The organism is Streptomyces odontomachicola (assembly GCF_039605595.1).
GTDB lineage: Bacteria > Actinomycetota > Actinomycetes > Streptomycetales > Streptomycetaceae > Streptomyces.
Genome location: NZ_JBCFOK010000010.1, coordinates 1 through 221,800, shown reverse-complemented (window position 1 = coordinate 221,800; position 221,800 = coordinate 1). Strand labels below are relative to the sequence as shown.

The following is a 221,800-nucleotide window of genomic DNA, read 5'->3' as shown; positions in this document are numbered from 1 at the left end:
GCCGTTGTGCCCGAAGGTGTCCACGGTGCTCAGCTCCCCCAGCGGCTGGCTCTTGGTCACATCGGGCACGGGGCCGCCCAGCTCGAAGCCCTGCCCCCAGCGCATCGGCACGCGCAGCGAGCGGTCCGGCTCGGCTGCCGGTGCCGCCGGTCTGCGCGCCTCGCGCACGGCCCGCTCCGGCAGCACCCGTACGCCGTCCAGCTCGCCGCCGCGCAGCAGCGCCGTGTAGAAGCGCGCCATGTCCCGCGCGGTGACCGAGACTCCGGCCGAGGGGATCACCGCGCGCCGGGCGGCCTGACGGTTGCTCAGCACCTGGCAGGCCCGTCCGAGCGCTCCCTTGCTGCGTACGGGGACGTGCCGGTCCCACAGGTCGCGCGGCAGCCCCAGGTGCGTGTCGGCCAGGCCCAGCGGGTCCAGGAGGGTGGCGCGCAGCACCTCGTCCACGGGGCGCCCGGTGATCCGGCGCACCACCTCGCCGAGCACGAAGCCGAAGACCAGGAGCTGGTACGCGGGAACCTCGCCGGGTCTGTGCCGCAGCCCGGCGCGCTCGATGGCGCGTACGGACCGTTCCCAGTCGTTCATGGCCAGCACGTCGCGGGTCAGGCCGCGGGCGTGCGGCAGCCCCGACCTGTGCTGGAGCACGTGGCGGATCGTCACTGCGTGTTTGCCGCGGGCGGCGAAGCCGGGCCAGTGGCGCGCCACGGGATCGTCCAGCCCCAACTCGCCCTGCTCGGCGAGGTGGTGGATCAGCAGCGCCACGTACGGCTTGCTGGCGGAGTAGGTCCAGAACAGCGCGTCGGGCGCGCAGCCCACCGCCTCGTCGACCAGCACCCGGCCGTCCCGTACGACGCACAGTTGCGCGGCGCCGCCGCGTGCGCGCATCAGCTCCACGGCATGCCCCAGGGCCTCGCCGTCCGTCTCCTCCATACGCGCCAGCCCTCTGTGCCTGCCGGAAGTACGGGGCGCATCCTCTCCCGGCGCACGCCTCCCACGCGAGCCGCCACCCGCTGCGGCGGTGAGGATTCGCCACCCCGTTCCCCCGGGTGGTCTTCCCCGGCCCCTCCGGCCGGGGCGTGTCCTGCGGATCGGCCCTAGGGGATGGCCGGGGCCGTGCTGTACGTGCCCGTGCCGTCTCCCGTGCCGCCCTCGGTGCCGCTGCCCACGCCGTTGCCGATCGCGGTCAGCGCGCCGAGCACGATGAAGATGACCAGCAGCGCCTTGCCGCCGGTGTTCAGCACCAGCGGGCGGGTGGCCGAGCGCGCGCCGGGCCCGCCCGTGCCCTCCAGCGTCCCGGCCAGCGGCGCGCCCTCGTCGCCGAAGAGCCGCTTGGGGTAGGCGGAGGTGAGCATCATCGTGTACGCGCCCATCCGCATCCGGTAGCGCAGCACGGCGGACGTCGCCTCGAACAGCGGCCGCGGGCAGCGGCCCATGATCAGCACGACGAGCCAGCACAGGAACGCCACCGACCACCAGCCGGCCCACACCACATAGCTCACGATGGCCGCGGGGATCATCAGGATGATCCGGAACAGCACGGCCAGCCGGTTCAGGTCGGTCCGCTCCACCTCCACCTGCACCGGGTACTCCACCGGCGGACCCAGCCGGAACGGCGGGTAGCGGTCGGTCAGCAGCACAGCCGAGGCGTTCACGCGGGTCTCGTAGCCCAGGTACTGGCGCAGATAGGCCCAGATCGGGTCCGGCAGCCGCCCCAGCACCAGCGCCGAGAACCATCCGGCCACCGTCACGAAGAACGCGATCACCGCGAGCACGAAGACCACGATGAACTGCGGGATCAGCAGCAGGAGCCGCAGCAGCACGGTGAGCCGGTGCTGGTGCCCGGGCTCCGGCACGTCCAGCTCGGGCAGGGCTTCGGCGCGCCGCCCTCCGGGCATCGCGTCACCGTACGGACCCGCTGCTGCCATGACTGCCTCCCGGCGCTTCGGAGCTCGGAGCCCCAGGATGATCAAGCTGCGCGGGGGAGGGCGCGCTGATGTGGTCTTTCCGGGGTACGGGGGCGCTGCGCGGGGTCACCGGGGGTGGGGTCCGGGGTGCCGCTCAAGGCAGTGCGCGCCCCGCGGGGCACCCCGGACGAACGGCGGGTCAGCCCCCGCTCAGACCGCGCTCAGCTCGCTGTCCGCTGCCGGCGCGGAGGCCGCGGCCGGGACCGGCTCCCGGTCCTCCCGGTCCTCCCGGTCCTCCCGGTCGCCCCGCTCCTCCCCCGCGCCGCGCGGGCTGAAGGGGCACTGCCACTCCGGGGGCTTGGGGCGCCCCGAGTAGCGGCGGGCCTCGGACAGCTCCTCGTACTCCTGCAGGTTCGGGTTGATGTCGCCCTGCAGCTTGATGTCCTGCTTGCGTATCTTCTCCGCGAGCCGGTCCCACATCCCCGCGCCCTTGATGCGGTCGAACTGCTGGTGCGAGTTGAAGGCCAGCATCGGGAAGGGAGGCCGCCGGCCCCAGCGCCGGTGGGTCTCGTGCAGGCCGATCACGAAGAAGGGGTGCCCGGCCACGCTGAAGCCGAAGTCGTCGGACTGCGGATCGGAGTCGTAGCCCTCGGCCCAGTGGTACTTCTCCGCGTCCTGTTCGTGCAGCGACTGGAGCTGCTGCCACAGCAGCTCCTCGAAGCGCAGCTCGTCCACGCCGCGCGGCTGCTCGAAGGTCGCGATGAAACTGGTGAACTTGCGGGGGTTGAAATCCGCCTGCGCGACGAATTCCGCCAGATCCTCCGCCATCAGCCGGGCGGAGTCCCCGCCGCCGAGGAGATCGTAGTGGCGGTGCGTGATGCCGCCCTGCCGCCAGGCAGAACGACCCGCAAGACAGATGAACCGGTCCCCGAGGAGGAACTCCTCGACCTCACCGCGTGCTGCCTCCGACATGACCGGCCTTCCTTCCAATGACGTGCCTCCGTTCGGGAGCGCCCACTTCCGCCGGGTTGCCGGCTGGGTTGCCGGCTGGGGTGTTGGACAGGACATGGAACAGCGACCGCCCCTCACCCCCTGCACCGTCCGGGCCGTGCCCGCACCCCGTACGGCCGCGCACACAGGCGTGACCACCGGAGTGGCAGAAGTGAAAGGAGAGATCGCCGGATGATTGTGACCGACCCCAGCCGATCAACAAAAATCCCGGGGCTGCGGACGGCCGCCACCGCCCGCGCGCGGCCTCCGCACGGCGTCCGTACGGGGCCTCACCTGGCGCCCTGTGTGTCCGTACGATGACGAGCCGTAGGGCGCGCACGCGGGCCGGCGAGGCGTCGGGCGCAGGGGATGCCGAGGAGGCCGGGATGGTCATCGGGAACGTGGAGGGGCGGGTGCTCGCTGCCGCGGTGGAGGTGTTCAGGGAGCGGGGGTTCGCGGGGGCCTCGGTGCGGGAGGTCGCGGAGCGGGCCGGGGTCGGCGAGGACGCGGTGCGGGAGCGTTACGCGGAGAAGGAGGCGCTGCTCGCGGGCGTCCTGGCCGGCCTCGGCGCGGGGTCGGGAGAACGCGAAGGGGGCGAGCCCGCCTGCCTGCTGGATTCCGTCTGTCCCGAATGCGGGCGCATGGCGCAGGAATCCGACGCCCGTTATTGCGCGCGCTGCGGGGAGCGGCTGCCCCGCGCCTGAGGAGGCGCGGGGCGGGCGCGGCGGCGGAATTCAGGCGGGGAGAATCAGACAGGAAGAAGAAGCCACCTGTCGCTGTACGGGCCGTCACACATCGGCCCCGCTGCCTCGCCCCCGTCGCCCTCCTCCTTCTTCAGATGCGTGAGGAGCTGGGCCACGCCTCCGGCCAGGGCGCCGACTCCGCCCAGAAAGGTTCCGACAGCTTCAAGGGTTTCGAGGAACATGACGATCGCCTCCCGGTCGCGCGGGCCGGGCGCGCTCTGCGGAACGCAACATAACGTCACTCGACGCAACGCCGCCGATCGGAACGTCGCTGATCGGAGCGTCAGAAAGGCTGCCGCGGCGGGAAAGCGGAGGCTCCGGCCCTGTCCTCCGCTGCCCGGCGCGCGCCGTCGGCTCGGGAAATCCCCGTCCGTGCGCGGCATCCCGCGAGCGCGGTGTTCACGTACATCCACATGGCCGTCCTCCTCTCTTTCCCAGTGGTCCGGGTGATGGCGAATCACCCTACGGGCCGCTTTCCCGCCCGTACAGGGGTCGCGAATCCGCACCGTGGCGATCCGGCCACCGTGCGTGGCGCACATGTCATGTGATCCGCGCGCGAACGTCCGCGCCGCGGTGCTGCATCGAGCGCATTACGGGACGCATTGCGGCCGTGAGTACGCGCCGTTCCCTTGCCCTCGGGGAAGCGGCTGGGATTGCCTCCCGGCGGGGTTCAGCGCCGAATTCCCGGGGAGGGGAACATGTCTGGATTACCGCGCGCCGCGGCCGGAGGACTGCTCGCCGCGCTCTGCACCGCCGGCCTCGCACTCGTACCGGCAGGCCCGTCGGCGGCCGACGCGTCGGCGGCCAGCCCGCCGGCGGCCGGGCTGAGACCCGAAGCGCCCCGCACCGAACGCCTCAGCGTCACCGCCGACGGGCGCGAGGCGCCGGAGGGCGGCGCGGCCAAGCCCTCGATCAGCGCTGACGGCCGGTATGCGGCCTTCGCTTCGAGCGGCCGCCTGCTGGGCGAGACCGAGCCGATGCAGCGCATCTACGTACGCGACCTCAAGACCGGCGCCCTGGACGCGGCGAGCGTCACCGACCGAGGCGCCCCTGCGGGCGGCGTCGACCCGGGCATCAGCGCCGACGGGCGGTTCGTGACCTGGGCCTCGCGGGCCGACGGCGTGGTCGCCGGGGACGCCAACCGCTCCTACGACATCTTCGTACGGGACCGGAAGAAGGGGACCACGGTGCGCGCCAGCCTCACCGCGCAGCGCGCCACGCGGCCGCCGTACGACCTCTCGTACGAGCCGGTGATCAGCGCGAACGGGCGCCATGTGGCCTTCTACTCGCAGGCCACCGACCTCGTCCCCGGCGACACCAACGGCCGCGTGGACGTCTTCGTGCACGATCTGCGCACGCGGACGACCGAGCGCGTTTCGGTCGCCTCCGACGGCACGCAGGCGGACGACCACTCCTCGGAGCCCGCCCTCAGCGCCGACGGACGCTACGCGGGCTTCTCGTCCTGGTCCTCCAACCTCGGCTCGGGCAACGGCGATTCGGGCCCCGCCGTCTACGTACGGGACCGGCGGAAGGGCACCACCACGCGGGAGGCGGCGGGCGGCGGGCCCTCGCTCAGCGGCGACGGGCGGCGGATCGCCTACGAGGTCAGCGACACGGAGTCGCCGTGGCACAGCCGCATCCGGGTACGCGACCGCGTGACCGGCGAGGACACGGTGGCCAGTGTGGCGCCGGACGGCGGGGCGGCCGACGCGAGCTCCTCGTATCCCGCGCTGAGCGGCGACGGGCGCTCTGTGGCGTTCAGTTCGTATGCGGCCAATCTGGTCCCCGGGGACACCAACGGCACGGGCGACGTCTTCGTACGCGACCTGCGCACCCGGTCCACCACGCGCGCGTCGGTCTCCACCGACGGCATCCAGGGCTCGGGCGCGGCGCTGTGGGGCGCCGCCCTGGACGCCGCCGGCCGCCGCGCGGTCTTCACCTCGACGTCCCCCGACCTGGTCCCCGGCGACACGAACGCCACCTCGGACGTCTTCCTGCGGCGCCTGCGCTGAGCCGCCGGGGACGCGGCGCCGGGCGAGGGCTGCTCGAGGTCTACTTCAGGTCGGCGAGGAGCGCGTCGAGTGCCCTGGCCAGAGCCTCGGAGTTGGCCGCGTCGAACCACTCCGTACGGATGCGCTCGTTGGTCCCCTGCGGCGTCTCGTGATCACCCGCGAGCTGCCGCAGGGAGCGCGACTCGTCGCCCAGCGCGCGCCCGAGGCCCTGGAACAGGCCGCGCAGGTAGCGGTCCGCGTCCTCGGCGGGTACGCCCTGCTGCGAGGCCCATTCGGCGAGCGTGACCAGATACCAGTAGTGGCTGGTCAGGGTGGCGGTCAGCGCGGAGAAGACGTTCAGGGCCTCCTCGTCGGCGACGGGGAGGGCTCCGCCCAGGCTGTCGAAGAGGGCGTCGGCCACCGGGTGCGCGGGGCAGGTGACGGTGACCGCACGGCGCTCGCGCACGGCGGGCAGCGGAATGGCGCGCACCAGCGGGGCGCGGGTGTCCAGCGTCCGGCGCAGCTCGCCGATGCCGACCCCGGCCATGGCGCTGATCACCACCGTGTCGTCGCCGAACCTGAGCCCGGCGAGGGCCTCGGCGCGGTCCTGCGGCCGGACGGCGATGATCACCACGTCGGAGCGGTCCACGACCTCCTGATTGGCGCCGCACACCTGGACGTTGGGGTGCCGGCCGGCCAGTTCGGCCGCCGTACGGGCCCCGCGCGGCGAGAGGAAGATCTCCGGCAACTGCGGGCCACCGCCCGGCTCCTGGCTGGCCGACTCCCGGCCGCCCAGGCACAGGCCGTCCACGATGGCCCGGCCGATCTCGCCCACGCCGATGATCCCGATGCGTTCCACTGCGTCTCCCGTCTCTCCCTGCCGTCGTGCGGGCGGCCGCCCGCACAGGTGATCCCATCACCCCGGAGATCATTCCGGCGGGGATTCCCGGCCATCGGGAACACGCGGAGCGGCGACGGTCGCGCGCGTGCCGGGCCCGGCACGTGGTCCGGGCCCGGCATGGGGCGCCCCGCCGACCGCCCCGCGGTCAGGTCACGTTGAGGACGAAGTCGAACGTGGCCTCCTTGGCGTTTCCTGCGCTGCGGACGTTCATCAGCAGCTCGGGGTCGAAGAGCGAGTCGGTGTTGTTGCGCGGCTCGCCCGGGAAGTAGAGCTGCGTGGTGAGGATGCGGCGACCGGGCGCCTGGACCTTGACGTGCAGGTGGCGGGTGCGGCCCGGGTAGAGCCCCGGCACGATGGTGGTGAGCTTGAACGCGCCGGTGGCGTCCGTGAACTGGTGCCCCCGGTACCGGTATCCGACATTGTCGTAGGCGCCGCGGTAGTCGGCCTGCCAGAAGTCGAGCAGCACGCTCGCCAGCGGCCGGCAGTGCAGGCCGAAGACGTAGCCGCTCACGGTGAGCCGCGTGCCGGGGGCGCCGGGCTCCAGCAGCGAGGTCCTGCGCGGGGAGTTGGGCTTGAAGTAGGGCCCCTCCATCTGCGGCGGCGTCGGGTCGTCGCCGTCGTCGCAGTACGGGGTCGGGCTCAGCCGCCGTTCGCCCTGCTCGGCCCGGTCGCGGGCTAGCGCGGGCACGCCGCCGGCGAGCACGGCCGCCGGGGCCGCGACCAGCGCCGCCCTGAGCACGTTCTTGCGGCTGATGCCGGTGCGGGTGCCGCTCTCCTCCGCGCGCGCCGTACCCTCGGAGTCGCCGGGGTGTTCCGTGTTTCCGCTGTGCTCGGTGCCTTCGGGTGAGGCTCCGGTGGGGGTCCCGCCGTCCACGGTGGTCTCCTTCATGTGACGAAGCGTCGAAGTCCCGCTGGGGGCAGCGGACTTCACGGGGTACTTCACGGGGGTACTTCGGTGAAGTGACACGGGTGCGACCGGCCGGACGCGGGCGGCGGCCGGTGAGCCCGCCGCCACCAGGTGCGGGAGCGAGATTAGGCGGAGGGCCCCGGCGCTTCGATGGACAGATCTCGGGGAGTGTGGTGCATACCAATGCGGAGTCCGGCGGTGTCCCGTACACCGCCCGCCGCCGCCCTCCGGAACTCCCCCGGCGTCATCCCGGCCTCCCGCCGGAAGAAGCGGCAGAAGTACGCGGGGTCGGCGAACCCCGTCTCGCGCGCGATGCGGCGCACGGTCAGCTCCGTGCCCGCCAACAGCCGCTTGGCCTCAAGCAGTTGGGCCTGCCGGATCAGCTCGCCGGGCGTGCGGCCCGTGCCCCGCTTGACCGCCTGGTGCAGATGACCGGCCGAGACACCGAGCCGCGCCGCCCACTCCGCCACCGTGACCGGCGCGCCCTCGGCTGGCCGCGCCGCCGCGACCAGCCGCGCGAACTCCTCGGCCAGCGCCCCCGTACGCCCCGCTCCCCCGCCGCCCGCCGGCTCCCCGGCGGCCGCGCGCCGCACCTCCGATTCCGCCGGCCCGGACGGCGTACGCGGGGTCAGCCGGGCCCCTCGTACGAGGAGGATGTGCAGGTACGCCTGGAGCACGGAGAGCATCCCGGGGCGGCCCGCGCGGTATTCGGCCGCCATCGCGTCCAGCACCGCGGCGATCTCCTCGGCCGCCGCGCCCCGCGGGGCGAGCCAGGGGCGCGCGCTCAACTCCCGTAACAGCTCGCGGTCTTCGGGGTGCGCGAGCAGGAACGCCTCCTCGAAGAGCACCACCCACCCGCTCAGCCCGGCGGCCCGGTGCCAGAAGTGCACCTGCCCCGGATACAGCACGCACAGGTGCGGCGGGCCCAGCGGCCAGCCGCGCGCGTCGATGACGTGGGTGCCGGTGCCGCCGGTGAGGTAGACGATCTCGTAGAAGGTGTGCCGGTGCGGGAAGGCCGCGCGCGAGAGCCGCCCGATGGCGTCGAAGCCGCCCATCGCGAACGGCAGGACGTGCGGCGCGGGGACGTCGAGCCGGTGCAGCGGCACGGGGTCGTGGGCGAGTTCGACCCGCGCTTCGTCCGCGTCGGTACGGGGCCCTGAGGCCGCTTCGGTACGTGATCCGGCGGGCGCCTCGGTGCGCGCGCCGATGGGTGCGTCGGTGGGTGCGCCGGTCCCGGGCATGCCGCTCCTCTCGCGCCCACGGCCGCCTCGGGGCGGGTACTCGACGGGAAAGGGAGTTCGAGGCGAGGTTACCCCTGGGGCTCCGGAAAGCGCCGGGGGCAATCCACGCTCATCCCGAGGAGCTTCGCCGGCGGGCCGACGGAGACACGCGCCGCCCGGAGAAATACGCATGCGCACACGGTGCGGCGCCGGTAGCGTGCGGGCCCGCCGCCTCCCCCGAGGCGCGAAGAACGGCAGACGGCGCTGGTGAGGTGGGAGATGACGTCCGGTTACGCGGACTTCGAGGCGTTCCGCTCGGTGGACCTGCGCGTGGGCACCGTGGTGTCCGCCGCGCCCAACGCGAAGGCGCGCACGCCCGCCTACGTGCTGGAGATCGACCTCGGCGAACTCGGCGTCAGGACCTCCAGCGCGCAGATCACCGACCTGTACGCGGCCGAGGACCTGCCGGGCCGACAGGTCCTGTGCGCCTGCAACTTCGCGCCGAAGCGGGTCGCCGGGGTGAAGTCCGAGGTGCTGGTGCTCGGCGCGTACGACGCCGCGAACCGGGTCACCCTCGCCGGCTTCGACCACCCGGTCCCGAACGGCACACCGCTCCAGTGACCGCGGACACCGCGATGGAGCCGCGCCCCGCGATCGACGCCGCGCTGGCCAGACGCCTGGTCGACACGCAGTTCCCGCAGTGGGCCGGACTACCGCTCACGCTGCTCGAACCCGCCGGCTGCGACCACGTGATCTACCGCCTGGGCGAAGAACTGTCCGTCCGCCTCCCCCGCCACGAAGGCGCCGCGGGCCAGGCCGCGAAGGAGGCCGAATGGCTTCCCCGCCTCGCCCCGCACCTGCCGTTGGCCGTCCCCGTACCGATGGGCGTGGGCGAGCCGGACTTCGGCTATCCGTGTGGGACGCGGCGCTGGACGCCCCCGGCTGGGACCGCCCTCCGGTGTGGTTCCACGGCGACTTCCACACCGGGAATCTGCTGACCAGGGGCGGCCGCCTCAGCGCTGTCATCGACTTCGGCGAACTCGGCGTCGGCGACCCGGCCCGCGATCTGACCGTCGCCTTCACCCTGATGTCCGCCGGCAGCCGCGCCGCGTTCCGCTCCGCGCTCGGCGCCGACGACGCCACCTGGCTCAGGGGCCGCGGCTGGGCCCTCGCCACCGGCCTCAACGCGTACACCTCCTACGCCGCCCACAACCCGCGGGTCGCCGCGCAGACGACCCGCCAGATCACCGCGGCGCTGGCCGGCTGACCAGCGCCGCACGCGCGGCCGCCCAGAGCCTGCGTCATGCCCCTGGTCGGATCAGCGTGCGGCGCCCGGCCCCGGCGACATGACGCAGGCCCTCAGCCCAGGCCCAGCGTCCGCGCCGTCTGGTCGGCCATGCCCCGCTCGCCGCGCGGATTGGGGTGTACGAGGGCGAGGCTGGTGCTGAAGAAGGCGGGCTCGATCCAGCGCGTGCCGGCCGGCTTGCAGGCGTCGTGGCCCTCGGAGACGCCCGCCATGTCGACGTACGTGGTGCCGGTCCTGGCGGCGGCCTTCTCGACCGCGGCGTTCAAGTGCGTCTGGAGCGAGCGGAGATAGGGGACGTCGCCCTCGGCCACCGGCATCTTCGGACCGCAGGAGGGGTCGGCCTTCGGCGGGAGGATCCAGGGGTAGCCGAGGATCGCGACGCGCGCGTTCGGGGCCTTCTCGTGGGTCGCGGCGAGAGCCTTCACCAGCGCGGGGAGGGTGCTCTCGTCGATGCGCTCCTCGAAGGAGTCGCCGTACTTGTCCTTGCAGGGGCTCCCGCGTCCGTGCGAGGCGATCCCGGCGGCGGTGCAGGAGAGGATCGCGCCGATGAAGGTGTTGTTGTCGTTGCCGCCGATGGTCATCGTGACCAGCCGGGTCCGCTCCCCCACCGCGTCGAGTTGCGCGGGTACACCGGGGTACTGGGGTCTGGTGAAGTCCTTGGTCTGTGCGGCCCCGCAGGTGACGTCGGTGAGCCGGGCGCCGGTGCGCTGCGCCAGAAGGTGCGGGTAGTTCTTGACGGACTGCGCGCACAGCGGCGAAGCGCCGCGCGCCAGCGGGAAGTTACCGGAGGCAGCGCTGTAGCTGTCGCCCAGGGCCGCGTAGCGCAGCGGCGTGCCGGACGCCCCCTCGTACGCCTGGGCCTGGGCCGGTGCGGCGAGGCCGAGGGCGGCGAGGGTGCTCGCGGTGACGGCGGCGACCAGGCCGCCCGCTCGGGTACGGAGGGACATCCGGCGACTCCTTGGACGCTGGGGGAGCACACGCGGCCCGCAGCCGCGCGGCATGCAGACGGAGGGATGGGAGAGGGCGGCCCGGTACGTCGTCGTCGTGCGTGAGCAGCTCGCCGTACGGCCTCAACTCACCTGCTGTGGCGGGGGTTTCGCCGAGGCCACAGTGAAGTTACTGGGACGTTAGAAACAGAGTCAACAGTCGTGCACGAGGGCAGACACGGTGACAGGGATGACCGGATTCGCACGTATACGGCATGTCACCGCGTGGCGCCGTCTACCCGGTCAGGTCGATGCATGAAAGCCTCGCGGCGGTTCGACCGGCCGCCTCCAGCGGCGGTCGGGGCCGCATCGCCCCGCGCCGCCGTGACCTCGCCCGCTGACCGTACGCGCAGACCCGGGACGGCCTTGTGGTGGCCGCTGCACGGGCCGGCCCCGGGCGCCGCTCACACGAGACGGAGTAGCCCATGCAGTCCCTCCCCGAACCGGCCTTACAGCTCCTCCTCCCCGCCCTGCTCGCGGCCGCCTGGGCCCTGCACGCCCACCGCCTCTACCGGCGCCTGCACCAGGTGCGCCGCGACCCGGTGACCGGGCTGCTGACCCGCGACGGCTGGTCCAGGGAGGCCAGGCGGGTGCTGGAGCGCAACGCACGGCCCGTCGTCCTGCTCGCCGACCTCGACGCGTTCAAGCCGGTCAACGACTGCTACGGGCACGCGGCGGGGGACGCGGTGCTGGCCGCCGCCGGGCGCAGGCTGTCCGACTGGTGCGGGCAGCGCGGCGTGGCGGGGCGGCTCGGGGGCGACGAGTTCGTCGCCGTGCTGGCGGACGACGAGGACCTGGAGGAGCGGTTCGCCGATCTGGCGGGGCGGCTGCGGGAGCCGGTGGAGCACGAGGGCCACGTCCTGACGGTGGGCGCCTCGATCGGTTCGGTGCGGCGCGACGAGCTGCCGGGGCCCGACCTGTCGGCCGCGCTGGCCGCCGCCGACGCGGCGATGTACCGCACCAAGGGCCGCTCGCGGCGCGGCAGGAACACCCCGGCGCCGGCCCCGGCACCCGCGCCCGCACCCGTACAGCAGCCGCTCCGCCCGGCACTGCCCTCGGCGCCGCTCTCCCGCATGGCGGCCTGACCACTCCCACGGGGCGGGGCCGCACGGCCCCGCCGGGCCCACATTTGCGGGCACCGGCGCGCCGCGACCAGTGACGCCGGACGAGATTGCGGTCAATGGCGGGCAAGTCCCGCGAACGGCCCGCCGTCACCTTTAGCGTGTTCGCGTCAACTACCCCCCACTGCACGGGAGTTGCCGCACATGCACGAGAACCCCAGAAAACAGGCAGGACCCCACGACCCCCGCAGCCCCGGGAACCCGAGGGGCACCAGGCGGGGCCCGCTCACCGCGGTGGCAGCCCTCGCGCTGCTCTCCGGCGCACTGGCCGTGCCCTCGGCGCAGGCCGCACCCGGCGCGGGCGGCGGCACGGAGCAGGACGGCGGGGCAGGCGCCCGCCACTGCGCGCTGGACGCCTCGACCGGGCGACAGCAGTGCTTCGGCACGTTCACCGAGGCCGTGTCGGCGGCCAGCGGGGGCCGCATCAAGGACGCCCCCGCCTCGGCGCGTACCGCCGTACGGGACTCCGGGCTGCGCGCGGAAACGCGCCAACTGGCCGCGGAGCAGGCCACTTCGGCCAGCGGCGAGGCAGCCGGACCAGAGGCCCGGCAGCAAGCCGACGGGAAGATCATCCAGGGCACGTTCTTCGACGACCCGCAGTTCGGCGGGGACTCGCTGACGGTCTACGGCGAATCGCTGTGCAAGGGCGACGACAAGGTCGAGTTCCAGCACAACGTCGAGGAGGGCTGGAAGAACCGGATCTCCTCCGTCCAGCCCTGGGGCGACTGCTGGGTCTGGCTCTACCCCGAGCCCGATCTGGGCGGCGACCGTGACGGCCCCTTCAAGGAGAACACCGCCGACATCGGCACCGCCATGAACGACCGCACCCAGTCCATCGGCTTCAGCTGACCACCGCTCCCCGACTGATCCATCCCCCCACCGTTCTGGGAGAGAGCATGAACACGAGTACCCGCAACCGCCCCCGCATACGGTTCGCGCTGCTGCTCACGGCGCTGGCCACCGCGGGCAGCACGGCCTTCGCGCCGACCGCGGCGCAGGCCGACGACGAGCCGCCCACCAACCGCGAGCTGCTGGAGAAGTGCGACAACGGCACCGACTCCTGCGAGTTCCACCCCGACGGTGCGCCCGAGGAGTTCGCGGGCGACGCGCACCAGGTCGGCCCCGAGGCCTTCAACTGCACGCCCGACCCGCAGCGTTCGACGGTCGGCTGGTCCGACACGACCGGCGAGACCAACAGCGTGGGCGTCTCGCTCAGCGCGGAGTACGGCTTCGCCGAGGTCTTCAAGGTCAGCATCGAGACCAACTACCAGCACACCTGGGAGAGTTCGCACACCGAGAGCGAGCAGACCAACGTGGACGTGCGGCCCGGCGAGGTGGGCACGGTCACCCGCGAGGCGAAGATGCAGCGCGTGAAGGGCACGTACGAGCTGCACTTCCCCGACCCCTACAAGGGGCACTACATCTGGTACGTGCCGTTCGAGGCCACCGGTCCCATGCCGGACGCGCCGAGCACCAAGACCCAGCACACCCGGCCCATGACCGACCAGGAGAAGAGCGACCACTGCGGCTGAGCGACCGCTGCGGCTGACCGCGCCGCACGCGTCGCCGTGACCGGGCGGCCCGCACCGCACTCTCCTCGCGAGCGGGCCGCCCGACGGCCGGTCGTCACCTGTTCAGGGCCTGTCCGTACGCGGCTCCGTACTCGTACGCGGCGCCGTGACCGTACGCGGCCCCGGCTCAGTACCAGCCGTTGCGGTCGTGGAAGCGCAGGGCCTCCTGCCAGGAGCCGTACCGCTCGCGCACGTACCGCTCGGCGCCCGCGTGCTGTTCGGCGACCGAACCGCGGCCCCAGGGCTGGTCGGTCTGGAACAGCCCGCGGTAACGGCCGTTGCGCGCCTGCGGGTTGCCGCTGGACTCGCGGTGGATGATCTCCCGCTTGGCCGCGCCCTCCGAGGCCGGCGCCGCCTCGGGGCCACCGGGCAGCGCGGCGTGCTGCGCCGTCCCGGCCTGCTGCCCTGCGGGGCTCTGCTGACCCGCGGGGCTCTGCTCGTCGGCGCCGGACTGCGGTCCTGCGGGATTCTGCTGGTCGGCGGGGGTCTGTGCGCCCGCCGGGCCGGGCGGCGCCGCGGCGGGCCCCGCGCTCTGCGGCCCGGCGGGCGCGGGTCTCGCGTCCCCGGGTTCGAGCGCGAGGTGCTGGCCGGGGAGGATCAGGTCGGGGTCGGGGAGACGGTTCCGCGCGGCGAGGTCCTGCCAGGTCGTGCCGTGCCGCTGTGCGATGCCGGACAGGGTGTCGCCGGACTGCACGTCGTAGCCGAAGGCCGGCCCTGCAGGCACCGCGATCAGCGCCGCGGTGACGATGCCGAAGGCGGCACCGGTGGTCTTGCGCATCTGAACACTCCTTACCGTCGAGTCCGGAGACTCTCTGTTGGGGTCAGAGGGAAGCCCGTCAGTGCGGTAGCAAACTCCGCACAAGGCGCCGCGCGGTGACCATTTGCCGCCGGGAGCCGGTCTTTTCACCCGTGCAGTCGTACCGGCCGACTCCACCAGGGCGAAGTGCGCGGGGAAAACCTTGCGCGACACAGACTCACTCGTGTAGCCGCAGGTAACAGGGCTGGACGCGAAGGCAGTTGAGGCTTACCTCAGCACGGTGCATTTGCAACCGCGCGCAAAGATCACGGCCGCTCAACTCCGTACGCCGTGACCGGGGTTGGCGAGGCGCGCCGAAGATCACCCACCGGCCTGCGCTCCGTGGGCTCCGTGGCGAGTGCCGTGTCCGATTGCCGCCAGCCGCGCGGCCGCCCGCTCAGCAGGATTGCTGCTCCAAGGGCGCCCCGCCGGTGACACGGCGGGGCCCGCAACGGGAGGAGCACTGCTATGGATCTTCAACTGTCGGGCCGCGTCGCGGTCGTCACCGGCGCCTCGAAGGGCATGGGCCTGGCCATCACGCGCACGCTGCTCGCGGAGGGCGCCCGGGTGGTGGCCGCATCGCGCAAATCCAGTCCGGGGCTTGAGGAGCTGGCCGGGCCCGGGCTCGTCCACGTCCCCGTGGACCTCATGGAGGAGGACGCGCCGGGCGTGGTGATCTCGCGCGCCGTGGCCGAGTTCGGGCGGCTGGACATCCTGGTCAACAACGCGGGCGGGCAGCCGCCTGGCGTCCTGCTCCCGCGCGGCTCGTTCCTGGACGCGTCGGACGGCGACTGGCACGCGATGTTCGAGTTCAACCTGTTCGCGGTCGTGCGCGCGGTGCGCGCCGCGATCCCGCACCTGCTGGAGAGCGACGCGGCGGCGATCGTGAACATCACCTCGTCCAACGCGCGCCGGCCCTCGCCGATCAACGTGGACTACGGCGCGGCGAAGGCGGCGCTGGCGAACCTCACCAAGCAGCTCTCCGGCGAGTTCGGCCCGCAGGGCATCCGCGTCAACTCCGTCGCGCCGGGCGCGACCCGCACCGAGTGGTGGACGGACGAGGGCGGCGTCGCCGACCGCATCGCTGCGCAGGCGGGCACCGACCGCACGGCGGTCATGGAGCGGGTGGTGCCGGAGATGATGGACCTGACCACGGGCCGCCTCGCCGAGCCGCAGGAGATCGCCGACGCGGTGGCCCTGCTGGTCTCCCCGCGCTCGGGCAGCACCACGGGCGCCGAGCTCGTCATCGACTCGGGCCAGCTCAAGGAGGTGTGAGCGCACGGGGCGCGGCCCTGGCACATCCCGCGCTCGGCCGGGTTCCGCCCGCTCAGCCGGGTGCCACCGGCTCAGCCCGGTTCGCGCCCCATCACGCGGAAGGCCAGCAGCGTCGCGTCGTCCCACTGGCCGGGGCCCGTGAGGCTCTGCACCACGGCGTCGGCGTACCGCTGCAGGCCCGCGCCGTCCGCGACCGGCACCTCGCGGGCGGCGCGCGCCGCGGAGTCGAGCAGCGCCCCGATGCCCTCCTCGATGTCGCGGCCGCGCCGCTCGATGAGCCCGTCGGAGTAGAGCAACAACAGGTCGCCGTGGCGCAGTTGGGTCTTCACGCAGTCGTACGCGGCCCCCGCCAGCACCCCCAGCGGAAGCCCTGGCCCGTCCGGCGCGCCCTCCAGCAGCCGGGCCGCGCCCTCGCGCACGAGGACGGGGCGCGGGTGTCCCGCGCAGGTCCACCGGAGGGTGCTGTCCCGCGGGCTGTAGTGGCCGATGATCGCGGTGGTGGTCGACTCGCTGCCGTCGTGGCAGGCCAGGTCGTTGAGCCACTGCGCGAGGCGCTCGACGCCGGCGCCGGTGTAGGCGAGTCCGGCCAGCGCGTAGCGCAGCTTGGCCATCAGGGCGACCGCGTCGAGCCCGTGTCCGCGCGCGTCGCCCAGCGCGATGAGCACCCGCGCGTCGGGCAGCATCCGCATCTTGTACCAGTCGCCGCCCACCCCGGCCACGCCGCCGTCGGGCCGGTAGACGGCGGCGGAGTCCAGCCCGTAGCGCTCCGGTTCGGCGGGGAAGCGGGGCAGCACCGCCTCGCGCAGCCGCTCGGCGACCTCCGCCACCGCCTCGTACCGCTCGTGCTCGCGGCGCGCCTCCTGCTCGGCGTGCGCGGCCAGCTGCCGGCTGCGGTCCATCTCGGTGACGTCCCGCAGCACCGCGCGCACCGTCCACACGGGCCCGCGCGGCAGCCGCACCGGCTCGGCGACCAGCCGGATCACCCGCGGCTCCGGCGCGCTCAGCGAGAGCACGCAGTCCGCGGTCTCGCCGTGCAGCAGGACCGCGCGCAGTACGTCGTACAGGCCGCTCAGCGTCTCCGGGTCGGCCATGCGGGCCAGCCCGAACAGCGTGGGCGGCGGCTCCTCGGCCGGGCGCCCCAGCACCCGCGCCAGGCCGCGGGACGCCTCGACCGTCTCGTCGGCCAGACCCCACTCGGCCCATGCGGTGCGGGCCAGCCGCTGGGCCTGCCGCGCCATGCGCCTGCGGTGGCCGCGGTCCCAGGTGACCAGCGCGTGCCCGGCGCAGGCGCTGGTGCGCACCTCGTGGCTGAGCCGTACGGGCCCTCCCGGCGCGCTCAGGTACCACTCGATGGCCTCGGGCCCCTGCTCCCTGCCGGTGCGCAGGGTCGCGGCCAGCATGCCGGGGACGGGCGTCTCGGCGAGGTTCGGGAAGTCCCGCAGCAGGTGGAGCGGCAGCCCGGGCAGGGGCGCGCCGGGCGGCAGGCTCTCGGTCACATACGCGTGGGCCGCCGCGTTGTACTCGGCGAGCCGGTAGTCCAGGATCTGCCCGCGCTCCCCGAACAGGGGCCTGACCAGGATCGCGGCGGCGGGCACCGCCTCCAGCAACGCGCGGCGGCCGGGCAGCGGGGGCGCGCGGGCCGTTTCCGGCTCGCTGTGCGGGTACGCGGCCTCGCCCAGGGCCGCGGCGCTCTCCTCCTGTCGCTCGGTGAAGGCCCGCACCCGGCGGCACTGCGCGGCCAGCAGCTCGCCGACGGCGCGGAGGGCCGAGGGCGAGCCGGGGTCGCCCTCCGCATGGGCCTGGGGAAGCGCTCCGGGGAGGTCGCACACATCGTGCCGGTGCCCGTCGTCCGGCTTCCCCGCCGTGCCACGCTCCGTCACCCCGCGCTCCTTCGTCCGGCCGCCATCCGGGTTCTACGGATCATGGTCGCCAAAGGTCGGGGGCCCCGCGACCCGGGGCGCCCGCGCCGTGCGGCCGCGGCGTGTGTGGAGGGGCCCGCCTCGTGGGGATGAGGTAGCTGTCCACCCCCAACTCCCCCCACGGAAGGCGCCTTTCATGCGAGCACACTCCAACGGGCCCACCGGCAACGGAGATTCGGACCCCCACATATCCGGGGCCGGTGCCGAGGCCGGAACCACGGAACCTCACGCCTCGGGCCGCCCCATCCCGCGCAGAACCGCGGCCCGGCTCCTCGCCGTACTCGCCGGTGCCGGGGCCACGGGCCTCGCCTCCCTCACTCCCGCGCAGGGCGCGGAGGAGCGGGGCGCCGAGGAGGGGACCCGCGCGTGGACCTCGCCCCTCACCGGGCTGCCGGCCGATCCGGGGCCCGTACTGGCCGTGAAGATCGACAACCACGAGGACGCGCGGCCGCACACCGCGCTCGAAGCCGCCGACATCGTCGGCGTCGAGAAGGTCGAGGGCGGCCTGAGCAGGCTCTTCGCCGTCTACTCCAGCCACTTGCCGCGCACGCTGGGACCGGTGCGCAGCGCCCGCGAGTACAACGTGGAGCAGATGCGCATGTTCCACCGCCCGGCCCTGGCGTACTCAGGAGCGCGCGAGGGCGTCGTGAAGCTCATCAAGAAGTCGCCGCTGTACGGGGTTTCGCACGACGACCACCCCGGCGTGTACGAGCGCGGCGGCTCCAACGAGCCGCCGCACAACCTGTACGCCAAGCCCGAGGAGGTGCTGGCCAAGGCACCGAAGGCCACCCATGCGCGGGACATCGGCTTCCGCTTCGGCCCGAAGCCCGGGGGCGGCAGGGCCACGAAGGAGCGCACGGTGGACTACGGCTCGGCGCGTACGGGCTTCACCTGGTCCGCCGAGGAGAAGCGGTGGCTCGTCTCTTTCGACGGGAAGCCGGCCGAGTCCATCGCCGGCAAGCGCCTCGGCGGCGCGACGGTGATCATCCAGGAGACGGACATGCCGCCGGACTCCAGCGGCGAGACCCCGTACATCAAGACCGTCGGCAGCGGAACGGCGACCGTGCTGCGCGACGGCGAGGCGTTCCGCGTGAAGTGGCAGCGCAAGGGCGCGGAGGAGGTCACCACGTACACCCGGCCCGACGGCAGCCGCATGCCGTTCGCGCGCGGGCAGGTGTGGCTGGTGTACGAGCAGCGGAAGTGAGGCGCGCGGACTGCTTCAGCCCGCGTCCGCGTTCGGGGTGAGCACGGTGCGGTCGAACGGCCCGCCGTGCGAGGCCGCGTGGGCGATCGCCTCGTTCACGGCGTCGAGGCCGAAGACCGCGACCCGCTCGGCGGCGAGGTCCGGGGCGCCCGCGGCGAGGAGCCGGACGAGGCCCGGGTTCGCCGTGCGCGGGGCGAGCCACTGCCCGCGCACGGTGACCGAGTTGCGCATGATCCAGGGGTACGGCAGCGCGAGGTCGTCGCCGCCGAGCATGCCCACGCCGCCCATGAGCACGACCCGGCCGCGCTCGCGCACGGTCATGGCGGCCGCGCGCACCGCCGCGCAGGGCGCGCCCGGCGGGAGCAGGTCGAGCACCATGTCCACGGGCCCGTCCGCGGCGGCGCGCATCGCCGAGCGGTCGGCGTCCTCGTCGCCGGTCAGCCGTACGGGGCGTACGCGCGGGCCGAACCGTTCGGCGAGCATGTCCAGCACCGCCCCGTCACGGCCCGGGGCCACCACGCGGCCCGCGCCCATCGCGAGGGCGAGCGCGACCGCGCCGCTGCCGAGGTTCCCGGTGGCGCCGCTGACCAACAGGGTTTCGCCCGCCTGGAGTTCACCGGCCAGCAGCCCGCCGTAGGGGACGCCGAGCACGCTGAGCGCGGCCCAGCGTGCTGGGTCGTCGGCCGCCTCGGCCGGCAGCGGGAAGACGTTCTCCGTCGGGACCCTCATCAGCTCGGCGAACGACCCGTCGTGCAGGTGCTCGGCGAGCCGCGCGCCGCCCTCGCCGCGCGAACTCCAGCCCTGGAGCGCGATGTCGGGCGTCAGCGCGTCGTCGCGCGACCGCACCGTCGGATCGCACCACACCAGGTCGCCGGGGCGCAGCCGGGTGGCGTCCGGGCCGGCGCCGACGATCCGCCCCACGCCGCCGGTGCCGGGCACGACCGGCGGCACGAGGGGATAGGCGCGCTCACCGCCGAAGACCTCGGCCGCGTACGGGAAGACGCAGGCGGCGACCACCTCGACCAGCACCTCCCCTCCCCCGGGCTCCGGGTCGGGCACCTCCCGCACGGTGAGCGGAACGCCGAACTCCGTCAGAACTGCTGCGCGCACGCGATGACCTCCGCTTCCGTACGGGCCCGTGACCGGTGATGCGTGATGCGTGACCGGTGATCCGTGACCGTGATTCGTGATCCGCCGGCAAAGACGCTAGAGCGGGGACAGCCATGCGGGAAGCGAAGGTCTCGCATGGCTGGTATGCGTAGGGCGCATGGACATCTCCAGCGCGGACCTGCGGGTCCTGCGGCAGATCGCGGAGTCGGGCAGCTTCACCGCGGCGGCCGGCCGGCTCGGCTACACGCAGTCGGCGGTCTCGCGCCAGGCCGCTGCCCTCGAACGGAGCGCGGGAGCGGCGCTGTTCGAGCGGCGCGCCGACGGGGTGCGGCTCACCTCGGCCGGGCTGGCGCTGCTGCGGCACGCCCGCACGATCCTGGACGCCGTGGCGGCCGCCGAGCGCGACATCAGCGGTACCGCACCACGGCACGAGACGGTACGGCTCGGCGCGGTTCCCGGCGCGGGAGCGGCGCTCCTGCCCACCGCGCTCGCCCGCCTCGCCGCCACGGACCCGCAGCTCACGGTCACCACGCGGGAGGGCACCACACCGGCGCTGACCAGGGCGCTGCGCGCGGGCTCCCTCGACCTCGCCGTCCTCACCTCCCGGCCGCCGCACAGGCTGTCGGACGGCGAGGCGCCGCGCCTGCACACCGAGACGGTCGAGGACACCGAACTGGCCGTGGCGGCCTCGGCGACCGGGGAGTTCGCCGGGCGCACCGCGGTGCACGCCGACGAACTCGCCGGCGCCGCGTGGATCGCCACGCCGTCCTCGGGCTCCGAACCGCTGCTCGGCGTCTGGCCCGGCCTGCCGGGGCGCCCGCGCGTCCTCCACTCGGCCCGCGACTGGCTCACGAAACTCCGGCTGGTGGCGGGCGGTTTCGGAGTGACGACGGTGCCGCTCGGGCTCGCGCCGCTGCTGCCGCCCGGGGTGTGCCTGCTGCGCGTCGAGGGCGCGCCGCCCGAGGTACGCCGCGTCCTCACGGCACGCCTGCCGGGCCGCCCGACCCCGGCGGTCGCCGCCGTCACCCGGGCGCTCACGCCGGCCGGTTGAGGGGGCGGGCGCCCCGAAGACGCCCGCCCCACCCCGTACACCTCGTCAGGCAGGCGCGGGCTCCGGCGTCGGGACCGGAGTCGCCAGACGGCCCGTGCGGTGCAGGCCGTACAGGGCCGCCGCGCAGGCCAGGCCCAACGCGGAGAGGCAGATCCACGGCAGTGCCGGGACCCCGGCCTCGCGCGCCGCGTCCAGCGCGGCCCCCGTGAGCAGGTTCCCGAGCGTGATGCCGACCCCGCACACGGTGTTGTAGAGCCCGTAGTGCGTGGCCACCAGGCGGTCGCCGGAGAGGCGGACGATGGTGTCCATCTCGAAGGGGAACGCCAGCATCGTGCCGAGCGCCAGCAGCAGCGCGGCGAGCGCGGGCGGCCCGGCCGCGAACAGCCAGCGCGCCGCGCCGCCCTCCGGCACCGGCAGCCCGGTGACCAGCAGCAGCGGCACGAACGCGAGCCCCATCGAGGTCAGCCCCCACGCCAGCGCCTGCCCCGGCGCCAGCCGGGCCTTGCACCACGCGGTCACCCGGGTCTGGAAGAGGATCGTGCTCAGCCCGGACACGGCGAAGAGCAGCGCCACGGCCGCCGTACCGGACTGGCCGCCTCCGCCCAGCCGCCGCACCTCCAGGGGCAGCGACAGATAGACCTGGAAGGACAGCACGTACGAGCCGATCATCGCGCCCGAGAACAGCAGGAACGGCCTGTTGGCCAGGATGCCGCGCCACTGCGCGAGCACCTTCTCCCGCGCCCCCGACCGCTGTTCGTCCGCGCCCCGGGACGGCAGCGAGCGGATCTGTACGAGGCTGAGCACCGCGAAGACCGCCGCCGACGCGAGGCACGCCGTACGGAAGCCGATGCCGGTCAGCACCATCCCGACGAGCGGGCCGAGCAGGATCCCCGCCTGGTAGAAGACCTGGAAGAGCGCGAAGGCCTCGACCCTGCGCTCCCCCGCGTCGGCCGCAAGATAGGCCCGCACCGCCGGGTTGAACAGCGCGCCCGCGAGCCCCGTGGCCGCCGAGGCGGCGAAGAGCGCGGGCAGCGAGTCGACGAGACCGAGCGTGCCGAAGCCGACGGTACGCAGCAGGCACCCGGCCACGATCAGCGGCTTGTAGCCGAAGCGGTCGGCGAGCGCGCCGCCGAACAGGAACATGCCCTGCTGGCTGAAGTTCCGCACGCCCAGGATGAATCCGACCAGCCACCCGGCCAGGCCCAGGCTCCCGGAGAGGTGCTGCGCCAGGTACGGCATCAGCATGTAGAAGCCCAGGTTGATGGTGAACTGATTGACCATCAGGAGCTGGACGCTGCGCTCGTAGGAGCGCAGTTGGGCGAGCGTGCTCTGCTTCTTCACCGCGCGCTCCCCTCGATGAGCGGGGCGGTCACGGAGGCCGCGGCGGGGCCCGCCAGCGGGTCGGTCACCGCCGTGCACCGGGTCCACCGCGTGACCTCCTTCTCGTCCTGCCGCCCCAGCACCTCGGGCTCAAGGGGCGGCGGCACGTCCAACAGACCGTTCCCCGCGCAGAATTCGTCGTCGTACACGGTGGACAGATACCGCTGCGGCCCGTCGGGGAAGACGGCGGCCACGCAGGTGCCGGGCGGCTGCGTCCGCGCGGCCCACCCGGCGACCAGCGCGACGGCGCCCACGCTCCAGCCGCCGGTCGCGTAGTGCGAGGAGGCCAGCGTGCGGCAGGCCCACACCGCCTCCGGAGCCGAGACCCAGTGCACTTCGCTGAACTGCTCGTACGCCACGTTCCGCGGATGGATGCTGGACCCCAGCCCGCGCATCAGCCGCGTCCTGGACGGCTGGCCGAAAATGGTGGAGCCCGTCGTGTCGACCCCGATCAGCCGCAGGTCGGGGTAGAGCGGCCGCAGCGCGCGGGAGAGCCCCGCGGAGTGCCCGCCGGTGCCCACGCTGCACACGAGCGTGTCGATGTGGCCGAGCTGCGAGGCCAGTTCGAGCGCGAGCGGGGTGTACGCGGAGACGTTGTCGGGATTGTGGTACTGGTCAGGGCACCAGGAACCCGGCTCCTCCGCCAGCACTTCCCGCACCCGTTCACGGCGCGCCTGCTGCCAGCCGCCGGTGGGATGCGGCTCGGCGACGGTGTCCACGCGTGCGCCGTACGCGGTGAGCAGGCGGTTCATGGAGGGTTCGAGCCCGGGGTCGGTGACCAGGGTGACGGGGTGCCCGTGCACGAGCCCGGCCAGCGCGAGGCCGAGGCCCAGGGTGCCGCTGGTGGACTCCACGATCCGCGCGCCGGGTGCCAACTCGCCCTTCACCCGGGCACGTTCGACCATGTGCAGTCCGGGCCGGTCCTTGATGCCGCCGGGGTTGAAGCCCTCCAGCTTGGCCCAGAAGCCGCGCTCCGGAGGGGTGAAGGGCGCGGAGACCCGCAGCACGGGCGTGTCGCCGACCAGCCGCGAGAGTGCCGGGCGCGCGGGAATCCCGGCGGCGGCACCGGCACCGTGAGGCTGGGATTCGGCCAGGGGCTGGGGATCGGTCAGGGGTTGGGACTTCGGCTGGGACTTCGTCGGAGACTGAGACTTGATCAGAGGCTGAGACTGATGCATTTCGCTCTCGTTCGCGTCGTCGAAGGATGGCGGTCGCGGCGGGCCGGTGCGGTGACCGGCCGCGCGGCATCTAGATCCGCCACCGGCAGATGACGAGCAGCGCCTCGCGGCCCGAGAGCGTCCTGCGGGGTCTGTGCGCGTGGAGCGGCGGCGCACGCGTACGTACGGGGGTGACGACCAGCGCCAGGGCCGCGGCCGGCGGCGCGGCGGCCGCGAGGAAGCCCTCGCCCGTCGTGGGCGCCGAGCGCAGCGGGGCGCCGTGCAGGCAGTGGTCGGGGGTGTGCGAGCCCTTGTGGTGTCCGGGCTGCTGGTGGTCCGGCTCCTGGTGTACGTGCTCGACGCCGGACCGCGCGCCGTGGCCGCGCCCATGGCCGTGCGCGGCCGCGTCCCCCGCGTGCGAGGGGGAGCACAGCGCCGTCATCGCCAGCAGCCCGGCCAGCAGGCAGAGCAGCGGCACGGTCAACCGGCGCGGGGCGTAACGGAGTCGGGAAAGCGGGGGACGGGGCCGGGACCGGAGCCGGAGCCGGGGCCGGGGAAGCGGAGGTCGGGAAGGCGGGAGCGGGGAGAGCGGGGCTCGGGTGCGGTGGTGCGGCACGGATCGTTCCTCCGTACGGAGGCCGCCCCTCCGCGCCGCGCGTCCGAGCGCGCGGCCGGTCCCGCGTACGGATGCAACGGATGCACCGCATGTACGCGAGGCGAGGCAGCAGGTGAGGCAACGGGTGAGAAGCCAGGCGGAGCCGGTGCAGGGCCGCCTCTATACCTGCTGCACCACGGAACTTCGCGCACTGAGCCACGGAACGGGCGCCGCGTGCGCCTCTCGCCCGTCGGCCGCCGGCGAGGACGCCGGAGCCACGGGCGTGTCGCCCGCCGGTGCCGGCGCGCAGGGCGCCGCGAGCGGGGGTGCCTGCTGGGGCTGCGCTGCGACGCAGTCCTCGGCGGGATGCGGGGAGCCCTCGCCGTGCTCGTGGTGCGCGTCGGTCGCGGTGGTCCGCGCCGAAGGGGCCTCGGGCGCCTCGGAGCCGGCCGGGTGCGCGACCGCCTCGGTCTGGGCCCTCGCGGCGCCGAGCATCGAGTGCCCCTGTGCGCTCTGCCCGCACACGCCGTGCCCGGCCACCAGGCCGAACAGCAGCACGGCCACCCACAGCACGAGCGCGGGGCCCGCGAGCGTGCGGGTCCGCTGCGTCGCGGAGGGAAGCCGTACCGTCATCACGCCGTGATGTTAACGGCATCTCCGCGCGTCCCGGCGGCCACGCGGGAAACATCGAGCCAACGTGGCATAAGCACACCGGCCCCCGCCGCATGCGTACGGGGCGTACGCGCGGCGGGGGCCGGTGTGGGCCGGCTGGGAGCCGGGCTCAGCTCGCGGTGCCGGGGGCTTCCTCCTCGGCGCCCGCCTCGACGGCGGACTTGCGCACCTCTTCCATGTCCAGCTCGCGGCCCTGGCGGATCAGGTCCTCCAGCGCCTGCTCGGGCAGCGCGCCGGCCTGCGAGAAGACCACGATCCGCTCCCGGATGATCGCCAGCGTCGGGATCGACTGGATGCCGAAGGCCGAGGCGAGCTCCTGCTGCGCCTCGGTGTCGACCTTGGCGAAGGTCAGGTCGGGGTGCTTCTCGGCCATGGCCTCGTACACGGGCGCGAACTGGCGGCAGGGCCCGCACCAGCTCGCCCAGAAGTCGATCAGGACAAAATCGTTGGCCGAGACGACCTCGTCGAAGTTGTCCGCGGTGAGCTCAACGGTGCTCATGTACAGCTCCTGCGTTGGGGTGCATCGGTACGCGCGCCGGCCCATGGCGCGAACCGGTGCGACCGCCGACCGTAACGCGTACGCCCCCTTCCCCATTCCCTCCCCGCCAGAACGCACCGTTTCGGCGACACGCTGTGCACACCCCCGGACTGTCCGCGGCGCCCGTACGGGGGTGTGCGGCCTCGCTGTACCGGACCAGCCCGATGTGCGCGCGCCGCGCTCCCCGGCAAATCTCGCCTGCATGGGCCGGTGAGGACCGGCCCGTTTATGAAGGGAGATTTCCATGCGCGTACGTACGACGCTCGCCGCCCTCGCCCTGGCCACGGGTGCCGCACTGGGCGGCGCCTCCTCGGCGGTCGCCGCCGATCCCGGGGCGCCGGCACCCGGCCAGGAGCAGGCCGCTCCCGCGCCGGCCGCCGACGGCGGTGGCGGCGGCGGGGCGATCGGCGGAATGGTGCAGCAGATTCCCGTGCTGGGTCCGCTCCTGGGCAGCCTGAGCGGTCAGGGCGGCCAGGGCGGTTCCTGACCCTGGGCACCGGCCCGGCCCCGGCGGCAGCACGCCGCGGGGCCGGGCCTCCGTTTGCCCCTTGAGTGGCAGAGGGGGCGGCTGAGGGCGGGCCGGTGCCGCTCGGCTCACCGCTCCCCGGGGCCGAATCTCCGCCGGTACTCCTGGGGGCTCAGGCCCGTGGTGCGGCGCATCACCGTACGGAGATGGGTCGCCGTGCCCAGGCCGCTGCGGTGGGCCACCAGGTCGAAGCTGGTCTCGCCGCGTTCGATGATGCGGCAGGCCAGGGCTGCGCGCTCCCCCGTGAGCCAGGCCAGCGGCGTGGTGCCCAGCTGCGCGCGGAAGCGGCGGTGCAGGGTGGCCGGGCTCACCGCAGCGCGCGCCGCCATTCCGGGCACCGACAGCGGGGTGTCGAGGCGTTCCTGCGCCCAGGCCAGCAGCGGCGCGAGGGAGGTGTCCGGGGTGTCGGGCACCGGGCGCTCGACGAACTGCCGCTGTCCGCCGTCCCGGTGCGCGGCGAACACCAGCCGCCTGCTCACCGCGTTGGCCACCTCGGCGCCGTGGTCGCGGCGTACCACGTGCAGCCCGAGGTCGAGCGCGGCCGCGCTGCCCGCGGCGGTGAGGATGTCGCCGTCGTCCACGAACAGCACGTCGGGCTCCAGCTTCACGTCGGGGAAGCGGGCGCGGAAGGCATCGGCCCACTGCCAGTGCGCGGTCGCGCGCCGCCCGTCCAGCACTCCGGCCTCGGCCAGCGTGAAGGCCCCGCTGCAGAAGCCGAGCAGGCGCGCGCCGCGTGCGTGGGCGCGGCGTACGGCGTCGAGCACGGCCGGGCGGCGCGGGACCTCCACGTCGGGGCGGTTGGGGACGATGACGGTGTCGGCCTCATCGGCGGCCTCCAGTTCCCCCACTCCGGTGAGCGTGAAGAAGCCGTCCCGCATCAGGGTGCGCGGCTCGGGCGAGCAGAGCGCGAACTCGTAGAGGTCACGGCCGAGTTCGGGCCGCCGCAGGCCGAAGATCTCGGTCGCGCAGCCGAGTTCGAAGGGGTTGGAGTTGGCGTCGACGATCACGACGACGCGGTGGAGCCCGTTCTCGTCGGACGGCTGCCGGCACTGCTGCGAGGATCGTTGCGGCATGTGCCATTCCTAGCACTCCCGTGCAGCGCGCGGGCCGGGAAGGATGCCGTGCATGACCGACGCACCCAGCACTCCCGTCTCCCTCGCCGAGGCCCTGGCCTCCTTCGACGCCCTGTGGAGCCCGCGGATCGTCACGCGCGTGAACGACTACGACGTACGCGTGGCCAAGGTCGAGGGCGAACACGTCTGGCACGTCCACGAGGACACCGACGAGTTCTTCCTCGTACTGGACGGCGAACTGCACATCGGGCTGAGGGAGTCCGGGAACGAGCGCACGGTGCGGCTCCCGCGCGGCGCGGTCTTCACCGTGCCGCGCGGCACCGAGCACAAGCCGTACGCGCCCGGCGGCGCCGCGATCCTGCTCTTCGAGCCCACCGGGACGTCCTCGGTGGGCGACCGCCACGAGGAGGTACCGGACCACGTGGACGCGACGACGGGCCACCGCCTCGGTGCCTGAGCGCCACGCGCCCTCACCCTCACCCCGCCCACGCCTCGGCCCCGAAGGCGCCCTTCACCTCGGAGGCGAGGGACGCCGCATCCACCCTGGCCGTCAACGCGTACACCGTCGTCTTGCGTACTCCGCGCACGCTGAGCCGCACGGGGCTCTCCCCCGGGTGCTCGGCGAGCATGCGCTTGAGCTCGCGCACCGACCGCTCGGTGACGCGGTGTTCGGGCAGGGCGAGGTGCACAGGAGGCCGTCCGCCGTGTTCGGCGGAGGACACGTCGAGCACGGCCAGTTCCTTCCCGAAGAGATTCAGGGTGCCGTCGCGGTCCTCCAGCTTTCCGCGTACGGAGACCGCGTCGTCCTCCACCAGGGCGTGCTCCACGAGCTCGTACGCGGCGGGGAAGAACAGCACCTCGATCCCGGCGTCCCGGTCGGCGAGCTGGACCACGGCCCAGGCCCTGCCCTGCTTGGTGACCTTGCGCTGAACCCCGGTGATCAGCCCGGCGAGCCGCACCTCGCCGCTGGTGCGCCCTGAGGCGAGCAGGTCGGCGACGGTGCAGTCGCGCGCGCCCGCGAGGAGATGCTCGGCCCCGTCCAGCGGATGCGCGGACACATACAGACCGAGCATCTCGCGCTCAGCGGCGAGAAGGTGCCGGCGCGACCACTCCTCCCCACAGACGGCGAAGTCCAGCCCGGGGGACTGGACTTCGCCCCCTTCCCCACCCACCCCCGCGAACAACTCCTCCTGCCCGAACCCCGCCGCCTTCTTCACCGGAACGAGCGCGTCCACGGCGTCCTCGTGCACGGCATGCAGCCCCTTGCGCGAGTGTCCGAGCGAGTCGAAGGCGCCCGCCTTGATGAGGGATTCCACGGCGCGTTTGTTGAGCGCGGGCAGCGGGGCCCTGTCGAGGAAGTCGGCGAAGGAGACGAAGGGCCCGCCCTCGCGCCGCGTCCGCACGATCGCCTCGATCACGCCGTCCCCGACGTTGCGCACCGAGCGCAGCCCGAACCGTACGTCGTCGCCCACAGCGGTGAATTCCGCGGCGGATTCGTTCACATCGGGCTGGAGCACGCGGACGCCGTTGCGGCGCGCGTCGGCGAGATAGACCGCCGCCTTGTCCTTGTCGTCGCCGACCGAGGTGAGCAGGGCCGCCATGTATTCGGCCGGGTAATTGGCCTTCAGGTACGCGGTCCAGTACGAGACCAGCCCGTACCCGGCGGTGTGCGACTTGTTGAAGGCGTATCCGGAGAAGGGCAGCATCACGTCCCACAGAGCACGCACGGCCTCGTCGGAATATCCGTTGGCGCGCATTCCGGCGTGGAACTTCTCCCATTCGGCGGCCAGCACCTCGGGCTTCTTCTTGCCCATGGCCCGGCGCAGCATGTCGGCACCGCCCAGGGTGTAACCGGCCAACTGCCGCGCGATGGCCATGATCTGCTCCTGGAAGATCAGCAGATGGTGGGTGGAGCCGAGGATCGGGTCCAGCGCCTCCTTCAATTCCGGGTGGACCGGGGTGGGCTCCTGCTTTCCGTTCTGGCGCAGCGCGTAATTGGTGTGCGCGTTGGCGGCCATCGGGCCTGGCCGGTAGAGGGCGTTGGCGGCGGCGATGTCCTCGAAACGGGTGGGCTCCATCAGCTTGAGCAGGGCGCGCATGCCGCCGCCGTCGAGCTGGAAGACGCCGAGCGTGTTGCCGTCGGCCAGCAGCCGGTAGGTCCGCGCGTCGTCCAGCGGGATCACGAGGGTGTCCTCGGCACCGCCGTCCCCCGAGGTGCCCTCCTCCGGCTCGACGGTGGCCAGCCGCACGCCGCGGTTCTCCCGGATGTTCTCGAGGGCCTGGTCGATGACGCCGAGGTTCCTCAGCCCCAGGAAGTCCATCTTGACCAGGCCCATCGCCTCGCACGACGGGTAGTCGAAGCCGGTGATCCGTACGCGGTCCGAAGCCCGCATGTGCAGTGGGATGCGGTCGGTGAGCCGCGTCTTGGAGAGGATCACCGCGGCGGCGTGCACACCCGTGCCGCGGGTCAGGCCCTCCACGCCGCGCGCGGTGTCGATCACCCGCCGCACATCAGGGGCGCCCTCGTACAGCTTCCGGATCTCACCGGTCTCCGCATACCGCTCGTGCGCGGGGTCGAACAGCGCCTCCAGCGGCGCAGGCTTCCCGTTCTGGTCCGGCGGCAGGGCCTTGGTGATGCGCTCGCCGTGCGCGAAGGGGTAGCCCAGGATGCGCGCCGAGTCCTTGATCGCGTTCTTGGCCTTGATGGTGCCGAAGGTGTTGACCAGCGCGGTGTACTCCTCGCCGTACTTCTCCGTCACGTACCGCACCATCCGGTCCCTGCGCCGGTCGTCGAAGTCCAGGTCGATGTCGGGCGGGTTGATGCGCTCGGGGTTCAGGAAGCGCTCGAAGAGCAGGCCGTGCTCCAGCGGGCACAGCTCGGTGATCCGGACCGCGTACGCCACCAGCGAGCCCGTGGCCGAGCCGCGCCCTGGACCCAACGGCACCCCGTTCTCCCGCGCGAAGCGGCAGATGTCCGCCACGACCAGGAAGTACGCGCTGAAGCCCATCGGCCCGATCACCGCCATCTCGGTCTCGAACCGCTCCAGCACCTCCGCCGGCACCGGGTCCCCGTACCGCCGCACCAGACCGCGCAGCACCTCGGCGCGCAGCCAGGACTCCTGCGTCTCGCCCTCGGGTACGCCGGGGAAGCGCGGCATCTCGTCGCGGTGGTCGAAGACCTCGTCGTACGGTTCGACGCTCTCGGCGATGAGGAGGGTGTTGTCGCAGGCCTCAGGCAGTTCCGCGAACAGGCGGCGCATCTCGGCCGCCGTCTTGAGGTGGTAGCCGGAGCCGCTGAAGCGGAAGCGGCGCGGGTCGTCCTTGTTCTTGCCGACGCCGATGCACAGCAGGTTGTCGTGCGCCTCGGCCTGGTCCTCGGTGGTGTAGTGCGCGTCGTTGGTGGCCAAAAGCGGCAGGTCCAGGTCCCTGGCCAGGCGCAACAGGTCCTCGCGTACCTCGCGTTCGATGTCCAGGCCGTGGTCCATCAGCTCCAGGAAGTAGTTTCCCGCGCCGAAGATGTCCCGGTACGCCGCTGCCGCCGCGCGCGCCTCCGCGTACTGCCCGAGGCGCAACCGCGTCTGGATCTCCCCTGAGGGGCAGCCCGTGGTGGCGATGATCCCCTGCGGGTGCTCGGCGACCAGTTCCCGGTCCATGCGCGGCTTGCCCGCGGGGAACTGGCCCTCGTAGCTGGCGCGGGTGCTCAGCCGGAAGAGGTTGCGCAGGCCCTCCGCGTTCCGCGCCCACATGGTCATGTGCGTGAAGCGGCCGCCGCCGGAGACGTCCTTGGAGCCCTCGCCGTCCTCGCGCACCGCGCGGCGCCCGCCCGGGCCCCAGAACTCCTGCTTGCGCGAATGCCGCGAGGAGGGCGCCACGTACGCCTCGATCCCCAGGACCGGCCTGACCCCCTCGAAGTCCCTTGCCACCTGGGCGAATTCATAGGCTCCGAACATGTTGCCGTGATCGCTCATGCCGAGCGCGGGCATCCGCTGCCGCTCCGCCTCGGCGAACATGGGCCGCAGCTTCTGCGCGCCGTCGAGCATCGAGTATTCCGTGTGGTTGTGCAGATGCACGAAGGAATCCGGCACGGGTGGGTCACCTCCGGGCGGCGTACGGGCAGGGTCCGTCGCGGGCGCGGCGCCTTAGGCTGCCGCTGAGCACGCCCTTTGCGCGGGCTTCCGCTCCCCGACCCGGCACATCAAAGCCAGCTGCGCGGCCCGCATCAAACAACCGGCGGACCTGCTTCGTACAACCATGCGTTGTATGCCTAGACTCCGGCGCGTGGACCTCACCGCCGTACGCACCTTCGTCACCGCCGCCGACACCGGGCAGTTCCAGGACGCCGCTGCCGAGCTGGAGATCACCCAGCAGGCCGTCTCCAAGCGGATCGCCGCGCTGGAGAAGAGCCTCGGCGTGCGGCTGTTCACGCGCGGCGCGCGGGGCGCCCAGCCGACCATCGACGGGCAGGCGTTCCTGCCGCACGCCCGCGCGCTGCTCCGAGCCGAGGAGCGCGCGGCGGCCTCGGTGCGCCCCGGGAGCCGGGCGCTGCGCGTGGACGTCATCGGCCGCCGCGTCTCCACGGCGGGGCTGCTGCGCGACTTCCACCGCACGCACCCCGACGTGGAGCTCGACGTCGTCACCCTCTACGACGTCGACCAGGCCGTGTCCGCGCTCCGCTCGGGCACCATCGACGCGACCTTCCGGGCGGTGACCATGCCGGGCCGGGAGCTGCCCGCGGACATCGAGACCGCGCGGGTCTTCGACGAGCCGCTGGAGCTGTTCACCGGTCCAGGCCATCCGTACGCCGCCGAGCGCGCGATCGCTCCGGCACAGCTCGCCGGGCACCGGATCTGGATGCCCGGCAACGCCGAGGGCACTGAGTGGGCGGCCTACTACGATGCGCTGGCCTCGGAGTTCGGGCTCAGCATCGACGCGGTGGGGCCCGACTTCGGGATCGAGGCGCTGCTGGACACCGTGGCCGCTTCCACCACGCTGGCGACCTTCCTCAGCGAGCGCACGCCGCTCGTGTGGCCCGCGGGGCACGACATGCGCCGCGTGCCCCTGCACGGCCCGACGCCGGTCTACCCGCACTCACTGCTGTGGCACACGGACAATCCGCACCCCGCGCTGCCGAAGCTCCGCGAACACCTGCGCTCCGCGCAACTCCGGCTCCCCGCGCGGGAGATCTGGGTGCCGGGGTGGGTACGCGGGTGAGGCGCGGGCCGCGGGGGCGGCGGGGTGCGGCGACGGCGTGGAAAGGCGTACCGCTTCCCCGTAGCCCCATGGCAGTCTCGCTCCATGGCTCCCTCCATGGACTATCTCCCCCATTTCCGGCGCGAGGCGCGGGCGTTCGAGGACGTGGCGCGCGCGGCGGTGGGCGTCGAACCGGCGCCGATGGTCCCCACCTGCCCGGACTGGGCCATGGGCGACCTGATCGTGCACCTCGGCTCGGTGCACCGGTACGTCGCCCGCCTCGTACGCGAACGCCTCACGGAGCAGCCGGCCGGCACCGACCTCGGTTTCCTCCAGCTTCCCGAGGACGTACGGGGCTGGCCGCGCCCGGAGGAGGCGCCGAACCGGGGGCCGGTACCGGGAACGCTGGTGGACTGGTACGCGGAGGGGGTGGCCGCACTGGCCGGACTCTTCTCCACTTCCCCCGACACCACCCCGGTGTGGACCTGGTCCAGCGATCAGACCGTCGGCTTCTGGAAGCGCATGCAGACCATCGAGGCGTCCGTGCACCGCTGGGACGCGGAGCGCACCGCGGGCCGCGCGCCGCGTGCGGTGGACGGGGAGCTGGCGGCGGACGCGGTGTCGCAGACGTTCGAGTACATGGTGGAGGCGCGCCGAAAGTGGCGGGAGGCGCCGCCGGGCGCGGGCGAACGCTTCGCCTTCCACCGCACCGACGGCCCCGAGTCCTGGCACGTCACCTTCGAGGACACCCACCTCCACCTGCACCACGGCCCCGCCCCCGCCGACCTCGAACTCTCAGGCACGGCCTCGGACTTGATGCTGTTCCTGTGGCGCCGCATACCGTCCCACGAACTGCCCTCAGCAAAGGGCGACCCCTCACTCCCGGACCGCTACTTCACGTTGGCACCGCCGATCTGAGGCGCGGGGCGGGCCCCGGAAAGGCTCACGGATGCATCCGCGCCCCCTTGAGTACCTTGTCCACCGCGTTGCGCGGGCCGTAGACGGCGAGGCCGACCACGTCCAGGTGGGCGGTGGGGACGGCGCGGACCGCCGCGCGGTTGTCGCGGTCGTTGCCGGTGGTGAAGAGGTCGGCGGTGAAGACCGAGCGGGGCAGCGCGCGGTTGAGGGCGCGCTGGTGCGCGGTCGCCAGGTTCTCCTTCGTGCCCTCGAAGACCAGCACGGGCTGGCGGAACATCGGCAGGTACGGGGTGTCGTCGGCGTCCGCGTACGGTTCGCCGATCACCTCGGGCACCTCCGTACCCAGCCCGCTGACGAGAAAGGCGGTCACGTTCAGCCGCTGCCAGGTCTCCAGGTCTTCCCGCAGCAGTACGGCGATCTTGGTATCGAAGCGGACGGGGGTGTCGGCGGCGGGGGTCTCGGTCGTCGTGCTCATGCCCCGATGCTGCCGACCCGGCCTGAGCGCGGTCTTGTACGTTTCTTGCATGGTGCCCCGACAGATGGTGCCCCGGCAGCAGGTCTCCGCCTGGCGGCCCGCCGTTCCCGGTGTCGTGGAAGTGCTGCATGCGCGGTTCACCGAGCATGCCTATCCGATGCATGTGCACGACGCGTGGACGCTGTTGATCGTGGACGACGGGGCCGTGCGGTACGACCTGGACCGGCATGAGCGCGGGACCCCCGGGGACACCGTGTCGCTGCTGCCGCCGCAGGTGCCGCACAACGGGTCGGCGGCCACCCCGCAGGGGTTCCGCAAGCGCGTGCTGTATCTCGATCTGGACGAGCTCGATGAACGGTTCATCGGGCCCGCTGTCGACGGTCCCGATCTGGTCGATCCCCTGCTGCGCCGGCGGGTCGGCCAGCTCCACGCCGCCGTCGCGCGCCGGGGCGACGAGCTGGAGGCGGAGAGCCGCCTCGCGCTGATCGGCGACCGACTGCGCGGGCTCCTGCGCCCGCGCCTGGAACTCCCCGGAGCACCCCGGGACACCGCGCGCAGCGTCGCCCACGACCTGCGCGATCTGCTCGACGAGCGGCTGGTGCCCGGCATGGCGCTGGAGGAGGCCGCCCGGCTGCTGCACGCGCATCCGGCGCACCTGGTACGGGCGTTCAGCGGCGCCTTCGGGATCGCGCCGCACCAGTACCTCATGAGCCGCCGGGTCGACCGCGCACGGCGCCTCCTCCTGGAGGGGCGGCCGGCCGCCGAGGTGGTCACCGCCACGGGCTTCTACGACCAGCCCCATCTGACCAGGCACTTCAAGCGGATCCTGGGGACGACGCCCGCACGCTTCGCCCGCTCGGGACGAGCAGCGACAACGGCAACGACAGCAGCAGCCGGCACCGACACCTGACCCGCGCGGCCCGCCCCGTACGGGACTCGCGACTCAGCCCCCGTCCAGCTCCAGCACCGTCTGCAGCAGCCCCGGGAACCTCTCCCCGAACTCCGGCCGCAGCGAGACCCAGCACCGCGTGCCCTCGGGGCGGCTGTGGGTGATGCCGCCCTGCCGGAGCTTCTTCATGTGGTGGCTGAGCGTCGACTGCGCGAGCTCCAGGTCGAAGTCGCCCGCCAGGTGCTCCTTGCCGTCCAGCAGTACCCGCACGATCGCCCGGCGGCTCGGGTCGGCGAGCGCCGCGAGCGCGTCGGAGAGCGACACGGCGGAGAGCTGCGGGTGTTCGATCGAGCGCATGGCATCACCGTAACCCGTCCATCGATAATCGACGATCGTCGATGTAGAGTTTGCGGGCCCACCGTCGAAGGGAGAACGCCGTGATCGTCGATCACCGCACGTACACGATCCAGCCCACCCGCGTGGACGACTGGGTCGCCCTCTACCGCGAGAAGGGCTTCCCGCTCCAGGAGAGGTACCTCGGTCGCTGCCTCGGCTGGTTCGTGCCGGTCGAGGGGCGGCTCGACCAGGTCGTCCACCTGTGGGCGTACGAGAGCCAGGCCGACCGCGAACGCCGCAGGAACGCCCTGTACGCGGACCCCGCCTGGCAGGAGTACGTGGCCGAAATGAAGCGCGAGGGGCTCCTGTTGAACATCGAGAACCGCATCCTCAAGCCCACCGACTTCTCCCCGGTGCGGTAACCGGGCCCCGATCGCGGACCGGCGGCCGGCCGCACGCACCCCCGCGCGACCGGCCCCGCTCAATCCCGGTCGACGTGCTCCCGCAGCACCTTCCGGTTCGACGCGTCGATGTCGTACGTCGTCTTGTTCCAGTCCTTCGGCGTGACGACGTCCACGGACCAGATGGTCTTGCCGCTGTCGTCGTCGTCCAACTCCACGGCGGCGACGGTCCCTTCCTTCTTGTCCGTCGCCGTCGCGGCCGCCTGCCGCGCGCTGACCTTCGCGCCGTCCAGCCGCTTCGCCAGCTTCTTGCGGTCGTCCTCGTCCTCCTGCTTGACCTGCGGCTGCTGCGCCTTGCCCCCGACGGCGTCGACGCGTACGACGTGTGCCGTGCCGCGCGAGGTGGCCACCTCGGTCACCCACACGGGATGGCCGTCGGTACCGGCCTTGAGCTCGGTCGCGACCGGCTCGGTGTCGGCCACGACGTCGGTGGCGGCGGCGAACGCCTTGTCGTACCCCACCTTCGCCTTCGGCAGCAGCTCCTTCCGCTCCCGCTGGTCCTCGGTGAGCTCGCCCGCACCCGCCGAACTCCCGCCGCCCGAGCGCGAGGCGGACGGCGAGGACGGGGAGGACGGGGACGACCCCGACGACGACGGCGAGGCACCCCCACCCCCGCCTCCGCACCCGGCGAGCAACGCCCCCGCCGCGGCCAGCGCGCACACGCCGCCCGCGACACGGCGTACCGACGGCAGCGCACGCGCCACCGCTCCGGCGCCCACCGCCTCATCCCCACGCACGGCCCCTTCTCCGTGCCCGGCCTGCTCCATCGCATCTGTCTCCATATAGGGACCATAGGTACGAAGGGGGCGCCAGCGGCGGACGCGCCCCGGTACGTCGTCAGGCTGGATGCGGTCCGCCAGGCGGATGCCCTCTGCCGCCACCCCGGGGCAGCGCGCCTCCCGGCGGGGAGGATCACGCAGCGGCGCCGTGCACACGGCCACCGCCACGCGTCCCTGCCCGTCCGCACGCGTACCGAGCCGTACGCGCCGATCCCGAGGAGTCTGCCGACGCATGCCGCCCACCTCCCCGTCTTCCTCCGAGCCCGCAGTGTGCAAGAGGCTCGCCAAGAGCTTCGCCCGGCTCTACGCGCACACCGTGCTGCGCCCGCTGCTGCACATCGACCCGCGCGCGTCCTTCGACGTGAGCGGCCGGTACGAGCTGCGAGACGCCGTGTACGCGGAGGAGCCGCAGCCCGTACGGATCTCCGTGATCGGCGACTCCTGCGCGCTGGGCCTGGGCGTACGGGCGCGGGACGAGGCGCCGGCCGGCGTGGTGGCGCGGTCCGTGGTGCGGGAGTTGGGCCGCCCGGTGGACCTCCAGGTGTGCGCGGCGGTGGGCACCGGCACCTTCGGGCTGGCCCGGTGCGTGGCCAAGGCGCGGCAGCACCGGCCGCATGTGGCGCTGTTCGTGGTGGGCGGCAACGACACGCTGCTGCCGCTCCCCGTGCGGTGGGCGGCGCGGCGGCTCGGCGGGTACGTGAGCGAGCTGGCCGCGCGCGGCACCTCCGTCGTGGTCACGACCTCGCCCGACACCGGGAGCAGCGGGCTGTTCTCGCGTCCGGTGCGGGCGTTCCTCACCTGGCGCTCGCGCAGGACGGGCGCGCTCCAGGCCGTGCACGCCGTGCGGCACGGGGCGCGGGTGGCGTCGCTGGCCGACCCCGCCTTCCGTGAGCGCCCGCACGAACTGCTGTCGGCCGACCGCTTCCATCCCTCGGCCGCGGGATACGCGCGGCAGTGCGCGCGTATCGCCCTCGACGTCGTCGCCGCCGCGGGCGGCCCGGCCCCCGAGGACTCGGCGCGGCCCCGGGAGCTCCCGCTGCGCAGGGCGGCCCGGCTGGCCGCCCGCACCCAGGACGCCCATCTGACCTCCAGCACGACTCCGGGCCGGGCCGTCCTGAGCGTGCGCCCGCCCGGGGCAGCGGCCGCACCGCCGCCGTCCCGTGCGCGCCGCGGCGCCCCGCAGTACGCCGAAGCGCCTCGCTGAGCCCGCGCCGCACGGGAGGAGCCCGCCGAACCCGCGCTGTGCGCGGGCTCCCTCCGAACCCGCCCCGTACGAAGGAGCCCGCTCAACTCGCCCCGTACGAGAGCACCCGCTGGCCTCCCCTCGTACGGCGGCGAGTTCGGCTCATGCGGTGAGGTGGGTGACCGGCGTGGACTCCGTCGCCGGTTCAGGGCGCGGGGCCGCGCGCCGCCGGCCGGGCAGGCAGCGCCAGACGGCCAGTCCTGTGAGGGTCACCACCGCTCCCGCCACCAGCGCCGCGTGGGTCATGCCCCAGGTGAACGCCTCCGAGGCGCTGTCGAGCAGGCGTTCCCGTGACCCGGCCGGCACGTGGTCGGACAGCGCCCTGGCGGCCAGGATGTTGTCGGTCGCGGGGTCCAGCGCGGCGGGGGCGTGCGCGGCGGCGAGGTCGCGGGACATGCGGTCGCCGTATCCCGCCGCCAGCACCGAACCCTGCACCGCCACGCCCAGGGCCACCCCCACCTGGCGCGTGGCGTCGTTGACGGCCGAGCCGAGCCCGGCCTGACCCTCCGGCACCGCGTCCATCACGCTCGCGGTCGCGGCGGTCGCGATCAGCCCCGCGCCCGTACCGGCGATGATCTGGAAGGCGGCCAGGGGCGGATAGCCGGAGTCGGGGCCGATGCCCGCGAGGACCGCGAATCCGCCGGCCACCACCGCGAGGCCGAGCAGCAGGGTGGCGCGCTGGCCGCACCGTGCGCCCAGCCGCACCGACAGCGCGGCGCCCACGATGAGCCCGCCGGGCAGCGGCAGGGTGCACAGGCCGGCCCGCCACGGGGAGTAGTCCAGCACCCCTTGCAGATACAGCGTGGCCACGAAGAGCGAGCCGTACAGCGCGAACGACATCATCGCCAGCGCTCCCGCCGACAGGCTGATCCGCCGCTGCCCCAGCAGCGCCGGCGGGAGCATGGGGTGCGGGGTGCGCCGCTCCCACAGCACGAAGAGCACGAGCAGCAGCCCGGCACCGGCGTACCCCGCGAGCACCTCGGGACTGGTCCAGCCGCGCCCCGGGCTCTCGATGATCGACCACACCAGGGCGAGCAGTCCCGCGGCGGAGAGCACGGCGCCGGGCGGGTCGGCGCGCGTACCCCGTACGGGGCGGAACGCCGGTACCAGCCACAGCGTGAGCGCGACGATGGCCAGCGCGAAGGGCAGGTTGATCCAGAAGGCGGCGCGCCAGGAGAACTGGTCCACCAGCCAGCCGCCGATCACGGGGCCGCAGCCGCCGCCGAGGCCGCCGACCGCGGTCCACAGCGCGATCGCGCGGGCCCGCTCCGCCGGGTCGGGGAACAGCGCGCTGACGATCGAGAGCGTGGCGGGCATCAACAGGGCGGCGCCCGCGCCCATTCCGGCGCGCGCCGCGATGACCTGCGCGGGGTCGGCGGCGACCGCCCCGCACACCGAGGCCAGCGCGCAGACGTACACGCCGCACACGAACGCGCGCCGCCGCCCGAGCCTGTCGGTCAGCGCGCCGACGGTGAGGACGAGGCCGCCGAGCACCAACGCGTAGGCGTCGACGACCCATTGGGTCTCGCCCATGGAGGCGTCCAGGTCGGCCTGGAGCCCGGGGACGGCCACGTTGAGCACCGTCAGGTCCAGCCCGAGGAGGAAGAGCCCCAGGCACAGCGCGGCGGTCGCGGCCCACCGGCGGCGGGGAGCGAGCGGAGTGTGGTCCATGCTGCCCCGGGCTACCAGACCGGTACGCCCCAGGCCCCGCACCGGCCCGCGCCCCGGGGCGAGTCCCCTCGATTGCCCCGCGCTCGTGCCCTCGCCATCGCGCCCCGCCGTCGTGCCCTCGCCATCGGTCACGCGCGCGGCCGGTGGTGACCTACCGTCAGGCGATGACCGCCGACGTTCCCCGCACCCCTGACGCCCTCATCGCCCGCATCCACCGCGTACTGGCCGAGGACCCGCGCGTGCTCGCGGCCTGGCTGAGCGGGAGCAGGGGGCGCGGCACCGCCGACGCGTACAGCGACGTGGACGTGTGGCTCGTGGTGTCCGCCGACGACCTGCCAGGCTTCGTCGCGGACTGGCCCGCGCTGTCCGACCACGTCACACCCACCGTGCTGCGCCGACAGGTGGGCGGCGCCCCGGTGTTCACCGCCATCACGCCGGACTGGCTGCGCTTCGACGTGGCGATCGGCACCCCGGACGACGTGCCGGAACGCAGCCGCTCCACGCTGGAACCGCTCTTCGACCGCGCGGACCTCACCTCCCGGCTGAGGATCGAGGGCGCACCGCAGCCGCCCGATCCGGAGCGGGTGTCCGCGCTGACCACCGAGTTCCTGCGGGTGCTCGGGCTGCTGCCCGTCGTGCTGGGACGGCGGGAGTACGTGGTCGCCGCCTCCGGTACGGGGCTGCTGCGGCAGCTCCTGATCCAGCTACTGGTGGAGGACGTGGCCGTGGAGGACCGCGGCGGCGCCCTGCGCCTGAACGCGCTGCTGCCCGCGGAACGCCTCGCCGCGCTCGCCGCGCTGCCCCCGGTCGAGGCCACCCGCGCCTCGGCGGTCGCCGGGCACCTCGCCTGCGCCCGCGCGTTCCTGCCGGCCGCGCGGGAGGTGCACCGGCGCTGCGGTCTCGAGTGGCCCGGCGGTCTGGAGCGCGCCGCGCTCTGGCACCTGCGCGCGGCCCTCGGCGCCGAGTGGGACCTCGTACCGGAGTGAGCCGCGGGCCGGCCTGCGTACCGCTCCCGCGTGCAGAGCCCCCGCCCCCGGTCCATAGTGACAACGGTCGGTGACCCCCACTCTGCGAAGCCCTGCGAGAACCTGCGACACCCTGCGAGGCGGGCCATGAGCCATACCGCCGAGGAGGCCGCTCCCGCCTCCTCCGCCGCCGTCAAGCTGTCCCTGCCGAGCCTGGTCGCGATGGTCGTGGGCTCGATGGTGGGCGCGGGGGTGTTCTCGCTGCCGGGGCGGTTCGGCGCCGAGACCGGCGTGGCGGGGGCGCTGATCGCCTGGGCGGTGGCGGGCGCGGGGATGCTGACGCTGGGGCTGGTCTTCCAGTTCCTCGCGACGCGCAGGCCCGATCTGGACGCCGGGGTCTATGCGTACGCGAAGGCCGGCTTCGGCGAGTACCTCGGCTTCTTCTCCGCCTTCGGCTACTGGGCCAGCGCCTGCGTGGGCAACGTGACCTACTGGGTGCTGATCATGTCGACGCTCGGCGCCGTGTTCCCCGCGCTGGGCGAGGGCGACACGGTGCTGTCCGTCGTGGTCTCCTCGCTCGGCCTGTGGGGCTTCTTCTTCCTCGTACGGCGCGGGGTGCAGGAGGCCACGGCGATCAACAGGATCGTCACCGTCGCGAAGATCGTGCCGATCCTGGTCTTCATCGTGCTGGCGCTCTTCTACCTGGACCCCGGCGTCTTCGCGGACAACTTCGCGGGGTCTGCCGACGCGGGATCGCTGTTCGAGCAGGTGCGCGGCACGATGCTGGCCACCGTCTTCGTCTTCCTCGGCATCGAGGGCGCGAGCGTCTACTCCCGGCACGCCAGGCGCCGCGAGGACGTGGGCCGCGCGACGCTGCTCGGCTTCGCGAGCGTCTTCTGCGTCTTCGCCTCGGTCACGATCGTCTCGTACGGCATCGTGCCCATGGACCGCATGGCCGGGCTGCGGCAGCCGTCCATGGCGGGCGTGCTGGAGGAGGCGGTGGGCACCTGGGGCACGGTCTTCGTCAGCGTCGGACTGATCGTCTCGGTGCTGGGCGCCTATCTGGCCTGGACGCTGATGGCCGCCGAGGTGCTGTACGTGGCGGCCAAGGACGAGGACATGCCCCGCTTCCTGCGCCGGACCACCAAACGGGACGCGCCGGTGTCCGCGCTGCTGCTGACCACCCTGCTCTCCCAGGTCGTGCTGGTGATCACGCTCGCCTCCGGCGACGCCTTCGACTTCGCGCTCGACCTGACCAGCGCGCTCTCGCTGATCCCGTACCTGCTGGCGGCCGCCTTCGCGGTCAAGCTGCTGGTACGGGGCGGCCCGGCGGGGAGCACGGGCGCTTCGGGCGGCACGGGGACGCTGGTGATCGCCGCGCTGGCGACCGTCTACACCGCGTTCCTGATCTACGCGGCCGGGCTCAAGTTCCTGCTGGTCTCCTTCATCGTCTACGCGCCCGCCACGATCCTGTTCCTGATGGCGCGCAGGGAGCAGAACCGGCGGCTGTTCAGCGCGCGCGAGGTCGTCGTCTTCGCCGTCTCGCTCGCCGGTGCGGTGCTCGGCGTCGTCTCGCTGGCCCTCGGCTGGATCGCCCTGTGAGCAGGGCCTGTACGGGAAGGATCACGTCATGACCGCCGACAGCCCCGCTTCCCCCCAAGCCCTCGGCGTGCACTCCGAGGTGGGCCGCCTGCGCAAGGTCCTGGTGTGCGCGCCGGGCCTGGCACACCGCAGGCTCACCCCCACCAACAGCGACGACCTGCTCTTCGACGACGTGATGTGGGTGGAGCAGGCACAGCGCGACCACGCGGACTTCGTGCGGAAGCTGCGCGCACGCGGCGTGGAGGTCGTGGAGCTGCACGAGCTGCTGGCCGAGACGCTGGCGCTGCCCGGGGCACGCGACTGGCTGCTGGACCGCAAGGTCACGGTGAACCAGGCGGGCATCGGCCTCGTCGAGGACACCCGCGCCTTCCTGGAATCGCTGCACCCGCAGGTGCTCGCCGACTACCTCATCGGCGGGCTCGCCACTTCCGACCTGCCCGACGGCTTCCGCTCCAGCCGCTATCTGGCGCTGGCCCGGGAGTCCACGGGGCCGCGCGAATACCTGATGCCGCCGCTCCCCAACACTCTCTACACCCGCGACACCACCTGCTGGCTGTACGGAGGGCTCACCCTCAACCCGCTGTACTGGCCGGCCAGGCACCACGAGACGCTGCTGATGAAGGCCGTCTACACCTTCCACCCGGACTTCGCGGGCAGCACCGTGTGGTGGGGCGATCCCGAACGGGACTGGGGCCAGGCCACGTTCGAGGGCGGCGACATCATGCCGGTCGGACGCGGCGTGGTCCTCATGGGCATGAGCGAGCGCACCTCGCGGCAGGCGGTCACCCAGGTCGCGGCGACGCTCTTCCGCGAGGGAGCGGCCGAGCACGTGGTCGTCGCCGGGATGCCCAAGCTGCGCGCGGCGATGCACCTCGACACCGTCTTCACCTTCGCCGACCGCGATCTGGTGACCCTGTATCCGCACATCGTGGACGGCATCCACGCCTTCTCGCTGCGCCCCTCGGGCGACGCCGCGGGCGTGCACGTCACCGACGAGGGCGCGGGAACCTTCGTCGACGTGGTCGCCCGCGCGCTGGGGCTCGGGTGGCTGCGCGTGGTGGAGACGGGCGGCGACGACTACGCGTCCGAGCGCCAGCAGTGGGACAGCGGCAACAACGCCGTGGCGGTCGAGCCTGGCGTGGTCTTCACGTACGACCGCAACACGCTCACCAACCACCTGCTGGAGGACGCCGGGGTCGAGGTCATCCGCATCGTGGGCGGCGAACTCGGCCGGGGCCGCGGCGGCGGGCACTGCATGACGTGCCCGTTGGTGCGCGACCCGGCGGACTGACCGGACCGCGCCCTCCGTGCCTCCCCCAAGATCCACTCTCCGTCGCGTACCGGAGAATGGCCCGCATGAGTCGTTTTTCCGGATCACGTTCCCTGCCGAGCAGACCCAGCCGGCGCGCCCGGCACCGCGCCACGATAGGCACGGCGAGCGCGGCGCTCGCCTCCGTGGTGCTGCTCGGCGGCTGCTCCCCCGACGACCTGGCCGGGGACGACGGCGCCCCCTCCTCCGCGCCCGGCAACGGATCGGGCCACGCGGTGAGCCCGCTCGACAACCCCGACGGCACCAAGCCCGGCCTGGCGCCGCTCACTTCGGACGCCGACAAGGCGAAGGCCCGCGCCCTGATCGAGAAGGTCGCCACCAAGGGCCGCGGACCCAAGACCGGCTACGAGCGCGACGAGTTCGGCTATGCGTGGAAGGACACGCTGCCGCGCGAGGTCCCGTACGCGCGCAACGGCTGCGACACGCGCAACGACCTGCTCAAGCGGGACGGCCGGAAGGTGCGCTACCGGGGCGGCTCGGACTGCGTGGTGACCTCGATGACGCTGGACGACCCCTACACCGGCAAGACGATCGACTGGCGCAAGTCCCGCGCCGTGGCCGTGCAGATCGACCATGTGATGCCGCTCTCGTACAACTGGCAGATGGGCGCCTCGCGTTGGCCGAAGGAGAAGCGCGAGAGCATCGCCAACGACCCGCTCAACCTGCTGCCCGTGGACGGTCCCGCCAACGGCGCCAAGAGCGACAAGGGCCCGGCGAGCTGGCTGCCGCCGGACAAGGGCGTCCGCTGCGCGTACAGCGTGCGCTTCGCGCAGGTCTCGCAGAAGTACGAACTGCCGGTGACCGCGCCCGACAAGCGGATGATGCTGCGCCAGTGCGGGGGCTGAGCCCGGAGTGAACACCGGTGCGGCGACGGCCCCTCCCGGGGCACACTGCACCCGTGGAGACTGAGGCGTTCATCGAGGTACTGCGCACCGAGGGGCGGCTGTTCGCGGACGCGGCGGCCAAGGCGGATGCGGAGGCGCCGGTTCCCGCGTGCCCCGGCTGGCGGGTACGGGATCTGGTGGAGCACCTGGGGTCCGTGCACCGCTGGGCGCGCGGCTATGTGACCGAGGGACGGCAGCGGCGCGAGCCGCTGCCCGACCCGCCGTCCCTGGCGGCGGGCGAACTGGCGGAGTGGCTGCGCGAGGGCCACGAGGCGCTGGTCGCCGCGCTCGCCGCCGCCCCGGCCGGCCTGGAGTGCTGGAGCTTCCTGCCGGCGCCCTCGCCGCTGGCGTTCTGGGCCCGGCGCCAGGCGCACGAGACCGCGGTGCACCGGGTGGACGCCGAGGCAGCGCTCGGCGCCGGACTCTCGCCCGTGGCGCCGGAGTTCGCCGCCGACGGCATCGACGAGCTGCTGTGCGGCTTCCACGCCCGGCACAGGTCCCGCGTACGCACCCCCGAGCCCCGCACGCTGCGGGTGCGCGCCACCGACGTGCCCGGCGCCGCGTGGACCCTGCACCTGACGCCCGACGCGCCTCCCCGTACCGAACGGGGCGGCGAGAGCCCCGCCGACGCCACCTGGGCGGGACCGGCCGGCGAGATGTATCTGACGGTGTGGAACAGGACGCCGGAGCCGCCCGAGCGGCAGACCGTCTCGGGGGATGCGTCGCTGGTGCGGCTGTGGCGGGAGTCGAGCGGGATCTGACGAAACGTCACGGAGCGGGAGCCGCGGGGCTCACGAGCGCCACCACGGCTCGCGTACGGCCAGGCCCTCGGAGGTCTCGCAGCCCGCTCCGTTGGAGACCTGGTGGGAGTCCAGGTTCCAGCCGACCACGCCGTTGCCCTTGCGGCCGAGTTCGATCAGCCGGTCCGACTGCGTGCGCGTGCCGTCGGTGACCTCGCAGCGCACCACCGCCGTCCAGGAGCGGCCGTCCACCGCGGCCGCGAAGGCCAGCACGGGGAGCACGAGCACGGTCAGCGCGAGCGCGAGGCCCTGTTCGGCCGCGGCCCAGCGCCGCAGCCACCGCGGGGAGCCGTACGCGTCCGGGCGCGGCTCCCCGTGCGCGGCGCTGGGCTCACGCGTGCTTCCGCGCCGTCCCGTGCGGTACTCCACGACGATGCCCTGCCGCAGCGCGACGGCGGCGAGGAAGGTGCCGAGCCCCCACCAGGGCCCGAAGAAACAGGTCGCGATCAGCCCGGTGGCCAGCGGGTTGACCAGGCTCAGCGCCAGGTAGCGGGCGATCACGGCGGGACCCGTGCCACGGGGTACGGCGCCGCGCGCGGCGAACACGGCGAACAGCGTGCGCGAGCACACCACGCCCAGCACGCAGCCGAAGAGCGGGTTGGAGAGCACCATGCCGACCAGCACATCCGGCCAGTTGGACAGCTCCATGCCGGAGAAGACCTCGCGCACCGCGTCGCCCTCGCCGACCGTGTACGCGACCTTCACCACCGGGACGGCGAGGACCAGCGCGAGCAGCACCGTGTGGCCGGGGCCGCCCTTCTTGTCCAGGGCGCTCGCCGTGGCGCTCGCAGCAGCGGAGCGCGGATCGCCGTCGTAGGGAACGGTGTCGGCACTGCTCGGCTCGCTGGGCATGCACGGCACTGAAACAGAAAGCCGGGCCGGGACAAAGACGACTCTCCGGCCCGACGATCCGGCCCGCCGGTCCGGTCCGGCCGTCAGTCCACTCCGGTCCGGACGTCAACCCCCTCCGGCCGTCAGTCCGCTCCGGTCCAACCGCCCGCTCCGGCCCGTCAGTCCTCCGCGGCGGCGTCCGGCGTGAGGATGCCGTGCAGGAACATGTCCAGCACCTTCCGCAGCTCCCCCGCGAGGTCGAACTCCCCCGGCTCGCGGCCGATCCACTGCGTGAGCACCGCGAGGTACCCCGCCGACAGCAGCACCCCGGCCTGCGTCGCGTCCACCTCGGCCCGGACCTCGCCGCGCCGCTGCGCGTCCTCGACGATCCCGCCGAGCGCGCTGCCCAGCGCCAGGTTGTCCAGCACGTTGATGGAGCGCAGGGCAGCGCCGAACAGGGCGACGGTCTCCTCCCTGTCGGTCTCGCTGCGCTCCGCGATCTGCGCCACGTAACGCCGCAGGAAGCCGGCCACCCCGTCGCCCGCGCACTGGCCCTGCCGCGCGGCCTCCCAGGCGTCGGCGCGGCGCCGCGCCGTCCACTCCTCCAGGAACGCGATCTTGCGGCCGAAGTGGTTGAAGACGGTGGCCCGCGAGGTCTGCGCGCGCTCGGCGATGGCCTCCATCATCGTCTCCTCGTAGCCGAGCTTCACGAACAGCTCGATCGCGGCGCGGTAGATGGCGTCCCGCCGCTCGTACCGCCGCCGCGTCCGCCCGTCCCGCACCCCGGGCGCGGCCCCCTCCGCCGCCCGCGCGCCCGTGCGCACCGGGCCTGGTTCTCCCACGGGACCGCTCACCGTCTCTCCATCCCGCATGTCGTCCAACTGTGCGCCCCAGCATGCCGGTTCGCGGACGCGGGGGCGCGGCCGGGGCGCCCGCCGGCCTCAGGCGGGGTCGCGCGGGTCGGCCGCGTCGCCCGCCCAGGTCCAGCGCGGCACCTCGCTCAGCGGGTGCAGCTCGGCGTCGGTGGTGGCGCGGGAGTTCTGCTGCGCGACGCCCGCGCCGAACGCGATGTGCGAGCGCACCGCCTCGCGGAACTCCGGGTCGCCGGTCAGCCCCGCCTCGTCGAAGGACTCCATGTACAGCTCCTCGAAGCGGCGGCGCTGCGCGTCGTCGATGTCGAGCCCACGGTGCGCCCGTACGAGGTGGCCGAAGCCCAGCTCGCGGGTGAAGGTGTCGGGCCCGCCGAAGGATTCGGCGGTGAACCAGGTCAGGTGCTCGACGTGGTGCGGCCGCCGCTCGGGGAACAGGGACTTCAGCAGCGGGTCGGCGAGCACCTTCTCGTAGAAGAGCGCCTCCACCCGGTGCAGCGCCTCCTCGCCCCCGGCCTGCTCGTACATGCTCGGCATCGGCCCCTCCCCCTCCGCGGCGCGCGGACACCGCGGCCTCACGCTACTGCCGACGGGGCCGCGCCGAGCCCATGCGGCCGCGGAATTACGGCAGTTGGGGCGCCACCGGCTACCTCCGCGTGCGCCCTCACGTGCGCGCGGCGCCCTCCCCCGCCTCCGCGTACCGCCCCCGGTACCGGTGCGGCGCCTGGCCGAACTCGCGCTTGAAGGCGTGCGAGAGCGAGAAGGGCGAGCCGTAGCCGACGCGGTGCGCGATCTCCTGGACCGGCGCGTCCGTCGCGCTCAGCAGCCGCGCGGCGGTCATCAGCCGCCACCAGGTCAGATACGCCATCGGCGGCTGTCCCGCCAGCGCGGTGAACCTGCGGGTGAGCGTGGCGCGCGACACCCCCGCGCGGCCGCTCAGCTCGTGCAGCGTCCACGGCCGCGCGGGGTCGCCGTGCATCGCGTCGAGCGCGGCCACGCACACCGGATCGGTGAGCGCCCGGCGCCACCCGGCCCCGGCCGCCGCCGGGGAACCGTCCTGCGCCGGGGCTTCCGGGCGCTCGTCCAGCCATGCCCGTACGAGGTAGACGAAGACGGCGTCCAGGAGGCTGGTCACCAGGGTGCCGCTGCCCGAGCGCGGGGCGCGCGTCTCGCGGGCCAACAGGTCGACGGCGCCGCGCAGTTCCTCGTTCCGCCCCATGCGCGCGGGGATGTGCACGGTGTCGGGCATCTCGTGCAGGAGGGGGTGCGCGCGGGCCGTCCCGCGCCGGTATTTGCCGCACAGCACGACGGAGCGCGTGTCCTCTTCGGGGCGGGTGAGGTCGCCCGATGCGGGGTCCCATCGCGGGAAGGCGCGCACCTCGGCGCGCGTGGGCGGTTCCGCGCCGCCGAAGGCCAGCGCATGCCCCTCGCCGCGCGGGAACAGCACCACGTCGCCGACGCCGAGCGCGGTCGCCCGGCCCTTGCGCGGCACCAGCCAGCAGTGCCCCTCCAGCACGATGTGGAACCCGGTCCCCTCGTACGAGGCGAAGCGCCAGCCCCCGCCGTCGGCCCCGGCGCGGCCGACCGCGGGTTCGCCGGTCCGCATCGTGGCGATCACGTCGCTGAGTACGTCCATGCAGGGGAGTCTAGGCGTGGCGGCACGTTGAGCTTTTGGAGCATGCATATGCGCTCTGTGCGTATTCATCTGCGCACTGCTGCTTCGTAGTCTGATTCCCGTACGCAGCGGGGCCGGAGACGTCGGAAGGGCAGGCACGATGAACGCGGACACCATCACGCTCGGGAACGTGGACATCACCAGGGTCGTTGAGTGGAGCGGACCCGTCGGCACGGGTGCGGGGCTGGTGCCCGGTGCGCCGGCGGAGCTGTGGCGGGAGCACCGCCCGTGGCTCGAGCCTGACTTCTGGAGCGCGGAGGACGACACCTGGTTCGGCACCATGCAGACATGGGTCGTGCGCAGCGAGGGCCGCACGCTCCTGGTCGACACGGGGGTCGGCAACGGGCGCGAGCGGCCGAGCATGCCGCACTTCTCCGGCATGCGCACGGACTTCCTCGGCCGGCTGCGGTACGCGGGTGTACGACCCGAGGACGTCGATGTCGTGGTCAACACCCACATCCACTTCGACCACGTGGGCTGGAACACCCGCTGGGACGGCGGGGGTTGGGTGCCGACATTCCCGAATGCGACGTACCTGATCCCGCGCGCCGACAGGCTCCGCTTCGATCCGGCCGAACAGGGCCGCGAACCCTCGCCGCGGAACAACGACGACCTCGTCTTCCAGGACAGCATCGCGCCCGTGCTCCGCGCTGACCAGGCCGTTCTCTGGGAGGACCAGTACCGCCTGGACGGCAGCCTCACGCTCCGTACCGCCCCCGGACACACCCCCGGCTCCTCGGTGCTGCACCTGTCCTCAGGCTCCGACCGCGCCGTCTTCGTGGGCGACATGGTGCACAGCCCGGTGCAGGTCGTGCGGCCCGAGTTCAGTAGCTGCTTCTGCGAGGACCCCGCGGGGGCGGCGGCCAGCAGGCGCCGGGTGCTGGGCGAGGCGGCCGACACCCGCGCGCTCGTGATCCCCGCGCACTTCCCGGGACACGGCGCGGCCGAAGTCCGGCACGACGGCGCGGACTTCGCCCTCGCGAACTGGGCGGCCTGGCCCGCGCCGAAGCCCGGACCCGCGTGAGCCTCCGTACGGCCTGCGCCGTACGACCTGGCCGTACGGCCTTGCCCCCGTACGGCCTGTCCTGTTCTGCACCGTGCCGTCGGCGGGGGCTTGACGGCGTATCCGGGCCGCGCGACAGTGTTATTCATCAGGCGATGAATAATCGCGTGGAACGGCCACGCCGAACGACGAGCGCCGGGGCGGCCCAGCGAACGGGCACGGCCGCCCCGACCGAAGGGGGAAGAAGCGATGACCGAGCGCACGACCTGCGCCATCATCGGGGGCGGCCCGGCGGGGATGATCCTCGGCCTGCTGCTGGCCCGCGCGGGCGTCCGGGTGACGGTGCTGGAGAAGCACGGCGACTTCCTGCGGGACTTCCGCGGCGACACCGTGCACCCCTCGACACTCCAACTGCTCGACGAACTCGGGCTGGGCGAACGGTTCGCGCAGCTCCCGCAGAGCCGACTGGAGCGGCTCTCCTTCACCGGCGAGAACGGCGAGCGGCTGCTCGTGGGCGACATGCGGCGCCTCAAGGTGGCCCACCCGTACATCGCGATGGTCCCGCAGTGGGACCTCCTCGACCTGCTCGCCCGCGCGAGCAAGGCCGAGCCCACGTACGAGCTGCGCATGAACACCGAGGTCACCGGCCTGCTCACCGGCGGCGGCGCGGTGCGCGGTGTGCGCTACCGCACCGCGGCCGGCGAGACCGGCGAACTGCGCGCCGACCTCACCGTCGCCTGCGACGGCCGCTGGTCCCTGGCGCGCGAGGAGGCGCTGCTGCGGCCGCGCGAGTTCCCGTGCTCCTTCGACGTGTGGTGGTTCCGCCTCCCGCGGTACGAGGACGAGGGGGTGCGGTCGCTGTCCCCCGCGATGCGCAGGGGCGAGTTCGCGGTGCGCATTCCGCGCGAGGGCTACTTCCAGATCGGCTACATGGTCGAGAAGGGCACGGCGTCCGCGCTGCGCGCCGAGGGCGTCGAGCACTTCAGGGAGCGCATCGCGGCCTGCTTCCCCGCGTTCGCCGACCGGGTGGGCGCGCTGGAGTCCATGGACGACGTCAAGCACCTCGACGTACGCCTGAACCGCCTCCACCAGTGGCACCGCCCCGGACTGCTGTGCATCGGCGACGCGGCGCACGCCATGTCGCCCATCGGCGGGGTGGGCATCAACCTCGCCGTGCAGGACGCGGTCGCCGCCGCGCACGTGCTGGCCGGGCCGCTGCGGCGGGGGCGCCTCACGCCGCGCACGCTGGCCCGGGTGCGCACGCGCCGCCTGCTGCCGACCGTCGCCACCCAGGCCGTGCAGCGCATGCTGCACCGGAACGTCGTGACGCCCGTGATCGAGGGGCGCAGGAACGGCCCGCCGCACCTGCTGAGCACGCTGCTGCGGTACGCGCCCCGGCTCTCCTCCGTACCGGCCCGGCTCATCGGCGTGGGCTTCCGGCCGGAGCACGCGCCGGAGTTCGCGCGCAGGCGGGCGGACGGGCGGGTGCCGTAGGGCTGTTTACGCGGATGGAGCGGTCGCCCCTGGCGGGGCGGCCGTTTCGCTGTGAGGGACCGTTTCCCTGTGCGGGGCGTTTCGCTGTGCGGCTCCTCCTCGTACGAACGCGGCCGTTCCTCAGCCTCGCTCCACGCGCTGCAGGAACGCGTCCACCAGGCGGTCGGTGAAGTCCTCGTCCACGGGCTCGCCGGTCACCAGGACGCGGTAGTAGACGGGGCCGACGAGCTGGTCGGTCTCGGTTGACACGTCGAGGTCGGCGGGCAACTGCCCGCGGTGCACGGCCAGTTCGAGCGGGAGCCGGTCGCGGTCGCGCTGCTCCTCCAGGAAGCGCGCGCGGAACTCCTCGGCGAACGTCCGGTCGTGCTCGGCGTGCGCGAGCAGCGCGCGGAACACCGCGCCCGGGTCGGACTGCCCGAGAAAACCGGCCAGTTGGCGCAGGTGCGCGCGCAGGTCCCGGGCCACGTCGTCGTACTGCGGCGGCGCCAGGTCCTCGGTCACATCCAGCAGGAACGCCTCGAGCAGCACCTCCGTCTTGGTGCCCCACCAGCGGTAGATGGTCTGCTTGGCGACTCCCGCGCGCGCCGCGATGCCCTCGATCGTGACGCCCGCGAACCCCTTCTCGGCCAGCACGTCGTCGGCCGCACGCAGCACGGCGAGCCGGGCCTCCTCGCTGCGCCCGTGGCGGTTGCCGTGATGCTTCGGCGCCGTGCGGCCGCCGGCCTCCCCGCCGCCCGTTCTCGCTGTCGTTCCCATGTCGCCTCCTTCCGCCAGCATAGAAAAAGGCTCTAGACGCAACGCAACGGTGCGTCTACTCTAGAACGCATGACGAACACGAGCGCACAAACCGTCAAGAGCGCGTCGGCCGCCACGAACACGCCGGCCGGCAAGAGCACGCTGGCCGATCCGCGGGTGGAGGGCGCGCTGGAGCGGATGTTCCAGGGCGCCGAGAGGGACGGGGACTTCCTCGACCGCTATCGCGCCGAAAACCCCGGCGACTTCTACGACCTGACCCCGCGCGAGGCGGCCGAGGCCGCGTCCGGGATCTACATGCCGATCTCCGAAGCCGGCGGCCGCCTGCTCTACAGCCTGGTCAGGGCCGCGCGCCCCGACACGGTCGTCGAGTTCGGGATGTCCTTCGGCATCTCCGCGCTCTATCTGGGCGCCGCCGTACGGGACAACGGCACGGGCCGCGTCGTCACGACCGAGATGAGCGGGGACAAGATCGCCTCGGCACGCCGCACCTTCGCCGAGACCGGCCTGGACGACGTGATCACCATCCTGGAGGGCGACGCCTGCGAAACCCTCGCCGACCTCGAAGGCACCGTGGACTTCCTGCTTTTGGACGGCTGGAAGGACCTGTGCCTCCCGGTCCTCCGCCTCCTCGAACCGCGGCTGCGCCCCGGCGCCCTGGTGGTGGCCGACGATGTGGACATGGACGACCTGGGCCCGTATCTGGACTACGTCCGCGACCCCGCGAACGGCTACCAGAGCACGACCTTCCCCGTCGAAGACGGCATGGAAATAAGCTGCCGGCTCTGAGCGGGGCGGCGCTGAGCGGGACGGGTTCGCCGGTCAGCCCTCAGGCCGAACACGGCGCCGAGGCCCCACACTCGACCCCGCAGTCGCGGTGTGTGAGGCCATGAATCCCCTGTGTAGTTCGGGGTGTTCGGTGCCGCGGCCCTGTTTGGCTGGTCGGCGGCGGGGCTACCCGCGCTGCACGACCACGCGGGGGCCGCCCGCCCCCGTTCCCCACCCCACTCGCGGAGTGGCCGCACACCGGAGGCCACCACGACTACCTACTCCCCCACCCGCATCAACGCCTCCCTCCCGGCGGACCATCGCGCGCGCCTCCTCGAGACGGCGCGGGACGTCAACTTCGACGGCGGCACGCGGCTGTTCGACGAGGGCGCGCCCGCCGAGCACTTCTGGATCGTGCGCTCCGGCGCCGTCACGCTGGACATCCGCACGCCGGACGGCGGCATGGTCGTGATCGACACGCTGGGCCAGGGAGAGCTGGTCGGCTGGTCGTGGCTGTTCCCGCCGTACACCTGGCAGCTCGGCGCCGAGGCGATGACGCCGGTGCGCACCTCCGAGTTCGAGGCGGCGACCGTACGCAGGCTGATGGACGAGGACCCCAGGCTGGGCGCCGCAGTCAACCACTGGGTCGGCTGGGTGCTCGCCCACCGGCTGAACGCGGCCCGCAGCCGCCTGCTCAACATGTACGGACCGCACGGGCGCGGCCGCATCGTCTGACGCGGTCGGTCCGCCCGCCCCCGTGCGGTCCTCCTCCCCACAAGCCCACCGGCCCACGAGCCCACGGGACCACGAGCGGGCCCGGCACCCCGCAACGGCCAGACTCCCCCGCCCCCTGCTCCCCCGGGCGGTTTCGCCTGATCGGTGGCAGGTGTCCCCTCGCGGGGCCGTCGTGCGCGGGCCGCGCCGCGCCTCCGTACACGTCGATGAGCAGCGCAAAGAGCGCCGCGGGCGGACGGGGGCCGTGCGTACGGGGTAAGCGGGCGCGGGCTTCGAGGTGCGGAGGGCGGGGGCGCCCGTTCTGCTCGGAACACGAGGGCGGAATCCCCGTGGGCGGCGCACCGGCGCCGCGTCCGCGCCTCATGGAGGTAGGGCGATGCGATCCCCAGCACTGCTCGCCGGTACGTACGCCGCCGGACTCGTTCTGGCGCTGTCCTGGCCCGCGGCCGCGCACGGCGGCGCGCAGGCGCTGCACGGCGACGGCGGGCGCGACCGGTGCGGTGCGGTGACCTCGGCGGCCGCACGCGCCGAGTACACGTATCTGACCGTGCGCGACGACTACCGGGCCCTCGTCGGCAGGGGCGGGCACCCCGACCCGACGCAGCGGCGGCACCTGGCCGACGCCGACACCGAGGCCCGCGCGCTGGCCTCACGGGCCGGAACGGTGTGCGAGGCCGGCGCGCAACGGCCCTCCGCCACGGCCGGCACGGCCGGCACGGCTGGCGCGGCCGGCACGGCTGGCGCGGCCGGCACGGCGGTGGAGGCCGACCCGCACGGCGCGACCGCGACCGCTTCGGAGCCGCCGCTCGCTCTCGCCGGGGCGGGCGCCCTGGTCATCGCGGGTGCCGGCGCGTGGGTGCTGCACCGCCGCCGGGTCGCGGGCGAGGAGGACGGCGCGCCCCACTGAGCGGGAGCGAAGCCGAAGCCGAAGTCCCGTACGGTTCAGCCTTCCCTCAAGTGCAGGGACAGCGGGGTGGAGTGCTCGGTGAAGCCGAGGGCCCGGTAGAGGTGTTCGGCCTCCTTGGAGGCGTGCAGGTCGACGCGGTTCACGCCGCGCGCGGCGAACCAGTCGAGCAGCGCCTCCATGGCGGCCCGCGCATACCCGCGCCCCTGGTACCGCCCGTCGGTGCACACGCTGAAGACGAAGCCGAAGCGCCCGGTGGGATGCGCGGGCGCGGGCAGCCGCTGTTCCACGGTGCCCACGGCGCAGGCGGCCAACGTCGGCCCGCCTCCCCCGAGTTCACCCGTGAGCCCAGAACCCTCGTCGCCGTCCACCACGAACGCGCCGAGGCTCCGCTCCGCACGCGGAAGCTCCAGTTCGCGCCGTGCCACGGCCTCCGCCTCGCGTTCCCACGCGCCGGGCCGGTCCACCCCGTGCATCCCCGCGAACATCAGCCTTCGCAGCCGTACCAGCTCCGCCGCGTCCCCCGCCCGCGCCTCGCGCACCTCGATCATGCGCGGATCCTAAGCGGGCAGGCGGACGGACGGGGAGGCGGGCAGGCGGGGTGCCCGGCAGACGGGAGGACCGGGATACGGGTGTACGGGATACCGGGCGGGCCTCAGTCGGCTGAGGGCCGTCAGTCGGATGAAGGGCGTGCCGGGACGTAGTCCGCCGTGCCGGTTCCCGCGGGGCGGCGCTGCGGGGGCAGCCGGGGGTCGCGGTCGCGGTCCGCTGGTTCGGGGGCCGCGGCGGAGGCTGCGGTCGCGCCGTCCAGCACGGCGACCACGGCCCAGGCGGTAGCGGTGAGGGCAGAACGAATCCGCATCCCTCTCTCCTTCCGCTCGGGGCTGAAGGGGCAAGGGCCCTGTCTACCTGCTCACCCCGCGTGCTGACAAAGACCTTCAGGCGAACGCCCCGACGACCGCAGCCAGAGCCTCAACTTCCCAGGCCGGAGCGCCTTTTGCCGACGGCGGAAACGGCGCCGCGGTGCAAGGGAGCGCCCGGCTCACATGCACCGCGGGTCACAGCGAGCCCCACGAACCCCGCAGCACAGCCCCGCTCAGCCCTTGCTCACCGCCGCGAGGATCTCCGGCAGCCGGGAGATCACGCGCGGCGCCGAGAGCCGCAGCCCCAGCACGGCGAGCACCGCCCCGTACAGGATTCCGGCGGGCAGCACCGCCCACAGGGCCGCGTACGCGTCGGTCACGTGCAGCCACACGGTCAGGGCGATCACCGGGGCCGACAGCAGCGCGGAGAAGAGCATGCCGCCGAAGATGGAGATCCAGGCGATGCCGTTCTGGCCCGGCGCGACGTTCTTGTGGCCCTCCTGCGGGATGCCGTACGGGAAGCGGGCCGAGGACCAGGCGCCCGTGGCGATCATCGCGCCGAGCAGCGCGAGGGTGAGCCCGAGCACCCCGGGCAGCACCCGCCAGTCGCCGAAGAGCGCGGTGGCCAGCACGTCGACGAGCAGCACGTACGGCACCGTGATCAGGAGCAGGGCCAGGGCGCGGGCCCGCAGTTCCTCGTACGCCCGGCGCGGCGAGTCGAGCGTCATCGCGACGATCCAGAAGGCCGAGGTGTCCTGGCCGAACTGGTTGTACATCATCAGCCCGAGCAGCGTGGGCGCGAAGCAGGCGAAGTACGCGGAGCCGTTGCCCTGGACCGCGTTGGCCAGCGGGACGATCAGGCCGACGGCCAGCGAAGTGGCCCAGCCCATCTTGGTCTTGGGGTCGCGCCAGATGTAGCGGAGGCTGCGTTCCATGACCGCGCCGGTGCGCCCGCCGGGCAGCAGCCGGGAAGCGCCGCGTCCGCCGCGCTTCTCGCGCCCGGGTCCGGCGGCCTGAAGCGTGGAGCCGTCGGGGGCAGTCATCAGACGGGTGAGGGCGCGCCGCCAGTAGGCCAGCAGCGCCGCGAGGACCAGGGCCGTCGCGGCGAGCTGGACCAGGGCGGCGCCGTAGGCACCGCGTCCCGCGGAGTCCACGGCGCCGAGCGCTGAGGCCGGCGGGATCCAGCGCACCACGGCAGCGGCGGGGTCGAGCACCCCGAGCCCTCCACTGCGGCTGAGCTGCTGCGCGCCGAAGTTGACCACCTGCGCGCCGACCGCGATCAGCAGCCCGCTGAGCACCGCGAGGTCGCGGCCCCTGCGGCTGGTGAGCAGGCGGAGGTTGGCGGTCACGACGGCGCGCGAGAGCGCCACGCACAGCAGGAGCGTCAGGACCACGGCCACCACCGCGGTCACTGCGCCCGCCGCGCCGCGGGCCACGGCGAACGCGGCCCCGCCCGTCAGACACAGCGTGACCAGCGGCCCGAACCCCATCAGCGAGGCGGCCAGCAGGCCCCGTACCAGCGGCTTCGGGCGCAGCGGCAGCATGGCCAGCCTGCTGGGGTCGACCGTCTCGTCGCCGTGCGGGAAGAACAGCGGCATCACGCCCCAGCCGAGCGCGAGGACGCCGGTGAGCAGCACGGCCACGGTCGCCGCGTGCGGTGTGCCGTGCAGCAGTACGAGGCCGAGGGTCTGGAGCGCGGCGAGGAGCAGCACCAGGCAGACCGAGGCGATGTAGGCGGCGCGGCGCCCCGAGGACTGGCGCAGCCCGTTGCGCAGCAGGCTCAGCTTCAGCCTGACCAGCACGGCGGTGACGGAGGGTTCGCCGCCGGAGGGCGCCTCGGGCTGCCGGGTGCCGAGAACGCCGGGCGCGGGAACGTCGGCGGTGGCGGAACGGTCGGTGCTCACCGGGCGTCACCGCCGAGCCAGTCCAGGGCGCCAGCGCCGTTGCGGTCCTGGGCGCCGACCAGTTCGAGGAAGGCGCTCTGCAGCGACGGCGCGTCGCCGCGCACCTCGGCGAGCGGTCCCTGCGCGCGGATGCGCCCTGCCGCCATCACCGCGACCCAGTCGCACAGCGACTCCACCAGCTCCATCACGTGCGAGGAGAAGACGACGGTGCCGCCGGAGGCGGTGTAGCGCTCCAGCACGCCGCGGATGGTCTGCGCCGAGACGGGGTCGACGCCCTCGAACGGCTCGTCCAGGAAGAGGACTTCGGGGTTGTGCAGCAGCGCGGCGGCGAGGCCGATCTTCTTGCGCATGCCGGTGGAGTAGTCGACGACGAGCTTGTGCTGCGAACCGGACAGATCGAGGATCTCCAGGAGCTGGCCCGCGCGCTTGTCGACCTCCTCGCCCGGCAGCCCGCGCAGGCGCCCGGTGTACGCGAGGAGTTCGCGGCCCGAGAGCCGCTCGAACAGCCGCAGGCCCTCGGGCAGTACGCCGATGCGGGCCTTGGCCGCCGCCGGGTCCTGCCACATGTCCCTGCCGTTGACCAGGGCCGTTCCCGCGTCGGGCCGGAGCAGCCCGGTGACCATGGACAGCGTGGTGGTCTTGCCCGCGCCGTTGGGGCCCACCAGCCCGATGAACCGTCCCGCAGGCAGCGACAGGTCGACGCCCGCGACGGCCGCCTGCTCACCGAACCGCTTCCACAGCCCCTTGATCTCCACCGCCCACGCGCGGCCGTCCCCCGCCGCCTCCGCTGCCGTTTCCGCTCCCACTGTCCGCCCCTCCGGATACGGTTCGTCCCCTGGTTTCCGTCTCATACCCGCGCCTGCGGTTTCGCCCCACCCTACGTGCGCCCCCGTACGCCCCGTTCACGCGCCGGCACGCCGCCCGGACCGCAGCTCGGGCCGCCGCTCAGACCACAAGCCCAGACCGCAGCTGAGGCCGCAGCTCAAGCCGCCGCCCAGACCGCACTCAGACCGCAGCTGAGGCCGTGGCCGCGCGGAGCCGCCCCTCAGCACCCCGTGCGGAACCCCTCAGCGGTCCCTGAGCTGGTCGTGGAGGGCGCGCGCGACGCGGGCCATCAGGGCCTCGGCCGCCGGCTGCGCCGCCGCGGGCACGCTGGACTCGGTCAGCGCCACGACCGCGAAGGTGTCGCCGTCCTCGTGCACCACGACGCCCGCCTCGTGCCGCAGGTTGAGCAGGGTCCCGGTCTTGGAGGCCCAGCGCGAGGCGTCCGAGGCGAAGTCGGGCGCGAGACGCTGTCTGATCAGGTTGTTCTCCAGCAGCGACCGCACCGGCGCCGCGACCTCCTCGGGCAGCCGCCCCGGCGTCCACAGCGCGGTCAGCAGATCAGCGAGGGCCCTGGCCGTACCGGAGTTGGCGCGGCTGGTGTCGAGCTGCGGCACGCGGTGCCCGCGGGTCGGCGTGCGGCTCTCGATCGCCAGCGAGTGCGCGAGGTGCGTCTCGGCCGACCCGAAGCGCGCGGCCGGCGTCTCGCCCAGGTCGTGCATGCGGTGCCGCAGCGTGATCCCGGGCAGCTCGGCCTCCCGCATCGTGCGGTTGACCTCCTCGGGCGGTACGAGGCCGAAGAGCGCGTCGGTCGCGGTGTTGTCGCTGATGCACAGCGCGAGATACAGCAGGTCCTCCACTGCGACGCGCGCCGGGTGCCGGAAGCGGGTCAGCCCCGTGGGCCCCGGCATCGTGGTGCGTCCTGGCTCGATGTCGACCATCGCGCCGCCGTCCAGCCGCCCGTCCGCGATGCGCTCCCACACCGCCACCGCCAGGGGAATCTTGACCAGTGACGCGAGGGGCATCTCGGTGTCCGGCTCGATGCCGGTCTCCTCGCCGGTGCGCACGTCCCGTACGAGGAAGGAGCCCGACAGGCCGCCCTCGGCCAGCTCGGCGCGCAGCTCGCGCAGCAGCCGCTCGTCATTCACCGCCGCGCTCCCCTGCCTTGCGTGAATCCGGCGGGTCCACCCGTACGTCGTCCTCCGGCACGTCCAGCGCGCGGGCGATGTCCCCGTGCAGCGCGCCGCCCAGGCGTGCCGCGTCCTCGCCGGAGACGGCGGTCAGCCGGTAGCCGCGGGCCACGGGGTCGCCCACGAGTCCGCGCCAGTGCAGTCCCAGCTCCTCGGCCTGGGCCGGCGAGCAGAGCAGGAGGTCGGAGGAGCGCAGCGTCGCGGAGACGGCCGAGGTCAGCGAGGTGGCGGTGGTGATCTGCGCGGGCAGCAGCGCGGCGCGGTGGCCGAGCTGTTCCATGCGGTCGCGGATGTGCGGCACGTCGTCCTCGGGCTGGATGCGGACGCGCCGGAAGGAGTTCTGCGTACGGGACGGACGCAGCCGCTCCAGGCGCACAGGACCGGTCCCGCGTACGGCGGAGGCGGCGACGCCCAGCGGCACCGTCCACTCGGCGTCGTCGGGAGGCACCGCGTCCAGCGCGGCGCGCACCTCGTGGTGGCGCAGCAGCTCCTTGCGGTCGGCCGGTCCTGCGGGGCGGAAGTCGAGCACGACGCCCCGGTCGTGGGCCGCGGCGTCCAGCAGCGCCAGATTGCGCACCGCGCAGATGCCGGGCACCGCGAGGCTGAAGGGGCGGAGCCTGGCGCGTTCGGCGTCGGCCTCCAGCGACTCCGCGAGCTGCACCATGCGCTTCGCGGGCGCCAGCATGTCCCGGCCGTACGCGGTGAGCGCGGCCCGCCGCGTGGAGCGGTCGAACAGCCGCTCCCCGAAGTGCTCCTCCAGCGCGGCGATGCGGCGGCTGGCCACCGACTGCGGCACTCCGGCTGCGGCCGCGCCCAGCGTGAAGCTGCCGCGCTCGGCGACGCGGACGAAGACTCGGCAGGCGGCAACCACATCCACGCCGGCCACTGTATGCCAATCGGGCATGGGACCGGCTCGAAGTGTCTTTGACCGCATCGGCGAGGGGCGACAAGACTGTCGGCATGACCATGTTGACTGCATTACGCCTGCGCACAGCTCTGCCTTCGGCCGCTCTCGCACTGACCCTGGCCCTGACGACCGCCGCCCTCGGCGGCTGCGCCCCGGCGTCGCCCGCCTCCTCCGACTCCCGTTCGGAATCCGGCCACTCCCATTCGGCATCCGGATTCCGGCACACCGAACCGGCGGCAGGACAGTCCCGCGCCGCCCGGGACTTCGCCCGCCTGGAAGAGCGGTACGGGGCACGGCTCGGGGTGTACGCGCTGGACACCGGCACCAACCGCACCATCAGTCACCGCCCGGACGAGCGCTTCGCGCACTGCTCGACCTTCAAGCTGCTGGCCGCCTCCGTACTGCTCCGGGACAGCAGCGACCGGGAGCTGGACCGGACCGTCCACTACCGCGAGGCCGACCTGGAGGAGCACGCTCCGGTGACCTCGCGCCATGTGCGCACGGGCATGACGCTGCGCGCGCTGATGGCGGCGGCGGTGAAGTACAGCGACGCCACGGCCGCCAACCTGATGCTGCGCGAACTGGACGGCCCCAAGGGCCTGCAGCGCAAGCTCCGCGCGCTCGGCGACGGCACCACCCGCACCGACCGTCCCGAACCCGATCTGAGCGAGGGCACCCCGGGCGATCCCCGGGACACCAGCACTGCGCGCGCGATGGGCACCGACATGCGGCGCTTCGCCGTGGACGACGTACTGCCCACCGAGCGGCGGGAGATGCTCACCACGTGGCTCAAGGACAGCGCCACGGGTGCCCGCTACATCCGCTCGGGGGTGCCCCGCGGCTGGACCGTCGGCGACAAGACCGGGCACGGCGGCTGGGGCACCCGCAACGACATCGCCGTCGCCTGGCCGGGCGAGGGCCGCGCGCCGGTCGTGATCTCCCTGCTCTCGCGCAGGACCACCCGCGGAGCGGACTCCGAGGACGCCCTGCTCGCCGAGGCCACCAAGACGGCGGTCAGCGCGCTGGGTTGAAGGACACCGCGGAGCGCGGCGCCCCGTCCCTCGGCGCCTCCTCCCCCAGCTCCAGCATCCGGTCGGCGACGCGTGCCGCCGCGTGCCCGTCGTCCAGGTCGCAGAAGCGGTCGTGGAAGCGCTCGTACGCACCGGCGTGCGCGGCGGCCACCGCGTCGATGTCCCGTACGGCGTCGACGACTTCGGCCGAGGTGTGCAGCAGCGGCCCCGGCGCCTCCTTCTCGAAGTCGAAGTAGAAGCCGCGCAGCGTGTCCCGGTAGTGCTCCAGGTCGTACGTGAAGAAGAGCATCGGGCGGCGGGTGTGGGCGAAGTCGAACATCACCGAGGAGTAGTCGGTGATGAGGATGTCGGCGACCAGATACAGGTCGGCGATGTCCGGGTACTCCGACACGTCCCGCACGAACCCGTCGCCCGCCTCGGGGAAGCTGTCCACGACATGCGAGTGGCGCCGCACCAGCAGCACGTGGTCCTCGCCGAGCCGCGCGGCGGCGTCCGCCAGGTCCAGGTGCACATCGAGACGGAAGCCGCCGCCGCGCCGCCGGTCGTCGCGCCAAGTGGGCGCGTACAGCACGACCTTCTTGTCCTCCGGCAGGCCGAGCCGCCACCGCACCTCGCTCGCGCACCGGTCCCTGTCCTCCGCGTACAGGCAGTCGTTGCGCGGGTAGCCGGACTCCAGGATCTCCCCGTCGTAGCCGAAGGCGCGGCGCAGGATGGGGGTGCTGAAGCGGTTGGCGGAGACCAGCAGGTTCCAGTTCTCCGTCTCGATGCGGAGCTTCTCCTGGTAGGCGGGGTCGAAGACGGTGTCCTCGATGTCGTGGCCGATCTTCTTGAGCATCGTGCCGTGCCAGGTCTGCACGATCACCTGGCCCTCGCGCCGCCGCACCCACTCGGGCAGGTGCCCGTTGGTGACGACGTAGCGGCTGCGGGCCAGCGCGCGGAACCACTCCTCGCTCCACAGCGGTACGCGGTGCGCCCCCAGCGGCAGCGTGGCCTGCCCGTCCCGCACCGCCCACAGGTGTTCCAAGTCCGCGCCGCGGTGCGTCAGTTCCTCGTACACGGTGCGCGGGCTGTCGGAGAACTGCTTGCCGTTGTAGCTGATGTAGAGCACCGCGTCGCGCAGCGGGTTCCGGCGCTCGGCCTCGTACACCTCGGTGACCATCCGGCGCTGCCGGTAGGGGCCGCGCTCGGTGATGTCCAGCTCGGACTCGGCGTGCAGGTGCGGGAAGTCGCCCCAGCGCACGCCCAGTTCGTAGCCGCGGCCGTGGGAGTGCCCGGTCAGTCCGGTCAGGTGGGGTACGGCGGTGCGGTCCGCCTTGAAGGGGATGTCCTCGGGCTCCCCCTCCTGGACCCCGGGAGCCCCGGGGGTGTCCCGCAGGAGGAAGTGCCAGCGGCCCGTCTTCAGCGGCAGCACGCCGCCGGGCCCGGAGAACGCGGCCGGGTCGAAGGTCGCCTCGAAGCGGCCCTCCTCCCACACGCGCAGCGGCACCGCCTTCTCCTCCTTGCGTGAGGCGGAGCGCAGCACCATCCGCGGGTCGCGGGGGCGCGCGGTGGTGCGCCCCGACACGGTCAGCCGCCCGTCCGCCTCCCAGCGCGCGTCCTCCAGCACGGCGCGGTGGGTGCGGCCCCACAGCTTCAGATAGCCGTTCTGCCCGCCTGTCACCGCGACTTCACCGTGAAAGCCCAGGCCGGCGACGTACGCGGGGAGGGCGAACTCCGCGTCGTGCAGCCCCTCTTGGAGTACGGGGCCGAAGCGCTGCTCCGTTCCGTCCCCCTTCCTCACGTACAGCGCGCTGCTCCAGCCGTGCCGGTCGGGGCGCGCCGAACGCTCGGTGGTGTCCCAGTGCTCCAGCGCGATGTCGCCGAGCGGCACGTGCACGGTGAAGCCGAGCAGCCCGTCGCGGGGCCGCGCCTGGTTCTGCGCCTGGGTCCCGGTCTCGGTCTGGGCCTGCGCCCGGTCCCAGTGCACCGGGTATTCCGCGACCCGCTCGCTGTGCATCGCGGTCAGCCGCAGCACGGCGGTGTCGCGCGCGCTCACGGTGGCCGCGCCTCCGGCTCCCGCGGTGCGGAGCGCGCCGCGCACCTCCAGCGAGGTCCCGTTCAGGCCGACGCCGGTGATCTGCGCGCGCACCCGCTCCACGCGCAGCGTCAGCCGGCCCTCGGTCACGGCGGGCAGGACGCGCACGTCCTCGCTCATCCACTGGTACGGCGGGTACGCGGCGGCCGCCCCGTTGCCGGGCACGGTGATGGCTCCGCGCCGGAACAGTCCCGGCGTGACCACCCCGATGCCCAGGTGCCATGTGCCCTCCACCCACTGCCCGTTGCGCTGGAGCCTGCGCGGGTCGAGGTCCAGCTCGTAGCCGGCCCAGTCGTAGTTGTAGCCGGGGCCGCCGGACTCCGCGGTGCGCTCGGGCCGGTAGCGGTTGCGCACGGGCAGCACGGTGCGCCGCCGCGAACCGCTGCGGCGCAGCTGCACGACCTTCCCCATGGACAGCGGCGAGGAGGCGTCGACGCGGGTGATCCACGCGTCGCCGCTCAGGTGCAGCACGCCCTCGCGCCACTCCACGTTGCGTACGGGGCTGCGCAGTTCCAGGTCGTTGCGCAGTTCCAGCGCGCCGTGCGGCAGCGCGGGGCGAGGGCCGCCGCCGTCGAGCTCCGGGAGCTGGGCGTGCTTGCGCAGCAGCCCGCGTACCCGTACGGGATCGTTGCGGCGCTCGGCGGCGAGGCTGGCCAGCAGCTCGGGCAGGGCGCGGCGGCGTACCAGGAGCCACTGGGCGCGCAGCCGCACCGGCAGGTCGAGCAGGGCGCGCTGGTCGGCCTGGTCGAGGAAGCGGTTGGCGGACTTTATGAAGGCGCGCCGGTACTCCTCGTCCCCCTCGGGCAGCACCCGCAGGAAGATCCGCAGGTCGCTGCGCAGCACCCGCGCGTCGTAGTCCCGCTTGTACGAGGCGAAGGTCTCGCCGCCCTGACCTGCGACCTGACCTGCGGCCTGGCTCGCGAGGAAGCGGCTGACCGTCTCCACGGCCTCGACCCTGCCCCGTACGGCGGCCGGCTCGGTGCGCCGCTGGGTGATCGAGGGCGCGGCCTCCGCGTCGCGGACCCGCCACAGGTAGACGGGGTCGCGGATGACGTCCACGGCGTGCGCGAGGTAGTGCGCCGGCAGGGCGACCGGAATGTCCTCGTGCAGGATGCCCTCGGGGAAGACGAAGCCGTGCTCGTCCCAGAAGGAGCGGCGGAAGACCTTGTTGCAGGCGATCCGGTCGTGCGCGAGCTCGCGGAAGCGGGAGATGTGGGTGGCCTTGCGGGTGCGCGCGGCCAGCATCCGCAGCATCGGGGTCTGCCAGGTCCGCTCGGCGTCGAGGTGGTGCACGTTGCCCGTGGCGAAGTCCGAGCCGGTCTCCTCCAGCGTCTCGACCATCGTGCTGTAGGCGTGCGGCGGCACGATGTCGTCGCTGTCCACGAAGGTCAGGAACTCGCTGTACGGGGAGATGTGCCGCACCCCCGTGTTGCGCGCGTTGCCCAGCCCGCCGTTGGTCTGGCGCACGAGGCGGAAGCGGGCGTCCCGCCCCGCGAAGTCGGCGGCGAGGGCGGCCGAGCCGTCGGGCGACCCGTCGTCCACCATGATCACCTCGATCTCGCGCAGGCTCTGCGTGGCGAGCGAATCGAGGCAGGCGGGCAGATAGCGCTCGACGTCGTAGATGGGCACCACGACGGAGAGGCGCGGAGTGGGGGCGGCGGCCCGTTCTGCGGCATCGGTCATCGTGCGGTCTCCGTCCTCGACGGTCTCGGCTGTGCGGGATCCGTCGGCTGTGCGGAATGCGACGTACCGGCCGCGCTACGCGGCTCGGTCGCCGCCGGGTCCGTCATCGCCCCGTCGGCGGCCGAGCAGGGTCTCCTCGTACGTGGCCGTGGCATGCATCCGGTCCACGCACGGGCAGCACGTATCCGGGCCCTCCCAACTGCCGCAGAAGTCGTGGCCCCACGGCGGTCCGCAGGGCTCTCCCGGACGGGCACCGCAGCAAGCACACGGATCGCCCTCGCAGAGGACCGCGGGAGGCACCTGAGGGGCCTCCGATATGTGTCGCTCCATAAACGGATAGAACCCCCGCCCCCAGGAGGCCGCCACGCCCTTTGGGCCTTCCGGGTGAACACCCCAAGTTCGGAACCACTTCGCGAAACCCTGCGAAACAACGCGCTGACCTGCGGCGATACAAACGCCCACAACGCGAAACAGGCACCCGCAACGAGAAGCGGCCACTCACATCCCGCCGCAGCGGAAAGCAGCAATCAGCGGCGCTGTCCGGCGGCCACAGCGCGAAGCCGCACCGGCGACAAGCGGCGCAGCCGCAAAAGAGGCGCGCAGCGCAAAAGAGGCCCGTAGCGCAAAGCAACCCCACGCACAACGGGGTCGCGGCGATTCAATCCCCGCATCGGCGAATCCAAAAGAAATCTTGGACGCGCATAATTCCGCCCTCTAGCGTCCTGTGGCGCAAGAGCCCACCGCTACGCGAACGGTGAGCGCCCCGCGTGTTCAAGTCCCGCACCATGACGCGCTCTTGGCCCCTGCCAGGAAAGCTCAACGCGAGAGGTCGCCGATGCCCTCAGCTCCCGCGCATTCCCCCGCAGAACCCCTCACCCGCGCCGTATCCAAAGTCTTCCGCCGCGTCGTCCCCCTCTTCGTCGTCATGCTGATCTGCAATCAGCTCAACCGCTCCAACATCGGCTACGCACAGGAGCACCTGGAGGCGGACGTCGGCATCGGCGCCGCCGCCTACGGCCTCGGCGCGGGCGTCTTCTTCATCGCGTACGCCCTCTTCGAACTCCCCAGCAACCTCCTCATGGAGCGCTACGGACCCAAGGTCTGGCTCACCCGCATCATGGTGAGCTGGGGCGCCGTCTCGGCGGCGATGGCCCTGGTCAACGGGCCGGTCATGTTCTACACGCTGCGCTTCCTGCTGGGCGCGGCGGAGGCCGGGTTCTTCCCCGCGATCATCTTCTACTTCTCCCGCTGGCTGCCCGCCTCGCACCGGGGCCGCGCCACCGCGCTGTTCGTCGCCGGCTCCTCGATCGCCGCCGCGATATCCGGACCGGTCTCGGGCCCGCTGCTCACGCTGCACGGCGCGGGCGGACTCGCGGGCTGGCAGTGGATGTTCGGCCTGGAGGGGCTGCTGTCGATCGTGGTCGGCATCGTCGCGTACCGGCTCCTGGACTCGAAGATCCACGACGCGAAGTGGCTGAGCACCGCGGAGAAGGACACGCTGCACGGCCGCATAGAGGCGGAGGACCGCGCCCGCGTGGAGGAGTCCGGCACCGGCCGCCGCGTATCCCGCTGGAGGCTGCTCCTGAACCCCCAGCTCCTCGTCTTCTGCGGCATCTACTTCGCCATCCAGCTCTCCATCTACGCCAACACCTTCTGGCTGCCGAGCATCGTGCGCCGCATCGAGGGCACCGACGACATCACCGTCGGCCTGCTCTCCTCGCTGCCGTGGATCTGCGCGATCGGCGCCATGTACGTGACGGGCAGGGCCTCGGACCGTACGGGCCGCAGCAAGCCGATGCTGGTCGGGGCGCTGCTCACGGCCGCGCTCGGCACCTGTCTCGCGGCTGTCGCCTCTCCCGTCCTGGCACTGGTGATGCTGTGCGTGGCGGCCATGGGCTTCAAGAGCGCGAGCCCGCTGTTCTGGACGATCCCGCAGGGCAGCATGCACCCGGCGGTGCTGGCCTCGGCCATCGCGGTCATCAACTCGCTGGGCAATCTGGGCGGTTTCGTGGCCCCGTTCGGCTTCGGCCTGGTCAAGGAGGCCACGGGGAAGGTCACATACGGCCTGTACGCGCTGGCCCTCACCTCGCTGATCGCCGCGCTGCTGGTCTTCCTCGTACGCAAGGACCGCTCGGTGACCGGGCCGCGGGCCTCTTCCGCCGGTACGGAGGGCTCGCCCGCGCCCACGCCCCAAGAAGGAGCCGCATGACCCCGCCTTCCACTTCTCGCCCTCCGTCCGTCGCCGCGATGCGGGTGATCCCGGTCGCGGGCCACGACAGCATGCTGCTGAACCTCAGCGGCGCGCACGCCCCGTACTTCACGCGCAACCTCCTCGTCCTCACCGACTCCGAGGGCCGTACGGGGGTGGGCGAGGTCCCCGGCGGCGAGGGCATCAGGAGCACCCTGGAGGAGGCCCGCGACCTGGTGGTGGGCCGGCCGGTCGCCGATCACCACGCCGTACTCCACTCTCTGCGCTCGCAATTCGGCCACCGTGACGCCGCGGGGCGCGGGGCGCAGACCTTCGACCTGCGCGTGGCCGTCCACGCGGTCACCGCCGTCGAGTCGGCCCTGCTCGACCTGCTCGGGCAGCACCTGGAGGTCCCGGTGGCGGCGCTGCTGGGCGACGGCCGGCAGCGCGACCGCGTCCCGGTACTCGGCTACCTCTTCTACATAGGCGACCGCACCCGCACGGACCTCCCGTACCGGGCGGCGGACTCCGCGGAACAGGACGACTGGCTCCGCCTCCGCGACGAGGAGGCCCTGACGCCCGAGGCTGTCGTACGGCTGGCCGAGGCGGCCCAACGCCGTTACGGCTTCACGGACTTCAAGCTCAAGGGCGGCGTGCTGGACGGCGAGCAGGAGGCCGCAGCGGTCCGCGCGCTCGCCGAACGCTTCCCGCAGGCGCGGATCACCCTCGACCCGAACGGGGCCTGGTCGCTGGAGGAGGCGGTACGCCTGGCCCGCGGCCCGCTGCGGGAGGTCCTGGCGTACGCGGAGGACCCCTGCGGCGCCGAGCGCGGCTACTCGGGGCGGGAGATCATGGCCGAGTTCCGCCGGGCGACGGGGATGCGCACCGCCACCAACATGATCGCCACCGACTGGCGCCAACTGACCCACGCCCTGCGCGCGGACGCCGTGGACATCCCCCTGGCCGACCCCCACTTCTGGACGATGCACGGCGCGGTACGCGTGGCTCAGCTCTGCAATGACTGGGGCCTGACCTGGGGTTCACACTCCAACAACCACTTCGACGTCTCCTTGGCGATGTTCACCCACGCCGCGGCGGCCGCCCCGGGAGAGATCACCGCGATCGACACGCACTGGATCTGGCAGGAGGGCGAGCACCTGACGAGGTCACCGCTGACCATTGAGGGCGGGTCGGTGGAGGTGCCTCAACGCCCCGGCCTGGGCGTGGACTTGGACTGGCCCCGAGTCGAGTCTGCCCACGCCCTGTACAACACCCTCGACTCCGGAGCGCGGGACGACGCGGGACCGATGCGCTTCTTGGTCCCCGACTGGCGATTCGACCCGAAGCGACCGGCGATGGCGGGGCGTTGACGCGGCGGGTCATTGGCGGCTCGGAGATTCCTCACCGACAGGGTGCCGGGGCGCGCCTTCGCACGCACAAGCGCAGCGCAGGACGACGACCGGCACCGCCTCCCCTGCAACCCGCACGCTCGGCCCGCCATCGCAGTAGCAGTGTACGTCGGCACGGCACGGCGGGCAGGTGTACGGCTTGCTGGCGGGGAGGGTCGTCATGGCTGGCCCTCCGAGTCGCTCGGATCCGTATCGGCCACGCTTTGTCTGAGCCAGTCGGGCGCGTGCTGGGGACAGGCGTAGATCATGCCGCCAGTCCCACTGCCGGTTTCGACGATCCGCACCAGCACCGCGTCGGTATCCCAGACGCCGCACTCGCAGCAGCAGGCGAGGGTCACCGCGGCACCCCGCTGGCGCGGCGGCACCGCCTGCAGCGGCACGGCGGATAGCCGGTTGAGACGGGAACCGGGTCCGGTTTGGCAGGAGGCCGCACGATCCGCTGGGACAGCAGAGGTGTGCGGGTCCCATCGGCCCTCACCTTGTAGACCTTGATCGTCAGCACTGCTGCCTTCTTCCGTGATTGCCCGAACTGCGGTTGTGGGCAACGTAGAAGCGGTACAACGGTGCGTAGGCACGCGCTGTGCGTGCCTTGGAACCGGGTCCTCCGGAGCGGCCATGGACACCAGCGGCATCGGTCGGCGGATCGCCTACTGGCGCGGTCGGCGCAGAATGACTCAAGCCGACTTCGGCACGCTGATGGGCAAGTCCCGCCGCTGGGTGCAGGACATCGAGGGCGGCCAGCGCCAGACCGATCCCCGGCTGTCGGTCCTGGAACGCGCGGCCGAGGTGCTGCACGTACGCCTGGAAGCGCTCCTGTCGGATCACACCTCCGGACTGCCGGCGGCCGAGTGCGTCGATGCCGCCGAACTGGCGCAGATCCGCGAGGTACTGCACCGGCACGACGTGATCACGGGAACATGCGACGGAGGCTGTGAACCCGTCGACCTCGGTGTGCTGCGCCGCAACGTGGCCTACGGCTGGACCGCCTTCCAAGCGTCCGACTACTCACCCCTCGGCCGGGTACTGCCCCCGCTCCTGGCGGACGCCAACCGCGCCGCAGCCCAACAAGAGGGCGGCACTCAGCCAACAGCGCTGTCTCTGCTGTCGCTGACGTACCAGCTCACCGCCGCAACGGCGACCAAGTTCGGTGACGAGTCCCTGGCGTGGCACGCCGCGGACCGTGGCGTGGTGGCGGCCGAACGCTCCGGCGACCCGGTTGCCATAGCGGCCGCGGCCCGCCACCTGTGCGACGCGATGTTCCACCGTGGCGACGGCCCGGCGGCGATCGACTTCGCCACGACAACCGCGGAGCGGCTGGAGGGCGAGCTCGTGGCGCGCGGCGCGGAGGGCCTGAGCGTACTGGGCATGCTCTTCCTCAAGGCATCCCTGGCCGCAGCACACATCGAAGCGCGCGGCAGCGTCCCCGGCCTGCTCGACGCCGCCGGGGAGTCGGCAGACCGCTTGGCCACCGACGGCAACGCGCTATGGACTGCCTTCGGCCCGACCAACGTACGCATCCACCGCGTCTCCGCCCTGGTCCGGCTGCACGACGGAGCCGACGCGGTGGCAGCAGCAATGCAGATCCCACCGCCCGACCGGCAGGCCCTGCCCCGCGAGCGGCGTGCGCACCACCTGGTGGACGTGGCCCGCGGCCTCATCCAGTCCGGACGCCGGGCAGAGGCGGTCGCCAAGCTGCTGGAGGCAGAAAGGGAAGCCCCCGAAGAAGTCCACTGCCGCCCCCGCAGCAAGCAACTGGTCGAAGACCTCCGCCTATTGGGCGCCGGAAGCGCCGAAGGCCAGTTGCGCGCCCTGGCAGCCCGCTGTGGACTGCCCGCATGACCGCCCCCTCCCTTGCCTCCCGCGTCCTGTACCTGATCGCCTGCGCAGCACCGCCGGCCCAACACATCCGCACCGGCATCGAAAAGGCACAGCGAGACGGCTGGGACGTATGCCTGGTCCTGACCCCCACCGCGGGCCGCTGGCTGGAGCCAGAACTACCCGTCCTGGAGACCCTGACCGGCCACCCGGTACGAACCCGCTACAAGCTCCCGACTGAGCCCGACGTCCTCCCCGCCCCGGACGCCATCCTGGTGGCCCCAGCCACCTTCAACACGATCAACAAATGGGCCCAGGGAATCTCCGACACCCTCGCCCTAGGCCTACTCACCGAAGCCATCGGCCTCGGCCTCCCTTTGGTCGCCCTCCCCTACCTGAACCGAGCCCAGGCCGCCCATCCGGCACTCGACCAAAGCGTGAGCTTCCTTCGTGCGAACGAGGTCACGGTGCTCCTCGGGGAGAGTGGTTTCGTACCACACGAGCCCAAGCAAGGAGATGTGGCCAACTACCCCTGGGATGCTGCCGTGGCGGCGCTCTCACCACTGGAGTAGTTACGTCACCCTTATTTTACCTGCGCAGTTCTCATGGGCTGGCACTCATATCACTTCCATCAGATTTCCCACCCAACTGACCGTGACTCCTCTACATTTGCCGTAGCCTCAGTGATCACATGAAGAACCCCTTACGCGTAAGCCACGCCTTGGCTTGCGCTGACCCTGCCTGCGCTGCGGACCGATTCAAACGCTCAGCATCATGGAAATATCCTTTGCAGCTTCTCAGGTGAGCCAGACCATGCAAAGCATGACTATTACCGACAGCTGCCGCAGCATACGCAAAATCCTCAGCACGTCGGCGATCATCTTGCCCTTCGCTATGCCATGACATCCATTGCAAAGCCGCCGGATTCCCTGCTTCAGCAGCAGCTCTATAAAAACACAGGGCAGTGGCAAGGTCACGACGCTCTGCTCGCTCCCGTGCGCAGGTGACTAGAATTTCAGCATGCCCGTGCTCGGCAACAAGGCGGCTCAGCCACTCGACATCCTTCGCTTTCCCAACTGCAGCACGGAGTTGGGCCAGTTCCAGAGCTGCGGCTGGGCTTCCATGCTGCACAAGGAATGCGTGCGCCAACTCTTCTGCCGCACCACGGTTACGGCCCGCCTCGTGGTGAGCAGTGAGCCAGCGCGCCGCAACTGGGTCTCCAGTATCCGCAGCCCAAGAGTATATTCTTTCTGCGGCGCGGTTCATTCCCATAGCCTGCAGATGATGAGCCAGGGCTCGAGCCCCCATACGGTTGCCACTGACCTGATACGCCCGGCGCGCAAGGCGCTCAGCGTCTCCAATACGTCCAGCGTGCCCAACAGCAGCAGATAGCTCACCCAGAAGAAAGCCATCGAGGCATTTGGTATCAATTACCTCTTCCGCCTGCTTGAATTTCCTCATCGCGATAAGGCGGCGCGCAAACCAGCGCAGCACTGTCGAGTCACCAGACGCGGCTGCTTTGAAGTAGAGCTCTTCGCAGTCCATCACCTTGTGGTGACGTGCAGCCTGCGCCAGCTCTCGCAGGTCTGATTCTGTATACGAATGAGCAGTAGCTGCCACCCAGAAAGAAGAAGGGGGTATCTCCCCTTCTCTTATCGCTCTACCCTTCTCGTCGAGAAAGTCGGCCAGTTGGTACAACGTAGTGGCAGACAGGGGTTGACCTGAGCGCGGCCGGAACCGAGTTAGAGGTCCAGGTAGTTGGCGACGGGATTTGAGTAGCCTAGTCAGGTGGAAGGTGAACCAATCATCATTCAGCGTATGCCATGTAGCTTCGTCCACATAACCCTCAGCAGCTGCCTGCAAGAACTCCCCCGACAGGTGCGGACCATGCCCGAAGCGGCGCGCGTCCATCGCCGCATGCAAGATGGCCCGGGCCGCCCCTTCGGACTGCTCATACCGACGCCACAGGTGCAGGGCTCCGGCCAGGAACTGAGTGATGTGCCCACTGACTGCCCGACTTCGAGCCAGACGCAAACGTTCGTCGGAGTCAAAAAGAGTGGCGGCATGCGCCAATTCCTGCTGAGTGAATCTGATGGGCATCCTAACCGTCACTGCCAAGTCGGCAAGCTGTTCCACGGCGCCCATTCCAATATCCAAGTAATTATCCTCGGGAGCGCCCCCCGAGAGGTTGTCCCAGATGTCGGGCCAAATTGTACCCAACACTAGAACTGGCCCCCGCTGCTCATCAGCCAGCAGTTCCTGAATACTCGCCGATATCTCTGCAACATACTCTTTATTCTGCAAATACATGTTAGCGTCGTTCAGCCACAGAACAGTTCTTGGGCAGAGCACGTCCGATTCCAAGGCACGCAGGAGAGCCACAGGCCGGTTGGGAGCCAACGGGTGCACGATGCGCCAGTTCGGTAGTTCGGAACGCACCGCCTCCCAGCACGCCCGTGTCTTCCCGGTAGAGGAACCGCCGATAACCATCACAAGTCGGCTTCCATCGGCTGCCTGAGCCACCTGGCGCCGTAGTTCGCCATCAATACTGACAGTGCGCGTGATATACGGGGGAAGTACCGTGATCCCAGCAGACCCGCGGTCCACCTCGAAGGATGGATGCACCTCCAATCGCAGAGCATCAGCAGGATCCAATTCCCTAATCAGTTTTGTGCGAGGCGAAGAAGCGCTCCGAGAATCCGACCCAGGCGGATCACCCCTAAGCGCAACCCCCCGCACCCGAAGTCGATTTCGAAGCATTTCAGCGTCAATAACACCAGCCCTAGGCCCCCACTCCTGCACCGCTTCCTCGATCATCCGGTACACGGCTGCGGCATTGATCTTGGAATTTCCTGCGAGTACTCGATCCTCCAGCAGAGCGCAAAGATATGTGCGCCTTGGGCTAATTTGCTCAGTCGGCTCAACCTCCACAACAAGGCGACGCGCCACCCGAAAAGCAGTAAAGTTCACCAGTTCTCGCTCGATAGCGATCACACCTCTATCCGCGAGCAGATCTCTCACGGTCTCTACAAGATGCCGCCATATACGTCTGAGCTCCTGGCCACAGGTTGAAATCTTCTTTAGGAAGCCTTTCAGGCTTTTCTGGGAAGCGGCATACGCAGCAAGACTTCGCAATGCTTCCAAGGTGCGCAAGGGGCCAGATGAGGTAATACCCAGCCTGTGCCGGTCAGCATCGATCTCATCGCCGAATGAATCAAGACTCTGCAAACACTGGCGTATCGTCTTACGCCACGGTTCACTACTCGGAAAGATCTCAAACGTACGTTTAACTTGCCTTTCCAGAGTCACCTTGTAGGGACCCTTGCAGCTCAAGGCAACAATGTCATCCAGGGGGAAGTCACTGCCCTGCTGCAGGCAGATCGAGTCCGGCGCCACGTCCAGCCCTGGAACCTCTACGCCGCAGAGCAACGCGACTGTATCCAGGGTCGCGACGCGATACTCATAGATCGTCCCGCCCCCACCCGTGCCAATCGAGGAAGCTCCCCCACTCAACCGCTCACTCCAGGTCCCGATGCGTCGACCAAGTTCCCGGACGTTTATACCTTCAGTAGGGGGAAGAGGTGAACTCGACAGAAGGCTTGGTAGACGCCGACTCGCTGTTGCGCGCCTGCGCGCGAACGCCAAAAGCCGCATAGCGAACAAATCTCACTTACCACTCAACAGCGGGGCCAGCTCGGAACCGTTCCATGTTGCGTGCTCAAGGGGTCGCGAGCTTCGATCGGTCGTGCCACGGGTAGTGATTCGCTGACTACGGTGATAACGACCATAGATCTATCGCGGGCAGCCACAGGAGCGTCACGCCGGCCATGACGATGCTCCCGATTGCGAACCGCGTCACCTCACATCCACGACAGCCCCATGATTCGTCCAGGGCTCAGATGCCGGTGCCATATCGCTGATTCAATTCACAGACACCGACACAACGCCCCGACAGGTTGCCTCTACCCCGCCAGGTAGCTCGATTGAAACACCAGACACCCCTCCAGCAGCCCAGATGCTGAAAAGCGGGACGTCTTCCCAGATGGGCGAGGAGTTGATTCCCACTGATTGGTTGCCTTTGAGGTCGGAGTCCGCGGACGGTCGTAAGGACTGTGCGTGCAGGGCCGTTCCGGACGGAACCGAAGATGCCCGTGGGTGGGCGGGGCGCGTCGCGGATGGAGCCTGCTGTGGGGCGGTGCGGGAGCCAAGGAAGTTGGCGGGAAGAGTTAGGCAACTCGTCAGGCGCATCGCGGTGACGCACCTGTCTGTGCGCGCGGGACGCACAGCGGCATGTCACAGGGCCTCGTGGACCAAAAGGGAAGGAATTTCCGTACGGATCGCGGAGCGGTAGCCACGCGGTAAGGAGTGGGCGGCGCTCGTGCTGGGCGTTCCCGGAGTCGCTCTCGCACCCATCCTCGTCGTGCTGCTCCCCGAGACTTCCGGGTCGGCCGAAGCCGTCGGGCCCCCAAGCCCGGAGGGCTGCCCATCCTCACAAGGAACCGCGCCCGCTCTCCCGCCCCGAGGACTGCATGCGTAAGCACGGGTTCGCCTATCGGCTCGCCGACTCCTAATTTCCGTCCAAGGCCCGGAATTTCTGGTACGCCATCGACGATCCGAAATGGGCGCGACGGTACGGGTGCGCTCGCGAAGCTTCGTACGGGCGACCCCAATCAGCGGTCCTTCCGCAGTCCCCTGCCCGAGCGGAGGGCCACCGATGGGCCGTCCCCAACCATGTTCAGCGCGGAGACGCCAGGCGACATGCCGCTTGCGCGCAGCAGCCGGGGCTGCCGGTCCGAGGCCGAGCGCAGACTGTACGGGGGTCTTGAGCGCTGATTCCGGGCCGAGGCGACCTGTTCCCGCGACTCCGGGCTAGCCACCGCAGCTCAACGCCTGGATCGGCACTACGACCGCGTACTCCAGCGGCGATACCGGGCCGAGGTGGACACAGGTCGCCGCCTGCAGCTCGTCGCCCTGGCCGACGCCCGCACACTCAACCAGACTGCCGGCCTGAAACCGGAGAGCACACAGCCGTAGCGCACCCGAAGCACACGGCGCCACACCCGTGGAACGGCCGGTCAGGTCAACGGCCGTCAGACCAGGCGCCGCAGACCGGAGGGCCATGATCAGAGACCGGGCACCTGCACCATCCCGTCCTCACCACGACCGGAGAAGACCACCCTGGCCCGAAGCCGTACCGCCTTACGCAGCCTGCTACTCGGTGCCGCCGTCGCCGGGCTGGCTGAAGGTCAGCCGGCCGCCACCGCCCCCGGTGCCAACTCCCCATACGACCGCTGGTGGTACAGAAGCGGGCGGCGGTCCTCGGAGGGGCCCTCTCCCCTCACGTAGCGGGCGACGATCGTCGTGTGATCGCCCGTGGGGATCTCCTGTGTCGTGGTGCACTCTGCCCAGGCCAGGACGCCCCGTTCCAGTAGCGGCAGGCCCGAAGGGGTGTGGTGCCAGGCGAGGCCCGTGAACTTGTCCCGGGACTTGGAGGCGAAGCGGACGCATGCCGTCCTGCCCTCGTCCGCCGCCATCACGTGCACCACGAAGCGGCGGCGGCGCAGGAGGTGCGGGAGTGTGCGGCTCTGGTTGCCGACGCAGACCAGGAGCAGGGGCGGGGAGGCCGAGACGCTGCACAGCGCCGTGGTGGTCAGCCCGGCGGGGCGCCCCTCCTCGTCGGTCGTGGTGACGATGCCCACGCCGGTGGGAAAGGCGGCCATCATCTCGAACAACCCCTCACGCAAGGCCTCTTCGTCACCCGCCCCCGCTTCGCCCCCGGCGACGGCCGCTCCCTCGGCGGCCCGCGTCATGTGCGGTCCGGGAAGTGCGGCAGCACCTGCTCGCCGAAGGTGCGGATCGACTCCATGACGACCTCGTGCGGCACCGTGCCCATCTGCATCACGAGGATCAGCTCGTCGACGCCCGCCTCCTCGAACCGTTCGATCTGCTTGCGGCACACCTCGGGGCTGCCGATCACGCCGGTCATCGGAGTGTCGGGGGCGAGCCGTTCGTCCATGGCGCGTTGCAGGTCCTCCTCGGAGAGCGGTCCCGCGTCCGCGTCCAGGGGGCCCAGCGGGCGCTGCTCGCCGCCGTAATACTTCATCTGCGACTGCCAGAAGAACGAGGCGCCGCGGAATCCGTATGCGCAGGCCCTGCGGTCGTCCTCCAACACCGTGCTCATCGGGGTGCACGCGTAGTGGTCGGTCACCGCCTCGCCGGCGGGCTCGGCCGCGGCCACCGCCTCGCGATATCGCCGTACGCGCTGGGTGAGCTTCTTCTGCGTGCCGGCGGAGAAATTGAGCGAACCCAGACCGAGTTCCCCCGCCTGCACCGAACTCGACGGCGTACTGCACGCGGCGAACATCGGCGGATGCGGCTCCTGCACCGGCTTGGGCACGACCTGGGTCGGCGGTATCCGGAAGAAGTCGCCCTTCCATTCCACGACGTCCTCGCACCAGACGCGCGGTATCAGCCGCTGCGCTTCGAGCCACTGGTCGGCGAGTGAGGGGATGTCGGTCTCGAAGGCGTGCTGCTCGGTGCGGGTGCCGCTCTTGCCCGAGCCCCAGTTCACACGGCCGTTGGAGAGGATGTCGAGGGTCGCCACGCGTTCCGCGATACGGATCGGGTGGTTGTAGCGGTGCGCCGTGAGGGTCACGCCGTGGCCGATCCGTATGTTCTCGGTGCGCGCCGCGACATAGGAGAGGAACACCTCGGGCGCTGAACTGTGCGCGTATTCCCGCAGCCCGTGGTGCTCGACCGCCCACACCGCGTGGTAGCCCAACTGATCGGCCAGCACGGCCTGTTCGACCGAGTCGTGGAATATCCGCCGCTCGCTCTCCCGGGTCGGGGAGGCGAGCTGCATTTCGAAGAACAGGGAGAATTTCACGGCACGGAACTCCAAGCTGTGGTCAGTGCATTGGTCGATCGATGCGGGGCGATCGCCGCGTACGAGAGCCGCCCCACGTACGGAAGCCGCCCTCGTACGAGAGCCGCCCCGCCCCCTCGCGGCGCGCCCTCACCCGCCCACGACGCCCCACGGCTCGGGGATGCGCGAGGCGAGGCGGGGCTTGCGGTCGGCCCAGCAGCGGATGGACAGGGCGAGCGCGGCCGCGGGGTCCTTGACCTGCTGGGTCGGCTCCAGCGGCTCGTCGAGGCTCGTGTAGCTCTCGAACATGCCCAGGAGCTGGACCACTTCGAGCTGCACCGGTGACAGGTGCTCCCTGGCCATCGGCAGGAAGAACCGGTGCCAGCGCTCGGTGGGGATGAACGGCGGCTGCCCGACCGGGGCGATCCCGCGCTCGGCCCGCCACTCGTTGAGCGTGCCGCACACGACGTCCAGCAGTTCGCCGAGGCGCAGGCACTTGGCGCCGCCCGCGATCACCTCCGTACGGGGAGCCGAGGGCGGCTCGCCCAGCACGGCGCCGGCCGTCACGTCCGCCACCTGGTCCACGGGGGCCAGTTCGGCGCATCCGCGCGGGTCGCCGACCAGCGCGGCGGCCAGTCCGGACGCGAGGGCCTGCACCAGCGTGTAGGGGCCGGTGAAGCGGCCGATCGCGCCGTCCGTCGTACGGCCGATGATCAGCGGCGGGCGCACCACCGTCAGCGGTCCGCCGTGGCGCTCGCGCACGAGCGTCTCGCAGGCCGCCTTGGACCACTCGTAGCCGTTGCGGTGGCGGCCGAAGGCGGAGGGCACCGCGTGCCGTTCGGGGTCGGCGCCGTCCGCGTACGCGGTGGAGAGGTGGACGAGGTGGGTGTCCGGGCCCAGCAGTTCCAGCACCGCTTCGGTAGGACGCACGTTGGCCTCGACGGCCTCCTCGCGCTCCATGCTCCAGCGGGTGGAGGCCGCGGTGTGCACCACCGCGTCCCAGTGCCCGCGCAGTTCGGGCGGCGGTGGGGCGTGGCCCATGTCCCAGGCCACCTCGCCCGGCCCCGACGGCCTCCTGGCCACCGCGGTCAGCTCGATGTCCTCGCCCGACGAGACGAGGGTGCGCAGCACTTCCTGCCCCACCACACCGGTCGCACCGGTGATCAAGACCCGCATACGGTCACTCCTCTGGATCATGCGTCGCGGCCGTCACGGGTTCTCGCGCCGCGGCCGTCACGGGGCGATCACCAGCGCCGCGTTGTGTCCGCCGAAGCCGAACGAGTTGGTCAGCGCCGGCAGCTTGCCGATCTTCCGCGGGGCGCCGGCGACGATGTCCAGCTTCCCGGTGTCCTCGTCGGCGCGTCCGAAGTTGGCCACCGGCGGGACCAGCCCCTCGGCGGCGCTCAGCGCGGTGACCGCGGCCTCCATCGCCCCCGCGGCGCCGAGCCCGTGTCCCAGCACGCCCTTGGACGCGGTGACCGGCGGTGCGGAATCGCCGAAGACCGCGGTGATCGCCCGCGCCTCGGCGCGGTCGTTGTGCACGGTGGACGTGCCGTGCGCGTTGATGTGGCCGATGTCCCCCGGCGCGAGGCCGGCGTCGTCCAGCGCCCGCCGGATGCAGTCGGCCGCGCCGCCGCCGTCCTCCTGGGGGGCCACGATGTGGAAGGCGTCGGAGTTCGCGCCGTACCCCAGGATCTCGCCGAGCACGGTCGCGCCCCGCGCCCGCGCGTGCTCCCACTCCTCCAGTACGAGGAAGGCCGCGCCCTCCCCCATCACGAACCCGTCCCGGTCGACGTCGAACGGGCGGCACGCGGCGGCCGGGTCGTCGTTGCGCTGGGACAGGGCCCGCATGCGCGCGAAGCCGGACATGACCATCGGGGAGACCGAGGCCTCCACTCCCCCGGCGACGATGACGTCCAGCTCGCCGGAGCGGATCTTCTGCACCGCCTCGCCGATGGCGTTGGCGCCGCTGGCGCAGGCGGTGGCGTAGGTGAGCGCCGAGCCCCTGGCGCCCAGCCGCAGGCTCAGCCGCGCGGCGGCCCCGCTGGTCATGGTGCGCGGCACACTGAAGGCCGGCACCTGCCCCGGGTCGCTCCCGTACTCCACCGTGGAGCGCTCCATCGCGGTCAGCCCCCCGGCGCCCGCGCCGACGGCGACGCCGATGCGGCCGGGCTCGGCGACGGTGTCCAGCGGCACGTCGCCCACCGCGTCGAGGGCCGCGGCCATGGCCAGCACGGCGGAGCGCTCCATCTGGCGGGACTCGCGCAGCGACAGGTAGCGGGCGGTGTCGAAGTCGGGCACCCGGCAGGCGAAGGTGACCGCCAGGTCACGCTCGACCAGCTCCTCGACCGGTGCCGCGGTCGGGCGGCCCTCCAGCAGCGCGTCCATGACCTCCTTGGTCTCGGTGCCCGCCGCGGTCTTCATGCCGACGCCGCAGATGGCCACCCGCCGGCGGCTCACGCCTGCTCCTTGAGCAGTTCGAGGGTGTCGCCCACGCTGCGTACGTGCATGAAGTCCTCGACCTGGAAGCGGAATCCGAGGACCTTCTCCAGCCGGGTGCCGATCTCCATCAGTTCGAGGCTGTCGATGTCGTACTTCTCGCGCAGGTCGGTGGTCTCCTCGATCTCCTCCTCTGCGACGCCGACGACCAGGGCGACCTGACTCCTGACCGCATCCGCCAGTTCATCGCGGTTCATGGGCACTTCCTTTCCGGATTTGCTGAGCGTCGTGGTGCAGAGCGTCGTGGTGAAGGCCGGGGGCCGCCTCGTCCAGGTCGAGGGTGGCGGGCAGGCCCAGGGCGCGCCGCGCCAGGTACTGCCGGGCCGCCACCGGGGTCGGGGGGTGGAAGCGGATCGCCTGGGCGTCACGCCACAGCCGCTCCAGCGGAGCCGAGCGCGCGTACGAGGCGCCGCCGACGGTCTCGGCCAGCGCGCCGACCACCTCGGGCACGACGCGTACGGCCTGCTGTTTCACGGCGAGCGCGGCTCCCACGAGGTGTTCGGGCGCTGCCCCCGACTCCATGCGCCGCGCCACGTCGGCGCAGGCGGCCTCCAGGGTGAGGAGTTCGGCGACCCGGTCGCCGATGGCGGCCTGGTAGCTGGGCAACTTGTCGCGGGTGGTGCCGAGATGGGCGATGCGCATGCGGCCCAGCAGGTCGCGCGCGTGGTGCAGCGCCGACTGGGCGAGGCCCAGGTAGCAGGCGGTGGCGGTGAGCGCGAACCAGATGGTGCCCGCGGCGAACACGTCGTCGTCCTCGGTGCCCGCTGCCGCCTCGTAGAAGACCAGCTCCTCGGGGATGAAGCACGCGTCCAGCACCAGGGTGTTGGACGCCGAGCCGCGCATGCCCAGGGTGTCCCAGTCGTTGCGCACCGACAGTCCGGGCGCGTCCGTGGGCAGCAGCGCGACCAGCACGGACGAGCCGCCCTCCGCGTCCTCCTCGGTCTGCGTCTGGAGGCATACGAGGTCGGCCTCGGCGGCGAGCGAGCAGGGCCGCTTGGTGCCCGACACCTCCCAGCCGCCCTTCACCGCGCGGGCCCGCAGCGTGGAGCGCGTGGTGGACCCGCCGAGGTGCGGTTCGGCGAACGCCGAGGCCAGCAGCCTGTCCTGGGTGGCGATGGCCTCCATCAGGAGCCAGGAGGTGTCGGTACGCCGCTGCCAGTGCTCCACCATGAGCCCCACGGAGAACAGGTGCATGTTCACCGCGACCGCGAGCCCCGGGTCGGCGGCGCCGAGCGCGCGCTGCATGGCGCAGCACCGCACGAGACCGGCGCCGCCGCCGAGGAACTTCTCGGGAACGGGGCGGCCAGGCCAGTGCAGTTCGCGCAGCAGCCGCAGGCTCTCGACGGGGGCTGTGCCGTCCCTGTCGGAGCGCACCGCGTGCCCGGCGATCTCGGCCAGCGCGTCCTGCGGCAGCGCGTCGCCGACCTCGGGCCACAGGCCGTCGAAGACGTCGTCGGGGGTCACGCGTCCCCTCCCCCGGCGTCGCCGACGGCGCGCCGCGCCTGGTCGAGGGTGGCCTCCAGATGTGCCATGGCCCGGTGCACGTCCTCGTCGCGGGCGACGAGCGGGGGCAGCAGCCGGAGCGTCTCGGGGCGGCTCAGGCAGGGCGAGACCAGCAGGCCGCGCTCGGCGAGCCCGACCACCACCTCGCCGGCGTGCTCCGGAGTGGCGAAGTCGACGCCCCAGATGAGCCCTTGGCCGCGTACGGCGGTCACGACGGAGGGGAAGCGGTCCTTGAGCCCGGCGAGCTCGGCCTCCATGAGCTTGGCCACGTGGGCGCCGTGCTCGGCGTGTTCCTCGATGGCCCGGAGGGCCGCCGGCACGGCCGCCATGGTGAGCGGCTGGCCCGCGAAGGTGGCCGTGTGCCGGAACGGGTCGTCCGTCAGAGGCTGGTACAGCTCGTCGGAGAGTACGGCGGCCGAGACGGCGGTGACCCCGCCGCCCAGCGGCTTGCCCAGCAGCAGCGCGTCGACGGGCAGTCCGGCGTGCAGCGCGAGCGAGCGCTCGCCCGCGCGCCGCAGCCCGACCTGGATCTCGTCGGCGATCACGAAGGCGCCGGCCCGCTTCGCGTCGGCGCACCAGCGCGCCAGGACCTCGGGGGACAGCGGCATGACGCCGTTCTCGCCCTGGACCGGCTCGAACACGAGGGCCGCGAGCGGGGCCGTGGCGAGCGCGGCGGCGAGCGCCCCGGGGTCCTCGGGGTCGAGGTGGACCACGCCGCCGAGGAGCCCTTCGAGCCCCGTGCGGAACCGCGCGTGCGAGGTGAGCGCGAGGGCGCCCATGGTCTTGCCGTGGTAGGCGCCGCGCACGGCCGCGACGGTGGGCCTGCCGGTGACGAGGCGCGCCAGCTTGACGGCGACCTCCACGGCGTCGGCCCCGTTGGTGCCGAAGTGGACCCGGTTCAGCCCGGGCCCTGCGGCGTACTCCACGACCTCCTGTGCCGCGCGGGCGAGGACCGGGCTGCTCAGGGTGCGGGTGGAGACGGGCATCGCGTCGAGCTGACCGCGTACGGCGTCGAGGACCGCCGGGTGCCGGTGACCGAGCAACGGGACCGCGTACGAGCCGAAGTCGAGGACCCGGCGCCCGTCGGACAGCCGCACCTCGCAGCCCTCGGCGCCGGCCTCCACCGCTCCCTGGCCGGCGAACTTCCCCGAGAGGGCGAGCGCGGGCGACATGTGCGCGCGCAGCCGTCGGAAGGTGTCCTTCGCGGTCGTGCTGTCGGTTCCCGGGGTGCTCCCAGTTCCCGGCGTGCTGCCGTTCGCCCTCATCGCCGGCGCTCCGGCTCGGCGGTTCCCGCGCGGTCGCCGAGGTGCGCGAGCATGGCCCGCGAGTTGTCCTCCAGCGCGCGTGCGGCGACGGGGTTGAGCAGGTCGCTCATCATGGGGATGCCGATGTCGAACTCCACGTGGAGCTCGACCGTGGTGCCCCGCTCATCGACGCTCACCTGCCAGTGGCCGGTGAAGTAGGCCAGGTCGCCGTCGATCTGGCGGAAGTCGATCCTGCGGCGGCCGTGGTCGATGAACTCCTCTTCCTCCCACTCGAGTTCGGAGCCCTTGAGGAGGACCTGCCACTTGCTGACCCGTACGTCGCCGTCCCGGCGCAGCACCGTGATGTCCTGCACCTCGGCCATGTAGCCGGGGTAGGACTCGTTGTCCAGCAGGACCTCCCAGACCTTCGCGGGGTCCTCCTGCGTGGTGTGGCTCGTGGTTACCGTCGGCATGGCGGTGTTCCTTTCTCGGTGCTCAGATGCCCCACTGGTCCCAGTTGACGGGGCCGAGGCCGTGGTCGGCGCGGAGTTCCTCCAGGGCTCCCGCGATGCGCACGGTCGGGAAGTAGCCGTTGGCCGTGCGGATGAGGGGAACGGTCAACGGCAGCTCCGCGCGCAGCCGTTCGTCGTGCTCGCGCACCGCGGCCATCGCCCGCTCGGCCTCCTCGCGGCTCGCGCCGGCCGGCAGCGGCAGCTCGCGCAGCGCCCGTGAGGCGGGGAAGCCGTCCAGGGCCAGGTGCAGGTGGTGCTCGACGTGGCCCGGCTGTCCCACGTAACCGCCGCCGACCTGGTGGCAGTACGAGATCGCGCGCAGGGCGACGGCGCACGACTCGACGCAGGTCGGGTAGTCGCCCTCGCGGTAGGCGGCCTCGGTGTCGGTGATCGCCGTCTGCACGGCCATCGCGTACTGCCAGGCCATTCCGGCGCCGTGGGTCAGCAGCCACGTCAGGTCGGTGCCGGCGCTCTCGCGTACCGTCCCCTCGCGCCCGCTCATCGGCCCCTCGCGCTCACCCGTCTCGCGCTCACTCATCGAACGCCTCCTGCTGTGCGTCGGGGGAAACTTCCAGGACCAGTTCGGCGTCGCGCAGCGCGCGCAGCAGCCGGCCGGGGGCGAGGGCGTCCGCCGCCTCGTGGAGGGAGCCGTCAGCGGTGACGGAGTCGCCGAAGACCCTTCCGTGCCGGGTCAGCGCGAACTCCTCCCTGCCGAGCTGCACGGTGCGCCGCCCCGGGTCCTCGCGGACGGTGGTCAGCCGCCAGGGGTCCCAGTGCGCGAGCCCGGTGTCGTCGAGCAGGGCCGTCAGCTCCGCCTCGCTGGGCACCGCGTAGTGCCGCCGTACGAGGTCCGCGTCCATGCCGAGCCTGGCGGCCCTGCTGGGCAGCCACTTCTCGCTGGTCAGCACGTCTCCTCGGGCGCGGCAGCGCAGTTCGAGGAGTTCGCGTCCCGCCCGCCGGAAGAGGTAGGCGGCGGCGTCCGCGCCGGGCTCCGCGCGCTCGGCGAGCCGCGCGACGGCCCAGACGACGAGGAACTGGTCCAGCGCGGAGCGCACCACCATGGGCAGCACGCGCGCGGCCTCCTCCTCGGTGAACACCGGCGCCTGGCCGGGGAAGAGCGGCAGCGAGTTGAGCCACCGCGAGGCGGTCCTGCGCATGCGCCGCCCGGGCGGCGGCGCGAGGCTCACGCGCCCGAGGGGCAGCTCCTTCACGGGGAACGCGTCGGCCGTGGCCAGGAGCTGGGCCGGCATCGCCGCGGGGTAGTGCTCGATGTCGACGGGGGTGTCCCCGGCGAAGAACAGGTAGGCGGGGGTCGGTTTCTCGATGCCCTCGACGAGCATGTGCACGTCGACGTCGCTTCCCTCGTTGCCCAGGCCGCCGGCCAGCGAGCCGACCAGGTGCGCAGGCCCGGCGGTCAGCACGCTGCCGCCCAGGTCCCGCACCTCGCCGAGGGTGAGTCCGACGACTTTCAGCGCCTGCTCGACGGTGACGGCGGGTATGGCGGGTATGCCTTTCACGCCCAAGACACCTTTCTGTGGTCCGGTTTCAGCAGGAAGGCCGCCAGCACGGCCGGCACGGCGGTGAACAGCAGCAGCGCCCCGATGTCGCCCGCCACCCCGCCGACCCCGGCGCCGCCCGAGATCACCTCGCGCATGCCGTGCACGGCCCAGTACGAGGGGGTGGCGGGGGCGAGCGGCTCGGCCCATCCGGGCAGCAGCTCCCGGGGCACGAGCGCGCCCCCGAGCCCGGCCATCGCCAGCGCGGCCACGTTGGCCACCGAGGTCATCTGCACGACCGTGCGGCACGCGGCGAAGCCGAGCACGCCCAGCGCGACCAGGCACAGCGCGAAGGCCAGCACCACCAGCGCCAGGGCGAGGGGCGAGCCGCTGACGCGCAGCGAGTAGAGCGACCAGCCCGCCAGCAGCAGGACGGTCATCTGCGCCACGAGCACGCCGAGCGGGACGAGCGTCTTGCCGACCACCAGCAGGGGCACGGGCACGGGGGCGGAGCGGAAGCGGCTCCAGGTGTTCCAGCCGTGGTCGCGGAAGAAGGCCATGCCCACGTGCGAGATGAGGAACATCGAGAACATCACCGACAGCCCCGGCACGGCCTGTTCGGCGCCCGCGTCGCCGCCCGGCGCGTGCGGGAGCCCGGATGCGGCCATCGCGCCGCGGTACATGGGCATCAGGAATGCCATCAGCACCAACGGCATGACGGTGAGGACGAGTTGGGGCACCCAGTCGCGCCGCTGCACATGCCACTCGTGGCGGGCCAGCACCCCCAGGACCCGCAGGTCATCGCGTATCCGCATGGGCCCTCCCGTCCTCCTCGACGATCCGGTCGAAGACCTCGTCCAGGCTCGGGCGGCGGATCTCAAGCCCCGTGAGCCTGTCCAGGTCCGCTTCGAGGCCTCGCAGCACGCCCGGCAGTTCGCCGGGCCCTTCGAGGTCGACGGAGAGGGTGCGGGTGGTCGCCGAGGGCCCGTCACCGTCCCGTACGCGCAGCTCGGCCACGGTCCTCCCGAAGCGGTCGAGCAGTTCCTCGACCCGGCCGCGCGCCGCCGTGGCCCCGTCCTTGAGCAGCACCACGTCGGCGCCGAGCGCCTCCACTTCGGGCAGGTAGTGCGTGGAGTAGCACACCGCCGTGCCCTCGGCTGCCAGCGCCCGTACGTGGTCGAGCACGGCCCTGCGGGTCGCCGGGTCCACGCCCACGGTGGGCTCGTCCAGCAGCAGGAGCGGGGGGCGGCACACGGTCGCCATCGCGCAGTGCACGCGGCGCCGCTGCCCGCCGGAGAGCGTCCGCACCCGCCGCTCGGCGACCTCGCCCAGGAGCATCGCCGAGAGCGCGTCGTCCACGGCGCGCGCGAGCCCGCGCCGTGACATGCCGTACAGGGAGGCCCAGTGGGAGACGTTCTCGCGGACGGTGAGGGTGGGGAAGACCGCCAGGTCCTGCTCGGCGTAGCCGAGGCGGGCGCGCGCCGCGCGGGAGCGGCGCGTCACGTCGATGCCGCACACCGAGACCGTGCCCGCGACGGGCCGCACCTTGCCGGCGACCGCGTCCATGAGGGTCGTCTTGCCCGCGCCGTTGGGCCCGAGCAGCCCGAGGATCTGGCCGGGCGCGATGGTCAGGGAGACCTCGCGCAGCGCGGTGCGGCGGCCGTACGCGGCGGTGAGCCCGGTGACTTCGAGCACCGGCGCGGTCGGTGCGGTCGCCCCGTGCGGTCCAGTCGACCCGTTCGGTCCGGTCGGCGCGTTCGGCCCGGTCGACCCGTTCGGTCCGGTCGGCGCGTTCGGTCCGGTCGGCGCGGTCATCGCGCGTGTCCGGCGGGGAGGGCGCCGGTGCCGTCGGAGGGGAGCACGCCGCTGCCGTCGGCCGGGATCTCGGTGACCTCGTCCTCGGCGCGCGCCGGAGTGATGCCGAGCTTCGCGGCCGCCTCCAGCGCGGCCCGGGTCTGCTCCCCCGCACCCGCGCCCCAGCCGCACAGACCGGCGATGAGCTGCGGCGGGACGAGCAGCCGCCGGTGCACGGTGCCGGTCGCCGGATCGGGTGCCGAGGGGCCGATGGCGTCGATGGCGGCCGCCAGGCGTACGCGGGCCACAGGCGCGTCGCCGGGGCGCTGGTCGAGCACGTAGCCCAGGTGGAGCGGGCCGGAGATGCGGATGCTGGTCTCCTCGTGCACCTCCCTGACGGCGGCGGCCGCCGGCGCGCGGTGCTCGAAGTCCTCCAGCGTGCCGCCGGGCAGGCCGATCCCGCCGTTCTCGTCGAGGTAGACGACCACCCGACCGTCGGGCGCGAAGACCCACACCCATGCCTGCCGGATGGCCAGCTCCTCCGGAACCTCTCCGGCGTGCCAGACCCAGGCGGAACCGCTGTGCACCCAGGGCGCGACGCCGTACCGCCGCATCACCGCCTGGACCCGCGGGGCGCGCCCGTCCTCCAGGCAGGGCGCCGAGCGCCCCTCGGCGCGGGCGGAGAGCGCCGCGGCGACGCGACGCGCCTCGGCCCCGGCGACGTACTCCGGCACCTCGTCGGCGGGTACGAAGGCGGCCGGAACGGAGGCAGCCGGTACGGGGGCGGGCGGTACAGGGGCGGGCGCGCGGCCCTCTCCGCGTGCCTCCACCCGGCGGATCGCCGACGGGCTGATGCCGCCGCCGTCCAGGACGTGGATGGAGACGTACTCGCCGCCGTCCCCGCCCCCGGAGGGCGCCCGGTCGACGGCCAGCAACTCGCCGAGCCGGGGCGAGAGTCCGGTCGCGGCGGCCACCGCGCGCTGGGCGGCGTCGTACAGCGACTCCCCCGCCGCCGGTACGGCGACGGGCAGCGCCCACCCCTCCGTACGGGCATCGGCACCGGGGTCGGCTCCGTCATCGGCACCGGCTCCCGCACCGGCTCCCGTTCCCGCCAGCAGGACCCTGCCGTCCCCGGTGGTCACGAGCACGGCTGCCCGTACCGCGGCGCCGCCGTGGTCGGTTGTGGCTGTCACATTGCTCTCCTGCGAAGTCGCTTCACGTACGGGCCAGGGGGCCGGCGTGCGGGTCACCGCCCGGTCGACGCGTCCAGCGCCGCGGCGACCACCAGGTCCGTGGCGGCGGCGAGTCCGTGCATGTTCTGGGTGAGCTCGAAGAAGGGCACCTCGCCCACGAGGCGTTCGACGAGCTGCTTCCTGCGTACGGAGTCCGTCTCGGGGAACCAGTCGGCGAGGAACGGGTCGTATTTCGTGCCCTGCCACTCGATGTGCTCCTGGAGGGCCGCGGCGGCCTCCTCGCCGCTCAGCGGCCTGATGCGCGGCTCACGCGCGGACCCGTCGAACCGCGGCAGCACCACCGCGTCCAGCCTCCCGCGCGGGCTGAGCGAACAGCCCGTGGCGCGGGCCAGTTCGGCGCAGCGGACCCACACGGATCCGGGCAGCTCGGCGCCGGAGTCAGTGGTGAGGGACTCCCGCGTGCGGTGCCTGCCCCGGTAGCCGTTGGTGGGGTGGGCGCAGTCGCGCAGCAGCTCCCTCATGCCCGGCGCGGTCTCGGCCAGGGCCAGCAGCGCGTCGGTCCGTATGTTCACGGTGCGCGGCGAGCCGTAGCCGACGAGCCCGCCGCCGTCCGCCTCGGTCAGCGCGACGTCGTCGTTGGAGACGAAGCCGGCCTCCGCGTGCAGCAGCGCGCTCAGGATGCTGGAGGTCTTGCCGGAGCGCTTCCCTCCGGTGAAGGCGATGCCCGCGCCCCGCGCCGTGACCAGCCCGCCGTGCAGGAGCAGGTCGCCGCGTGCGTACGCCTGCCAGCGCAGCAAGTGGCGTACGGAGCGCAGAAGTTGCTGGCTCTGCCAGGCGGTGGGCACCGGGTCGCCCACGACGGCGATGCCGCGCCGCGCGCGGTGGGCCCACACCACCCTGTCGGGCTCGTAGTCGGAGGAGTTCACCACGCGCTCCCAGCCGTCGCCCGCCGGCGGCTCCGGCGTGTAGAGGACCGAGGGCAGATCCTCGGGCCCCTCGGTCTCGCCGGTGGTGATGTACGGCGCGGCCAGCCGGCCGAATTCGGCGACGACGGAGCGGGGAGCGCGCAGGCGCACCGCCACGGTGTCCATCGACGCGAGGACGTGCACGTCTTCGGTCATCGCTGCTGCGTCTCCCAATAGCGGTCGCGGAATATCTCGGACTTCCGCGGGCCGCGGGATCCCTGGTATTTGCCCGAGTAGAGGGTTATTTCGCCCTTCGGCTTCCAGAAGGTCATCTGCCCCAGCCGCATGTACGGGAAGACCCGCAGGCCCAGCGTGGAGAAGAGCTGGAAGGTGACGGTCCCGATCGACCCGATGTCGATGAGGTCGGCGGTGACGTGGACGAAGAGACCGGCTCTGGCCGTGCTCGACTTGGCGTGCACCATGGGGACGAATTCCGTGCTGCCCACGATTTCCCGCGAGGAGCCGAGGCAGAAGCTCATCGGCTCGAGGAAGAGCCCCTCCTCCGGGATCTTCTCCTCCACGACCTCCGGTTCGATACGGGGGTCGATGACGGGGTCGCGGTAGCGCAGGATGGTGTCGTCGAGGGTGAGGTCGATGCTGTTGGGATTGATGAGTTCGGGGTCGAACGGCTTCGCTGTGATGGCGCCCAGCTCAATCTGCCGCTCGATTTCGTGGCCGCTGAGAATCAACGCAACTCTCGAATCTGTGATGTTGACGGGAAGTCCGCGTGCAATTTGGACGGCGCCGGCCGGTCGTGCTGCCCGTACCACCCCTCGTAGGCGAGGGGGTCGCCCGTCACCTCCCAGAAGGAGACCTGTCCGAGGATCTGTCCCGGGTAGACGTAGATGTCCATCGCGGGAAGCAGCTCCAGCGTCCAGCGGTGCACGGCCCCGAGATGGCCGAGGTCGGCGGAGAGCTGGACGAACAGGCCCAGCCTCCCGATCGAGCTGCGGCCGATGAGCGAGGTGACGTAGCGCGTGCTGCCGATCCGCTCGAGGGTGTGCCCCAGGTAGAACTCGCCCTTGCGCAGCAGGAAGCGCCCGTCGACCGGGGTGAGCGCCTCGCGCGATCCGCCGGGCCCGTCCCTGCGCTCGCCGTCGATGCGGTGGATCTCCGAACCGAGGCGGTAGTTGTAGCTGTTGGGATTGACCCGGGACTCGTCGAAGGGGTCGATGACGATGTCGCCGCTCTGCACGGCCTGGCCGATGGCGGAACCCGTGAGGATCATCGTGCCTCCGGTCCCGCGAGACCGGTCGCGACCAGGCTCCGCAGGTCGTGGTCCAGCGTGACCGGCGAGCCCCAGTTGCTCCACCGCGGGAACGCCCCGGGCTCGCGGACCGCGTAGAAGGACATGATGCCGAGCAGCGCCGAGACCTCGAAGTGCGGGACCAGGGCCAGGTCGTCGGCGCAGATGCCGCCCGCCACCGCCTCCAGCAGCAGGTCGTGCGCCGCGTGGTGGCGCAGGTGCGCACCGATCGCCCCCACCGCGTGCGCCGGCGTGGAGCGCCCCACGATGGGCACGTTGAGCACCACGAGGCGCCCGTCGGGGGTGAGGACGAAGTTCTTCAGGTTGGCGTCGATGGGGACGCCCCCGTACGACGCCGGGTGGGCCCGCAGCGCCGCGGCGAACCCTCCGTCCAGCCAGCCGTCCACGGCCTCCGCCACGTCGGTGCCCTCGTAGAAGGGGCGCACCCGGCCCCAGTAGCGCCGCGCGTAGTGCGTGACGAACTCCTCGTGCGTGCCGAAGGAGGGGGCCTCGCGCTTGCAGAGGCCGAAGTCCGGGTGCATCCCGGGCAGTCCGCGGCACGCCTCGACGAAGCGGCACAGGAAGGCCACCAGGTCGCGCGCCGGCAGCCGCCCGGGCTGCTCGGCCACGACCGTCGCCAGGTTCTCGCCCTCGACGTACTCGGAGAAGACGGCGTCGAAGGCGTCGCCGCGCTCCCGTTCGCACACCCGGAAGATCTTCTGCACCGGGAGGTGCGCGGCGAGGGCCTCGTTGACCTCCGCCAGGTAGGCCAGCGGGATGTCGCTGTCCGTCACGTGCTTCGCGATGACCGGGCCGCTGTCCGTCTTCACGGAGTACACGACGTTGTTGGACCCGCTGAGCTCGCTGATGTCCGCACCGGGATACTGCTCAGCGAGGAAGGACTCGAACGTGCTCATTCCGTCACCCATCACCCAGGTTGCTTCCGGCCGGAACCGCTCTTCCGGCGGGAATCGCTTCAGCGCGGCTGTCCGGCAGCCGCCCACTTCGTACCGACGTATTTGTGCGGCAGCATCTGGGACAGGGGCTCCGAGCTCAGCTCGTCCTCGCGGCCCAGGACCACCCGCAGGTCCTGCCCGTAGTCCAGGAGCAGTTCCCTGCACAGGCCGCACGGGGGGACCAGTTTGATCTCGCGGGCGGCCTCGGACGGCTTGGGGTGGCGCACCGAGAGCACGTACCGCAGGTCCGTCGCGCCCGCCTCGCGTGCCTTGCCGAGCGCGACGGCCTCCGCGCAGACCGAGGCGCGGCCGACCATCGCCTCCAGGTGGATGCCGCTGAACACCCGCCCGTCGGCGGCCAGCAGGCTGGCGCCGATCTGGTGCCTGTTCTCGGCGTAGCGGTCCCGGATGAAGCCCCGGGTGTGCTCCAGCAGCGACCGGAGCGCGCGCCGCCCGTCCTCCGACCTCTCCGCCGCGCCCGACGGCGCGCCGGAGGAGGTCAGTTGCGCCACGACGGCGGCGACGCGCTCCCTCAGCGCCGCGGTGTCCGAGGAGTTGTCGATCTCGAAGTCCACCGCCATGGCGTCTCCGCCCCGCTCCGTGGGGTGGTCGTCGCTGCCCGCCGTCCTGTCGCCCCGTACGGCCTTGCGCTGACGACGTACGGATTCCGGCGCGGTCACCCGCACTGCCCGGAACCCCTGCTTCCGCACCCCTTCGAAGTCGGCCGGCCTGGCGTCGTCGCACACGAGGACGTCGGCGCCGTTGAGCGCCACGCGGTCGCAGCGCTCGCCGAAGTCCGCCAGCAGGAAGTCGGGCGACGTGTTGCGGAAATGCGTGCCCAGGAAATTGAGCAGCACTCCGTCCTGCTGGCCCTCGGCCAGTTCCGACCCCGCCCGCGCGTGGAAATACTGCTGTACGTCATACAGCGGGGCGCCTATCTTGACCACGTCCATGCGCCGTCCGGATTCCGCGAGGATTTCGCGGAGCAGCCCTGCGGTGGTCGACTTCCCGGCTCCGGGAAGCCCGAACAGCGCGATGCGCAGCGGGGGGTGAGAAGCGGTCGTCATGTGGGGTCCTCACTCACGAGCAGACGAATACCGAGTTTTGCTTGCTGAGCTCGAAGTAGCCGACCTCCGCGATGCGTTCGCCGACCTTCTCCTCGACCCAGGCGTGCAGCTCGTCGAAGGCCGACTGCGGAATGTCGTCCCCGGCCATGGCCTTGGCGCCGCAGTAGCGGTGACCTGTGCCGTAGAAGAACATGAAGGGGTCGGGGGTCTCGAAGCGGAGCGCGTCCACATAGGGGCGCTCCTCGACCTCGGCGAAGTGCTTGGAGAGCGTCGCCTCGGCGTTGTCCAGCACCATCTTGCCGCGCCGGCCGCGGGGCAGCCGGTTGATGAACTCGGTGGGGAAGCCCACCTTCTCCATGCCCTCGAAGTGGAGCTGGTACATCTCCGGCATGGAGCCGCGCGCCTCGATGGAGACGATGGCGTGGCCCTTGTCGTTGACCACGCGCCGCATTTCGGAGCAGACGAGGTCCGGGTCCTCGATGTAGTGGAAGATGAAGTTGGCCATCAGACGGTCGAACTCGCCGTCGGCGAAGCGCGAGAGGTCCTCGGCGCGGCCCTCGGCGAATTCCAGCGGCGCCCAGGAGAGATTCGCGTTCCGCTGGGCCAGCTCCAGCATGGCGGGCGAGATGTCGATGGCGACGGTGCGGCCGCCGGCGCGTATCTTGCTGACCACGTCGCGGAGGATGAACCCGTTGCCGCAGCCCAGGTCCAGGACCGTCTCACGGCCCTTCAGCTCCAGGCACTCGACGATGTGGTCGACGAGCGGCTTGCGGTTCTTGCGGTACAGATTGTGCGTCATCTGCTGCGTGGCCAGGGCCGTGTTGTTGCCGAAGTGGTCCCGGATGTAGTCCAGACCGAACTGGAACATCTGCGCCGCGGCCGTGTTTTCCGTCTGCTGAGTCATTCATCCCTCATCGCGAGTCCGGCAAGGTGGTGGCGGTTTCCGCCGAGAGCGACTGCCCTCGACCCGGACGCTAGCAGCACGGAAGCCGGTGCCAATATTTTTTCAACATCCGCCGGACGAGCGGGAATCCGAACTCCGTTAAGCGGCCCGCGTTTCCCCGAACGGCCCTTCCCAAAGGGCACTTCCGAACGCCGTTTCCCGAACGCCGTTTCCCGAACACGTTCGGGCAGGAAAAAGCCTGTGCCGCGCGGACGCGGCACAGGCGGTATTTCGCAGAACTCGCGGGTAATAACCAGCGGCCAGTCAGCCGGGCCCCGGACCGGCCTCCGTCTCCATCTCCCCCGCGAGCCGCAGCCATTGCTCGGCGCAGGCGCGCGCGCCTTCGGCGACGGTGGCGCGGCAGTGGTCGGGAACGCAGTCCATGAGCCACTGCCTCTTCTCCGCGTCCTCCAGGAGATGGCACCGCATCAGGTGCAGCAGCGCCCGCCCCGCGTCCGTACGCATCGAGGGGTCCCGCAGCAGACTGTTGAACGCGGACTGGGGGACGGCGCGAGGCAGTCGGACGACGGACCGCGCGTCGCGCTGCACCACCGCGGCGCTCGTCCGCGCACTCACCGCCTTCGCGGCCCCGGCCCCGGTCCCGACATCGGCACCGGTCACAGCGCCGGCCCCGGTCCTGCCGTCGACCTCTGTCACGGCGCCGGCCCCGGGCGGCTGCGCCCCCTCCTCCGTCCCGCCGCGGAGCCTCGGCGGGAGCGGGTCCTTGCCCTGCCGCAGGCGGTCACGGACGTCCTTCGCCGTGGCGACGCTTATCCCGGCGGTCCTGGCGATCTCCCGCAGCGTGCTCCCGGGGTGCGCCGCGATGACCTCGCTGGCCCGCATCCGGCCCTCGGCCGCGTCCACGGGGCGGGTCCTGCCGTCCTTGCCCACCCGGGCGTTCAACGGTCCGATCTGGTCAGTCGAACGCTCCCTTATGGCGCCGACGGTGCTCGGCGACAGCGCGGCCAGCTCGGCCACATGCCGGTCCGACCAGTGCGGATGCGAGACGAGGAGGCGGGCGGCAGCGGCGACGCGGTCGGCGCGGCTGAGAGGGCGCCCGTGCGAGGCGTTCACGCCCACGGCGACGGCGAACAGGTCAGGCGGGCTCTCGTCGAGGAACTGCACCCGCACGTATTCCTCGCCGCGCAGTTCGAGGGCCCGCAGCCGGTGCATCCCGTCGACGACCCGCATCGTCGCCAGGTCCACGAGCAGCGGGGGCAGCGGCGCCGCGCTCTCCGCGAGCTGCCGTACGTAGTCCTCGTGCACACCCTCCAACCGCGGTGACTCGGCGGGGCGCAGGGCCGATAAGGGCACCAGCGCGGGTGCGGGGGCCTCGCGGTCCCGCGCACCGTGCAGGCGGACGAGCCGGGTCACCGCCGCGTACTCGGACGCGGCGTCCGCCCCCTGCGGGCGGTCGGGCGGCTCGGTCTCGCCGCCCTCGTCCCCGTCGCCGGCTCCCTCGTCGGTCTCATCGACCCTTGAAGCCGCCCACCGCGTCGCGCGGGTTGGTCCGCCCGCTGCGCCCTCCGCGGCCCCGCCGCCCTCGTACGCCGGGGGCACGCGTGTCAGCACACGCTCCCGCCCCAGCTCCCCGCCTGCATATCCCGTGTGAGAGAGGTGATCGCCGCCCAGTGACGTCACTTCATATCCCCCTTCATGAAGCGGTCGCCCCCTCACCCACGGCGCTGAAGACGTGTACAGGAGATGAAGTGGAGCGAAACACCATCAAACCCAACAGGTTCTGACCGGTCAACCGAGCCCTTGATCGGGGTCCGAATTCCGTCAAACGGTTTCATCCGCCATCCACTCCGCCCGCGGCGCTTTTCCGCGCGCTACGCGCCAGTACGCCGCTACACGCGCACCAGATGCTTCCCCCGCACGCCGCCGCTCTCCAACGCGCGGTGCGCCTCGGCGATTTCCTCCAAGGGGAAGACCGAATCCACGACAGGGCGAAGCGCCCCCGCGGCGGCGTAAGCGGACAGGTCCGCGAACAAGTCGTGGCGGGGGTCGCCGCTGAAGAAGCGGAGATGACGGGTGGTCAGAATGGTGGTCAGGGAACGAACGCGGTGGTCCATGTCGAAGGCGACCGTGGTCATGCGGCCACCCCGCGTCAACAGACGGCTGTAGTGGACCAATTGGTTGCCCACTGTGTCCAGGATTACATCGAAGGGGCCCAGGTCGTCCGGGGACGTGGTGCGGTAGTCATACGCCTCATGGGCGCCCAACTCGCGTACGAGGCCGAGGTTTCCGGCCCCCGCCAAGCCCGTCACGCGGGCTCCGTAGGCGCGGCCCAATTGGACGGCCACGTTTCCCACCCCGCCGGACGCGCCGCGTACGAGGAGCCGTTCGCCGGGCCGCAGGCGGGCCTTGTCACGCAGCGCCGTGATGGCGGTGGTGCCCACCGGGAGGGCCGCTGCCTCGACCGGGTCCATGCCCTCGGGGAGGTGCGCGAGCTGCCGGGGCCGCACCACCACGTACTCCGCCGCGCTCCCGAAGCCCGCTGTGCGCGGCAGGACGCCCCACACGCGGTCGCCCGGCCGCAGCCGGGTCATCGGGGAGCCCGTCGCCTCGACCTCTCCGGAGAAGTCCAGGCCCACGCGCTGCGGGAAGCGGCGTCCGGTCAGCAGCTTCACGCGGCCGGCGCGGGCGGCGAGCTCGCCGCCGTTCACGCTCAGCGCGGTGACCTTGACCAGTACCTCGCCGGGGCCCGGCGACGGCTTGGGCACCCGGCCCACGTACAGCTCCTCGGGGCCGCCGTAGCGGTCGTAGAGCGCGGCCCTCATCGTCCCGTTCGCTGTCATCTCCACGGCCCGCCTCTCGTTCGCGCTGGTCAGTGCGTCTCACCGGCGACGATAGAGGTATAAGTGGAGAGGGTCGTCCACATAAGGCGGAGGTGAGAGAGATGGGCGCGGGATCCTCTCGGTTGCGGTCCGGGGGCTCGCCGCGGGCCGGGGCGCCGCTGCGGGCCGACGCGGCGCGCAACCGGCAGCGCATCCTCGACGCGGCGCGCGCGGCGTTCGCCGAGCACGGCATCGAGGTGCCGATGGCGGCCGTCGCGCGCCGCGCGGGGGTGGGCCCCGCGACGCTCTACCGCCGCTTCCCGACCCGCGACGACCTCGTACGGGAGGTGTTCGCCGACCAGCTCGCCGCGTGTACGGCCGCGCTGGACGAGGCGCTGGACGACCCCGACCCGTGGCGCGGCCTCCGCCACGTGATCGGGAAGGTGTGCGCGCTCCAGGCCGCCGAACGCGGCTTCACCGGCGCCTTCCTCCGCGCCTTCCCCGGCGCGCAAGAGGGGCACGCGCGCAGCAGGCGGCGCGGCGAACACGGCCTCGCGACCCTGGTGCGCCGCGCGCAGGAGTCCGGGGCGCTGCGCCGCGACTTCCACCCGTCCGACCTGACCGTGCTGCTCCTCGCCAACGGCGGCCTGGTCGCGGCCCTCTCCGGCACGGATGACGGCTCCGGCCCGGACGACGGCTCCGCCGCGGAGGCCGCGTCCCGGCGCCTCGTCGCGTACCTCCTCGACTCCTTCCGCGCTGACCGGGCGGACGGCACGGGCGGCGCGAAGGGCACGGAAGGCGCGGACGGTACGGGCCGTACGCCGCTGCCCCCGCCGACCGGGCTCGGCCTCGACCGCCTTGCGCCGGGCGGGAGTTGAAGGGGAGCGCGCCGGGGCTAGTGGGGTGCGGCCGTGCGGTAGTGGTACGTGCAGACCTCTTCGAAACCCGTACGGGCATAGAGCCGGAGGGCGGCGGCGTTCTCGCAGGTCACCTGGAGGTACAGGGTCTCGGCGCCCGCGCCCTCCGCCCACTCGGCGAGCGCGGCCAGCACCCGCCGGGCCGCTCCCCTCCCGCAGGCGCGGGGCAGCGTGGCCATGCTGAACACCCCGGCCCAGCCGCCCTCGGCGACCGCGCGGCCCACCGCGACGGCCTCGCCGTCCAGCAGGACGCGGGCGTAGGCGGAGGGCTCCCGCACGCGCGCGATCATGGCCCGCTCGGCGGCCGGGTCCCCGCCGTGCGCGGCGTGCCACACCGCGAACCAGTCCTGCGAGGGGCGCGTGTCCACCCGCACCGACAGGCCGTCCTCCGGCACTCGCTCCCGTACCCGCGCGGTCGGTGCGGTCTGGAGCGATACGGGGCTCTCCCACCGGTAGCCGCGCGCGGCCAGCTCGGCGTCGAGACCCCTGGGGCAGACCCCTGGGGTGATCTGGAAGCGGGTCACGGCGCCGCGTTCGGCGTAGAACTTCTCCGCCGCGGCAATGCGCGAGCCCAATGCGCCGTCCTCCACCGGGCCGTGGGGCTGCGCCGTACCGACCCACCACGAGGATTCCGGCGCCGCGCGCAGCCGCCATTCGCCCGCGTACGCGACCTCCTCGGCGGGCAGGGCGCGGGCCACCCGCTCCTGAAGTGCGCGCAGCATCACGGGATTTCGCGCTGCTTTCTGCGCCGGGTTCTCCACTGTGCTTCTCACCGCGCTTTCCGGACCGTCCCGAGGGCTGGGGCGGGGCCATCCTGACATCTGTCAGGTGCCGCACGGCGCGTACCTCTCCCTAATCTCGCGTCACTCGCACAACGGCAGAGAGACGGGGAGGAAGATCCCATGCGTACCCACATACGCAGAGCCGCGATATCCGCCGCGCTGGCCGCCGCGATCGGCGTCTGCGCGGCGCCCGGTGCCGCGCAGGCCGACCCGGGCCACGAGGCCGGCCAGGGCCACGGGGTGGCGTGGTTCCAGCACCGGCACGGCATGAAGGAGACCGGGCGGCTGGACCCCGCGACCGCCAAGGCGCTGGAGAAGGCGCCGCGTGCGGAACAGCACCGCGCCTTCCAGTCCCCCGCCGACCTCGGCCCCGCCGAACGGGAGAACGCGCGCACCGTCATCGGCGTCGGCAAGGGCGCGGGAATCTCCGACCAGGGCCAGGTCATCGCGCTGATGACGGCCATGCAGGAATCGAAGTTCGTGAATTACACCGAGCCCGTCGACCACGATTCGCTCGGCATCTTCCAGCAGCGTCCCAGCACGGGCTGGGGAACGCCCGAGCAGATCACCGACGTGCCGACGTCCTCGAAGTCCTTTTACGGAGTGGCTCCGTTCGGGACCAATCGCGGGCTCGTCCAGATTCCCGGCTGGGAGACGATGCCGCCCGGCGACGCGGCGCAGTCCGTACAGAATTCCGCCGCCCCCGGTGCGTACGCGCAGTGGGAGCAGTTCGCGCGCGATCTGCTCGCGCAGGAGGGTCCCTCCGTGGAGCCGATCCCGTAAGGGGCCGCGGGCTCCGGGCCCGTAGGGGTCAGCGGGTGTAGCGGGCCGTGTAGCGCATGATCCGCTCCACCCGCGCCCGCTGCGCCGCGGGCACCCCGCCCTCCCGGATGACCGCCTCGTCGCTGGTCAGATACCCCGCGGCGATGAGCGCGGGCAGGTCCCCGCGCAGGCCCTGCGCCCTGAACTGCTCCCCCAGCCAGCACAGGAAGGGGGACATGGTGGCGATGGCGTCGGCCGGCGAGCGGTAGTCGGCCCTGCCGTCGCCGTCGCCGTCCACCTTCCAGTGCGCGAAGACGCGAGGGGTCCACATCGCGATGCCGTACTCGTGGTCGCGAGGGTGCTCGGCCCCCGACCGGAAGCCGCTCTCCTCCTTGAGGATCCCCGCGACCAGCGCCGGGCTCACCGCCTCGTCCCCGCACCGCCGCGCCGACCGCTCGATGTCCCCCTCCAACGAGCGCGGCACGTCGGTGCCGGCGGCCAGCTCACCGCCGCGCGCGGCGAGGATGCCGTCGCCCCGTACACCGCCGGCACCGGGCGACCGCGAGCCCGGGGCCGCCGAACCGCCGCCCCGCGCCCCCGAGTTGCCGGGCCCCGCGCCCGAATCACCGGAGGCGACCAGAGCGCCCGCGCCCGTACCGGCGGCGAGCAGCACCGCGCACGCGACACCCACCAGGACCGCGGTACGGGGCCTGCGGCGAGGGTCCCGCACGCGACCGGCACCGACCGGCCCCTCGCCCTCCCGCCCCTCAGCCGCCAACTCCCCGACCCGCGCCGCGACCTCCTCCGCGCTCAGCGCCGCACGCTCCACGTGGCCTGGCCGCAGGCAGTCGGCGATCAGCCGCGCCCACCCCTGAGACAGGCGGGTGTCCAGCCTCAGGGGCGCGCGCCCTCCCGCGTACGACTGGGCCGCAAGTGCCCGCGCCCGCGCCGAACCGCCGGGGAACGGGTGCAGTCCGCCGGTGAGCACCTGGTGTGCCAGCACCCCGAAGGCCCACACGTCCGCGCTCGGCCGCACCACGCTGCGCCCGCCCCTGCGCTCGGACCACCACTCGGGCGGTACGTGGTCGAGCGAGCCGAGCGGGAGCACATAGGCGTGCGTCCCGTCCAGCTCGGCGGTCAGGCCGAAGTCGGCGAGCCAGACGTGACCGTCGTCCGTGAGCAGCACGTTGGCGGGCTTGAGGTCGCCGTGCACCCAGCCGCGGCCGTGCAGGTGGGCGAGGCCGGAGGCGACGCCGCGCAGCACCCGGACGCGCTCCGCCCACGCGGGGGCCTCCGCGCCGCCGTCGAGCAACTCCTGGAGGCTGCGGTCCGCACGGTCCATGACCAGCGCGGTCGTACCGTCCAGCGACGGCCGTTCGGCGTCCCCCACCGTCAACGACGCGCGGGTGCGCACCACATGGGGGTGCTCGGCCGCCAGCCCGAAGCGGACCTCGCGGCGCGCGAGCTCGTCCACCGTCTCGCGCTGACCGGGCGAAAGCCGCTCCGTACGCAGGAGCTTGACGGCCGCCCGCGCCCCGTCGGCGGTGCTCTCGGCCGCGTACACCACGGCCCAGCTCCCCGCGCCGATCCGCTCGGTCAGCCGCCACTCGCCGATCCGGTAGCCGGTCGGCAGACCGGAACCGATTCCCTCGGGCGGGGAATCGGAATCGGAGGACCCAGCGGAGGCATCCGACATCGCTCATCTCCCCCGGCCCGGAAGCAGCGCGAGGTGTTCTTCCCGTACGAGGTCGAAGCGGAGGGCGAGAGAGACGAGTTCGGCCCGCTTGCTGCCGGACCAGCCCGTCGCCGGGCCTCCGGGGGCCGCGCCCTCGTCCGCCGCCCCGTCCAGCCGCAGCTTCACCGAGGTCAGATAGTCGATGTGGTAGTTGACGGCGGTGCGGGTCAGCCCCGCGCAGGACTCCAGCGCCGACAGGCGCCGCAGCACGTCCCCGACCCCCGGCACGGCGCCGCTGGAGGCGTCCCGCAGCCGCGGCTCGCACAGCGCGACGAGGACCAGGAAGTACTTCGCCGTACGGTCCAGCGTGAACGGGCTCTCCGTCGGCTCCCCGACTCGCAGGCCCGCCCGCACCTCAGCCTGTACACCCAGGTCATCGGCCAGATAGGCGTGTTCGGGCGCGTACACCTTGAAGCTCGCGTCCCCGTTGCGCGCGGGCAGCACCACCCGGGACAGCTCGAAGGGCACGGGCGCGCGCAGCCTTCCCGGCGCGACCTTGATGTGCTCCCCCGCGCCCTCCAGGTTCTCCACCGCGTACGTCGCGCCCTCGCTGTAGTTGGACAGGCACCAGTAGTCCTCGTACGCGCAGATCTGCCCCGCGTGCCGCGAGACCGCGGGGTCGTCGAGCACCACCCGCGCGCCGCCGCCCTCCTCGCCGCGGCCGATGTCGACGGTCTCGCCGGGGCCGAGCCGCAGGAGCCGCGGGCGGCCCGCCGCCCGTGCCGGGTCCCGCACCGCGCCGCCGGCCGCTCCGGCCTCCGGCGGCGCCTCCACGATCACGGTGTCGATGCCTCGCCCCTCCCCTCCAGTCCCCTCCAGAAGGTCGCAGATCCCGCGCATTTTACAGCGGTATCGCCGTCCCGGGGCGTGATCGGGGACCTCGTTCCGCCCCTCGCGGCGTCGGCACGGAGCGTTCAACTCCCTTACGTCAGGGGCACGTTGGCGTTTCCCCGAGGTTTCCCGTACGGGATGTCCCGGACGGCGCGGGCGCCGGACCCGGTGGGTGCACGCAGCACCGGTACCGCCGCTCCACCGGCTGTTCCGATCAGCGCGCCGGGCGCAATACGCTGCCGCCGTGCCGAGGGCACAGCCCCGGGCCGCGTTCCCGCCTCCCGGCGCTCCAGACGGGGGACTCCCGTTGCCGAGAGGTCTCCGCGCGAGGAGCCGCGCCGAGCGGCGCGCTCCCGCCGCCCGACGGCCGTCGCGCTCCAGCTTCCGACGGCCGTCGGTGCGCGCGGCGCGCGGCGGCGCGCTCTCCCCCGAGGCCCGGGCCGCAGGTCAGGCCGTGGAATGATCGGCACCGACCTGCCCCCTGACCAGCGCCCCTGCCGGGCGGAGACGCCATGCACGACTCACCACACGACGACGGGCCCGCGCACGACCACGACACGGAGGGCCCGGCCCGCGATCTCGGCGCGGCACAGCGGGCGCACTGGCAGCGCACGTACGCCGCCAACCCCGGCATGTACGGCGAGCGGCCCTCCGAGCCCGCCGTGTACGCGGCCCGCGCCTTCCGCGACGCCGGGGCCTCCGACGTACTGGAGCTCGGCGCGGGCCACGGCCGTGACGCGCTGTACTTCGCCGGCGAGGGCTTCGCTGTCAGGGCCACCGACTTCAGCGCGACCGGCCTGGGCCAGTTGGAGGAGGCCACGCGGCGCCGGGGGCTCGACGGCCGCGTGACCACGGCCGTGCACGACGTCCGCGCGCCGCTCCCCTTCCCCGACGCCTCGGCGGACGCCGTCTTCGCGCACATGTTGCTGTGCATGGCCCTGAGCACGGAGGAGATCCACACCCTCGTACGCGAGGTCCGCCGCGTGCTGCGGCCCGGCGGCACCTTCGTCCACACCGTCCGGCACACCGGCGACGCCCACTGCGGCACCGGCACCGCGCACGGCGACGACGTCTACGAACACGGCGGATTCGCCGTCCACTTCTTCGACCGCGCGCTGGTCGGGGCGCTCGCCGAGGGCTGGAGCCTCGATGAGGTGCACGCCTTCGAGGAGGGCGAACTGCCGCGCCGCCTCTGGCGCGTCACCCAGACCCTCCCGCGCTGACCCCGTACCCCGCCCCTGAGAACACCCCTCGGAATTCCCTGAGAACTCCCCCGAGATCTCCCCCCGAGAAAAGGACGTCCCGACCGTGCTCGTCGCCCGCTCCGCCGCCCTGTTCGCCGTCGCCGCGCTCTTCGAGATCGGGGGTGCCTGGCTGGTCTGGCAGGGCCTCCGCGAACACCGCGGCTGGCTGTGGATCGGCGGCGGCGTCATCGCCCTCGGGCTGTACGGGGTCGTCGCCACCCTCCAGAACGACGACAACTTCGGCCGCATCCTGGCCGCGTACGGCGGCGTCTTCGTGGCCGGCTCGCTCGCCTGGGGCATGGTCGCCGACGGCTACCGCCCCGACCGCTTCGACGTCATCGGCGCGCTCATCTGCCTCGCCGGCATGGCCGTGATCATGTACGCGCCGCGAGGGAACTGAGGGACGGCGCACGGCGGTTGCGGTGCGGAGGCTCGGTTGCGACGCCCTGGTGACAGAGCCTCGGCTACCGTTCGGAGGAACGCCCGTTCGGCCCCAGCAGAAGGCAGGCTCACGTGACCGAGGAACCGCGCCAGGACGACACCGGCACCCGCACCGACACCGCCGGGAGCGCCGAGCATCCCCAGGCGCCGTGGTGGGCGGACCTCGGACTCCCGGGCGGCATCCTGCTGATCGTTCTCGGCGCGGCCCTGGGCGTCTCGCTGGTCCTGTTCTCCGAGAACTGGCAGGACAGCGACACGCTGCCGAATCTCTACGGGGTGGCCCGGGTGGTCGCGATCGGGCTGGTGGTGGGCGGCGGCGCGCTGGTGACCCGCCGCAAGCGCGCCGCCAAGGGCGCGGACGCCTCAACGGGGCCGGAAGACGCCTGAGTTCGAGCCCCTGACACTCCCCTGTCGGCGCTCACACCTTCCCGATCCCCAGCGTGTTCGCGCCCGGCAGCAGGCCCGAGCCGATGACCGCGACCCAGGGGTCCCCCAGCAGGTCGCCGAGGCGGTCCATGGCGGTCGCGCCCAGTGCCTGCCAAGGGCCTGCCGCCAGTTCGTCGGTGTGGCGCTCGACCTCGGCCCGCAGGTCACGGCCCGCTTCGGTGGCCGTGCCGTCCGGCTCCAACAGGCCGCGTGCGGCCAGCCGTCCGCGTGCCGCGACCCACTCCTGCGCGCTCCAGGCCCTGCTCCCGAAGGTCTCCTCGGGCGCGGCGCCGATCGCCGCGAACGACACCAGCGCCTCGACCGGGTCGAGCCGCGCGATCATCAGCGCCGCGAGGTGGCCGTCGCCGCGGTGCTCGCGCAGGATCGTCGCCGCCTGCCACAGCGCCAGGTGCGGGGCGTCGGGCCAGGGTTGCGCGGCGTTCGCCGCGGCGAGCGGCCGGCCCGCGTGGACGGCGGACTCGGCGGCGCGGCGGGCCAGGGCCGCGGCCTCGGCCAGTTCGGGGCTGTCGACGCGGTCGCCGAGGAGCGCGCGGTAGGCGCGGTCCGCGGCGCGCAGGCGGGCGGCGAGGGCGGTCGCCGGACTCGCCGCGTCCCACACGGCGGGTACGTACTCCCGCACCATCGCCGGGCTGAAGCTGTAGAACGCCGACGTCACCCGCTCGCTCCCGGCCGCGCCGAGCGGCGCGGCCCGCCAGGCGAAGTACGCGGGCCAGCGCCCTGCCTCGATGCCGAGCCGCTCCGCCTCCTCGAAGCTCTCCGGGGCGAAGTAGACCACCGAGTGCAGCGGTTCCAGCAGATGCCACAACTGCCGTACGCGGCCGAGCTCGACCGGTGTTCCCTGATCCGCCATGACGCCTCCTTGTCCGGCATCATCCACCTCCCCTCACCAGCCGTGACCAGGACGCACACCGTCCACTTCACCGAGAACACCGCGCCGATGAGGGCCACGGCCGCGTTATCGGCGCCTGTCACCGGTCGCGGGTGTCGTGGCGTTGCAGCTTGGTCAGGGGTGAGGGGCTGTACCGGGGCAGGAACGGTGGGCTCCGGGAACCCTCGTACGGGCGCGGCGGCGTGTTGTAGCGTGTCGCGCCGCGTAGGGAGACCGGTCGGGGGTGGGAGGAGTCGGACGTGGGGCAGGCGGCGGAAGTCGAGGTCGACGGGCGAAGGGCCCGGGGGCTCCGTAAACGCGAGGTCATCATCGACGCGACCCTGCGCATAGTGGAGCGCGACGGCGTCGCGGCCATCACGCACCGGGCCGTGGCCCGCGAAGCGGACATCCCCGCGAGCTCCGTCTGCTACTACTACGCGACCCTGGACGACCTGCTGGTCGCCGCGCTCACCGAGGCGTCAGAGGCGTACATCGTGCAGCTCCGCGAGCTCGTCGCGGACGGCGGCGACGCGCTGGAGGGCCTGGCACGCGTCATCGCCGAGGCCGGCGGGCCCAACAGGCTGCGGGCACTGGCCGAACGGGAGCTCACGCTGCTCGCCTCCCGCCGCCCCGCGCTCCGCCCCATCGCGCTGCGCTGGCGCGAGACGGTCGCCGAGGTGGCCCGGCACTACACCGCCGAACCCCGCATGGTCCAGGGCCTGGTGGCCACGGCCGACGGCATGTGCGCGCGGGTGCTCCTCGGTACGGAGAAGCTGGACGTGGAGGAGATCACCGCGGCGCTGCGGCACGCACTGCGCCCGGCCTGAGCGGGACGGCACGGGACGGCGCGGGGCGGGGCGGACGGGACAGGGCCGGATCACGTACACCACGTACAGGCCGGCGATCACGCCGCGCGACCCCGGCCCCACCCCGTACTCCCTCCTACAACACCCCGTCCCACAGCGCCCGTTCGGGGCCGTCCGCCAGCTCCGTCGTCGTCCAGGTCGTGCCGATGCGCTGGACCGTCGGGCGGTCGACGGCGTACTGGGGCCAGCCGGGGTCGCCGGTCGTGGCGAAGTCGACCCAGGCGCGGTGGGTGCGGCGGGACAGCTCGCGGGTGGGGTCGTCGTCGGGGATTCCCAGGTCGCCGTAGTCGACGCGGCCCACGTTGTCGAAGACGAAGGGGAGTTCCAGGCCGTGGCAGGCGCCGAGGCGGCCGTCGAAACCGGGCGAGGACCAGGCGAACTCATACCGCCACGTCCCAGCGCCGTGCGGCGCGTGCGCGTCGGCCAGGCGCTTGGTGGGGACCGCGAAGACGTAGTCGGTGCCGAGCGCGGAGTAGGGGTCGCCGCGACCGGCCGCCCGGTACGCCGCGGCCACCGCGTCCGGGTCGGGGTGCAGCGGGGCGGCGGCCGAGGGCAGTTCGGCGTCCGGTACGGAGATGCCGAGGCCCACGGTGTAGAAGTTGAACTCCTCGGCGTTGGAGCCCAGGAGGAGGTCCACGCCGGACGCCGAGCTCGCGGCCACCATCTCCGCGGCCTGCCCGGTCAGCAGCTCGCCGTCGATCACGGTGGACAGCGGCGTGAGCCCCATCAGCGGGTGCCTGGCGCCGTCGACGGCGAGGCCGGGGCGGCGCAGGAGCAGCTCGCTCAGCGCCCCCACCAGCTCGCCGTCGGAGAACCGGGCGAAGGACTCCGCGCTGGGCCGGGCGCCCAGTAGCTCGGCCAACTGCCGCGAGGCGGAGGCCGCCTGCGCGCGCGTCACGCTCGCGCACCCGCCCCCGCTCTGGCTCACGGCGCGCCGGAACAGCCCGGCGGGCGCGGCGGCCAGCAGCGCGGCCACGCTCATCCCTCCGGCCGACTCCCCGGAGACGGTGACCCGCTCGGGGTCGCCGCCGAACGCCGCGATGTTCTCCCGCACCCAGTGCAGCGCGGCGATCTGGTCGAGGAGGCCGCGGTTGTCCGGGGCGCCCTCCAGCGAGGCGTAACCGGCGACGCCCACGCGGTAGTTGAGGGTGACCAGCACGACGCCGTCCTGCGCGAAGCGGGTGCCGTCGTACCCCGCGCCGCTGCCCGAACCGCTCACGAAGGCGCCGCCGTGGAGGAAGACCAGCACCGGGAGCCCGGCGGCGCCGGGGTCGGGGGTCCAGACGTTGACCGTGAGGCTTTCCTCGCCGCGCACCCAGCCGGGCCCGCCGATGGCGGAGAAGTCGACGCCCGGCATGCGGCCCTCGGGCTGCGGTGCGGTGGGTCCGTAGCGGGTGGCGTCGCGCTCGCCGCTCCACGTGGGCGCGGGTCCGGGAGCGGCGAAGCGGGCCGCGCCGACGGGCGGTGCGGCGTACGGGATGCCGAGGAACGCGTGGACGCCCTCCCGCTCGCTGCCGCGGAGGCCGCCCTGCTTCAGCTCAACTCTCGTCACCCTGCGCTCCCTCGACCACGACCGACCTCAACCTCGTACTCTCGTCCCACTCCAACGTGCGCCGCACGGCGAGAATTCCGCACCACGAAAACCGCCCGACGCAGACCGTCCATCGACGTCACCCCGCGAAAGCCGCACCACGAAAAGCAGCCCCACGAAACAGCCGAGCCGCCCCGCCGCGGCAAGCCGCGGTCAGCCCTTCCTGGCTCCCGCCCGCAGCCCGTCCATGACCAGGTCCAGGAGGCGGGTGGCGCGCGGCTGCCAGTCGCCCGCGGGGTCGATCTGCCACAGGCCGCCGATGGCGAGAAGGAGGTCCTCTGCGGTGACGCCGGGGCGGATGGTCCCGGCGTCCTCAGCCGCGCGGAGGAGGAGTTCGGCGGCCGAGGCCACCGGCGCGTGGCCCGGCTTGGCCGGTTTTCCCGGCGCGCTGGTGGCCTGCCGTATCGCGTCGGCCAGGCCCGCCTTGGCCATCGCGAAGCGCGCGAAGTGGTCCATCCACTCGCGCAGCGCCCGGTCCGGCGCGCGGGTCTCCAGCAGCCGGGCCGCGCTGTCGGCGAGCTGCTGCATCTCGTGCCGGTACACCTCGAGGACCAGCGCCTCGCGGTTGGGGAAGTTGCGGTAGAAGGTGCCCTGCCCCACGCCCGCCTTCTTCGCGATCGCGCTCAGCGGGGCATCGGCGCAGCGGGTCAGCTCGGACAGCGCGACCTCCAGGATGCGGTCGCGGTTGCGCTGCGCGTCGGGGCGCAGCGGCGGCCCGTTCTTGTGCTGCACGCCTCCTCCTCCCGGACGGTCACCACGAGTTCCCGCCGGTTCCGCTCTGCGCGGCTCAACTTTCCTTGCCGAGCGGACAGTTGTCCGGTAGGTTCCCCGAGTAGCGGACAACTGTCCACTTAGGTCCACCTTAGCCCCCGGTCGCGCACGGCGCGAAGAGCGGGGGCTCCATGGTCACCGTGCCCCGTGCCTCGTACCTCACGCCCCCGTACCGGGGTGCGCACTCCGGGCCGCGGCCCCCGTCACGGCCGCCGCACCGGACCGGAACACCGGAACCCGCCAGGGACACCGAAGAAAGGCCGAACGTGACTCCACCGACGTCGACGTCCAGCTCCATCACCCTGAACATCAACGGCGAGAAGCACACGCTTCCCGTGGACCACCGCACCACCCTGCTCGACGCGCTGCGCGAGCGGCTGGGCCTGACCGGCACCAAGAAGGGCTGCGACCAGGGCCAGTGCGGCGCCTGCACGGTGCTGCTCGACGGGCGCCGCTCCGTCGCCTGCCTCCAGCTCGCGGTGGCGGCCGAGGGGCGCGAGATCACCACCATCGAGGGACTGGCCGAGGGCGAGCATCTGCACCCGGTGCAGCAGGCGTTCCTCGACCTGGACGGCTTCCAGTGCGGCTACTGCACGCCGGGCCAGATCTGTTCGGCCGTCGCGATGCTCGACGAGCACGCCGAGGGCTGGCCCAGCGCGGTCACCGAGGACGTGCGGCCCGAGGCGCCGGCCGCGCTCACCGACGAGGAGATCCGCGAGCGGATGAGCGGCAACCTGTGCCGCTGCGGCGCCTACGTCTCCATCGTCCAGGCGGTCGCGCGGGCCGCCGAGGCGAAATCCGTCACCGCGCAGGAGGCCGTGGCATGAGGGAGTTCGGCTACGCACGCGCCGAGGACGTCCAGGGGGCCGTCGCGCTGCTCGGCGCCGACCCTGACGCCCGATTCCTGGGCGGCGGCACCAACCTGGTCGACCTGATGAAGACCGGCGTGGAACGCCCGTCCCGCCTCGTCGACGTACGCGAACTGCCCCTGGACCGCATCGAGTCCACCGGGGAGACCGAGGACGGCGGGCTGCACATCGGCGCGACCGTCACCAACAGCGAGCTGGCCGCGCATCCCGAGGTGCGCCGCCGCTACCCCGCGGTGGCGCAGGCCGCGCTGTCCGGGGCTTCGGGGCAGCTGCGCAACATGGCCACCGTCGGCGGCAATCTGCTCCAGCGCACCCGCTGCGGCTACTTCGCCGACGTGAGCCAGCCGTGCAACAAGCGCTCCCCCGGCAGCGGTTGCCCCGCCGTCGCGGGCGAGCACCACAACCACGCGATCCTCGGCGCGAGCGAGCACTGCGTGGCGGTGCACCCCTCCGACATGGGCGTGGCGCTGGCCGCCTTCGACGCGGTGATCGCGTACGAGACGGCCGAGGGGCCCGGCACGCTGCCGGTCTCCGAGTTCTACCGGCCCGTGGGCGACACCCCGCACCTGGAGACCGCGCTGCCCGCCGGCGCGCTGATCACCGGGGTGACCCTGCCGCACGCGCCGGTCGCCGCGCACTCGCGGTACCGCAAGGTGCGCGAGCGCGCCTCGTACGCCTTCGCGCTGGGCTCGGTCGCGGCCGCCCTGGAGGTGCGGGACGGGACCGTGCGCGAGGCCCGTCTCGCGCTCGGCGCCGTGGCGTCCAGGCCCTGGCGCGCACGGGAGGCCGAGCGGGTGCTGACCGGCGCCCCGGCGACCGCGGAAACCTTCGCGGCCGCGGCCGACGCCGAACTGGCAGCGGCCGAGCCGCTGTCCGGCAACGCCTACAAGGTGACCCTGATACGCAACCTCATAGTCGCCGAACTGACCAGGCTGGCAGGACTCCCAGGCGCCGAGGGACCCACGGGCCCCACGGACCCCGCGGCGAACGGCCCCGCACACCCCGGCCCCGCAACCGGCCCCGCAGAGGAGGGCGACCGATGACCACGGCCACCACATCCGTACCGACCTCGCTGGGCACCGCGCACACCCGCGTCGAGGGCCTGGAGAAGGTCACGGGGGCCGCGCGCTACGCGGGCGAGTTCTCCTTCGCGGAGCTGGCGCACGGCTGGCTCGTGCTGTCCACCGTCGCGCGCGGCCGCGTCAGCGCGGTCGAGGACGGCCCCGTACTGGAGATGCCCGGCGTGCTCGCCGTGCTGCACCACGGGAACGCGCCGCGCGTGGACACCGACTACACCGGAATGCTGGGCGCACCCGACCCCACAGCGGCGCTGTTCCAGAACGACCGGGTGACCTGCCAGGGCTGGCCGGTCGCGCTCGTCGTCGCCGAGACCTCCGAGCAGGCCAGGGAGGCGGCGGAGTCGCTGGAGGTGCGGTACGAGGCGGAGCCGCACGACACGGAGCTCGTCGCGGAGCACCCGGACAGCTACGCGCCCGAGGGCGGCGAGATGGCCAAGGGCGACCTGGAGTCGGCGCTCGCCGCGTCCGAGGTGGTGCTGGACGCGGAGTACACCACCCCGGAGGAGCACCACACGCCGATGGAGCCGCACGCGGCGACCGCCTTCTGGGAGGGCGGCAGGCTGGAGGTGCTGGACTCCAACCAGGGCAGCAAGTGGGTGGCGAACGAGCTCGCCAGCCTCTTCTCGCTCGACCCCTCGGCGGTCCGGGTGCGCTCCGAGCACATCGGCGGCGGCTTCGGCTCCAAGGGCCTGCGCGCGCACCAGGTCGGCGCGGTGATGGCCGCGACCGTGCTGCAGCGCCCGGTACGCGTCGTACTGACCCGCCGTCAGATGTTCTCGCTCACCGGCTACCGCAGCCCCACCATCCAGCGCGTCCGCCTCGGCGCCGAGCCCGGCGGCCGGCTGCGCGCGCTGGAGCACCGCGGGCTGAACCTCAGCTCCCGGGTGTTCGAGTTCGTCGAGCACACCGCGGGCACGGGCCGCGTGCTGTACGAGGCCGAGGCGCACCACACGGGGCAGCGCGTCGTACGCCTCGACATGCCCTCGCCGACCTACATGCGCGCGCCGGGCGAGGCGCCCGGCTCGTTCGCGCTGGAGTCGGCGATCGACGAGCTGGCCGAGAAGTGCGGCGTCGACCCGATCGAGCTGCGCGCGCTCAACGAGCCGGAGACGGGGCCGCTCTCCGGCCTGCCGTTCAGCACCCGCAGGCTGCAGGACTGCTTCCGCGAGGGCGCCGGGCGCTTCGGCTGGGCTGACCGCGATCCGCGCCCCGGGATGCGCCGCGAGGGGCGGTGGCTGATCGGCACCGGTACGGCGGCAGCCTCCTTCCCCGCCTTCGCCATGCCCTCCACGGCCTCGGCGACCGCCTGGGCCGACGGCACCTTCACGGTGCAGATCACCGCCGCCGACATCGGCACGGGGGCGCGCACCGCGCTGTCGCTGGTCGCCGCCGACGCGCTGGGGGTCTCGCCGGACCGGGTCCATGTGCGCATCGGGGACAGCGACTTCGGCCAGGCAATGATCGCCGGAGGGTCGGCAGGCACCCGCTCGTGGTCCTGGGCGGTCGGCATCGCGGCCCGTGAGCTGCGCGAGCGGCTGTCGCTGGGCGGCGCCGTCCCGGCCGAGGGCCTCACGGTGCGCTCCGACACCTCCGAGGAGATCGGCGCGCTCGCGCAGAAGGAACGGCACTCCTTCGGCGCGCAGTTCGCCGAGGCGGCCGTGGACGTCGCCACCGGCGAGGTGCGGGTGCGCCGGATGCTCGGCATCTTCGCCGCCGGGCAGATCGTCAACCCGCTCACCGCGCGCAGCCAGTTGGTCGGCGGCATGATCTGGGGCCTTTCCATGGCCCTGCACGAGGAGGCGGTGCGCGACCCCGCCTCGGGTGCGCAGGTCGGCGCCGACATGGCCGGGTACCACGTGGCCGCGCACGCCGACGTGCCGCCCATCGAGGCGGACTGGATCGATGACCCCGACCCCGACGACCCGGTCGGGATCAAGGGCATCGGCGAGGTCGGCATCGTGGGCGCCGCGGCGGCCGTGGCCAACGCGGTCTGGCACGCGACGGGCGTGCGGCACCGCAGCCTGCCCATCCGGCCGGACCGCGTACTCGCCGGAGGCGCGGCGCCGGGAGGCTCGGGAGCCGGGCGTGCTTGACATCGCCGGGGAGCTGGAGCGCTGGGCCCGCGAGGGCCGGGACTTCGCCGTCGCCACCGTGGTGGACGTCGGCGGCAGCGCGCCGCGCGACCCGGGCGCCGCCCTGGCCGTGGACTCCGAGGGCACCGCGGTCGGCTCGGTCTCCGGCGGCTGCGTGGAGGGCGCGGTGTACGAACTGTGCGAGCAGGCACTCCGCGACGGCCGTCCGGTGCGCGAGAGCTTCGGCTACAGCGACGAGGACGCCTTCGCCGTCGGGCTGACCTGCGGCGGGGTCATCGAGGTGCTGGTCACTCCGGTCGCCGCGGGATCGCCGCTCGCCGCGGTGTTCGCCGCCGCGCTCTCCGCCGCCGCGCGCGGGGAGGCGGCGGCCCTCGCCCGGGTGGTGGAGGGTCCCGCCGAACTCCTCGGCAGGGCGCTGCTGGTGCGCCCCGACGGCTCGTACGAGGGCTCCCTCGGCGGTCATCCGGAACTGGACGCCACAGCGGCGGCCGAGGCCCGCTCCCGGCTGGACCTGGGCCGCACCGGTACGGCGGCGGTCGCGGAGGACGGTTCGCACTGCCCCGGAGGGCTCACGCTCTTCGTGGAGTGCGCGGTGCCGCCGCCGCGCATGATCGTGTTCGGCGCGGTGGACTTCGCCTCGGCGCTGGTGCGCGCGGGCTCCTTCCTCGGCTATCACGTGACCGTGTGCGACGCGCGCCCCGTCTTCGCCACCCGCGCGCGCTTCCCCGCGGCCGACGAGGTCGTCGTGGACTGGCCGCACCGCTACCTGCGGGGTACGGAGACCGACGGCCGCACCGTGCTGTGCGTGCTCACGCACGACGCCAAGTTCGATGTGCCGCTCCTGGAGGAGGCCCTGCGCCTGCCGGTGGCGTACGTGGGCGCGATGGGCTCCCGCCGCACCCACGAGGACCGCACCCACCGCCTGCGCGAAGCGGGCCTGACCGAGGCCGAGTTGGCCCGCCTCCACTCCCCCATCGGCCTCGACCTGGGAGCCCGCACTCCGGAGGAGACGGCCCTGTCGATCGCCGCAGAGATCGTCGCTTCGCGACGCGGGGGTACGGGCGCGCCGCTGACGGGCACGGCGTCACCGATCCACCGCGATCGGGCGGGGCACGGAGTGGCGGCGGCTTAGCGGCGGCACGGCGTTGGAGCACGGGGCTTGGGCCCGCGCGCCTGGAGATCGCTCCGGGGGCGCGGGCCCCTCTGCCGAGTACACCTCGGATGTGGGGTGCGTGGTCACCGAGCTCCGGGTGTCGTGCGTACGGCTAGTGGCGGGTGGTCAGGGCCTGGGCCCTCCGGTGGTCACCGCTTCGTGTCGTTCCTCTCCTTCCCCGCGTGCGGCGGGCGCGGGGCGGATCAGCGCCGTTGCGGCCAGGCCCAATGCGACGAAGCCTGCCGCTGCGTAGCTGCCCAGGGCGATGCCCTCGGCCATCGACTCGCGGGCCGCCTCTGCCGCGTACGCCGTCTGTCCGTCGGCCGCGAGCGGAGCGATCGCCGCCCCCGCGCTGTCGGTTACGGCGCGTGTGATGCCCTCGGCCCGGGCCGTGGGAACGCCGGCCTCGGTGAGGCGGTCGTGCAGCGCGGAACCCAGCGCGGTGAAGAACAGCGTCGTGAGCACCGCGATGCCCAGCGCCGCGCCGAGCTGTCGGAAGGCGCTCTGCACGCCGGAGCCCTGGCCCGCGCTCGGCCCCGGGACATCGGCCAGGACCAACCCCGTGACCTGCGCCGTCGCGAAGCCGACCCCGATGCCGTACACGAACAGCGCCATCGCGACGGACCACCACGCGGTGTCCTCCGCCGCGATCAGGCCCAGCCACGCGAGCCCCGCGATCTCCAGCGCCAGTCCGGCGCGCACCTGCCCGAGCGCCGTGACCCTGGCCGCGAGCCCGAAGCTCGCGCCGCTCGCGAAGAAGCTGCCGACGGCCAGGGCCACGAGCGCGAGCCCGGCCTCCACCGCCGTGTACCCCAGGGTGAACTGGAGCCACAGCGGCAGCACCGCGATGATCCCGAACTCCCCCAGCCCGATGAGCACGGTCACGACGTTGCCGTTACGGAAGGAGGCGATCGAGAACAGCCGCAGATCCATCAACATCCGCCCGCCGCTCCCGAGTTGTCCTCCGCCCTCGTCCCGCCGCAGGAGCACGGCTTGCCTGCGGACGAACACGGCGAGCGCCACGGCTCCGAGCACCAGCGCCACCAGGACCGGCGAGGGACCGCCGCCCCAGCGGAACCCGCCGGCCTCGAACGCCCTGACCGTGGCGAACCATCCGTACGTCCGCCCCTCGACGAGCCCGAACGCGAGCAGCCCCAGCCCGAGCACCGACAGCGCGCCGCTCACCGCGTCCACCCGCCCCGTACCCCGGGGCGAGGGCGCGAGGAACATCAGCGTGCCGCAGCAGATCAGCACGGTGAGCGGGACGTTGATGCCGAACGCCCAGCGCCACGAGGCGTGTTCGGCGAGCCAGCCGCCCAGCAGCGGACCGAGCGCGGAGGCGGCGCCGATGGTCGAGCCCCAGACGGCGAAGGCCTGGCCGCGCTCCTTGCCGTGGAACGTCGCGTTCAGCAGCGCCAGCGACGTCGGCAGGATCAGCGCGGCGCCCGCGCCCTGGAGGAAGCGGGCGAGGACGAGCAGTTCGCCGGTGGGCGCGAGCCCGGCGAGCACGCTCGTGACGCCGAAGGCCGCGACGCCCGCGAGGAACACCCTGCGGGCCCCGAGGATGTCGGCGAACCGCCCGGCCAGCAGGAGCAGCGCCGCGAAGACGATCGCGTACGACTCCTGGACCCACTGCACCTGACTGGAGTCGACGCCCAGATCCTCGACGACCGAGGGGACGATCACGTTGACGATCGTGGTGTCGACCACGATCAGCGCGACCCCGAGCGCGATGACGCCGAGCCCGAGCCATCGGCGCGCGGGGGAAGGGATGCTCACGCTAATTACCTCCATCATGAAGTAATTCCATGGTGGAGATATATTGCAGCGGAGGTAGATTGTCAAAGCGCCCTGTGGAGCGCGGACTTGGAACACCGGCCGGAACGGAGGCCTCCAGTGGAGGAAGCGCGCAAGAAACCGGCGCGGAAGACGCCGGCGCAGCAGCCGGACGACATCGCCGCGCAGCGCGAACGCCTCGCCGAGCAGCTCAGGGCGTACGGCGCCGACTTCACCGAACTCGGCCGCCGCTTCGCGACGCTGCTGGGCGTGCACTCCACCGACGCCTTCGCGCTCCTGGAGATCGCCTCCGCCGAGGAGAAGGGCACGCCCCTGTCCCCCGCGCTCCTCGGCAAGCGCATCTCCCTCTCCTCGGGGGCCATGACCGCGCTGTTGAACCGCCTGGAGAAGGCGGGCTACGTCTCGCGCACGCGCGAGCACGCGGACAGGCGCGTCGTCACCCTGCGCGCCAACGCCCGGGTGAAGCAGCTCGGCGAGGAGTTCTTCGGCCCGGTCAACGCGCGCCACGACGCCGTACTGGCCGCGTACCCGCCCGCCGTACTCCAGCAGTTCGAGACCCTGCTGACCCGGCTCCGCGCGGCCATGGAGACCCAGCCGGGCCAGGGCGAAGACGCCGCTCCCTAGACCAACCCGAGGCCACCGCCCCGGCCGGGACGGCAACGCTCCCCCTCCCCCGACGCGGCACACCGCGCTACCATTTGGGCACTCGCCCAAGGCAGTTGCACTGGGCGGGCGTACAACTCACCCGTGCAAGGCAGGCGCCCGAGGTGGCGGGCGCACACCATGACGCCAGCACCATGACGTGAGGGGAACGGACATGGCCTCATCCCGTACCGCGGGCGCCGCCGTACGCGAGCGGCTGTTGCGGGCGGCCGGTGAGCTCATCGCCGAGCGCGGCTGGGGCGCGGTCAGCACCCGTACCGTGGCGGCGCGCGCCGGGGTCGGCCCCGGGCTGGTGCACTACCACTTCGCCTCGCTCCAGGCCCTGTTGGCGCAGGCCGCCGTCGAGGCGATCAGGAATGTCGCGGGCGGCATGGCTGCGGCGACGGCGCAGGCCGGGGACGTGGAGTCGGGGCTGCGCGAGCTGGTGGGCGCGCTGTTCGGCCACGCGCCGGACGAACCGGTGTCGCTGCTGTTCAGCGAGGCGTATCTGGCCGCCACACGGGACGAGGACCTGCGCGCCGCGCTCGGCGAGGTCGCCGACGAGGCACGCGTACCGCTCGCCGGCTGGCTCGCGGAACACGGCGTACCGGAAGCCGACGCGACCGCCGGAGTCGTCCTCGCCACGCTCGACGGCCTGATGCTGCACCGCACCCTGCGCCCCGGCCTCACCACGGCGGAGGTCCTGCCCGTGGTGCTACGCCTCGTCCGTACCGACGACTGAAACGAAGGCCACACCGGCCGCGCCCCCGCTCACCCCGCCCCCGCCACCCGCGCACCTGCCTCGCACCGACCGACGGGAGGCAGCAGCAATGGCCACAAACACGGCAGCAGCAACACCGAGGAAGGCCCTGATCTGCGGGGCCGGGATCTCCGGGCTCGCGCTGGCGCACCGGCTGGACGCGCTCGGCTGGGAGGTCGTGGTGCTGGAGAAGGCGCGGGGCCCGCGCACCCAGGGCTACATGATCGACTTCTTCGGCCCCGGGTACGAGGCGGCCGAGCGCATGGGACTCCTGGCGCGCATGCGGGATATGAGCTACCGCATCGAGGAGGCCGCCTTCCTGGACGCCCACGGCAGGAGCCGCGCGGCGCTCTCGTACGCGCAGTTCGAGAAGGTGACGGGCGGCAGGATGTTCAGCACCATGCGCCCCGACCTGGAACGGGCCCTGCGCGAACAGCTCGGCGAGCGCGTGGAGTTGCGTTACGGCACCGGGCCCGCCGCGGTCACCGACAGCGCGGACGGCGTACGCGTGACCCTCGCCGACGGGACCGCGCACGAGGCGGACCTGCTGGTCGGCGCGGACGGCATCCACTCCACGGTGCGCGAGCTGGTCTTCGGGCCCGAGGAGCGGTATCTGCGCCCGCTCGGCTTCCACACCGCCGCGTACACCTTCGCCGACGAGGCGGTGCACGCACGCGTGCGGGACGGCTTCCGCCTCACCGACACCATCGGGCGGCAGATGGGCTTCTACGCGCTGCGCGACGGGCGGGTGGCCGCGTTCGCCGTGCACCGCACCGACGACACGACGCTCCCCGACGACGCGCGCGCGGCGCTGCGCGAGGAGTACGGCTCACTCGGCTGGGTCGTCCCGCGCGCGCTCGCCGCGTGCCCGCCGCACGAGGAGATCTACTACGACCAGGTCGCGCAGACCGTGCTGCCCCGCTGGCACAGCGGCCGCACCGTGCTGCTCGGCGACGCCTGCGGCGCGGTGTCCCTGCTGGCAGGGCAGGGCGCGTCGCTGGGCATCGCCGGGGCCTGGGTGCTGGGCGGTCACCTGGACGGGGCGCCGGACCCCGCCGAGGGAATGGAGCGGTACGAGAGCGAGTGGCGGCCCGTGGTGGAGGACAAGCAGGAGGTCGCGCGCAAGGGAGCGCGCTGGTTCCTGCCCGCATCACCCCTCCAGCTCCGCGCCCGCCACCTGATGGCGAGGCTCAGCCGCATCCCCGGCGTGGACCGCAGGATCGCCGCGGCCCTCACCGGCAAGGCCACGCCGCTGGGTCCGGAGCCCCGTCCGAACGCGCTGTCCGGGGTGGCGCGCGACGCCTGAGGCCGGGGGTCGGCATGCGTACGGCTGCGTGCTGCCGGGACCCTGTGCGAGCCGTGTGACGTGGGGCACATTCTGTCGGTCCATCTTGTTCGGGCATGCGCCGCCATCAAAGATTAAGCCGCCCAAATCAGGCCGAAGGACGGCCTGTTGACCTGAGGGGGAACATGTCCGGTTCGAAGAAGCACCTCAGATTCATCGCCGCCGCTGCCGTCGCGGCGGCACTCGCGCTGCCGACGGGGACCGCGATCGCCAAGTCCGCGACGGGAGGCGGCGTGACCGCATGGACACCGGCGAAGAACGACTCCGGCATCATCGCGGTCAAGGACGGCAGCAAGGACGGCGACCCGGGCAAGGCCGAGTACTACCGCTCGGCGAGCGCCGGCACCAAGCGGACCCTGTGGAACCACAGCGGCTCCGGCACCACCGTCTACTCCGGTGACGGCTCCCGGATCATCAAGTTCCAGGCGTGCGACGAGAACAACAACGCGCCGGACGACTGCTCCGGCTGGGTCGCTCCCTGACCGACCCGCACCGCATGACACCCCCGCCGGGCCGGCCGCACCGTGGGCCGGCCCGGCGGGGCCATGAAAGCCGGAGAATCCGGAGAAGCCGGAACGGACCGCTCCCGCGGACGACCGGGGGACGGCTCCCCTCCGCGGGGGCTCCCCTCCACGGGGAGCGAGGTGAGGAGCGAACGACGGTGACCGCGGGGAAGACGAGCGGGGACGCACCCGGACGGGACGACGACGGCCTGCGGGACGGACACCCGCGAGATGACGGGCCCGACGGACCACGAGCCGAGGGGGCACGCGCCGACGAGCTGCGCGCCGACGGCCTGCGCGTCGAGGGCCTGCGCGTCGAGGGCCTGCGCTGCCGCGTGGGCGAGCGGCTGCTGCTGGACGGCGTGGACCTCGCCGTCGGCCCGGGAGAGTCCGCCGCCGTCACAGGCCCCAGCGGTTCCGGCAAGTCCACGCTGCTGCTGTGCATCCTCGGCCTGACCAGCCCGGAGAGCGGCACCGTCACCGCCGGCGGCCACGAACTGACCGGGCTGTCGGCGCGGAGGCTGGCGAGGGTGCGCCGCGAGAGCATCGGTACGGTCTTCCAGTTCGGGGAGCTGCTGCCCGAGCTCACGCCGCTGGAGAACGTGGCCCTGCCCGCCCTCCTCTCCGGCGGCCCGCACGAGGACGCGTACCGCCGCGCCGCCGAGCTGCTGGACGAGCTGGAGGTGCCGCGCGAGGGCACGCCGACCGGGCTGCTGTCCGGCGGGGAGCGCCAACGCGCCGCCGTGGCCCGCGCTTTGATCACCGGGCCGCGCGTGCTGCTCGCCGACGAGCCCACCGGAGCGCTCGACGCGCGGACCCGCGAGGCCGTCGCCGACCTGCTCTTCACCGTCTCCGAACGGCGCGGCTGCGCCCTGCTGGTGGTCACCCACGACCCGTCGGTCGCCGCGCGCGCCGGACGCGTCCTGCGCCTCGAAGGGGGCCGGCTGACCCCGGATCCGGCGGAGCGCCACGCGCGCCGGAACCCCACGCTGGACGGGGCCACCGCGTGAGCACCGCGGCCGAACAGGCGCCGCCCGCCTCGGCCCCCGTATCCGCTCCCCCTCCCGCATCCCCGCCGTCAGAGCGTCGCGGCGGGCGTCTGACCTGGCACTTGCTGCGCATCGGCTTGGCCGCGGGGCGCGGCACTCCCGGCGACCGGCTGCGGCGGTGGGCGCTGTGCGCCGCCGCGGCCGCCGTCGCGCTGGTCGCGCTGGCGGCGGTGGCCGCTGTCGCCACGTACGAGGGGCGCGCCGACCGCGCCGCCGCGCGCGGACCGCTGCTCGGCGACCAGCCGCGGGGCGCCGTCGCGCTGTGGCGGGAGAGCTTCGACGCGGTGGGCGAGGTGCCGCACACCGTGGTGTACCTCCAGCCGCTCGCGCCGGACGCCGCGCCGCCGCCGGGCCTGACGCGCTGGCCGGCGCCGGGCGAGGCGGTGCTCTCGCCCGAACTCGTGCGCAGGGGCGGCCAGGAGCAGATCACCGGCCGGTACGGGAGGTTCGCGGGCACGATCGGCGAGGAGGGCCTGGTCTCCCCCTCCGAGCGCCTGGTGTACGCACGTCCCGCGCACGCTCCCGGCGCGGCCGAGCGCCGCGAGGCCTGGTCGTACGTACGCGGCTTCGGCCACCCCTATCCGATGGGCGAGATCCTGTACGCGCGCCCGCTGCCCCAAGTGCTGCTCGGGCTCGGCGCGTTGGCGGGCGTCCCCGCGCTGGCGCTGCTCGTCGTCGCCGCGCGCGTCGGCTCGCGCACCCGCGACCGGCGCAGCGCCCTCCTGGACGCGCTGGGCGGAACGCGGCGGCACCGCGCGCTGGTCAACGTGGGCGAGGCGGCGCTGCCCGCCGCTCTCGGAACGGCGCTCGCGGCCCTGCCCTGGTGCGCCGTCTCCCTCCTCGACCTGCGGCTTCCGCCGACGGGCTATGTGCTCAACGGCGCCGATCTGCGCGCCGCCTGGCCCCTCGCGGCGGGAGCTCTGGCCGCCTCCTTCGCCGTGACGCCGGCGGCCGTCGTGCTCCTGCACCGGACAGCACGGCGGCAGCGGGGCGGGGAAACGCACGGAGCCGGTTCGCCCCTCGCGCGCATCCCCCGCTGGCGGCCGGTCGGCTGCGCGGCGGGCGTCGCGGTCGTGGCGTTCAGCCAGTACCTGCGCGGCACTCCGGGGCTCCTCGCCTTCGTGCTCGGCACCGTCGTGATGTGGGCGCTGCTCCCCTCCGTCGCCGCCCTCGCGGCCCGTCGGACGGGCGCGGCGATCGCGGCGCGCGGCCTGCGTTCCGGGCGTCCCGGCCCGCTGATCGGCGGCCGGTGGACGGTGGCGCACCCCGGCGTGGTGGTACGGCTGGCGACCGCGGCGGTCATCGCGCTCGGCCTGATCAGCCAGCTCCAGGTGTGGAACAGCCGGCTCGGCGAACAGGCGGCGGCGGCCCGCGCGACCCGGGCCGTGGCCGGCGACACCGTGCTCGACGTCCGCAGCCGCGAGTTCACCCCGGGGAAGATCACCGCGCTCTCCCGCTCCCTCCCCGCGCACTCCCGCGTCCTCGCCCTGAACACCAATTCCGACCAGGGCACGGCCCTGCTCCAGGGGTCCTGCGCCACCCTGCGTTCGCTGAGCCTGGGGTGCCCGACGACGCCCCGCGCCGTCCAGGACCGCGGCCGCGACGCGCGCGTGCGGGAGATCCGCCGCTGGTACGGCCCCGAGCTGCGGGTCCAGGCCGTCGGCGCCCCGCTGCGGCTGGACAGGCTGCGCGGCTCGCTCCTGGTACTCGCGCCGCCGGGCAACGGGCCGCGGGTGGAGCGCGCCGCATACGCGGTCGCGCCGGGGGTCAACGTCGAGACCCTGGGCGAGACGTGGCTGACCGGCGCCGTGGACAAGGAGCGGCTCAACAACTGGCTGCTGCTCTTCGGCTCGTCCGGGCTCGCCCTCCTGCTGCTGGCCGGGAGCATCGGCGCGGCGGCCGAATTCGTGCGGATGCGGCGGGCACTGGCGCCGCTCGCGGTGCTGACGGGCAGCCGCGAGGTGTTCCGCTCGGTCGCCCTGTGGCATCTGACCGTGCCCCTGCTGATCGCGTCGGCCGTCGCGGCGGTCGTCACCGCCTGGCACTCCGTCTTCTTCGTCTCCGTGGTGCAGCAGGGCGGCTTCTCCTCGGGCGTGCTGGCCGCGGCGCTGTGCGGCTGCGCCGTGGCTGCCGTCGCGGTCGGCGTGCTGGGCGGCAGGTCGGCGGCCCGCGCCGCGAGGGAGTGGCGGCCGACGGCCGACTGATCCGGGCCGCAGCGGGCCCCGTCCACGTGGGCGCGCGGGCGGTGTGCAGGATCACAACACCCGCGCCCGCGCCTTCCGTGGCGCCCCTGACTCCGCCTCCGGGGCCAACGGGGGCCGCGCGTACGGGGATTGGGAGGGTCGTACGGGGCGGCCGCGCGCCCGGTGTGTGTGCCCGGCGCACCGCGCCGCCGCCGTCCCGCGATGCGGAACCCGCATCACCTCAGGGCTAAGGTTTCTCCGAGGGGGACGGACGACCGCCACGCACATGGGAGGAATGCGGCAGATGGACGGGAAGAAGACCGCGGGGGCGCACGGGGATGCGGTCGCCTCCATCGTGGAGGACTGGCGGCGCGAGCGGCCCGACCTGGACACCGCCCCGCTGGAGGTCTTCGCGCGGCTGCACCGCAGCTTCATCCGCTACCAGTCGCAGATCTCCAAGCCCCTGGAGCAGTACGGGGTTTCGATGGCCGGATTCGACGTGCTCACCGCGCTCCGCCGGGCCGGCTCCCCGTACCGCCGCACCGCCGGTGAACTGGCCGACTCAGGGCTGATCAGCTCGGCCGGCGTGACGCTGCGCATCGACCGGCTGGAGAAGGACGGGCTGATCGTGCGCGAACGCGGGCCCGAGGACCGCCGGGTGGTGTACTCGCGGCTCAGCGAGGAGGGCCTGGAGCGCATCGACGAGCTCTTCACCGAGCACCTGGAGAACGAGCGCGGCATGCTCTCCGGCCTCACCCCCGCCGAGTGCACCCAACTGGCCCATCTGCTGGGCAAATTGGAGCGCTCCCTGGAGGCGTCGGAGGAGAGCGCGGAGGCCGGGGAGAACGCGGAAGCCACCGGGGTCGCGGGGAGCGCGGAATCCGCGGAGGCCCTGGAGGCCGGGAAGCCCGGAAAGGGGCGGGCCGCCTCGTAGCGCGCCCGCATCCCCGCTCCCCATCAGGGCTCGTCGACCTCCAGTCCCGCCGAGCGGCCCGCGGCGGCCAGCACCTCGCGGAGCATCGCCGGGGTGAGGCGGCCGGTGAAGGTGTTGCGCTGCGTCACGTGATAGCAGCCGAACAGGTCGAGCTCCCCCACCCCGCCGCCGCTCGGCGCGAGGGTGTGCCGGGCGCCGTGCGCGAAGGCCGGGCGGGGGCGGGGGATCTCCCAGCCGGCGTCGCCGAGCACCGGCAGCGTGGCCTGCCAGCCGAAGGCGCCGAGCACCAGGACCGAGCGCACCGTGGGCCGCAGCAGCCGCAGTTCGTTCACCAGCCAGGGGCGGCAGGTGTCACGCTCAGCCGGTGTCGGACGGTTGGCCGGCGGGGCGCAGTGCACCGGCGCCGTGATCCGCACCCCGCGCAGCGCGAGCCCGTCGTCCGCGCTGACGGAGGTGGGCTGATTCGCCAGGCCCACCGCGTGCAGCGCCTCGAACAGCACGTCGCCCGAGCGGTCGCCGGTGAACATCCGCCCCGTGCGGTTGCCCCCGTGCGCGGCGGGCGCCAGGCCCACCACCAGCAGCCGCGCGTCGGACGGGCCGAAGCCGGGGACCGGGCGCGCCCAGTAGTCCCAGTCGGCGAAGGCGCGCCGCCGGGTGCGGCCCACCTCCTCGCGCCAGGCGACCAGCCGCGGACAGGCCCGGCAGGAGCAGAGCGCCCGGTCGAGCACCGGCAGGGTGCCCGCGCGCGGCGCCGCCTCGGCGGGCAGATCCTCGGGGTCCTCGGCGGGCAGGTCCATGAGCGCCCCGCATCCGGTGTAGGCGATCGGCGTACGTACGACGGCCCGGGCGGCGAACGACTGCAACCGCGGCCACAGGCTCAGCCTCGGCCACAGCCGCTGCCGCTCCGCGCGGAGCCGCCGCACCGCCAGGATGCCGCAGGTCCGCGACGCGGGCGCGCCTCATCCCCGTACCCCGGCCCGGGCCCGTGCCGCCCGGCCGTCAGGGCGCCGCGGTCTCGCCGCCCTGCTCGTCCCCCGGTTTCTCGCCGGGGAGCCTGTGGCCCTCGCGTCTCAGGCGTACGGCGATGTCGGGCATGGTGCGTCCCTCCTCGCGGAGCTCATACATGCGGCGCGTGCAGGCCAGCCCTGGCGGTTCCTCATCCATGCCCGCAGCGTAGGTGCCGCCACTGACAACGGGGCACGGCCCCGGCTTCCGACCCCCGCGCGGGGGACCCGGGCAGGGCCCGCAAGGGGATGGGAGGCGCCGGCCGTGGAACCCGTACCGAGGCGCCGGAAACGCGCCGCCGGAGGGCCCGGCGGCACCGGTACGGCGGAGGGAGCCCCTCATGGACTGCTACGACTGCCTGGCCGATCGGCGTACCGCGACCGCGGTGTGCGTCTGCGCCCAGTGCGGCGCGGGCCTCTGCGCCGACCACGTACGTGCCGGCACGCGGGAGGTGCACGGGACCGCCAGTCCCGGCAGGGTGACGCACGGACTCGCGGCGCGCAGGCTCCTGTGCGGAACCTGCCACAGCGCCGAGGCCGGCCCGTCCTGAAGACCGGTCCCTCCTGAGGGCCGGGCCCGGGAGCCGGGCCCTCCTGGGATACGCGGCCGCTTCACACGTCCTGACCGCGGACTACGGGGCCGCGCTACGGGGTCAGGGCGCTCAGCGCCACGAGCGTGCTGTCGGCCGCGGCCTCCAGCTCGGGGCCCAGGTGCAGGCGCACCTCGCCCCCGCTGCGCCGCACCCGCGCGGCGGCGGTCACCAGCAGTGCGGCTCCCGCGAGGTCGATGCGGGTCACCGAACGCAGGTCCAAGTGCACCCGGCGGCGGGGATAGTGATCGGGCAACTGCCACAGGTCCCGTTCCAGGGACGGACGTGTGGAGGCATTGATGGAGCCCTCCAGTCGCAGCCCCGCGGGGCGCGAGGTCCAACGCACCCGTAAATCGGACGGGGACGGATCGGACGAAGGCATTCTGGTCGCTCCAGGGTCTGGGGAGCTCGGCGCGTGCTTACCGTACGTCCGGCTCCTGCCCGCACCCCGCCCTCCCAAGCCCGGATGGCGCAGCTTTCTCCGCCCGCACCGCCGCGTACGCGCGGGGCGGCTAACCTTGTCGGTCCGGACGATTCGGTCCGGGCGCCGGCCCGCGGCATGCGGGTTCCGCTGCCGGCCGCCCGGCTTGTTGGGAGTTTGTACGGCGGCCGTGGTCAGCGACGAAATGGTGTCCGTGCTGCGCACGCTGCACGGCGCGGGCCGTGCGGGTCTGGACGACGCGACGGCGGCGGAGTGCGCGCGCGTCCTGGGCGCCGACGGGCTGGCCGTCTCCCTCCAGGGTTCGCCTCCCGAGCTGGTGTGGTCCACCCCCGGGCAGGCCAGGGCGCTGGAGGACGCGCAGTTCACCCTCGGCGAGGGGCCCATCTGCACGGCGCTGCGGGACCACACGACGGTGTTCGAACCCGACCTCGCCCGCGCGCCCGGTGCGAGCTGGCCCGCCTTCCTGCCCGCTGCGGCCGAGTTGGGGATCGCCGCGGTCTTCGTCTTCCCGCTGCACATCGGTGCCGTTTCACTGGGCGGCATGACCGTGCACAGGGCGCTGCCCGGACCGCTGGGCGAGCGGGCGATGCGGGACGCGGCGGCGCTGGCCGACGCGCTGACCCTGATACTCGCCGCGTGGGCGGCCGGCGGCCCCGAGGCAGCGGCACCCCAGGGGAACGGCCGCGCGACCGGCCACTGGCACGGGCCCGGCGGCGGGCACGCGCCCGGGAACGGCGACGGGCTCACGAACGGCGGAACCGCCCGGCACGCCGCGGTGCCCGAACCGGGCCCGGGGGTACGGGAGTTCGAGGAGGCGGCCCTGCACCGCGCCGAGGTGCACCAGGCCACCGGGATGATCAGCGTGCAGCTCCGGGTGCCGCTGGCCGAGGCGCTGACACGGCTGCGGGCGTACGCGTACCGGACGGGAAGCCCGGTCACCGCGGTCGCCGAGGACGTGGTCGCGAGGAGGATCAGGTTCGATGCGGAGAGCGGAAGCGTGGGGTGGGAGAATGGCAGTCATGACAGGTGAGGAGCGCTCCGATGACGCGTGACGAGCGTCTTGCGGCGACGTTCGCCGAGATGACGGACGCGCTCGTCGACGACTTCGACATCATCGACTTCCTCCAGCGGCTCGCCGGGCACTGCGTGGAGCTGCTGGACGCGGGGTCGGCCGCGCTGATGCTGGCCGACCCGTGGGAGACGCTGTGGACGGTGGCCGCCTCGGACGCCCGCGCGCAGCGGCTGGGTTCGGCGGCGCGGCAGCTCTCCGAGGGCCCCTGCGTGGCGAGTTACCGCAGCGGGGCCCGGGCCGCTGACGAGGATCTGGCGCTGGGCGACGCACGCTGGCCCGCGTTCGCGCGGCAGGCCGCCGAGCTGGGCGTGCGCGGCGGCGTGGCGCTGCCGCTCCGGCTGCGCGGGCAGGCCATCGGCGCGCTGGGCCTGTTCAGGAGCGCGCCGGGGCCGTTCGCCGCCGAGGAGCTGCAACTCGCGCAGGCGCTCGCCGACTCCGCGACGGTGGGGCTCCTCCAGCAGCGCGCCCCTGACGGGGCCGAGGCGATCGTCGCCCAGCTCCGCGCGACCTTCGGCAGCTGGGTCGTGGTGGAGCAGGCCAAGGGCATGCTGGCCGAGCTGTGGAACGTGACGCCCGAGGAGGCGCTGACCGCGCTCCGGGAGCGCGCCCGCACCCGGGGCACCCTCCTCACCGACCTCGCCAACGGCGTCCTGCACGGCAGGATCGCCCCTGAGCACCTCCGCGCGCCGCGCACGGACGCCTGACCGGCCCCGACGCTCCCGCCGGGGCCGGAGCCCGCGCATCCGTACGAGGCGTCCCGCACGCGATCACCGCGTACGCGATCGCTTCATACGCAATCACCCCGTACGCAGCCGTCCCGCACGTGATCACGCCGTAAGCGGCCCCGTACGCGATCGCCCCGCTCTGCGCCGATGGTGCCGCTCTCTTCCCCCGCACGGGCGCGGGAGGGCGCCTTCGCGGGTGCGGGGACTTACCCTCCGAACGAGGCTGCCCCCGCTCCCGACCGGCCGTCGTGCCGCTGCCGCCCGGGCGGCCCCGCCCCCGTCGCCGTACCGTCCGCACCGCCGCGCGCGCCGCCCCGTGGAAGGATCAGCCGCCATGCTCAGAGCCCGCCCCGACGTCCTCCAGAACCTGCTCGACGAGTACGAGGCGCTGACCCTGCTGCGCGAGCAGAGCGGCGGGCCCGGGCTGCGCCGGGAGCTGGACGATCTCGCGTACACGCTGTGCGTGCTCACCGGTACGCGGCAGGTGGAGGCCGCGCTGGCCGAGGCGCGCGAACAACTGGCCGCCGCGCAGCCGCAGTCCGCGCCCCCTCCCCCGCCCGAGCCCCTGGCCGACCTGCGCTGAGCGGGGCTGAGCTGCGAGGATGCGCCGGGCCGCGGGGCGCGTCGCGTCCGGTGCTAGCCTCGCTCCCGGCCACGACCGGCCGCGCCCGCCAACAGCGCGGCGACGGCCGCACGTTGTAGTCCCGCCCCTCTCCCCGTACGACGCCTGGAAGCATGCAGCAGCAGAACTCGCCTCTCCGCCCCACCGTGTCCGCCGGCGCCGTCATCACCGACGAGTTCGGCGGCGTACTCCTCGTGAAGCCGACCTACAAGGCGGGCTGGAACCTCCCCGGCGGCCATGTCGACGAGGGCGAGTCGCCGCGCGAGGCGTGCGCGCGGGAGATCCGCGAGGAGACCGGTCTGAAGCTGGAGGCGGGGACGCTGCTGGCGCACGCGTTCGTCTCGGGACCCGGCGGGAAGGGCGGCCACGTCTTCTACGTCTTCGCCGCCGGCGAGGTCACCCCCGCACAGCAGCGCTCCATCCGCCTCCAGGAGTCCGAACTGTCCGCCCACCGCTTCACGGCCCCCGAGGACATCACGGACGACGACTTCCCGCCCCTGGTCAGGCCCCTGTGGCGGGCGGCGGCCGCGACCCTAGCGGGCGCACCGCCCGCCTACCTGGAGCTCCGCTCCGACGAGCCCGGCCGCCCACGCCCCTGAGCCGGACCGGCTACACCGTCTCGGCCACCGCCCAGGCCAGCGAGCCCGCGGCCGCGCCCAGCGCGGTCGCGAGGCCCGAACGGCGGAACCCACGCAGGCAGTTGGATGCGCGGGCTAGTTCAGGAACGGCGGGTTGAAGGCGCAGGGGAGCTTGTGGGGGTGGGCGGGGTCGAGGGCGTTGAGCGTGATCTGGGACATGCGCCTGCTGGCGACCAGGGAGACGTGGTCGCTGAGGTCGGACGGGCAGCCCTTGTTCACGCGGAGGTTGACGGCGTTGGGGACCCGCAGGGTGCCGCTGCTGTTGGGGACGACGACCTCCTCCACAGCGCCCTGCACGTTGGTGTAGCGCACGCCGGGGACCGCGGCCGTGCCGCCGGAGTTGAGGTCGCGGGTGAAGGCGGAGTCGGGGGAGAACTCCTTGCACGCCTTGCAGCCCTTCTCCAGTACGTCGTCCAGGCCCGGCGGCAGACTGTTGGCCAGCTTGGTCAGCCCGTACAGCTCCGTACCCCGGTAGTTGGGCGAGATCCCCACGAGGGTGTCGGCCTTGCGCGCGCCGCCGAGCTTCTTGAGGTAGTACGCCGCGACCGTGCTGCCCTCGGAGTGGCCGACCAGCTTCACCTTGCGCGCGCCGGTCTGCCGCAGCACCTTGTCGACCAGGTCGGAGACCTTCCGCGCGCTGCCGCGCATGGACTCCAGGCCGCCGACGGGCAGCGTGCCGTGGTTGCCGTAGGTGAGGGAGTAGACGCAGTAGCCGTTGTTGGCCAGGAGCGGAGCCATGGTGGACCAGTTGAGCCGCTGGTTGCCGCCGAGGCCGTGGAGCAGGACGACGGGTTCGGGGTGCGCGGCAGTGGGTTTGCAGGTCCAGTCGTTGGCGCCGGGCGGCGCGGCGGAGGGGTTCAAGCCGGCGGCGGGGTCCGCGAAGAAGCCGCCCACCAGGGAGTACGGGACGGGGTACGGGGCACGGGTGTCGGCGGCGCGCGTGCCTGCGGCCCGTGTGCCGGAAGCCGGTGTGCCGGAAGCCCGCGCATCGGAGGCCGAGGCCGTCGTGCTGCCCGCGAGCGCTGACGCGGAGGTCAGCAGCAGGGCGAGCGCGGCTCTGGCGGTCGTGGCGCCGGGGGTGGTACGCACCATGGAACTCTCCTCATCGGGAGCCGCGCACCCGGGGAACGCGGCGGTGGCAAGGGCCGCATCAGTCTGCGGGGCTCCATGGCGCCGGACACTTGTCTGCGCCGTAAGCGTCATCCCGATGAGTTTGTGACCGAGCACAGAACCAAGCACGGGACCGAGCACAGCAAGGAAGGGTGCACCGCATGCAACGGGACAGGGACCCGGGCCCGGACGGGAGCCCCGCGCCCTTCACCGTCAACGGCGTACCGGTGCACGAGCGCCTGCTGCACCGCATGCCGCAGCTCCACCGCGCCGTCATCGACACGATCCTGGAGCAGGTCCCGTACTACCGGGAGCTGCCGCACGAGGAGCTGGACGGCGACATCCGCCGCGTGGCGCGCGAGTCCCTGCGCACCGTGGCCACCCTGGTGCACGAGCAACGGCGCCCCGTACCGGGCGAGTTGGCGTGGTTCGCGGAGTCCGCCGCGCGCCGGGCCGAGGAGGGCGTGCCGCTCGACATGGTGCTGGACGCCTACCACGCCGGGCTGCACGAGGGGTGGCGGCTGGCCACCGCCGACGCGCGCCCCGGGGACGCGGCCGATCTGCGCGCGGTCACCGATCTGGTGCTCGGCTTCCTGCGGGAGCTGGTGCGCACGGTGTCGGCGGCGTACAACGCGGAGCTGCGCGCGATGTTCAGCGAGGAGCAGGGCGTTCAGCACACGCTGCTGTCCGCGCTGCTCGGCGGCGAGCCGGCGGGGACTGCCGCGGAGCGCGCCGGGGTGCCGCTGCCCGAGGGCTATCTGGTCTTCGCGCTGTCCATCGGCGCGCACGAGGACGAGCGGGACGAGGGGGTGCGGGCCGCGGTCGCCGCGCGGCGCAAGCTGCGCCGGATGCACGCGGAGCTGGGGCGGTTCGCCGGCGGACGGGTGCTGGCGAGGCTGGGCGCGGCCGAGGGCACGGTGCTGGTGCCCGGAGCGGAGGGCGTCGAGCGGCGGCGGGCCGAACTGGACGCGCTGGTCGGCGGGTTGGCTAAGGTGGCGGGCGCGGAGATCACGGCGGGTGTGTGCCATGCCGCGCCGGACGGGGTGGCGGAGGCGGCCGTACGGGCCCGGGAGATCGTGGAGGTGGTACGCCTCACCGGCCGGCCCGCCGGTCTGTACGGGCTCCCCGACGTCCTGCTCGACTACCAGCTCAGCCGGAGCACGGCGGCCACCCCCGAACTCGCCGCGCTGCTCGCCCCGCTGGAGCCGAAACCGGAGCTGCTGCGGACCCTGCGGGTGCACCTCGCGAACGGGCTGAGCCGCCGGGACACCGCAGCGGCCCTGCACCTCCACCCCAACACGGTGGACTACCGGCTGCGCCGGGTGGCCGCGCTGACCGGCCTGGACACCGGGACGCCCGGCCATCTGCCGCTGATCACGGCGGCGTTGACGGCGCAGCGCGCGGCCGGGGCGGCGGCGCCGCGCGCGGAGGCGCCTCGCGCGGAGGCGTCCGGGCCGGCGGACGGGCGGGCCGCACCGGAGGGGGGCTGAGGAGGCAGGCCCCCTCCGGTGCGGGGTATCAGCGCGCGCCGGGGCGGGTCACCACTCGGACGCGGCCACCTCCACGTTCTCCAGGACGCCGAGCGCGTCGGGCACCAGGACGGCCGCGGAGAAGTACGTGCTGACCAGGTACGAGGCGACGGCCTGCTCGCTGGTGCCCATGTAGCGCACGTTCAGGCCGGGTTCGACCTCCTCGGGGAGGCCGGTCTGGCGCAGCCCGATCACGCCCTGCTCCTCGGCGCCCGTGCGCAGGGCGAGGATCGAGGAGGTCTGCTGGTCGGTGATCGGGATCTTGCCGCTGGGCAGCAGGGGTACGCCGCGCCAGGCGAGCACCTCGGAGCCCTCCAGCTCGGTGCTGCCGAAGTAGATGCCCCGCCTGTTGCACTCCCTGCCGAAGGCGGCGATGGCGCGGGGGTGCGCGAACAGGTAGCGGGTGTTGCGCCGCATGCTCAGCAGTTCGTCGAGGTCGTCCGGGGTGGGAGGGCCGGTGCGGGCGGGGATGCGCTGCTTGAGGTCGGCGTTGTGCAGCAGCCCGAAGTCCGGGTTGTTGACCAGCTCCTTCTCCTGGCGCTCCTTCAACGCCTCGATGGTGAGGCGGAGTTGCTGCTCGTACTGGTTCATCGGGTCGTTGTAGAGGTCCGACACGCGGGTGTGCACGCGCAGCACGGTCTGCGCCACGCCGAGGCCGTACTCGCGCGGGCCCGGGTCGTAGTCGGCGAAGGTCGTGGGCAGCCGCGGCTCCCCGGCGTGGCCCGAGGCGAGGGAGATGTCGGCCTCGCCGCTGGTGTTCTGCAGCGGGATGCGGGCCGAGGCGAAGGCGCGCAGGTGGTCGCGGAGTTCGGGGGAACGCTCGGCGATCTCCTGTACGGCCTGGCGCGGCAGGGCGAGGACCGTGCAGTGGGTGGTGGCGCGCGCGGTGACGTCCCATTCGCCGTGCGGTCCCGTCAGCAGTCCCGCGCCGAGGTGGTCGCCGTCGGTGATCACGCCGAGCCTGTGCGGTTCCTCGTACTTGCCCGGTGCGGTCTTCTCCGCGCGGCCGTGCGCGAGCACCACGATCTCGTCGGCCGGGGCGCCGGCCTCCACCACGGCCTCGCCCGGCGCGGCGGCCCGCTGCACGAAGCGGTCGGCCAGCGCGGCGAGCACCTCCTCGTCGGGGAAGCCGCGCAGCGGGGGCAGTTCGCGGAGCTGTGCGGGGATCACCTGCACCTGGCTGCCCGTGGTCACGAACTCCAGGCGGCCCGTGCCGATGGTGTGGGTGAGCCGCCGGTTCACCCGGTAGGTGCCGCCGGACGCCTCGACCCAGGGCAGCGCGCGCAGCAGCCGCCGCGAGGAGATGCCCTGCATCTGCGGGACGGTCTTGGTGGTGGTGGTCAGATTCCGCGCGGCATCGGTACTCAGACTCTGCGGAGGCGGTGTCTCCTCCGCCGAGGACGCCGGATCAAGGGAAGTGGTCATGACGAAATGCCCCCAAGAGGTAGATCCCTTTCAGGCTTCCCCCCTGACCCGCCCCCAGGCGAACTTTCATCCCAACGAGCGAGGCGCAAACCGCCCGCCTCGGGTTTCGCCGAACTGACCTTGGGTTTCCGGGAGTTCAGCATCCCCGGCGTGAATGCCGAAGTGCCCCGCCGGGGGCGCGGGCTTCGCGCTCCGGCGGGGCACCTGAGTACCTGAAGGTGTCGGGCTACTCCGTGCCGAGGGCCGCGGCCTGTTTCTCGGCCTCGGCGCGGTAGAGGCGGCGGAGGCGTACCACTCCCAGGTCGTGCTGGTAGAGGTTTTCGGACTGGTCGGCGTCGTGGGGCATGGCCTCCAGCATGGTGCGGTCCTGTTCGAGGACCTGCCAGTGGCGCTCCTCGATGAGGGTGCGGTACAGGAAGCGCCAGCTCTCGCGCTGCCAGCCCTGCACGCGGCGGTAGCGCCAGAAGAAGACGCCGCTGCGTTCGGCGTCGATGGGGCAGACCATGCCGACGATGCCGAAGGGACCGCCGGGTCCCGCGGACGGCGGGTACGGGATGGAGAGGTCCACCCAGTCGACGCCCGTGCGGCACAGCTCGACCCAGTCGAAGTTCACCCCGCGCTGGTCGGTCTTCTCGAAGAAGTAGCCGCGCTCGGTCTCCCTGATGCGGAACTTGGCGGTGGTGTCGCCGTCGTACATCGTGTGCGAGTCGTGGTGCAGGAACGCGCCGTGCATGGGGTCGAGCAGGTTCTCCATGCCGTAGCGCCAGGGCACGTCCCACTCCGCGTAGCACAGGAAGGCGTCGACGTCCGGGTCGGTCAGCGGCTCGGGGAGCGTCAACTCGCAGGGCTCCGGGTGCTGCGCGTCACCGAAGTACGCCAGGATCGCGCCGCCCACCTCGCGCACCGGCGGGCTGGTCACGAGCTGCTTGCCCTCCAGGTTGCAGCCGGGGAGCCCGGGTACGGAAGTGACGGTGCCGCTCCCGTCGACCTCCACGCCGTGGTACCAGCACGCGATCCGGTCGCCCAGGTGCTTGCCCAGGGAGAGCCGCGCGCCGCGGTGCGGGCACCGGTCGGCCAGCATGTGCGGGGTGCCGTCCGCGCGGCGGAACAGCAGCCAGTTCTCGCCCAGCGCGGTGACCCTGCGCATCCCGCCGGGCTCCACGAAGCGGGAGGGCACGACGGGGTGCCACTGGTTGCGCAGCCCGGTCGCGTAGATGTGGTCGGCGGTCATCGATGGTGCTGCCACGGTGCTCACGCTCCCAGCCGGTGCATCTCGTCGCGGAAGGACTGCTCGGTCCACGGCGCGCCGTCGGGCGCGTGGACCTGGCGGGCGTTGAGCCCGCGGATCACGGCCTCCAGCTCGTGCCCGTCCTGGGTGTAGACCTCCTCCAGGGTGGCGGCGAGCTTGAGTTCGTACGGGCCCGGCTCGCGGGTGCGGGTCTGGTGCACCTCCAGGTACGGGGTGCCCCCGTCGTGCTGACGGTGATCGGTCACGGTGCCTCCTCGGTTCACAGGTCCAGGGCCAGAGGGCCCGAGGCGCAGCGCGAGACGCAGATCATCATCGTCTCGCCGCCCGCGCGCTCGGCGTCGCTGAGCAGGAAGTCGCGGTGCTCGGGCGTGCCGGAGAGCACCCGGGTCTCGCAGGTGCCGCAGATGCCGTCGCGGCAGGAACTGGGCACGGACACCCCCGCGCCCTCCACAGCCTCCAGCACGCTGGTGCCGGGCTCGACGCGTACGGTGCTCCCGGTGCGGCGCAGCTCCACCTCGAACGCCTCGTCCCCGTCGGCCGGTTGGGGCTGCGTCGGCGCGGCGAAGCGCTCCACGCGCAGCCGGCCGGCGAGGCCCAGCGCCTCGCAGCGTTCCTCGACGGCGGCGAGGAGGGGCTCGGGGCCGCAGCAGTAGACCAGGGTCTCGCCGGCGGAGCCGGCACCGGAGCCGGAGCCCGAGCCGGCCTCGGCCAGTGCCGCCTCCAGGTCGATGTGCCCGTGCTCGTCCTGCGGCCAGAGCGTCACCTCGCCGTGCAGGGAGACGAGTTCGGCCAGTTCGGCGCCGAAGGCCATGGAGGCGCGGCGCCGCCCGCCGTGCACCAGCCGCCACGGGGTGCCGCGGCGCGCCGCCTCCCGCGCCATGGGCAGCAGCGGGGTGATGCCGATACCGCCCGCGAGGAACACATAGCGGGCGGCGGGTTCCAGCGCGAAGTTGTTGCGCGGGCCCTGCACGGTGACCCGCGCTCCGGGGCGCAGCGCGGAGTGCACGTACCGCGAACCGCCGCGCGAGGACGGCTCGTTGAGCACCCCGATCCGGTAGCGCAGGGGATCACGGGGGTCGCCGCACAGCGAGTACTGCCGTACGTGCCCGCCCACGTGAAGGTCCAGGTGCGCGCCGGGCTCCCAGGCCGGCAGCGGCTTGCCGTCGGGGTGCACCAGCTCGACGGAGAGCACGTCCTCGGCCTCCCAGGTCATGCGGTGCACGAGCAGTTCGGACGGGGGTTCTGGAATCGGCGGGGTCTCGTTCATCGCGGAACCTCCTCGTCACGCGGTGGGGAGCTTCACCGGCGGGGTGAAGGGGGTCTTCATGGGGCCGAGCGCGGCGAGGTCGACCTCGACGAGCACGGGCCCGTCGGAGGCGGCCGCCTCGGAGAGTACGGGGCCCGCCTCGCCCTCGGCCGCGATCCGCGCGTAGGGCAGCCCGGCGGCGCGGGCCAGCAGCGCGAAGTCGGGCGCGGCAAGGTCCACTCCGGAGCGCCGGTCGAAGTAGCGGTCCTGCATGTTGCGCAGCACCCCGTAGCCGCCGTCGTTGAAGACGAGCAGGGTGAGGCGGGGCGCGGCCTCGGCGAGGGTGAGGAGTTCGCCGAGGTGCACGGCCAGGCCGCCGTCACCGGCCATCACCACGGTCGGCACGTCGGGGCGTCCCAGCGCGGCGCCGATGCCCATGCCGAGCCCCTGCCCGATGCCCCCGCCGCGCGGGAAGACGTTGCCGCGCGGGTCGTAGATCTCCAGCAGCCTGTTGCCCCAGCTACTGGACGGGATGGTCACATCGCGGGCGATCACCGCCTCGCGGGGCAGCACGGAACGCATCGCCGCGCACACCGCGGCCTGCGGCCCGATGGACTCGCGCTGTGCGGCCCGTACTTCCTCGCGTACGGAGGTGACGCGCGAGGTCCAGGCGGGGTCCGCGCCGACGCCGCTCCCCACACGTTCCAGCAGCGCGTCCAGCACGTCCGGCGCGTGCCCGTGCAGCGCGTGCGCCGCCGGGTACACGCGGCCGAGCGCGGCGGCGTCGATGTCCACCTGGATGTGCGCGGCGGGGAGTTCGAGCCCGTAGTCGGCGGTCTCGTTGGAGCGGAAGTGCGTGCCGATGCTCAGCAGCGCGTCGCACTCGGCGAGCAGGGCGCGGGCCGCGGGCGCCGTGGCGTAGTTGCCGATCACGCGCGGCGAGTCCTCGGGAACGGTGCCGCGCCCGGAGTTGGACGTCAGCAGCCCGGCCCCGGTGGCCTCCAGCAGCGCGGCGACCTGCGCGCGGGCCCGGGTCGCACCGCCGCCGGCCCAGATGAGGGGGCGACGGGCCTGCGCCAACAGGGAGGCGGCGGAGTCCAGTCGAGCGCCGTCCGGCACGGGCAGGGGCTCGGGCTCAGGCAGCTCCACGACCGCCCCCGGGTCCTGCTCCGCGTACTGCAGGTCGATCGGCCACTCCACGCTCGCGGGCCCCGCCGGATCGGTGCGGGCCGCGCGCGCCGCCTCGCGCAGGATGCGCCCGGCCTCGCCCGCTCCGGTCACGGTCGCCGCGTACGCCGAGACCGCGCGCAGCATGCCGAGCTGGTCGCGGGTCTCGTGGATGAAGCCGCGGCCCTTGCCGAGGTGTTCGCTGTCGATCTGTCCTGTGACGTGCAGGACGCCGGTGCCCGCCGCGAGCGCCTCGATGAGGGAGCCCGCCGCGTTGCCGGCCCCGGTCCCCGTACTGGTCAGGGCGCAGCCGATGCCGCCGCGCGCACGGCCGTACGCGTCGGCCGCGCTGACCGCCGTGGCCTCGTGGCGTACGGGGACGAAGCGCAGCTCCCGGTCCACGGCCTCGACCAGCGGCAGGTTGTGCACGCTGACGATGCCGAAGACGGTGTCGATGCCGAGTGCGCGCAGGACGGAGACGAGCAGGTCGCCGCCGTTCGGTGCGCGCCCGTGCGGCGCGGTGGTGTTCACGGTGGACGCTCCGGTGGGGAAGGTGGGGTGAGCAGGGGGTTCAGGAGAGGGCGCGGCCGACGCCGCCGCCCACGTCCAGGGAGCTGCCGGTGATGTAGGAGGCGCGCGGCGAGAGCAGCGCGAGGACCGCGTACGCGACCTCATCGGCGCTGCCGAGCCGCCCGAGCGCGATGCCCCGGTCGTCCGCGAGCTCCCGCTGCCACTCCTCGTACGAGAGCGGGCTGCCGGAGGCGGCGTAGCGGCGCTCCCACTGGCCGGTGTCGATGAGGCCGAGGCATACGGAGTTGACGCGGACGCCGTCCGGCGCGAGCTCCTCCGAGAGCGACTTGGAGAGGTTGAGGATCCCGGCGCGCGCGGCGCTGGTGGTGATCAGCCGCGGCTCGGGCTGCTTGGCGAGCACGGCGTTGATGTTGACGACGGAGGCGGCGGGCGCCTCCGGGGCCGCGGCGGAGGCGCGCAGCGCGGGCAGGGCTGCGTGCAGCGGGTTGAGCACGCCGGCGAATTTGAGCTCCAGCTCGTCCCGCCAGTCCTCGCCCGTGGTGTCGGCGAAGCGCTTCATGCGGGAGGCGCCGGCGTTGTTCACCAGCCCGTGCAGGCCGCCGAAGCGGTCAGCGGCGCGGTCGGTGAAGCGGCATACCTCCTCCGCGTCCCGTACGTCGCATGTGCCCGTCAACAGACGCTCTGCATAAGGGAGTTGAGCGGTCGCCTTCTCCAAGCGGGCGGCGTCGCGGGCGCAGGTGGCGACCTGCGCGCCCTCCTCCAGCAGGGCGCGGACCGTGGCCAGGCCGACGCCCGAGCTGCCGCCGGTGACGAGTACGGTGCGGCCGGCGAGGCCGAGGTCCATGGTGATCTCCTAGATGTCCGACCGGGGTCAGTGCATGGTGAAGCCGCCGTTGACGGCGATGACCTGTCCGGTGAGGTAGCGGGACTCCGCGCCGAGCAGGAAGGCGATGAGCCCGGTGAGGTCGTCCGGCTGCTGCGGGCGCGAGATGGCCCGGTTGAGCCGGTACAGCTCGTGCCGCTCGGCCGGCACGCCCTCGGTGGCCTCGCACTCGGTGAGGCCGGGCGCGACGGCGTTCACGGTGACGCCCTTGTCGCCGCACTCCCGCGCCATGGCCCGGGTGAGGGCGATGACCGCGCCCTTGGACGCGATGTAGTGGGCCAGCCGGGGCGAGCCGTAGAGCGCCGCGTCCGAGGCGAGGTTGACGATCCGGCCGCCGCCGTCCGCCACGAGCTGCGGGAGCAGCGCGCGGGCGACGAGCCAGGGGCCGCGCGCGTTGACCGCCATCAGGCGGTCCCACTCCTCCACGCCGATGTCCTGGAACTCCTTGCCGCCGACGCCGTTGGCGAGCCCGGCGTTGTTCACCAGGCCGTGCAGCGGCCCCAGTTCGGCGGTGCGTTCCGCGAGCGCGTCGACCGACTCCGGGTCGCCGACGTCGGTCCGTACGGCGTACGCGTCGATGCCCTCGGCGCGCAGCTCCCCGACGGCCTTCTCCGCACGCTCGGCCTCGTACTCGGCGACCACGACGCGGTGCCCGTCGGCGCCGGCCCGGCGGGCCGTGGCCAGTCCCAGGCCACGGCCCGCGCCGGTCACCACGACGGTGCCGGCGGACGCAGCGCCGGACGACGTGCTCCCGGCGGTCATGCGGTCCTCGGGCGCGGCCATCAGTCGCGGGTCACGCCGTGCATCGGCGAGTGCTCGGGGTAGGTGGGGACCTGCGGCTTCCGGGTGCCGATGACCACGCAGAACAGGGCGTCCACGTCGCCCTCGTTCTTGAGCGAGCGGGCCACGCCGGCCGGGACCACGATCATGTCGCGGTAGCCGAGGGTGCGGTACTCGGCCTCGCCCTCGCCCCGGTGGATGCCCACCCGCACCTGGCCCTCCAGGACGAAGAACGCCTCCTCGACGTCGTGGTGGGTGTGCTCGGGGCCCTCGGCGCCGGGGGGCAGCAGCATGTTGGAGAACGTGAAGCCGCCGGAGGGCAGGACGCGGTTGTCGCCCTCGTGATTGCCGGTGGCGCCGGAGCCGACGTACCGGATCTGCGCGCGGCGGTACTGGTCGCCCGCCTTGGCCTGGAAGGCGAGGGTGTCCCAGTCGGGCTCGCGGGAGTCGCGGGTGGCGATGAGCGAGTCGGTGTACTTGGCGAGGTCGCCGCCGTTGTCGTAGTCGGTGGTGGTCAGGGGCATGGTTCTTCTCCTTTGGATTTCCAGCGGGTTGGGGTTTCGGGGACTGCGTGGTCTGCGGGGCTCACTCCGGGATGCGGGCCGCGATCCGCAGGTGGGAGAGCACCCAGGCGTTGAAGGACGCGGGGCGCTCCTGGTTGGCGAGGTGTCCGGCGCCGTGCACGATCACGTACGCGGAGCGGTGCACGGCGCCCGCGATGGCCTGGCCGGCCTCGGTGCCGGTCACCCGGTCCTCCTCGCCGCACAGGACCAGCACGGGGACGCCCAGGCTCGGCAGCTCGGACCGCAGATCGGCGGACGCCATGGACTCGGCGGCGTACGCGTAGCCGGGCAGCCGCACGGAGGCGGCCATCGTGTCGGTGACCTTGCGGACCAGGGCCTCGGGCGCGTCGGGCGAGAGCAGCCGGGGCGCGCGCCGCGCCGCGAACGCCTCGGCCCCCGACTCGCGCAGCTCGCCCGCGCGTTCGCGCATCGCGGCCGCCTTGGCCTCGGTCACCCCCGACCCCGGGCTGGAGTCCGCGACGACCAGGCTCTCCACCAGTGCGGGGTGCCGTGCCGCGAGCCGCAGCGCGATGACCCCGCCCCAGGAGACGCCCAGCACGTGGGCGGTGCCGTCGGTCCCGCCGTGTGCGCGGATGAGGGCCGCCGCGGTGTCGGCGTACGCGTCCAGGTCCAGCGGCCCCACCGGGTCGGCGGAGCGCGCGTAACCGGGTGCGTCCCATGCCAGCACCCGCGCGTACGGGGAGAGCGCGGCCATCTGCGGCGCGAAGGCGTCGGCCGAGGAACCGATCCCGTGCAGGCAGAGCAGCAACGGTCCTTCCGTACCGGCCCGTTCGAGATGCAGTCCGGCGATGTCGTACGGGACCGATGCCTCCGGGGTCTCCTGCGCGCTCACAGGATCTGTCCCGTCCGGCCGGCCAGCGCGCCGAGGCTGCGCAGTACTGCGTACGGCACGACCTGGCTGGTGGCGGGGTTGCCGGGGTCGGGCAGGTGGGCCGCCTCGAAGCGGTAGCTGCCGTGCGCGCCCTCGGCCTCGATCACATGGCGGGTGTGGGCCGCGCCGGGATCGGCGACGACGGACACCTCGACCTGTCCGGGGTCGCCCACCGCCAGGGCCACGGAGGCGGCCACGTTGGTGGACTTGGGGAAGCGCTCGGGCACGTCGCGCGCGGTGCCCCGCATGACCTCCACGGGCCCGGTCGCGGTGCGCATGAGGCGCAGCAGCTCCTCGTCCATCCACGGCTGTTCGAGGGTGCCGGGGAGCTTGGTGGTGGTGAGGCGTACGCGGGTGAGGGGGCCGAGACCGCGTACGGCCTGGAGCAGGTCGAGGCCGCCGACGGCGCCGCCGGTGAAGTAGACCCGGCCAGGACCGGCGGAGAGCAGGCGCCGCGCCAGGTCCTCGTCGGTGAGCGCGCCGGTGGAGGCGATCAGCAGGTCGGTGCCGGAGCGCAGCACGTGCTCGCCCCATTCGCGCACGGCGGCCTGGCCCGCGGCCTCCACGATCAGGTCGCAGGCGTCCAGCGCCTCGGCGAAGCCGAGCTGGGGCGCGGGCGCTGCCCCCTCGCCGAGCGCGCGGTTGTCCACGACGCACGCCAACTCGGCGCCGGGCACGGCCCCTTCGGCGACGGCGTGTCCGACCACGCGGCCGATGGCGCCCCAGCCGACGAGGCCGACGCGGCGTACGGGAGCGGGTTTCACGGGGGCGGCGGTCTCGGTGACGGGCGCGGTCATGCGCTGATCCCCTTCCCGGGGGTGAGGTGCGGCTGCCCGGCGGAGGCGTTCCCGGCGACCTCGGCCAGCGGGCCCGGGTCCGGGATGCCCGCCATGTGGTCGCGGATCTCGGCGGAGGGCGGTCCTGCCGTGCCCCACAGGTCGGAGAGCTCGGGGACGCGGCGCCACACGCGGGCGATCCAGGCGTCCTCCACGATCTGCGCGACCTCGGAGGTGTACTCGCACACCAGACCCGCCGGGTCGGTGAAGTAGGAGAAGGTGTTGTTGCCGGGCCCGTGCCGCCCGGGGCCCCACTTCGGGGTGATGCCGTGGTGGCGCAGCCGCCCCAGGCCCCGCATGAAGTGGTCGACCGAACTCATCTCGTACGCCACGTGGTTGAGCGAGACCCAGTCCGCCTGGTTGAAGGCGATGCAGTGGTGGTCGGCGTTGCAGCGCAGGAACGCCATCTGGTGCTCCGACCAGTCCGAGACCCGCATGCCGAGCACGTCGCAGTAGAAGGCGACCAGCCCGTCGATGTCGGTGGTGTTGAGCACGGTGTGCGTGACCCCGACCGGTACGGCGCTGTCCCGGCCGCGCGGCGGCACCGCCTCCACGTTCGCGCTCAGCTCGATCAGCCGGCCCTCGGGGTCGGTGAAGCGCAGGCCGTAGCCGCCGCCCGCCTGGTGCAGCGGGCCCGGCTCGGTGACCGGCACGATGCCGCGGGCCAGCAGCCGCCGGGCGGCCTCGTCGATCTCGGCGGGGGTCGCGACGGCGAAGGCGATCCGGCCGAGGCCGTTGCGCTCGGCGCGGGTGAGGGACAGCACGTGGTGCTCGGGCCCGCTGCCGCGCAGCCAGCCCGCGCCCGACTCGCGGTCGGCGTCCACGACTTCGAGGCCCCACACCTCCGCGTAGAAGTCGGCCGCCTCGGTGAGGTACGGGGTGCGCAGCTCCACTGCGCGCAGCGCGCGCAGCCGTGCGACGGGCGGATGGCCCACGGGCGGGGCCTGGGGTTCGGGCATCACGGGTGCTCCAAAGCGGTCGGGTGCGGTACGGATGCGGAGTGCGGGCGTAGGGGGTCGGCGTACGGCTTCCGGGGCGCGCGGGCGCTCAGCCGGCGGCCCAGGGCAGCGGGGCGTCGTCGGTGCCCCAGTAGAGGCTCTTCTGGCGCTGGTAGGCGCGGATGCCCTCGCGGCCCTTCTCGCGGCCGAGTCCGCTGTCCTTCATGCCGCCGAAGGGCGTGGCGATGCTGAACTGCTTGTACGTGTTGATCCACACGGTCCCCGCGTCGATGCGCCTGGCCACCCGCCAGGCGCGCCGGTGGTCCCGCGTCCAGAGCCCGCAGGCCAGCCCGTACACCGAGTCGTTGGCCTGCGCGACGAGGTCGTCCTCGTCGTCGAAGGGCAGCGCGACCAGCACCGGGCCGAAGATCTCCTCCTGGCACGCGCGCGCCGAGTTGGGCAGCCCGTCAAGCACGGTGGGCAGGTAGTACGCGCCGTCCGCGTACCGCTCCCCCTCGGGCGCCGCTCCCCCGCACAGCACCCGCGCGCCCTCTTCGCGCGCCAGGTCCACGTACGAGGCGACCGCGTCCCGGTGCCGGTGGTGCACGAGCGGCGCGACCTGGGTGGCCGGATCGGTGCCGGGGCCGACGCGCAGTTTGCGGGTGCGCTCGACCAGTTCGCCGACGAACTCCTCGTAGCGCGAGCGCGCCACGAAGAGACGCGAACCGGCGATGCACGACTGCCCGCTGGAGGAGAACACCCCGAACAGCACGCCCGCCAGGGCCTGTTCGAGATCGGCGTCCTCGAAGACGACGGTCGGCGACTTGCCGCCCAGCTCCAGGGACACGGGCATCAGCTTGTCCGCCGCAACGTGCGCGATGCCGCGCCCCGTCGACGTACCGCCGGTGAAGGTGACCTTGCCGACGCGCGGGTGCCGCACCAGCGCGTCGCCGGTCACCGCGCCGCTGCCCGGCAGCACCGAGAGCAGCCCGGCGGGCAGCCCGTGCTCCTCCAGCGCGCGGCAGATCAGCCGGCCGAGCGCGAGGGACACCAGCGGGGTCCACGCGGCGGGCTTGAGCAGCACCGCGTTGCCGGCGGCGAGCGCGGGGGCGAGCTTCTGCGCGTCGCTGGCGATCGGCGAGTTCCACGGGGTGATGGCCGCGACGACGCCGATGGGCTCGTGCACGCTCATGGTCAGGTACGCGCCGCGCGAGGGGGTGACCGCGTCCTCGGCCGTCTCCAGGGCCGCGGCGGTGTAGCGGAAGGTGCCGGCGGCGGACAGCACCAGGGCGCGGGTCTCGGTGCGGGTCTTGCCGGTGTCGGCGGTCTGGAGCGCGGAGAGCGCGTCGGCGTGCTCCGCGATCAGCTCGGCGACCCGGTGCAGCAACAGGGCGCGCCGGTGCGGGAGTTGACCGCGCCATGCGGGGTCGGCCGCTGCGCGTGCCGCGCCCTCGGCCGCCTCGTCGGCGTCCTCGGCCGATGCGGCGTGAACGGTGGTGAGCACCCGCCCCGTCGCCGGGTCGACGGTCTCCGCCGGTGCTCCGGCGCCGCGCCGCCACTCCCCCGCCACCAGCACCTCGTCCGCGGGGAGTTGAAGCATCGGAGACCTCCGGTCGGGTCGGTGGATGGGGGAAGCGCGCCGCCGGACGGTCGGCGCCTGGCGAAGAAACCTAAGGGCTTAAATATTTCTCCGCAAGACCCCGCGTCGGGGTCGATTCACGGGACTTCTCTGCCGCGACAGTTTTCGGCCGCGACCTCTTGACGCTCTCCGGGGCACGGCCGCTACAACTTAAGCCCTAAGACGTTTAGTGGTTGCGCGCCCTTCGCCCCGGTGACACGCCGCCCCCTCCTGCGCGAGGGTGCTCCGGTCGCGAGGGCACACCCCCCGCGCGGCGCGCACCGCACCGCCCCGCCCTCAGCGGCGCCCGGAAACGGGCGACCGTCCCTCCCCGCCAGTCGCGGCGCCCGCCTGCGCGTACGCCGCGGCCCAACCCGCTCCGCCGCCACGGCAGCCGCCCACGGCACCGGAGTTGGAGGACCCTGGATGACCGTCGACACCCCTCCGGGCAGCGACTCGCCCGACGCGCACGGGAAGACCGGCGCACAAGAGAAACCGGGCGCACAGCCGGGCACACAATCGGGCACACAGGAGAAACCCGACGCGCACGGGAAACCCTCGGCCGCCGCGGCCCGCGCCGCCATCGCCGCACGCTTCGAGCGGCTCCCGGTCTCCCGCTGGCACGTCACCGTGCGCCTCATCGTCGGCGTGGTCACCTTCTTCGAGGCCTTCGACCAGCTCCTGATCGCGTACGCCATGCCGGAGCTGCGCCAGGAATGGCACCTGGGCACCGCGCAGTCCACCGCCGTGCTCACCGTCGGCTCGGTCGGCATGCTGGTCGGCGCGCTCTTCTCAGGGCGGCTCGCCGACCGGATCGGGCGGATCAAGGTCATCGCGCTGTGCGTCGCGGTGTCCGGCGCCTCCAGCCTGGCGCTGGCCGCGTGCACCTCGGTCACCCCGTTCATGGTGCTGAGGGTGGTGCAGGGCCTGGCCATCGGCGGTGAGGTGCCGGTGGCGGCCACGTTCATCAGCGAGATCACCCGCAGCTTCCGCCGCGGCCGCTTCGTGCTGCTCTACGAACTGGTCTTCCCCGCCGGCCTCACCGTCGGCGCCGTCGCCGCCGCCTGGGTGGTGCCCGCGCTGGGCTGGCGGTGGATGTACGTGATCGCCGCGGTGCCGGGGCTGCTCTGCTACCTGGTGCAGCGCGCGGTGCCCGAGTCCCCGCGCTGGCTGGCGGACCACGGGCGGCTCGACGAGGCGGCCGAGGTGATGACCGCGATCGAGGCGAAGGTGGAGCGGACGGCCGGGCCGCTGCCGCCGGTGCCGGAAGCGGTCTCTCCCGCGGAGGTCGGGAAAGCCGGGACGGCCGGGGACGCGTCCGTGTCCGCCGCCCCGAGGGCACCCGAACCCCGCGCCACCGAGGCCGAGTTGGCAGCGACCGGACTGCGCGGGCTGCTGACCGGGCGGTACCGGCGGCGCACGCTCGTGGTGTGCGTGCTGTGGTTCACCGGCTACTTCGTGAACTACGGGATCACGTCCTGGCTCCCCACCATCTACGGCAGCCACTACGGCCTGTCGCTCTCCGACTCCCTCGTCTACTCGACCGTGACCTCGAGCGCCGGTTTCCTCGGCTGCCTGTGCGTGGCGCTGACCGTGGACAGGACGGGACGCAGGCCCGTGGTGACCGCCTGCCTGGGCGCGACCGCCGTCGTGCTGGTCACGCTCGCGCTGCTCGGCGCGCACACGCCGGTCCAGGTGCTGATGTGGACGTCGCTGTCCGCCGTGTTCTTCTTCGGGTCTAACATCTGCCTGTATCTGTACACACCGGAGCTGTTCCCGACCCGCATGCGCGCCCTGGGCAGCAGCGCCGGGGGCGCCGTGAACCGGCTCGGCCTCATCCTCGGCCCGCTCCTCGTCGGCTGGGTGTACGCGGCGGGCACGGTCCCCCTGGTCTTCGCCATGCTCGCGGGCGTGGCCCTGATCGGCGCGCTGGCCGCCGGCTTCTTCGCGGTGGAGACGGCGAACAAGCCGCTGGAGGAGATCTCCCCCTGAGGGCCCCTCACGGGTTCGGTGCGGCGGGCCCAGGAACGGTACGTCGGCAGTGCGGGCAGGTCACCGAGACCAGCACGCGCGGCGCGTACCAGAGACCGCCGCACCGCCCGCGGGGACAGCGCATCAGCACGTCGGGCTCCAACTCGGCGTCTCCCTCGGACAGTTCGGAGACGGCGGGCCGGTACCCGCACGCAGGGCACGCCAGGGTCCGCATACGGGGGTCCTTCCGCCTCCACTCGCGCAGACGGTCCTCCCCCTCGGCCGCCGTCGGCGCGCGGCGGCCGAGGGGGAGGGTGAGGAGCCCGCGCACCACGTCCCGTACCGGTATCCGTACGCGGCCCGGGATCTCGTACACGGTCCGGCAGCGCGGACAGCGCATGGCCAGGACGTACGGCGCCTCGTCCGGCACCTCGTACGGTGTCTCGTCCGGCCTCTCGTGCGAGTCGTCCTCCCGCATTCCCGCATCGTCGCGCTCCGCGGGCGCGGGTCAATCCCGGAGGCGCCGGGCACACGGGCGCGCCGGAAAGTGCCGCACCGCATTCCGCCCCCTCCGCCCCGCATTCCCCTCCCGCCCTCTGTTCAAGAAGGGACCGCCCTAGAATCGCTCCTCGCTCCGGGCTGACCTCCGGGGCGGCTGGAGGGGGTCATGGGCGTACCCGTGCGGCACACCGCACCCCGGAAAACGTCAACGCGGCTGCTCACAGGCGTGGTTGCGGCCCTCACCCTGACGCTCGGGGCCGCGCTGCCGGGAATGGCGCAATCCGGTACCGGCAATTCCGTACCGGGCCGTGATCGGCTGGCCGACCGCCTCGCGCGGGAGGTCACGGAGCGGGGCGGGTTCCGTCATCTGCGGGCGCTGCAAAATGCCGCCGACGAGAACGGCGGCAATCGCGGGGCCGGGACTCCCGGTTACGCCGCCTCGGCCGCGTACGTCACAAGCCGCCTGACGGCCGCCGGTTACCGCGTGCGCTATCAGCGCTTCGCCTTCCCCGACTTCCTCCCCGTACGGGAGACGGCCGCCGAGACCGCGCCCGTACGGCGTCGGCTGCACCCGCTCATGGCGCGGTTCAGCCCCCCGACCCCGCCCGGCGGGCTGCGGGCGCCGCTGGCCGTGCTGCCGGGGCAGGGGTGCACGGCGGAGGAGTACGAGCGCGCCGGTGCCCGTTCGCGCATCGCGCTCGTGCGGGGCGAGGAGTGCGAACTGACCGTCAAGCAGCGCGCGGCGGCGCGGGCCGGCGTGCGGGCGGTGCTGATGAACGTCGGCGCGCCGGGACCCACCATGAACCTCCGCTACCGGATGAAGCCGCCGACCGCCGGGCTCATCCCCTCCGCCGCGCTCTCCCGGGGCGAGAGCGAACTCCTGGCGGCCGACGCGGCGCGCGGCCCCGGCCCCGTGTCGCTGCACCTCACGCTGCGCGGGCGGCACGTCCGCACCTCCACCTTCAACGTGCTGGCCGACACCCCGACGGGCCGCCCCGACCGCACCGTGGTGCTCGGCGCGCATCTGGACAGCGTGCCGGAGGGGCCAGGCGCCGACGACAACGCGAGCAGCGCGGCGATGGTGCTGGAGACGGCGCTGCGGCTGGCGCACCACTGGCCCGAGGTGCGGCACCGGGTGCGGTTCGCGTTCTGGGGCGCGGAGGAACGGGGGCTGGTGGGATCCCAGCACTACGTGGACCGGCTGGACGCCGCCGGACGCCGCGACCAGGCGCTGGACCTCAACTTCGAGACCATCGGCGCCCCCAACTACGCGCGGCTGGTCTACGACGGCGACGACAGCGAGGGCACCGGCGCGGGTCAGGGACCGCCGGGCTCGGCCGCCATCGAGCGGGAGTTCACCGGGTACTTCGCGGCGCGCGGACTGCCGACGGCGGCGCTGGACTTCGACGGGCGCTCCGACTTCGGCCCGTTCATCGCGGCCGGCATCCCCGCCGGAGGGGGCTCCGGCGGGTACAACCACCTCAAGACGCCCGCCTGGCAGCGCCTGTTCGGCGGGACGGCCGGACAGTACCTCGACCCCTGCTACCACCAGACCTGCGACACCGCCGACGGGATCAGCCGCACGCTGTTCGGCCAGTTCGGCGCGGCGATGGCACACGCGACGGGGCGCTTCGCGCAGGACCTCGGCGGCGTACCGGACGTACGGCGGCGCCGCTGAGGGCGCCGAGGGCTCCGGGCGCGGTGACGGAATCGGGAGAATCAGCCAGCAATGACGCACGGGGGAACGCACAACAACGCGAACAACGCGACCTATGAAGGGGGTTCGGCCGGAGGGCGGCCCGGTGTCGTCTTCCTCGGGCTGCTCCTGCTCTCCGCCACGACCGCCTCGGCCGGGGTCGCCACGGTGCTGCCCGCGCTCACCGCGCGGCTCGCGCTCGACGGTCCGGCCGGCGCCTGGCTGATGGCCGTGTACGCGACCGGGTTCGCCGTGGCGACGCCGCTGTTCGGGCGCGCGGTGGACCTGTACGGGCTGCGCGCGGCCATGGTGTCCGGGCTGCTGCTCATGGTGGCCGGCTCGCTGACCTGCCTGTTCGCGAGTCCGCTGGCGGTGCTGCTGGCGGGGCGTGCGGTGCAGGGCGCGGGAGGGGGCGCGGTACCTGTGGTGGCCGGCGCGGCGCTGCTGGCCCGCGCCGACCGGCGGGCTCAGCGGCGCGGGCTCGGCGGCTTCACGGCGCTGATGACCCTGACCTCGACGACGGTCCCGGTGCTGGCCGGCCTGTCGGCCCAACTGGCGGGCCCGCGTGCACTGTTCGTGGTCTCCAGCGTACTCGCGCTCGCGCTGCTGCCCGCCTCCCGCGGCATTCCCTCGCAGGCGCGCGGCGCCCCGGCCCCCTTCGGCCTCGCTGCCGCGGCGGGGGTGATCGCGGTGGTGTCCGGGCTGCTGCTGGGGGTGCGCGCGGCGACCGATCCGCGTGCCTCGGCCGGCTGGATCCCGCCGCTCGCGGGCGCGCTGCTGCTCGCCGGGGGCGCGGTCGTACGGGGAACGCGCCGGGCGATCGTGCCGGTGCGCCTGCTGCGGGAGCGGCGGGTCGCGGTGGTGGTGGCGGCCGGATTCGCGCTGTTCGGCACGTACTTCGCGCTCCAGTTGGCGATTCCCGCGCTGCTGGCCGCGGCGCGCGGCTGGTCGCCCGCGCACATCGGTCTGGTGCTGCTGCCGGTGGGGGTGTGCGGGGCGCTGGGCTCCTGGGCGGCGGGGCGCCGCGACGGCCACCGCTCCCCGGCGCCGCTGCTGGCCGCGGTCGGCGCTGCGGGTACGGCGTCGCTGGCCTGCGCGGCGGTGTGGCCCGGCGTGCCGTGGGTGCCGGTCGCCGCCTTCGGCGTGATCTCGGCGTGCATCGGCGCGGGCAACGTGGTCCTGCTCGGCGCGCTGGCCCTGGCGGTGGGCGACCGGGCCCACGGCTCCGCCCTGGGCCTCTACAACCTGGTCTTCTACATGGGCGGCTCCCTGACCGCCGCGGTGACAGGCCGCCTGCTCCCGCTCTCCCCCGGCCTGACGCTCGCCGCGCTGGCCGTGCTCCCGGTCACGACACTGCTCCTGGCGGCGTTATGGGGCCACCACGACACGACCGAGACGCCCCGGGCCCCGGCACCGGAGAGCCGGGCGGGGCGGAGGGCGGGGTGAGGCGGGTGTCTTCTGGCGGTGTCAGCGTGTGCGCGCCACATAGGCCAGCAACTCCCGCCCCCGCAAACCGAACCGCTCCTTGAACTCGCCGTTCCGGCGGCCGCCCTCGAAGACCCGCGCGCCGCGTCGCAGGGCCTCGTGGATCGCCTCCAGGAACAGGAGGTAGTTGGGGCTGAATGTGGGGGACGCGTCGTAATCCGTGCCGCTTATCCAGAAGTGGAGGCGGTCCTCGTCCAGCAGGCATGCGGCGCCTGCCACCAGGCGGCCGTCCACGCGGAGTTCGAGGACGCGGGCGCGGTCGCCCAAGGCGGAAACGAAGCGCTGGAAGCGGCCCGGCGGGAAGAAGGAACCCGCGCCGAATTTCGCCATCGTGCCCTGGACCAGGGACAACAAGCCGTCCAAGTCGGCGCCCGCAGGGCCGGCGACGCGGACCGCCAGGCCCGCCTCCCCCGCGCGGCGCCGGAAGCGGCGCAGGTGCTGGCGTTGGCGGGGAGAGAGGCCGGCGATGAAGTCCTCGATGCCGGTGCAGCCGTCGAGGTCGAGGGTGAAGCGCTCGTCCACGCGCACCCGCGTCAGCGCGTAGGGGCCGGCCAACTGATCGAGGCAGTGCGCCAGTTCGCCGCCCGCCTCGACGTTGACCAGGCCGTACCAGTCGGCGCCGCTCTGAGCGGCCAGGGCGCCCGCGGCGTCGAGGAGCGCGGACAGAAGGGCCGGTTCGAGCGGCGCCGCCGCCGGTACGCGGGTGTCGTAGCAGTGCCATACGTGGCTGAGCAGACCCACAGGGGCCGAACCGGAAGGGAGCTGGTGCACCAGCACACCCAGCGGATCCATGTCGTACTGGAGGAACAGCGGCAGCGCGGCCACCGCGTCCCCGCCCCCGTCCCTGGCCAGCAGGTAGTGGGCGCGGGCGATGGGGTGCAGGGGCGCGGCGGCGTACGCGTCCAGATAGCGCGGATGGTGGAAAAGCGGAACGCGGCCGGCCCGCGCCAGCCGCTGCCATTCGAGGCGCACTGCGTCGAGCGAATCGTGCACGTCCACGCGGTACGGACCGGCCCGCGACCCGATCACCCGCACCCCCTCGTACCCCCTCACGGCAACCGCCCCCTCGCACGCCCCCTCACAGCAGCCACCCCGCCCTCCGCATCATGGCCAGGAAGCGCCGCGCCGAGGCGTGTTCCATCGGCAGCAGGCTGTCCAGCGCGGCGTGTTCGACCACCAGGTCCTCCCCCGTCTCGCCGTCCACGCCCTGGGCGAGGGTCACGGCGCGCGCGTACCAGCCGCGCTCGTCCTCCGCCATCAGCTCCAGGAACCAGGAACGGTCCTCCTCCGCACAATCCCCCAGCAGCGCACGCAGGTTGAAGGGTCCTGGCCAGGCGCGCTTGTAGACGTAGCCGCCGGTGCCGCGCGCCCCGGACGCCGTCCGGCGGGCCTGCGCGCCGTCGGCCATCGGCGCCAGCGACCTGGCGAGCGCCGCCGTGCGGTCCGCCCACGTGCGGGTGAGCTGCACCCCGGCGCCGAGCTGCCGGAGCGAGTCCAGCGCGCCGGTCACCGCCCGCGCCTCGCGGTCCAGCGCCCGGCCCGCGTACACCGCCGCCGCCGGATCGGTCCAGCCGGTGCGTCCGTACGCGGGCGCACCCGGCGCCGGCAGGTGCCCGGTCAGGCGGCGCGCGCCCCAGCGGGCGACCGTGGCCGCCAGGTCCTCCCAGGCCAGCGGCGCGCCGGGGGTGCCGGCCTGGCACAGCACAGCGAGCGCGGCGGCGGAGACGGCGCCGCAGCGGCGCAGTTCCTGCGGGTCGACCTTGTCGGTGTCGTCGGCCTCGGAGTGGTGGTGGCGGTCGGGCCAGTGGCCGAGCTGTACGGCGGGGCAGCCGATCGCGCGGTCGCACAGCACCCCGTGGTCGGAGGCCCCGGTGAACGGCGTGGACCGCCAGGTCCAGGTGTCGCAGCCCACCGCGCCGCTGAACGACCGCGCGGCGGGCGGCAGCGCGCGCACGCACTCCTCGACCAGCGCGGTCAGCGCGGTGGGCACGTGCAGCGGGCTGCGCTCCACGATCAGCGGGCCGCCGCAGAGCTGCTGGTCCTCGCCGGTCATGTCCAGATTGAGCGCGGCGAACGGGCGCGATCCGCCCGCGCGTTGCTCCATTCCGTGCGCGTACGCCGCCGTGCCCACGATCTCCGGCGCCCACAGGAAGCGCACGGTGCGGCGCGGCGCGCGGGCCGCCAGCAGGCGCGCCGCCTCCAGAGCCGTGCACACCCCCGAGGCGTTGTCGTTCGCGCCCGGCGCCGGGTGGCACAGGTGCGCGGTCACCAGCGCGTGCCGCCCCGTGTCGTCGCCGGCCGGGGTACGGGCCGTGACCAGCGGCATCGTCTCGGGTGCGGCGCGCACCGCGACATGGGCGCGCACCTGCTCGCCCGCGCGCCGGAGCCGTTCCAGTTCGCCCAGCACCGAGCGCGGCACGCTGAAGCCGAACAGCGGGCTCCGGGGGGCGAGTTCGATGCGGCGTACGGGGCCCGCGTTGCCCGCGGCGAAGCCGCACGCCCCGTACCGGTGCAGCACCTGCGGCAGCCCGGGCCCCGGCGGCGCGTCGAGCAGCACCAGCGCGCCGCGCGGCCAGCTCTCCGGCGGATCGTGCGGCAGCCGTACGAGGGGTGCGCCGAGCCCTCCCGGCGGGGTGGGCGCCGAGTGCGCGGCGAGCCCGTAGGGCTGCTCGGGGTAGCGCACCAGGGCCGGGGCGCCGGTGCGGCGCGCCGGCACGAGCGAGGCGCGCTGCGGCGTCCAGCCGACCGGAGCGGCGAAGGTCCACCAGTGCGTCCTGCCGTCGGCCGGCAGCGAGAGCACCTGCACGTCGGCCAGCCCCGCGTCGACCGCCGCCTCGGCGACCAGCGCGGCCGCCGCGTGGATGCCCTGCGACGCCTGATAGCGGTCGTGGCGTACGAGACGGTGCAGCAGGTCCATGGCGCGGCCGGTGTCGAAGGCCGCGTACAACTGCGCGACGGTACGCCGCAGTTCCCCACTCGGCTCATCCACCGGCACGCCCCTCCCGTCCGCGAGCCGCACCAGCACGCGCACCACCAGCACCCGGACCACGCGCACGCGGACCACCAGACCGCGGACCACCCGCCCGCAACGCCTCGTACACCGCGCGCTCGCGCTCCTCCGACAGCGGGACGGACAGGCGCAGGAGCGCGGGTGCCGGGGGGACCGTGCAGATCTCCTTGGCGAGGATGCCGCGCCCGGCGAGCAGGGCCCGTGCCCGCGCGCCGTCCTCGACGGCCACCCACGGCAGCCAGGGCGGGCCCGAAGCGGCGGGCGCGGCGAGTGCGAGTCCCACGGCGCGCAGCATCGCGCGGAAGCGCGGCCGCACGGCGCGGGTGCGCTCCCGCAGTGGCCCGAACACGTCGCCGCGCGCGAGCAGTCGGAGCGCCGCGTGCAGCCCGAGCTCGTTCACCGCGAGCGGCGGTGCGAGGCGGCGCAGGCGCTCGGTGACCGGCTCCCCGGCCAGCGCGAATCCGACCCGCAGCCCGCCAGCGCAGTACCCCTTGGCCAGTCCGCGCAGCACCACCAGGTTGCCGTGCCGCGCGAGCAGGCAGGCCGTGGAGGCCGAGGGCCCCGCGTAGTTGGCATACGACTCGTCCACCACCAGCAGCCCGTCGCTGCGCGCGCGTGCCAGCGCCCTCGCCAGGCGCTCCACCTCGGCGACGGACGCCATGCCGCCGTCGACGGCGGGGCGTTCGAGCAGCACCAGGGAGGGCCGGTGCGCCACGGTCAGCTCGGCGGCCTCGGCCGCCGAGCGCGCGGGCGGCGCGGCGCAGGCCCCCAACTGCCGCGCCCACAGCGGCAGATCGGGATGGTGCGCGGCCAGGTGCAGCAGCGGCCCCGCGGTGGCCAGGCCGGCCAGCGCGTGCAGCAGCCCCGTGACGCCCGCGCCGGCCGTCACCTGCCGGTCGGTGAGCGGGCAGCCGAGCTGGCGCGCGAGGACGGGGGCAGCACGACGGCCCGCGTACGGGTCGCGCACCGCGTAGTGCCGCGCCCGCTCCCCCAGCAGGCGCGGGCCGCTCGCGCACAGTTCGGCCCACACCGGCTCCAGCGCCCGGGTCACGTACCCCGCCTCGTCGGGTGACCAGCGCAGATCCAGCAGTTCGCCGCCCGGCGCCGGCTCCTCGGCGTGCGCGCTCACCGCGGGGCGCGCGGCGGCATCACCGCCCGCGGCCCCGGCGTACCGGCTCCCTCGTCCCGCCTCCGTACCGCTCACCGCCCCGACAGGCCCTGCTTGCTGAGGAATCCGCAGATGTCGCACAGGCCCTCGGGGTTGGGCACGCCCTCCTGGAGGAGGTAGACGCCCTCGCAGATGCCGCAGCGCTCCTCCAGCAGCGGCAGCATGAAGCGCTGCGCCGTGGAGAACGCCTGGAACAGGTAGTAGTCCACGCCCGGCCACAGATCGTAGAGATGGTCGGCGACCGCGTACGCGAGGGAGCGTTCGTCGGGGCCCGTGGTGAAGCGGCCGGGCGTTCCCTGGCGGGTCAGCTCGGGGGCCACGAGCTCCAGATAGAGCGTCAGCTCCTTCTTCGTGATGCGGTAGAGCGGGAAGACGTAGCGCAGCGCGCCGATCTCCCGTACGGGAATCCCACCCATCCGGTAGCCGCTGGTGAACCAGGTCACCAGGCTCGCCACCAGGTCGTCCGCGTTCAGCCCGAAGGCGACCACCCCGGCGCCGCGTTCCTCCGCGGCCCGCTCCAGCATGCGGCGCATCACGTGGTGGACGATCACCATGTTCATGGAGCGGTGCTCGCCCGCGACGAGCTGGTTCATGGCGTCCACGAAGGGGCGGCGCAGCCGGAAGGTCTCCTCCACCTCGCGCGCGGTGACCACGGCGTGCTCGATGCCCAGGCCCTCGCAGGAGCGCCGGGCCGCCTCGAAGGTGGCGGGCTCGTCCCAGTCGGGCAGCCCGGTGATGGTCACCGCGGTCATGCGGGTCTCCGGGTAGCGCCCTCGCGTGCGCTCCAGCAGCTTGAGGTACGAGACGCTGTCCCGCCCTCCGGACAGCCCGATCACGCTGTGGTCGCCCTCGCGCAGGGTGCCGCCGTGCGTGATGCTCTGCACGAAGGCGGCCTCCACGTACTCCGCGAAGGACTCCGCGCCCATCTGCTCGGCGCGCACCTCCAGTTGGCCCTTCTCGTCGAAGAGGACGCGCTTGGTGTAGACGGGGTCAGGGGTGCCGTACGTGCGGGTGGCGGGCCTGCGCGTGACGTCCAGGTCGTAGTGGCGCACCTGCCGGACGGTGATCACCTCGTCCTCGCCGAGCGTCACCACCTCCTCGGAGACCGGCTTGCCCTCGCGGTAGACGAGCACCGCGTTGGCGGGGATGCCGTAGGTGCGCAGCACCTCGCGCAGCGGCTGTCCCGGACGGGCCGTCAGACTCTCCGACTCCCCGACCTTGTTGATGAAGACCACGCTCATGGTCCTTCTCCTTCGTGAGTGGTACGGGCGTCGGTGGCGCGGGTGCCGGTGGTGCGGGCGTCGGTGGAACTGGTGCCAGCGGTACCGGCATCGGCGGTACGGGGATCCGGGTCCAGGCCGGTGTCGGTGCCGGTGCCGGACCACACCGCGAGCGGCACGCGCAGCTCGTCCTCCGTGCGGGCGCCGTGCTCCCAGCGGCAGCGCGGGTCGGGCACGGGGAAGGCGGGGCCCGTGGCCAGCGCGACCACCTCGCCGATCCGCGCGTGCGCGAGGGGCGCGTGCGCCGGGTCCGGCAGCAGCCCCCGCGCGGCGAGTTCGGCGGGCGTGCGCACCTCCGCGTACGGGGCCAGCGCCTCGCGCGCCTCGGTGAGCAGCCGCTCCTCCGTACCGGGGCGCGGGTACAGCCAGCGGACGCGGCCCGCGCCGCCGCTCGGCAGCACGCAGCGGTACGGGGTGTCCAGCGCTGCCCAGGCGTTGCGGGCCCGCTCGTCGTGGGTGACCGGGGTCAGGCCGTGGTCGGCGTGCGCGGTCACGGTCCATCCGCGCTCCGCCCACCCGGCGGCCGCCTCGTCCAGCCGCCGCAGCGCCCGGAACAGCCGCGGTCCAGGACCGTGGCGGTGCAGCCAGGTGTCGAAGTCCAGGTAGGCCCAGAGCAGGAGGGGGCGGCGGCGCTCGGCGGCGAGCAGCGCGCCGATCCCGCGCACGGCCGCCTCGGCGACGGCCTCGGGGGCCCGGCCGAAGTCCGCCGGCCGGTGGGGAACCCGCAGCGCGCCGTCCAGCAGCGCGGTCGTCCAGGGCCCGTTGAGCCCGTCGAGTTCGGGGCACAGCGCATAGGCGGGAATTCCCCTGGAGCGGGCACGCTGAAAGAGCGTGCGCACACCGGTTCCGCACACCGCTCCGGTTTCGGATTCAACTGGTGCGGGATCAGCGGACGTTCCCTCGCCGGACCAGGTCCGCACCCGCCCGTGTGCCGGATCGAAAAGCACCCCGGGGGAATCCGCGCGCACGGTCTCTTCCCCCTCTGCGGAATACGCACGGGCCGGTACGCGGAATTCCGCGCCCACCGCGGCGTGTTCGGCGATTCCCGCGCCGGTGACCGCGGTCAGCCAGGCGGTCACCGAGGTACTGGGGAATGTGGAGCGTAACTCCCGCAAAGCCGAGGGGCGCAGGGTCCGCGCGGCCCACTCCCAGCCGACCCCGTCGAGCGCGAGGACCAGCACCCCGTGCCGCGCACGCTCCATCTGCCGCATCACCAGCCCGGCGACGGTGTGGAGGCCGGGCGGTACGGGAGGTTCCGGCGCGTGCGGCGGAGGCGGCGGGGCCGTGCCCGAGGCGACCGGCCCCGCCTTCACTTCAACGTCATTCCCTTACAGGTTGGGAACGCAGTCGGTGCAGGTGGTGCGGAACTTGACCAGCTGGAATTCCTGGCGCTCCGCCACCATCTCCTCGACGAGGTCGGGGACCAGCAGCAGAGGCGTCTCGGTCCTCGTGGCCTCACGCACTTCCTGGTCGTACACCTGGAACCTCCTCCTTCGACAGCGCCCCGCTGCCCTGAGAGGGAAACCTCGCTCCCCTCGAATTCGGGGCGCTGAGGCCGCAGCGTAATGCGGGATTCATCAGCCGGACAGGAGGATTCTGGACAACGTCGGCCGGGAACATCGCGCGTCGCGGGAATGCGATCAGCGAATGCGATCAGCGGTCGAAGAGGCCGGTCAGCGAAAACAGTCGGCGATAGCGGTCGGCGATGGCGATCAGCGCCGGGCCCGTGCGGCCTCAGCCGTTGGCGAGTTCCAGGAGGGTCCGGCCCAGGGCGTCCGCCAGCTCCCGGCGCAGCGCCTCCCCCGTACTGCCGCGCCGCAGTTCCTCGCCGCCCGAGGCCGAGGAGCCGGCGTCGGACTCCCACGCGAGGCGCAGGCTCCCGGCCCGCAGCCGGGCGGGGCGGCGCAGGCGCGCGGTCACGGTGCCGCGGGACATCTCCATCACGGTGCGCCCGTGCTCCAGCAGTTCGTCCACCGCCGCCGCGATCCGCGGGCCCAGCCACTCCGGCACCCGGTCCTGCACCGCGTCGTCGGGCCCGGCGGGCAGCGCCTCGACGCGCGGGTCGGCGAGCAGCTCGTCGATCAGTGCGCGCGAGCCGCCGACATAGGTCCAGGTCAGGTCGATCTCGCTGGCCACACACCACGAACGGTCGCCGGCCCACCAGAGGTTGGGGCTCTGCCCCTCGGAGTCCACGAAGGCGAGGGCCGCGGAGAGGTCGCCGTGCCACAGGAAGTATTCGCGGTGCGGGAGGGAGACGCGCGGCCCGGAGCGTACGGAGGCGGGGACGGGGTCGGAAGGCTGCGGCGGCACCACCGCGCGACCGCTCCCCTCTCCGCCGCCGTCGCCCTCGCCGTCCCCGGTGTCCAGCGCCGAGAAGGAGAACGTGGCCGCGCCGTCCCACCCGTACCCGTCCCACACGCAGAACCAGCAGCGCTCCGGATCCGGCGTGTGCCGGCGCAGCACCTCCAGCAGCGCGTGCAGCGCGGGTCCTGTCAGGCTGCCCTCCTCCGGGCCGTTCCCGTCCCAGGGCCGCGGCCCCTCCGGGGTGTGCGGGGGCAGCGCGATGTCCGGGAACCTGCTCTCCCGCTCCAGCGGCATCCCGCTCCACTCCGCGACCCGCGCCCAGTGCACGTCGGGCCACTCCGCCTCCGAGCCCTCCCCCTCCACGCCCTCCACGTCGTCGGCGCTCAGCGGATGCGGGAGGCGCGCGTACGCCTCGAAGCCGCGCGGGACGACGGAGGCCGCCGTGTCGCTCGCGAAGTCGTCCAGCCGCTCCCGCACCCACGCGGCCTCGCCGGTCGCGGTGCTCCAGTGAATCCCCGATGTACGCATACGGGCCATCCTGGGTCATCGGGACATGGCCCGTCACCTGCGTTTTCGCCGGGGCGCCCGGCCACGCTCGGCTCCCGAGCCCGCTCCCGTACGAGGGCGGCTCACCCCGTACGAGATCGGCTCACTCCGTACGCGCCCACTCCAGCAGCCGGTCAGCGGTCCACGTGGTGACCACACGCTCCGCGCGTACCCCGCATTCCTCCGCGCGTGCGCAGCCGTTGGGCTGCCAGGCGAGCTGGCCCGGCGCGTGCGCGTCGGTGTCGATCGCGAACAGCACGTCCTCGGCGACCGCGCGGCGCAGCAGGCGGCGCGGCGGGTCGAGCCGTTCGGGGCGGCAGTTGATCTCCACGGCCGTCCCGGACTCGGCGCACGCGGCGAAGACCTCGGCCGCGTCGAAGGCCGACTCGGGGCGCCCGCGCCCGGTGAGCAGGCGGCCCGTGCAGTGCCCGAGCACGTTCGTGCGCGGGTTGCGGACGGCGGCGACCAGGCGCCGGGTCATGGTGGCCGCGTCGGCGCGCAGCGAGGAGTGCACCGAGGCGACCACCACGTCGAGCCGTTCCAGCAGCGCGTCCTCCTGGTCCAGTGAACCGTCCGCGAGGATGTCGCACTCGATGCCCGTGAGCAGCCGGAACGCGGCTCCCTCGGCGTGGAGTCGAGCGTTGAACGCGGCGACCGCGTCGAGCTGTTCGCGCAGCCGCTCGGGCGAGAGGCCGCGGGCCACGGTCAGCCGCGGCGAGTGGTCGGTGAGCACCGCCCACTCGTGGCCCAGCTCGGCCGCCGTACGGCCCATCTCCTCGATGCCGCTGCCGCCGTCCGACCAGTCCGAGTGCAGGTGGCAGTCGCCGCGCATGCGGGCCAGCAGGTCGGCGCCGGCGCCGGAGGGGGCCGGCGCGTCCTCCTCCAGCTTCCGCAGATATCCCGGCTCCTCGCCCGCGTACGCCTCCCGCACCACCCGTGCCGTCTTCGGGCCGAGGCCGGGAAGCCGCTCCAGCGCGCCGGCCCGCACCCGCTCCGCCAGCGCCTCGTCCCCCAGCTCGGCGACCGTTTCTGCGGCCCGGCGGAAGGCCCGTACGCGGTATGTGGCGGCCCCGGACCGCTCCAGGAGGAAGGCGATCCGGCGCAGTGCGGTGACCGGTTCCATGCCCGCCTCCCGTGTCCGCCGCGCACCAGGGGGCACACCGGGTACCCGCACGGACCCCACCTGCAAACTCCCCGCCTGCGCAGGGGCCCGGCTGTGGTGAAGTGTGCGGCATGCCTGTCCTGTATCTCTTCGGAACCGCAGCTCCGCCCGTACTCGACCTCCCCGACGTCGTCGCCCGCGCCCAGGCCGACGGCTGGACGGTGTGCGTCGGCCTCACGACCACCGCAGCCGACTGGCTCGCCGACAAGGTGCCCGAGCTGGAGGAGCTGACGGGGCACCCGGTGCGCAGCGCGCTGCGGCGCCCGGACGAGACCGAGGTGTGGCCCGAGGCGGACGCCGCGCTGGTCGCGCCGGCCACCCTCAACACGATCAACACCTGCGCGCTGGGCCTCACTCCGCACTTCGTGGCCGCGTACGTGGTCGAGGGCATGGGCAAGCGCTGGCCGATCACGCTGATGCCGTGCGTGAACAGCGCGTACGCCACGCACCCCCGGTTCGACGCCTCCCTCTCCGCACTGCGCAGCAGCGGGGTGAACGTGCTGTACGGGGAGGGAGGCTTCGTACCGAACCCCCCGGGGACCAGCGACCCGTCCGACTATCCGTGGCAACTGGCCCTGGACGCGGCGCGGGAGGACGCGGCGGCGTCCTGGTGAGCCCCCGCTCTGTCGGACGGCCGGTCGGACGTCAGGTGAGCGCGTCCACCACCAGCGCGACCGCCCGCGCCACCAGCGGATTGTCCGTCGGGCCCGCCGGGTCGTCCTTGGCGGACAGCACCGAGATCACCACCGGCGGCCGCCCCGGGGGCCAGGCGACGCCCACGTCGTTGGCCACCCCGTACGGCCTCCAGCCCCCGGTCTTGTCCGCCGAGGTCCAGCCCTCAGGCAGGCCCTTGCCGAAGCGCTCGCCGTTGGTGGTGTTCGCCAGCAGCCAGCCGGTGAGCAGGTCGCGGTCGGCGCGTGACAGTTCCCTGCCGAGGGTGAGACGGGCGTACGTGGTGCCGATCGCGTACGGGGTGGTGGTGTCGGTGACGCGCCAGGGCTCGGCCGAGTTCAGTTCGGGCTCCCAGCGGTCGAGGCGGGTGGTGCGGTCGCCCAGCGAGCGGCAGAAGCGGGTGACGGCGCCGGGGCCGCCGAGTTCGCGCAGCAGCAGGTTGCCCGCGCAGTTGTCGCTCCGGCTGACGGCTGCCGCGCACAGCTCGGCGACCGTCATGCCGCGCGCGAGATTCTCCGGCGCCCCCGTGACCTGCGTGACCTCGGGCGGGCCTGCCCGTTCGACGTCGCGCCGTGTGTAGTGGACGCGCTTCGCGAGGTACGTGCCGTCGCGGTCGAGGTCGCGCAGCACCGCCGCTGCCGCCAGGGGCTTGAACACCGAGCACATCGGAAAGCGCTCCGCCGCGCGGTGCGCGACCGTCCTGCCGGTCGCCGTGTCCCATGCGAAGACGCCCAGCCGCGCGGCGTACTCCCGCTCAAGTCCCCGCAGGCGCGGGTGGATTGCTTCGGGCGCCGCGTACGCCGTCCCGCTCGGCAGCGTCGTTGCCAGCGCCGTGCCCGCGCCGAGGGCGAGCACCGTACGCCGCGAGGGCGCCGCGTCTAATCGCGAACCCGGTCTCTTCATGTCCGTCCCTGCCTTCGCATCCATTGCCCCCGGCCTCCGGGAGCTCAGCGCTGTACAGGACTGCCCGGGAGGCGGAAAGGTTCCCGGGCAGTCCTGCACGGCACGCGGAGTTACGCGAAGGCGTCAGCGCTTCCCGGCGCCCTCCAGCGACGGCAGATAGCGCGGCGCCCGCCAGGCGTCGAGGCGCTTCTCCACCGCGGCGCCCAGCGACAGCAGGCGCGCGTCCTGGTAGTTGCCTGACATCAGGAGCACGCCCACGGGCAGGCCCTTCACCGAGCCGGCGGGAACCGAGAGCGACGGGTAGCCGGAGACGGCGGCGGGGGTCGAGGACGGGATCACGTCGTTGTCGCCGCGCGCGCAGTCGGTCTTCCAGGCGGGCGGGTTGGTCGGCGAGGCGATCGCGTCCAGCTTGTGCTCGGCCATGGTCTCGTCGATCGAACGCCGCGAGAGGTCCTTCAGCTCGGCGCGCTTGGCCCGGTACCCGGGGTCGGTGGCCGGGGGCGCCTTGAGCGCCTGCTCGAACAGTTCCTGCCCGGCGAAGCACTTCTGCTCCCCCGGGTGCGTGCGGTTGAACTCGATCAGCGCGGCCAGGTCCTTGGGCCCCTCGCGGGTGGCCAGGTACTTGTCGATGTCCCGGTGGAACTCGGTGAGCAGCGCCGGGAATTCGAGCTCGGCCAGCCGCTTCTGGTACGGCGGGGTCACCTCGACGACCTCGGCGCCGGCCGCGCGCAGCTTCTTCGCCGTGCGCGACATCACCGCGTCGACGTCCTTGCCGAGCTCGGGCAGCCGCCACAGGCCGATCCGCTTGCCGCGCAGGCCGCCGGGGTGGGAGGCGGCCTCGGCTAGCGCGGCCTCGCTGAGCGCGGGGTCGGCGGAGGGCTTGCCGGTACGCGCGTTCCCGCCGGTGGCGTGCTTGTCGGTGCGCGCGTCGCCGCCGGTGGCGTGCTCGCCCGTACGCGCGTTCCCCTCGCCCCCGCTCAGCACCGCCAGCGTCAGCGCCGTGTCGGTCACGTTGCGGGCCATCGGTCCCGCCGTGTCCTGCTCGGCGGAGATCGGCACCACGCCGTTCTGGCTCACCAGGCCCAGGCTGGGCTTGTGTCCGACCACCCCGTTCATCCCCGCGGGGCACACGATCGAGCCGTCCGTCTCGGTGCCGACCGCCACCTGCGAGAGCGAGGCGGCGAGCGCGGCGGCCGAACCGGCCGAGGAGCCGCACGGGTTGCGGTCCAGCACATACGGGTTGTGCGTCTGACCGCCCGTCGCCGACCAGCCCGAAGTGGGCTTCTCCGCGCGGAAGTTGGCCCACTCCGACAGGTTGGCCTTGCCGAGGATGACCGCGCCGGCCTTGCGCAGCCGGGTCACCAGCTCCGCGTCGGTCTTCGGCGGCTTTCCGGCCAGCGCGAGCGACCCCGCGGTCGTGGGCAGGTCCCGGGTGTTCACGTTGTCCTTGAGCAGCACCGGGATGCCGTCGAGCGGGCCGCGTACCCGCCCCTCGCGGTGCCGCGCGTCGCTGGCGGCCGCCTGGCGCAGCGCCGTCGGATCGGTCCGCAGCACCGCGTTCACCTTCGGGTCCACGGCCTTGATCCGCCGCAGATAGGCGCCGGTCAGCGCCGTGGAACTCAGCCCGCCGCTGGCCATGCGGGCCTGGAGCTCCGGGATCGTGACCGTGTCCAGGTCCACGCCGCCGAGCGCGGCGGCGTCCCCGCGCGCACCGGCCTCGGACGCCTGCGCGTGCGGCTGCGGCGCGCCCGCCAGGCAGGAACCCGCGACCACGGCGGCGATCAGCGTGGCAACGCATCTCTTCGTCATGGCCGCCAGCGGACTACACCAGCGGTCCCCGCACAAGACCCCGAGGAGAACCCGCGAACACCGTTCACCGACATGCGCACGGAAACTCCCTTACCGGAACAGGCAATTCGACCCGGCCGCCGGGAATCCTCCGCATCGGGGGTACGAGGTGAGGCGGGCGGGGACGTCCCGGTGAATTCGCGGTGTCCGCCGTACGGGCCCGCCTTGTCCCCCGCACGTGTCGTAAAGGCCCCTGTCGCACCGCGTGCGCGCCGACGGTGTGATTGAAGTGGGGGCCGCCGGGTAAGCGACTCCCCATTCCCCGGAGAGGCTCGCACTCACGGGGCGTCAGCAGGGGGCGGAATGGCTCCCGTTGACGGTGGCCGACGAGCGCGAACGGAGGTGATGCAGCACGTCAGGACCCTCGGCACCCGACAGGAATTCCCCCGTCTCGACCGGCCGGAGGAGATGCACATGAGTCTGCCCGAAACCCTCGACCAGCACGCCGGGGAGAAGCGCACGGAAACGTGCACCGCATATCTGCGCAGCAGCGCACAAGCCCGGCAGATTGCCGAGGGATATCTCTCCGTACTCTCCCCGCGGCCCGCGCCGGAAACCGTCGACATGGTGATGCTGGTGGTCTCCGAACTGGTCACCAATGCCCTTCAGCACGCGGGCGGCGTCACCGACTTCGCGCTCGGGTCGTCCCGCGGCGTTCTGCACATCACCGTCAGCGATCCCAGCACCCGGCTCCCGCGCGAGCGCACCCCCGACCTGACCGGCTCCGACACCAAGCCCGCAGGGGGCTTCGGCTGGCCCCTCATCCGGCACTTCGCGAGCGAGCTCTCGCTGCATCTGGGGCGCAGGGGCGGCAAGACCATCCGCGCCACGCTCGCCCTCTAGTCCGCCGCCCGGCCCCGAAGCCCCGGCCCCGCCGCCCGGCCCGCCCGGCCCGCCCGGCCCGCCTGCGGAAAAATCCCGCGCGCCCCACCCACACCGCGCAGTACCGTCCCCGCATGACCCAAACGCGGGGAAACACCCGACTACCGGGCGATGACGGGTACTTCGGCGAGGACGTGGCCGCCGATTACGACGCGGCGAGCGCGGAGATGTTCCGGCCCGAGGTGGTGGAGCCCGCCGTGGATCTGCTGGCCGGGCTCGCCGGCGACGGCAGGGCGCTCGAACTCGGCGTCGGCACGGGCCGGATCGCGCTGCCCCTGAGCCGCCGCGGCGTCCCCGTACACGGCATCGAGCTGTCCCGCGCGATGGCGGAGCGGCTGCGCGCGAAGCCGGGCGGCCACGCGGTCGGCGTGACGATCGGGGACTTCGCGGCCACCCGCGTCCCCGGCGCCGCCGACACCTTCACCCTCGCCTATCTGGTCTTCAACACCATCAACAACCTGACCACGCAGGACGCCCAGGTCGACTGCTTCCGCAACGCCGCTGCCCATCTCGCGCCGGGCGGGCGCTTCGTGGTGGAGGTCGGCGTCCCGGCGCTGCGCCTGCTGCCGCCCGGGCAGGACACCGTGCCCTTCCAGTCCAGCGCGCGGGGGTGGGGCTTCGACACGATCGACACCACGACGCAGCGGATGAGCTCCCACTACTTCACCCTCACCGAGGACCACGCCGAGCACCGCTCGATGCCTTTCCGCTACGTCTGGCCGGCCGAACTCGACCTGATGGCCCGCCTGGCAGGAATGCACCTCACCGACCGCTGGCAGGACTGGACCCGAGAGCCGTTCACGCACGAGAGCACGCGCCATGTGTCGGTGTGGGAGAAGCGGGAGAACTGACCGGGGAGCTGCGTCTTCCCCACAGGGGCCGGGCCGTGCGCGTATCAGCGCCCCTGCCGGTCCGGCGCCCCCGCGCGCTCCGCTTCCTGTTCCGCGCGCAGGCGGTCGACGGCCTCCTTCGCCTCCAGGAGGTCGGCGCCGGTGATCTCGCGGTAGGTCTTGATCGCCTTGATCGCCCTGCCCTCGCGGATCTGGGCTGTGACGCGGTCCATCGCGGGGTCGTTCCGTACGATGCCGAGCTCGTCCAGCACGAGGTCGAGCTTGCGCTCCAGGCGGGCCTGGCGTTGGCCCATCTGTCGCAGCTTCCGCTCGACGCCCGAGATCATGAGGCCGACGAAGGCGATGACGAATCCCGCAGCAGCAAACACCATGTCCATGATGCTAGTTGGGGGCTGAGCGCCCGTTCTCCAGGGCCGTGAGCTGCTCGATCAGCGTGACCGCGTCGTGCGGCCCCTCGTGGAGGCGGTCGCCGATGAAGAACGTGGGGGTGCCCCGTACGCCGCTGTCCCTCCCGGTCGCGGCGTCGTCCCGTACCCGACCGGTGCGCACGCCCAGGCGCATGTCGCGGTCGAAGCGCTCGGTGTCCAGGCCGAGCGCGGCGGCGTGTTCCAGCAGGTCGTCGTAGGTGAGCGCGTCGGCGTGCGCGAACAGCCTGTCGTGCATCTCCCAGAAGCTCCCCTGCGCCGCTGCCGCCTCGCTCGCCAGCGCCGCGCTCTCCGCGTGCGGGTGCACGTCGGGCAGCGGATGGTGCCGGAACACGTACCGCAGCCGGTCCCCGAAGTGCCGCCGCACCTCCTCGATCCCGCCCGTGGCCCGCCCGCAGAAGGGGCACTCGAAGTCCGCGTACTCGACCAGCGTCAGCGGCGCGTCCGCCGGCCCCCTGATGTGGTCGCGCTCCACGGTGACCGGCACCACCAGCCGGGACGGCGCGGCCTCGCCGTCCCCCGACTCCCGGCGCTCGGCCACCCGCGAGATCAGCCACCCGCACAGCACCGCCAGCGCGGACGCGAGCAACACGCCGATGCGCGCCTGGTTCTGCAGCGCGGGGTCCTCCAGCGCCAGGTCGATGATGAACAGCGAGATGGTGAACCCGATGCCGGACAGCGCCGCGCCGCCCGCGAGTTGGGGCAGCCGCAGGCCCGAGGGCAGTACGCCGCCGAGCCGCACCGCGAGCGCCGAGGCCCCGGTGATCCCGAGCGTCTTGCCCGCGACGAGCCCCAGCACGATGCCCCAGGTCAGCGGCGAGCGCGCGGCCTCGGCGAGGGTCGGCCCGTCCAGCCGCACCCCGGCGTTGGCCACCGCGAACAGCGGGACGATCACCAGCGTGCTCCACGGGCTCCACAGCCGGTACAGCCGCTCGTTGATGGACACCGCGCGCTCCATCCCGAGCCGCGCGAGCCTCCCGTACTCCGGGCTGGGCGACTGCCGGAAGCGGCGGGCGAGCAGCGCGGCGTCCTCCACCTCCGCGCGGCGCGGCGGGTACACGGGCATCAGCAGCGCGATGGCCACTCCGGCGATGGTCGGATGCACGCCCGAGGCGTACACGCTGAGCCATACCATCACCGAGAACACCAGGTAAGCGGGCCCGCGCCACTGCCCGAAGCGCGCCAGCACGGCGACCGCGAGCAGCCCCAGCACGGCGGGTACCAGCGCCGCCAGGGACAGCTCATCGGTGTAGAAGAGCGCGATCACCATCAGCGCTCCGATGTCGTCGGCCACCGCGAGCGCCAGCAGGAAGGGGCGCAGCCGCCCGGCGCTGTACGGTACGACGAGGGCGAGCACACCGAGCAGGAACGCGGTGTCCGTGGAGATCACCACGCCCCACGCGCCGGAGGCCGCGCCGTGCGGGTTGAGGATCAGGAAGAGCCCGGCCGGCACGGCGAGCCCGGCGATCGCGGCGGCCAGCGGGGTGCGGGCGCTGCGCCGGTCGGTCAGCTCGCCCATGACCAGTTCGCGGCGCACCTCCAGGCCGACCACGAAGAAGAACACCGCCATCAGGCCGTCGTTGACCCAGTGCCGCAGATCGAGCGAGAGCACCGCGTCGCCCCAGCGCAGGGCCACCTCGGTGTGCCAGAACGCGGTGTAGCTGTCGCCCCAGGGCGAGTTGACCCACAGCAGCGCGGCGAGGGTGGCGGCCAGCAGCAGGGCCGCGGCGAAGGTGTCGGTACCCGCGGCGGCCGCCATGCGGTCGGCGACACGGCGCGGCAGCGAGGCGGTTTCGGGGGACGCGGGGTTCCCGGCGGTGCCGTTGCTCATCGGCCTCATTATCGCCGCGAGCGCCGGAACGGCCGGTCAGGGACGGTGCGGGGGCGGGTACGTGTCGAGCGCGTGCGAGCCGAGCGCGTACGAGTCTGAGGCGTCCGGGGCGCATGCGTACGGGTCGGAGGCGGGCCCGCACAGCGCGCGGACGCCCTCGAGCACCTCGCGGTAGAAGGCGGGTTCGGGCTGGTCCGACGCGTTGGTGTTGGGGCCGGGAGCGTCCGATGCGCTCGTGTTGGGTCCGGTAGCGTCCGACGCGCTGGTGTTGCGTCCGGGCCCCTCCGCCGCGTTGGTGTTGGGTCCGGTGCCGCTCGTGCGCAGCGCCTCGTACCACGACCGCTCCCGCAGCTCCCCGAGCAGACGCTCCCACCGCGCGGCGCCCGGGCCGCCATCGGCCAGGAGCGTGAGCATCCGGTGCTGGGCGACCTCGTCGCGGGCGGCCACCGCAGCCCCGTACAGCGCGCGGGCCAGCCGGACCGCCCCCTTCTCCCGCCCCCGCGCGCGGAGTTGGCCGGCGACCAGGGCCGCCAGATCGGCGCGGGCGGCGAGGGGCAGGTGGTCGAGCGCGGGCTGTTCCAGCACCGCGGCGATCTCCTCCAGCGCCGCCGCGCCGCCCGTCTCCCGGCACAGCGCCTCGTAGGCGAGCAGGACCAGCGTGCACCAGTCGTCCTCGGCCTCGCGGAGCGCCGACCTGATCAGGGCCAGGGCACTCTCGCGCCGCCCCAGGCGCGCGGTGGCGAGGATCTCGCCCTCCGCCAGCGCGGCGCGGGAGCCCGGGGTGGCGGCCGCCGCGCGGGCGGCGCGTACGAAGTCGAGTACGCCGTGCGGCTCGCGGGCGCGCAGCAGGGCCTTCACGGAGTCGAGGCAGTACACATTGGCGAGGACCGTCCGCGCCGCGGGGTTCCGCTCGAAGATCAGGTCCCACGTGTGCGGAGTGACAGGGCGGCCCGCGAGGCTGCAGGGCCGCCGTTCAGCGGCCCGCAGATGGAGGGCGAAGTGGTCCAGCGCCTCGGCGGTGCGCCCCTCGGCCGCGTACAACCGCCCCTGGTTGATGTGCGGCTGCACGGCGTACAGCAGGTCGGCCTCCCGGCCGTGGCGCGCGGCGAGGCGGCCGGTCCACGCGAGGTGCGCGCCGCAGATCCGCCAGGCCGCGCGCCTGTCGCCCCGGTGGAGCGCGAACAGCGCGGCCCTGTTCAGGTACAGCTCCGCGTCGGCGAGCCAGTCCGCCTGCGGCGCCGTGCCGTTCGGCGGCCGCCGCCCGAGGAGGCCGTCCAGGAGCGAGCGCAGGAAGGCGGCCTCCTCGGCGAGCGGTACGCGGGGCAGCCGGTCGAGCGAGGTCAGCGGGGCGTACGGGAGCGGGACCGCCGTCGCGCGCCGGGCGGCAGCGGTCCCGGCCGGAGCCTCCGAGGACACGGCGGCGGCCTGGTCAGCTCGTGGCCACGATGGGCAGGAGGCGGACGTCCTCGCGCGCGCCTTCCGGTTTCACCTGCGCGTTCATGCCGGTGTACGGGCAGCCCAGGTCGTACGGGTCGAGCGTCTTCAGGCCGCGCAGCCAGGGGCGGAAGCGTTCCTGGTCGACGGCGAGCGTGCCGTCGGAGTAGAGCGAGCCCACGGTGTTCCGCTCGTCGTAGAGCGCGACGGTGCACTTCCCCAGCCGCCCGTCGGGCCGGACGATCAGCGAGTTGGCGCGGGCCGCGTAGCAGACGTAGATCCCGTTCGGCTTCTCGGAGTAGATCCGGATGCCGGGCGCCAGCCTGCTGTTGAGGGCCGCGTCGACCTTCTCGTTGGCCTCCTCGGTGAACAGCCGGATCTCGGCGTCGTTCGCCCCGCCGAGCCGCTCGACGTCCTTGAAGTACACCGAGAAGCGCGGGTCCTCGCCGAAGTCCGCGTTGATCATGTCGATCAGCTCGCCGAGCGCCATGTACGTGTCCGGCGTGTAGTGCACCCGCAGCACCACGGAACAGTCCAGTTCAGAGGCGCTGAGCGCCTGGAGGTTGGCCCAGATCCTGGCGAACGAGCCCTTGCCGTTGATGCGCAGGCGGCTCGTGTCGTGGATCTCCGGCGGCCCGTCGAGGGAGATGTAGAAGGTCCGCACGCCGACCTCGACGAGCTCCCCGGCGACCTTCTCTGTCAGCAGATACCCGTTGGTGGTCATGGACGAGGAATAGCGGAACTCCGGGTGCCGCTGGGTGAGTTCGTGGCAGTGCGCCGAAATGTCCAGCACCACCGGCCTGGCGAGCAGCGGTTCGCCGCCGAACCAGCTCAGATCCAGGAAGCGCAGCGCCTCGGCCCGCGCGGACACCAGCGCCTTCACGCCCTGTACGACCTCGGCGCGCATACGGGCCACGGGAAAGTCCTCGTAGCAGTAGGTACACCGGAAATTGCACTGCTCCGTGGGCAACAGAATCAGGTGCAGCGTGGTCGGATCGACACAGCGGACGGTGTCCTCGGGCGTCACGGCATTCGGCATGACGGCCTCCCGAATCTGCGGAGAACGGGTGGAAAGGCGCGGGAATTACGCGGGGTTGAAATGCATGCGCTAAGCGCGAGGGAGAACGGGAAAGGGGCGGTGTACGGAATGAGGTACGGGGTACGGGGGTGAGCCACGGAACGGTGAGCGGGCCGGCGGCGCCTACCGCGCGGCCCGCTCACCACCGGTGAACTGCGTCTGCCCGGCGCCGAATCCGGCCTCCGCGACCTCAGCAGCCCAGACCGCAGCCGGTGTTGGTGCCCTCCACCGGCTTCACCCGCTTCGAACTCAGGCTCTCCAGCGTCTCCTTCAGCCGGTCGTTCGAGATGACGACCCGGCCCTGCTCGTCGATGTGAATGTCGGCAGGATCGACACTGAACGGGCCCTCCGCCGCACCGGATTTGCTCGCCTCACCCATGGGACCTCCTCGCAGCAGGAAGGGAATTGAGGATGTACCCGCGATTATTGGCACGCGGCACAGGCCGGTCAACGCGCACGGCCGCGCGCGGCCGACGCACACGGCCATTGATACGGCGCATTCCGTACGCATTATTCGCCGCCCGGGGCGAGGCGGGTAAGACGCGAGCAGAAAGCGGCGGCGGTGCCCTGCGGGCCGCCCGATTCCCTTGGAATGGGGAAGCGGTACACCTGGCGTATGGCGACGTCGGCGCGGATTCTGTAGGGCGGCGGAGGGCGACGCGGGGAATTCCGAACTGCCGTGCGGTACGGACCAGTTGGCCGCGCACACCGGCCCCACTGCACACCGCAGACACTCAGGGCTGCGTCGGCAGCTCCGCGCATCCCGAGTCCGCCGGCTCCTCGCCCGAGAGGCGCGCGGTCAGCCAGTCGACGGCCTCGCCCTGGTCGCTCAGCAGCGGCAGGAAATGATTCAGCAGCGAACGGTCTCCCACACTGGGCAACTTCACCGGCTTGTATGTGACATCGCCGCCCTCACGGCACCAGTCCGCGGCGAGCCTCCGCGCCTGGCCGTGCGTGACGAGGTCGTCGTTGACCCCGGTGGCCACCCGTACGGGACCGGCCGGCCGGTGCGTACCGATGCGCTGACGGTCCAGAACCGCCTGGATCTCCGGCTCCGACCGGATGATGTCGCTCAGCGACCGCCCGCCCTTCGTCCACGTACTGCTCCGCTTCGACCCGTACCGCAGCAGCGCGTCCCCGATGCACATGGTCGACAGATCCTTGAGCGCCTTGGTGCCGCCCGCGTTCATGTGCTTCGCGGCGAGCGGCCGCAGCTCCGGGTGCGACTGGAGGAAGCCGTTGAGCGACCAGCCCATCGCGCCAGCGAGCGCCGTGCCGTCGATGCCCCTGACCACCTCCGACAGGGCCCGCAGACCCCCCCCCGTACGCCCGCCCGCTCACCGCCCCCGCACGGCGGCCGCCGCCGCATCGTCGTGCGGCCGTCGCAGCACCACCGCCAGGTGGCCCGAGCGCCAGGCGCACAGCAGCAGGGCCGCGGGTATCTGGAGGGTGAACAAGCCGAAGATCATCTGCACGAACCCGGAGTCCACCGGCACCTCGTCCCCGTCCACCACGGCCTCGCCCATGGACACCGCCAGCAGGACGAGGGAATACAGCACGCTGTCGACAACTCCCGTGCGCCACCAGGGCAGCGCGGGGGCCGTCCGGCGCACAACGGTCAGCACACCGACGACGGCACCCAGAAACACAAGCTGCCACCCGGACAAGAACGCCCCGGCCCACTCCTCCACATCCGCGCCGAACCACGCAAAGAACCCGACCAGGGCCCCCACGCCCCAGGACCCGAACGCGACAATCCCCGCATAGCCAAGAGCACTACGCCACCGCACCACCACGACACTCCCCCTCACCCCGTACACACGCAGCCCACCGGCGAAGGTCACCCGCCGAAGCCCGCAGAACCACTCTCGCACGGGGGTCTGACAACACCCCACGAGACCACCCACGCCACAGCCCGCACAGCCGCTCAGGGGAGGACCAGACGACGGCACACACCCCTCACCGCAACAACCGCTCCCGGAACAGTCTCAACACCTCGTCCCTCTCGTACGGCCCGTTGTCCGCGGCGATGTAGTGGCTTCCCACGCGGAGGGAGAAGGCCGTGACGCAGCGGATCTCCACCTCGGCCGGGTCGGGGCAGAACGCGCTGAACAGGGAGCGCAGGTATTCCATGCGGCGGTTGTCGACGCGGCGCAGGCGGCGGGCCACGGTCTCGTCGCGGCGCGCCCAGTCGCGTACGGCGAGGTCGGCCGTGGGCCCCGTGACCGGCCCCTCGGCGAGTCCGGCTATCGCAAACAGGCGGGCGAGCCGCTCCCTCTCGTCGCCGCCCTCGGCCTCGACCTCGGCGATGACGCCCTCGGTGACCTCGTACTCCCAGGTGTCGAGCATCTCGGCGATCAGGGCCTCGCGATTGCGGAAGTAGCCGTAGAAGCCGCCCTTGCTGACGCCCAGCCGCTGGGCCAGCGCTTCGATCCGCACCGCCTCGGGGCCGCCTGCCGCCAGCACCCGCAGGCCCTCCTCGATCCACTGCGCACGAGGCGTACGGACCACGCCCATGCCGAACCTCCCCTTCAGACCGCCGAGTTGGGCAGCGCGTTTCGCCGGAACCAGTATACGGAGGCGTATACGACGCGCTACGCTGGCTTCTATACGCCACCGTATAGACGGCACAGGCCGTAGGAGCAGGGGGCCGATCATGAGACTTCCCCGCACGGCGCACACCTCGCGGCCCTGGCGCATCCACGCGATCGCCGGGGACTTCACGGTCGAGGACGTATGGGCGCTGCCCACGCCCGGCGGGCCCGACGACCTCCCGTTCCTCGTACGGCAGATAGCGGAGGGCAGCGGGCGGGCCGAGCGTCGATCGCCCGTGATCCGGCTGCTGTTCGCCGCGCGCTGGAAGCTCGGCGCGCTGTTCGGCTGGGACCGGGAGGGGTCCGGGGTCGGGGGGCGGGTGCGCAGTCTCAGGGAGCGGCTGCCCGAGGACCTGCGGGACGGGCCGCGCGGGCCCGACTTCGCCTCGCCCTCGTTCACCTCGGTGTACGAGACCCATGACGAGTGGGCCGCCGAGCTGGCCAACCGGACCGTGCACGGCGTGCTGCACATCGGCTGGGTCGAGGACGCCGGCAGCCCGGGCGGCTATCGCGGACAGATGGCCGTGCTGGTCAAGCCGAACGGGCTGCTCGGCACCGCGTACATGGCGGCCATCAAGCCGTTCCGGTACGCCGGCGTGTATCCGGCGCTGCTGCGCGGCATAGGCCGCGAGTGGCGGGACCACAGGGAGGAACGGGAGAAGCAGAAGAAGCGGGAGGAGAGGGAGGAGAGCGAGCAGCGGGGGAACTCGGCGCGGCGCAGCGCCCCTTGAAGCCCTGGCACGCGCCGCACCGGACACGAAGAGGGCGGCACCGGCGATGTTCCGCCGATGCCGCCCCGGGTCACCTCACCCTGGCCGGACCCCCGTTCAGGACTCCCGCGCGTGGTCCAGGTGGATGTCGAAGCCCGTGCGGCCGCCGCCGTCCACCCGCAGCGGGGTGGCCGCCGGCGCGTAGCCGCTGGCGATGACCGTGTAGTCGCCGCCGTCCAGGTCGGTGAAGGAGTACGCGCCGTCCTCGCCGGTCAGCGTGCTGCCCACGGTGTTGCCCGCCACGTCGAGCAGGGTCACCCGCGCGTCGCCCACCGGCTCGCCCTGCGGGGTGCGGACGGTGCCGCGGATCCTGGCGGCGGAGGAGAGCCTCGCCTCGTACCAGTTGGACTCGCCGGACTGCACCTCGACCTGGAGCGCCGCGGGCCTGTGCCCCTCGGCGCTGACGGCCAGCGTGTAGCCGCCGGGAACCAGGTCGCGGAGCGCGAAGCCGCCGTCCTCACCCGCCACGGCGGAGGCCACGACCTCGCCGCGCAGGTCGGTGGCGACCACCAGGGCGCCCGGCACGGAGCTCTCGCCCGCGGCGTCGACCACGCGGCCCATCAGCCCGGCCGCGCCCTTCAACTCCAGGTCGAACCAGACCTGTTCGTCGCCCACGACCACGGTCGCGGCCTGCGGCTGCCGGGTGCCGGCCGAGCCGATCAGCACGTACGTACCGGTGCCGGGCGCGGTGAGCGCGTAGCCGCCGTCCTCCGCCGTCTGCGCGTGGCCGAGCTGGCGGCCGTTCGCGTCGATGAGGGTGACGGCCGCGCCGGACAGGACCTCGCCCTGGCCGTCGTACACACGGCCGCGGATGCCGACCCCGTCCGGATCGGCGCCGCCGGGCGACGCGCCGAGAGACGGGACGGCCGTGGCGGGAGCCGCAGCAGCGGGGGCATCCTCCGGCGCCGCGTCGGCCGCCTCGCCCGCCTCCTCGGAGGCGCGCGCCTGGAGCCCGGACATCTGCCGCAGCGGCACCTCCTTGATGAACAGCACCAGCAGGAAGGCCACCGCGATGATCGCCGCGCCCAGCAGGAAGACCAGGTGCATCGAGTCGGTGAAGCCGCGCTTGAAGGGCTCGGCGAGGCGCGGGTCGAGGGCCTGGATGAACGAGGAGTCGTTCATGACCGAGGAGGCGCCGCCGCCCTTGGGGTTCTTGAGCATCTCCAGGACCGGCTTGTTCGCCGGGTCCTGCACCACCGACGGGTCGTGCAGCGCGGCCTGGAAGCGCTCGGTGGAGACGGCGCCCTTGAAGGCCGAGGAGATCTTGTCGCCGACGGTGCTGAACAGCACCGAGAGGAAGATCGCCGTACCGGCCGTGGCGCCCATCTGCCGGAAGAACGTGGAGGAGGCGGTGGCCACGCCCATGTCCCTCGGCGGCACCGCGTTCTGCACGGCGAGCACGAGGGTCTGCATGCAGGAGCCGAGACCCAGGCCGAAGACGGCCATGAAGATCATGGTCTCCCACAGCGGGGTGTCCCACTGGACCCGGAAGTGGAAGAGCAGCAGCGCCGCCACCATCAGCAGCGTGCCGATCGCCGGGAAGATCTTGTAGCGGCCCGTCTTGGAGGTGATCTGGCCGGTGACGATGGAGGCGGTGAACATGCCCGCCATCAGCGGCAGCATCTCCAGGCCCGACTTGGTGGGGCTGGAGCCCTTCACGATCTGGAGGTACTGCGGGATCATCATCATCCCGCCGAACATCCCCATGCCGATCAGCACGGACAGCACGCTCGTCTTGCTGAAGGTGCCGTTGCGGAACAGCCGCATGGGGATCAGCGCGTCGTCGCCCATCCGCCGTTCCACGAAGATCCACGCGATGATGCCGATCACGCCGATGACGTAGCAGGACAGCGACCTGGTCGAGTCCCAGCCCCACTCGCGGCCCTGCTCGGCGACGAGCAGCAGCGGCACCACGCCGATCGCGATGGTCACCGCGCCCCACCAGTCGATGCGGTGCTCGCGGCGGGTGTGCGGGATGTTGAGCACCTTGGCGACGACGAACAGCGCGACGATGCCGACCGGCACGTTGACCAGGAAGACCCAGCGCCATCCTGTGATGCCCAGCAGGCTGTCCTGCCCGGCGAGCGCGCCGCCGATGAGCGGTCCGGCCACGCTGGATGTGGCGAAGGTGCCGAGCATGTAGCCCTGGTAGCGGGCCCGTTCACGCGGCGGGACGATGTCGCCGATGATCGCGAGGGCCAGCGACATCAGGCCGCCGGCGCCGATGCCCTGCACCGCGCGGAAGACCGCGAGTTCGGTCATCGAGGTGGAGAACGTGCAGAGCACCGAGCCCACGATGAAGATGCTGATCGCGGTGAGGAAGTACGGCTTGCGCCCGTAGAGGTCGGAGAGCTTGCCGTACAGCGGCGTCGCGATCGTCGAGGTGATCAGGTACGCGGTGGTCGCCCACGCCTGCTGGCTGAGGCCGTGCAGGTCGTCGGCGATCGTACGGATCGAGGTGCTGACGATGGTCTGGTCGAGCGCCGCCAGGAACATCCCCAGCATCAGCCCGCTGAGGATGGTCAGGATCTGCCGGTGACTGAGGACCCCTGGTCCCCCGGTCGGCGCCGACCCCGATATGTCAGGGGATTTCGTCGTGCTCACTCTGATATGTCCTTCTGCTTCATGGTCACGGCGCGGTCCAGGTCGTCCCGGTCCTGTCCCTGTGTCCCGTTCTGCTGCTCCTGCTCCTGCTGACCGGACCTGGGAGCGGGCGCGGCCGCCGGCGGGTGCCCGGTGTGCCGGTGCCACCCCTCCTCCAGGTCGTCGTTGAGGCGGCCCATCAGCCGTACGAGGTCGTCCCGGTCCTTCGCCGACCAGGTCTCCAGCACCTCGGCGAGCTCCGCGTCCCGCTGGCGCCGGTACTCCTCGTACGTCGCGCGTCCCGCCTCGGTCGCGCGCAGCAGGGTGCCGCGGCGGTCCTCCTGCGCGCGGTAGCGCTCCACCAGCCCGCGCTCCACCAGCGAGCGCACCTGGCGGCTCACGGTCGAGAGGTCGAGCAGCGCGTCGGCGGCCAGGTCGGTCGCCCTGCGGTCGCCCTGCACGACGAGCTTGGCCAGCAGCACGCGGTCCGCCGCGCTCGCGTCCGTCCTGGCGCTCTGCCGCCAGGCGGTGACCAGCCGCGCGAACCGCACGACCTGCGTGCCGAGCCCGGCCGCCGCCTCGTCGAGACCGGCCGAGCGCCCCGGCGCCGCGGGGCCCGGTGCGGCGCCCGCCTCTCCCCCTGCGCCCCCTGCGGTGGGGCCTTCGCCCGCCGCCTTTACCTGTACGTGAATCTCCGTTGCCCTTTTCATAAAGTTGCTTGTGGCTACCAAGTCGGAGTGTCCACGATGTTGCTTGTATTCAGCAAGTTGGTTTTCCGGGTGACCGGGCGGAGCGGAAGGATCCGCATTCGCGGTGTTCGTCCGGTCGCCTCAAGTGGCTTGTGGCGTACGTGAGTTGACGGTTGCACGAGGGTATTGCTGGGGCGACAGCGCCGTTACCTTCGGGTAGCGCGTGTGCCGACCACGGGAGTCCCGATGCGTGTCACCCCCCATGCACGACCGCTCTTCTCCGCCCTGTCCGCCGTCGCGGCGGCCGCGCTGCTCGCCCCGCCGGGGGTGGCGTACGCGGAGGACAGCGCGGGAACCACTGCGTCCGCGGACAAGGTGAGCCCTGCTGCGAGCGCGCCGGCGAAGGGCTCCCCCGCGCCCCGCTGGAGCACCCAGGGCCGCTGGCTCACCGACGAGCGAGGCCGGGTCGTGCTCACCCAGGGCGTGAACGAGGTCGAGAAGAACCCGCCGCACGCCCCCGACGCCGTGGGCTTCGGCGAGGACGACGCGGCCTTCCTCCAGCGCGAGGGGTTCACGACCGTGCGGCTGGGGGTGATCTGGGCGGCGGTGGAGCCGCGGCCCGGCGCGTACGACGACGCCTATCTGGCGCGGATCAGGAAGACGGTCGAGATGCTGCACCGGCACGGCATCTCGGCGCTGCTCGACTTCCACCAGGACATGGTCAACCCGCGCTTCCAGGGCAACGGGTGGCCGGACTGGGCGGTGCTCGACAAGGGCGCGCCCAATCTCGTCAAGGCCGGATTCCCCGCCAACTACTTCCTCAACGCGGGGGTGAAGAACTCCTACGACAGCTTCTACGAGAACCGCCCGGCCTCCGACGGCAAGGGCATCGCGGACCACTACACGGACGCGTGGGCGCATGTCGCTCAGCAATTCCGGGGAACGCGCGGGGTGATGGGCTTCGACCTGTTCAACGAGCCCTTCCCCGGGAACCGTTTCCTGGGCTGTCTGCTGCCCACCGGGTGCAAGGAGCAGGACGCGCGGCTGTCGGCGGTGCAGCAGAAGGCGGTGGACGCGATCCGGCGGGTGGATGCGCGGACGACCGTCTATTACGAGCCGATGCAGTTCTTCAACATCGGGATACCGACCCGGGTCTCGCTCAAGGGCCGCAATCTGGCGATGTCCTTCCACGATTACTGCACTTCGCAGGCCGTTCTGCACAACTACTTCGGCTGCAAGGGCCCGGACGCGGCCGTCTTCGCCAACGCGGAGAAGCAGTCGCGCGCACACCAACAGGGGCTGCTGCTCACCGAATTCGGCGCCATCACGGCCGAGGATGTACTGCGTTCCCAGACCGACCTGGCGATGAAGAACAAGGTCGGCTACCAATACTGGGCCTACACCGGAAACGACCCGACCACCGCGGGCCCCGGCGACGAACAGGCCCTGGTCTTCAACACCAAGCGCCCGCCCCGCGACGGCAATGTCGACTGGAAGAAGCTCGACGCCGTGTCGGTCCCGCATCCCGACCGGGTGGCCGGGATTCCGCGAGATTACGGCTACGACCGCGAGGCGCGCGCCTTCGACCTGCGCTATACGCCGGAGAAGGCGGGCGGCGGCGCCTTCGGGGACGGCTCGGTGACCACGGTCCGGATTCCCGCGCACAGTTATCCGGAGGGATATCGCGTACGGGCCGAGGGTGCGCGGGTGACCTCCGGGCCTGACGCGCGGACGCTGCGGCTGGAGCTGAAGCCGGGCGCGGAGGAGGTACGGGTGTCGGTCCGGCCGACGGACGGCTGAGCGGCGGGAGTTGTCAGCCGTACGGGGTACGTGAAGGGGGCGTACGTGGAGGTGGCGTACGCGGAACGGGCGTACGTGGAGGAGCGCCCGTGGAGGGGCGGGCTCAGCCGTTGCGGAGGCCCGCCCTGCGCCTCTCCCTCGCCTCCCTCGCCTCCCATTCGGCGCGGGTCATCGCGTACTCGACATCGCCCTGCTCAGAGCCCTCGATCGGGTCGGGCCAGTCGCCGAAGCTGGTGCGCACGAAGCGCAGGCCGGCCTTTTCCATGACCCGGCGCGAGGCGGTGTTGACGGTCATCGTGTGGGCCGTCACCCGCCGGACGCCGAGCTCGGTGAAGCCCCTGCGGAGCAGGGCGCGGGCGCCCTCGGTCGCGTAGCCGCGGCCCCAGACGGCGCGGCGCAGCCGGTAGCCGAGCTCGACCTCGTACGGCTCCGCCTCCCACAGCGGGCGGAACTCGAACCAGCCGAGGAACTCCCGCGTGGCCCGCTCCCGCGCCGCCCAGTAGCCCACCGTGCCCGGTCCTGCACCCAGGCCGGGGTGGCGGCGGAGCATGCGCGGGAGGTCCTGGGTACGCAGGGTCTCGCGGGGTGTGGGCCTGCCGCCGTTGAGGTAGCGCATCACGGCCGGGTCGGCGTCGAGCTCGGTCAGGCGGTCCAGATCGTCCGGGGTGAGCGGGCACATGAGCAGCCGCTCGGTCTCCCAAGGGGTGTGCATGGGCCGATACTTGGGGCTGCGGAGCGCGTTGGCAACCGGTTTGCGGCGCCGAGAAAAGTTCCGAATTTCCAGGATTTCCCTTTTCGGGTGACGGTTGCGGTCGACGGCAGTGATTCGCGTCACCTTTTCCGCGCGGATGGATCTTTCCTCGGGGTGAGTCCGGGCCCATTTCCCTATCCCGGGCGATGAGTTGACGCACCGTCCAGCATTCCCCTTCTTCTCCGGCAGGGAATCCCGGAAAGGAATACGGGGGTTGTTCGGGGTCGCCTTTCCTGCCTACGTTCGGCTCGACCCCCGGGCGGAGCGCCGAATCCTGCCGCCGTCCGGACAACACACCCGTGCACTTTCGGCAGGAGCGGGGGAACCGCGCAGGCCGCCGTTGCGGAATTCCGGAACGGCTCGGGGTGAAGCCGCACAGCACGCAGCGGCCGGGCCTCTCCAGCCCGAACCCGACAGCTCACCCCGCAGGCGTCACCGGAGAGGAAAGCACCATGGCCGCTCAAGGCAAGCACCGCCGTCCGAAGTCCGCTTCCCGTCGCCTGCACAAGGGGTTTGTCGCCGTGAACACAGGGGGCGCCGCCCTCGTTCTGCCCGCGGTCGGAGCGGGCGCCGCCCACGCCGCGCCCGCCGAAAAGCCCGCGGCGGCGGAGCGGACCGGCGCCTCGAACTCGGGCGACGGCTCCAGCGCCTCCCAGACCTATTCGGTGGCTCCCGGGGATTCCCTCCACAAGATCGCGGAAAGGTTCTCCGTCGACGGCGGCTGGAAGAAGCTCTACGAGGAGAACCGGGACGCCGTGGGCGCCGATCCCTCGATGATCCTTCCGGGCACGAAGCTGACGGTCGGAGCGAACTCGGGAGGGGCGAACTCGGGCGGAGAGTCCCGGAGTTCCGGCCCCGCGCCGTCGCCGCAGGGAAGCGCGAATGCGCAGCAGAGTGCGTACTCCGACAACCTCGACGGGTGGATCAGGGAATCCCTCGACATCATGAAGCAGCACGGAATTCCCGGCAGCTACGAGGGAATTCACCGCAACATCATGAGGGAGTCCGGCGGCGACCCGCGCGCCACGAACGGCTACGACTCCAACGCCGCAGCCGGCACGCCATCCCAGGGCCTCCTCCAGGTGATCGCCCCCACTTTCGCCGCCAACCACGTCCCGGGAACGTCCCAGGACCCCTTCGACCCGGTCGCCAACATCACCGCGGCATGCAATTACGCGGCGAAGCAGTACGGGTCGATCGACAACGTGTCGGGGGCGTACTGAGGGGTTCGGTCCCGCACCCTGCTGTGTCCGGTGGCCGCACGGCCACCGGACACAGCGCTGCGTGCAGACCCGGGCCACGCCGCGACCCACACCCCGGCCGGCCCGCTTGCACTTCCCTCCCCCGCTCTTGGACTTTCGTGCCGTGCGGGACCCCTGGGGTTGACGGGGTTGTGGAGGGGTCGGAGTCTGAGCTTTGGGCTTTGTGTCCGATTGCCGGTTCTCTTGTGGAGGCAGTTTGTCCGCCGCCAGAACTCCCGCCGCGCTCCTCTCCCTCGCCCTCCTGGCCGCCGCCCCGCCCGCGCTCGCCTCGGACCGGCCCGCCGCCGACCGTCAACCCGCCGAGCACCGCGCCTCTGACCAGCGGCCCGCCGGTCAGCACGCCGATCCCCGTCCGCTGCCGGTCGTTTCGCCCACGCCGCAGCAGCTCAGCCGTACGGGGCCCGGCCTCCCCCTCCCGCACAAGATCCGGGTCGTGACCGGCAAGGACACCGATCCGGCCGCGCAGCGGCTGCTCACCACGGTGCTGCGCGGCAGCGGCGTACGCGTCGAAGAGGCCCGTGCCGCCGCGCCGGGACGGGTGAACCTCCTGCTCGGCGCGGCCCGGCGGCCCGACATCGCGCGGGCCCTGCGCGGGACCGCCGTACCCGACCGCGCCGAGTCGTACGGGCTGCGCGTCGACGCGCGCGGCACCGTCGCGCTGGGCGGGCGTGACGGCGCGGGGCAGTTCTACGCGGTGCAGACCCTGCGCCAACTCATCGCGGGAGCAAAGAAGTCGGCGCTCCCCGGCGTCGCGGTCGCCGACCGTCCCGCGATGCCGCTGCGCGGCAGCATCGAGGGCTTCTACGGCAAGCCCTGGACGGCGGCCGAGCGCCTGGACCACATGGACTTCCTCGGCGACACCAAGGCCAACACCTACGTCTACGCGCCGAAGGACGACCCCTACCACCGCGAGAAGTGGCGCGAGCCCTACCCCGCGAAAACCCTCTCCGAGCTGCGCGAACTCGTCGACCGCGCACGTGCGAACCACGTGCGGTTCACCTTCGCCGTCTCCCCCGGCAACTCGATCTGCTACTCCGACCCGGACGACCTCAAGGCGCTGAAGGCCAAGCTGCGTTCGCTGTACGACATCGGCGTGCGCTCCTTCTCCATACCGCTCGACGACATCAGCTACACGAAGTGGAACTGCGCGGGAGACGAGAAGAAGTTCGGCGCTCCCGGGCGCGAGGCCGCGGCGAAGGCGCAGGTGAGCCTGCTGAACGAGGTGCAGCGTGACGTCCTCGCGCCGCTGCCTGGCACGCGGCCGCTGCAGACGGTGCCGACCGAGTACGGGGACCTGAAGGAGACGGCGTACAAGAAGACGCTGCGCACGTCGCTCGACAAGGACGTCGAGGTGATGTGGACGGGCACCGACGTGGTGCCGCCGGAGATCACCAAGGCGCAGGCCGAGCGCGCCTCGGAACTGTTCGGGCGCAAAGTCTTCGTCTGGGACAACTATCCCGTCAACGACTTCGCGCAGACCACGGGGCGGCTGCTGCTCGCCCCGTACGACAAGCGCGAGCCGGGACTGTCATCGCAGGTCAGCGGGCTGGTCTCGAATCCGATGAGCCAGGCGGGCGCCAGCAAGTCGGCCGTCTTCACCATGAACGACTTCGCGTGGAACGACCGCGGCTACGACCGTGAGCGCTCCGCCGCGCAGGCGGCCCGCTACCTCGCGGGGGGCGACGCGCGTACGGCACGGGCGGTACGCGTCTTCGTGGACCTCAACCATCTGGCCCCGACATTCGGCGATCGGCCGTGGCAGCCGCAAAGTCCGGTACTTAACAGCAAGTTGGCGCCCTTCTGGGAACGCTACAGGAGCGATCCGGCCGCGGCGCTGCGCCAGGTGCGCCCGGTGGCCGACTCCATCGCGCGCACCCCCGGCATCCTCCGCAAGGGCGGCACCGACCCGCGCTTCCTCGCCGACTCCGAACGGTGGCTCCAGGCCACGGAGTTGTGGGGTACGGCGATGCAGCACGGGGTGCGTACGCTCGCGGCGCTCCAGGACGGCGACGGAGAGCGGGCCGCCGGGGAGCGGGCGGCGATGGACAAGGACGCCACCGCCGCCTCGAAGATCATGGTCGATCCGGCGGAACACCACCGGCTGGGCCCGGTGCTGCTCGGCGATCCGTTCATCGGGGACTTCCTCGCCAAGGTGCGGATCGAGCAGGAGCACGGCTAGCGACTAGCGCGTGTGTCCCCGGGCGCAGTCCGGGATGTAGTGGTCAAAAGCATGCTTCTGCGCGCGCTCCCGCAACTTTCCGGAATAGGCGTCCGTCTTGACCACGCCGATCTTCAGATCGGTGCCGTCCTCGATGGTCCGGGTGTTCGCGCAAGTCGCCACGACGACCCAGACGTTGTCGTCCACCGTGCCGTCCAGGTGGTAACTCGGCTTCGCGCCCGTGAGGGGCTTGGACATGTCGTACGAGACCATCGAGGAATTCTCCGGGAGTTCCGGCTGCACCTGCGCGACGGACCGCCCGACGAGCGAACTCACGGGAACGGAAGAGGCGTTGTCCGAGCCATCCGAATTCCCCGAGCCGCACCCCGCAAGCACGACCACCGCACCGAGAATTCCCGCCGCAGCACGCCACCTCATACGACCTCGCAGACGACACTCGCCGGCCGCGGGTCGAACGCACTCCAGCGGCACAGAGCACCGAGACATGCGACATCCCCCTGTTTCCCGGCGGCCCTGGTCAACGGCCGCCTCGGAGCGAGCTTACTGATGCGCCCTTTTTCTGTCGCATTTGACAATGGCTCCCGGGCGGTGCCGGGGAGGGGAACGCGATGGCGGTGTTCCGCGTCTCAGCGGGGTGACCCGGAAGAAGGAATGCGAAATGGGGGCGGGGCGTCGGCTGGGGTGTGCTCGGCGCGGTGGCCGTCGCGGGGGTGTCGGCCGTTCTGGTGCCGGCGGACGACGGCGGTGCCGCCCGCGGCGAGGGCGGGTCGGCCGACGATGAGCGGCCGGGCTCCGCCTCCTCGTACTGGACCGAGGAGCGCAGACGGGAGGCAGAACCCGCGCCGATGCCCGAGCCGAACCCGGAGTCGGATCCGGACACATGGTGGTGGCCGTGATCCCCGTGTCGGCCGTGCCGCTCCCTCACCCCGTCCCCGGCAACCGGAGCTGGAGCCACGTGGACAAGCGCGTGTCGGGGTCGGTCAGGTCCAAGTCGAATCGTTCGGCGGCGCGGCGGAGGCGGTAGCGGACCGTGTTGGGGTGGAGGTGCAGGCGGCGGGCGGCCGAGGCGATGTCGCCGACCGCGTCGAACCAGGCCAGCACGGTCGCCGCGTAATCGGTGCGGTGCTCGGCGTCGTACGCCAGCATCCGGTCGACGCCCGGGTGCCGCAGCCGCGGATCGCGCGCCAGCACCTGCGCGAGCCGGTCCAGCACGAGCGTGCCGTGCACGTCCTCGACACCGGCGACGTCGGGGAGTTCGCGGGGACCGGGCAGCCCACCGAGCGCCGTCCCGGGATGCGCCCCGCTCTCCTGCTCCGCGAGCGCCCGCAGGATCTCGTCCGCCTCCTGCCGCTGGGCCGCGATCTCCCCGGTGTCCCGTACGGGTGCGCTGACCGCCGCGCGCACCCGCTCGTCGAAGACGCGGCACACCCCGCGCAGCGCCCCGTTCGCGAGCCGCCGGGCCGTGCCGGTGTCCTCGCCGGGCACCAGCGCGTACACCCGCGTACCGGCGGCGGCGACCGTCGCACGGGGATGGAAGGCGGCGAACCACTGGCGCACCACGGTCCCCAACTGCCGCGTGAGGAAGGGCCCCGGAGCCTCGGGCCCGGTGAAGGCGAAGCCGGTGAGCACGGCGCCGGTGCCGGGCGCGAGGCCGAGACGGCGCGCCGCGTCGGCGACGGGGCGGCCGTCGAGAAGGGCCCGCAGGGTCTGGGTGCAGCGGCGGCGGGACCGGTCCTCGGAGTCGTTGGCGTTCAGCAAGTGCCCGGCGGCGGACCGCGCCCCCTCCAGGAGCGCCTGCTCGCCCTCGGGCCCCGTCCCCTCGGGGCCCTGTATCGCCCAGATGGTGCCCAGCGGCCGCGGGCCCGCGCGCACGGCGACGGCGATGCGCGGGAGCTCGTCGCCCGCGGCGGGGAAGCGCACGGGACCGCCCGCCGCGAGCACCGCGCGGTACTGCGCGGGCTGTTGCAGCCCGTCCGGCACCTGGCGTTCGAGGATGCCGCGTTCGCGCAGCTCGTCGATGCGCTGCCCGGGTATGGAGGAGTAGGCCAGCACGCGCTGGCCCAGGTCCTCGATGGCGACCGAGCCGCCCACGACGGTGGCCAGCGCGTTGGCGATGCCGAAGAGTTCGTCGCGCGGATCGGTGGCCGCCACCAGGCCGCCGAGGCCGTCGGCGCCGAGCGCGGAGGCGAACACCGCGTCCAGCTCGCGCCAGGGCGCCGTCTCGGCGGCCGCCAGCACAGCCGTGCCGTACGCCGCGGCCTCGGCGAGCAGCGGCGCGGGATCGCCGCCGCGCGCCTTGAGCACCACGGCGCAGTAGCCTCCGCGCGCGGCGGACCGCACGAGCGACGGCATCCGCGCGTCGTTGGCGCCCGCGCCGACCAGCAGCAGGACCGTGCCCTCGCCGTCCGGGTAGGGCAGTTCCTCGGCGCAGTCGTGCAGCACGGTGGCGCGTACCGGCACGTCGAGGCCGCACGGCGCCGCCAGCACGGAGACCGCCCCGCTGCCGGCCGCCTCGACCACGGTGCGCAGGGTGACACCGGAGGACGGAACGGGCGCGGCGGACGGCAAGGATGTCGCGGACTGCGGGGATATCGCGGAGGAAACAGGCGCCACGCCCACATCCAGCGTGTGCGCGACGGGCAGTGCCCCGGCTGTCGTTGTCCGATCGGCCAAAGTCATCGGCACACCTTAGTTCGATCTTCCCGGGACCGGGAGACGGGTGGTCCGGAGCATGGGGCCCGCTCGAATCCGGGCAGGCCGCGAGCCTCGCCGGGACCCCGTACGGCTGGGAGGACTTCATGCTGGAAACCGGCAGCGGCGGCGCCGCGCACGGCGGCGACGCCGGACACCCGGGAACCGCACAGGACGACACGACGGGGGCCGCCCGGCGCGACGAACTGACCGGTGAGCGCGACGGACTGACCGTCCAGCACGACGAACGACCCGGTCAGCGCGACGAACTGCTCGGCCTCTTCCCCGCGAACAGCCGCACCCTCGACACCGACGGCGAGCTGCTGATCGCGGGCCTGCGCGCGGAGGAGCTGGCCACCGCGTACGGCACCCCGGCCCTGATCGTGGACGAGGCGGCGCTGCGCGAACGCGCCAGGGCCTACCTGGACGGGCTGCGCTCGCGCTGGCCGCTGTCCGATGTGGCCTTCGCCTCCAAGGCGTTCCCGTGCACCGCGATGTGCCGCATCGCGGCGGAGGAGGGCCTGTCGATCGACGTGGCGGGCGGCGGCGAGATGGCCGCGGCGCTCGCGGCGGGCGCCGACCCGGCGACCCTGGTGCTGCACGGCAACGCGAAGACCCCGGCGGAGATCGCCATGGCGGTGCGCGCCGGCGTGGGCACGGTGGTCGTGGACAACTTCGACGACATCGACAGGCTGGAGGCGGCGGTACGGGACGCGGAGCTGGATCCCTCCTGCGAGGCCCCCGCCAACGGCCAGGGCGTCCTGGTCCGCGTGATCCCCGGCGTTCACCCCGGCACCCACGAGGCGGTGGCCACGGGGCAGCACGACTCCAAGTTCGGGCTGCCCATGGAGCAGGCGCGGGAGGCCATCGCGCGGCTGCGGGGCAGCGACCGGCTGCGGCTGGACGGCGTCCATGTGCACGTGGGCTCGCAGGTGCTGAGCACCGAGCCCTTCGCGCGGGCCGTCGAGGCGGTCACGGAGCTGGGCGAGTTCGCGGTGTACGACCTCGGCGGCGGACTCGGCGTGCGCTACACGTACGAGGAGCACCCGCCCACGCTGGACGCCTATCTGGACGCGGTCACCGAGGCGGCGCGCCGCCATCTGCCCGCAGACGCGCGGCTGCTGATCGAACCGGGCCGCTCCATGGTGGCCGACGCCGCCCTCACCCTCTACCGCGTGGTGACCGTCAAGCGCGGCGCGCGCACCTTCGTCGCCGTGGACGGCGGCATGGGCGACAACCTCGAACCCGTGGTGTACCAGCAGCGCTTCGAGGCCACCGTCACCAATCGCGTGGGCGGCGGCGAGACGTGCGAACTGGTGGGCAGGCACTGCGAGTCGGGCGACAAGATCGTCTCCGGGGTGCCGCTGCGCGACCCGCGCCCGGGCGACCTGATCGCCGTGCCCGTGACCGGCGCCTACTCGTACTCGGTCGCCAGCAACTACAACGGCGCCTGCCGCCCGCCCGTCGTGCTCTGCCGGGACGGCGAGGCGCGTCTGGCGGTACGCCGGGAGACCCACGATGATCTGCTGCGGCGCGATGTGCGCTGGTGGTGAGCGGGCACACCCGCCGACGGTGAGCACATAGGCCGGCGAACGGACCCACCCCCCACACTTCAACCCTCATTCCCTGACACGGAGTTGACCGTGACACAAGTGCCGCACCCGGAGGGCTCCGCCTCCCCCTCCACCGCTCCACCCGAGGGCCCGGCGCCCCGCGGGCCCGAGGGGCCGCGCTCGCCCCTGCTGCGCCGCAAGCCCGTGGAAGCCCTGCTGGCCGAGTCGGCCCGCAGCGGCGACGACGGCGTCGGCGGGGTGGGCCTGCGCCGCTCGCTCAACCTCATGCAACTCACCATGCTCAGCGTCGGCTCCACGCTCGGCACCGGCATCTTCGTCGTCCTCAACGACGCGGTGCCGAAGGCCGGTCCCGCCGTCGCGCTCTCCTTCGTGGTGGCCGCGCTGGTCGCCCTCTTCTCCGCGCTCTCCTACGCCGAACTCGCGGGCAGCGTCCCGGTGTCGGGCTCCTCCTACTCCTACGCCTACGCGGCCCTGGGCGAGGGCGCGGCCTGGGTGTGCGGCTGGTGTCTGCTGCTGGAGTACGGGGTGGCGGTCTCGGCCGTGGCGGTCGGCTGGGGCCAGTACCTCAACGAGCTGCTCGGCGACGTCGTGGGCATACGCATCCCCGACGCGCTCAGCCAGCCGCCGGGCGACGGCGGGGTGTTCAACCTGCCGTCGGCCGTGCTGGTGATGTTCGCCGCCTTCCTGCTGCTGCGCGGGGCGCGGGAGAGCGCGAAGTGGAACAACGCCATGGTGGCGCTCAAGATCGTCACGCTGCTGATGTTCTGCGCCGTCGCCTTCACCGCGATCCGCGCGGGCAACCTGCACCCCTTCATGCCGCTCGGGATCGCCGGGGTGAGCGCGGGCGCCTCGCAGGTGTTCTTCAGCTACGTCGGCTTCGACACCGCCTCGACGGCCGGCGAGGAGGCCCGCAACCCGCGCCGCGACCTGCCGCTGGCCATCATCCTGTCGCTGGGCATCGTCACCGTCATCTACTGCCTGGTCGCGCTCGCCGCGATGGGCGCCGTTCCGTGGCAGACCGTCCAGGGCGACCAGGCCACGCTCACCGCGATCCTGCACAAGGCGAGCAGCCAGCCGGTGTGGGCGACCCTGCTCTCCCTCGGCGCCGTGGTCTCCATCGTCAGCGTGGTGCTGGCCACGCTGTACGGGCAGACCCGCGTGCTGTACGCGATGTCCCGCGACGGGCTCATGCCGCGCATCTTCAGCCGGGTCAACCCGCGCACCTCGGTGCCCGGCGCCAACACGGTCATCGTGTCGATCGCGGTCGGCGCCCTGTCGGCCTTCGTCCCGCTCGGCGAGCTCACCGACGCCACCAGCATCGGCACCCTCTTCGCGTTCGCGCTGGTCAACCTGGCCGTCATCGTGCTGCGGCGCACCCGCCCCGGGCTCAGCCGCGGATTCCGGGTGCCGCTCTCGCCGCTCACGCCGCTGCTCGGCTTCGTGCTGTGCGTGTACGCGATGGCCTTCCTCGGCGGCAGCACGTGGATCGCCTTCGCCCTGTGGCTCGTGGTCGGCGTGGTCGTCTACTTCGCGTACGGGATGCGGCACTCGCGACTGGAGCGCGAGGGGGCCGACTCCGGCGCTGCGGGCGCCGGCTGAGCGACCGGTATGAGGGACGGCCCCCGCGTCCGGCTTCGCGGGGGCCGTCCGCGCGTGTGTCCCCGGCCGCCGCCTCAGCCGCCGCGCTGCTCGCTCAGCAGCACGTGCAGGGGCTTGGCCGCGCGCTGCCGGTACTCCTGGACCGCCCAGCCGTTGCCGTCCGGGTCGGTGAAGTGCAGGAAGGTACCGCCGTCCTGCGGTGCGTACTCGACGGGCCCGGACACCTCAAGGCCCCGCCCGGTCAGCTCGGACAGCGCCTCCTTGATGTCCGTCACGATCAGCTGGAGGCCGTGGTACGTGCCGGGTTCGGGCGTTCCCGTGGGGCTGGGCAGCCCGCTGGTGAGCGCGATCGAGCAGCCGGACCCGGGCGGCGTGAGCTGCACGACCCGGGAGCCGGGCAGCACCTCGGTGTCCACGTCGACATGGAAGCCGACCTTGTCGCGGTAGAAGGCGAGCGACCTGTCGATGTCGGAGACGGGCACCGGGATGACTTCCAGGGTCATTTCCATGCGGACTCCCTTGGTCGGCGGGGGAGAACACCGCCGCACTCCGGCGGCCTCCTCAGCCTCGCGTCACGCGCCCGCTCCTGCCACCCCCGTACGGCACCGTCCCCGCTACGCCCCGCGCACCACCGCCGCCCCGCCCCGACGGCGTACGCGGACAGCCCGGTCAGCGTCCGGGCCCCGCCCGCACACCCAGGTACGGGCGCTTGCCAGGACCGTAATAGAGCAGCGCGTCCCAGCCGCGCTCCCTCAACAGCGGTATGCACGCGCGGAGTCGGTCCGCCGCCTCCTCGCGCACGCCGCTCCCCTGCGGGCCCGCCCACTCCACGCGCACCGGGTCCTCGTCCTCGGGGCCGCCCTCGGCGACCCGGTAGCCGGTACGGACGCGGCGGCCCTCGGCGTCCACGGCGGAGGGGGTCACGCCCGCGGCCTCCAGCGCGATGGCCACGGCGCGCACCGGGCGCTCCCGCTCCCAGGGCGCGGGCTCGGTCGGGCTGGGCGCCAGCATCCTGCGGATCTCCACGGTGCCCGCCCAGGCCGAGCGCACCGCCCCCGCCCTGCGCGCGGGGTCGGCCGCGCCCTCGCACCCCTCGCCGAAGTCGGCGGCGAAGCCGCCCTCACGCCCGCCGCCACGCCCGGCACCACCGTCACGGTCACGCTCGCTCATCGGCCCCGCCTCCCACTGCAACGGTGCCACGCGCGCCGCGCGCACCGCCCTCCGAAGACCCCTCCGAAGACCGCGGAGGGCGCGAACCTACGGAACCGTAAGGTGCGTACATGGTTCATACACCTGACCCGCCTCGCGCTCCCCCGAAGCGGCTTGATGAAATATGCACCGTGACAGGCGAATCGATACCGACCGAATCGATACCGACCGAATCGCGCCCGGGAGCGGCGGCACCGCCCGCCGCGGGCCCCTTCGCGTCGTACGCGGCCCTGGGCGACAGCTTCACCGAGGGCGTCGGCGACCCGGGCCCCGACGGCACCTTCGTCGGCTGGGCCGACCGGCTCGCGGTGATGCTGGCCGAGCAGGGCCCGGCGGAGGGATTCCGGTACGCCAACCTCGCCGTACGGGGCAGGCTGCTGGACCGGATCATCGACGAGCAGGTGCCGCGCGCCGCCGAGCTCGCCCCCGACCTGGCGACCTTCTGCGCCGGCGGCAACGACATCCTGCGCCCGGGCAGCGACCCGGACGCGCTGGCCGAGCAGTACGAGAACGCGCTCGCCCGGCTCAGGGAGACCGTCGGCACCGTGGTGGTGTGCACCGGCTTCGACACCCGCGGCATGCCCGTGCTCCGCCACCTGCGCGGCAAGATCGCCACGTACAACGCGCATCTGCGGGCGGTCGCCGACCGGCACGGCTGCCCGGTGCTCGACCTGTGGTCGCTGCGCGCGGTGCAGGAGCGGCGCGCCTGGAGCGAGGACCGGCTGCACCTGTCCGCGCTCGGGCACACCAGGGTCGCCGAGCGCTGCGCCGAGGTGCTGGGACTGGACGCCGCAGGCGAGTACGGGGCCGAGGCCGCTTCGCAACTGCCCCCGGAGCACCGGACCCCGGCCGAGGCGCGCAAGGAGAACATCCAGTGGGCCCGCGAATACCTCGTACCGTGGATCGGGCGCCGGCTGCGCGGCGAGTCCTCCGGCGACGGCGTCGAGCCCAAGCGCCCCGACCTGCTCCCGCTCCGCCCCTCGCGGCGGGACTCAGAGAGCGCCTAGACGACCTGGTCCGCGTCCTCATCCGGCTCACCCTCGATGCCGTCGAGCACCGCGTCGAGCAGGCCGGGGAAGCGGCCGTCCAGGTCGTCGCGGCGCAGCCACATGTGCAGGTGGCGGCCCTCCCTGCGCTGCTCCACCACGCCGCACTCGCGCAGCACCTTCCAGTGGTGGCTGGCCGTCGACTTGGACAGGTCCGGCAGGATCTCCCCGCAGGTCAGCTCGCCCGCCTCGGAGAGCGCACGGACCACCCGCAGGCGTACGGGGTTGGCCAGCGCCTCCAACACGCGCGCCATGCGGAGCTGTTCTCGCGTCGGGTGGACGAGGGCGGAGGGCATGGCTCGATTCTACAAAGCACCCCGCGCTCCCTCGCAGGCCGTTCGCTATAGTTCGAGTGTTCGCGTACAGTCGAACTATTCCTGCCGAGCCACCGGCCCACCGGTGTCCGTACCGAGAGAGGCGCGCCCATGTCCGTCACCCCTGCCCTCACCGACGACGAGAAGTACGAGATCGGGCGGCGGTTCCACGCCGCGCTGTCCGTCGCCGACTGGGACGGCATCCGCTCCCTGCTCCACGACGACGCCACCTGGTCGCTGCCGGGCAGCAACACCGTCTCCGGTACGGCGGAGGGCGCCGACGGCATCGTGGAGCGCGCCCAGAAGATCGCGGGCTACGGCCTGGACTTCAAGCTCCTGCACATCCTCGTGAGCCCGGAGAACATGGCGCTCTCCCTGCACAACACCGCGCGCCGCGAGGACGCCGTGCTGGACGAGCACCTGTCCACGGTGTGCACGCTGCGGAACGGGAAGATCGCCCGCATCGAGACGTACCTCTCGGACGTCGCGGGGATGAACGCCTTCTTCGTCTGATCCGCCCCGGCGCCCCGGACCCGGCCCCGCCTCACGCGCCCGGCAGCCCCGGCCCGGCGAGCCGCGCGCCCTCGGCCTCCAGGCGGTGCGCGTAGGCGCCGGCCAGGTCGTCCAGCGCACGGGCGCAGTCCCCGGTGTACGAGGGGCCGTGCATCAGCCCCAGGGTGGCGGGCCGCAGTTCGGCCAGGCGGCGGATGGTGGGCGCGGTCGCGGGGGTCAGGCAGGTGGCGCCGAAGCCGTCCTCCGCGGCCAGCGCGGGCCCCACGATGTCGCCGCCGGTCAGCGCGGGGCCGCCGCCCGTGGCGGTGAACAGGTCGCCGCACAGCAGCGTCCCGGTCTCCTCCTCGTACAGCAGCCCCGCGTCCCAGCCGTGCGGCACATGGGGTGTCTCGATCCTGCGCACCCGCCTGCCGCCCAGGTCGAGCACCTCGCCGTCGGCCAGCGGACGCGGGGCCCTGTCGGCCAGGTCGTCGACCGAGACCGCGCATCCGAGCCCGCCGTGTGCGACACGGGCGTGCGGCGCGGCGGCCAGCCACTGGTTCATGGAGCCGCACTCGTCGGCCTCCAGGTGCCCGAAGGTGGCCCAGCGCAGCCGGGACAGCGGGACGATGCGCCCCACCGCGGCCGAGACCTGCGGGAACAGCGCGCGCATGCCGAGGTGGAAGAGCAGCGGCTCCTCCGCGACCACCAGGAACTGGTTGAACACCATGCCCGGCGGCTCCACGTACGTCGACAGGCGGTGGATCCCGTCGGCGATCTCGTCGGTACGCGTCTCCATGCCCCTCCCCCTCCGCGCGGCCGCCCGCGCGGGGCCGCGGCTAGCGCTTGAGGCGCTCCTCCAGTTCCCCCATGTCGCCGAGGAACCACGTCTGGCGCCCGCGATTGCACTCGCGCACCAGGTCACGCAGCGCCGAACTGGCCCGAGTATGGCCGGAGATGTCACCGAGGACCACGAGCCCGACGCCGTACTGGACGAACTTCTGCACCATCGCGCCGGCCACCCCGGTCTCCAGCCGGAAGAACGCCTCGTCGAAGCGCCCGGCCGGGACGACGACCCACCGTGCCCCCTGGTACCCCGCGTCGCCGATGCAGTCCAGGGCGTCCTGCTCACCGCGCAGGGGCTCGCCCTCGGGCGCGCACATCAGGACGGGTACGTCGTGGATCGTCTGCAAACCGGTCATGCGCGGAGGCTAGCCGGGCGCGTCCGCGCAGGCGAGCGAATTCCGCCGGGCCATCCCGCACTTGTGCGCCCACGACCGCAACGGGCCCCCGAGTGCGGTCAACTCCCGCATCCCGGGGGCCCGTCGGCGTCAGCCCGCGTGCCTCACTCCATCGGGGTCAGCGTGAGCGTCAGCTTCTTCGCGCCGCCGTCCTCGATGTACGAGGCGAAGCCGCCCACGTCGTCGAAGGCGAAGCCGTACGCCTTGCCGTCCTCGGTGTTCTCGTGCATCACCCGCGCGTAGTGGTGCGCGAGGTCGCCGCCGTAGAAGCCCTTGGGGTCCTTGGTCGGCTGGTCGGCCGAGGCGGTGAGGGTCGTGCGGTTGAAGGCCGCGCCCAGGATGGCGGCGACGGGGCCGGTCACGCCGTCGTTCGGCGCGGCCAGCGTGCCGTCGCAGAACAGCACGTCCTTGGTGGAGGGCTTCTTGAAGGAGACCTTGCCCGGCCCCGTGAAGGAGAGCGTGTCGCCGCTGACCCGGCCGGTGAAGGTCCCGGCGTTGGTGGTGACCTTCAGGTCCTTGCCCGCGTACATCTCCCACACCTTGTCGATGTACGGCGCGAAGTAGTCGTCGGCGAACAGCTTCTCACCGAGCCCGTGACCGGGCGCGATGATGCGCTTGTCGTCGATGACCAGCTTCTCGAAGCCCTCGGCCTTGCCGATCTCCTCGAAGATCTTCTTCCGCGCGCCCGCCTTGAGCGTGCCGGTCGTCTGGTCCTTGTCGCCCGCCAGGTGTATCGACAGCGGCACGCTGAACATGTCGACCATGGTGGTGTTGCAGTACATCGCGCCGCCCTTGTACGTGAACTCGGCGCAGTCGTGCAGCACATTGAAGTTGGGGTCGGACTTCACCCAGGCCGCGGGGTAGGCCAGCGCGGCGCCGCCCTTGCCGTCCTTAACGGCCTTGAACTTGAGCTTCTCGCCCAGCGCGAAGTAGATGCGCCCCGACATCTCGGGGAGCTGGAGCGTGGTGTCCCCGCTGCCGGACAGCGGGATCGCGTAGTCGGTGAAGCCGCCGGGCCCGTTGTCGCCCTCGGCCACCGGCTTGAGCTCGCCCTCGGGCGTGACCCTGACCTGCTGCTTTCCGTCGTTGCCGACGATGTAGACCCAGATCGAGGAGTTCTTGTGCGAGCCGGTCTTGTTGACGATCTGGAGCGGCAGCCCGGCCGCCGCTCCCCTCCTCGGCGAGCGGGGGCCTACGCCCGTACGGGAGGCGGCGCCGTCCGCGTGCGAGGCGAGCAGACTGGCGGCGGGAACGGCGACGGCTGCCGCGGCGGCACCGCGCACCAGGCCTCTACGAGAGATCATCGTGAACTTCCTTCGGCGTCCTGTGCTTTCGCACTGTGGGGGTGGACTGTGCGGGGGTGTCACTGCCGGAAGGAGGGCACGCCTCCTCCAGCGCACTGCGCCGCTCTCGTCGACGGCCGCTCTGAAGAGCCCTGACATCGATGTCAAGCGGGCACTGGGCATCCTGGGACACCCACACCCTCCTGACAACCCCTCCGTCACTTCTTCGCGTACCACCTCAACGTCCGCGCTGGTCACGCGAGTTGACCAATTTTTCTGCGTTCATCTCTTGGAGGAGTGAGCGGTCGGAGAGCGGTGTGGGGGGACCGGAATGCGGGCGTGGGTTCGCGCACAGGGCGGCGGGCGGGGGGGGCGGTGGGCGGTGCGGCGGCACTTCTCCGTACGAAGGGAGTTCAGCGACCAGAGATGCGGTCGGCGAAGCGGGCCAGCGGCGATGTCGTGACCCGGCGGCCGTTCTCGGCGCGGTCGGCCGCGCGGTAGGCGGCGTACATGCCGTGCACGCCCAGCCAGCGCGCGGGTTCCGGTTCCCAGGCGCGGGTGCGGTGGCCGACCCAGGGCAGCGCGGTCAGTTCGGAGTCCCGCTCCAGTACCAGGTCGCGCAGGGTGCGGCCGGCGAGGTTGGTGGCGGAGACGCCGTGTCCCGAGTAGCCGCCGGCCGAGCCGAGGCCGCTGCGCGGGTCGTAGTGCACGGATGCGCACCAGTCGCGGGGCACGGCCAGCACGCCTGACCAGGCGTGTTCGACCGGGACGCGCGCGGTGTCGGGGAAGAAGCGGTGCACGATGTCGCGCAGCGCGCGTACGGTGCGCCAGGCGGTGCGGCCCGAGCGGTCGGTGTGCGAGCCGAAGCGGTACGGGGCTCCGCGACCGCCCACGGCGATCCGCCCGTCCGCCGTGCGCTGCCCGTACGTGAAGGCGTGCGCGATGTCACCGAGCAGTTCCTGCCCGCTCCAGCCGATGCGCTCCCACACTTCCTCCGGCAGCGGCGCTGTGACGATCATGGAGGAGTTCATCGGGAGCCAGGTGCGCCGCTCCCCCGGCAGGTCGCTGGTGAACCCCTCGGTGGCGCGCAGCACATGGCGTGCGCGCACGGTGCCGAATGGGGTCACGGCGCGGCCCGCCGCGAGCTCCGTGACCGGCGTGGACTCGAAGATCCGCACGCCGAGCGCCTCGACGGTCGCGGCCAGGCCCCGTACCAGTCGCGCGGGCTGTACGCGCGCGCAGTGCGGGTCGAAGTGGGCGGCCAGCGCGCCGTCGAGGCGCAGCCGTTCGCCGAGTTCCGCGGCGTCCAGCCAGCGCGTGTCGCGCGCTCCCCAGTGCGCTGCGTGGTCGTGCGCGGCGCGCAGCCTGGGCAGATGTGCGGGGCGGTGGGCGACGGTGAGGCAGCCGCTCTTGACCGCGTCGCAGTGGATGCCCTCGCTGCGCGTGACCTCGAGCGCTTCGTCGACGGTGTCCTCGAGGGCTCGCTGCATGCGTCGTACGGCGTCCGTACCGTGCTCACGCGCGATACGCGCGGGGGCCACTGGCAGCTTGGCGCTGAGCCACCCGCCGTTCCGCCCGGAGGCCCCGAACCCGGCGAACTCCCGCTCCACGACCGCGATCCGCAGCGAGGGCTCGGCCTGCTTGAGGTAGTACGCGGCCCACAACCCCGTAAGCCCCGCGCCGACCACGCACACATCGCACGCCATCCCGCCGTCGAGCGGCGCACGCCGCGACGGATGCCCCACTTGCTGATGCCAGAAGGAAACGTGACCGTTGAGCGGCATGGGGCCTCCCGGGCGGGGTCGGGGTCGGGCGGACGATACCGGCTGCCTCCCCACATGGCGCGGGACGGTATGCGCCGGCCTGGTGGCGCTCTGCGCGGGATGTGAAGCGGGCATCCCGTCCCGGCTCCCTCGGGCGTCGTGACGGGAACGGCGGTCAGTACGGGGAGGGGCCGGTGCTGCCTGTGAGGTACTGCCCGTCCGAGGGCTGCCGGGACACCTCGACCTGATGCCGCTCTGCCCGAGCCCTGAGGCAGGCGTCCCGTCCCGGCCGCCTCGGGGTCGTCGCCGGAACGGGGGTCACTTCGGGGGCCGGGGCTCTCTGCGGGCCGTTCGTTCGAGGGCCTGGCGGGCCTGGTTGGTGCTTTCGCCGGTTTCCGCGGCGCGGCGGCGGGCGAGCCAGGCGATGTCTTGGGTGCGGGAGATGTACGTGGGTGCGTGGTCGGGACAGGCGAACAGGTGCCGGTCGGGGCCGGAGCCGCACGCCACGGCGCGGATGAGGATGACCTCGGGGCCGTAGGCGTTGCAGTCGGCGCAGGGGCCGAGGGAGTAGCGGGGGCTGTCCGATGTGGCGTTCATCCGCCTGCCTCCGCGGGGAGGGCGCCGACGTTCCCGAGGGCGGACCGGAGCGCGGCGGGGGCCGTCAACGTGCCGTTCCCCTCCGGTTTTTCGAGCCAGCCTCGGCCGTGTGCGTAACGGTCCGGGGAGGGGCAGGGCAGCGGCCAGCCGGGTGTGTGCACGGTGAGCTGCCCGGCCAGGTGGGCGAGATGGTGCTCGGCGTCCAGCGGCAGCAGCCACCAGGCGCGGTCGGCCTCGGCGTGGCCGAGCACCGGGCCCAGCTTCCCGGACGGGGACAGCCGCCCCATGGCCCGGATGCTGTGCATGAGCGGTGCCTCGGCTACGAGCCAGCCGCGGCCGGAGGGGATGCGGGCCAGTTCCCCGCGCTGCCACCGTACGAAGGCGGACCCCGGGTCACCGGTGAAGCCGGCGAGCCAGATGGCCCCCGCGGAGGCGTCGGCGTTCACGAGACACCGCGTACGGGGCGGGCCGCGGCCAGCGCTTCGCGCAGCGCCCCCGCATCCACCAGCGGCGGGCGCACGCACATCCGGGGCGGGACCACCCACCGCACCGGCCACATGGCCCCGTCCAGACTTCCCGGCAGCCCGAAGCTGTGGCCGCGGCCGACGGCCTCGGTCCCGGTTTCCTGCCAGTTCTCAGCGGTGCCGGCGGGGACGAGGAAGTACCAACGGCGCGTGTCCCGGGTAGCGGCGATCGGCCCGCACGCGCTGCCCGTAGCGTCCACGAGACAGACCGCGACCTGATCGCCGAGATCGCCGTCGATCACGACGACGTCCCACCACGTCCCGGCTTCGACCGCGCCGTACTGGTTCTCCGGAGGCAGCCACGCGGGCCGAATACCCGCCTTGGGCTGGGGTGTTGAGGTTTCCATGCCGGAAACGTAGGAGGGCTGCCGACCGTGCCGCGCGCCGATTGCGGCCTATTGCGAATGCAGGGACGATGCTTCGTGCTGGTTGCTTATGCGAGGTTCAGTGCGACGCGTGCGCGGGCGATCAGACGGTGTGCTTGGTGTCCGTACACCGCGGCCTCAGCGATCCAGTCCCAAGCGCGTTCGTAGAGCGCGATGTTGTCCTCGTCATCGAGCCACATCTCGGTGTTGATCGTTTCGACGATGACGAGTCGGCGATCGTAGATCCAGAACCCATGGTTGGGCGCCCGACGCAACTCGGCGCTGAACGGCACAATCCCCAGCTCGGCTGTGTCCAGTCCGATGAGGCTGATGAGCCGGTCCAGCTGGGACGCCATGACCGATCGGGGACAGGTGAGGACGTACAACGCTCCCTCCCAGATCAGGAACCGGAAGGAGCGGCCGGGCTCGTAGAGGCTCTGCTGTCGTTTGATTCGGGTGCGGACGGCGTCCTCGACATCGCGCGACACCTGCCGGAATTCGGCGTTGCGCTGGAAGAGATGGCGTGCGTAGTCGGCGGTTTGGAACAGACCAGGGATGTGGACGGTCTCCAGCCCCCGGATCGTGCGGGTGCTCTTGGTCTCCGCGATGGCGAGCTCCTGCCGTGCGCGATGCCCGCCGGCCAACTGCCGTTTCCAAGAGCGGTAGTGAGACTCCAGACCTGCGAGGCGACCTTTCAGCTCAGCCGCAACGCCCTTGTTCCCGACCGCCTCGGCCCAGGCTTCCAGCTCCTGGGCCGAGGGCGTCTGCTTGCCGGTCTCCAACCGGGAGACCTTGGAGGGCTGCCACCCCAGACGGGCAGCGAGGCCCTTGCCGTCGAATCCGGCCTCACTACGCAGCTCTCGCAGTCGCACGCCGAGGTTGGCCCGGGCGTTCTGGAAATCGGTGCTCACGCAGTGGAACGTACCTGCCTCTGGAACTCCTCGGTACGGACGGCGTGGTGCCAGGCCGCATCCCGTGCCTGGCAGGCCGCGAGTACGGCCTCGGGGTCGCGGATGAGACGGACGCCGAGGGTGGTGTCCTCGTCGTCGATCTCCAGCTTCATGAGGACGCGGGAGTCGAACAGCCAGAAGTCATAGTCGGGGAGGGCGAGCCGTTCGGCCTCAGACCGATTCAGGTTGCGGATGTCTTCGCCTGCGGCCACATTGCCGAGGCCCCGGGCGAAGAGGAAGCGTTGCCCTTCGCTTGGCGGGTCGTCCACGATCCGCACCCGCTCGAACCGTTTGCCCTGCGCAGTCTGGGCCTTTACATTCTCGCGCCAGGGGTTGAGCTCGTAAGTGGTGTCCTCGCCCGCCCAAAACCTCTCCCAATGCGGGCTGTTGCGGTCTGAGGCGTATCCGCGCCGCGTCTCCAGCCGCCACGCCGTGTGCTCGAACTCCTCGAAGAGGTGGGCCGCGTCGGTGAAGGGGATCAGGTCTGGCACGTCACTCCTGGGCGCGAAACGCGTGAGCAGTTCGCGCGGTACCACGACGAACGTCTCCGAATTTTTCACGTCGCGAAGCCGGGCAAGGTCTTCCGGGTTGGTGAGGCGCTCGCCCTGGACGACGACGTCGCCCGTCTCTTCCACCTCGTACAGTGTCGGACAGTCGCCGTCGCCGCTCGTGGTGCCGATGAACCTAAGAGTCACGTACTCCTCCGTTCCTGCACGTTGAGACGCCAGCATGGGCCGTTCAGCAGTCGGCCGCCTGTCGATTGCGGCAGATTGCACGAGCAGCGTCGTTGAATCTCCCTCTGCGCAACTGCTCCATGAAACAACGGCGGCGGCCCGCCCCGGCGCATGGCCGGAGCGGGCCGCTCCGCTGTCGGTTCCCGGGGATGGGCAAGCCGGTAGACCGTTACGCGATCAGACGCTCAGCGCCTTCTCGATCGCCCCCCTGACCTCCTTCGCCGACGGCTCCGTCTGGGGGTGGAAGCGGGCGGTGATCTCGCCGCCGGGGGCCACGAGGAACTTCTCGAAGTTCCAGCGGATGTCGCCGCTGTGGCCCGAGGCGTCGGGGACCTCGGTGAGCTGCTGGTAGAGGGGGTGCCTGCCCTCGCCGTTGACCTCGATCTTCTCGGTCATCGGGAAGCTCACGCCGTAGGTGCCGGAGCAGAAGGCGGCGATCTCCTCCGCCGAACCCGGCTCCTGGCCGCCGAACTGGTTGCAGGGCACGCCCAGCACGGTGAACCCGCGCCCCGCGTACTCCTTCTGCAGCTCCTCCAGCGCGGTGTACTGCGGCGTGAGCCCGCACTGCGAGGCCACGTTCACGATGAGGACCGCCTGGTCCCTGTACTGGCCGAGGTCCGCGTCCCCGCCCTTGAGGGCGCCGATCGGGGTGTCGTAGATGCTCATGCCCGCGATGCTAACGATCCCCGGCCGGCTCACCCGCATAGCACTCCTTCAGCCGCCGCTTGAGCAGCTTCCCCGTCGGCGTACGGGGCAGCGCGCGGGTGAAGTCCAGCGACCGCGGCACCTTGTAGCCGGCGATGTGCTCGCGTACGTGGCCGAGGAGCCGGGCGGCGAGCTCGGGCCCCGGGGTGGCGTGCGGCGCGGGTTCCACGACGGCCGTGACCGCCTCGCCCATCTCCGCGTCGGGCACCCCGATCACGGCCGCGTCCAGGACGTCGGGGTGGAGCGCGAGGCAGTCCTCGATCTCCTGGGGGTAGATGTTGACCCCGCCGGAGATGACGGTGAAGTCCTGCCGGTCGGTGAGGAAGAGGTAGCCGTCCTCGTCGAGGTGGCCGATGTCGCCGAGGGTGGTCCAGGTGCGGTGCGCGGGGTGCTGCGAACGGGCCGTCTTCTCCGGCGCGTTGTGGTACGCGAAGGGCATCTCGTCCCGCGCGAAGTAGACCGTTCCGGTCTCCCCCGGCGGGAGTTCGGCGCCGTCGGGGCCGCAGACGTGCACCTCGCCGAGCGCCCCCGAGCGGCCCACCGAACCCGGCTTCGCCAGCCACTCCGCGCTGCCGATCATGGTGACGCCATTGCCCTCGGTGGCCGCGTAGTACTCCTCCAGCACCGGCCCCCACCACTCGATCATGGCCCGCTTCACCGCCACGGGGCACGGCGCCGCCGCGTGGATCGCCACCCGCAGCGCGCTCAGGTCGTACCGCTCCCGCACCTCGGGCTCCAGCTTGAGCATCCGTACGAACATCGTCGGCACCCACTGACTGTGCGTCACCCGGTAGCGCTCCAGCGCCCGGAGCGCCTCCTCCGCGTCGAAGCGCTCCATCACCACGACCGTGCCGCCGAGCGCGTGGACCAGGCCGGTGAAGCGCAGCGGCGCCGCATGGTAGAGCGGCGCGGGGCTGAGGTAGACGGTGTCCTCGCCGAGGCCGTACCGCGCCCCGTACACCGCGGTCATCGTGTCGCCCGGCTCGTGCACCTCGCGCTCGGGCAGCGGCGCCTGGACTCCCTTGGGGCGCCCGGTCGTTCCGGAGGAGTAGAGCATGTCGGCGCCGCGCGGCTGGTGCGGCAGCGGCTCGGCGGGGTGTCCGGCCACGGCCTCCTCGTACGGCAGGTGTCCCGCGAGCGCGCCGCCGAAGGCCAGGCGCAGCCGTACGCGGGGTCCGTTCGACGATCTCCTCGGCGAGCCCGCCGACGCCCGCGGCCGAGACGACGAGCGCGGAGGCGCCGCAGTCGTCCACGATGTACGCGGCCTCCTCCGCCGACAGGTGCCAGTTGACCGGCGTGAGGTGCAGTCCTGAGCGCATGGCGGCCCAGTAGACCTCGAAGTGGCGCGGGTGGTTGTCGGTGAGCAGCGCGATGTGGTCGCCGGGGCGCAGTCCGTGCGCGTGCAGCAGGCGCGCCAACCTGCGGGATCCGTCCTCCAGTTGACGGTACGTCACCGTTTCGCCGGTCCCGGCCATCACGACCGCCGGCCGCTCCGGGTGGGCTTCCGCGTACGCGCCTGGGTACACCTGCGCTCCTTGGTACGGGGGCGGGGCGGGGGTTGCGGTCCTGCTGGGCCCGGGTCAGCAGTCGTCCGGTCTGCGCGGCCAGTCGGGCACGTCCTCCGGCATGTCCTCGCCGACCCGCAGCGGGAACCGGGGCGGCCGCTTCTCCAGGAACGCGGTCACGCCCTCGGCGGCGTCCGCGCCCTGGCCCAGCGCGAACATGGCGCGCGAGTCGTGCAGATGCGCCTCCCAGGGCGAGGCGGCGCCGAGCATGCCCCACATCAACCGCCGGGTCACGGCGACCGAGACGGCCGAGGTGTTCTCGGTGATCTCGCGCGCGATCCCGTACGCGGCGTCCAGCACCTCGCCGTCCGGCACCACCCGCGAGACCAGTCCGCCGCGGTGCGCCTCCGTGGCGCCGAAGACCCGGCCCGTCGCGGCCCACTCCATGGCCTGCGAGATCCCCACCACGCGGGGGAGGAACCAGCTCGACGCCGCCTCCGGCACGATCCCGCGCCGCGTGAACACGAAGCCGAACTTCGCGGACTCCGCCGCGATCCTGATGTCCATCGGCAGCGTCATGGTCGCGCCGACGCCCACCGCTGGACCGTTGAACGCCGCGATCACCGGCTTCCTGCTCGCCGCGATCCGCAGCGCGACGGTGCCGCCGCCGTCCCGCGGCACGCCGCCGATCCCGCCCCGCGCGTCCGCCCGTCCGTCTCCGCCGGCCCCCGCGTCGAAGGTCCCGGCCCCGCCCTCCAGGTCGGCGCCCGCGCAGAACGCGCGCCCCGCGCCGGTCACCACCGCCACCCGTACGCCGTCGTCCGCGTCGATCGCGTCGAAGGCGGCGATGAGCTCGCGGGCCATGGTGGCGGTGAAGGCGTTCAGCCGCTCGGGCCGGTCGAGGGTGACGGTGGCGATGCCGTCGGCGACCTCGTACGAGAGCTGCGTGTACGGGGATTCCGTGCCGGACGATTGCGTGCCGGGCGCTCTTGTTCCGGGTGCTTCCGTGCCAGGCGCCTCGGCCGGTGTCCCGGCCGGTGTGTCAGGTGTGTCAGGTGTCTCGGTGCTCATGGTGTGCGCACTCCCGCAGGTCGCATCTGACCAAGCGCTCGATAACGTAACAGCGCGCGGGCCGCCGTCCAATGGTGCGCACACCTTTCTCCCGCGGCTCCGGCTGTGACACTGGAGGGAGGCACGCACGGCTCACGAGGAGGGCGCCACCCATGACCGAGGGCCACCACATCGAGATCAGCGAGGGCACCGAGCACATCCGCGTCACCCGCGACGGCACGGTGCTCGCCGACAGCCGCCGGCCCCTGCTCCTGCACGAGACGGGCTACCCGGTGCGCTACTACCTCCCCCCGGAGGACGTCCGCACCGACCTCCTCACCCCCACCGACACCCACACGTACTGCCCCTTCAAGGGCACGGCCTCCTACTGGTCCTACACCGGCACGGGCGACAACACCGAGGACCTCGTGTGGTCCTACCCCGACCCCAAGCCCCAGGTGGCCCGGATCAAGGACCACTTGTGCTTCTACGAGGTCGACTGAGCCACCCGCCCTCACCCCGGCAGCACCGACCTCGCGTACTCCCCCAGGCGGCGGCTCAGCGTGTCCGGTGACATGTGCTCCGTCGTCGCCAAGTGGGCGATCAGGTCGGCCCGTACGGCTGCCAGCAAGGTGTGTGCGAGGTATGCGGCGCGCGGCTTCGTCGTGAGCTCGGACAGGGACGTCGCCAAGGTGGCGTGCCACCACGCGTAGGACTCGCTCTCGTACGGGCTGGCCGCGCCCGCCTCCTCCAGGGCCAGGTGCAGGCCCTGGTTGTCGAGCTTGAAGCGGAGCAGGGCGTCGAGCACCGCCGGTACGCGCTCGCGGGCCGGGGTGCCGGGGCCGAGCGGCGCCGGGCCGTCGCCGACCGCTTCGCGGAGCGGTGCGCCGCGGCGTTCGGCGAGGGCCCGGAGCAGTCCCGTGCGGTCGGCGAACGCGCGGAAGACGGTGCCCTTCCCGACCCCCGCGGCCGCGGCGACCGCGCTCATGCTCACCCCGTCGGGGCCGCCGTCGGCGAAGAGGGCTTCGGCCGCGTCCAGTACGGCGTCGCGATTGCGTACGGCGTCGGCGCGGCTGCGTGGGGCGCGCGGTGCGGGCAAGGGCCCCTCCTGGTGCGTGTCTTAGTGCGTGTGCTGGTGCGCGTCTTGGTGCGTGCTTGCAAAACGGACCGGCGGTCCATATCGTTCGATGCGGACCGGCGGTCCGCATTCTACTGTCCAGCCGCACGAGGAGACCCGCATGCCCCACACCCCCACCACCCTGGTCACCGGCGCGACCGGCACCACGGGCAGCCGCCTGGCGGAACTCCTCGCCCGTGGCGGCCACCCGGTCAGGGCCGCGAGCCGCGGGGGCTCGCCCGTGCCGGGCGCTGAGCCGGTGGCGTTCGACTGGTTCGAGCCCGCGGGGCACGCGGCCGCGCTGGACGGCGCGGAGCGGGTCTACCTCGTACCGCCCGTCGGCGTGCTGGATCCCGCGCCCGCGATGCTCCCCTTCCTGGAGCGGGCACGGGACGCGGGCGTACGGCGCGCCGTCCTCCTCAGCTCGTCGCAGGTCGACGCGGGCGGCCCGGCGACCGGGGCCGTGCACGCGGCGCTGCCCGGACTCTTCGCGGAGTGGGCCGTGTTGCGCCCCTCCTGGTTCATGCAGAACTTCACGGGGCGGCATCTGCACGCCGAGAGCATCAGGGACACGGGGCTGATCACGACGGCGACGGGGCGCGGCCGGGTCGCGTTCATCGACGCGGACGACATCGCCGCGGTGGCCGCGCGCGCCCTCACCGACGAGACGGCGCACAACACCGACTGGGTGCTCACGGGCCCCGAGGCGCTGTCGTACGAGGAGGTCGCGGCCGTCCTCTCGGAGGTGACGGGGCGTCCGGTGCGGCACGAGGCGGTGCCGGCCGAGGAGATGCGCGCGCGGTACACGCGGGAGGCCCCGCCCGAATTCGCCGCGCTGCTGGCGGACTTGGACCGCGTGATCGCCGAGGGCGCCGAGGACCGGACCACGGACGCGGTCCAGCGGGTCACGGGACGGCCGCCCCGCTCCTTCGCCGAGCATGCACGGGAGCACGCGCAGCAGCACGTACCGCCCGGTCGGTAGCCACGCGCGCACGGGTGTCCGCGCCGCAGGCCGCGCCGTTAGGTTGGGGATCATGACCTCCTACAAGACCGTGAATCCGGCGACAGGCCAGACCCTCAAGGAGTTCCCCGAGGCCACCTCGGCGGAGATCGAGAGCGCGCTGAGCGCCTCGCACGCGGCGTACCAGTCGTGGCGGGAGACCCCGCTGGAGACCCGCTCCGCCGTGCTGCGCCGCGTCGCGGACATCTACCAGGAGCGCAAGGACGACCTCGCGAAGATCATCTCGACCGAGATGGGCAAGCCCTTCCGGCAGGCCCAGGGCGAGGTCGACATCTGCTCCAGCATCTACCGCTACTACGCGGACGAGGGCCCCGGCTTCATGGAGGACGAGACCCTCTCGGTGAGCGGCGGCGGCAGCGCCGTGGTGCGCTCGGTGCCGATCGGCTCGCTGCTCGGGATCATGCCGTGGAACTACCCCTACTACCAGGTCGCCCGCTTCGCCGGGCCCAACCTGATGCTCGGCAACACGATCCTGCTCAAGCACGCGCCGAGCTGCCCGCAGGCCGCGCTCGTGATGGAGGAGATCTTCGCCGAGGCAGGGCTCCCGGAGGGCGCCTACATCAACGTCTTCGCCACCAACGACCAGGTGGCCGACATCATCGCCGACCCTCGCAACCAGGGCGTCTCGCTCACCGGCAGCGAGCGCGCCGGGTCTGCCGTCGCGGCACTGGCGGGGAAGCACCTGAAGAAGTGCGTGCTGGAGCTGGGCGGTTCGGACGCGTTCATCCTGCTGGACACCGACGACCTGGCGAAGACCGCCAAGACCGCGGCCGCCGGCCGGCTCGGCAACGCGGGCCAGGCGTGCAACTCGCCGAAGCGGTTCATCGTGCAGGAGGAGCTGTACGACGGCTTCGTCTCGGCACTGACCGAGCAGGTCGCCAAGGTCGCGCCCGGCGACCCGCTGGACCCCTCGACCCGCTTCGGCCCGCTCTCCTCGCAGGACGCCGCCGACCGCCTCATGGAGCAGATCCAGGACGCGATCGACAAGGGCGCGACCGTGCACGCGGGCGGCAAGGCCGTGGACGGTCCCGGCGCCTACGTACAGCCGACCGTGCTCACCGGCGTGACCCCGGAGATGCGCGCGTACTCGGAGGAGCTGTTCGGCCCGGCCGCCGTGGTCTACAAGGTGTCCGACGAGGACGAGGCCGTGGAGCTGGCCAACAGCTCGGCCTACGGGCTCGGCGGCGCGGTGTGGAGCCAGGACACCGACCGCGCGCGCAAGGTCGCCGACCGCCTCGACACCGGCATGGTGTGGATCAACGGCCTGGCCGGCACCCAGGCCGACCAGCCCTTCGGCGGAGTCAAGCGCTCCGGCATCGGCCGCGAGCTGGGCAAGTACGGAATGGCCGAGTTCGTGAACAAGAAGCTCATCCGCCAGGAGGCGTGAGCCTCATCCCCGGGGAGGCGTGAGAGGCGGCTCGCCGCCCGGCCCCCGGTGCGCGGAATGATCCCGCGCACCGGGGGCTTTCTTCTTTCTTCACTTCCGCCTCAATTCTCCCTCGTTCACTTTTCCGCTTTTCCTCGGAAAAAGTGGGCATGACATCTCCATGAAGCCGAATTCCTGGAGATCCAGAGCCCTGCCCCTCGGCGCCGCGGGCGTGTGCTTCCTCGCACTCGGGGCCGCGAGCAGCGACGGAGCGGAGGCCGCCGCTCCCGTTTCCGCGATCGCGACCACGCCCACCGTCACGACCTATCCCGGCACGGACGTGGACGGGGACGATTCCGTCAACAACCCCTGCCCGATCAAACTCTACGGATACACAGGTCGCCGGATCTGTGAATTCCAGTATTTCCGTTACGACTGGGGAGACGGAAACCTCGAGTACTTCGTCGTCGGCACGAACTATTCGGTCTGGCACATATGGAAAGGCGCCGACGGCTGGAAGAACCTCGGCGGAACGGCCAGGACCGAGGAGCCGAACGGCACGTACGACACCGACCCGCCCGGCGTCGCGACCGTCAGCCCCGGGCACAACTGCTGGTGGCGCCCGTGGGACGGCGGAAGCTGGCCCGGCACATGGCGGCTGTGCTGATCCGTACGCGGCCTCGCTGACCTGTACGCGGCCGCCCTGACCCGTACGGGCCCCGGCGCGGCGCCGTCGGCACGACAGGGGGCGGCCCGCGGGGCGAGCATGGAGGGGCACCCTGCGAGAGGACCGCCATGTTCGAAGCGGACGACATCCGGGAGTGGCGCGGCCACGACGTCGTGGACCCCCGCGGAAACAAGATCGGCGCGCTGGAGTCCCTGTACGTGGACACCGCCACCGACCAGCCCTCCTTCGCGACCGTCACCGTGGGCATGCCGGGGCGCCGCCGCCTGGTCTTCGTACCGCTGGACGGGGCGACCGTGGGCCCCGGCTACCTCAAGGTCCAGCACTCCAAGAGCACGGTGCGCAACGCGCCCTCGATCGGCACCGACGACGTGCTGGCCGCCGACCAGGAGGACGCGGTCTTCGCGCACTACAAGATGGAGTACAGCCAGGGCGCGGGCGGCGAGCGGCGGCTGGCCCGCGGCTGAGCGCGGCGGGCCGTACACCGTGCCGGAGACCGAAGGAGGCGGGCGATGGCGTTCTTCCTGTTCCTGATCATCGTGGCGATCGCGCTGGGCATCATCGGCTTCGTCGTGAAGGGACTCTTCTACCTGTTCCTGATCGGCATCGCCGTGCTGGTCATCGACATCGCGTACGGGGCGTGGCGGTTCCGCCGCGGGGGCGGGCGGCACCGGCTGATGCGCTGAGGCCGGCAGCGCCAACTGGCCTGCCCCAAGCGCGAATTCACGCCATTCCGTGGCCGACTTCCGTCCTCCGGTTGAGCCTTGGGCAAGGCATGACCGGCGACGCGGCCCGCCATGGGCGGCGGTGCGCCCAACAGACCACGCGCCGCGGGCCCTTCGGCCGCGGGGGAACACCTGAACCTGAAGATCCAGTACGGCTATGCTGCAACGGGCTCGGCGAGTCGGGCATCGGCCCTGGCCGCTTGGGGACCGCTGTGTCCTGATGCCCTGTAGCAGCCCAGTCCGCGCGGAGAACCGGCATCGGCAGGCTCTGCGCCGCGGGCTCCGGCGTTGGTTCCGCACCCCGTGCCCTTACACAAGTGCGCGATGTTTTGAGGATGTTGATGGTTCGCAACGAATCGTCGCCCGGAGGCCGACGGGCCGGCGCCGCCGCTGTCTGGTCGGTCCCGGCGCTCGTCATGGCCGCTACCGCGACGACGGCCGCCATATTCGTGCCCTCAGCCGCACGGCCCGCCGTCATCTGGTGCGGCGTGGTGGCCACCGTGGCCGTGGCCCTGGTCTCCGCCGAGGCGGTGCGCCGCGGCAGGGCGCTGGCCGCGCTGCGGGCCGCCGCCACCGAGCGCGAGGCCATGCTGCGCCAGCAGCTCAACGACCAGGACGCCGCCTGGCGTTCGGCCGGTGACGAGCGGCACGACGCGCTGGTGCGGCAGCTCCAGGAACAGGAGGCGGCGACCGTACGGCTGGCCTCCGAGCAGCTCCCCGAGGCGGTGAACCGGCTCCAGGAGGGCGAGTTCACCGAGGACGTGCTGCAGTCGCTGGGCGTCCAGGGGCGCGGCCTGACACCGGAGTTCGAGGCCGCGCACCGCGCGCTGCTGCGCTCCGTCGTGGAGGCCATGCAGGCCGAGGAGGGGCTGCGCGACTCGGCGCAGCGCGGCATGGTCAACATCGCCCGCCGCATGCAGGCCCTGGTGCACAAGCAGGCCACCGAACTCACCGGCATGGAGCGGGCGTACGGCCAAGAGGCCCAGTTCGTCACCGACGGACAGGCCGCGCAGATCATGGGCGACCTGCTGAAACTCGACCACGGCAACGCGCTGCTCGGCCGCCTCGCGGACAGCATCTCGGTGCTCGGCGGCGCGCGTCCTGGGCGTCAGTGGAGCAAGCCCGTCGCGCTCTACAGCGTGCTGCGCGGCGCCATGTCACGCATCGACGCGTACGAGCGCGTCGACCTGCACTCGGTCGCCGAGGTGGCCGTGGTGGGCCCGGCCGTCGAGCCGCTCATCCACGCGCTCGCCGAGCTGCTGGACAACGCCACCCGCTACTCGCCGCCCAAGACCCGCGTCCATCTCACCGCCGGCGAGGTGCACATGGGCATCGCCGTGGAGATCGAGGACGGCGGCATCGGGCTGAGCGAGGAGGCCAGGGAGCGGGTCGAGCGGATGCTGCGCGAGGCGCACGCCGGACTCGACCTGGACGACCTGGGCGAGGCGCCGCGCCTCGGCATCTCCGTGGTCGGCAGGCTCGCGCAGGCCAACTCCTTCGAGGTGACGCTGTCCAGGTCCGCGTACGGAGGCGTGCGCGCGGTGCTGGTCGTGCCGTCGAACCTGGTCACCACGGCGCCCGCGACGGGCCGCGCGCACGGCATCGGCGCCGCCTCGGTGCCCCGCTCGGAGCCCGAAGCGGCGCAGGTGCAGGAGAGTTCGAACGGACGGGGCCCCGCCATACCGGCGCCGCGGGCCTCGGCCGACATGCCCGCGCACGCAGCGCAGGTTGCACACTCCCCGTACTCCGCAGGACCGGCGCACTCCGCCGGCGCCGCGGACGGCGGGGCTGGAGCACCGGGGACCGGCGCGGGGGCCGGACCGTGGGGGAACGGGGCAGAGGGGAACGGAGCGCAGGGGAACGTGCCGACCGGGCCGACCGGGCCGGTGCGCCCGGACGACGACGAGGAGACCGCATCCGAGGAGCGGACTCCGAGCGGACTCCCCCAGCGCCGCCGCAGGCGTCCGGCACGCTCGGCCGGCGCCCCACCCGCACCGGAGGCCGGGACCACGCCCTCCGAGAAGCCCGCGCCCGGCGCCTGGATGGCCGCGTTCCAGAGCGGCAGGTCCGGCGAGACGCCGCCGTCGGCGCCCGCACGCGGGAACAGCGACACTTCAGACAAGGGTGAATAGCCGATGGTTCAGCACGCCGACATGGACTGGATGCTCAAGGATCTGGCCGAGAGCGTCCCGCAGACCCGTCACATCGTGGTGCTCTCATCGGACGGCTTGCGCCAGGCGCAGTACAGCACGGACCTGGAGGTCGCCGAGCGGCTGGCCGCCATCGGTTCGGGGCTGCAGAGCCTGGCGGGCGCGGTCGGGGCCGAATTCCCGCCGGGCGGCGGGCAGATGCGCATGGTCGTCGTCGAGGTCGACGGGGGCTTCCTCTACCTCATGGCCGCGGGTGCCGGCGCGCATCTGCTGGTCGTCGCCGACCAGGGCGTGGACGCGGGGCTGATCTCGTACCACATGAACGATCTCGTGGCCCGCATCGGCGCGCATCTGACCAGCCCGCCGCGCACCGACGGACAGGAGACATGAGCGACAGCCAAGGCTACGGGGAATGGGACGAGGGAACTCCCGAGCGGCTTTACGTGATCACCGGTGGCCGGGTGACCACACCGGAACAGGCCGATCTGGACCTGGTGACGCTCATCGTCGCCCGGGAGGAACCACGGGTGGGCATGCAGCCCGAGCTCGCAGCGATCCTGCGGCTGTGCCGCACGCCGTTCTCCGTAGCGGAGATCTCAGCCCACCTGGCGCTGCCCGTCAGCATGGTCACCGTGCTGCTCGGCGATCTGCTCGCGGACGGGCGGGTCGAGGCGCGCGCCCCCACACCGCTGGCACCCACACATCTGCCCAAGGCGCTGCTCGAGGAGGTCATCAGTGGACTCAAGAAGCTCTGAGACGGTGGTGGAGCCGCGGAGCGAGGACCGGCTGCCCGCCTCTGCCGCCGAGGCGGTCAAGGTACTGATCGTGGGCGGCTTCGGGGTGGGCAAGACCACCCTGGTCGGCGCGGTCAGCGAGATCAGGCCGCTGCGCACCGAGGAGCGGATGACGCAGGCCGGGGTCGGCATCGACGACCTGGCCGGGGTCGAGAGCAAGACCGAGACCACCGTCGCCATGGACTTCGGGCGGATCAGCCTGAACGAGCGGCGGCTGATGTACCTGTTCGGCACCCCGGGCCAGGAGCGCTTCTGGTTCCTGTGGAAGGGGCTGTTCAAGGGCGCCCTGGGCGCGGTGGTCCTGGTGGACACCCGCCGCCTGGAGGTCAGCTTCGACGCGATCGGACTGCTGGAGACGTCCGACGTGCCGTTCGTGGTGGCCGTCAACACCTTCCCGGACGCGCCGCACGTGCCGCTGGAGGAGCTGCGCGGCGCGCTCGACCTGGACGAGCACGTGCCGATCGTCGAGTGCGACGCGCGCAGCCGCGAGGCGAGCCGCGACGTGCTGCTGACGCTGATGCACTATCTGTACTCGTTCGCGGTCTCGCCCGAGGCACAGTCGTCCGAGGCGAATGTGACCTCGCACGCGGGCTGAGGGGCCACGCCGGGACTTTCATCGGCGGGCAGCGTTTCCGATGTCGCTTCGGGCGTCGGGAGCGCTGCCCGTCTTCGGCTTTCCTGCCGGGTCCTCGCCGGGGGCCTTGCTTGGCGCCTTCGCCGGTACGAAGCCGAAGACCTGGCCCTTGTCGTGCTGCGCGCACGGGAGTTGGAGCACCGGTGCCCCCTCCGTACGGGAGGCGCCGGGTACCGCGACGCAGGCGCCGGTGTGCCGGAGCACGATGCGGTATCCGTACGCGGACCCCGCCCCCTTCGCCGGGCGCAGCCGCATGCGTTCGGCCTCGCCGCGGTGGCCGCAGTAGTCGTCGGCCATGCGGGCGCCGCTGACCGTGCTGCCGCCGGCCACGCCCATGCAGCCGAGGCCGAACACCGGGTGCAGCGAGCGGATCCGGTAGCCGTCGCCGCTCCGCTCCAGCCGGTAGACGGGGCTGCTGGTACGGCAGTCGGACTGGCGCAGCTCCCCCGAGTCCTCGCCGTCCCGCTCGGACAGGCAGAGGGCCGAGTGCGCGGAACGGATGCGGTACGTGCCGGGGGCGGGTGGCGCCGGGGCCGGTTCCCGCTGCCCAGCGACCTTCTGCCGGGCCGCTCCCGGCGCCCTCTGCTCCCCGTCCTCGTCGCCGAACGTCGCCGCGGCGAAGTAGCCGCCGCTCAGCAGCAGGGCGATCAGTACGAGGGCGAGGGCTGAGCTGCGCGCGCGGCGCGTGCGGCGTGTGTGGTGCGTGTGGTGCGTGGTCGCGAATGGTGGCTGGGGCGTGGGGCGTTGGGGCTCCGGTGCGGGCCTCGCCTTCGCGTCATCCCCTGGGACGGTTACGGCGATGCGGTGGCGTGCCGCGAGCCACGCCGCGGTCTCCTCCTCGCCCGCACCGCAGGCGCGCACGAACGCGCGCAGCAACTCCGGGCGGGGCAGGGAGTCCTGGCGCAGCGCCCCGGCCAGGGTGCTGCGCGGAAGCACTTCGCCGCGCTCGGCCGCGCGCTCCTCCAACTGCCGGTAGGTGAGCCCGGAGTCCTGCTTGAGCTGCCGCATCAGCGCGGTCAACTCCGCCGCGTTTCGCACCTCTTGTGGCTCTAAAGACCCCGACATCCCCATGAGGGCACATCCTTATGGAAGCGCACCCTTCCGGCAAGAGAAAGCGCTCCGGAACGCTCGGCGGCCCGCGCTGTCCCGGACAGGCCGCCGACCAGCCCGGACAGCACCCGCCTGTCCGGGACGCCCGCTTCCCCTTCCCGGCCCGCGCCCCGCCCGCCACGCTGTGCGCACTGCCCCGTTCACCGGCGGCGGTTCCCGTACGGGCTCGGCACGAAGGGGGAGCGTGCCGGGCCCGTACGAAGGTCGCGCACCCCGTTCGTGGGTCCCCGCGCATTACCTGACGGCAGATGTCAGGTAATGCCTCCAGGCTGATCACTCACACCGATCGCCGGGCCTGATCGCCCACGCCTGCGAGACCCCTCCGGGAGGACCCATGACCACGCCCGTTTCCGGCCACTTCACCTACGCCGACTGGCAGGAGCGCCCCGCGAGTTCGGACGAGCCGCCGACCGGCCCCCGGCTCGCCCACGCCACCGTCACCGACGCCTTCACGGGCGGAATCACGGCTCCCCGCACCACCTGTGCCTACACGATCGCCTACAGCACCGACAGCGAGGGCACCTTCACCGGGCTGCACCGGCTGGACGGCGAAGTCGACGGCCGCAAGGGAGCGTTCGTGGTCGAGGAGCGCGGACGCTTCACCGGGGACGGGTCCATACACGGCAGCTTCGAGGTCGTGCCCGGCACCGGGACCGGGGAGCTCACCGGGCTGCGCGGCACGGGCGGTTACACCGCCGGGCGCGGCCAGCCGTCCGTCCCGTACACCTTCGCCTACGACCTGGAGGGGCGCCTCTGACCCCACCGCACAGCCGCCCCGCCCCCATCTCGCCATGCACTCGACACGAGTGGGATATCCGGCATACGCGCAGAAGTCGTCGTGTGCCAATCCAATGCCCTCCGGCCACGTACGTCACCGGCCGCACACCCACTGGAAGGGCACATGGCAATCACCGACGCGTTCGGCGGGGGCGAGGGCGAACTGCGCGCTGCGGCACGGCACCTGGGGCGGCGGCGTCTGCTGGGCACGGGCGCGGCGCTGGCGCTCGCCTTCGGCACGAATCTGCCGGCGGCGGGCACCGCGGCCGCCGCCGAGCTCGATCCGCGGAAGATCGGCGAGGACCCGTTCACGCTCGGCGTCGCCTCAGGCGATCCGCTGCCGTCCTCCGTGCTGCTGTGGACCCGGCTCGCGCCGAGACCCTACGAGCCGGGCGGCGGGCTCCCCCGCCACCGCGGCGTGACCGTGCACTGGGAGGTCGCACACGACGAGCGCTTCACCCGCATCGTGCGGCGCGGCACCGCCACCGCGCACCCGGAGTTCCACCACGCCGTCCACGTGGAGGTGGGCGGACTCGGCGCCGGGCGCGCCTACTTCTACCGCTTCCGCGCGGGCCGCTGGATCAGCCCCGTCGGGCGCACCCGCACGGCGCCCGCGCGGCACGCACGGGTCGCGGAGATGAGCTTCGCCTCGGTGGCCTGCCAGGCGTACCACGACGGCTACTACACCGCGTTCAAGCACCTGGCCGAGGAGGACGTGGACGCGGTCTTCCACCTCGGTGACTACCTATACGAGTACGCGGTGACCGCGACCGGCGGCGCCCGCAACTACACCGACCGACGCCTGCCCGCCCACTTCAACCGGGAGACCATGACGCTGGAGGACTACCGCCTGCGCTACGCGCTCTACAAGTCCGACCCCGACCTGCAGGCCGTGCACGCCGCGCACCCCTTCATCGTGACCTGGGACGACCACGAGACCGAGAACAACTACGCGGGCGACATCCCCGAGAACGACGTGCCGCCCGAGGAGTTCCTGATACGCCGCGCCGCCGCCTACCGCGCGTACTGGGAGAACCAGCCGCTGCGCAGGCCCCAGCGCCCCAAGGGCCCGGACATGACCCTCTACCGGCGGCTGCACTGGGGGAGGCTGGCGCAGTTCGACATCCTGGACACCCGCCAGTACCGCACCGACCAGGCGTACGGCGACGGCTGGAAGCAGCCGGGCCCGGAGTCGGAGTCGCAGGCCATGACGCTGCCCGGCAGGCAGCAGGAGCGCTGGCTCACCGACGGCTGGAAGCGCTCGGACGCGGTGTGGAACGTGGTCCCGCAGCAGGTGACCTTCGCCCGGCGCAACCACCCCACGGCTGGCAACACCACGCTCAGCATGGACTCCTGGGACGGCTATCCGGCGTCCCGCGAGCGCGTGCTCGCCGGCGCCGAGGCCGCGGGCGTCGACAACCTGCTGGTCCTCACCGGCGACGTGCACGTCTCGTACGCGCTGGACGTGCACCGCCGCGCCGAGGACCCGGACTCGCGGATCGTCGGCACGGAGATCGTGGCCACCTCGATCACCAGCAACGGCGACGGCGCGGACCGCCCGGACAACTGGGCGGGATACCTCGCGCGCAACCCGCACATGAAGTTCTACAACGGCCGGCGCGGCTATGTGACGATGCGGCTGGACGCGCGCCGGGCCCGCGCCGACTTCCGTACGGTCGGCTATGTGACCAGGCCCGGCGCGCCCCTCGACACGGCCGCCTCCTTCGTCACCGAGGCCGGGGAGCCCGGGCTCAAGCCCGCCTGAGCGGGCCGAACCCGCTGACGGGGAGCGGCCGTCGAGCACCTCGGCGCCGGTACGCGCGCCTGTACCGGCACCGGTCCCGGGGTCTCACGCCCGGAAGCCGCGCGGCCTCACCGGCCGCTCATCGGCCGCTCCCCGGCGCGTCGTAGGTGTAGAACGGGCGGTGGTCCAGCATGTCGCGGGGCGTGGTGTCGTTCCACGGCCGCATGGTCTCGCCGATGCTGACCACCCGCGGCGTCCTGGTGGTGGGCAGATAGGTGCGGCCGTGCCGTTCCTGCCACTCCACCCACAGCTTGTCCACGAAGCAGTGGTGCAGCCAGAACACCGGGTCGTTGGGCGAGACCCCCTGGGCCATGTGCCCGCCGACCCACACATGCACCCGGTTGTGCAGGTTGACGCCGCGCCAGCCCTCCAGGTTGTTGCGGAATCCGGAGGCGCCGCTGTTCCATGGCGCGGCGTCGTAGGCGGACATCCGCAGCACCGAGTCCACTTCGCCGCGGGTCGGCAGGGGCAGCCGGCCGCCTCCGCCCAGCGAGCGGCTGAGGAAGGTGCGGCTGTCGGTGACCACGCCCAGCTCCCAGCCGTTTCCGGAGGCGAACGGGCCGGTGGTGACCCGGCGTTCGCGGCCCTGCCCGTCGCCGCCGAGGAAGTCGTCCCGCCACAGCGAGGAGGAGGGCGAGTTGTCGACGGTCCAGTCCCAATAGGGCAGGTTCACGGCCGGGTTGATCGCCTGGAGCTCGCGCTCGAAGTCCAGCAGGAACTTGCGGTGCCAGGGCAGGAAGGAGGGACATCGGTGCGCGGCCCGCGCGCTGTCGTCGGTGTCGCTCATGATGAAGGCGTTGTGCGTGCGGACGAACGCGTCGTAGCGGCCGCTGCGCTTGAGCGCGAGCACGGCGTCGACGAAGTCGCGCTTCTCGGACGCGGTGAGCGCGGCCTGGTTCTTGCGTACACCCATGGCGGCTCCTCGTGAGGTGAGGTGCGGGATTGCGTACGGGCGGTCTCGGCCGGCCGGTGGCCGGCCGGTCGGTGGTCGGCCGGTCAGCGGGCCGGCGGCGGTCCCGGCGGCGGGGGCGGCAGGAGCTCGGCGCCCGCGAGGTCGTCGACGGCGAGGCGGGCGAGGGAGTGCGGGGTCGGGGCCGGTTCGAAGTGGTTCACGATGCTGACGAAGGTGCCGTCGGCGTTCTCCATCAGGTGCAGTTCCTCGCCGTCGACGAAGACCCGCACGCCGGGGTGCGCTCCCCCGTGCCCCGTCGCGCCCTTGCGGGCCTCGTGCGTGCAGCGGCCGACTATGTGCCGCCCTCGGTAGAACTCGTCGAACTCCTCGCACTGGCCCGCCCGTTGGCCGCCTGACCGTTGGCCGTCTGACAGTCGGCCGCCTGAGCGCGGGTCCCCCGAGGCGGCCCGGGCCGGGTTCGGCGCGCCGAGCACGAAGGCCGCCGCGCCCGCTGCCGCCGCCCCGGCGCGCAGCAGGTCACGCCGCGCCGTCCGGACCTGCGACCAGGGCGGCCCGGTGGTTCCCTGGCGGTGGAAGGGGAGTTCGGGCATGGTCGTCTCCCTGTACGTGAGCTGGGATCGGCTTGCGCGACGGGCACCGCCTCTCCCCCGTACCCCCGGTGGCCGGACCCGGCCGGCGGCGCCCGGCAGTCGGCAGCCTCGCAAAGCCTCTTCCGTCCGCACAGGCCCCGTTTGTGCGCACCTGTCGCTTCACGCCACGCCCGCCCCGTACGCCGCCGGGCCCGGGGACCCGACGAACGTCCGGCCCCGTTCCGCGGAGACCAGCGGGTTACGCGAAATCATCCTGCGACGGGCGGAGTTGACGGGGAAATGTTCACCTCAGGTGGTCCATCGCGCAACGATCCCGCACCGCAAGACGCCTCGAATCCAGCGCCTCAGGAGCCTCCCGCCCCTCCCCCGTCACCCGAGGACGCGCGCAGCCCCAGCAGGATGACGCGCATCCCGCGCTCGAACGCCGCATCGGCGTCGGCCGCGAAGATGACCCCGAGCATCCGCGCGGTGAGCGGATAGCGCCCGGCGTCCACCATCTCTTCCAGGCGCTCCGGGTCGTACGGGTTGCCGTCGCCGTAGTCGGCGCCGGTCCGCGCCTGCTCCTCGATGGTGCAGCCGATCGTGTAGTGCAGCAGCGCGGGCACCCCGTACGCCGCCTCCTCCAGCGAGAAGCCGGCGTCCTGGAGCGCGCCCAGGGTCAGCTCGACGGTGCGGTGCAGCGCCGGGTGGTCCACGTACGAACCGGCCAGGACCCGCGCGCCGTCGCGGTAGCGCAGCATCGCCCCGCGCAGCTCGCGCGCCAGATCGGCGAGCCAGTCGTCCCAGGTGACGCCGGCGCGCGGCGCCTCCAGGCGCTCCGTCGCCTCGCTGAAGATCAGCGCCGCCATGGCGTCGAGGAGCTGCTGCTTGTTCTTCAGGTGCCAGTAGAGCGTCGGGGTGCGCACGCCCAGTTCGGTGGCCACCTGACGCATGGTCAGCCCGCCGAGGCCCGAGTCGTTGAGCAGCCGCAGCGCGGTGCGGGCGATGAGCTCTTCGTTGATCTTCATGGCGGGGCGCTCCTGGAGTGTCCGCTGGTGCCTCGTACGGCCGGGGTTGACACTCTAACAGCGTTAGCGCACGCTCTAATAGCGTTAGAGAGACGGCGGGGGCGGTCCACACGACGCGGCGGACCACTGACCGAGGGCCGCAACACCGCAGGCCACGCGAGAAGTTGGGGGAAGCCATCGATGACGCATGAAACGGAACAGGGGACGGCGTACGACACGGATGTGATCGTCGCGGGCGCCGGGCCGACCGGCCTGATGCTCGCCTGCGAACTGCGCCTGGGCGGCGCCGGGGTGACCGTCGTCGAGCGGCGGAGCGAGCGCACAGGGGAGTCCCGCTCCGGCGGGCTGCACATGCGCACCATGGAGGTGCTCGCCCAGCGGGGCGTGCTCGACCGCTTCCTGGCGCGGGGGCGCCCGGTGCAGGCGGGCCACTTCTCCGGGCTGCCGCTGGAGTTCGCGCACTTCGGTACCGAGCACCCGTATGTGCTGCTCGTCCTGCAGTCCACGGTCGAGGAGCTCCTGCAGGAGTGGGCGGCCGAACTCGGCGTCGAAATGCGCTGGTCCACCGGCGTCACCGGCTTCACCCAGGACGCGACCGGCGTACGGGCCGAGCTGGAGAACCCGGCCGACGGCATGCGTTCCACGGTGCGGGCCCGCTATCTCGCGGGCTGCGACGGCGGGCGCAGCACGGTGCGCAAGCTCGCCGGCATCGGCTTCCCCGGTACGCCGGCGACGCTCACCGCACTGCTCGGCGACGTCGAACTCGCCGACCCGCCGGACGAGTCGTTCATGATGCGGCGCGGCGCGCACGGCGACTACTCGGTGCTGGCGTTCGGCCCCGGCTGGTACCGGGTGGTGACCGCCGAGCACGACCATGTCGCCGACCGCGACGACCCGGTGGACCTGGAGACGCTGCGCACCTCGCTGGTCCGGCTCGCCGGCACGGACTTCGGCATGCACAGCCCGCGCTGGCTGTCCCGCTTCGGCGACGCGGCGCGGCAGGCGGAGCGCTACCGCGACGGGCGCGTGCTGCTCGCGGGCGACGCGGCGCACATCCACTACCCGGCGGGCGGCCAGGGCCTCAACACCGGTGTGCAGGACGCGGTCAACCTCGGCTGGAAGCTGGCCTCGGTAGTACGCGGGCAGGCACCCGCATCACTGCTGGACAGCTACCACGAGGAGCGGCACCCGGTGGCCGCGCGGGTGCTGCACAACACCCGCGCCCAGACGGCGCTGGCCAGGCCGGGCCCGCACAGCGACGCGCTGCGCGACATGGTGGGCGCGCTGCTCGGGGAGGGCGGCGAGGGCGGGCCGCACGACCGGCTCGCCGCGATGATCAGCGCCCTCGACGTGCGCTATCCGGCCGACGGCACGCACCCGCTGGCCGGCCTGCGCGTGCCCGACGTGCCCCTGAAGACCTCCGAGGGCGGTACGAGCACCTTCGCGCTGCTGCACCCGGCGCGCCCGCTCCTCCTGGACCTCGGCGCCGACCTCTCCACGACCGCACGGGCCTGGTCGGACCGCGTCGACTACGTCCAGGCGACCCTCGAAACCGACGACTGGCCGACCCCGGCCGACGGCCCGACCCAGCCCCCCGCGGCCCTCTTCATCCGCCCCGACGGCCACGCGGCCTGGGCGGCGTCCCCTCAGGAGTCCCCGGACACGGAGTCGCTGGAGGCCGCGCTGAGGAGGTGGGTGGGGTCCGGCGCCTGATGGGGGGTCCGGCGCCTGGCCCCGGAATACCTGATCTCCGGAGCGCTTCACCCCGGAGGGGCCGCCGCCTCCCGCTACCCTCCCCCTCATGACCACCACCTGGGACCCCGCGGCCCCCGGCGTCATGCCCCTGCCCTCCGGCGCCCTCGTACGGGGTCGGGGGCTGCGGCACGGCGAACCGGGCGGGCCGGCGCCGGAGTTGGGCGTGTATCTGCTCGGGAAGGAGCCCGACCCCACGGCGTGGGAGAGCCTGTGGGTGCGGTGGCCCGACTTCCGGTTGCCGGCCGACCGGGGGCAGGCGTCGAGGGCCTTCCGGGAGGCGCGGGAACAGGCCCCGTACAAGCGGGTGGAGTTCGCCTGCGGGGGCGGCATCGGGCGGACCGGCACGGCGCTGGCGTGCGTGGCCGTGCTGGACGGCGTACCGGCGGACGAAGCGGTCGCGTACGTGCGGCGGCACTACCACCCCCGCGCGGTGGAGACTCCGTGGCAGCGCCGCTACGTACGCGGCTTCGGCGGCGGGTGAGCGCTCAGCGCAGGCGCCCGACCCCCGCGAACATGTTGATGCAGTCGTCGCTCACCGGCTGCTCGCCGGGCTCGGGCCGCCAGTGCTGCATGGGCACCACGCCGGGGTCGACCAGCTCGAAGCGGTCGGCGAACAGCTCCTCGACCTCGGCGCGGCTGCGCAGGTACATGGGCACGCCCCGCCGCGTGTAGACCTCGGCGAGCGCGGTCGACTCGGGCGCGATGTCGGCGGTGGCGGTGGTCAGCGCCAGGTAGCTCCCTGAGGGCAGCGGCGCGGTGAGCTCCTCCAGCAGCCCCGCGGCGTCCTCCACGAACTGGAGCATCGCGATCACGGTCACGCCCACGGGCTGGGTGAGGTCGAGCGTCTCGCGGAGTTCCTCGGCCTCGTACAGCGTCCCCGTCTCCCGCATGTCCGCCTCGACGTACGCGGTGCGGCCCTGCGGCGTACCGGCGAGGAGCGCGCGGGCGTGGCCCAGCACGATGGGGTCGTTGTCGACGTAGACCACCCGCGCGTCGGGGGTCACGCGCTGCACGACCTCGTGCAGGTTCGGCGAGGTGGGGATGCCGGTGCCGATGTCGAGGAACTGGCGCACCCCGGCCTCGGCCGCGAGCCAGTGCCCCATCCGGCGCATCACCGCGCGGTTGACCCGCATGCTCGTCCACAGTCCTGGCCAGACCTTCAGCGACTCCTCGGCCGCCTCCCAGTCCGGGGGATAGTTGTCCTTGCCGCCCAGCACGTAGTCGTAGATACGCGCCGAGTGCGGCACCGTGGTGTCGACCTGGGCCATGACCGCTCCCGTTTTCGTTGGCTCCCGTGATCTTGAGTCGCGCAAGGAGCAGTCTGCCCCTCCGGCCCCTACCGCGAAAATGCGCGCGATGTCACCGGACGTCAACAGATCGTGGAACACGGGCCGTTGACCGGGGCACCCATCCCTTCAAGCCAGGCTCCCCCACTGCTCTCACGCACCTCGCCTGCCCCTTGAGCGCACTCGCACACCCCGCGCGCCGCACCTCAGCCACCCCGCAGCGCGGCCCGCAGCGTGGCCCACCCGTGCGCCGACAGGGGCGGCTGATTCCCGCGCCCCTTACTGCGTGGGGGATTGACGCGGACGCGCTCCCGGGAACACGATCGTTACATAGGTGTTCGATACAACTGACTTGCGGTGACAGCGGAGTTACATGCAGTACGGATCGGGTCCACCTGTCACACCGCCGTCACACCGCAGGCCGGAGAGTCGGAGGTAAGAGCATGTGCGGAATCTGCGGATGGGTCTCCTACGGCAGGAACCTCTCCCAAGAGCAGGACACCGTCGATGCGATGACCGAGACGATGGCCTGCCGCGGCCCGGACGACCGCGGAACCTGGATCAGCGGTCCCGCCGCCCTGGGACACCGCAGGCTCGCCATCATCGACCTGCCCGGCGGGCGTCAGCCGATGACCCTGGACACCCCGGACGGGCCGCTCGCCCTCGTGTACTCGGGCGAGACCTACAACTTCGAGGAGCTGCGCAAGGAGCTCGCGGGCCGCGGCCACCGCTTCGTCACGGACTCCGACACCGAGGTGGTGCTGCACGGCTACCAGGAGTGGGGCCCCGCGGTCGCCGAACGCCTCAACGGGATGTACGCGTTCGCGATCTGGGACGGCCGCGAGCAGAAGCTCGTGATGATCCGCGACCGGATGGGCATCAAGCCCTTCTACTACTACCCCACCCCCGACGGCGTGCTGTTCGGCTCCGAGCCCAAGGCCATCCTGGCCAACCCGCTGTCCCGCCGCGAGGTGACGCTCGACGGCATGCGCGAGCTGTTCGCCTTCGTGAAGACGCCGGGCCACGCCGTGTGGGACGGCATGAAGGAGGTCGAGCCCGGCACCGTCGTCACCGTCGACAAGAACGGCGAACGCACCCACGTCTACTGGCAGTTGGAGACCCGTCCGCACCGGGACTCGCAGGACGACTCCGTCCAGCACGTGCGCACGCTGCTCGACGACATCGTGCGCCGCCAGCTCGTCGCCGACGTGCCGCGCTGCACCCTGCTCTCCGGCGGCCTCGACTCCTCCGCGATGACCGCGCTCGCCGCGCGCCAGCTCGGGGAGCACAACGAGACGGTGCGCAGCTTCGCGGTGGACTTCGTGGGCCAGACCGAGAACTTCGTGGCGGACGAGCTGCGGGGGACGCCCGACACCCCGTTCGTGCACGACGTGGCGCGCAACTCCGGTACGGAGCACCAGGACATCGTGCTCGACTCCGAGCAGCTCGCCGACCCCGAGGTGCGCTCCCGGATGATCAGGGCGCGGGACATCCCGATGGGCCTCGGCGACCTGGACTCCTCCCTCTACCTGCTGTTCAAGGCGATCAGGCAGCACTCGACGGTCGCGCTGTCCGGCGAGTCGGCCGACGAGGTCTTCGGCGGCTACAAGCAGTTCTTCGACCCCGAGGCGCAGAAGGCGCAGACCTTCCCCTGGCTGGTGCGCTACGCCGAGCACTTCGGCGACGACGGCAACATCCTCACGCCGGCCGCCACCGACGCGCTCGACCTGGACGGCTACGTACGCGACAACTACAAGCAGGCCGTCTCGGGCATCCAGCGCCTGGACGGGGAGAGCGACTTCGAGTACCGGATGCGGGTGGTGTGCTATCTGCACCTGACCCGGTTCGTGCGCGTGCTCCTGGACCGCAAGGACCGGGCCAGCATGGCCGTCGGCCTGGAGGTGCGCGTCCCGTTCTGCGACCACAGGCTGGTGGAGTACGTCTACAACACGCCCTGGTCGCTGAAGTCCTTCGACGGGCGGGAGAAGAGCCTGCTGCGCGAGGCCACCTCCGACCTGCTGCCGAAGTCGGTGTACGACAGGGTCAAGAGCCCCTACCCCTCGACCCAGGACCCGGGCTACGCCGAGGCGCTCAAGAACAACGTGCGGGACATCCTCTCCAAGCCCTCGCACCCGGTGTTCGACATCGTCAGCAGGGAGTGGGCCGAGCGCGCGGTGAAGGTGGACACCCCGCAGATCCAGCAGGCGTCGCGCAGGGGTCTGGAGCGCACCCTCGACCTGGCCCTCTGGATCGACATGTACTCCCCCACCATTACACTCTCTTGACCTGTTCCTGAAGGTCGGACAACGGGAGGGACGATGGGCTCGCGGGACGACGCGGCGCTCGAAGTGGTGCTGTCCTTGCACCGGTTGCTGCGCGCGCTGCGCAGAGGGGGCCCCGCCGGGCAGCTTCCCCCGACGCAGCTCATCGTCCTCGCCCAGCTCCTCGAGCTCGGCCCCGTACGGGTGGGGGCACTGGCCGAACGCACCCAGTGCTCCCAGCCCACGGCCACCGCGGCCGTCGCCGAACTGGCCTCGGCCGGGCTGGTCGAGCGCACCGCCGACCCGCTGGACGGCCGCGCCACGCGGGTCTCGCTGACCGAGAAGGGCCGCCGCACCCTGCGCGCCGAGGCACGCAGCGAGGCGGCGGCCCTGCTGGACCGCCTCGGCTCGCTCTCCCCCGAGGAGGCGGAACGGGTGCTGGGCATCGGCCCCGTACTCCGCCAACTCGCCGACGGGCGCGCCGAGTCGGTCGGCGGCGAGGACGCCGGGGAGGACGGCGGTACGGAATCAGGCCCTGCTCAGGAGGCCGACGGCTCCCCCGGCGCACCCGGCGACGCGGCCGCGGCCGTCACGGCGCGGCCCGGCAGCGGGCTGGAGTAGACGACGCTGGTGGTCACAGGGCCCAGCGTGGCGATGCGGCCCGTCGTCCGTTCCAGATCGCGCATCGAGCGCGCCACCACCTTGAGCACGAAGCAGTCCTCGCCGGTCACATGGTGTGCCTCGGTGATCTGCTGCGTGCTGTCGAGCAGGTCGTGGAACGGCTTGTAGTTGCCGGTGGGATAGCGGAGGCGCACGAAGGCCAGCACGGTGCAGCCCAGCGCCTCCGGGCTCACCGAGGCGGAGTAGCCGGTGACCACGCCGCGCTCCTCCAGCCTCCGCACGCGTTCCGCCACGGCGCTCGGCGACATCGAGACGGCGCGCGCCAATTCGGCGTAGCCGACGCGGCCGTTGCGCTCCAGCTCCTGCAGCAGGCGTATGTCGGTGGCGTCGAGGGAGGCGGGGCCGAGGGAGGCCGGGGCTGCTCAGTCCTCCACGCCGAGGTCGGCGCGCATCGCGCGGCGCATCTCCGTCAGCAGCGGGTCGCCCTCCGAAGTGAGCCTCCCGCGCACCGAGTCGGGGGTCTCGCCGTCCCGGGGACAGCCGCGGTCGAGGCGCTTGACCGCCGCGTCGACCCCGGCCAGCACGCGGTTCACGTCCCGCGAGTGCTCCAGGATGCGCTCGGGGACGATCATCTGGGCCTCGGCGTACCTGTCCCGGTACTCCAGCCGCGCCTCCTCCAGCGCCGCACGTTCCTGGTCCGTGTAGACGCCGTCGCGCAGCCGGTGCAGCGCGTCCTTGAGGAGGGTGCTGAACTGGCGCGAGGCGCGGTTCATCGCCGTGTACGCGGTGCGCCTGTCCTCCTCGTGCCGCTCGTGCGCCGCGGCTTCGCGCTCCTCGGCGCGCTCCCTGGCGGCGATGCGGTGGGAGAGCAGCGGGGCGAGGAGCGTGCCCAGCACCCCGACCACGGCGGTGATCAGTGCGGCGATGACGGCGGTCACGCACCGACTGTAGAACGTGCGGAAACGCGCGCCGCGACCGGCTCCCCCACCGGTCGCGGCGCCAACTCGCCTGGGACGGAGACCGGTTGGCCCCTTGGTCAACCGGTTGGCCTCCTGGGATCAGATGCCGAAGGGCTCCGGGTACTCGATGGTGCCCTCCGGCGTCGCGCGGGAGGTGTCCAGGGCGAGCGCCATCAGCGCCTCGTCCGGGGCGTCGAAGGTCGCGCGCACGCCGTGCCGGGAGGCCGGGGTGAAGCCGAAGCGCGGGTAGTAGTCGGCGTGCCCGAGCACCACGACGAGGTTCTCGCCCAGCTCGCGCGCGGTGTCCAGCGCCGAGCGGATCACCGCGGAACCCGCGCCCCTGCCCTGGTGCGCGGGGAGCACCGCGCAGGGCGCGAGGGCCAGCGCGGGCTCGCCGTCGATGTGGCAGCGGGTCAGCAGGGCGTGCGCGGCGAGCTCGCCCTCCGGGGTCTCGGCGACCCGGGACAGGCCCTCGATCCACGCCTCGGGGTCGCGGCGCAGCGCGTCGACGAGGTCGGCCTCGTCGGGTGTGGGGAAGGCGGCGACGTTGATGGTGCGGATGGCCGCTCGGTCGGCTCGGGTCTCGGCCCGGGTGGTCCAACTGGTGGTCATGGTGGTTCCGTTCCCTTTGGGATAAGGGGGCTCCGATGGGCCAGGCGAGCACCGGCGCGCGGTGCGCGGCCGCGGTCGGCCGCGCCGGGGTCCGCCGCGCTTCGGCGTCGGGTCAGACCGGAGCCCTGGAGGTGAGGAGAGTCCGGACGCTGCGCTCGGCAGCCGTGTCCACGGCACTCATCGACTCACCTCCCACTCGGTCACCGCAGTCGGCCCCTCCGTCACTGCGACCGCCTACCGTAACACCCCGACCAGGGCTTACTCGCGGGAGCACGGACCGCTCCCGCGCCGCCTCCGCACGGCCCCGCATGCCTCGGAAACCTCCCGTGCTTCCCCGTGCTCCGCGATGCCCCGGCACGCACCCGTACGCCGCCGACGTACGGACTCCCGGGGCCGGCTCCCCGGGCGCGGATTCCGGGTACGAGGCCCCGCCGACCGGTCAAGAGCGGGCCGGTGGCGCCGGTTTGGCGCGGCCGCGCTCCGGAGCGGCGGGCCGCGGACCGCGGAGGCCGGGGCGGGGCGCACGGGGGCGCACCGCGGGCACGTGCCGGTCGTGCGGCGCGCGGAAACGGTCCGCGTGCGGGGCAACCCGTCGCGGGACGACGTAGCCTGACTCGTTCTCCCATACGTTTACGCGCGTCGGCACCGGTCATCCGGCAGGCATGGGGACGCCCGGCCGGCGCCCGGAACGGAGGCCCCATGTCCGAGCCCTCATCAGCAGCCGAGCAGGTGCTCGCCGCGGCCGAGGCCGCCGGCGCGGCGGACGATCTCGCCGAGCGGCTCACCGACGCGCTGTGCGCGGCCCTGCCGGTGGACGAGGTCACCATGTCGCTCTACACCGACACCCCGGACCGGATGCTGCTGCACGCCAGCGGGCCCACCGCCGAGCGCCTGGAGGAGCTCCAGTTCGAGGTGGGTGAGGGTCCGTGCGTGACCGCCGCCGCGACGGGACGGCCCGTCATCGTGCCCGACCTGCACGGGAGACTGACGCCGTGGCCGGTGTTCGGCGCCGAGGCGCGCCGCCTCCTCAGCGAGGTCGGCTCGGTGTACGCGTTCCCGCTCCGGGACGGCGGGCACAGCCTCGGCTCGGTGAACATGCTGCGCTTCAGCCCCTGGGACCCGGACGACAAGACGGTGCTTGAGGGCGAGCGCTCCGTGCGGGCCACCGCGGTCGCGCTGCTGGCCAGCCCCTCGCCGCGGGCCTGGGCGCCGTCGGCCGACCTGGACAGGCACTGGGGCGAGACGCACAGGGCGGCCGGCGTGCTGGCCGAGCACGACGGGATCTCGGTCGGCGAGGCGCTGGCCCGGCTGCGCGCCGACGCGTTCGTGAGCGGCCGCCCGCTGCCCGAGCTGGCGGGCGACACGCTGCGCCGGCTGATCGGCGACGGCGGCCCACCGCCCGACGGCCGCGGCCCTTACGGGAAGGGCCCGTACGGGTAGGGTCCTTAGGGGAAGGGCCCTTAAGGGGAAGGGCCCTCAGGGGGCAGCCCCTAAGGGGACGGCCCGTACGGGGGCGGCGGGTGAGCGCGCCTCAGCCCCCGCCCCCTCCCGCCGCGGCCGAGCGTGACTCGGACACCTTCCTGCGCACCGCCTCCGCCTGCCAGAACTCCCGTACCAGCGGCCGCATCTCCCTGCCCACCGCGCGCGGCACACCCAGCCTGCCCGCCACCCTGGTCGCCTTCAGGAGCGCGGCCAGCGCGCGGGAACGGCGGCCCGGGAAGCCGGACTTGGCCGCGGCGGCCATCCCCTCCAGCCGCCGCGCGCGCAGCGCGGGATCCAGCACCCGGTGCCGCAGCCGGGGGAACACGCCGAGCACCCGCACCTCTTCGCTGCTCAGCGCCCCGCGCGCGGCCAGGGCCTTCGCGGTGCTCTGTTCGGCGCGCCGCCCGTACCGCCCGAGCCACCGCTTCACCCGCACCGTGCCCGGCGGGGACGGCAGCGCGGCCAGCGCGGCGTCCAGCTCCTGACGGCCCGTCGGATCCGGGCGCAGCACCGCGATGCGGCCGCCCTCGCCCGACACGCGCCCCTGCGCCTCGAGTTCGACCAGGGCGGCGGCCGCCAGTCCCCAGCGCAGGTGGCTGGGGTTCACCAGGATCCGGCCGCCGCGCGGGTTGACCGCGAGCAGCAGCAACTCCTCGGGGAGCGAAAGCCCCGGGGCCTCGGCGCGCCGCCCGTCCTCCCCCGCCCCCTCCGCGTCCCTCCGGGCCTCCTCGGTCATGGCGCCCCCTCCTCCCCCGCTCCCTGAGGGGAGAGTACGGCCGGACCGCCACGGCGGCGCTGCCCCGTACGGGATCCCTTAGAGCCTGTGTCATATCCC

At 72.9% G+C, this 221,800-nt stretch carries 212 protein-coding genes, 5 pseudogenes and 1 riboswitch (1 of these 218 cut by a window edge); of the genes and pseudogenes, 87 read left to right on the top strand and 130 right to left on the bottom strand.

Annotation, left to right across the window (positions count from 1 at the left end; all coding sequences use genetic code 11):
* From ABEE00_RS20225 to gntA, 3 genes are all read right to left on the bottom strand, one after another.
* Window positions 1-927, bottom strand: the 5' portion of a protein-coding gene (locus ABEE00_RS20225) for a serine hydrolase domain-containing protein (protein WP_345746977.1). Its footprint begins 165 nt before the window's first position; only the first 927 of its 1,092 coding nucleotides appear in the window; the start codon lies at window positions 925-927; its stop codon lies off the left edge, out of view.
* A gap of 164 nt (window positions 928-1,091) precedes the next feature.
* A complete protein-coding gene (locus tag ABEE00_RS20220; protein WP_345746976.1) occupies window positions 1,092-1,922 on the bottom strand; it encodes a DUF4389 domain-containing protein in 831 nt (276 codons plus the stop codon).
* Window positions 1,923-2,111: 189 nt separating this feature from the next.
* The gene (gntA, locus tag ABEE00_RS20215; protein WP_345746975.1) at window positions 2,112-2,873 is read right to left on the bottom strand and encodes a guanitoxin biosynthesis heme-dependent pre-guanitoxin N-hydroxylase GntA; all 762 of its coding nucleotides are present in this window, start codon (window positions 2,871-2,873) and stop codon (window positions 2,112-2,114) included.
* 404 nt (window positions 2,874-3,277) lie between these two features.
* On the opposite strand from gntA, the gene ABEE00_RS20210 reads away from it, so the two are divergent.
* A complete protein-coding gene (locus tag ABEE00_RS20210) occupies window positions 3,278-3,595 on the top strand; it encodes a TetR/AcrR family transcriptional regulator (RefSeq protein WP_345746974.1) in 318 nt (105 codons plus the stop codon).
* Window positions 3,596-3,639: 44 nt separating this feature from the next.
* On the opposite strand, the gene ABEE00_RS20205 is transcribed toward ABEE00_RS20210, so the two are convergent.
* Window positions 3,640-3,816: a hypothetical protein gene (locus ABEE00_RS20205; protein WP_345746973.1), complete on the bottom strand. Its 177-nt coding sequence runs from the start codon at window positions 3,814-3,816 to the stop codon at window positions 3,640-3,642.
* 516 nt (window positions 3,817-4,332) lie between these two features.
* Between ABEE00_RS20205 and ABEE00_RS20200 the strand changes: the two genes are divergently transcribed.
* Complete coding sequence (locus tag ABEE00_RS20200; protein ID WP_345746972.1) at window positions 4,333-5,646, top strand: TolB family protein; 1,314 nt, start codon at window positions 4,333-4,335, stop codon at window positions 5,644-5,646.
* A 40-nt stretch (window positions 5,647-5,686) separates the two neighbouring features.
* Here ABEE00_RS20200 and ABEE00_RS20195 read toward each other — a convergent pair whose 3' ends face one another.
* The 3 genes from ABEE00_RS20195 to ABEE00_RS20185 all read right to left on the bottom strand — a co-directional run bounded on the left by ABEE00_RS20195 (window position 5,687) and on the right by ABEE00_RS20185 (window position 8,674).
* Window positions 5,687-6,484: an NAD(P)-binding domain-containing protein gene (locus ABEE00_RS20195; protein WP_345746971.1), complete on the bottom strand. Its 798-nt coding sequence runs from the start codon at window positions 6,482-6,484 to the stop codon at window positions 5,687-5,689.
* A gap of 187 nt (window positions 6,485-6,671) precedes the next feature.
* On the bottom strand, window positions 6,672-7,280 hold the full coding sequence (locus tag ABEE00_RS20190; RefSeq protein ID WP_451918629.1) for a dioxygenase family protein: 609 nt from the start codon (window positions 7,278-7,280) through the stop codon (window positions 6,672-6,674).
* Window positions 7,281-7,558: 278 nt separating this feature from the next.
* A complete protein-coding gene (locus ABEE00_RS20185; protein ID WP_345746970.1) occupies window positions 7,559-8,674 on the bottom strand; it encodes an AraC family transcriptional regulator in 1,116 nt (371 codons plus the stop codon).
* Between the two features lie 258 nt (window positions 8,675-8,932).
* Here ABEE00_RS20185 and ABEE00_RS20180 point away from each other — a divergent pair, with 258 nt between their 5' ends.
* Window positions 8,933-9,274 (top strand): tRNA-binding protein, encoded by a 342-nt coding sequence (locus tag ABEE00_RS20180; RefSeq protein WP_345746969.1) that lies wholly within the window; start codon window positions 8,933-8,935, stop codon window positions 9,272-9,274.
* Between the two features lie 14 nt (window positions 9,275-9,288).
* Window positions 9,289-9,920 (top strand): annotated as a pseudogene (locus tag ABEE00_RS20175) (phosphotransferase).
* 92 nt (window positions 9,921-10,012) lie between these two features.
* On the opposite strand, the gene ABEE00_RS20170 reads toward ABEE00_RS20175, so the two are convergent.
* Window positions 10,013-10,906 (bottom strand): SGNH/GDSL hydrolase family protein, encoded by an 894-nt coding sequence (locus ABEE00_RS20170; RefSeq protein WP_345746968.1) that lies wholly within the window; start codon window positions 10,904-10,906, stop codon window positions 10,013-10,015.
* Between the two features lie 464 nt (window positions 10,907-11,370).
* Here ABEE00_RS20170 and ABEE00_RS20165 point away from each other — a divergent pair, with 464 nt between their 5' ends.
* From ABEE00_RS20165 to ABEE00_RS20155, 3 genes are all read left to right on the top strand, one after another.
* Window positions 11,371-12,030, top strand: a complete 660-nt coding sequence (locus ABEE00_RS20165) for a GGDEF domain-containing protein (RefSeq protein ID WP_345746967.1) — start codon at window positions 11,371-11,373, stop codon at window positions 12,028-12,030.
* 270 nt (window positions 12,031-12,300) lie between these two features.
* Window positions 12,301-12,915 (top strand): hypothetical protein, encoded by a 615-nt coding sequence (locus ABEE00_RS20160; protein ID WP_345746966.1) that lies wholly within the window; start codon window positions 12,301-12,303, stop codon window positions 12,913-12,915.
* 47 nt (window positions 12,916-12,962) lie between these two features.
* Window positions 12,963-13,598: a hypothetical protein gene (locus ABEE00_RS20155; protein ID WP_345746965.1), complete on the top strand. Its 636-nt coding sequence runs from the start codon at window positions 12,963-12,965 to the stop codon at window positions 13,596-13,598.
* A gap of 166 nt (window positions 13,599-13,764) precedes the next feature.
* Here the strand turns inward: ABEE00_RS20155 and ABEE00_RS20150 are convergent, their stop codons facing one another.
* A complete protein-coding gene (locus tag ABEE00_RS20150; protein WP_345746964.1) occupies window positions 13,765-14,415 on the bottom strand; it encodes a M23 family metallopeptidase in 651 nt (216 codons plus the stop codon).
* Window positions 14,416-14,901: 486 nt separating this feature from the next.
* Between ABEE00_RS20150 and ABEE00_RS20145 the strand changes: the two genes are divergently transcribed.
* Window positions 14,902-15,708, top strand: a complete 807-nt coding sequence (locus tag ABEE00_RS20145; RefSeq protein WP_345746963.1) for an SDR family NAD(P)-dependent oxidoreductase — start codon at window positions 14,902-14,904, stop codon at window positions 15,706-15,708.
* Between the two features lie 71 nt (window positions 15,709-15,779).
* Here ABEE00_RS20145 and ABEE00_RS20140 read toward each other — a convergent pair whose 3' ends face one another.
* On the bottom strand, window positions 15,780-17,588 hold the full coding sequence (locus tag ABEE00_RS20140) for a PP2C family protein-serine/threonine phosphatase (RefSeq protein ID WP_345746962.1): 1,809 nt from the start codon (window positions 17,586-17,588) through the stop codon (window positions 15,780-15,782).
* A gap of 175 nt (window positions 17,589-17,763) precedes the next feature.
* Here ABEE00_RS20140 and ABEE00_RS20135 point away from each other — a divergent pair, with 175 nt between their 5' ends.
* A complete protein-coding gene (locus ABEE00_RS20135; protein ID WP_345746961.1) occupies window positions 17,764-18,831 on the top strand; it encodes a DUF3048 domain-containing protein in 1,068 nt (355 codons plus the stop codon).
* Window positions 18,832-18,846: 15 nt separating this feature from the next.
* Here ABEE00_RS20135 and ABEE00_RS20130 read toward each other — a convergent pair whose 3' ends face one another.
* Window positions 18,847-19,941, bottom strand: coding sequence for a zinc-binding alcohol dehydrogenase family protein (locus tag ABEE00_RS20130; protein WP_345746960.1), 1,095 nt, complete (start codon window positions 19,939-19,941; stop codon window positions 18,847-18,849).
* Window positions 19,942-20,098: 157 nt separating this feature from the next.
* Between ABEE00_RS20130 and ABEE00_RS20125 the strand changes: the two genes are divergently transcribed.
* Window positions 20,099-20,992 (top strand): LysR family transcriptional regulator, encoded by an 894-nt coding sequence (locus tag ABEE00_RS20125; RefSeq protein ID WP_345746959.1) that lies wholly within the window; start codon window positions 20,099-20,101, stop codon window positions 20,990-20,992.
* Between the two features lie 45 nt (window positions 20,993-21,037).
* Here ABEE00_RS20125 and ABEE00_RS20120 read toward each other — a convergent pair whose 3' ends face one another.
* The 5 genes from ABEE00_RS20120 to trxA all read right to left on the bottom strand — a co-directional run bounded on the left by ABEE00_RS20120 (window position 21,038) and on the right by trxA (window position 25,295).
* Entirely contained in the window at window positions 21,038-22,273 is a 1,236-nt protein-coding gene (locus tag ABEE00_RS20120) for an MFS transporter (RefSeq protein WP_345747062.1), read from the bottom strand.
* 56 nt (window positions 22,274-22,329) lie between these two features.
* Window positions 22,330-23,550, bottom strand: a complete 1,221-nt coding sequence (locus ABEE00_RS20115; protein ID WP_345746958.1) for a PLP-dependent cysteine synthase family protein — start codon at window positions 23,548-23,550, stop codon at window positions 22,330-22,332.
* 70 nt (window positions 23,551-23,620) lie between these two features.
* On the bottom strand, window positions 23,621-24,013 hold the full coding sequence (locus tag ABEE00_RS20110) for a hypothetical protein (RefSeq protein ID WP_345746957.1): 393 nt from the start codon (window positions 24,011-24,013) through the stop codon (window positions 23,621-23,623).
* A 291-nt stretch (window positions 24,014-24,304) separates the two neighbouring features.
* On the bottom strand, window positions 24,305-24,760 hold the full coding sequence (locus ABEE00_RS20105) for a hypothetical protein (protein ID WP_345746956.1): 456 nt from the start codon (window positions 24,758-24,760) through the stop codon (window positions 24,305-24,307).
* Window positions 24,761-24,905: 145 nt separating this feature from the next.
* A complete protein-coding gene (gene trxA, locus ABEE00_RS20100; protein ID WP_345746955.1) occupies window positions 24,906-25,295 on the bottom strand; it encodes a thioredoxin in 390 nt (129 codons plus the stop codon).
* 283 nt (window positions 25,296-25,578) lie between these two features.
* Here trxA and ABEE00_RS20095 point away from each other — a divergent pair, with 283 nt between their 5' ends.
* The gene (locus ABEE00_RS20095) at window positions 25,579-25,821 is read left to right on the top strand and encodes a hypothetical protein (protein ID WP_345746954.1); all 243 of its coding nucleotides are present in this window, start codon (window positions 25,579-25,581) and stop codon (window positions 25,819-25,821) included.
* Window positions 25,822-25,928: 107 nt separating this feature from the next.
* Here ABEE00_RS20095 and ABEE00_RS20090 read toward each other — a convergent pair whose 3' ends face one another.
* Window positions 25,929-26,933 carry a GlxA family transcriptional regulator gene (locus ABEE00_RS20090; RefSeq protein WP_345746953.1) on the bottom strand — a complete coding sequence of 335 codons (1,005 nt, stop codon included), beginning with the start codon at window positions 26,931-26,933 and terminating at the stop codon, window positions 25,929-25,931.
* Between the two features lie 52 nt (window positions 26,934-26,985).
* Here ABEE00_RS20090 and ABEE00_RS20085 point away from each other — a divergent pair, with 52 nt between their 5' ends.
* Entirely contained in the window at window positions 26,986-27,390 is a 405-nt protein-coding gene (locus ABEE00_RS20085) for a cupin domain-containing protein (protein WP_345746952.1), read from the top strand.
* A gap of 19 nt (window positions 27,391-27,409) precedes the next feature.
* On the opposite strand, the gene dnaE is transcribed toward ABEE00_RS20085, so the two are convergent.
* Window positions 27,410-31,018 carry a DNA polymerase III subunit alpha gene (gene dnaE / locus ABEE00_RS20080; RefSeq protein ID WP_345746951.1) on the bottom strand — a complete coding sequence of 1,203 codons (3,609 nt, stop codon included), beginning with the start codon at window positions 31,016-31,018 and terminating at the stop codon, window positions 27,410-27,412.
* Window positions 31,019-31,211: 193 nt separating this feature from the next.
* Between dnaE and ABEE00_RS20075 the strand changes: the two genes are divergently transcribed.
* Both ABEE00_RS20075 and ABEE00_RS20070 read left to right on the top strand, forming a co-directional pair.
* Window positions 31,212-32,144, top strand: a complete 933-nt coding sequence (locus ABEE00_RS20075; protein ID WP_345746950.1) for a LysR family transcriptional regulator — start codon at window positions 31,212-31,214, stop codon at window positions 32,142-32,144.
* 84 nt (window positions 32,145-32,228) lie between these two features.
* Window positions 32,229-33,041 (top strand): maleylpyruvate isomerase family mycothiol-dependent enzyme, encoded by an 813-nt coding sequence (locus tag ABEE00_RS20070; RefSeq protein WP_345746949.1) that lies wholly within the window; start codon window positions 32,229-32,231, stop codon window positions 33,039-33,041.
* Between the two features lie 25 nt (window positions 33,042-33,066).
* Here ABEE00_RS20070 and ABEE00_RS20065 read toward each other — a convergent pair whose 3' ends face one another.
* A complete protein-coding gene (locus ABEE00_RS20065; protein WP_345746948.1) occupies window positions 33,067-33,516 on the bottom strand; it encodes a DUF2000 domain-containing protein in 450 nt (149 codons plus the stop codon).
* Between the two features lie 49 nt (window positions 33,517-33,565).
* On the opposite strand from ABEE00_RS20065, the gene ABEE00_RS20060 reads away from it, so the two are divergent.
* Entirely contained in the window at window positions 33,566-34,426 is an 861-nt protein-coding gene (locus tag ABEE00_RS20060; protein WP_451918626.1) for an AraC family transcriptional regulator, read from the top strand.
* 33 nt (window positions 34,427-34,459) lie between these two features.
* On the opposite strand, the gene ABEE00_RS20055 is transcribed toward ABEE00_RS20060, so the two are convergent.
* Window positions 34,460-34,762, bottom strand: coding sequence for an ArsR/SmtB family transcription factor (locus ABEE00_RS20055; protein ID WP_345746947.1), 303 nt, complete (start codon window positions 34,760-34,762; stop codon window positions 34,460-34,462).
* Between the two features lie 80 nt (window positions 34,763-34,842).
* Here ABEE00_RS20055 and ABEE00_RS20050 point away from each other — a divergent pair, with 80 nt between their 5' ends.
* Window positions 34,843-35,163 (top strand): NIPSNAP family protein, encoded by a 321-nt coding sequence (locus ABEE00_RS20050; RefSeq protein ID WP_345746946.1) that lies wholly within the window; start codon window positions 34,843-34,845, stop codon window positions 35,161-35,163.
* Between the two features lie 59 nt (window positions 35,164-35,222).
* Here the strand turns inward: ABEE00_RS20050 and ABEE00_RS20045 are convergent, their stop codons facing one another.
* Entirely contained in the window at window positions 35,223-35,984 is a 762-nt protein-coding gene (locus ABEE00_RS20045) for a PepSY domain-containing protein (protein WP_345746945.1), read from the bottom strand.
* A gap of 229 nt (window positions 35,985-36,213) precedes the next feature.
* Between ABEE00_RS20045 and ABEE00_RS20040 the strand changes: the two genes are divergently transcribed.
* On the top strand, window positions 36,214-37,185 hold the full coding sequence (locus tag ABEE00_RS20040; RefSeq protein WP_345746944.1) for a GDSL-type esterase/lipase family protein: 972 nt from the start codon (window positions 36,214-36,216) through the stop codon (window positions 37,183-37,185).
* Between the two features lie 141 nt (window positions 37,186-37,326).
* On the opposite strand, the gene ABEE00_RS20035 is transcribed toward ABEE00_RS20040, so the two are convergent.
* A complete protein-coding gene (locus ABEE00_RS20035; RefSeq protein ID WP_345746943.1) occupies window positions 37,327-38,895 on the bottom strand; it encodes an MFS transporter in 1,569 nt (522 codons plus the stop codon).
* Between the two features lie 164 nt (window positions 38,896-39,059).
* Here ABEE00_RS20035 and ABEE00_RS20030 point away from each other — a divergent pair, with 164 nt between their 5' ends.
* The 5 genes from ABEE00_RS20030 (at window position 39,060) to ABEE00_RS20010 (ending at window position 44,437) form a co-directional block, all read left to right on the top strand.
* Window positions 39,060-39,881: a nucleotidyltransferase domain-containing protein gene (locus ABEE00_RS20030; protein ID WP_345746942.1), complete on the top strand. Its 822-nt coding sequence runs from the start codon at window positions 39,060-39,062 to the stop codon at window positions 39,879-39,881.
* A 126-nt stretch (window positions 39,882-40,007) separates the two neighbouring features.
* Complete coding sequence (locus tag ABEE00_RS20025; RefSeq protein WP_345746941.1) at window positions 40,008-41,462, top strand: basic amino acid/polyamine antiporter; 1,455 nt, start codon at window positions 40,008-40,010, stop codon at window positions 41,460-41,462.
* Between the two features lie 28 nt (window positions 41,463-41,490).
* Window positions 41,491-42,753 carry an arginine deiminase gene (locus tag ABEE00_RS20020; RefSeq protein ID WP_345746940.1) on the top strand — a complete coding sequence of 421 codons (1,263 nt, stop codon included), beginning with the start codon at window positions 41,491-41,493 and terminating at the stop codon, window positions 42,751-42,753.
* 65 nt (window positions 42,754-42,818) lie between these two features.
* Complete coding sequence (locus tag ABEE00_RS20015) at window positions 42,819-43,637, top strand: HNH endonuclease family protein (RefSeq protein ID WP_345746939.1); 819 nt, start codon at window positions 42,819-42,821, stop codon at window positions 43,635-43,637.
* A gap of 53 nt (window positions 43,638-43,690) precedes the next feature.
* On the top strand, window positions 43,691-44,437 hold the full coding sequence (locus ABEE00_RS20010) for a maleylpyruvate isomerase family mycothiol-dependent enzyme (RefSeq protein WP_345746938.1): 747 nt from the start codon (window positions 43,691-43,693) through the stop codon (window positions 44,435-44,437).
* Between the two features lie 30 nt (window positions 44,438-44,467).
* On the opposite strand, the gene ABEE00_RS20005 is transcribed toward ABEE00_RS20010, so the two are convergent.
* The 4 genes from ABEE00_RS20005 to ABEE00_RS19990 form a co-directional block, all read right to left on the bottom strand.
* Window positions 44,468-45,328, bottom strand: a complete 861-nt coding sequence (locus tag ABEE00_RS20005; protein ID WP_345746937.1) for a hypothetical protein — start codon at window positions 45,326-45,328, stop codon at window positions 44,468-44,470.
* Window positions 45,329-45,486: 158 nt separating this feature from the next.
* Complete coding sequence (locus ABEE00_RS20000) at window positions 45,487-46,161, bottom strand: TetR/AcrR family transcriptional regulator (protein ID WP_345746936.1); 675 nt, start codon at window positions 46,159-46,161, stop codon at window positions 45,487-45,489.
* 87 nt (window positions 46,162-46,248) lie between these two features.
* Complete coding sequence (locus tag ABEE00_RS19995; protein ID WP_345746935.1) at window positions 46,249-46,713, bottom strand: group II truncated hemoglobin; 465 nt, start codon at window positions 46,711-46,713, stop codon at window positions 46,249-46,251.
* Window positions 46,714-46,840: 127 nt separating this feature from the next.
* Window positions 46,841-47,812 carry an AraC family transcriptional regulator gene (locus ABEE00_RS19990; protein WP_345746934.1) on the bottom strand — a complete coding sequence of 324 codons (972 nt, stop codon included), beginning with the start codon at window positions 47,810-47,812 and terminating at the stop codon, window positions 46,841-46,843.
* Between the two features lie 139 nt (window positions 47,813-47,951).
* Between ABEE00_RS19990 and ABEE00_RS19985 the strand changes: the two genes are divergently transcribed.
* Window positions 47,952-48,875, top strand: coding sequence for an MBL fold metallo-hydrolase (locus ABEE00_RS19985; protein WP_345746933.1), 924 nt, complete (start codon window positions 47,952-47,954; stop codon window positions 48,873-48,875).
* Between the two features lie 228 nt (window positions 48,876-49,103).
* Entirely contained in the window at window positions 49,104-50,348 is a 1,245-nt protein-coding gene (locus tag ABEE00_RS19980) for an FAD-dependent oxidoreductase (protein WP_345746932.1), read from the top strand.
* 120 nt (window positions 50,349-50,468) lie between these two features.
* On the opposite strand, the gene ABEE00_RS19975 is transcribed toward ABEE00_RS19980, so the two are convergent.
* The gene (locus tag ABEE00_RS19975) at window positions 50,469-51,104 is read right to left on the bottom strand and encodes a TetR/AcrR family transcriptional regulator (protein ID WP_345746931.1); all 636 of its coding nucleotides are present in this window, start codon (window positions 51,102-51,104) and stop codon (window positions 50,469-50,471) included.
* Between the two features lie 69 nt (window positions 51,105-51,173).
* On the opposite strand from ABEE00_RS19975, the gene ABEE00_RS19970 reads away from it, so the two are divergent.
* The 3 genes from ABEE00_RS19970 to ABEE00_RS19960 all read left to right on the top strand — a co-directional run bounded on the left by ABEE00_RS19970 (window position 51,174) and on the right by ABEE00_RS19960 (window position 53,511).
* Window positions 51,174-51,890 carry an O-methyltransferase gene (locus ABEE00_RS19970; RefSeq protein WP_345746930.1) on the top strand — a complete coding sequence of 239 codons (717 nt, stop codon included), beginning with the start codon at window positions 51,174-51,176 and terminating at the stop codon, window positions 51,888-51,890.
* Between the two features lie 123 nt (window positions 51,891-52,013).
* The gene (locus ABEE00_RS19965; RefSeq protein WP_345746929.1) at window positions 52,014-52,604 is read left to right on the top strand and encodes a Crp/Fnr family transcriptional regulator; all 591 of its coding nucleotides are present in this window, start codon (window positions 52,014-52,016) and stop codon (window positions 52,602-52,604) included.
* A gap of 376 nt (window positions 52,605-52,980) precedes the next feature.
* Window positions 52,981-53,511: a hypothetical protein gene (locus ABEE00_RS19960; RefSeq protein WP_345746928.1), complete on the top strand. Its 531-nt coding sequence runs from the start codon at window positions 52,981-52,983 to the stop codon at window positions 53,509-53,511.
* Between the two features lie 35 nt (window positions 53,512-53,546).
* Here the strand turns inward: ABEE00_RS19960 and ABEE00_RS19955 are convergent, their stop codons facing one another.
* The 6 genes from ABEE00_RS19955 to ABEE00_RS19930 all read right to left on the bottom strand — a co-directional run bounded on the left by ABEE00_RS19955 (window position 53,547) and on the right by ABEE00_RS19930 (window position 59,164).
* The gene (locus ABEE00_RS19955) at window positions 53,547-54,059 is read right to left on the bottom strand and encodes a GNAT family N-acetyltransferase (protein ID WP_345746927.1); all 513 of its coding nucleotides are present in this window, start codon (window positions 54,057-54,059) and stop codon (window positions 53,547-53,549) included.
* Between the two features lie 122 nt (window positions 54,060-54,181).
* The gene (locus ABEE00_RS19950) at window positions 54,182-54,370 is read right to left on the bottom strand and encodes a hypothetical protein (protein ID WP_345746926.1); all 189 of its coding nucleotides are present in this window, start codon (window positions 54,368-54,370) and stop codon (window positions 54,182-54,184) included.
* A 234-nt stretch (window positions 54,371-54,604) separates the two neighbouring features.
* Entirely contained in the window at window positions 54,605-56,275 is a 1,671-nt protein-coding gene (locus tag ABEE00_RS19945; RefSeq protein WP_451918625.1) for a transporter, read from the bottom strand.
* Window positions 56,272-57,126, bottom strand: coding sequence for an ABC transporter ATP-binding protein (locus ABEE00_RS19940; protein WP_451918624.1), 855 nt, complete (start codon window positions 57,124-57,126; stop codon window positions 56,272-56,274). The genes ABEE00_RS19945 and ABEE00_RS19940 overlap by 4 nt, the downstream gene beginning before the upstream one ends.
* A 216-nt stretch (window positions 57,127-57,342) precedes the next feature.
* Window positions 57,343-58,245, bottom strand: a complete 903-nt coding sequence (locus ABEE00_RS19935; RefSeq protein ID WP_345746924.1) for a serine hydrolase — start codon at window positions 58,243-58,245, stop codon at window positions 57,343-57,345.
* Entirely contained in the window at window positions 58,238-59,164 is a 927-nt protein-coding gene (locus tag ABEE00_RS19930; protein ID WP_345746923.1) for a LysR family transcriptional regulator, read from the bottom strand. Before ABEE00_RS19930 ends, ABEE00_RS19935 begins: the two co-directional genes overlap by 8 nt.
* Window positions 59,165-59,247: 83 nt before the next feature.
* Between ABEE00_RS19930 and bla (ABEE00_RS19925) the strand changes: the two genes are divergently transcribed.
* Complete coding sequence (gene bla, locus ABEE00_RS19925) at window positions 59,248-60,225, top strand: class A beta-lactamase (protein ID WP_345746922.1); 978 nt, start codon at window positions 59,248-59,250, stop codon at window positions 60,223-60,225.
* On the opposite strand, the gene ABEE00_RS19920 is transcribed toward bla (ABEE00_RS19925), so the two are convergent.
* Entirely contained in the window at window positions 60,209-63,982 is a 3,774-nt protein-coding gene (locus tag ABEE00_RS19920) for a bifunctional glycosyltransferase/CDP-glycerol:glycerophosphate glycerophosphotransferase (RefSeq protein ID WP_345746921.1), read from the bottom strand. The genes bla (ABEE00_RS19925) and ABEE00_RS19920 overlap by 17 nt on opposite strands.
* A gap of 925 nt (window positions 63,983-64,907) precedes the next feature.
* Here ABEE00_RS19920 and ABEE00_RS19915 point away from each other — a divergent pair.
* Both ABEE00_RS19915 and ABEE00_RS19910 read left to right on the top strand, forming a co-directional pair.
* A complete protein-coding gene (locus ABEE00_RS19915) occupies window positions 64,908-66,191 on the top strand; it encodes an MFS transporter (RefSeq protein WP_345746920.1) in 1,284 nt (427 codons plus the stop codon).
* Window positions 66,188-67,540: an enolase C-terminal domain-like protein gene (locus ABEE00_RS19910; RefSeq protein WP_345746919.1), complete on the top strand. Its 1,353-nt coding sequence runs from the start codon at window positions 66,188-66,190 to the stop codon at window positions 67,538-67,540. The genes ABEE00_RS19915 and ABEE00_RS19910 overlap by 4 nt, the downstream gene beginning before the upstream one ends.
* A 197-nt stretch (window positions 67,541-67,737) precedes the next feature.
* Here the strand turns inward: ABEE00_RS19910 and ABEE00_RS19905 are convergent, their stop codons facing one another.
* Window positions 67,738-67,959, bottom strand: a complete 222-nt coding sequence (locus ABEE00_RS19905; protein WP_345746918.1) for a hypothetical protein — start codon at window positions 67,957-67,959, stop codon at window positions 67,738-67,740.
* Window positions 67,960-68,194: 235 nt separating this feature from the next.
* On the opposite strand from ABEE00_RS19905, the gene ABEE00_RS19900 reads away from it, so the two are divergent.
* Together ABEE00_RS19900 and ABEE00_RS19895 are read left to right on the top strand one after the other, a co-directional pair.
* On the top strand, window positions 68,195-69,418 hold the full coding sequence (locus ABEE00_RS19900; protein ID WP_345746917.1) for a helix-turn-helix domain-containing protein: 1,224 nt from the start codon (window positions 68,195-68,197) through the stop codon (window positions 69,416-69,418).
* Window positions 69,415-69,966, top strand: a complete 552-nt coding sequence (locus ABEE00_RS19895; RefSeq protein ID WP_345746916.1) for a flavoprotein — start codon at window positions 69,415-69,417, stop codon at window positions 69,964-69,966. Before ABEE00_RS19900 ends, ABEE00_RS19895 begins: the two co-directional genes overlap by 4 nt.
* A 115-nt stretch (window positions 69,967-70,081) precedes the next feature.
* Here ABEE00_RS19895 and ABEE00_RS19890 read toward each other — a convergent pair whose 3' ends face one another.
* From ABEE00_RS19890 to ABEE00_RS19785, 22 genes are all read right to left on the bottom strand, one after another.
* Window positions 70,082-72,790 carry a hypothetical protein gene (locus tag ABEE00_RS19890; protein WP_345746915.1) on the bottom strand — a complete coding sequence of 903 codons (2,709 nt, stop codon included), beginning with the start codon at window positions 72,788-72,790 and terminating at the stop codon, window positions 70,082-70,084.
* Between the two features lie 1,850 nt (window positions 72,791-74,640).
* Window positions 74,641-75,138, bottom strand: coding sequence for a flavin reductase family protein (locus ABEE00_RS19885; RefSeq protein WP_345746914.1), 498 nt, complete (start codon window positions 75,136-75,138; stop codon window positions 74,641-74,643).
* A gap of 62 nt (window positions 75,139-75,200) precedes the next feature.
* Complete coding sequence (locus ABEE00_RS19880; protein ID WP_345746913.1) at window positions 75,201-76,280, bottom strand: LLM class flavin-dependent oxidoreductase; 1,080 nt, start codon at window positions 76,278-76,280, stop codon at window positions 75,201-75,203.
* Between the two features lie 129 nt (window positions 76,281-76,409).
* Window positions 76,410-77,435: an SDR family oxidoreductase gene (locus ABEE00_RS19875; RefSeq protein ID WP_345746912.1), complete on the bottom strand. Its 1,026-nt coding sequence runs from the start codon at window positions 77,433-77,435 to the stop codon at window positions 76,410-76,412.
* A gap of 57 nt (window positions 77,436-77,492) precedes the next feature.
* Complete coding sequence (locus ABEE00_RS19870; RefSeq protein WP_345746911.1) at window positions 77,493-78,719, bottom strand: beta-ketoacyl-[acyl-carrier-protein] synthase family protein; 1,227 nt, start codon at window positions 78,717-78,719, stop codon at window positions 77,493-77,495.
* Complete coding sequence (locus ABEE00_RS19865; RefSeq protein ID WP_345746910.1) at window positions 78,716-78,955, bottom strand: acyl carrier protein; 240 nt, start codon at window positions 78,953-78,955, stop codon at window positions 78,716-78,718. Before ABEE00_RS19865 ends, ABEE00_RS19870 begins: the two co-directional genes overlap by 4 nt.
* Complete coding sequence (locus ABEE00_RS19860) at window positions 78,942-80,222, bottom strand: acyl-CoA dehydrogenase family protein (RefSeq protein WP_345746909.1); 1,281 nt, start codon at window positions 80,220-80,222, stop codon at window positions 78,942-78,944. Before ABEE00_RS19860 ends, ABEE00_RS19865 begins: the two co-directional genes overlap by 14 nt.
* Window positions 80,219-81,526 (bottom strand): aminotransferase class III-fold pyridoxal phosphate-dependent enzyme, encoded by a 1,308-nt coding sequence (locus ABEE00_RS19855; RefSeq protein WP_345746908.1) that lies wholly within the window; start codon window positions 81,524-81,526, stop codon window positions 80,219-80,221. The genes ABEE00_RS19860 and ABEE00_RS19855 overlap by 4 nt, the downstream gene beginning before the upstream one ends.
* Window positions 81,523-81,978 (bottom strand): type II toxin-antitoxin system RatA family toxin, encoded by a 456-nt coding sequence (locus ABEE00_RS19850; protein WP_345746907.1) that lies wholly within the window; start codon window positions 81,976-81,978, stop codon window positions 81,523-81,525. The genes ABEE00_RS19855 and ABEE00_RS19850 overlap by 4 nt, the downstream gene beginning before the upstream one ends.
* 22 nt (window positions 81,979-82,000) lie before the next feature.
* The gene (locus ABEE00_RS19845) at window positions 82,001-82,555 is read right to left on the bottom strand and encodes a hypothetical protein (protein WP_345746906.1); all 555 of its coding nucleotides are present in this window, start codon (window positions 82,553-82,555) and stop codon (window positions 82,001-82,003) included.
* Window positions 82,548-83,534 (bottom strand): hypothetical protein, encoded by a 987-nt coding sequence (locus ABEE00_RS19840; protein ID WP_345746905.1) that lies wholly within the window; start codon window positions 83,532-83,534, stop codon window positions 82,548-82,550. The genes ABEE00_RS19845 and ABEE00_RS19840 overlap by 8 nt, the downstream gene beginning before the upstream one ends.
* Window positions 83,531-84,328, bottom strand: a complete 798-nt coding sequence (locus ABEE00_RS19835) for an ABC transporter permease (protein ID WP_345746904.1) — start codon at window positions 84,326-84,328, stop codon at window positions 83,531-83,533. The genes ABEE00_RS19840 and ABEE00_RS19835 overlap by 4 nt, the downstream gene beginning before the upstream one ends.
* On the bottom strand, window positions 84,312-85,208 hold the full coding sequence (locus tag ABEE00_RS19830) for an ABC transporter ATP-binding protein (RefSeq protein ID WP_345746903.1): 897 nt from the start codon (window positions 85,206-85,208) through the stop codon (window positions 84,312-84,314). Before ABEE00_RS19830 ends, ABEE00_RS19835 begins: the two co-directional genes overlap by 17 nt.
* Window positions 85,209-85,324: 116 nt before the next feature.
* Window positions 85,325-86,500, bottom strand: a complete 1,176-nt coding sequence (locus ABEE00_RS19825; RefSeq protein ID WP_345746902.1) for an NUDIX hydrolase — start codon at window positions 86,498-86,500, stop codon at window positions 85,325-85,327.
* Window positions 86,501-86,553: 53 nt separating this feature from the next.
* Complete coding sequence (locus ABEE00_RS19820; protein WP_345746901.1) at window positions 86,554-87,621, bottom strand: hypothetical protein; 1,068 nt, start codon at window positions 87,619-87,621, stop codon at window positions 86,554-86,556.
* A complete protein-coding gene (gene dcd, locus ABEE00_RS19815) occupies window positions 87,618-88,154 on the bottom strand; it encodes a dCTP deaminase (protein ID WP_345746900.1) in 537 nt (178 codons plus the stop codon). The genes ABEE00_RS19820 and dcd overlap by 4 nt, the downstream gene beginning before the upstream one ends.
* Entirely contained in the window at window positions 88,151-88,693 is a 543-nt protein-coding gene (locus ABEE00_RS19810; protein WP_345746899.1) for a dCTP deaminase, read from the bottom strand. The genes dcd and ABEE00_RS19810 overlap by 4 nt, the downstream gene beginning before the upstream one ends.
* Entirely contained in the window at window positions 88,690-89,628 is a 939-nt protein-coding gene (locus tag ABEE00_RS19805; protein ID WP_345746898.1) for a phosphotransferase, read from the bottom strand. The genes ABEE00_RS19810 and ABEE00_RS19805 overlap by 4 nt, the downstream gene beginning before the upstream one ends.
* Window positions 89,629-89,687: 59 nt before the next feature.
* Window positions 89,688-90,734, bottom strand: a complete 1,047-nt coding sequence (locus ABEE00_RS19800; RefSeq protein ID WP_345746897.1) for a cytidine deaminase — start codon at window positions 90,732-90,734, stop codon at window positions 89,688-89,690.
* Between the two features lie 13 nt (window positions 90,735-90,747).
* Complete coding sequence (locus ABEE00_RS19795) at window positions 90,748-91,638, bottom strand: class I SAM-dependent methyltransferase (RefSeq protein WP_345746896.1); 891 nt, start codon at window positions 91,636-91,638, stop codon at window positions 90,748-90,750.
* Between the two features lie 303 nt (window positions 91,639-91,941).
* Window positions 91,942-93,237 carry a ParB/RepB/Spo0J family partition protein gene (locus tag ABEE00_RS19790; RefSeq protein WP_345746895.1) on the bottom strand — a complete coding sequence of 432 codons (1,296 nt, stop codon included), beginning with the start codon at window positions 93,235-93,237 and terminating at the stop codon, window positions 91,942-91,944.
* A 290-nt stretch (window positions 93,238-93,527) separates the two neighbouring features.
* Entirely contained in the window at window positions 93,528-94,478 is a 951-nt protein-coding gene (locus ABEE00_RS19785) for an NAD(P)-dependent alcohol dehydrogenase (protein ID WP_345746894.1), read from the bottom strand.
* Between the two features lie 101 nt (window positions 94,479-94,579).
* Here ABEE00_RS19785 and ABEE00_RS19780 point away from each other — a divergent pair, with 101 nt between their 5' ends.
* The gene (locus ABEE00_RS19780) at window positions 94,580-95,335 is read left to right on the top strand and encodes a TetR/AcrR family transcriptional regulator (protein ID WP_345746893.1); all 756 of its coding nucleotides are present in this window, start codon (window positions 94,580-94,582) and stop codon (window positions 95,333-95,335) included.
* Window positions 95,336-95,352: 17 nt separating this feature from the next.
* Here the strand turns inward: ABEE00_RS19780 and ABEE00_RS19775 are convergent, their stop codons facing one another.
* Window positions 95,353-96,096 (bottom strand): GNAT family N-acetyltransferase, encoded by a 744-nt coding sequence (locus tag ABEE00_RS19775; RefSeq protein ID WP_345746892.1) that lies wholly within the window; start codon window positions 96,094-96,096, stop codon window positions 95,353-95,355.
* A gap of 180 nt (window positions 96,097-96,276) precedes the next feature.
* Between ABEE00_RS19775 and ABEE00_RS19770 the strand changes: the two genes are divergently transcribed.
* On the top strand, window positions 96,277-96,939 hold the full coding sequence (locus tag ABEE00_RS19770) for a peptidoglycan-binding domain-containing protein (RefSeq protein WP_345746891.1): 663 nt from the start codon (window positions 96,277-96,279) through the stop codon (window positions 96,937-96,939).
* 28 nt (window positions 96,940-96,967) lie between these two features.
* On the opposite strand, the gene ABEE00_RS19765 is transcribed toward ABEE00_RS19770, so the two are convergent.
* Together ABEE00_RS19765 and ABEE00_RS19760 are read right to left on the bottom strand one after the other, a co-directional pair.
* A complete protein-coding gene (locus ABEE00_RS19765) occupies window positions 96,968-98,614 on the bottom strand; it encodes a serine/threonine-protein kinase (protein ID WP_345746890.1) in 1,647 nt (548 codons plus the stop codon).
* Window positions 98,615-98,617: 3 nt separating this feature from the next.
* On the bottom strand, window positions 98,618-99,442 hold the full coding sequence (locus tag ABEE00_RS19760; protein ID WP_451918628.1) for a serine/threonine protein kinase: 825 nt from the start codon (window positions 99,440-99,442) through the stop codon (window positions 98,618-98,620).
* A gap of 554 nt (window positions 99,443-99,996) precedes the next feature.
* On the opposite strand from ABEE00_RS19760, the gene ABEE00_RS19755 reads away from it, so the two are divergent.
* From ABEE00_RS19755 to ABEE00_RS19745, 3 genes are all read left to right on the top strand, one after another.
* Window positions 99,997-100,707 (top strand): class I SAM-dependent methyltransferase, encoded by a 711-nt coding sequence (locus tag ABEE00_RS19755; RefSeq protein WP_345746888.1) that lies wholly within the window; start codon window positions 99,997-99,999, stop codon window positions 100,705-100,707.
* Between the two features lie 85 nt (window positions 100,708-100,792).
* Window positions 100,793-101,128: a YnfA family protein gene (locus tag ABEE00_RS19750; RefSeq protein ID WP_345746887.1), complete on the top strand. Its 336-nt coding sequence runs from the start codon at window positions 100,793-100,795 to the stop codon at window positions 101,126-101,128.
* A 113-nt stretch (window positions 101,129-101,241) separates the two neighbouring features.
* On the top strand, window positions 101,242-101,556 hold the full coding sequence (locus ABEE00_RS19745; RefSeq protein ID WP_345746886.1) for a hypothetical protein: 315 nt from the start codon (window positions 101,242-101,244) through the stop codon (window positions 101,554-101,556).
* 31 nt (window positions 101,557-101,587) lie between these two features.
* Here ABEE00_RS19745 and ABEE00_RS19740 read toward each other — a convergent pair whose 3' ends face one another.
* A complete protein-coding gene (locus ABEE00_RS19740) occupies window positions 101,588-102,466 on the bottom strand; it encodes an SCO6745 family protein (protein ID WP_345746885.1) in 879 nt (292 codons plus the stop codon).
* Window positions 102,467-102,744: 278 nt separating this feature from the next.
* Between ABEE00_RS19740 and ABEE00_RS19735 the strand changes: the two genes are divergently transcribed.
* The gene (locus ABEE00_RS19735) at window positions 102,745-103,311 is read left to right on the top strand and encodes a TetR/AcrR family transcriptional regulator (protein WP_345746884.1); all 567 of its coding nucleotides are present in this window, start codon (window positions 102,745-102,747) and stop codon (window positions 103,309-103,311) included.
* A gap of 115 nt (window positions 103,312-103,426) precedes the next feature.
* Here the strand turns inward: ABEE00_RS19735 and ABEE00_RS19730 are convergent, their stop codons facing one another.
* A complete protein-coding gene (locus ABEE00_RS19730) occupies window positions 103,427-104,902 on the bottom strand; it encodes a carboxylesterase/lipase family protein (RefSeq protein ID WP_345746883.1) in 1,476 nt (491 codons plus the stop codon).
* Window positions 104,903-105,094: 192 nt separating this feature from the next.
* Window positions 105,095-105,673 carry a TetR/AcrR family transcriptional regulator gene (locus ABEE00_RS19725; RefSeq protein ID WP_345746882.1) on the bottom strand — a complete coding sequence of 193 codons (579 nt, stop codon included), beginning with the start codon at window positions 105,671-105,673 and terminating at the stop codon, window positions 105,095-105,097.
* A 305-nt stretch (window positions 105,674-105,978) separates the two neighbouring features.
* On the opposite strand from ABEE00_RS19725, the gene ABEE00_RS19720 reads away from it, so the two are divergent.
* The 4 genes and pseudogenes from ABEE00_RS19720 to ABEE00_RS19705 all read left to right on the top strand — a co-directional run bounded on the left by ABEE00_RS19720 (window position 105,979) and on the right by ABEE00_RS19705 (window position 110,885).
* Entirely contained in the window at window positions 105,979-106,539 is a 561-nt protein-coding gene (locus ABEE00_RS19720; protein ID WP_345746881.1) for a (2Fe-2S)-binding protein, read from the top strand.
* Window positions 106,536-107,519 (top strand): annotated as a pseudogene (locus ABEE00_RS19715) (FAD binding domain-containing protein); the annotation flags it as partial. The gene ABEE00_RS19720 and the pseudogene ABEE00_RS19715, both read left to right, overlap by 4 nt.
* A gap of 101 nt (window positions 107,520-107,620) precedes the next feature.
* A complete protein-coding gene (locus tag ABEE00_RS19710; RefSeq protein WP_345746880.1) occupies window positions 107,621-109,753 on the top strand; it encodes a xanthine dehydrogenase family protein molybdopterin-binding subunit in 2,133 nt (710 codons plus the stop codon).
* Window positions 109,746-110,885 carry an XdhC family protein gene (locus ABEE00_RS19705; RefSeq protein WP_345746879.1) on the top strand — a complete coding sequence of 380 codons (1,140 nt, stop codon included), beginning with the start codon at window positions 109,746-109,748 and terminating at the stop codon, window positions 110,883-110,885. The genes ABEE00_RS19710 and ABEE00_RS19705 overlap by 8 nt, the downstream gene beginning before the upstream one ends.
* Window positions 110,886-111,032: 147 nt before the next feature.
* On the opposite strand, the gene ABEE00_RS19700 is transcribed toward ABEE00_RS19705, so the two are convergent.
* Entirely contained in the window at window positions 111,033-112,685 is a 1,653-nt protein-coding gene (locus ABEE00_RS19700) for a DHA2 family efflux MFS transporter permease subunit (protein ID WP_345746878.1), read from the bottom strand.
* A gap of 117 nt (window positions 112,686-112,802) precedes the next feature.
* Here ABEE00_RS19700 and ABEE00_RS19695 point away from each other — a divergent pair, with 117 nt between their 5' ends.
* The 7 genes from ABEE00_RS19695 to ABEE00_RS19665 all read left to right on the top strand — a co-directional run bounded on the left by ABEE00_RS19695 (window position 112,803) and on the right by ABEE00_RS19665 (window position 120,119).
* Window positions 112,803-113,327, top strand: coding sequence for a MarR family winged helix-turn-helix transcriptional regulator (locus tag ABEE00_RS19695; RefSeq protein ID WP_345746877.1), 525 nt, complete (start codon window positions 112,803-112,805; stop codon window positions 113,325-113,327).
* A gap of 193 nt (window positions 113,328-113,520) precedes the next feature.
* On the top strand, window positions 113,521-114,087 hold the full coding sequence (locus tag ABEE00_RS19690; protein ID WP_345746876.1) for a TetR/AcrR family transcriptional regulator: 567 nt from the start codon (window positions 113,521-113,523) through the stop codon (window positions 114,085-114,087).
* Between the two features lie 88 nt (window positions 114,088-114,175).
* Entirely contained in the window at window positions 114,176-115,411 is a 1,236-nt protein-coding gene (locus ABEE00_RS19685) for an FAD-dependent oxidoreductase (RefSeq protein WP_345746875.1), read from the top strand.
* 164 nt (window positions 115,412-115,575) lie between these two features.
* Window positions 115,576-115,932, top strand: coding sequence for a hypothetical protein (locus ABEE00_RS19680; protein ID WP_345746874.1), 357 nt, complete (start codon window positions 115,576-115,578; stop codon window positions 115,930-115,932).
* 329 nt (window positions 115,933-116,261) lie between these two features.
* Window positions 116,262-116,963, top strand: a complete 702-nt coding sequence (locus ABEE00_RS19675; protein WP_451918627.1) for an ABC transporter ATP-binding protein — start codon at window positions 116,262-116,264, stop codon at window positions 116,961-116,963.
* The gene (locus ABEE00_RS19670; RefSeq protein ID WP_345746873.1) at window positions 116,960-119,206 is read left to right on the top strand and encodes a permease; all 2,247 of its coding nucleotides are present in this window, start codon (window positions 116,960-116,962) and stop codon (window positions 119,204-119,206) included. Before ABEE00_RS19675 ends, ABEE00_RS19670 begins: the two co-directional genes overlap by 4 nt.
* Window positions 119,207-119,489: 283 nt before the next feature.
* Window positions 119,490-120,119, top strand: coding sequence for a MarR family winged helix-turn-helix transcriptional regulator (locus tag ABEE00_RS19665; RefSeq protein ID WP_345746872.1), 630 nt, complete (start codon window positions 119,490-119,492; stop codon window positions 120,117-120,119).
* Window positions 120,120-120,142: 23 nt separating this feature from the next.
* Here ABEE00_RS19665 and ABEE00_RS19660 read toward each other — a convergent pair whose 3' ends face one another.
* Window positions 120,143-120,916 carry a uracil-DNA glycosylase gene (locus ABEE00_RS19660; RefSeq protein ID WP_345747058.1) on the bottom strand — a complete coding sequence of 258 codons (774 nt, stop codon included), beginning with the start codon at window positions 120,914-120,916 and terminating at the stop codon, window positions 120,143-120,145.
* A gap of 202 nt (window positions 120,917-121,118) precedes the next feature.
* Complete coding sequence (locus tag ABEE00_RS19655) at window positions 121,119-121,283, bottom strand: hypothetical protein (RefSeq protein WP_345746871.1); 165 nt, start codon at window positions 121,281-121,283, stop codon at window positions 121,119-121,121.
* A 181-nt stretch (window positions 121,284-121,464) separates the two neighbouring features.
* On the opposite strand from ABEE00_RS19655, the gene ABEE00_RS19650 reads away from it, so the two are divergent.
* A complete protein-coding gene (locus tag ABEE00_RS19650; protein WP_345746870.1) occupies window positions 121,465-121,674 on the top strand; it encodes a DUF2180 family protein in 210 nt (69 codons plus the stop codon).
* 94 nt (window positions 121,675-121,768) lie between these two features.
* On the opposite strand, the gene ABEE00_RS19645 is transcribed toward ABEE00_RS19650, so the two are convergent.
* Window positions 121,769-122,059: an STAS domain-containing protein gene (locus tag ABEE00_RS19645; protein ID WP_345746869.1), complete on the bottom strand. Its 291-nt coding sequence runs from the start codon at window positions 122,057-122,059 to the stop codon at window positions 121,769-121,771.
* A 265-nt stretch (window positions 122,060-122,324) separates the two neighbouring features.
* Between ABEE00_RS19645 and ABEE00_RS19640 the strand changes: the two genes are divergently transcribed.
* The 4 genes from ABEE00_RS19640 to ABEE00_RS19625 all read left to right on the top strand — a co-directional run bounded on the left by ABEE00_RS19640 (window position 122,325) and on the right by ABEE00_RS19625 (window position 125,173).
* Window positions 122,325-123,185, top strand: coding sequence for an ANTAR domain-containing protein (locus ABEE00_RS19640; RefSeq protein ID WP_345746868.1), 861 nt, complete (start codon window positions 122,325-122,327; stop codon window positions 123,183-123,185).
* Window positions 123,186-123,196: 11 nt separating this feature from the next.
* Window positions 123,197-123,931, top strand: a complete 735-nt coding sequence (locus tag ABEE00_RS19635; RefSeq protein ID WP_345746867.1) for a GAF and ANTAR domain-containing protein — start codon at window positions 123,197-123,199, stop codon at window positions 123,929-123,931.
* A 355-nt stretch (window positions 123,932-124,286) separates the two neighbouring features.
* The gene (locus ABEE00_RS19630) at window positions 124,287-124,535 is read left to right on the top strand and encodes a DUF5133 domain-containing protein (RefSeq protein WP_345746866.1); all 249 of its coding nucleotides are present in this window, start codon (window positions 124,287-124,289) and stop codon (window positions 124,533-124,535) included.
* Window positions 124,536-124,687: 152 nt separating this feature from the next.
* The gene (locus tag ABEE00_RS19625) at window positions 124,688-125,173 is read left to right on the top strand and encodes an NUDIX hydrolase (RefSeq protein ID WP_345746865.1); all 486 of its coding nucleotides are present in this window, start codon (window positions 124,688-124,690) and stop codon (window positions 125,171-125,173) included.
* Window positions 125,174-125,287: 114 nt separating this feature from the next.
* Here ABEE00_RS19625 and ABEE00_RS19620 read toward each other — a convergent pair whose 3' ends face one another.
* Complete coding sequence (locus tag ABEE00_RS19620; RefSeq protein WP_345746864.1) at window positions 125,288-126,304, bottom strand: esterase/lipase family protein; 1,017 nt, start codon at window positions 126,302-126,304, stop codon at window positions 125,288-125,290.
* A gap of 179 nt (window positions 126,305-126,483) precedes the next feature.
* Here ABEE00_RS19620 and ABEE00_RS19615 point away from each other — a divergent pair, with 179 nt between their 5' ends.
* A complete protein-coding gene (locus ABEE00_RS19615; RefSeq protein ID WP_345746863.1) occupies window positions 126,484-127,812 on the top strand; it encodes a PucR family transcriptional regulator in 1,329 nt (442 codons plus the stop codon).
* Between the two features lie 48 nt (window positions 127,813-127,860).
* On the opposite strand, the gene ABEE00_RS19610 is transcribed toward ABEE00_RS19615, so the two are convergent.
* The 12 genes from ABEE00_RS19610 to ABEE00_RS19555 all read right to left on the bottom strand — a co-directional run bounded on the left by ABEE00_RS19610 (window position 127,861) and on the right by ABEE00_RS19555 (window position 139,961).
* The gene (locus ABEE00_RS19610) at window positions 127,861-129,276 is read right to left on the bottom strand and encodes a family 2B encapsulin nanocompartment shell protein (RefSeq protein ID WP_345746862.1); all 1,416 of its coding nucleotides are present in this window, start codon (window positions 129,274-129,276) and stop codon (window positions 127,861-127,863) included.
* 226 nt (window positions 129,277-129,502) lie between these two features.
* Entirely contained in the window at window positions 129,503-130,507 is a 1,005-nt protein-coding gene (locus ABEE00_RS19605) for an aromatic ring-hydroxylating dioxygenase subunit alpha (RefSeq protein ID WP_345747057.1), read from the bottom strand.
* A 20-nt stretch (window positions 130,508-130,527) separates the two neighbouring features.
* Complete coding sequence (locus ABEE00_RS19600) at window positions 130,528-130,770, bottom strand: recombinase-like helix-turn-helix domain-containing protein (protein WP_345746861.1); 243 nt, start codon at window positions 130,768-130,770, stop codon at window positions 130,528-130,530.
* A gap of 14 nt (window positions 130,771-130,784) precedes the next feature.
* The gene (locus ABEE00_RS19595) at window positions 130,785-131,792 is read right to left on the bottom strand and encodes a PDR/VanB family oxidoreductase (protein ID WP_345746860.1); all 1,008 of its coding nucleotides are present in this window, start codon (window positions 131,790-131,792) and stop codon (window positions 130,785-130,787) included.
* Between the two features lie 15 nt (window positions 131,793-131,807).
* On the bottom strand, window positions 131,808-133,469 hold the full coding sequence (locus ABEE00_RS19590) for a thiamine pyrophosphate-binding protein (RefSeq protein ID WP_345746859.1): 1,662 nt from the start codon (window positions 133,467-133,469) through the stop codon (window positions 131,808-131,810).
* Window positions 133,470-133,509: 40 nt separating this feature from the next.
* The gene (locus ABEE00_RS19585; protein WP_345746858.1) at window positions 133,510-134,313 is read right to left on the bottom strand and encodes an SDR family oxidoreductase; all 804 of its coding nucleotides are present in this window, start codon (window positions 134,311-134,313) and stop codon (window positions 133,510-133,512) included.
* A 27-nt stretch (window positions 134,314-134,340) separates the two neighbouring features.
* Window positions 134,341-135,114: a 3-oxoacyl-ACP reductase family protein gene (locus ABEE00_RS19580; RefSeq protein WP_345747056.1), complete on the bottom strand. Its 774-nt coding sequence runs from the start codon at window positions 135,112-135,114 to the stop codon at window positions 134,341-134,343.
* 20 nt (window positions 135,115-135,134) lie between these two features.
* Window positions 135,135-135,656 (bottom strand): cupin domain-containing protein, encoded by a 522-nt coding sequence (locus ABEE00_RS19575; protein ID WP_345746857.1) that lies wholly within the window; start codon window positions 135,654-135,656, stop codon window positions 135,135-135,137.
* Window positions 135,657-135,717: 61 nt separating this feature from the next.
* Window positions 135,718-136,548 (bottom strand): alpha/beta fold hydrolase, encoded by an 831-nt coding sequence (locus ABEE00_RS19570; protein WP_345746856.1) that lies wholly within the window; start codon window positions 136,546-136,548, stop codon window positions 135,718-135,720.
* Entirely contained in the window at window positions 136,545-137,384 is an 840-nt protein-coding gene (locus ABEE00_RS19565) for an aspartate dehydrogenase domain-containing protein (RefSeq protein WP_345746855.1), read from the bottom strand. Before ABEE00_RS19565 ends, ABEE00_RS19570 begins: the two co-directional genes overlap by 4 nt.
* Window positions 137,381-138,382 (bottom strand): VOC family protein, encoded by a 1,002-nt coding sequence (locus ABEE00_RS19560; RefSeq protein WP_345746854.1) that lies wholly within the window; start codon window positions 138,380-138,382, stop codon window positions 137,381-137,383. The genes ABEE00_RS19565 and ABEE00_RS19560 overlap by 4 nt, the downstream gene beginning before the upstream one ends.
* A gap of 88 nt (window positions 138,383-138,470) precedes the next feature.
* Window positions 138,471-139,961 carry an aldehyde dehydrogenase gene (locus ABEE00_RS19555; protein ID WP_345746853.1) on the bottom strand — a complete coding sequence of 497 codons (1,491 nt, stop codon included), beginning with the start codon at window positions 139,959-139,961 and terminating at the stop codon, window positions 138,471-138,473.
* Between the two features lie 444 nt (window positions 139,962-140,405).
* Here ABEE00_RS19555 and ABEE00_RS19550 point away from each other — a divergent pair, with 444 nt between their 5' ends.
* Entirely contained in the window at window positions 140,406-141,971 is a 1,566-nt protein-coding gene (locus tag ABEE00_RS19550) for an MFS transporter (protein WP_345746852.1), read from the top strand.
* Between the two features lie 7 nt (window positions 141,972-141,978).
* Here ABEE00_RS19550 and ABEE00_RS19545 read toward each other — a convergent pair whose 3' ends face one another.
* The gene (locus ABEE00_RS19545; protein ID WP_345746851.1) at window positions 141,979-142,428 is read right to left on the bottom strand and encodes a hypothetical protein; all 450 of its coding nucleotides are present in this window, start codon (window positions 142,426-142,428) and stop codon (window positions 141,979-141,981) included.
* 294 nt (window positions 142,429-142,722) lie between these two features.
* Between ABEE00_RS19545 and ABEE00_RS19540 the strand changes: the two genes are divergently transcribed.
* Both ABEE00_RS19540 and ABEE00_RS19535 read left to right on the top strand, forming a co-directional pair.
* On the top strand, window positions 142,723-144,129 hold the full coding sequence (locus ABEE00_RS19540) for a M20/M25/M40 family metallo-hydrolase (RefSeq protein WP_345746850.1): 1,407 nt from the start codon (window positions 142,723-142,725) through the stop codon (window positions 144,127-144,129).
* 51 nt (window positions 144,130-144,180) lie between these two features.
* A complete protein-coding gene (locus ABEE00_RS19535) occupies window positions 144,181-145,593 on the top strand; it encodes an MFS transporter (protein WP_345746849.1) in 1,413 nt (470 codons plus the stop codon).
* 21 nt (window positions 145,594-145,614) lie between these two features.
* Here ABEE00_RS19535 and ABEE00_RS19530 read toward each other — a convergent pair whose 3' ends face one another.
* From ABEE00_RS19530 to ABEE00_RS19495, 8 genes are all read right to left on the bottom strand, one after another.
* The gene (locus ABEE00_RS19530) at window positions 145,615-146,685 is read right to left on the bottom strand and encodes a GNAT family N-acetyltransferase (RefSeq protein ID WP_345746848.1); all 1,071 of its coding nucleotides are present in this window, start codon (window positions 146,683-146,685) and stop codon (window positions 145,615-145,617) included.
* A gap of 25 nt (window positions 146,686-146,710) precedes the next feature.
* On the bottom strand, window positions 146,711-148,687 hold the full coding sequence (locus ABEE00_RS19525) for a DUF4910 domain-containing protein (protein ID WP_345746847.1): 1,977 nt from the start codon (window positions 148,685-148,687) through the stop codon (window positions 146,711-146,713).
* On the bottom strand, window positions 148,614-149,846 hold the full coding sequence (locus ABEE00_RS19520) for an aminotransferase class I/II-fold pyridoxal phosphate-dependent enzyme (RefSeq protein WP_345746846.1): 1,233 nt from the start codon (window positions 149,844-149,846) through the stop codon (window positions 148,614-148,616). The genes ABEE00_RS19525 and ABEE00_RS19520 overlap by 74 nt, the downstream gene beginning before the upstream one ends.
* Window positions 149,843-151,051, bottom strand: a complete 1,209-nt coding sequence (locus ABEE00_RS19515; RefSeq protein ID WP_345746845.1) for an adenine nucleotide alpha hydrolase family protein — start codon at window positions 151,049-151,051, stop codon at window positions 149,843-149,845. Before ABEE00_RS19515 ends, ABEE00_RS19520 begins: the two co-directional genes overlap by 4 nt.
* On the bottom strand, window positions 151,048-152,403 hold the full coding sequence (locus ABEE00_RS19510) for an alkaline phosphatase family protein (protein WP_345746844.1): 1,356 nt from the start codon (window positions 152,401-152,403) through the stop codon (window positions 151,048-151,050). Before ABEE00_RS19510 ends, ABEE00_RS19515 begins: the two co-directional genes overlap by 4 nt.
* A 15-nt stretch (window positions 152,404-152,418) precedes the next feature.
* Entirely contained in the window at window positions 152,419-152,568 is a 150-nt protein-coding gene (locus ABEE00_RS19505; protein ID WP_345746843.1) for a hypothetical protein, read from the bottom strand.
* A gap of 256 nt (window positions 152,569-152,824) precedes the next feature.
* Complete coding sequence (locus ABEE00_RS19500; RefSeq protein WP_345746842.1) at window positions 152,825-153,922, bottom strand: hypothetical protein; 1,098 nt, start codon at window positions 153,920-153,922, stop codon at window positions 152,825-152,827.
* 121 nt (window positions 153,923-154,043) lie between these two features.
* Window positions 154,044-155,063 carry a PHP domain-containing protein gene (locus ABEE00_RS19495; RefSeq protein WP_345746841.1) on the bottom strand — a complete coding sequence of 340 codons (1,020 nt, stop codon included), beginning with the start codon at window positions 155,061-155,063 and terminating at the stop codon, window positions 154,044-154,046.
* A 110-nt stretch (window positions 155,064-155,173) separates the two neighbouring features.
* Between ABEE00_RS19495 and ABEE00_RS19490 the strand changes: the two genes are divergently transcribed.
* Window positions 155,174-155,716, top strand: coding sequence for a flavoprotein (locus tag ABEE00_RS19490; RefSeq protein ID WP_345746840.1), 543 nt, complete (start codon window positions 155,174-155,176; stop codon window positions 155,714-155,716).
* Window positions 155,717-155,747: 31 nt separating this feature from the next.
* On the opposite strand, the gene bla (ABEE00_RS19485) is transcribed toward ABEE00_RS19490, so the two are convergent.
* Both bla (ABEE00_RS19485) and ABEE00_RS19480 read right to left on the bottom strand, forming a co-directional pair.
* A complete protein-coding gene (bla, locus tag ABEE00_RS19485) occupies window positions 155,748-156,677 on the bottom strand; it encodes a class A beta-lactamase (RefSeq protein WP_345747055.1) in 930 nt (309 codons plus the stop codon).
* 123 nt (window positions 156,678-156,800) lie between these two features.
* Window positions 156,801-158,486 carry an amidase family protein gene (locus tag ABEE00_RS19480; protein WP_345746839.1) on the bottom strand — a complete coding sequence of 562 codons (1,686 nt, stop codon included), beginning with the start codon at window positions 158,484-158,486 and terminating at the stop codon, window positions 156,801-156,803.
* A gap of 453 nt (window positions 158,487-158,939) precedes the next feature.
* Between ABEE00_RS19480 and ABEE00_RS19475 the strand changes: the two genes are divergently transcribed.
* Complete coding sequence (locus ABEE00_RS19475) at window positions 158,940-159,368, top strand: ATP-binding protein (RefSeq protein WP_345746838.1); 429 nt, start codon at window positions 158,940-158,942, stop codon at window positions 159,366-159,368.
* A 113-nt stretch (window positions 159,369-159,481) separates the two neighbouring features.
* Window positions 159,482-160,258 (top strand): class I SAM-dependent DNA methyltransferase, encoded by a 777-nt coding sequence (locus ABEE00_RS19470; RefSeq protein ID WP_345746837.1) that lies wholly within the window; start codon window positions 159,482-159,484, stop codon window positions 160,256-160,258.
* 44 nt (window positions 160,259-160,302) lie between these two features.
* Here the strand turns inward: ABEE00_RS19470 and ABEE00_RS19465 are convergent, their stop codons facing one another.
* The 8 genes and pseudogenes from ABEE00_RS19465 to ABEE00_RS19430 form a co-directional block, all read right to left on the bottom strand.
* The gene (locus ABEE00_RS19465) at window positions 160,303-160,629 is read right to left on the bottom strand and encodes a hypothetical protein (protein ID WP_345746836.1); all 327 of its coding nucleotides are present in this window, start codon (window positions 160,627-160,629) and stop codon (window positions 160,303-160,305) included.
* Between the two features lie 10 nt (window positions 160,630-160,639).
* Window positions 160,640-162,514 (bottom strand): Na+/H+ antiporter NhaA, encoded by a 1,875-nt coding sequence (nhaA, locus tag ABEE00_RS19460; protein ID WP_345746835.1) that lies wholly within the window; start codon window positions 162,512-162,514, stop codon window positions 160,640-160,642.
* Window positions 162,515-162,550: 36 nt separating this feature from the next.
* Window positions 162,551-163,930, bottom strand: a complete 1,380-nt coding sequence (locus ABEE00_RS19455; protein WP_345746834.1) for a hypothetical protein — start codon at window positions 163,928-163,930, stop codon at window positions 162,551-162,553.
* A 13-nt stretch (window positions 163,931-163,943) separates the two neighbouring features.
* Window positions 163,944-164,987 (bottom strand): radical SAM protein, encoded by a 1,044-nt coding sequence (locus ABEE00_RS19450; RefSeq protein ID WP_345746833.1) that lies wholly within the window; start codon window positions 164,985-164,987, stop codon window positions 163,944-163,946.
* Between the two features lie 229 nt (window positions 164,988-165,216).
* Window positions 165,217-165,405, bottom strand: a complete 189-nt coding sequence (locus ABEE00_RS19445; RefSeq protein WP_345746832.1) for a hypothetical protein — start codon at window positions 165,403-165,405, stop codon at window positions 165,217-165,219.
* Between the two features lie 355 nt (window positions 165,406-165,760).
* A pseudogene (locus ABEE00_RS19440) lies at window positions 165,761-166,348 on the bottom strand (lipase family protein); the annotation flags it as partial.
* 15 nt (window positions 166,349-166,363) lie between these two features.
* Window positions 166,364-166,651 (bottom strand): hypothetical protein, encoded by a 288-nt coding sequence (locus ABEE00_RS19435; protein ID WP_345746830.1) that lies wholly within the window; start codon window positions 166,649-166,651, stop codon window positions 166,364-166,366.
* 334 nt (window positions 166,652-166,985) lie between these two features.
* Window positions 166,986-167,543: a helix-turn-helix domain-containing protein gene (locus ABEE00_RS19430; RefSeq protein ID WP_345746829.1), complete on the bottom strand. Its 558-nt coding sequence runs from the start codon at window positions 167,541-167,543 to the stop codon at window positions 166,986-166,988.
* A 139-nt stretch (window positions 167,544-167,682) separates the two neighbouring features.
* Between ABEE00_RS19430 and ABEE00_RS19425 the strand changes: the two genes are divergently transcribed.
* A complete protein-coding gene (locus tag ABEE00_RS19425; RefSeq protein WP_345746828.1) occupies window positions 167,683-168,351 on the top strand; it encodes a DUF2867 domain-containing protein in 669 nt (222 codons plus the stop codon).
* Window positions 168,352-168,447: 96 nt separating this feature from the next.
* Here ABEE00_RS19425 and ABEE00_RS19420 read toward each other — a convergent pair whose 3' ends face one another.
* Window positions 168,448-170,994, bottom strand: a complete 2,547-nt coding sequence (locus ABEE00_RS19420) for an MFS transporter (RefSeq protein WP_345746827.1) — start codon at window positions 170,992-170,994, stop codon at window positions 168,448-168,450.
* Window positions 170,991-171,683 (bottom strand): MarR family winged helix-turn-helix transcriptional regulator, encoded by a 693-nt coding sequence (locus ABEE00_RS19415; protein ID WP_345746826.1) that lies wholly within the window; start codon window positions 171,681-171,683, stop codon window positions 170,991-170,993. The genes ABEE00_RS19420 and ABEE00_RS19415 overlap by 4 nt, the downstream gene beginning before the upstream one ends.
* A 225-nt stretch (window positions 171,684-171,908) precedes the next feature.
* On the opposite strand from ABEE00_RS19415, the gene ABEE00_RS19410 reads away from it, so the two are divergent.
* On the top strand, window positions 171,909-173,462 hold the full coding sequence (locus ABEE00_RS19410; RefSeq protein WP_345746825.1) for a cellulase family glycosylhydrolase: 1,554 nt from the start codon (window positions 171,909-171,911) through the stop codon (window positions 173,460-173,462).
* 103 nt (window positions 173,463-173,565) lie between these two features.
* Here the strand turns inward: ABEE00_RS19410 and ABEE00_RS19405 are convergent, their stop codons facing one another.
* Complete coding sequence (locus ABEE00_RS19405) at window positions 173,566-174,174, bottom strand: GNAT family N-acetyltransferase (RefSeq protein WP_345746824.1); 609 nt, start codon at window positions 174,172-174,174, stop codon at window positions 173,566-173,568.
* A 327-nt stretch (window positions 174,175-174,501) separates the two neighbouring features.
* Window positions 174,502-174,661, top strand: a riboswitch (cyclic di-AMP (ydaO/yuaA leader).
* Window positions 174,662-174,665: 4 nt separating this feature from the next.
* Here ABEE00_RS19405 and ABEE00_RS19400 point away from each other — a divergent pair.
* Window positions 174,666-175,436, top strand: coding sequence for a LysM peptidoglycan-binding domain-containing protein (locus tag ABEE00_RS19400; protein WP_345746823.1), 771 nt, complete (start codon window positions 174,666-174,668; stop codon window positions 175,434-175,436).
* A 235-nt stretch (window positions 175,437-175,671) separates the two neighbouring features.
* Window positions 175,672-177,654 (top strand): glycoside hydrolase family 84 protein, encoded by a 1,983-nt coding sequence (locus ABEE00_RS19395; RefSeq protein ID WP_345746822.1) that lies wholly within the window; start codon window positions 175,672-175,674, stop codon window positions 177,652-177,654.
* A 3-nt stretch (window positions 177,655-177,657) separates the two neighbouring features.
* Here the strand turns inward: ABEE00_RS19395 and ABEE00_RS19390 are convergent, their stop codons facing one another.
* Window positions 177,658-177,969 (bottom strand): hypothetical protein, encoded by a 312-nt coding sequence (locus tag ABEE00_RS19390; RefSeq protein ID WP_345746821.1) that lies wholly within the window; start codon window positions 177,967-177,969, stop codon window positions 177,658-177,660.
* Between the two features lie 380 nt (window positions 177,970-178,349).
* Here ABEE00_RS19390 and ABEE00_RS19385 point away from each other — a divergent pair, with 380 nt between their 5' ends.
* On the top strand, window positions 178,350-178,550 hold the full coding sequence (locus ABEE00_RS19385) for a hypothetical protein (protein ID WP_345746820.1): 201 nt from the start codon (window positions 178,350-178,352) through the stop codon (window positions 178,548-178,550).
* 25 nt (window positions 178,551-178,575) lie between these two features.
* Here ABEE00_RS19385 and ABEE00_RS19380 read toward each other — a convergent pair whose 3' ends face one another.
* On the bottom strand, window positions 178,576-180,174 hold the full coding sequence (locus tag ABEE00_RS19380) for a PucR family transcriptional regulator (RefSeq protein ID WP_345746819.1): 1,599 nt from the start codon (window positions 180,172-180,174) through the stop codon (window positions 178,576-178,578).
* A gap of 278 nt (window positions 180,175-180,452) precedes the next feature.
* Here ABEE00_RS19380 and lysA point away from each other — a divergent pair, with 278 nt between their 5' ends.
* Both lysA and ABEE00_RS19370 read left to right on the top strand, forming a co-directional pair.
* The gene (gene lysA, locus ABEE00_RS19375; RefSeq protein WP_345746818.1) at window positions 180,453-181,898 is read left to right on the top strand and encodes a diaminopimelate decarboxylase; all 1,446 of its coding nucleotides are present in this window, start codon (window positions 180,453-180,455) and stop codon (window positions 181,896-181,898) included.
* Window positions 181,899-181,988: 90 nt separating this feature from the next.
* Window positions 181,989-183,518 carry an amino acid permease gene (locus tag ABEE00_RS19370; RefSeq protein ID WP_345746817.1) on the top strand — a complete coding sequence of 510 codons (1,530 nt, stop codon included), beginning with the start codon at window positions 181,989-181,991 and terminating at the stop codon, window positions 183,516-183,518.
* Window positions 183,519-183,592: 74 nt separating this feature from the next.
* Here the strand turns inward: ABEE00_RS19370 and ABEE00_RS19365 are convergent, their stop codons facing one another.
* A complete protein-coding gene (locus tag ABEE00_RS19365; RefSeq protein WP_345746816.1) occupies window positions 183,593-184,027 on the bottom strand; it encodes a VOC family protein in 435 nt (144 codons plus the stop codon).
* Window positions 184,028-184,187: 160 nt separating this feature from the next.
* A complete protein-coding gene (locus ABEE00_RS19360) occupies window positions 184,188-184,688 on the bottom strand; it encodes a hypothetical protein (RefSeq protein WP_345746815.1) in 501 nt (166 codons plus the stop codon).
* Between the two features lie 200 nt (window positions 184,689-184,888).
* Between ABEE00_RS19360 and ABEE00_RS19355 the strand changes: the two genes are divergently transcribed.
* Complete coding sequence (locus tag ABEE00_RS19355) at window positions 184,889-185,734, top strand: SGNH/GDSL hydrolase family protein (protein ID WP_345747054.1); 846 nt, start codon at window positions 184,889-184,891, stop codon at window positions 185,732-185,734.
* On the opposite strand, the gene ABEE00_RS19350 is transcribed toward ABEE00_RS19355, so the two are convergent.
* On the bottom strand, window positions 185,731-186,069 hold the full coding sequence (locus ABEE00_RS19350; RefSeq protein WP_345746814.1) for an ArsR/SmtB family transcription factor: 339 nt from the start codon (window positions 186,067-186,069) through the stop codon (window positions 185,731-185,733). The genes ABEE00_RS19355 and ABEE00_RS19350 overlap by 4 nt on opposite strands.
* Window positions 186,070-186,198: 129 nt before the next feature.
* Here ABEE00_RS19350 and ABEE00_RS19345 point away from each other — a divergent pair, with 129 nt between their 5' ends.
* Window positions 186,199-186,600: a nuclear transport factor 2 family protein gene (locus ABEE00_RS19345; RefSeq protein WP_345746813.1), complete on the top strand. Its 402-nt coding sequence runs from the start codon at window positions 186,199-186,201 to the stop codon at window positions 186,598-186,600.
* Between the two features lie 31 nt (window positions 186,601-186,631).
* Here ABEE00_RS19345 and ABEE00_RS19340 read toward each other — a convergent pair whose 3' ends face one another.
* From ABEE00_RS19340 to ABEE00_RS19280, 13 genes and pseudogenes are all read right to left on the bottom strand, one after another.
* Entirely contained in the window at window positions 186,632-187,378 is a 747-nt protein-coding gene (locus tag ABEE00_RS19340; RefSeq protein ID WP_345746812.1) for an oxygen-binding di-iron domain-containing protein, read from the bottom strand.
* A gap of 40 nt (window positions 187,379-187,418) precedes the next feature.
* On the bottom strand, window positions 187,419-187,781 hold the full coding sequence (locus tag ABEE00_RS19335; protein WP_345746811.1) for a DUF4180 domain-containing protein: 363 nt from the start codon (window positions 187,779-187,781) through the stop codon (window positions 187,419-187,421).
* A 143-nt stretch (window positions 187,782-187,924) separates the two neighbouring features.
* Window positions 187,925-189,124: a beta-1,3-glucanase family protein gene (locus tag ABEE00_RS19330; RefSeq protein ID WP_345746810.1), complete on the bottom strand. Its 1,200-nt coding sequence runs from the start codon at window positions 189,122-189,124 to the stop codon at window positions 187,925-187,927.
* Window positions 189,125-189,516: 392 nt separating this feature from the next.
* On the bottom strand, window positions 189,517-190,887 hold the full coding sequence (locus tag ABEE00_RS19325; RefSeq protein WP_345746809.1) for an NAD(P)/FAD-dependent oxidoreductase: 1,371 nt from the start codon (window positions 190,885-190,887) through the stop codon (window positions 189,517-189,519).
* Between the two features lie 297 nt (window positions 190,888-191,184).
* Window positions 191,185-191,463 (bottom strand): hypothetical protein, encoded by a 279-nt coding sequence (locus ABEE00_RS19320; RefSeq protein ID WP_345746808.1) that lies wholly within the window; start codon window positions 191,461-191,463, stop codon window positions 191,185-191,187.
* A complete protein-coding gene (locus ABEE00_RS19315) occupies window positions 191,460-191,909 on the bottom strand; it encodes a hypothetical protein (protein WP_345746807.1) in 450 nt (149 codons plus the stop codon). Before ABEE00_RS19315 ends, ABEE00_RS19320 begins: the two co-directional genes overlap by 4 nt.
* Entirely contained in the window at window positions 191,906-192,334 is a 429-nt protein-coding gene (locus tag ABEE00_RS19310) for a hypothetical protein (protein ID WP_345746806.1), read from the bottom strand. Before ABEE00_RS19310 ends, ABEE00_RS19315 begins: the two co-directional genes overlap by 4 nt.
* An 86-nt stretch (window positions 192,335-192,420) precedes the next feature.
* Window positions 192,421-193,263, bottom strand: coding sequence for a helix-turn-helix domain-containing protein (locus ABEE00_RS19305; protein ID WP_345746805.1), 843 nt, complete (start codon window positions 193,261-193,263; stop codon window positions 192,421-192,423).
* Window positions 193,260-193,997: a DUF6879 family protein gene (locus ABEE00_RS19300; protein WP_345746804.1), complete on the bottom strand. Its 738-nt coding sequence runs from the start codon at window positions 193,995-193,997 to the stop codon at window positions 193,260-193,262. Before ABEE00_RS19300 ends, ABEE00_RS19305 begins: the two co-directional genes overlap by 4 nt.
* Window positions 193,998-194,213: 216 nt before the next feature.
* On the bottom strand, window positions 194,214-194,702 hold the full coding sequence (locus tag ABEE00_RS19295) for a glutathione peroxidase (protein WP_345746803.1): 489 nt from the start codon (window positions 194,700-194,702) through the stop codon (window positions 194,214-194,216).
* Window positions 194,703-194,712: 10 nt separating this feature from the next.
* Window positions 194,713-195,849 carry an AMP-binding protein gene (locus tag ABEE00_RS19290; protein ID WP_345746802.1) on the bottom strand — a complete coding sequence of 379 codons (1,137 nt, stop codon included), beginning with the start codon at window positions 195,847-195,849 and terminating at the stop codon, window positions 194,713-194,715.
* 145 nt (window positions 195,850-195,994) lie between these two features.
* Window positions 195,995-196,216, bottom strand: a pseudogene (locus ABEE00_RS19285) (AMP-binding protein); the annotation flags it as partial.
* A 105-nt stretch (window positions 196,217-196,321) separates the two neighbouring features.
* Window positions 196,322-197,317 carry an enoyl-CoA hydratase-related protein gene (locus ABEE00_RS19280; RefSeq protein ID WP_345746801.1) on the bottom strand — a complete coding sequence of 332 codons (996 nt, stop codon included), beginning with the start codon at window positions 197,315-197,317 and terminating at the stop codon, window positions 196,322-196,324.
* Window positions 197,318-197,469: 152 nt separating this feature from the next.
* Here ABEE00_RS19280 and ABEE00_RS19275 point away from each other — a divergent pair, with 152 nt between their 5' ends.
* Window positions 197,470-197,799, top strand: a complete 330-nt coding sequence (locus ABEE00_RS19275) for a DUF427 domain-containing protein (protein ID WP_345746800.1) — start codon at window positions 197,470-197,472, stop codon at window positions 197,797-197,799.
* A gap of 11 nt (window positions 197,800-197,810) precedes the next feature.
* Here the strand turns inward: ABEE00_RS19275 and ABEE00_RS19270 are convergent, their stop codons facing one another.
* A complete protein-coding gene (locus ABEE00_RS19270) occupies window positions 197,811-198,395 on the bottom strand; it encodes a TetR/AcrR family transcriptional regulator (RefSeq protein WP_345746799.1) in 585 nt (194 codons plus the stop codon).
* A gap of 139 nt (window positions 198,396-198,534) precedes the next feature.
* On the opposite strand from ABEE00_RS19270, the gene ABEE00_RS19265 reads away from it, so the two are divergent.
* From ABEE00_RS19265 to ABEE00_RS19225, 9 genes are all read left to right on the top strand, one after another.
* Window positions 198,535-199,395, top strand: coding sequence for an NmrA family NAD(P)-binding protein (locus tag ABEE00_RS19265; protein WP_345746798.1), 861 nt, complete (start codon window positions 198,535-198,537; stop codon window positions 199,393-199,395).
* 52 nt (window positions 199,396-199,447) lie between these two features.
* Window positions 199,448-200,821 carry an NAD-dependent succinate-semialdehyde dehydrogenase gene (locus tag ABEE00_RS19260; RefSeq protein WP_345746797.1) on the top strand — a complete coding sequence of 458 codons (1,374 nt, stop codon included), beginning with the start codon at window positions 199,448-199,450 and terminating at the stop codon, window positions 200,819-200,821.
* Window positions 200,822-200,981: 160 nt separating this feature from the next.
* On the top strand, window positions 200,982-201,467 hold the full coding sequence (locus ABEE00_RS19255; protein WP_345746796.1) for a hypothetical protein: 486 nt from the start codon (window positions 200,982-200,984) through the stop codon (window positions 201,465-201,467).
* 128 nt (window positions 201,468-201,595) lie between these two features.
* On the top strand, window positions 201,596-201,952 hold the full coding sequence (locus ABEE00_RS19250; RefSeq protein WP_345746795.1) for a PRC-barrel domain-containing protein: 357 nt from the start codon (window positions 201,596-201,598) through the stop codon (window positions 201,950-201,952).
* 45 nt (window positions 201,953-201,997) lie between these two features.
* Entirely contained in the window at window positions 201,998-202,171 is a 174-nt protein-coding gene (locus tag ABEE00_RS19245) for a hypothetical protein (RefSeq protein WP_345746794.1), read from the top strand.
* A gap of 455 nt (window positions 202,172-202,626) precedes the next feature.
* Window positions 202,627-204,342, top strand: coding sequence for a sensor histidine kinase (locus ABEE00_RS19240; protein WP_451918623.1), 1,716 nt, complete (start codon window positions 202,627-202,629; stop codon window positions 204,340-204,342).
* A 3-nt stretch (window positions 204,343-204,345) separates the two neighbouring features.
* Window positions 204,346-204,750 (top strand): roadblock/LC7 domain-containing protein, encoded by a 405-nt coding sequence (locus tag ABEE00_RS19235; protein ID WP_345746792.1) that lies wholly within the window; start codon window positions 204,346-204,348, stop codon window positions 204,748-204,750.
* Window positions 204,747-205,115, top strand: a complete 369-nt coding sequence (locus ABEE00_RS19230; protein ID WP_345746791.1) for a DUF742 domain-containing protein — start codon at window positions 204,747-204,749, stop codon at window positions 205,113-205,115. The genes ABEE00_RS19235 and ABEE00_RS19230 overlap by 4 nt, the downstream gene beginning before the upstream one ends.
* The gene (locus tag ABEE00_RS19225; RefSeq protein ID WP_345746790.1) at window positions 205,096-205,749 is read left to right on the top strand and encodes a GTP-binding protein; all 654 of its coding nucleotides are present in this window, start codon (window positions 205,096-205,098) and stop codon (window positions 205,747-205,749) included. The genes ABEE00_RS19230 and ABEE00_RS19225 overlap by 20 nt, the downstream gene beginning before the upstream one ends.
* An 18-nt stretch (window positions 205,750-205,767) precedes the next feature.
* Here ABEE00_RS19225 and ABEE00_RS19220 read toward each other — a convergent pair whose 3' ends face one another.
* Window positions 205,768-206,826: an XRE family transcriptional regulator gene (locus tag ABEE00_RS19220; RefSeq protein ID WP_345746789.1), complete on the bottom strand. Its 1,059-nt coding sequence runs from the start codon at window positions 206,824-206,826 to the stop codon at window positions 205,768-205,770.
* Between the two features lie 406 nt (window positions 206,827-207,232).
* Between ABEE00_RS19220 and ABEE00_RS19215 the strand changes: the two genes are divergently transcribed.
* Entirely contained in the window at window positions 207,233-207,655 is a 423-nt protein-coding gene (locus tag ABEE00_RS19215) for a DUF3224 domain-containing protein (protein WP_345746788.1), read from the top strand.
* Between the two features lie 144 nt (window positions 207,656-207,799).
* The gene (locus tag ABEE00_RS19210; RefSeq protein WP_345746787.1) at window positions 207,800-209,440 is read left to right on the top strand and encodes an alkaline phosphatase D family protein; all 1,641 of its coding nucleotides are present in this window, start codon (window positions 207,800-207,802) and stop codon (window positions 209,438-209,440) included.
* A 118-nt stretch (window positions 209,441-209,558) separates the two neighbouring features.
* On the opposite strand, the gene melC2 is transcribed toward ABEE00_RS19210, so the two are convergent.
* The 3 genes from melC2 to ABEE00_RS19195 form a co-directional block, all read right to left on the bottom strand.
* Complete coding sequence (gene melC2 / locus ABEE00_RS19205; RefSeq protein WP_345746786.1) at window positions 209,559-210,392, bottom strand: tyrosinase MelC2; 834 nt, start codon at window positions 210,390-210,392, stop codon at window positions 209,559-209,561.
* Between the two features lie 83 nt (window positions 210,393-210,475).
* Window positions 210,476-210,982 carry a tyrosinase family oxidase copper chaperone gene (locus tag ABEE00_RS19200; RefSeq protein ID WP_345746785.1) on the bottom strand — a complete coding sequence of 169 codons (507 nt, stop codon included), beginning with the start codon at window positions 210,980-210,982 and terminating at the stop codon, window positions 210,476-210,478.
* A gap of 344 nt (window positions 210,983-211,326) precedes the next feature.
* On the bottom strand, window positions 211,327-211,989 hold the full coding sequence (locus tag ABEE00_RS19195) for a TetR/AcrR family transcriptional regulator C-terminal domain-containing protein (RefSeq protein WP_345746784.1): 663 nt from the start codon (window positions 211,987-211,989) through the stop codon (window positions 211,327-211,329).
* A gap of 180 nt (window positions 211,990-212,169) precedes the next feature.
* Here ABEE00_RS19195 and ABEE00_RS19190 point away from each other — a divergent pair, with 180 nt between their 5' ends.
* Together ABEE00_RS19190 and ABEE00_RS19185 are read left to right on the top strand one after the other, a co-directional pair.
* A complete protein-coding gene (locus ABEE00_RS19190; protein WP_345746783.1) occupies window positions 212,170-213,702 on the top strand; it encodes an FAD-dependent monooxygenase in 1,533 nt (510 codons plus the stop codon).
* A gap of 88 nt (window positions 213,703-213,790) precedes the next feature.
* Window positions 213,791-214,225, top strand: coding sequence for a protein-tyrosine phosphatase family protein (locus tag ABEE00_RS19185; RefSeq protein ID WP_345746782.1), 435 nt, complete (start codon window positions 213,791-213,793; stop codon window positions 214,223-214,225).
* A gap of 4 nt (window positions 214,226-214,229) precedes the next feature.
* On the opposite strand, the gene ABEE00_RS19180 is transcribed toward ABEE00_RS19185, so the two are convergent.
* Window positions 214,230-215,012 carry an SAM-dependent methyltransferase gene (locus ABEE00_RS19180; protein ID WP_345746781.1) on the bottom strand — a complete coding sequence of 261 codons (783 nt, stop codon included), beginning with the start codon at window positions 215,010-215,012 and terminating at the stop codon, window positions 214,230-214,232.
* A 461-nt stretch (window positions 215,013-215,473) separates the two neighbouring features.
* On the opposite strand from ABEE00_RS19180, the gene asnB reads away from it, so the two are divergent.
* A complete protein-coding gene (gene asnB / locus ABEE00_RS19175) occupies window positions 215,474-217,315 on the top strand; it encodes an asparagine synthase (glutamine-hydrolyzing) (protein WP_345746780.1) in 1,842 nt (613 codons plus the stop codon).
* A gap of 33 nt (window positions 217,316-217,348) precedes the next feature.
* Entirely contained in the window at window positions 217,349-217,912 is a 564-nt protein-coding gene (locus ABEE00_RS19170; protein ID WP_345746779.1) for a MarR family winged helix-turn-helix transcriptional regulator, read from the top strand.
* On the opposite strand, the pseudogene ABEE00_RS19165 reads toward ABEE00_RS19170, so the two are convergent.
* From ABEE00_RS19165 to ABEE00_RS19155, 3 genes and pseudogenes are all read right to left on the bottom strand, one after another.
* Window positions 217,831-218,307, bottom strand: a pseudogene (locus tag ABEE00_RS19165) (Lrp/AsnC family transcriptional regulator); the annotation flags it as partial. The gene ABEE00_RS19170 and the pseudogene ABEE00_RS19165 sit on opposite strands and share 82 nt — an antisense overlap.
* A 27-nt stretch (window positions 218,308-218,334) precedes the next feature.
* On the bottom strand, window positions 218,335-218,850 hold the full coding sequence (locus ABEE00_RS19160; RefSeq protein WP_345746778.1) for a hypothetical protein: 516 nt from the start codon (window positions 218,848-218,850) through the stop codon (window positions 218,335-218,337).
* Window positions 218,851-218,970: 120 nt separating this feature from the next.
* Window positions 218,971-219,483, bottom strand: coding sequence for a GNAT family N-acetyltransferase (locus ABEE00_RS19155; protein ID WP_345746777.1), 513 nt, complete (start codon window positions 219,481-219,483; stop codon window positions 218,971-218,973).
* A gap of 699 nt (window positions 219,484-220,182) precedes the next feature.
* On the opposite strand from ABEE00_RS19155, the gene ABEE00_RS19150 reads away from it, so the two are divergent.
* Window positions 220,183-220,923 (top strand): GAF and ANTAR domain-containing protein, encoded by a 741-nt coding sequence (locus tag ABEE00_RS19150; RefSeq protein WP_345746776.1) that lies wholly within the window; start codon window positions 220,183-220,185, stop codon window positions 220,921-220,923.
* Window positions 220,924-221,014: 91 nt separating this feature from the next.
* Here the strand turns inward: ABEE00_RS19150 and ABEE00_RS19145 are convergent, their stop codons facing one another.
* Window positions 221,015-221,701, bottom strand: a complete 687-nt coding sequence (locus ABEE00_RS19145; protein ID WP_345746775.1) for a GOLPH3/VPS74 family protein — start codon at window positions 221,699-221,701, stop codon at window positions 221,015-221,017.
* Window positions 221,702-221,800 lie beyond the last annotated feature (99 nt).

Excerpts from the sequence above, each read along its gene's own strand:
- ABEE00_RS20220 (WP_345746976.1), bottom strand. The coding sequence starts at position 1,922 with ATGGCAGCAGCGGGTCCGTACGGTGACGCGATGCCCGGAGGGCGGCGC.
- gntA (WP_345746975.1), bottom strand. The coding sequence starts at position 2,873 with ATGTCGGAGGCAGCACGCGGTGAGGTCGAGGAGTTCCTCCTCGGGGAC.
- ABEE00_RS20210 (WP_345746974.1), top strand. The coding sequence starts at position 3,278 with ATGGTCATCGGGAACGTGGAGGGGCGGGTGCTCGCTGCCGCGGTGGAG.
- ABEE00_RS20205 (WP_345746973.1), bottom strand. The coding sequence starts at position 3,816 with ATGTTCCTCGAAACCCTTGAAGCTGTCGGAACCTTTCTGGGCGGAGTC.
- ABEE00_RS20200 (WP_345746972.1), top strand. The coding sequence starts at position 4,333 with ATGTCTGGATTACCGCGCGCCGCGGCCGGAGGACTGCTCGCCGCGCTC.
- ABEE00_RS20185 (WP_345746970.1), bottom strand. The coding sequence starts at position 8,674 with ATGCCCGGGACCGGCGCACCCACCGACGCACCCATCGGCGCGCGCACC.
- ABEE00_RS20180 (WP_345746969.1), top strand. The coding sequence starts at position 8,933 with ATGACGTCCGGTTACGCGGACTTCGAGGCGTTCCGCTCGGTGGACCTG.
- ABEE00_RS20170 (WP_345746968.1), bottom strand. The coding sequence starts at position 10,906 with ATGTCCCTCCGTACCCGAGCGGGCGGCCTGGTCGCCGCCGTCACCGCG.
- ABEE00_RS20165 (WP_345746967.1), top strand. The coding sequence starts at position 11,371 with ATGCAGTCCCTCCCCGAACCGGCCTTACAGCTCCTCCTCCCCGCCCTG.
- ABEE00_RS20155 (WP_345746965.1), top strand. The coding sequence starts at position 12,963 with ATGAACACGAGTACCCGCAACCGCCCCCGCATACGGTTCGCGCTGCTG.
- ABEE00_RS20150 (WP_345746964.1), bottom strand. The coding sequence starts at position 14,415 with ATGCGCAAGACCACCGGTGCCGCCTTCGGCATCGTCACCGCGGCGCTG.
- ABEE00_RS20145 (WP_345746963.1), top strand. The coding sequence starts at position 14,902 with ATGGATCTTCAACTGTCGGGCCGCGTCGCGGTCGTCACCGGCGCCTCG.
- ABEE00_RS20135 (WP_345746961.1), top strand. The coding sequence starts at position 17,764 with ATGCGAGCACACTCCAACGGGCCCACCGGCAACGGAGATTCGGACCCC.
- ABEE00_RS20125 (WP_345746959.1), top strand. The coding sequence starts at position 20,099 with ATGGACATCTCCAGCGCGGACCTGCGGGTCCTGCGGCAGATCGCGGAG.
- ABEE00_RS20120 (WP_345747062.1), bottom strand. The coding sequence starts at position 22,273 with ATGGTCAATCAGTTCACCATCAACCTGGGCTTCTACATGCTGATGCCG.
- ABEE00_RS20115 (WP_345746958.1), bottom strand. The coding sequence starts at position 23,550 with ATGCATCAGTCTCAGCCTCTGATCAAGTCTCAGTCTCCGACGAAGTCC.
- trxA (WP_345746955.1), bottom strand. The coding sequence starts at position 25,295 with ATGAGCACCGTTGAGCTCACCGCGGACAACTTCGACGAGGTCGTCTCG.
- ABEE00_RS20095 (WP_345746954.1), top strand. The coding sequence starts at position 25,579 with ATGCGCGTACGTACGACGCTCGCCGCCCTCGCCCTGGCCACGGGTGCC.
- ABEE00_RS20090 (WP_345746953.1), bottom strand. The coding sequence starts at position 26,933 with ATGCCGCAACGATCCTCGCAGCAGTGCCGGCAGCCGTCCGACGAGAAC.
- ABEE00_RS20085 (WP_345746952.1), top strand. The coding sequence starts at position 26,986 with ATGACCGACGCACCCAGCACTCCCGTCTCCCTCGCCGAGGCCCTGGCC.
- ABEE00_RS20070 (WP_345746949.1), top strand. The coding sequence starts at position 32,229 with ATGGCTCCCTCCATGGACTATCTCCCCCATTTCCGGCGCGAGGCGCGG.
- ABEE00_RS20065 (WP_345746948.1), bottom strand. The coding sequence starts at position 33,516 with ATGAGCACGACGACCGAGACCCCCGCCGCCGACACCCCCGTCCGCTTC.
- ABEE00_RS20060 (WP_451918626.1), top strand. The coding sequence starts at position 33,566 with ATGGTGCCCCGACAGATGGTGCCCCGGCAGCAGGTCTCCGCCTGGCGG.
- ABEE00_RS20055 (WP_345746947.1), bottom strand. The coding sequence starts at position 34,762 with ATGCGCTCGATCGAACACCCGCAGCTCTCCGCCGTGTCGCTCTCCGAC.
- ABEE00_RS20045 (WP_345746945.1), bottom strand. The coding sequence starts at position 35,984 with ATGGAGACAGATGCGATGGAGCAGGCCGGGCACGGAGAAGGGGCCGTG.
- ABEE00_RS20040 (WP_345746944.1), top strand. The coding sequence starts at position 36,214 with ATGCCGCCCACCTCCCCGTCTTCCTCCGAGCCCGCAGTGTGCAAGAGG.
- ABEE00_RS20035 (WP_345746943.1), bottom strand. The coding sequence starts at position 38,895 with ATGGACCACACTCCGCTCGCTCCCCGCCGCCGGTGGGCCGCGACCGCC.
- ABEE00_RS20030 (WP_345746942.1), top strand. The coding sequence starts at position 39,060 with ATGACCGCCGACGTTCCCCGCACCCCTGACGCCCTCATCGCCCGCATC.
- ABEE00_RS20025 (WP_345746941.1), top strand. The coding sequence starts at position 40,008 with ATGAGCCATACCGCCGAGGAGGCCGCTCCCGCCTCCTCCGCCGCCGTC.
- ABEE00_RS20020 (WP_345746940.1), top strand. The coding sequence starts at position 41,491 with ATGACCGCCGACAGCCCCGCTTCCCCCCAAGCCCTCGGCGTGCACTCC.
- ABEE00_RS20015 (WP_345746939.1), top strand. The coding sequence starts at position 42,819 with ATGAGTCGTTTTTCCGGATCACGTTCCCTGCCGAGCAGACCCAGCCGG.
- ABEE00_RS20005 (WP_345746937.1), bottom strand. The coding sequence starts at position 45,328 with ATGCCCAGCGAGCCGAGCAGTGCCGACACCGTTCCCTACGACGGCGAT.
- ABEE00_RS19995 (WP_345746935.1), bottom strand. The coding sequence starts at position 46,713 with ATGCCGAGCATGTACGAGCAGGCCGGGGGCGAGGAGGCGCTGCACCGG.
- ABEE00_RS19990 (WP_345746934.1), bottom strand. The coding sequence starts at position 47,812 with ATGGACGTACTCAGCGACGTGATCGCCACGATGCGGACCGGCGAACCC.
- ABEE00_RS19985 (WP_345746933.1), top strand. The coding sequence starts at position 47,952 with ATGAACGCGGACACCATCACGCTCGGGAACGTGGACATCACCAGGGTC.
- ABEE00_RS19980 (WP_345746932.1), top strand. The coding sequence starts at position 49,104 with ATGACCGAGCGCACGACCTGCGCCATCATCGGGGGCGGCCCGGCGGGG.
- ABEE00_RS19975 (WP_345746931.1), bottom strand. The coding sequence starts at position 51,104 with ATGGGAACGACAGCGAGAACGGGCGGCGGGGAGGCCGGCGGCCGCACG.
- ABEE00_RS19970 (WP_345746930.1), top strand. The coding sequence starts at position 51,174 with ATGACGAACACGAGCGCACAAACCGTCAAGAGCGCGTCGGCCGCCACG.
- ABEE00_RS19960 (WP_345746928.1), top strand. The coding sequence starts at position 52,981 with ATGCGATCCCCAGCACTGCTCGCCGGTACGTACGCCGCCGGACTCGTT.
- ABEE00_RS19955 (WP_345746927.1), bottom strand. The coding sequence starts at position 54,059 with ATGATCGAGGTGCGCGAGGCGCGGGCGGGGGACGCGGCGGAGCTGGTA.
- ABEE00_RS19950 (WP_345746926.1), bottom strand. The coding sequence starts at position 54,370 with ATGCGGATTCGTTCTGCCCTCACCGCTACCGCCTGGGCCGTGGTCGCC.
- ABEE00_RS19940 (WP_451918624.1), bottom strand. The coding sequence starts at position 57,126 with ATGAGACGGAAACCAGGGGACGAACCGTATCCGGAGGGGCGGACAGTG.
- bla (WP_345746922.1), top strand. The coding sequence starts at position 59,248 with ATGACCATGTTGACTGCATTACGCCTGCGCACAGCTCTGCCTTCGGCC.
- ABEE00_RS19920 (WP_345746921.1), bottom strand. The coding sequence starts at position 63,982 with ATGACCGATGCCGCAGAACGGGCCGCCGCCCCCACTCCGCGCCTCTCC.
- ABEE00_RS19915 (WP_345746920.1), top strand. The coding sequence starts at position 64,908 with ATGCTGATCTGCAATCAGCTCAACCGCTCCAACATCGGCTACGCACAG.
- ABEE00_RS19910 (WP_345746919.1), top strand. The coding sequence starts at position 66,188 with ATGACCCCGCCTTCCACTTCTCGCCCTCCGTCCGTCGCCGCGATGCGG.
- ABEE00_RS19900 (WP_345746917.1), top strand. The coding sequence starts at position 68,195 with ATGGACACCAGCGGCATCGGTCGGCGGATCGCCTACTGGCGCGGTCGG.
- ABEE00_RS19895 (WP_345746916.1), top strand. The coding sequence starts at position 69,415 with ATGACCGCCCCCTCCCTTGCCTCCCGCGTCCTGTACCTGATCGCCTGC.
- ABEE00_RS19875 (WP_345746912.1), bottom strand. The coding sequence starts at position 77,435 with ATGCGGGTCTTGATCACCGGTGCGACCGGTGTGGTGGGGCAGGAAGTG.
- ABEE00_RS19865 (WP_345746910.1), bottom strand. The coding sequence starts at position 78,955 with ATGAACCGCGATGAACTGGCGGATGCGGTCAGGAGTCAGGTCGCCCTG.
- ABEE00_RS19855 (WP_345746908.1), bottom strand. The coding sequence starts at position 81,526 with ATGAGGGCGAACGGCAGCACGCCGGGAACTGGGAGCACCCCGGGAACC.
- ABEE00_RS19850 (WP_345746907.1), bottom strand. The coding sequence starts at position 81,978 with ATGCCGACGGTAACCACGAGCCACACCACGCAGGAGGACCCCGCGAAG.
- ABEE00_RS19845 (WP_345746906.1), bottom strand. The coding sequence starts at position 82,555 with ATGAGTGAGCGCGAGACGGGTGAGCGCGAGGGGCCGATGAGCGGGCGC.
- ABEE00_RS19835 (WP_345746904.1), bottom strand. The coding sequence starts at position 84,328 with ATGCGGATACGCGATGACCTGCGGGTCCTGGGGGTGCTGGCCCGCCAC.
- ABEE00_RS19820 (WP_345746901.1), bottom strand. The coding sequence starts at position 87,621 with ATGACCGAAGACGTGCACGTCCTCGCGTCGATGGACACCGTGGCGGTG.
- ABEE00_RS19810 (WP_345746899.1), bottom strand. The coding sequence starts at position 88,693 with ATGATCCTCACGGGTTCCGCCATCGGCCAGGCCGTGCAGAGCGGCGAC.
- ABEE00_RS19805 (WP_345746898.1), bottom strand. The coding sequence starts at position 89,628 with ATGAGCACGTTCGAGTCCTTCCTCGCTGAGCAGTATCCCGGTGCGGAC.
- ABEE00_RS19800 (WP_345746897.1), bottom strand. The coding sequence starts at position 90,734 with ATGACGACCGCTTCTCACCCCCCGCTGCGCATCGCGCTGTTCGGGCTT.
- ABEE00_RS19795 (WP_345746896.1), bottom strand. The coding sequence starts at position 91,638 with ATGACTCAGCAGACGGAAAACACGGCCGCGGCGCAGATGTTCCAGTTC.
- ABEE00_RS19785 (WP_345746894.1), bottom strand. The coding sequence starts at position 94,478 with ATGACAGCGAACGGGACGATGAGGGCCGCGCTCTACGACCGCTACGGC.
- ABEE00_RS19780 (WP_345746893.1), top strand. The coding sequence starts at position 94,580 with ATGGGCGCGGGATCCTCTCGGTTGCGGTCCGGGGGCTCGCCGCGGGCC.
- ABEE00_RS19775 (WP_345746892.1), bottom strand. The coding sequence starts at position 96,096 with ATGCTGCGCGCACTTCAGGAGCGGGTGGCCCGCGCCCTGCCCGCCGAG.
- ABEE00_RS19770 (WP_345746891.1), top strand. The coding sequence starts at position 96,277 with ATGCGTACCCACATACGCAGAGCCGCGATATCCGCCGCGCTGGCCGCC.
- ABEE00_RS19765 (WP_345746890.1), bottom strand. The coding sequence starts at position 98,614 with ATGTCGGATGCCTCCGCTGGGTCCTCCGATTCCGATTCCCCGCCCGAG.
- ABEE00_RS19755 (WP_345746888.1), top strand. The coding sequence starts at position 99,997 with ATGCACGACTCACCACACGACGACGGGCCCGCGCACGACCACGACACG.
- ABEE00_RS19740 (WP_345746885.1), bottom strand. The coding sequence starts at position 102,466 with ATGGCGGATCAGGGAACACCGGTCGAGCTCGGCCGCGTACGGCAGTTG.
- ABEE00_RS19710 (WP_345746880.1), top strand. The coding sequence starts at position 107,621 with ATGACCACGGCCACCACATCCGTACCGACCTCGCTGGGCACCGCGCAC.
- ABEE00_RS19690 (WP_345746876.1), top strand. The coding sequence starts at position 113,521 with ATGGCCTCATCCCGTACCGCGGGCGCCGCCGTACGCGAGCGGCTGTTG.
- ABEE00_RS19685 (WP_345746875.1), top strand. The coding sequence starts at position 114,176 with ATGGCCACAAACACGGCAGCAGCAACACCGAGGAAGGCCCTGATCTGC.
- ABEE00_RS19680 (WP_345746874.1), top strand. The coding sequence starts at position 115,576 with ATGTCCGGTTCGAAGAAGCACCTCAGATTCATCGCCGCCGCTGCCGTC.
- ABEE00_RS19665 (WP_345746872.1), top strand. The coding sequence starts at position 119,490 with ATGGACGGGAAGAAGACCGCGGGGGCGCACGGGGATGCGGTCGCCTCC.
- ABEE00_RS19660 (WP_345747058.1), bottom strand. The coding sequence starts at position 120,916 with ATGGACCTGCCCGCCGAGGACCCCGAGGATCTGCCCGCCGAGGCGGCG.
- ABEE00_RS19655 (WP_345746871.1), bottom strand. The coding sequence starts at position 121,283 with ATGGATGAGGAACCGCCAGGGCTGGCCTGCACGCGCCGCATGTATGAG.
- ABEE00_RS19650 (WP_345746870.1), top strand. The coding sequence starts at position 121,465 with ATGGACTGCTACGACTGCCTGGCCGATCGGCGTACCGCGACCGCGGTG.
- ABEE00_RS19635 (WP_345746867.1), top strand. The coding sequence starts at position 123,197 with ATGACGCGTGACGAGCGTCTTGCGGCGACGTTCGCCGAGATGACGGAC.
- ABEE00_RS19630 (WP_345746866.1), top strand. The coding sequence starts at position 124,287 with ATGCTCAGAGCCCGCCCCGACGTCCTCCAGAACCTGCTCGACGAGTAC.
- ABEE00_RS19625 (WP_345746865.1), top strand. The coding sequence starts at position 124,688 with ATGCAGCAGCAGAACTCGCCTCTCCGCCCCACCGTGTCCGCCGGCGCC.
- ABEE00_RS19620 (WP_345746864.1), bottom strand. The coding sequence starts at position 126,304 with ATGGTGCGTACCACCCCCGGCGCCACGACCGCCAGAGCCGCGCTCGCC.
- ABEE00_RS19615 (WP_345746863.1), top strand. The coding sequence starts at position 126,484 with ATGCAACGGGACAGGGACCCGGGCCCGGACGGGAGCCCCGCGCCCTTC.
- ABEE00_RS19610 (WP_345746862.1), bottom strand. The coding sequence starts at position 129,276 with ATGACCACTTCCCTTGATCCGGCGTCCTCGGCGGAGGAGACACCGCCT.
- ABEE00_RS19605 (WP_345747057.1), bottom strand. The coding sequence starts at position 130,507 with ATGACCGCCGACCACATCTACGCGACCGGGCTGCGCAACCAGTGGCAC.
- ABEE00_RS19595 (WP_345746860.1), bottom strand. The coding sequence starts at position 131,792 with ATGAACGAGACCCCGCCGATTCCAGAACCCCCGTCCGAACTGCTCGTG.
- ABEE00_RS19585 (WP_345746858.1), bottom strand. The coding sequence starts at position 134,313 with ATGGACCTCGGCCTCGCCGGCCGCACCGTACTCGTCACCGGCGGCAGC.
- ABEE00_RS19580 (WP_345747056.1), bottom strand. The coding sequence starts at position 135,114 with ATGACCGCCGGGAGCACGTCGTCCGGCGCTGCGTCCGCCGGCACCGTC.
- ABEE00_RS19575 (WP_345746857.1), bottom strand. The coding sequence starts at position 135,656 with ATGCCCCTGACCACCACCGACTACGACAACGGCGGCGACCTCGCCAAG.
- ABEE00_RS19565 (WP_345746855.1), bottom strand. The coding sequence starts at position 137,384 with ATGACCGCGCCCGTCACCGAGACCGCCGCCCCCGTGAAACCCGCTCCC.
- ABEE00_RS19560 (WP_345746854.1), bottom strand. The coding sequence starts at position 138,382 with ATGCCCGAACCCCAGGCCCCGCCCGTGGGCCATCCGCCCGTCGCACGG.
- ABEE00_RS19555 (WP_345746853.1), bottom strand. The coding sequence starts at position 139,961 with ATGCTTCAACTCCCCGCGGACGAGGTGCTGGTGGCGGGGGAGTGGCGG.
- ABEE00_RS19550 (WP_345746852.1), top strand. The coding sequence starts at position 140,406 with ATGACCGTCGACACCCCTCCGGGCAGCGACTCGCCCGACGCGCACGGG.
- ABEE00_RS19545 (WP_345746851.1), bottom strand. The coding sequence starts at position 142,428 with ATGCGGGAGGACGACTCGCACGAGAGGCCGGACGAGACACCGTACGAG.
- ABEE00_RS19540 (WP_345746850.1), top strand. The coding sequence starts at position 142,723 with ATGGCGCAATCCGGTACCGGCAATTCCGTACCGGGCCGTGATCGGCTG.
- ABEE00_RS19535 (WP_345746849.1), top strand. The coding sequence starts at position 144,181 with ATGACGCACGGGGGAACGCACAACAACGCGAACAACGCGACCTATGAA.
- ABEE00_RS19515 (WP_345746845.1), bottom strand. The coding sequence starts at position 151,051 with ATGAGCGTGGTCTTCATCAACAAGGTCGGGGAGTCGGAGAGTCTGACG.
- ABEE00_RS19500 (WP_345746842.1), bottom strand. The coding sequence starts at position 153,922 with ATGCGTACATCGGGGATTCACTGGAGCACCGCGACCGGCGAGGCCGCG.
- ABEE00_RS19495 (WP_345746841.1), bottom strand. The coding sequence starts at position 155,063 with ATGGAACCGGTCACCGCACTGCGCCGGATCGCCTTCCTCCTGGAGCGG.
- ABEE00_RS19490 (WP_345746840.1), top strand. The coding sequence starts at position 155,174 with ATGCCTGTCCTGTATCTCTTCGGAACCGCAGCTCCGCCCGTACTCGAC.
- bla (WP_345747055.1), bottom strand. The coding sequence starts at position 156,677 with ATGAAGAGACCGGGTTCGCGATTAGACGCGGCGCCCTCGCGGCGTACG.
- ABEE00_RS19480 (WP_345746839.1), bottom strand. The coding sequence starts at position 158,486 with ATGACGAAGAGATGCGTTGCCACGCTGATCGCCGCCGTGGTCGCGGGT.
- ABEE00_RS19475 (WP_345746838.1), top strand. The coding sequence starts at position 158,940 with ATGAGTCTGCCCGAAACCCTCGACCAGCACGCCGGGGAGAAGCGCACG.
- ABEE00_RS19470 (WP_345746837.1), top strand. The coding sequence starts at position 159,482 with ATGACCCAAACGCGGGGAAACACCCGACTACCGGGCGATGACGGGTAC.
- ABEE00_RS19465 (WP_345746836.1), bottom strand. The coding sequence starts at position 160,629 with ATGGTGTTTGCTGCTGCGGGATTCGTCATCGCCTTCGTCGGCCTCATG.
- nhaA (WP_345746835.1), bottom strand. The coding sequence starts at position 162,514 with ATGAGCAACGGCACCGCCGGGAACCCCGCGTCCCCCGAAACCGCCTCG.
- ABEE00_RS19450 (WP_345746833.1), bottom strand. The coding sequence starts at position 164,987 with ATGCCGAATGCCGTGACGCCCGAGGACACCGTCCGCTGTGTCGATCCG.
- ABEE00_RS19445 (WP_345746832.1), bottom strand. The coding sequence starts at position 165,405 with ATGGGTGAGGCGAGCAAATCCGGTGCGGCGGAGGGCCCGTTCAGTGTC.
- ABEE00_RS19430 (WP_345746829.1), bottom strand. The coding sequence starts at position 167,543 with ATGGGCGTGGTCCGTACGCCTCGTGCGCAGTGGATCGAGGAGGGCCTG.
- ABEE00_RS19425 (WP_345746828.1), top strand. The coding sequence starts at position 167,683 with ATGAGACTTCCCCGCACGGCGCACACCTCGCGGCCCTGGCGCATCCAC.
- ABEE00_RS19415 (WP_345746826.1), bottom strand. The coding sequence starts at position 171,683 with ATGAAAAGGGCAACGGAGATTCACGTACAGGTAAAGGCGGCGGGCGAA.
- ABEE00_RS19410 (WP_345746825.1), top strand. The coding sequence starts at position 171,909 with ATGCGTGTCACCCCCCATGCACGACCGCTCTTCTCCGCCCTGTCCGCC.
- ABEE00_RS19405 (WP_345746824.1), bottom strand. The coding sequence starts at position 174,174 with ATGCACACCCCTTGGGAGACCGAGCGGCTGCTCATGTGCCCGCTCACC.
- ABEE00_RS19400 (WP_345746823.1), top strand. The coding sequence starts at position 174,666 with ATGGCCGCTCAAGGCAAGCACCGCCGTCCGAAGTCCGCTTCCCGTCGC.
- lysA (WP_345746818.1), top strand. The coding sequence starts at position 180,453 with ATGCTGGAAACCGGCAGCGGCGGCGCCGCGCACGGCGGCGACGCCGGA.
- ABEE00_RS19365 (WP_345746816.1), bottom strand. The coding sequence starts at position 184,027 with ATGGAAATGACCCTGGAAGTCATCCCGGTGCCCGTCTCCGACATCGAC.
- ABEE00_RS19360 (WP_345746815.1), bottom strand. The coding sequence starts at position 184,688 with ATGAGCGAGCGTGACCGTGACGGTGGTGCCGGGCGTGGCGGCGGGCGT.
- ABEE00_RS19350 (WP_345746814.1), bottom strand. The coding sequence starts at position 186,069 with ATGCCCTCCGCCCTCGTCCACCCGACGCGAGAACAGCTCCGCATGGCG.
- ABEE00_RS19345 (WP_345746813.1), top strand. The coding sequence starts at position 186,199 with ATGTCCGTCACCCCTGCCCTCACCGACGACGAGAAGTACGAGATCGGG.
- ABEE00_RS19340 (WP_345746812.1), bottom strand. The coding sequence starts at position 187,378 with ATGGAGACGCGTACCGACGAGATCGCCGACGGGATCCACCGCCTGTCG.
- ABEE00_RS19335 (WP_345746811.1), bottom strand. The coding sequence starts at position 187,781 with ATGACCGGTTTGCAGACGATCCACGACGTACCCGTCCTGATGTGCGCG.
- ABEE00_RS19330 (WP_345746810.1), bottom strand. The coding sequence starts at position 189,124 with ATGATCTCTCGTAGAGGCCTGGTGCGCGGTGCCGCCGCGGCAGCCGTC.
- ABEE00_RS19325 (WP_345746809.1), bottom strand. The coding sequence starts at position 190,887 with ATGCCGCTCAACGGTCACGTTTCCTTCTGGCATCAGCAAGTGGGGCAT.
- ABEE00_RS19320 (WP_345746808.1), bottom strand. The coding sequence starts at position 191,463 with ATGAACGCCACATCGGACAGCCCCCGCTACTCCCTCGGCCCCTGCGCC.
- ABEE00_RS19310 (WP_345746806.1), bottom strand. The coding sequence starts at position 192,334 with ATGGAAACCTCAACACCCCAGCCCAAGGCGGGTATTCGGCCCGCGTGG.
- ABEE00_RS19295 (WP_345746803.1), bottom strand. The coding sequence starts at position 194,702 with ATGAGCATCTACGACACCCCGATCGGCGCCCTCAAGGGCGGGGACGCG.
- ABEE00_RS19280 (WP_345746801.1), bottom strand. The coding sequence starts at position 197,317 with ATGAGCACCGAGACACCTGACACACCTGACACACCGGCCGGGACACCG.
- ABEE00_RS19275 (WP_345746800.1), top strand. The coding sequence starts at position 197,470 with ATGACCGAGGGCCACCACATCGAGATCAGCGAGGGCACCGAGCACATC.
- ABEE00_RS19265 (WP_345746798.1), top strand. The coding sequence starts at position 198,535 with ATGCCCCACACCCCCACCACCCTGGTCACCGGCGCGACCGGCACCACG.
- ABEE00_RS19260 (WP_345746797.1), top strand. The coding sequence starts at position 199,448 with ATGACCTCCTACAAGACCGTGAATCCGGCGACAGGCCAGACCCTCAAG.
- ABEE00_RS19255 (WP_345746796.1), top strand. The coding sequence starts at position 200,982 with ATGAAGCCGAATTCCTGGAGATCCAGAGCCCTGCCCCTCGGCGCCGCG.
- ABEE00_RS19250 (WP_345746795.1), top strand. The coding sequence starts at position 201,596 with ATGTTCGAAGCGGACGACATCCGGGAGTGGCGCGGCCACGACGTCGTG.
- ABEE00_RS19245 (WP_345746794.1), top strand. The coding sequence starts at position 201,998 with ATGGCGTTCTTCCTGTTCCTGATCATCGTGGCGATCGCGCTGGGCATC.
- ABEE00_RS19240 (WP_451918623.1), top strand. The coding sequence starts at position 202,627 with ATGGCCGCTACCGCGACGACGGCCGCCATATTCGTGCCCTCAGCCGCA.
- ABEE00_RS19235 (WP_345746792.1), top strand. The coding sequence starts at position 204,346 with ATGGTTCAGCACGCCGACATGGACTGGATGCTCAAGGATCTGGCCGAG.
- ABEE00_RS19230 (WP_345746791.1), top strand. The coding sequence starts at position 204,747 with ATGAGCGACAGCCAAGGCTACGGGGAATGGGACGAGGGAACTCCCGAG.
- ABEE00_RS19215 (WP_345746788.1), top strand. The coding sequence starts at position 207,233 with ATGACCACGCCCGTTTCCGGCCACTTCACCTACGCCGACTGGCAGGAG.
- ABEE00_RS19210 (WP_345746787.1), top strand. The coding sequence starts at position 207,800 with ATGGCAATCACCGACGCGTTCGGCGGGGGCGAGGGCGAACTGCGCGCT.
- melC2 (WP_345746786.1), bottom strand. The coding sequence starts at position 210,392 with ATGGGTGTACGCAAGAACCAGGCCGCGCTCACCGCGTCCGAGAAGCGC.
- ABEE00_RS19200 (WP_345746785.1), bottom strand. The coding sequence starts at position 210,982 with ATGCCCGAACTCCCCTTCCACCGCCAGGGAACCACCGGGCCGCCCTGG.
- ABEE00_RS19195 (WP_345746784.1), bottom strand. The coding sequence starts at position 211,989 with ATGAAGATCAACGAAGAGCTCATCGCCCGCACCGCGCTGCGGCTGCTC.
- ABEE00_RS19190 (WP_345746783.1), top strand. The coding sequence starts at position 212,170 with ATGACGCATGAAACGGAACAGGGGACGGCGTACGACACGGATGTGATC.
- ABEE00_RS19185 (WP_345746782.1), top strand. The coding sequence starts at position 213,791 with ATGACCACCACCTGGGACCCCGCGGCCCCCGGCGTCATGCCCCTGCCC.
- ABEE00_RS19180 (WP_345746781.1), bottom strand. The coding sequence starts at position 215,012 with ATGGCCCAGGTCGACACCACGGTGCCGCACTCGGCGCGTATCTACGAC.
- asnB (WP_345746780.1), top strand. The coding sequence starts at position 215,474 with ATGTGCGGAATCTGCGGATGGGTCTCCTACGGCAGGAACCTCTCCCAA.
- ABEE00_RS19170 (WP_345746779.1), top strand. The coding sequence starts at position 217,349 with ATGGGCTCGCGGGACGACGCGGCGCTCGAAGTGGTGCTGTCCTTGCAC.
- ABEE00_RS19155 (WP_345746777.1), bottom strand. The coding sequence starts at position 219,483 with ATGACCACCAGTTGGACCACCCGGGCCGAGACCCGAGCCGACCGAGCG.
- ABEE00_RS19150 (WP_345746776.1), top strand. The coding sequence starts at position 220,183 with ATGTCCGAGCCCTCATCAGCAGCCGAGCAGGTGCTCGCCGCGGCCGAG.
- ABEE00_RS19145 (WP_345746775.1), bottom strand. The coding sequence starts at position 221,701 with ATGACCGAGGAGGCCCGGAGGGACGCGGAGGGGGCGGGGGAGGACGGG.